General features: G+C 65.9%; 219 protein-coding genes, 1 tRNA gene, 3 pseudogenes and 1 riboswitch (2 of these 224 running past the window's edge). Of the genes and pseudogenes, 125 read left to right on the forward strand and 98 right to left on the reverse strand.

Annotated elements, in window-relative coordinates; all coding sequences use genetic code 11:
• The 9 genes from RMR04_RS22570 to RMR04_RS22610 form a co-directional block, all read left to right on the forward strand.
• Window positions 1–365, forward strand: partial view of a baseplate J/gp47 family protein gene (locus RMR04_RS22570; protein WP_311910695.1) — the 3' end only. It extends 757 nt beyond the left edge of the window; only the last 365 of its 1,122 coding nucleotides appear in the window; its start codon lies beyond the left edge, outside the window; the stop codon is at window positions 363–365.
• The gene (locus RMR04_RS22575) at window positions 362–964 is read left to right on the forward strand and encodes a YmfQ family protein (protein ID WP_311910696.1); all 603 of its coding nucleotides are present in this window, start codon (window positions 362–364) and stop codon (window positions 962–964) included. The genes RMR04_RS22570 and RMR04_RS22575 overlap by 4 nt, the downstream gene beginning before the upstream one ends.
• Before the next feature lie 9 nt (window positions 965–973).
• Entirely contained in the window at window positions 974–2,143 is a 1,170-nt protein-coding gene (locus RMR04_RS22580; protein ID WP_311910697.1) for a glycine-rich domain-containing protein, read from the forward strand.
• Between the two features lie 4 nt (window positions 2,144–2,147).
• Window positions 2,148–2,678 carry a DUF4376 domain-containing protein gene (locus tag RMR04_RS22585; protein WP_311910698.1) on the forward strand — a complete coding sequence of 177 codons (531 nt, stop codon included), beginning with the start codon at window positions 2,148–2,150 and terminating at the stop codon, window positions 2,676–2,678.
• A 151-nt stretch (window positions 2,679–2,829) separates the two neighbouring features.
• Window positions 2,830–3,618, forward strand: a complete 789-nt coding sequence (locus RMR04_RS22590; RefSeq protein ID WP_311910700.1) for a DNA adenine methylase — start codon at window positions 2,830–2,832, stop codon at window positions 3,616–3,618.
• A gap of 138 nt (window positions 3,619–3,756) precedes the next feature.
• Window positions 3,757–4,413, forward strand: a complete 657-nt coding sequence (locus tag RMR04_RS22595) for a hypothetical protein (RefSeq protein ID WP_311910701.1) — start codon at window positions 3,757–3,759, stop codon at window positions 4,411–4,413.
• 34 nt (window positions 4,414–4,447) lie between these two features.
• Complete coding sequence (locus RMR04_RS22600) at window positions 4,448–4,678, forward strand: hypothetical protein (RefSeq protein ID WP_311910703.1); 231 nt, start codon at window positions 4,448–4,450, stop codon at window positions 4,676–4,678.
• A gap of 29 nt (window positions 4,679–4,707) precedes the next feature.
• The gene (locus RMR04_RS22605) at window positions 4,708–5,394 is read left to right on the forward strand and encodes an SOS response-associated peptidase (protein WP_311910704.1); all 687 of its coding nucleotides are present in this window, start codon (window positions 4,708–4,710) and stop codon (window positions 5,392–5,394) included.
• 72 nt (window positions 5,395–5,466) lie between these two features.
• Window positions 5,467–6,120: a hypothetical protein gene (locus RMR04_RS22610; protein ID WP_311910705.1), complete on the forward strand. Its 654-nt coding sequence runs from the start codon at window positions 5,467–5,469 to the stop codon at window positions 6,118–6,120.
• Window positions 6,121–6,274: 154 nt separating this feature from the next.
• On the opposite strand, the gene RMR04_RS22615 is transcribed toward RMR04_RS22610, so the two are convergent.
• The 3 genes from RMR04_RS22615 to RMR04_RS22625 form a co-directional block, all read right to left on the reverse strand.
• On the reverse strand, window positions 6,275–7,177 hold the full coding sequence (locus tag RMR04_RS22615; protein WP_311910706.1) for a serine protease family protein: 903 nt from the start codon (window positions 7,175–7,177) through the stop codon (window positions 6,275–6,277).
• A gap of 86 nt (window positions 7,178–7,263) precedes the next feature.
• Window positions 7,264–7,959, reverse strand: coding sequence for an SOS response-associated peptidase (locus RMR04_RS22620; RefSeq protein ID WP_311910707.1), 696 nt, complete (start codon window positions 7,957–7,959; stop codon window positions 7,264–7,266).
• A gap of 8 nt (window positions 7,960–7,967) precedes the next feature.
• Window positions 7,968–8,603 (reverse strand): hypothetical protein, encoded by a 636-nt coding sequence (locus tag RMR04_RS22625; RefSeq protein WP_311910708.1) that lies wholly within the window; start codon window positions 8,601–8,603, stop codon window positions 7,968–7,970.
• A gap of 810 nt (window positions 8,604–9,413) precedes the next feature.
• Between RMR04_RS22625 and RMR04_RS22630 the strand changes: the two genes are divergently transcribed.
• Entirely contained in the window at window positions 9,414–10,022 is a 609-nt protein-coding gene (locus RMR04_RS22630; RefSeq protein WP_311910709.1) for a hypothetical protein, read from the forward strand.
• Window positions 10,023–10,439: 417 nt separating this feature from the next.
• On the opposite strand, the gene RMR04_RS22635 is transcribed toward RMR04_RS22630, so the two are convergent.
• The 7 genes from RMR04_RS22635 to RMR04_RS22665 form a co-directional block, all read right to left on the reverse strand.
• Window positions 10,440–10,709 carry a hypothetical protein gene (locus tag RMR04_RS22635; protein ID WP_311910710.1) on the reverse strand — a complete coding sequence of 90 codons (270 nt, stop codon included), beginning with the start codon at window positions 10,707–10,709 and terminating at the stop codon, window positions 10,440–10,442.
• A gap of 9 nt (window positions 10,710–10,718) precedes the next feature.
• The gene (gene infA / locus RMR04_RS22640) at window positions 10,719–10,991 is read right to left on the reverse strand and encodes a translation initiation factor IF-1 (RefSeq protein WP_311910711.1); all 273 of its coding nucleotides are present in this window, start codon (window positions 10,989–10,991) and stop codon (window positions 10,719–10,721) included.
• Window positions 10,992–11,073: 82 nt separating this feature from the next.
• Entirely contained in the window at window positions 11,074–12,531 is a 1,458-nt protein-coding gene (locus RMR04_RS22645) for a DEAD/DEAH box helicase (protein ID WP_311910712.1), read from the reverse strand.
• A gap of 198 nt (window positions 12,532–12,729) precedes the next feature.
• On the reverse strand, window positions 12,730–12,939 hold the full coding sequence (locus tag RMR04_RS22650; protein WP_103720295.1) for a cold-shock protein: 210 nt from the start codon (window positions 12,937–12,939) through the stop codon (window positions 12,730–12,732).
• 210 nt (window positions 12,940–13,149) lie between these two features.
• On the reverse strand, window positions 13,150–14,367 hold the full coding sequence (locus RMR04_RS22655) for an acyltransferase family protein (protein ID WP_311910713.1): 1,218 nt from the start codon (window positions 14,365–14,367) through the stop codon (window positions 13,150–13,152).
• Between the two features lie 147 nt (window positions 14,368–14,514).
• Entirely contained in the window at window positions 14,515–15,234 is a 720-nt protein-coding gene (locus tag RMR04_RS22660; RefSeq protein ID WP_311910714.1) for an HAD family hydrolase, read from the reverse strand.
• Window positions 15,235–15,239: 5 nt separating this feature from the next.
• Window positions 15,240–15,629, reverse strand: a complete 390-nt coding sequence (locus RMR04_RS22665) for an ArsR/SmtB family transcription factor (protein WP_311910715.1) — start codon at window positions 15,627–15,629, stop codon at window positions 15,240–15,242.
• A 29-nt stretch (window positions 15,630–15,658) separates the two neighbouring features.
• Between RMR04_RS22665 and RMR04_RS22670 the strand changes: the two genes are divergently transcribed.
• Window positions 15,659–16,639, forward strand: a complete 981-nt coding sequence (locus tag RMR04_RS22670) for a quinone oxidoreductase family protein (protein ID WP_311910716.1) — start codon at window positions 15,659–15,661, stop codon at window positions 16,637–16,639.
• A 46-nt stretch (window positions 16,640–16,685) separates the two neighbouring features.
• On the opposite strand, the gene ppdK is transcribed toward RMR04_RS22670, so the two are convergent.
• Complete coding sequence (gene ppdK / locus RMR04_RS22675) at window positions 16,686–19,370, reverse strand: pyruvate, phosphate dikinase (RefSeq protein ID WP_311910717.1); 2,685 nt, start codon at window positions 19,368–19,370, stop codon at window positions 16,686–16,688.
• A gap of 166 nt (window positions 19,371–19,536) precedes the next feature.
• Entirely contained in the window at window positions 19,537–20,031 is a 495-nt protein-coding gene (locus RMR04_RS22680) for a YcgN family cysteine cluster protein (RefSeq protein WP_311910718.1), read from the reverse strand.
• 288 nt (window positions 20,032–20,319) lie between these two features.
• Here RMR04_RS22680 and RMR04_RS22685 point away from each other — a divergent pair, with 288 nt between their 5' ends.
• The 3 genes from RMR04_RS22685 to RMR04_RS22695 all read left to right on the forward strand — a co-directional run bounded on the left by RMR04_RS22685 (window position 20,320) and on the right by RMR04_RS22695 (window position 23,884).
• Entirely contained in the window at window positions 20,320–22,554 is a 2,235-nt protein-coding gene (locus RMR04_RS22685) for a transglycosylase domain-containing protein (RefSeq protein WP_311910719.1), read from the forward strand.
• Window positions 22,555–22,652: 98 nt separating this feature from the next.
• A complete protein-coding gene (locus RMR04_RS22690) occupies window positions 22,653–23,225 on the forward strand; it encodes a DUF1214 domain-containing protein (protein WP_311910720.1) in 573 nt (190 codons plus the stop codon).
• Window positions 23,225–23,884 (forward strand): DUF1254 domain-containing protein, encoded by a 660-nt coding sequence (locus tag RMR04_RS22695; protein WP_311910721.1) that lies wholly within the window; start codon window positions 23,225–23,227, stop codon window positions 23,882–23,884. The genes RMR04_RS22690 and RMR04_RS22695 overlap by 1 nt, the downstream gene beginning before the upstream one ends.
• Here RMR04_RS22695 and RMR04_RS22700 read toward each other — a convergent pair whose 3' ends face one another.
• Entirely contained in the window at window positions 23,885–24,649 is a 765-nt protein-coding gene (locus RMR04_RS22700; protein WP_311910723.1) for a hypothetical protein, read from the reverse strand.
• A gap of 23 nt (window positions 24,650–24,672) precedes the next feature.
• The gene (locus RMR04_RS22705; RefSeq protein WP_311910724.1) at window positions 24,673–24,903 is read right to left on the reverse strand and encodes a hypothetical protein; all 231 of its coding nucleotides are present in this window, start codon (window positions 24,901–24,903) and stop codon (window positions 24,673–24,675) included.
• 253 nt (window positions 24,904–25,156) lie between these two features.
• Here RMR04_RS22705 and RMR04_RS22710 point away from each other — a divergent pair, with 253 nt between their 5' ends.
• Window positions 25,157–26,290: a hypothetical protein gene (locus RMR04_RS22710; RefSeq protein WP_311910725.1), complete on the forward strand. Its 1,134-nt coding sequence runs from the start codon at window positions 25,157–25,159 to the stop codon at window positions 26,288–26,290.
• A gap of 181 nt (window positions 26,291–26,471) precedes the next feature.
• On the opposite strand, the gene RMR04_RS22715 is transcribed toward RMR04_RS22710, so the two are convergent.
• The 3 genes from RMR04_RS22715 to RMR04_RS22725 all read right to left on the reverse strand — a co-directional run bounded on the left by RMR04_RS22715 (window position 26,472) and on the right by RMR04_RS22725 (window position 29,285).
• Window positions 26,472–26,807, reverse strand: a complete 336-nt coding sequence (locus tag RMR04_RS22715; protein ID WP_311910726.1) for a DUF1491 family protein — start codon at window positions 26,805–26,807, stop codon at window positions 26,472–26,474.
• An 80-nt stretch (window positions 26,808–26,887) separates the two neighbouring features.
• Complete coding sequence (locus tag RMR04_RS22720) at window positions 26,888–27,463, reverse strand: hypothetical protein (protein ID WP_311910727.1); 576 nt, start codon at window positions 27,461–27,463, stop codon at window positions 26,888–26,890.
• 13 nt (window positions 27,464–27,476) lie between these two features.
• Complete coding sequence (locus RMR04_RS22725) at window positions 27,477–29,285, reverse strand: sensor histidine kinase (protein WP_311910728.1); 1,809 nt, start codon at window positions 29,283–29,285, stop codon at window positions 27,477–27,479.
• Window positions 29,286–29,614: 329 nt separating this feature from the next.
• Here RMR04_RS22725 and RMR04_RS22730 point away from each other — a divergent pair, with 329 nt between their 5' ends.
• Window positions 29,615–29,911: a hypothetical protein gene (locus RMR04_RS22730; RefSeq protein WP_311910729.1), complete on the forward strand. Its 297-nt coding sequence runs from the start codon at window positions 29,615–29,617 to the stop codon at window positions 29,909–29,911.
• A gap of 142 nt (window positions 29,912–30,053) precedes the next feature.
• Window positions 30,054–30,482, forward strand: a complete 429-nt coding sequence (locus tag RMR04_RS22735; protein ID WP_311910730.1) for a SufE family protein — start codon at window positions 30,054–30,056, stop codon at window positions 30,480–30,482.
• 85 nt (window positions 30,483–30,567) lie between these two features.
• Here the strand turns inward: RMR04_RS22735 and RMR04_RS22740 are convergent, their stop codons facing one another.
• Window positions 30,568–31,023 (reverse strand): Lrp/AsnC family transcriptional regulator, encoded by a 456-nt coding sequence (locus RMR04_RS22740; RefSeq protein ID WP_311910732.1) that lies wholly within the window; start codon window positions 31,021–31,023, stop codon window positions 30,568–30,570.
• A gap of 161 nt (window positions 31,024–31,184) precedes the next feature.
• On the opposite strand from RMR04_RS22740, the gene ald reads away from it, so the two are divergent.
• The 3 genes and pseudogenes from ald (at window position 31,185) to RMR04_RS22755 (ending at window position 34,449) form a co-directional block, all read left to right on the forward strand.
• Window positions 31,185–32,300 carry an alanine dehydrogenase gene (gene ald, locus RMR04_RS22745; protein WP_311910733.1) on the forward strand — a complete coding sequence of 372 codons (1,116 nt, stop codon included), beginning with the start codon at window positions 31,185–31,187 and terminating at the stop codon, window positions 32,298–32,300.
• A gap of 249 nt (window positions 32,301–32,549) precedes the next feature.
• A pseudogene (locus tag RMR04_RS22750) lies at window positions 32,550–33,838 on the forward strand (NAD(P)/FAD-dependent oxidoreductase).
• A 119-nt stretch (window positions 33,839–33,957) separates the two neighbouring features.
• Window positions 33,958–34,449, forward strand: coding sequence for an SRPBCC family protein (locus RMR04_RS22755; RefSeq protein WP_311910734.1), 492 nt, complete (start codon window positions 33,958–33,960; stop codon window positions 34,447–34,449).
• A 146-nt stretch (window positions 34,450–34,595) separates the two neighbouring features.
• On the opposite strand, the gene RMR04_RS22760 is transcribed toward RMR04_RS22755, so the two are convergent.
• Entirely contained in the window at window positions 34,596–35,012 is a 417-nt protein-coding gene (locus RMR04_RS22760; protein ID WP_069690235.1) for a Ros/MucR family transcriptional regulator, read from the reverse strand.
• A gap of 405 nt (window positions 35,013–35,417) precedes the next feature.
• Here RMR04_RS22760 and RMR04_RS22765 point away from each other — a divergent pair.
• Window positions 35,418–37,576, forward strand: a pseudogene (locus tag RMR04_RS22765) (S9 family peptidase).
• On the opposite strand, the gene RMR04_RS22770 reads toward RMR04_RS22765, so the two are convergent.
• Window positions 37,577–38,989, reverse strand: coding sequence for a hypothetical protein (locus tag RMR04_RS22770; RefSeq protein WP_311910735.1), 1,413 nt, complete (start codon window positions 38,987–38,989; stop codon window positions 37,577–37,579).
• Window positions 38,990–39,297: 308 nt separating this feature from the next.
• On the opposite strand from RMR04_RS22770, the gene RMR04_RS22775 reads away from it, so the two are divergent.
• Window positions 39,298–39,897: a superoxide dismutase gene (locus RMR04_RS22775; protein WP_069690232.1), complete on the forward strand. Its 600-nt coding sequence runs from the start codon at window positions 39,298–39,300 to the stop codon at window positions 39,895–39,897.
• Window positions 39,898–39,972: 75 nt separating this feature from the next.
• On the opposite strand, the gene RMR04_RS22780 is transcribed toward RMR04_RS22775, so the two are convergent.
• Window positions 39,973–41,667: a methyl-accepting chemotaxis protein gene (locus RMR04_RS22780; protein WP_311910736.1), complete on the reverse strand. Its 1,695-nt coding sequence runs from the start codon at window positions 41,665–41,667 to the stop codon at window positions 39,973–39,975.
• A gap of 140 nt (window positions 41,668–41,807) precedes the next feature.
• The gene (locus RMR04_RS22785) at window positions 41,808–42,695 is read right to left on the reverse strand and encodes a ChbG/HpnK family deacetylase (RefSeq protein ID WP_311910737.1); all 888 of its coding nucleotides are present in this window, start codon (window positions 42,693–42,695) and stop codon (window positions 41,808–41,810) included.
• Between the two features lie 254 nt (window positions 42,696–42,949).
• On the opposite strand from RMR04_RS22785, the gene RMR04_RS22790 reads away from it, so the two are divergent.
• Together RMR04_RS22790 and murJ are read left to right on the forward strand one after the other, a co-directional pair.
• The gene (locus RMR04_RS22790) at window positions 42,950–43,984 is read left to right on the forward strand and encodes a glycosyltransferase family 2 protein (protein ID WP_311910738.1); all 1,035 of its coding nucleotides are present in this window, start codon (window positions 42,950–42,952) and stop codon (window positions 43,982–43,984) included.
• 200 nt (window positions 43,985–44,184) lie between these two features.
• Window positions 44,185–45,711 (forward strand): murein biosynthesis integral membrane protein MurJ, encoded by a 1,527-nt coding sequence (gene murJ / locus RMR04_RS22795; RefSeq protein ID WP_311910739.1) that lies wholly within the window; start codon window positions 44,185–44,187, stop codon window positions 45,709–45,711.
• Window positions 45,712–45,882: 171 nt separating this feature from the next.
• On the opposite strand, the gene RMR04_RS22800 is transcribed toward murJ, so the two are convergent.
• From RMR04_RS22800 to RMR04_RS22810, 3 genes are all read right to left on the reverse strand, one after another.
• The gene (locus RMR04_RS22800) at window positions 45,883–46,749 is read right to left on the reverse strand and encodes a branched-chain amino acid aminotransferase (RefSeq protein WP_310152702.1); all 867 of its coding nucleotides are present in this window, start codon (window positions 46,747–46,749) and stop codon (window positions 45,883–45,885) included.
• Between the two features lie 126 nt (window positions 46,750–46,875).
• Window positions 46,876–47,193 (reverse strand): AzlD family protein, encoded by a 318-nt coding sequence (locus RMR04_RS22805; protein WP_311910740.1) that lies wholly within the window; start codon window positions 47,191–47,193, stop codon window positions 46,876–46,878.
• Window positions 47,180–47,911: an AzlC family ABC transporter permease gene (locus tag RMR04_RS22810; RefSeq protein WP_311910741.1), complete on the reverse strand. Its 732-nt coding sequence runs from the start codon at window positions 47,909–47,911 to the stop codon at window positions 47,180–47,182. The genes RMR04_RS22805 and RMR04_RS22810 overlap by 14 nt, the downstream gene beginning before the upstream one ends.
• 374 nt (window positions 47,912–48,285) lie before the next feature.
• Between RMR04_RS22810 and RMR04_RS22815 the strand changes: the two genes are divergently transcribed.
• Window positions 48,286–48,891 (forward strand): 4'-phosphopantetheinyl transferase family protein, encoded by a 606-nt coding sequence (locus RMR04_RS22815; RefSeq protein WP_311910743.1) that lies wholly within the window; start codon window positions 48,286–48,288, stop codon window positions 48,889–48,891.
• An 8-nt stretch (window positions 48,892–48,899) separates the two neighbouring features.
• Here RMR04_RS22815 and RMR04_RS22820 read toward each other — a convergent pair whose 3' ends face one another.
• From RMR04_RS22820 to RMR04_RS22835, 4 genes are all read right to left on the reverse strand, one after another.
• On the reverse strand, window positions 48,900–49,640 hold the full coding sequence (locus tag RMR04_RS22820; protein WP_311910744.1) for a TerC family protein: 741 nt from the start codon (window positions 49,638–49,640) through the stop codon (window positions 48,900–48,902).
• 19 nt (window positions 49,641–49,659) lie between these two features.
• Window positions 49,660–50,364 (reverse strand): TerC family protein, encoded by a 705-nt coding sequence (locus tag RMR04_RS22825; protein WP_311915910.1) that lies wholly within the window; start codon window positions 50,362–50,364, stop codon window positions 49,660–49,662.
• Window positions 50,365–50,554: 190 nt separating this feature from the next.
• A complete protein-coding gene (locus RMR04_RS22830; RefSeq protein WP_311910745.1) occupies window positions 50,555–51,634 on the reverse strand; it encodes a tartrate dehydrogenase in 1,080 nt (359 codons plus the stop codon).
• Window positions 51,635–51,653: 19 nt separating this feature from the next.
• Complete coding sequence (locus RMR04_RS22835; RefSeq protein WP_311910746.1) at window positions 51,654–52,565, reverse strand: alpha/beta fold hydrolase; 912 nt, start codon at window positions 52,563–52,565, stop codon at window positions 51,654–51,656.
• 138 nt (window positions 52,566–52,703) lie between these two features.
• Between RMR04_RS22835 and RMR04_RS22840 the strand changes: the two genes are divergently transcribed.
• Window positions 52,704–53,279, forward strand: coding sequence for a hypothetical protein (locus RMR04_RS22840; protein WP_311910747.1), 576 nt, complete (start codon window positions 52,704–52,706; stop codon window positions 53,277–53,279).
• A gap of 77 nt (window positions 53,280–53,356) precedes the next feature.
• On the opposite strand, the gene pheT is transcribed toward RMR04_RS22840, so the two are convergent.
• From pheT to pheS, 3 genes are read right to left on the reverse strand one after another with little or no spacing between them, the layout of a single operon-like run.
• Window positions 53,357–55,780, reverse strand: coding sequence for a phenylalanine--tRNA ligase subunit beta (gene pheT / locus RMR04_RS22845; RefSeq protein ID WP_311910748.1), 2,424 nt, complete (start codon window positions 55,778–55,780; stop codon window positions 53,357–53,359).
• Entirely contained in the window at window positions 55,777–56,964 is a 1,188-nt protein-coding gene (locus RMR04_RS22850) for a ceramide glucosyltransferase (protein WP_311910749.1), read from the reverse strand. Before RMR04_RS22850 ends, pheT begins: the two co-directional genes overlap by 4 nt.
• A 28-nt stretch (window positions 56,965–56,992) precedes the next feature.
• A complete protein-coding gene (gene pheS / locus RMR04_RS22855) occupies window positions 56,993–58,075 on the reverse strand; it encodes a phenylalanine--tRNA ligase subunit alpha (RefSeq protein WP_311910750.1) in 1,083 nt (360 codons plus the stop codon).
• A 128-nt stretch (window positions 58,076–58,203) separates the two neighbouring features.
• Between pheS and RMR04_RS22860 the strand changes: the two genes are divergently transcribed.
• From RMR04_RS22860 to RMR04_RS22880, 5 genes are all read left to right on the forward strand, one after another.
• Window positions 58,204–58,641: a hypothetical protein gene (locus RMR04_RS22860; protein ID WP_311910751.1), complete on the forward strand. Its 438-nt coding sequence runs from the start codon at window positions 58,204–58,206 to the stop codon at window positions 58,639–58,641.
• 3 nt (window positions 58,642–58,644) lie between these two features.
• A complete protein-coding gene (locus RMR04_RS22865; RefSeq protein WP_311910752.1) occupies window positions 58,645–59,169 on the forward strand; it encodes a hypothetical protein in 525 nt (174 codons plus the stop codon).
• Window positions 59,170–59,180: 11 nt separating this feature from the next.
• Window positions 59,181–59,789 (forward strand): SCO family protein, encoded by a 609-nt coding sequence (locus RMR04_RS22870; protein ID WP_311910753.1) that lies wholly within the window; start codon window positions 59,181–59,183, stop codon window positions 59,787–59,789.
• A gap of 55 nt (window positions 59,790–59,844) precedes the next feature.
• Window positions 59,845–60,606 (forward strand): LOG family protein, encoded by a 762-nt coding sequence (locus tag RMR04_RS22875; protein ID WP_311910754.1) that lies wholly within the window; start codon window positions 59,845–59,847, stop codon window positions 60,604–60,606.
• Window positions 60,607–61,222: 616 nt separating this feature from the next.
• Entirely contained in the window at window positions 61,223–61,414 is a 192-nt protein-coding gene (locus RMR04_RS22880) for a hypothetical protein (protein ID WP_311910755.1), read from the forward strand.
• Window positions 61,415–61,725: 311 nt separating this feature from the next.
• Here the strand turns inward: RMR04_RS22880 and RMR04_RS22885 are convergent, their stop codons facing one another.
• From RMR04_RS22885 to rpmI, 3 genes are all read right to left on the reverse strand, one after another.
• Complete coding sequence (locus RMR04_RS22885; protein ID WP_311910756.1) at window positions 61,726–62,955, reverse strand: M20/M25/M40 family metallo-hydrolase; 1,230 nt, start codon at window positions 62,953–62,955, stop codon at window positions 61,726–61,728.
• Between the two features lie 225 nt (window positions 62,956–63,180).
• Complete coding sequence (gene rplT / locus RMR04_RS22890; RefSeq protein ID WP_069690216.1) at window positions 63,181–63,570, reverse strand: 50S ribosomal protein L20; 390 nt, start codon at window positions 63,568–63,570, stop codon at window positions 63,181–63,183.
• A 28-nt stretch (window positions 63,571–63,598) separates the two neighbouring features.
• Entirely contained in the window at window positions 63,599–63,799 is a 201-nt protein-coding gene (gene rpmI, locus RMR04_RS22895; RefSeq protein ID WP_066609790.1) for a 50S ribosomal protein L35, read from the reverse strand.
• A 291-nt stretch (window positions 63,800–64,090) separates the two neighbouring features.
• Between rpmI and RMR04_RS22900 the strand changes: the two genes are divergently transcribed.
• Window positions 64,091–65,104: an amino acid ABC transporter substrate-binding protein gene (locus RMR04_RS22900; RefSeq protein WP_311910758.1), complete on the forward strand. Its 1,014-nt coding sequence runs from the start codon at window positions 64,091–64,093 to the stop codon at window positions 65,102–65,104.
• A 161-nt stretch (window positions 65,105–65,265) separates the two neighbouring features.
• Here RMR04_RS22900 and RMR04_RS22905 read toward each other — a convergent pair whose 3' ends face one another.
• A complete protein-coding gene (locus RMR04_RS22905; protein ID WP_311910760.1) occupies window positions 65,266–66,150 on the reverse strand; it encodes a LysR family transcriptional regulator in 885 nt (294 codons plus the stop codon).
• Between the two features lie 96 nt (window positions 66,151–66,246).
• Here RMR04_RS22905 and RMR04_RS22910 point away from each other — a divergent pair, with 96 nt between their 5' ends.
• From RMR04_RS22910 to RMR04_RS22920, 3 genes are all read left to right on the forward strand, one after another.
• Window positions 66,247–67,242, forward strand: coding sequence for an aldo/keto reductase (locus RMR04_RS22910; protein ID WP_311910761.1), 996 nt, complete (start codon window positions 66,247–66,249; stop codon window positions 67,240–67,242).
• A gap of 131 nt (window positions 67,243–67,373) precedes the next feature.
• Window positions 67,374–68,000 carry a LysE family translocator gene (locus tag RMR04_RS22915; RefSeq protein ID WP_311910762.1) on the forward strand — a complete coding sequence of 209 codons (627 nt, stop codon included), beginning with the start codon at window positions 67,374–67,376 and terminating at the stop codon, window positions 67,998–68,000.
• Between the two features lie 37 nt (window positions 68,001–68,037).
• Window positions 68,038–68,862 carry a 3-oxoadipate:acetyl-CoA acetyltransferase gene (locus tag RMR04_RS22920; protein WP_311910764.1) on the forward strand — a complete coding sequence of 275 codons (825 nt, stop codon included), beginning with the start codon at window positions 68,038–68,040 and terminating at the stop codon, window positions 68,860–68,862.
• Window positions 68,863–68,866: 4 nt separating this feature from the next.
• Here RMR04_RS22920 and RMR04_RS22925 read toward each other — a convergent pair whose 3' ends face one another.
• Entirely contained in the window at window positions 68,867–71,461 is a 2,595-nt protein-coding gene (locus tag RMR04_RS22925) for a chemotaxis protein CheW (protein WP_311910766.1), read from the reverse strand.
• Between the two features lie 376 nt (window positions 71,462–71,837).
• Between RMR04_RS22925 and RMR04_RS22930 the strand changes: the two genes are divergently transcribed.
• The 6 genes from RMR04_RS22930 (at window position 71,838) to RMR04_RS22955 (ending at window position 77,596) form a co-directional block, all read left to right on the forward strand.
• Window positions 71,838–72,731, forward strand: coding sequence for a MurR/RpiR family transcriptional regulator (locus tag RMR04_RS22930; RefSeq protein ID WP_311910767.1), 894 nt, complete (start codon window positions 71,838–71,840; stop codon window positions 72,729–72,731).
• The gene (locus RMR04_RS22935; RefSeq protein WP_311910768.1) at window positions 72,728–74,077 is read left to right on the forward strand and encodes an aspartate aminotransferase family protein; all 1,350 of its coding nucleotides are present in this window, start codon (window positions 72,728–72,730) and stop codon (window positions 74,075–74,077) included. Before RMR04_RS22930 ends, RMR04_RS22935 begins: the two co-directional genes overlap by 4 nt.
• 61 nt (window positions 74,078–74,138) lie before the next feature.
• On the forward strand, window positions 74,139–74,852 hold the full coding sequence (locus RMR04_RS22940; RefSeq protein WP_311910769.1) for a cysteate racemase: 714 nt from the start codon (window positions 74,139–74,141) through the stop codon (window positions 74,850–74,852).
• 1 nt (window position 74,853) lies between these two features.
• Entirely contained in the window at window positions 74,854–75,786 is a 933-nt protein-coding gene (locus RMR04_RS22945; RefSeq protein ID WP_311910770.1) for a LysR family transcriptional regulator, read from the forward strand.
• Window positions 75,787–75,821: 35 nt separating this feature from the next.
• Window positions 75,822–76,850, forward strand: a complete 1,029-nt coding sequence (locus RMR04_RS22950) for an amino acid ABC transporter substrate-binding protein (RefSeq protein WP_311910771.1) — start codon at window positions 75,822–75,824, stop codon at window positions 76,848–76,850.
• 116 nt (window positions 76,851–76,966) lie between these two features.
• Window positions 76,967–77,596 carry an aspartate/glutamate racemase family protein gene (locus tag RMR04_RS22955; protein WP_311910773.1) on the forward strand — a complete coding sequence of 210 codons (630 nt, stop codon included), beginning with the start codon at window positions 76,967–76,969 and terminating at the stop codon, window positions 77,594–77,596.
• An 8-nt stretch (window positions 77,597–77,604) separates the two neighbouring features.
• On the opposite strand, the gene RMR04_RS22960 is transcribed toward RMR04_RS22955, so the two are convergent.
• The 3 genes from RMR04_RS22960 to RMR04_RS22970 form a co-directional block, all read right to left on the reverse strand.
• Window positions 77,605–78,351, reverse strand: coding sequence for an aldolase (locus RMR04_RS22960; RefSeq protein WP_311910774.1), 747 nt, complete (start codon window positions 78,349–78,351; stop codon window positions 77,605–77,607).
• A gap of 117 nt (window positions 78,352–78,468) precedes the next feature.
• Window positions 78,469–79,011 carry a translation initiation factor IF-3 gene (gene infC / locus RMR04_RS22965; protein ID WP_069693568.1) on the reverse strand — a complete coding sequence of 181 codons (543 nt, stop codon included), beginning with the start codon at window positions 79,009–79,011 and terminating at the stop codon, window positions 78,469–78,471.
• 139 nt (window positions 79,012–79,150) lie between these two features.
• On the reverse strand, window positions 79,151–80,368 hold the full coding sequence (locus tag RMR04_RS22970; RefSeq protein WP_311910775.1) for a glycosyltransferase family 4 protein: 1,218 nt from the start codon (window positions 80,366–80,368) through the stop codon (window positions 79,151–79,153).
• A 109-nt stretch (window positions 80,369–80,477) separates the two neighbouring features.
• On the opposite strand from RMR04_RS22970, the gene RMR04_RS22975 reads away from it, so the two are divergent.
• Entirely contained in the window at window positions 80,478–81,254 is a 777-nt protein-coding gene (locus tag RMR04_RS22975) for an alpha/beta hydrolase (RefSeq protein ID WP_311910776.1), read from the forward strand.
• A gap of 7 nt (window positions 81,255–81,261) precedes the next feature.
• On the opposite strand, the gene RMR04_RS22980 is transcribed toward RMR04_RS22975, so the two are convergent.
• From RMR04_RS22980 to RMR04_RS23000, 5 genes are all read right to left on the reverse strand, one after another.
• Window positions 81,262–81,528: a BQ00720 family protein gene (locus RMR04_RS22980; RefSeq protein WP_244546373.1), complete on the reverse strand. Its 267-nt coding sequence runs from the start codon at window positions 81,526–81,528 to the stop codon at window positions 81,262–81,264.
• 106 nt (window positions 81,529–81,634) lie between these two features.
• A complete protein-coding gene (locus RMR04_RS22985; RefSeq protein ID WP_311910777.1) occupies window positions 81,635–82,063 on the reverse strand; it encodes an Hsp20 family protein in 429 nt (142 codons plus the stop codon).
• A 191-nt stretch (window positions 82,064–82,254) separates the two neighbouring features.
• A tRNA-His gene (locus tag RMR04_RS22990) sits at window positions 82,255–82,331 on the reverse strand.
• Window positions 82,332–82,467: 136 nt separating this feature from the next.
• Window positions 82,468–83,679: a hypothetical protein gene (locus RMR04_RS22995; RefSeq protein WP_311910778.1), complete on the reverse strand. Its 1,212-nt coding sequence runs from the start codon at window positions 83,677–83,679 to the stop codon at window positions 82,468–82,470.
• A gap of 133 nt (window positions 83,680–83,812) precedes the next feature.
• On the reverse strand, window positions 83,813–84,208 hold the full coding sequence (locus tag RMR04_RS23000; RefSeq protein WP_311910779.1) for a phasin: 396 nt from the start codon (window positions 84,206–84,208) through the stop codon (window positions 83,813–83,815).
• A gap of 231 nt (window positions 84,209–84,439) precedes the next feature.
• Here RMR04_RS23000 and RMR04_RS23005 point away from each other — a divergent pair, with 231 nt between their 5' ends.
• On the forward strand, window positions 84,440–87,649 hold the full coding sequence (locus tag RMR04_RS23005; RefSeq protein ID WP_311910780.1) for a PAS domain-containing sensor histidine kinase: 3,210 nt from the start codon (window positions 84,440–84,442) through the stop codon (window positions 87,647–87,649).
• Window positions 87,650–87,786: 137 nt separating this feature from the next.
• Entirely contained in the window at window positions 87,787–89,730 is a 1,944-nt protein-coding gene (locus RMR04_RS23010; protein WP_311910781.1) for a M23 family metallopeptidase, read from the forward strand.
• Between the two features lie 36 nt (window positions 89,731–89,766).
• Here the strand turns inward: RMR04_RS23010 and mgtE are convergent, their stop codons facing one another.
• The gene (gene mgtE / locus RMR04_RS23015) at window positions 89,767–91,152 is read right to left on the reverse strand and encodes a magnesium transporter (RefSeq protein ID WP_311910782.1); all 1,386 of its coding nucleotides are present in this window, start codon (window positions 91,150–91,152) and stop codon (window positions 89,767–89,769) included.
• A 570-nt stretch (window positions 91,153–91,722) separates the two neighbouring features.
• Between mgtE and RMR04_RS23020 the strand changes: the two genes are divergently transcribed.
• The 8 genes and pseudogenes from RMR04_RS23020 to RMR04_RS23050 all read left to right on the forward strand — a co-directional run bounded on the left by RMR04_RS23020 (window position 91,723) and on the right by RMR04_RS23050 (window position 98,256).
• Entirely contained in the window at window positions 91,723–92,385 is a 663-nt protein-coding gene (locus tag RMR04_RS23020) for a glutathione S-transferase family protein (RefSeq protein WP_311910783.1), read from the forward strand.
• An 89-nt stretch (window positions 92,386–92,474) separates the two neighbouring features.
• Entirely contained in the window at window positions 92,475–93,410 is a 936-nt protein-coding gene (locus RMR04_RS23025; protein ID WP_311910784.1) for a DMT family transporter, read from the forward strand.
• A gap of 137 nt (window positions 93,411–93,547) precedes the next feature.
• Window positions 93,548–93,670: pseudogene (locus RMR04_RS32150) on the forward strand (LysR family transcriptional regulator); the annotation flags it as partial.
• 15 nt (window positions 93,671–93,685) lie between these two features.
• The gene (locus RMR04_RS23030; protein WP_311910785.1) at window positions 93,686–94,537 is read left to right on the forward strand and encodes a LysR family substrate-binding domain-containing protein; all 852 of its coding nucleotides are present in this window, start codon (window positions 93,686–93,688) and stop codon (window positions 94,535–94,537) included.
• Window positions 94,537–95,055: a tripartite tricarboxylate transporter TctB family protein gene (locus tag RMR04_RS23035; protein WP_311910786.1), complete on the forward strand. Its 519-nt coding sequence runs from the start codon at window positions 94,537–94,539 to the stop codon at window positions 95,053–95,055. Before RMR04_RS23030 ends, RMR04_RS23035 begins: the two co-directional genes overlap by 1 nt.
• A 4-nt stretch (window positions 95,056–95,059) precedes the next feature.
• Complete coding sequence (locus tag RMR04_RS23040) at window positions 95,060–96,559, forward strand: tripartite tricarboxylate transporter permease (RefSeq protein WP_311910787.1); 1,500 nt, start codon at window positions 95,060–95,062, stop codon at window positions 96,557–96,559.
• Window positions 96,560–96,623: 64 nt separating this feature from the next.
• Complete coding sequence (locus RMR04_RS23045; protein ID WP_311910788.1) at window positions 96,624–97,595, forward strand: tripartite tricarboxylate transporter substrate-binding protein; 972 nt, start codon at window positions 96,624–96,626, stop codon at window positions 97,593–97,595.
• 226 nt (window positions 97,596–97,821) lie between these two features.
• Window positions 97,822–98,256 carry a DUF1236 domain-containing protein gene (locus RMR04_RS23050; protein WP_311910789.1) on the forward strand — a complete coding sequence of 145 codons (435 nt, stop codon included), beginning with the start codon at window positions 97,822–97,824 and terminating at the stop codon, window positions 98,254–98,256.
• A gap of 113 nt (window positions 98,257–98,369) precedes the next feature.
• Here RMR04_RS23050 and upp read toward each other — a convergent pair whose 3' ends face one another.
• The 6 genes from upp to RMR04_RS23080 form a co-directional block, all read right to left on the reverse strand.
• A complete protein-coding gene (gene upp / locus RMR04_RS23055; protein ID WP_310152556.1) occupies window positions 98,370–99,011 on the reverse strand; it encodes a uracil phosphoribosyltransferase in 642 nt (213 codons plus the stop codon).
• 186 nt (window positions 99,012–99,197) lie between these two features.
• Window positions 99,198–100,415: a URC4/urg3 family protein gene (locus RMR04_RS23060; protein WP_311910790.1), complete on the reverse strand. Its 1,218-nt coding sequence runs from the start codon at window positions 100,413–100,415 to the stop codon at window positions 99,198–99,200.
• Window positions 100,416–100,459: 44 nt separating this feature from the next.
• Entirely contained in the window at window positions 100,460–101,722 is a 1,263-nt protein-coding gene (locus RMR04_RS23065) for a GTP cyclohydrolase II (protein WP_311910791.1), read from the reverse strand.
• A gap of 229 nt (window positions 101,723–101,951) precedes the next feature.
• A complete protein-coding gene (locus RMR04_RS23070) occupies window positions 101,952–102,113 on the reverse strand; it encodes a Thivi_2564 family membrane protein (RefSeq protein WP_092169472.1) in 162 nt (53 codons plus the stop codon).
• Window positions 102,114–102,499: 386 nt separating this feature from the next.
• Window positions 102,500–104,785, reverse strand: coding sequence for a glycine--tRNA ligase subunit beta (gene glyS, locus RMR04_RS23075; RefSeq protein WP_311910792.1), 2,286 nt, complete (start codon window positions 104,783–104,785; stop codon window positions 102,500–102,502).
• Window positions 104,785–105,687: a glycine--tRNA ligase subunit alpha gene (locus RMR04_RS23080; RefSeq protein WP_410492283.1), complete on the reverse strand. Its 903-nt coding sequence runs from the start codon at window positions 105,685–105,687 to the stop codon at window positions 104,785–104,787. The genes glyS and RMR04_RS23080 overlap by 1 nt, the downstream gene beginning before the upstream one ends.
• Before the next feature lie 335 nt (window positions 105,688–106,022).
• Here RMR04_RS23080 and RMR04_RS23085 point away from each other — a divergent pair, with 335 nt between their 5' ends.
• Together RMR04_RS23085 and RMR04_RS23090 are read left to right on the forward strand one after the other, a co-directional pair.
• Window positions 106,023–106,325 carry a hypothetical protein gene (locus RMR04_RS23085; protein WP_311910793.1) on the forward strand — a complete coding sequence of 101 codons (303 nt, stop codon included), beginning with the start codon at window positions 106,023–106,025 and terminating at the stop codon, window positions 106,323–106,325.
• A gap of 156 nt (window positions 106,326–106,481) precedes the next feature.
• Window positions 106,482–106,799, forward strand: a complete 318-nt coding sequence (locus RMR04_RS23090) for a hypothetical protein (protein ID WP_311910794.1) — start codon at window positions 106,482–106,484, stop codon at window positions 106,797–106,799.
• Here RMR04_RS23090 and RMR04_RS23095 read toward each other — a convergent pair.
• Window positions 106,793–107,578: a tRNA1(Val) (adenine(37)-N6)-methyltransferase gene (locus tag RMR04_RS23095; protein WP_311910795.1), complete on the reverse strand. Its 786-nt coding sequence runs from the start codon at window positions 107,576–107,578 to the stop codon at window positions 106,793–106,795. The genes RMR04_RS23090 and RMR04_RS23095 overlap by 7 nt on opposite strands.
• Entirely contained in the window at window positions 107,571–107,795 is a 225-nt protein-coding gene (locus RMR04_RS23100) for a putative signal transducing protein (protein WP_069690176.1), read from the reverse strand. Before RMR04_RS23100 ends, RMR04_RS23095 begins: the two co-directional genes overlap by 8 nt.
• Window positions 107,796–107,961: 166 nt before the next feature.
• Here RMR04_RS23100 and RMR04_RS23105 point away from each other — a divergent pair, with 166 nt between their 5' ends.
• Window positions 107,962–109,002 (forward strand): polyprenyl synthetase family protein, encoded by a 1,041-nt coding sequence (locus RMR04_RS23105; RefSeq protein ID WP_311910797.1) that lies wholly within the window; start codon window positions 107,962–107,964, stop codon window positions 109,000–109,002.
• 346 nt (window positions 109,003–109,348) lie between these two features.
• Window positions 109,349–110,671, forward strand: a complete 1,323-nt coding sequence (locus RMR04_RS23110) for an MFS transporter (protein ID WP_311910798.1) — start codon at window positions 109,349–109,351, stop codon at window positions 110,669–110,671.
• A gap of 13 nt (window positions 110,672–110,684) precedes the next feature.
• Here the strand turns inward: RMR04_RS23110 and RMR04_RS23115 are convergent, their stop codons facing one another.
• The 3 genes from RMR04_RS23115 to RMR04_RS23125 form a co-directional block, all read right to left on the reverse strand.
• Window positions 110,685–111,560, reverse strand: a complete 876-nt coding sequence (locus RMR04_RS23115) for a 4-(cytidine 5'-diphospho)-2-C-methyl-D-erythritol kinase (protein ID WP_311910799.1) — start codon at window positions 111,558–111,560, stop codon at window positions 110,685–110,687.
• Window positions 111,561–111,794: 234 nt separating this feature from the next.
• On the reverse strand, window positions 111,795–113,570 hold the full coding sequence (locus RMR04_RS23120) for a tetratricopeptide repeat protein (RefSeq protein ID WP_311910801.1): 1,776 nt from the start codon (window positions 113,568–113,570) through the stop codon (window positions 111,795–111,797).
• 747 nt (window positions 113,571–114,317) lie between these two features.
• On the reverse strand, window positions 114,318–115,997 hold the full coding sequence (locus tag RMR04_RS23125) for an electron transfer flavoprotein-ubiquinone oxidoreductase (RefSeq protein WP_311910802.1): 1,680 nt from the start codon (window positions 115,995–115,997) through the stop codon (window positions 114,318–114,320).
• A 260-nt stretch (window positions 115,998–116,257) separates the two neighbouring features.
• Here RMR04_RS23125 and RMR04_RS23130 point away from each other — a divergent pair, with 260 nt between their 5' ends.
• The 3 genes from RMR04_RS23130 (at window position 116,258) to cydB (ending at window position 119,689) form a co-directional block, all read left to right on the forward strand.
• Window positions 116,258–117,067, forward strand: a complete 810-nt coding sequence (locus RMR04_RS23130) for a uracil-DNA glycosylase (protein ID WP_311910804.1) — start codon at window positions 116,258–116,260, stop codon at window positions 117,065–117,067.
• A 173-nt stretch (window positions 117,068–117,240) separates the two neighbouring features.
• A complete protein-coding gene (locus tag RMR04_RS23135; RefSeq protein ID WP_311910806.1) occupies window positions 117,241–118,671 on the forward strand; it encodes a cytochrome ubiquinol oxidase subunit I in 1,431 nt (476 codons plus the stop codon).
• Between the two features lie 13 nt (window positions 118,672–118,684).
• Window positions 118,685–119,689, forward strand: a complete 1,005-nt coding sequence (cydB, locus tag RMR04_RS23140) for a cytochrome d ubiquinol oxidase subunit II (RefSeq protein ID WP_311910807.1) — start codon at window positions 118,685–118,687, stop codon at window positions 119,687–119,689.
• A 37-nt stretch (window positions 119,690–119,726) separates the two neighbouring features.
• On the opposite strand, the gene RMR04_RS23145 is transcribed toward cydB, so the two are convergent.
• The gene (locus RMR04_RS23145; protein ID WP_311910809.1) at window positions 119,727–120,014 is read right to left on the reverse strand and encodes a type II toxin-antitoxin system RelE/ParE family toxin; all 288 of its coding nucleotides are present in this window, start codon (window positions 120,012–120,014) and stop codon (window positions 119,727–119,729) included.
• A complete protein-coding gene (locus tag RMR04_RS23150) occupies window positions 120,011–120,316 on the reverse strand; it encodes a type II toxin-antitoxin system RelB/DinJ family antitoxin (RefSeq protein WP_311910810.1) in 306 nt (101 codons plus the stop codon). The genes RMR04_RS23145 and RMR04_RS23150 overlap by 4 nt, the downstream gene beginning before the upstream one ends.
• Window positions 120,317–120,456: 140 nt before the next feature.
• Between RMR04_RS23150 and RMR04_RS23155 the strand changes: the two genes are divergently transcribed.
• Window positions 120,457–121,341 carry a KPN_02809 family neutral zinc metallopeptidase gene (locus RMR04_RS23155; RefSeq protein WP_311910811.1) on the forward strand — a complete coding sequence of 295 codons (885 nt, stop codon included), beginning with the start codon at window positions 120,457–120,459 and terminating at the stop codon, window positions 121,339–121,341.
• A 128-nt stretch (window positions 121,342–121,469) separates the two neighbouring features.
• Here the strand turns inward: RMR04_RS23155 and RMR04_RS23160 are convergent, their stop codons facing one another.
• A complete protein-coding gene (locus RMR04_RS23160) occupies window positions 121,470–122,054 on the reverse strand; it encodes a bifunctional transcriptional activator/DNA repair enzyme AdaA (protein ID WP_311910812.1) in 585 nt (194 codons plus the stop codon).
• Window positions 122,055–122,189: 135 nt separating this feature from the next.
• On the opposite strand from RMR04_RS23160, the gene RMR04_RS23165 reads away from it, so the two are divergent.
• The gene (locus RMR04_RS23165; RefSeq protein WP_311910813.1) at window positions 122,190–123,095 is read left to right on the forward strand and encodes a DMT family transporter; all 906 of its coding nucleotides are present in this window, start codon (window positions 122,190–122,192) and stop codon (window positions 123,093–123,095) included.
• Between the two features lie 9 nt (window positions 123,096–123,104).
• Window positions 123,105–123,617: a methylated-DNA--[protein]-cysteine S-methyltransferase gene (locus RMR04_RS23170; RefSeq protein WP_311910814.1), complete on the forward strand. Its 513-nt coding sequence runs from the start codon at window positions 123,105–123,107 to the stop codon at window positions 123,615–123,617.
• Between the two features lie 97 nt (window positions 123,618–123,714).
• Here the strand turns inward: RMR04_RS23170 and RMR04_RS23175 are convergent, their stop codons facing one another.
• The gene (locus RMR04_RS23175; RefSeq protein ID WP_311910815.1) at window positions 123,715–124,485 is read right to left on the reverse strand and encodes a DUF3313 domain-containing protein; all 771 of its coding nucleotides are present in this window, start codon (window positions 124,483–124,485) and stop codon (window positions 123,715–123,717) included.
• A 299-nt stretch (window positions 124,486–124,784) separates the two neighbouring features.
• On the opposite strand from RMR04_RS23175, the gene RMR04_RS23180 reads away from it, so the two are divergent.
• Window positions 124,785–125,390 (forward strand): TetR/AcrR family transcriptional regulator, encoded by a 606-nt coding sequence (locus tag RMR04_RS23180; protein ID WP_311910816.1) that lies wholly within the window; start codon window positions 124,785–124,787, stop codon window positions 125,388–125,390.
• A 401-nt stretch (window positions 125,391–125,791) separates the two neighbouring features.
• On the opposite strand, the gene RMR04_RS23185 is transcribed toward RMR04_RS23180, so the two are convergent.
• From RMR04_RS23185 to RMR04_RS23195, 3 genes are all read right to left on the reverse strand, one after another.
• A complete protein-coding gene (locus tag RMR04_RS23185; protein ID WP_311910818.1) occupies window positions 125,792–127,435 on the reverse strand; it encodes a tetratricopeptide repeat protein in 1,644 nt (547 codons plus the stop codon).
• Window positions 127,436–127,750: 315 nt separating this feature from the next.
• Window positions 127,751–128,206, reverse strand: coding sequence for an NTF2 fold immunity protein (locus tag RMR04_RS23190; protein WP_311910819.1), 456 nt, complete (start codon window positions 128,204–128,206; stop codon window positions 127,751–127,753).
• Between the two features lie 152 nt (window positions 128,207–128,358).
• On the reverse strand, window positions 128,359–128,847 hold the full coding sequence (locus RMR04_RS23195) for a glycosyltransferase family A protein (protein WP_311910820.1): 489 nt from the start codon (window positions 128,845–128,847) through the stop codon (window positions 128,359–128,361).
• A 243-nt stretch (window positions 128,848–129,090) separates the two neighbouring features.
• Between RMR04_RS23195 and RMR04_RS23200 the strand changes: the two genes are divergently transcribed.
• The 3 genes from RMR04_RS23200 (at window position 129,091) to RMR04_RS23210 (ending at window position 132,462) form a co-directional block, all read left to right on the forward strand.
• Window positions 129,091–130,176, forward strand: a complete 1,086-nt coding sequence (locus tag RMR04_RS23200) for a PA0069 family radical SAM protein (protein ID WP_311915913.1) — start codon at window positions 129,091–129,093, stop codon at window positions 130,174–130,176.
• 192 nt (window positions 130,177–130,368) lie between these two features.
• A complete protein-coding gene (rnhB, locus tag RMR04_RS23205; RefSeq protein WP_311910822.1) occupies window positions 130,369–130,980 on the forward strand; it encodes a ribonuclease HII in 612 nt (203 codons plus the stop codon).
• Window positions 130,981–131,262: 282 nt separating this feature from the next.
• Entirely contained in the window at window positions 131,263–132,462 is a 1,200-nt protein-coding gene (locus RMR04_RS23210; RefSeq protein ID WP_311910823.1) for a site-specific DNA-methyltransferase, read from the forward strand.
• A 288-nt stretch (window positions 132,463–132,750) separates the two neighbouring features.
• Here RMR04_RS23210 and RMR04_RS23215 read toward each other — a convergent pair whose 3' ends face one another.
• Both RMR04_RS23215 and mutY read right to left on the reverse strand, forming a co-directional pair.
• Complete coding sequence (locus RMR04_RS23215) at window positions 132,751–133,218, reverse strand: hypothetical protein (protein WP_311910824.1); 468 nt, start codon at window positions 133,216–133,218, stop codon at window positions 132,751–132,753.
• Window positions 133,219–133,389: 171 nt separating this feature from the next.
• Window positions 133,390–134,478, reverse strand: a complete 1,089-nt coding sequence (mutY, locus tag RMR04_RS23220) for an A/G-specific adenine glycosylase (protein WP_311910826.1) — start codon at window positions 134,476–134,478, stop codon at window positions 133,390–133,392.
• A gap of 65 nt (window positions 134,479–134,543) precedes the next feature.
• Between mutY and RMR04_RS23225 the strand changes: the two genes are divergently transcribed.
• Window positions 134,544–135,158 carry a demethoxyubiquinone hydroxylase family protein gene (locus RMR04_RS23225; RefSeq protein ID WP_311910827.1) on the forward strand — a complete coding sequence of 205 codons (615 nt, stop codon included), beginning with the start codon at window positions 134,544–134,546 and terminating at the stop codon, window positions 135,156–135,158.
• Window positions 135,159–135,444: 286 nt separating this feature from the next.
• Here RMR04_RS23225 and RMR04_RS23230 read toward each other — a convergent pair whose 3' ends face one another.
• Window positions 135,445–136,368, reverse strand: a complete 924-nt coding sequence (locus RMR04_RS23230; protein ID WP_311909523.1) for an IS5 family transposase — start codon at window positions 136,366–136,368, stop codon at window positions 135,445–135,447.
• Window positions 136,369–136,687: 319 nt separating this feature from the next.
• On the opposite strand from RMR04_RS23230, the gene RMR04_RS23235 reads away from it, so the two are divergent.
• From RMR04_RS23235 to RMR04_RS23275, 9 genes are all read left to right on the forward strand, one after another.
• On the forward strand, window positions 136,688–137,185 hold the full coding sequence (locus RMR04_RS23235) for a DUF721 domain-containing protein (RefSeq protein WP_311910828.1): 498 nt from the start codon (window positions 136,688–136,690) through the stop codon (window positions 137,183–137,185).
• Window positions 137,186–137,276: 91 nt separating this feature from the next.
• Window positions 137,277–137,897, forward strand: a complete 621-nt coding sequence (locus RMR04_RS23240) for a DsbA family protein (protein WP_410492146.1) — start codon at window positions 137,277–137,279, stop codon at window positions 137,895–137,897.
• Window positions 137,898–138,056: 159 nt separating this feature from the next.
• Complete coding sequence (locus tag RMR04_RS23245) at window positions 138,057–141,512, forward strand: AAA family ATPase (RefSeq protein WP_311910829.1); 3,456 nt, start codon at window positions 138,057–138,059, stop codon at window positions 141,510–141,512.
• 222 nt (window positions 141,513–141,734) lie between these two features.
• Window positions 141,735–142,085, forward strand: coding sequence for an AtpZ/AtpI family protein (locus RMR04_RS23250; protein ID WP_311910830.1), 351 nt, complete (start codon window positions 141,735–141,737; stop codon window positions 142,083–142,085).
• A 44-nt stretch (window positions 142,086–142,129) separates the two neighbouring features.
• Window positions 142,130–142,894, forward strand: a complete 765-nt coding sequence (locus RMR04_RS23255; RefSeq protein WP_311910832.1) for a F0F1 ATP synthase subunit A — start codon at window positions 142,130–142,132, stop codon at window positions 142,892–142,894.
• 63 nt (window positions 142,895–142,957) lie between these two features.
• Window positions 142,958–143,185: a F0F1 ATP synthase subunit C gene (locus RMR04_RS23260; RefSeq protein WP_311910834.1), complete on the forward strand. Its 228-nt coding sequence runs from the start codon at window positions 142,958–142,960 to the stop codon at window positions 143,183–143,185.
• Window positions 143,186–143,316: 131 nt separating this feature from the next.
• Window positions 143,317–143,874, forward strand: coding sequence for a F0F1 ATP synthase subunit B family protein (locus RMR04_RS23265; protein WP_311910836.1), 558 nt, complete (start codon window positions 143,317–143,319; stop codon window positions 143,872–143,874).
• Between the two features lie 11 nt (window positions 143,875–143,885).
• Window positions 143,886–144,362: a F0F1 ATP synthase subunit B family protein gene (locus RMR04_RS23270; protein WP_311910838.1), complete on the forward strand. Its 477-nt coding sequence runs from the start codon at window positions 143,886–143,888 to the stop codon at window positions 144,360–144,362.
• A 91-nt stretch (window positions 144,363–144,453) separates the two neighbouring features.
• Window positions 144,454–145,257, forward strand: coding sequence for a dienelactone hydrolase family protein (locus RMR04_RS23275; RefSeq protein ID WP_311910840.1), 804 nt, complete (start codon window positions 144,454–144,456; stop codon window positions 145,255–145,257).
• Window positions 145,258–145,439: 182 nt separating this feature from the next.
• On the opposite strand, the gene RMR04_RS23280 is transcribed toward RMR04_RS23275, so the two are convergent.
• Window positions 145,440–146,726: a L,D-transpeptidase family protein gene (locus RMR04_RS23280; protein ID WP_311910842.1), complete on the reverse strand. Its 1,287-nt coding sequence runs from the start codon at window positions 146,724–146,726 to the stop codon at window positions 145,440–145,442.
• A 180-nt stretch (window positions 146,727–146,906) separates the two neighbouring features.
• Between RMR04_RS23280 and RMR04_RS23285 the strand changes: the two genes are divergently transcribed.
• Both RMR04_RS23285 and RMR04_RS23290 read left to right on the forward strand, forming a co-directional pair.
• Window positions 146,907–147,170: a type II toxin-antitoxin system Phd/YefM family antitoxin gene (locus tag RMR04_RS23285; protein ID WP_310152467.1), complete on the forward strand. Its 264-nt coding sequence runs from the start codon at window positions 146,907–146,909 to the stop codon at window positions 147,168–147,170.
• Window positions 147,167–147,589, forward strand: a complete 423-nt coding sequence (locus tag RMR04_RS23290; protein WP_311910844.1) for a type II toxin-antitoxin system VapC family toxin — start codon at window positions 147,167–147,169, stop codon at window positions 147,587–147,589. The genes RMR04_RS23285 and RMR04_RS23290 overlap by 4 nt, the downstream gene beginning before the upstream one ends.
• 9 nt (window positions 147,590–147,598) lie before the next feature.
• Here RMR04_RS23290 and gcvPB read toward each other — a convergent pair whose 3' ends face one another.
• The 7 genes from gcvPB to RMR04_RS23325 all read right to left on the reverse strand — a co-directional run bounded on the left by gcvPB (window position 147,599) and on the right by RMR04_RS23325 (window position 154,477).
• A complete protein-coding gene (gene gcvPB / locus RMR04_RS23295; protein WP_311910846.1) occupies window positions 147,599–149,173 on the reverse strand; it encodes an aminomethyl-transferring glycine dehydrogenase subunit GcvPB in 1,575 nt (524 codons plus the stop codon).
• Between the two features lie 15 nt (window positions 149,174–149,188).
• Window positions 149,189–149,845, reverse strand: coding sequence for a hypothetical protein (locus RMR04_RS23300; protein ID WP_311910848.1), 657 nt, complete (start codon window positions 149,843–149,845; stop codon window positions 149,189–149,191).
• Between the two features lie 32 nt (window positions 149,846–149,877).
• Window positions 149,878–151,218, reverse strand: a complete 1,341-nt coding sequence (gcvPA, locus tag RMR04_RS23305) for an aminomethyl-transferring glycine dehydrogenase subunit GcvPA (RefSeq protein ID WP_311910849.1) — start codon at window positions 151,216–151,218, stop codon at window positions 149,878–149,880.
• 165 nt (window positions 151,219–151,383) lie between these two features.
• Window positions 151,384–151,758, reverse strand: a complete 375-nt coding sequence (gene gcvH / locus RMR04_RS23310) for a glycine cleavage system protein GcvH (RefSeq protein ID WP_092169557.1) — start codon at window positions 151,756–151,758, stop codon at window positions 151,384–151,386.
• A gap of 29 nt (window positions 151,759–151,787) precedes the next feature.
• Window positions 151,788–152,951 (reverse strand): glycine cleavage system aminomethyltransferase GcvT, encoded by a 1,164-nt coding sequence (gcvT, locus tag RMR04_RS23315; RefSeq protein ID WP_311910850.1) that lies wholly within the window; start codon window positions 152,949–152,951, stop codon window positions 151,788–151,790.
• Between the two features lie 162 nt (window positions 152,952–153,113).
• Window positions 153,114–153,213: riboswitch (glycine riboswitch) on the reverse strand.
• A gap of 140 nt (window positions 153,214–153,353) precedes the next feature.
• Window positions 153,354–153,989, reverse strand: a complete 636-nt coding sequence (locus tag RMR04_RS23320) for a hypothetical protein (RefSeq protein ID WP_311910853.1) — start codon at window positions 153,987–153,989, stop codon at window positions 153,354–153,356.
• Entirely contained in the window at window positions 153,986–154,477 is a 492-nt protein-coding gene (locus tag RMR04_RS23325; RefSeq protein ID WP_311910855.1) for an invasion associated locus B family protein, read from the reverse strand. The genes RMR04_RS23320 and RMR04_RS23325 overlap by 4 nt, the downstream gene beginning before the upstream one ends.
• Before the next feature lie 377 nt (window positions 154,478–154,854).
• Between RMR04_RS23325 and coxB the strand changes: the two genes are divergently transcribed.
• The 13 genes from coxB to RMR04_RS23390 all read left to right on the forward strand — a co-directional run bounded on the left by coxB (window position 154,855) and on the right by RMR04_RS23390 (window position 168,829).
• Entirely contained in the window at window positions 154,855–155,754 is a 900-nt protein-coding gene (gene coxB / locus RMR04_RS23330; protein ID WP_410492147.1) for a cytochrome c oxidase subunit II, read from the forward strand.
• Between the two features lie 96 nt (window positions 155,755–155,850).
• Window positions 155,851–157,485 (forward strand): cytochrome c oxidase subunit I, encoded by a 1,635-nt coding sequence (ctaD, locus tag RMR04_RS23335; RefSeq protein ID WP_311910857.1) that lies wholly within the window; start codon window positions 155,851–155,853, stop codon window positions 157,483–157,485.
• Between the two features lie 167 nt (window positions 157,486–157,652).
• On the forward strand, window positions 157,653–158,609 hold the full coding sequence (locus RMR04_RS23340; protein WP_311910858.1) for a heme o synthase: 957 nt from the start codon (window positions 157,653–157,655) through the stop codon (window positions 158,607–158,609).
• Window positions 158,606–158,776: a hypothetical protein gene (locus RMR04_RS23345; protein ID WP_311910859.1), complete on the forward strand. Its 171-nt coding sequence runs from the start codon at window positions 158,606–158,608 to the stop codon at window positions 158,774–158,776. The genes RMR04_RS23340 and RMR04_RS23345 overlap by 4 nt, the downstream gene beginning before the upstream one ends.
• The gene (locus RMR04_RS23350) at window positions 158,776–159,375 is read left to right on the forward strand and encodes a cytochrome c oxidase assembly protein (RefSeq protein WP_311910861.1); all 600 of its coding nucleotides are present in this window, start codon (window positions 158,776–158,778) and stop codon (window positions 159,373–159,375) included. Before RMR04_RS23345 ends, RMR04_RS23350 begins: the two co-directional genes overlap by 1 nt.
• Window positions 159,376–159,458: 83 nt before the next feature.
• Entirely contained in the window at window positions 159,459–160,325 is an 867-nt protein-coding gene (locus tag RMR04_RS23355) for a cytochrome c oxidase subunit 3 (RefSeq protein WP_311910862.1), read from the forward strand.
• Window positions 160,326–160,405: 80 nt separating this feature from the next.
• Window positions 160,406–160,780 (forward strand): DUF983 domain-containing protein, encoded by a 375-nt coding sequence (locus RMR04_RS23360; RefSeq protein ID WP_311910864.1) that lies wholly within the window; start codon window positions 160,406–160,408, stop codon window positions 160,778–160,780.
• Complete coding sequence (locus RMR04_RS23365) at window positions 160,777–161,586, forward strand: SURF1 family protein (RefSeq protein WP_311910866.1); 810 nt, start codon at window positions 160,777–160,779, stop codon at window positions 161,584–161,586. Before RMR04_RS23360 ends, RMR04_RS23365 begins: the two co-directional genes overlap by 4 nt.
• A gap of 71 nt (window positions 161,587–161,657) precedes the next feature.
• Window positions 161,658–163,073 carry a threonine synthase gene (gene thrC / locus RMR04_RS23370; RefSeq protein WP_311910868.1) on the forward strand — a complete coding sequence of 472 codons (1,416 nt, stop codon included), beginning with the start codon at window positions 161,658–161,660 and terminating at the stop codon, window positions 163,071–163,073.
• Between the two features lie 122 nt (window positions 163,074–163,195).
• A complete protein-coding gene (locus RMR04_RS23375) occupies window positions 163,196–164,413 on the forward strand; it encodes a M16 family metallopeptidase (protein ID WP_311915917.1) in 1,218 nt (405 codons plus the stop codon).
• 6 nt (window positions 164,414–164,419) lie between these two features.
• Window positions 164,420–165,016, forward strand: coding sequence for a GNAT family N-acetyltransferase (locus tag RMR04_RS23380; protein WP_311910870.1), 597 nt, complete (start codon window positions 164,420–164,422; stop codon window positions 165,014–165,016).
• Window positions 165,017–165,196: 180 nt separating this feature from the next.
• Entirely contained in the window at window positions 165,197–168,139 is a 2,943-nt protein-coding gene (locus RMR04_RS23385; RefSeq protein ID WP_410492148.1) for an EAL domain-containing protein, read from the forward strand.
• Window positions 168,140–168,259: 120 nt separating this feature from the next.
• Window positions 168,260–168,829 carry a TetR/AcrR family transcriptional regulator gene (locus RMR04_RS23390; RefSeq protein ID WP_311910872.1) on the forward strand — a complete coding sequence of 190 codons (570 nt, stop codon included), beginning with the start codon at window positions 168,260–168,262 and terminating at the stop codon, window positions 168,827–168,829.
• Between the two features lie 759 nt (window positions 168,830–169,588).
• On the opposite strand, the gene RMR04_RS23395 is transcribed toward RMR04_RS23390, so the two are convergent.
• Window positions 169,589–170,200, reverse strand: a complete 612-nt coding sequence (locus RMR04_RS23395; protein WP_311910874.1) for a YqgE/AlgH family protein — start codon at window positions 170,198–170,200, stop codon at window positions 169,589–169,591.
• A gap of 180 nt (window positions 170,201–170,380) precedes the next feature.
• Between RMR04_RS23395 and RMR04_RS23400 the strand changes: the two genes are divergently transcribed.
• Together RMR04_RS23400 and RMR04_RS23405 are read left to right on the forward strand one after the other, a co-directional pair.
• Window positions 170,381–171,232: a protein-disulfide reductase DsbD domain-containing protein gene (locus RMR04_RS23400; protein ID WP_311910876.1), complete on the forward strand. Its 852-nt coding sequence runs from the start codon at window positions 170,381–170,383 to the stop codon at window positions 171,230–171,232.
• Window positions 171,233–171,281: 49 nt separating this feature from the next.
• Window positions 171,282–171,767, forward strand: a complete 486-nt coding sequence (locus RMR04_RS23405) for a peroxiredoxin (RefSeq protein ID WP_311910878.1) — start codon at window positions 171,282–171,284, stop codon at window positions 171,765–171,767.
• Between the two features lie 517 nt (window positions 171,768–172,284).
• Here RMR04_RS23405 and RMR04_RS23410 read toward each other — a convergent pair.
• Window positions 172,285–173,061: a GAF domain-containing protein gene (locus RMR04_RS23410; protein WP_311910880.1), complete on the reverse strand. Its 777-nt coding sequence runs from the start codon at window positions 173,059–173,061 to the stop codon at window positions 172,285–172,287.
• Window positions 173,062–173,513: 452 nt separating this feature from the next.
• Here RMR04_RS23410 and RMR04_RS23415 point away from each other — a divergent pair, with 452 nt between their 5' ends.
• The 3 genes from RMR04_RS23415 to RMR04_RS23425 all read left to right on the forward strand — a co-directional run bounded on the left by RMR04_RS23415 (window position 173,514) and on the right by RMR04_RS23425 (window position 176,537).
• Window positions 173,514–173,963 carry a GNAT family N-acetyltransferase gene (locus RMR04_RS23415; protein ID WP_311910881.1) on the forward strand — a complete coding sequence of 150 codons (450 nt, stop codon included), beginning with the start codon at window positions 173,514–173,516 and terminating at the stop codon, window positions 173,961–173,963.
• 177 nt (window positions 173,964–174,140) lie between these two features.
• Complete coding sequence (locus tag RMR04_RS23420) at window positions 174,141–175,340, forward strand: MFS transporter (protein ID WP_311910883.1); 1,200 nt, start codon at window positions 174,141–174,143, stop codon at window positions 175,338–175,340.
• 174 nt (window positions 175,341–175,514) lie between these two features.
• Window positions 175,515–176,537: an LLM class flavin-dependent oxidoreductase gene (locus RMR04_RS23425; RefSeq protein ID WP_311910884.1), complete on the forward strand. Its 1,023-nt coding sequence runs from the start codon at window positions 175,515–175,517 to the stop codon at window positions 176,535–176,537.
• A gap of 138 nt (window positions 176,538–176,675) precedes the next feature.
• Here RMR04_RS23425 and RMR04_RS23430 read toward each other — a convergent pair whose 3' ends face one another.
• Both RMR04_RS23430 and RMR04_RS23435 read right to left on the reverse strand, forming a co-directional pair.
• A complete protein-coding gene (locus RMR04_RS23430; RefSeq protein ID WP_310152390.1) occupies window positions 176,676–176,966 on the reverse strand; it encodes a DUF1330 domain-containing protein in 291 nt (96 codons plus the stop codon).
• A 220-nt stretch (window positions 176,967–177,186) separates the two neighbouring features.
• Window positions 177,187–177,669 (reverse strand): MarR family winged helix-turn-helix transcriptional regulator, encoded by a 483-nt coding sequence (locus RMR04_RS23435; RefSeq protein ID WP_311910889.1) that lies wholly within the window; start codon window positions 177,667–177,669, stop codon window positions 177,187–177,189.
• 121 nt (window positions 177,670–177,790) lie between these two features.
• Here RMR04_RS23435 and RMR04_RS23440 point away from each other — a divergent pair, with 121 nt between their 5' ends.
• The gene (locus RMR04_RS23440) at window positions 177,791–178,735 is read left to right on the forward strand and encodes an alpha/beta fold hydrolase (RefSeq protein ID WP_311910891.1); all 945 of its coding nucleotides are present in this window, start codon (window positions 177,791–177,793) and stop codon (window positions 178,733–178,735) included.
• Window positions 178,736–178,791: 56 nt separating this feature from the next.
• Window positions 178,792–180,000: an ABC transporter substrate-binding protein gene (locus RMR04_RS23445; protein WP_311910893.1), complete on the forward strand. Its 1,209-nt coding sequence runs from the start codon at window positions 178,792–178,794 to the stop codon at window positions 179,998–180,000.
• 24 nt (window positions 180,001–180,024) lie between these two features.
• Here the strand turns inward: RMR04_RS23445 and rnhA are convergent, their stop codons facing one another.
• The 3 genes from rnhA to ispH are packed head-to-tail and all read right to left on the reverse strand — an operon-like array spanning window position 180,025 to window position 182,424.
• Entirely contained in the window at window positions 180,025–180,471 is a 447-nt protein-coding gene (gene rnhA, locus RMR04_RS23450; RefSeq protein ID WP_311910894.1) for a ribonuclease HI, read from the reverse strand.
• Window positions 180,468–181,433, reverse strand: a complete 966-nt coding sequence (locus RMR04_RS23455; protein ID WP_311910896.1) for a homoserine kinase — start codon at window positions 181,431–181,433, stop codon at window positions 180,468–180,470. The genes rnhA and RMR04_RS23455 overlap by 4 nt, the downstream gene beginning before the upstream one ends.
• Window positions 181,434–181,455: 22 nt before the next feature.
• The gene (gene ispH / locus RMR04_RS23460) at window positions 181,456–182,424 is read right to left on the reverse strand and encodes a 4-hydroxy-3-methylbut-2-enyl diphosphate reductase (protein ID WP_311910897.1); all 969 of its coding nucleotides are present in this window, start codon (window positions 182,422–182,424) and stop codon (window positions 181,456–181,458) included.
• 188 nt (window positions 182,425–182,612) lie between these two features.
• On the opposite strand from ispH, the gene RMR04_RS23465 reads away from it, so the two are divergent.
• The 6 genes from RMR04_RS23465 to RMR04_RS23490 all read left to right on the forward strand — a co-directional run bounded on the left by RMR04_RS23465 (window position 182,613) and on the right by RMR04_RS23490 (window position 189,000).
• Complete coding sequence (locus RMR04_RS23465) at window positions 182,613–183,068, forward strand: MarR family winged helix-turn-helix transcriptional regulator (RefSeq protein ID WP_311910898.1); 456 nt, start codon at window positions 182,613–182,615, stop codon at window positions 183,066–183,068.
• Complete coding sequence (locus RMR04_RS23470; protein WP_311910899.1) at window positions 183,065–183,748, forward strand: glutathione S-transferase family protein; 684 nt, start codon at window positions 183,065–183,067, stop codon at window positions 183,746–183,748. Before RMR04_RS23465 ends, RMR04_RS23470 begins: the two co-directional genes overlap by 4 nt.
• Window positions 183,749–183,879: 131 nt before the next feature.
• On the forward strand, window positions 183,880–185,742 hold the full coding sequence (locus tag RMR04_RS23475; RefSeq protein ID WP_311910901.1) for a monovalent cation:proton antiporter-2 (CPA2) family protein: 1,863 nt from the start codon (window positions 183,880–183,882) through the stop codon (window positions 185,740–185,742).
• The gene (locus RMR04_RS23480; protein WP_311910902.1) at window positions 185,739–187,160 is read left to right on the forward strand and encodes an MATE family efflux transporter; all 1,422 of its coding nucleotides are present in this window, start codon (window positions 185,739–185,741) and stop codon (window positions 187,158–187,160) included. The genes RMR04_RS23475 and RMR04_RS23480 overlap by 4 nt, the downstream gene beginning before the upstream one ends.
• 52 nt (window positions 187,161–187,212) lie before the next feature.
• Entirely contained in the window at window positions 187,213–188,142 is a 930-nt protein-coding gene (locus tag RMR04_RS23485) for a DUF937 domain-containing protein (protein ID WP_311910903.1), read from the forward strand.
• A 342-nt stretch (window positions 188,143–188,484) separates the two neighbouring features.
• Window positions 188,485–189,000: a hypothetical protein gene (locus RMR04_RS23490; protein WP_311910904.1), complete on the forward strand. Its 516-nt coding sequence runs from the start codon at window positions 188,485–188,487 to the stop codon at window positions 188,998–189,000.
• 114 nt (window positions 189,001–189,114) lie between these two features.
• Here RMR04_RS23490 and RMR04_RS23495 read toward each other — a convergent pair whose 3' ends face one another.
• A complete protein-coding gene (locus tag RMR04_RS23495) occupies window positions 189,115–189,534 on the reverse strand; it encodes a methyl-accepting chemotaxis protein (protein WP_311915919.1) in 420 nt (139 codons plus the stop codon).
• 368 nt (window positions 189,535–189,902) lie between these two features.
• Entirely contained in the window at window positions 189,903–190,271 is a 369-nt protein-coding gene (locus tag RMR04_RS23500; RefSeq protein WP_311910905.1) for a YjiS-like domain-containing protein, read from the reverse strand.
• 169 nt (window positions 190,272–190,440) lie between these two features.
• Here RMR04_RS23500 and RMR04_RS23505 point away from each other — a divergent pair, with 169 nt between their 5' ends.
• Entirely contained in the window at window positions 190,441–191,322 is an 882-nt protein-coding gene (locus tag RMR04_RS23505; protein WP_069690118.1) for a LysR substrate-binding domain-containing protein, read from the forward strand.
• A 159-nt stretch (window positions 191,323–191,481) separates the two neighbouring features.
• Here the strand turns inward: RMR04_RS23505 and RMR04_RS23510 are convergent, their stop codons facing one another.
• The 4 genes from RMR04_RS23510 to RMR04_RS23525 form a co-directional block, all read right to left on the reverse strand.
• Window positions 191,482–191,667, reverse strand: coding sequence for a Flp family type IVb pilin (locus RMR04_RS23510; protein ID WP_410492149.1), 186 nt, complete (start codon window positions 191,665–191,667; stop codon window positions 191,482–191,484).
• 81 nt (window positions 191,668–191,748) lie between these two features.
• Window positions 191,749–193,128: a glutamate--cysteine ligase gene (locus RMR04_RS23515; protein WP_311910907.1), complete on the reverse strand. Its 1,380-nt coding sequence runs from the start codon at window positions 193,126–193,128 to the stop codon at window positions 191,749–191,751.
• Window positions 193,129–193,343: 215 nt separating this feature from the next.
• Window positions 193,344–194,516: a carboxylate-amine ligase gene (locus RMR04_RS23520; RefSeq protein ID WP_311910908.1), complete on the reverse strand. Its 1,173-nt coding sequence runs from the start codon at window positions 194,514–194,516 to the stop codon at window positions 193,344–193,346.
• 260 nt (window positions 194,517–194,776) lie between these two features.
• Window positions 194,777–195,523, reverse strand: coding sequence for a 16S rRNA (uracil(1498)-N(3))-methyltransferase (locus RMR04_RS23525; protein WP_311910909.1), 747 nt, complete (start codon window positions 195,521–195,523; stop codon window positions 194,777–194,779).
• A 185-nt stretch (window positions 195,524–195,708) separates the two neighbouring features.
• On the opposite strand from RMR04_RS23525, the gene RMR04_RS23530 reads away from it, so the two are divergent.
• The 3 genes from RMR04_RS23530 to RMR04_RS23540 are packed head-to-tail and all read left to right on the forward strand — an operon-like array spanning window position 195,709 to window position 197,664.
• Window positions 195,709–196,197 carry a hypothetical protein gene (locus tag RMR04_RS23530; RefSeq protein WP_311910911.1) on the forward strand — a complete coding sequence of 163 codons (489 nt, stop codon included), beginning with the start codon at window positions 195,709–195,711 and terminating at the stop codon, window positions 196,195–196,197.
• Window positions 196,198–196,252: 55 nt separating this feature from the next.
• On the forward strand, window positions 196,253–197,215 hold the full coding sequence (gene ubiA / locus RMR04_RS23535) for a 4-hydroxybenzoate octaprenyltransferase (RefSeq protein ID WP_311910912.1): 963 nt from the start codon (window positions 196,253–196,255) through the stop codon (window positions 197,213–197,215).
• Entirely contained in the window at window positions 197,212–197,664 is a 453-nt protein-coding gene (locus RMR04_RS23540; protein WP_311910913.1) for a GNAT family N-acetyltransferase, read from the forward strand. Before ubiA ends, RMR04_RS23540 begins: the two co-directional genes overlap by 4 nt.
• Before the next feature lie 24 nt (window positions 197,665–197,688).
• Here RMR04_RS23540 and RMR04_RS23545 read toward each other — a convergent pair whose 3' ends face one another.
• Window positions 197,689–198,210 carry a DUF6101 family protein gene (locus RMR04_RS23545; RefSeq protein WP_311910914.1) on the reverse strand — a complete coding sequence of 174 codons (522 nt, stop codon included), beginning with the start codon at window positions 198,208–198,210 and terminating at the stop codon, window positions 197,689–197,691.
• 250 nt (window positions 198,211–198,460) lie between these two features.
• Here RMR04_RS23545 and RMR04_RS23550 point away from each other — a divergent pair, with 250 nt between their 5' ends.
• The 5 genes from RMR04_RS23550 (at window position 198,461) to lpxK (ending at window position 203,115) form a co-directional block, all read left to right on the forward strand.
• Window positions 198,461–199,288: a 3'(2'),5'-bisphosphate nucleotidase CysQ gene (locus RMR04_RS23550; RefSeq protein ID WP_311910916.1), complete on the forward strand. Its 828-nt coding sequence runs from the start codon at window positions 198,461–198,463 to the stop codon at window positions 199,286–199,288.
• Window positions 199,289–199,577: 289 nt separating this feature from the next.
• Window positions 199,578–199,814, forward strand: coding sequence for a DUF4170 domain-containing protein (locus tag RMR04_RS23555; RefSeq protein WP_311910917.1), 237 nt, complete (start codon window positions 199,578–199,580; stop codon window positions 199,812–199,814).
• Between the two features lie 234 nt (window positions 199,815–200,048).
• A complete protein-coding gene (locus RMR04_RS23560; RefSeq protein ID WP_311910918.1) occupies window positions 200,049–200,798 on the forward strand; it encodes a lysophospholipid acyltransferase family protein in 750 nt (249 codons plus the stop codon).
• Window positions 200,795–202,096 carry a 3-deoxy-D-manno-octulosonic acid transferase gene (locus tag RMR04_RS23565; RefSeq protein ID WP_311910919.1) on the forward strand — a complete coding sequence of 434 codons (1,302 nt, stop codon included), beginning with the start codon at window positions 200,795–200,797 and terminating at the stop codon, window positions 202,094–202,096. Before RMR04_RS23560 ends, RMR04_RS23565 begins: the two co-directional genes overlap by 4 nt.
• A complete protein-coding gene (gene lpxK, locus RMR04_RS23570; RefSeq protein ID WP_311910920.1) occupies window positions 202,096–203,115 on the forward strand; it encodes a tetraacyldisaccharide 4'-kinase in 1,020 nt (339 codons plus the stop codon). Before RMR04_RS23565 ends, lpxK begins: the two co-directional genes overlap by 1 nt.
• On the opposite strand, the gene RMR04_RS23575 is transcribed toward lpxK, so the two are convergent.
• Entirely contained in the window at window positions 203,086–203,307 is a 222-nt protein-coding gene (locus tag RMR04_RS23575) for a DUF2093 domain-containing protein (protein WP_311915921.1), read from the reverse strand. The two genes, lpxK and RMR04_RS23575, sit on opposite strands and share 30 nt — an antisense overlap.
• Before the next feature lie 279 nt (window positions 203,308–203,586).
• On the opposite strand from RMR04_RS23575, the gene RMR04_RS23580 reads away from it, so the two are divergent.
• The gene (locus RMR04_RS23580; protein ID WP_311910921.1) at window positions 203,587–204,345 is read left to right on the forward strand and encodes a dienelactone hydrolase family protein; all 759 of its coding nucleotides are present in this window, start codon (window positions 203,587–203,589) and stop codon (window positions 204,343–204,345) included.
• A 51-nt stretch (window positions 204,346–204,396) separates the two neighbouring features.
• On the opposite strand, the gene xseA is transcribed toward RMR04_RS23580, so the two are convergent.
• On the reverse strand, window positions 204,397–205,926 hold the full coding sequence (xseA, locus tag RMR04_RS23585; RefSeq protein WP_311910922.1) for an exodeoxyribonuclease VII large subunit: 1,530 nt from the start codon (window positions 205,924–205,926) through the stop codon (window positions 204,397–204,399).
• A 132-nt stretch (window positions 205,927–206,058) separates the two neighbouring features.
• On the opposite strand from xseA, the gene purD reads away from it, so the two are divergent.
• The 6 genes from purD to RMR04_RS23615 all read left to right on the forward strand — a co-directional run bounded on the left by purD (window position 206,059) and on the right by RMR04_RS23615 (window position 210,814).
• A complete protein-coding gene (gene purD / locus RMR04_RS23590) occupies window positions 206,059–207,339 on the forward strand; it encodes a phosphoribosylamine--glycine ligase (protein ID WP_311910923.1) in 1,281 nt (426 codons plus the stop codon).
• A gap of 58 nt (window positions 207,340–207,397) precedes the next feature.
• Window positions 207,398–207,658 (forward strand): type II toxin-antitoxin system VapB family antitoxin, encoded by a 261-nt coding sequence (locus RMR04_RS23595; protein WP_311910924.1) that lies wholly within the window; start codon window positions 207,398–207,400, stop codon window positions 207,656–207,658.
• Window positions 207,655–208,077 carry a type II toxin-antitoxin system VapC family toxin gene (locus RMR04_RS23600; RefSeq protein WP_311910925.1) on the forward strand — a complete coding sequence of 141 codons (423 nt, stop codon included), beginning with the start codon at window positions 207,655–207,657 and terminating at the stop codon, window positions 208,075–208,077. Before RMR04_RS23595 ends, RMR04_RS23600 begins: the two co-directional genes overlap by 4 nt.
• Window positions 208,074–208,988 (forward strand): alpha/beta fold hydrolase, encoded by a 915-nt coding sequence (locus tag RMR04_RS23605; protein WP_311910926.1) that lies wholly within the window; start codon window positions 208,074–208,076, stop codon window positions 208,986–208,988. Before RMR04_RS23600 ends, RMR04_RS23605 begins: the two co-directional genes overlap by 4 nt.
• 206 nt (window positions 208,989–209,194) lie before the next feature.
• The gene (locus RMR04_RS23610; RefSeq protein ID WP_311910927.1) at window positions 209,195–209,920 is read left to right on the forward strand and encodes a haloacid dehalogenase type II; all 726 of its coding nucleotides are present in this window, start codon (window positions 209,195–209,197) and stop codon (window positions 209,918–209,920) included.
• A gap of 9 nt (window positions 209,921–209,929) precedes the next feature.
• Entirely contained in the window at window positions 209,930–210,814 is an 885-nt protein-coding gene (locus tag RMR04_RS23615) for a patatin-like phospholipase family protein (protein ID WP_311910928.1), read from the forward strand.
• Here RMR04_RS23615 and RMR04_RS23620 read toward each other — a convergent pair.
• On the reverse strand, window positions 210,774–211,517 hold the full coding sequence (locus tag RMR04_RS23620) for an ArsR/SmtB family transcription factor (protein ID WP_311910929.1): 744 nt from the start codon (window positions 211,515–211,517) through the stop codon (window positions 210,774–210,776). The two genes, RMR04_RS23615 and RMR04_RS23620, sit on opposite strands and share 41 nt — an antisense overlap.
• Window positions 211,518–211,624: 107 nt before the next feature.
• Between RMR04_RS23620 and RMR04_RS23625 the strand changes: the two genes are divergently transcribed.
• Window positions 211,625–212,368, forward strand: a complete 744-nt coding sequence (locus RMR04_RS23625) for a sulfite exporter TauE/SafE family protein (RefSeq protein WP_311910930.1) — start codon at window positions 211,625–211,627, stop codon at window positions 212,366–212,368.
• A 169-nt stretch (window positions 212,369–212,537) separates the two neighbouring features.
• On the opposite strand, the gene RMR04_RS23630 is transcribed toward RMR04_RS23625, so the two are convergent.
• Complete coding sequence (locus tag RMR04_RS23630) at window positions 212,538–213,386, reverse strand: GNAT family N-acetyltransferase (RefSeq protein ID WP_311910931.1); 849 nt, start codon at window positions 213,384–213,386, stop codon at window positions 212,538–212,540.
• 322 nt (window positions 213,387–213,708) lie between these two features.
• Between RMR04_RS23630 and RMR04_RS23635 the strand changes: the two genes are divergently transcribed.
• Window positions 213,709–213,876, forward strand: a complete 168-nt coding sequence (locus RMR04_RS23635) for a hypothetical protein (RefSeq protein WP_311910932.1) — start codon at window positions 213,709–213,711, stop codon at window positions 213,874–213,876.
• 167 nt (window positions 213,877–214,043) lie between these two features.
• Here the strand turns inward: RMR04_RS23635 and RMR04_RS23640 are convergent, their stop codons facing one another.
• Window positions 214,044–214,331, reverse strand: coding sequence for a hypothetical protein (locus tag RMR04_RS23640; protein ID WP_311910933.1), 288 nt, complete (start codon window positions 214,329–214,331; stop codon window positions 214,044–214,046).
• 161 nt (window positions 214,332–214,492) lie between these two features.
• Window positions 214,493–214,954, reverse strand: coding sequence for a nucleoside deaminase (locus tag RMR04_RS23645; RefSeq protein ID WP_311910934.1), 462 nt, complete (start codon window positions 214,952–214,954; stop codon window positions 214,493–214,495).
• A 179-nt stretch (window positions 214,955–215,133) separates the two neighbouring features.
• On the opposite strand from RMR04_RS23645, the gene RMR04_RS23650 reads away from it, so the two are divergent.
• The 3 genes from RMR04_RS23650 (at window position 215,134) to RMR04_RS23660 (ending at window position 218,861) form a co-directional block, all read left to right on the forward strand.
• Window positions 215,134–217,488 carry a pseudouridine synthase gene (locus RMR04_RS23650; protein ID WP_311910935.1) on the forward strand — a complete coding sequence of 785 codons (2,355 nt, stop codon included), beginning with the start codon at window positions 215,134–215,136 and terminating at the stop codon, window positions 217,486–217,488.
• Between the two features lie 41 nt (window positions 217,489–217,529).
• Window positions 217,530–218,090, forward strand: coding sequence for a 16S rRNA (guanine(966)-N(2))-methyltransferase RsmD (rsmD, locus tag RMR04_RS23655; protein WP_311910936.1), 561 nt, complete (start codon window positions 217,530–217,532; stop codon window positions 218,088–218,090).
• Between the two features lie 63 nt (window positions 218,091–218,153).
• Complete coding sequence (locus RMR04_RS23660; protein WP_311910937.1) at window positions 218,154–218,861, forward strand: glutathione S-transferase family protein; 708 nt, start codon at window positions 218,154–218,156, stop codon at window positions 218,859–218,861.
• Window positions 218,862–218,922: 61 nt separating this feature from the next.
• On the opposite strand, the gene mutL is transcribed toward RMR04_RS23660, so the two are convergent.
• The 3 genes in view from mutL to RMR04_RS23675 are tightly spaced (at most 45 nt apart) and all read right to left on the reverse strand, a layout consistent with a single transcriptional unit that may run on beyond the window.
• The gene (gene mutL / locus RMR04_RS23665) at window positions 218,923–220,725 is read right to left on the reverse strand and encodes a DNA mismatch repair endonuclease MutL (protein WP_311910938.1); all 1,803 of its coding nucleotides are present in this window, start codon (window positions 220,723–220,725) and stop codon (window positions 218,923–218,925) included.
• 40 nt (window positions 220,726–220,765) lie between these two features.
• Window positions 220,766–222,088: a glucose-6-phosphate isomerase gene (locus tag RMR04_RS23670; protein WP_311910939.1), complete on the reverse strand. Its 1,323-nt coding sequence runs from the start codon at window positions 222,086–222,088 to the stop codon at window positions 220,766–220,768.
• Between the two features lie 45 nt (window positions 222,089–222,133).
• Window positions 222,134–222,430: the 3' end of a M16 family metallopeptidase gene (locus RMR04_RS23675; RefSeq protein ID WP_311910940.1), read on the reverse strand. It continues 999 nt past the right edge of the window; the window shows 297 of its 1,296 coding nt (coding positions 1,000–1,296); its start codon lies off the right edge, out of view; its stop codon occupies window positions 222,134–222,136.

The following is a 222,430-nucleotide window of genomic DNA, read 5'->3' on the forward strand; positions in this document are numbered from 1 at the left end:
ACGCACCGCCTGAGCCGCGCGTCCCTTCGGGGGCTGAGATTGATGCCATTTACGCCCATCTGGAGACGCTGCGCCCGGTCACGGCCGAGCTTTACGTCCTGGCCTATATCCCGCTGGTCCAGGCCTTCAGCGTCAAGCTGACGCCGGACACGGCGGCCAACCGCGCCGCCGTAACCGCTGCGCTCGCTGACCATTTCGCCCGCGAATCCGAGATCGGCGGCACGATGCCGCATTCGCGTCTGTCGGAGGCGATCTCGGCCGCCAATGGCGAGTATTCGCATGAGCTGCCCGTGCCGGCCGGTGACATCGTCTGTGCTCCGCGCGAGCTGGCAGAGCCCGGCGCAATCACCTGGGTGCCGGCATGAGCCGCACGCCCGACCAGGTCCAGGACGGCATCGTCGCGCTGGCGCCGCGCGGCTGGGTCTGGCCGCATGTCGCCGACAACGCCGACGAAAGCTTGTTCGAGGCATTGTTCCGCCCGCTCGCCAAGGGCCTCGCCGACATCGAGGCGACGGCCGAGGCGATGCTGGAGGAGATCGATCCTCGCACCGCGACACTGCTACTACCCGACTTCGAGCGCGTGCTCGGTCCTGATCCTTGCGGTCGCGATCCTTCGACCATGTCCCTGGAGCAGCGCAGGCAGCTAGCGCATCAGCGCTGGACCGCGCGTGGCGGCGCTTCGCGCGCCTATTTCATCGCGCTCGCCGCCAAGCGCGGCGTCACCATCACGATCTTTGAGAACCGGGTCTCAATGGCCGACGCGGCCGTCGCCGGCGACGAACTTATTGAAAGCCCCGAGCAGTTCGTTTGGACCGTCAATCTGGCCTTGCTGGGAGAAACCATCGCCAAGGTCGACGACGCCCAATGTGGCGATCTGCTGCTCGACATCATCTTGTCCGACGTCGAATGCGATATCCGGAGGGCGAAACCCGCCCATACCGAAGTCGCCTTCAACTACATTTGAGGCGAACCCATGGACCGCATTCTCGGCGCCAATACGATCGACCTGGGTGGAGGTCGGCGCGGGTTCAGGGGCAAGGATACTGTCGCCGGCGTCCCTGGAACCGAACTGACGGCTGTTTGGCATAATGCCGTCCAGGAAGAGATCGTCCAGGCGGTCGAGGCCGCCGGGCTGGTGGCGAGTTCTGCAGACCTGAAGCAGCTGCTTCGGACCATTCAGATCTTCGGTGGCTTGCCCTGCACGGCGGGCGGCACAGCTAATGCCTTGACGATCACGCTCACGCCAGCACGAGCGTCTTGGGCCGAGCTGATCAACGTGCCGTTGCGGATCTTGATCACGGCAACGAATACCGCAGCTGCGGTCCTCGGCGTCACGGGCCTGGCCGGGACGAAGCCGTTCGTCACCCGATCGGGTGCTGCCGCGGCCCCCGGCGACCTGCTTATCGGCAGTATTGCCCTCGCCATTTACGATGGGACAAACGTTCAGATCCTTGGGCTGTCCCCCTCGAACCTCCTCGGGGTACCGGCCAAGGGTTCGTTGCTCAACATTCAGATTTTCAAGGTTGCCGGGTCTTTCACCTACACGCCGACTGCTGGAACGAAATGGATATCGGTACAGGGCGCGGGCGCGGGCGCAGCCGGTGGAGGCAGTCAGAACACGGGCGGCGCCGGCGTGTCAGCCGGCGGTGGTGGATCGAGCGGTGCGGTAGGCACCAAAGTTGTCACCGCCGGCGTAGTCGCAACTGCGGTAACCATCGGTGCAGCGGGCGTGGGCTCGCTGGGGTCCGTCGGGGGGAACGGCGGCGCTACGTCGTTCGGCGCGCTCCTCACCTTACCTGGCGGCGTTGGCGGCAACGCAGGTGCGCTCACAGCGAGCATAGCAGTTTCAGGCGCAGTCAGTGTGAGCGGGTCGCCTGTCGGGGCGGATTATGGCTCAAGCGGCGGTGGGGCATCACCGGGTCTCAATCTGTCGTCGACCTCGGCCATCAGCGGCAACGGCGGCTCATCGCCTTTCGGCAGCGGCGGCGGCGGCACCGGGGCAAATGGCACCTACGGCAGTAACGGCGGCAATGCTGGTGGCAACGGCGCTGGCGGTGGCGGCGGTGTCGGTATCAATGCCGGCGCCACCCTAGGAGGCCCCGGCACCCCCGGCATTCTCATCATCCACGAATACGCAGGATAACGACATGACCCGATATGCTCACATCCAGGATGGTGTCGTTATCGAGGTGATTGCCGACGACGCCGGGGTTGCCATAGAGGATCGGTTTCATCCGGACTTCGTCGAGGCTTTGGTTTCCTGCGGCGATGATGTCCTGCAGGGCTGGCTCTACGACGGCAATTCGTTCAGCGCGCCCGCGCCGGCACCGCCACCCAGTAAAGCCGATCTGACTGCCTATGCCGCTGACCTGCGCTGGCGCAAGGAGGTGGGCGGCATCACCGTCGCTGATGTCCCCGTCGCGACTGACGATCGTAGCAAGATCATGATCATGGGCGCGCGAGTCGCGGCGATGGTCGATCCCAGCTGGTCGACGACCTGGCATGGAGCCGACGGAGCGACATATCCGCTCGGCGCCACGGCCATCATCGCAATCAGCGATGCCGTGCAGATCCATGTCAATACGGGCTTCGCGACCTTCGCGGGCGTCAAGGCCGATATCGAAGCGGGCGAGATCACGACGACAGTCGAGATCGATGAGGCCTTCGCGGCCGCCTGATCTGCGGCCGATGGTGACGTGACAGGGGAGCCCAAGGGCTCCGGCGGCTCAACTTGCAGGGAGCGCCGCCCGACGAGGTCAAGATCACATCGCCCGTCACGGCGGCCGAGGCCGCGCCAGACGGGACGACGATTCTGGACATCCGCACAAGATGGAATCTGTTCAACCGATCTCCCCCGTCGCCGGCTATGTCGGCGGCAAGAAGCAGCTCGCCCGCACGCTCGTCGAGCGGATCGGCGCAATCGACCACCAGATCTATGCAGAGGCTTTCGTCGGCATGGGGGGCGTCTTCCTGCGGCGGGAGACCCGGCCCAAGGTCGAGGTGATCAACGACGCCTCGCGCGATATCGCGACCTTCTTCCGCATTCTCCAGCATCACTACCAGGCCTTCCTGGACATGCTGAAATGGCAGCTCACGAGCCGGGCGCAATTCCAGCTCCTGGTCCAGCAGGATCCGGACACACTCACAGACCTGCATAGGGCCGCGCGCTTCCTCTATCTGCAGCGGCTGAGCTTCGGCGGGAAGGTCGCCAGCCGGTCATTCGGCATCGACACGGGCGGCCCTGGCCGATTCGACGTGACGCGCCTAGTTCCACTGCTAGAGGCCGTGCATGAGCGGCTTTCGGGCGTGTGGATCGAGTGCCTGGGTTGGCAGGCCTTCATCGAGCGCTGGGACCGGCCGGGCACGCTATTCTATCTGGACCCGCCCTATTGGGGCACGGAGCACTACTACGGGAAGGGGATGTTCACCCGATCCGAGTTCGAGCTGTTGAGCGGCGCTTTACAACGGCTTCAAGGCCGCTTCATCCTCAGTTTGAACGACGTGCCCGAGGTGCGCGAGCTGTTCGCCTGGGCGACGATCGACACGGTCGAGCTGAGCTATCAGGCGGGCGGAGCCGCGAACACGAAGCGGGTACGGGAGGTGGTGATCACACGTTAGGATGGCTGTGCCGTGGACCTCGACTTTTCAGGCTCATACCAGAGGCTCGATCGCGCTCGTCATCATATTGATGACCTAGACCGTGCCTTTAGAGACTACACGGCCCGCGATCCCGTCGTCCGAACGGCGTGGCGAGACATGAACGACACTCGCTACATGAAAGTTGAAACGATCCTCAGAGAGGCGCCGGTCGAAGATTTCCATGTGATCAGCGGAGACGCAGTTCACAACATCAGGGTGTCGTTAGATTTGCTCGCCAATTCGCTCTTTCGAAGGGCCGGCGGTCAAATCCGGAAGCCAGATGGCAAGTACGAACAGCTGGCCTTTCCGTTTTCAAAAAGCCAGGACACGCTCGGCGAGCAAATCAAGAAGTCAAAATTTCACAAGGCCGGACCAGCGGCGGTGCAGCTCTTGAAGCAGCTCGCGCCATATCCCGGCGGGAATGAGCGCCTCGCTTGGCTGCATGAACTGGATATCGTGCACAAGCATCGTATGCTCGCTCCCGTGTTGGCTCACTTAAAGGCCCCCACCGGAGCTATCGCGCTACCTCTATCGCGAGACACCAGGCCCAGTTCGCTCATGAGTGGGACATACTTGATCAGTCGCGAGATCCCCGGCTCAGACGCCACCGGAGATAATTTGCCGGTTTCGATCGGCTTCATGTTCCCACCCATGGGGCCATTCGATAGTCAGCCCGTGATCGCCGCGCTGAGAGATCTCCATAGTTATGTGCTCGGTGTAGTCCAACAATTTGCCGAGCTACCCAACGACGGGACTGTGCCAAGCGTGGGCTGACTGTCATTTCGAACGACATTAGCGGAGGGCAATGATGCGTGTGAACGGAAACCCGAGAAGGAAACACAGCGTCACCCGCATCAGCGGCGGCACGCGCATCGAGATCGAACAACCCGGCGACCCCGGTCTTTGGCGTGTCGATCTGACCGTCAAGCGGATAGGTGATGCCGTTGATCTGCGGATTTTCGACAGTCTCGTCGTCGAACTCACACCGCAAGAGGCGCGCGATCTCGCCCAGGCGCTCGGTCAGGTCGCGGACGGCTAGGTACGAGACCAACAGTAGGGAGCGGGATCATGTGCGGGCGGTTTTCGCAGCACTACACCTGGGAGCAAGTCCACGCCTTCAGCCAGCCGCTGGCGAATGCTTTGCCTCCAGCGCAGGGCAACCTGCCGCCGCGCTATAACATCGCCCCGACGACCCACGTGCACATGATCGTGCCGACCGAGGGCGGCCGGGAGTTGCGCAGCGCCCGCTGGTGGCTGATTCCGTCCTGGTGGAAGAAGGGCATCAAAGAGGTGCCCTCGACCTTCAATGCCCGCGTCGAGACGGTCGATACGAGCCCGATGTTTCGCGACGCCTTCAAGCGCAAGCGCTGCATCGTGCCAGCCTCGGGCTTCTTCGAGTGGACCGGCCCCAAGACCGATCGCACACCTCACTACTTCTCGGCCGCAGATAGCGGCCTGCTAGGCATCGCGGGTCTATGGGAGAGCTGGAAAAGCCCCGAGGGCGAGGAGGTCACCAGTTGCACCATGGTGGTGCGTGACGCCGACGAATGGACCGCGCGTTATCACGACCGCATGCCGTCATTCCTACAGCCCGGCGATTTCGACGCCTGGCTCTCCGGCTCCGCCGGGAAGGAACTGCTGCGAAAGACGCCGCCGACGCTCCAGGAGTGGGTTGTCGACAAGCGGGTCAACAAGACGGGCCAGGGCGATGACGACCCGGCGACGATCGCGCCTTTGAACGAGACCGTGCTTTAGAGACGTTGAAGCAAAACTTCAGGCTGCATTAAAGCCGCGTACCGCTCGTTCGAACTCGTCGGAGGACTTTCTGTGAACAATGCCGAGGCACCAAAGCTTCACCGAGGCGCAGATTCGGCAGAGGAGATTTATCTTGCGGTGGGCATCGCCCTCTCCTGGTGGGAGGGGTCCGAGGACACACTAATGGGTCTCTTCAAACTGCTCGTGCAGAATGACGAGCCGGTGGCTATTGACGCCTACATCAAGTCGAATCGGGCTGGTCGAGGCGCCATGCTGCGAAATGCGCTCGTACGGTACGAGCGACGCCTGGAAACGGCGAGCGCCGAGAAAATTCTGAAGGCAATGAAAGCCCTCGACAAGCTGGCGCCGACTCGAAACGAGATCGCGCACGGTCACTGCTCTCGATTTAAGCAGACTGTGAACGGCACGGTGGTGATGGAGGGGCACTACCTTCTGCCCTCGTTTAACGAGGCGGGATGGCATGAGCGTTCTCTAAGATACACCCACACGGTGGAGTCCATCACCGCCTTCCGGGCGGACGTTGGAGAGCAACATGCGATCCTTCTCAATGCGAACATGGCAATTATCCAAGCCCGCCAAACGGCTCACTTAGGTCGAAACGTCGAGACGCAGTTGGTGTTGAGCATCGTCGATGGTGTTCGCACGGGCCGCATACCCGAGACAGACGTTCTTGCGCACTTGCAGCGGGTTCAGCCCGGTCAGTAGACCGTCGCGCTAAGAATCAATCTGTTGCCATTTGATCCTTCGTCCATTGCCATTTGAAACTTCGCGCTACAGCTGCTCGTCCGGAATAACGGTCCGCTCCAAGTGTAGCGCAAAGTTTCAAATGGCAATGAACGAAGGATCAAATGGCAACAGATTAGAGATTGAGCAGTTCGCTCACCTTTGATCCGGGCACTCCTGCGGACACGATGTCGTGGAGCACGTCGCGGCGCCAAACTATTCCTATCTCGGAGATGGCGACTTCGGCCTCGGCCCTCAGGCTGGCTGAGTCCAGTGTTTCGCCGCCGATCTCCTCCTTTGGTAGTCGACCAGAATAGATCCCCGCAAAAACCTGTGCGGTCCCTTGACCACCTTCCCCGTCGGGCCCAATGGGCCCTTGCGCGAAGGCCGAAGCAATCACAGGCGCGCCCGACATTCCGCGCGCAGTTCGGCAATCAATCAAAAAGCGCGGGAGATCGAACTGTGGGAGTCCGGGTTCCGTAGCGATTGAGCCCCTCTTATATATTGGGAGCGCGGCTGTTCCGCCGGTCAGCCCCCAAGGATAGCCAAGCAGGAAAACGTCGTTGGTCACTCGGGGAACAAAGCCGGGTGTGAGGTCGAATACACCCTTATCACCGACGCACGCAAAAGCCGGTCTAGCGTCTCCAGGTGACCATTCCACTCTGAGCGCTACGACATCGGCTCGATGCCGCCATTTGGGATGCTCAAGCCAGCTAGGACTTTCGCCATCGGGGTCATTAAGCGGAAACTCGAACTGCATGATCTGCTTCGAGTTGATTGTGTCCGGCCCCAACTGAATGTGCATTCTCGCAACCAGCTTGGTGGGTACACCGGCAGAGAGACTCATGGAGGGTGCCAGTCGCGATCGGCCCGTGACGATATGCCAGTTGGTCACGAGATATAGGGGGGCGTCAGCGGCAGCTCGGAACCAGAATGCGGTGCCCGTCTCGATCACTCGCCCCGTCTCGCAGCGGGCCTCTACACGCACCGCAATCAGCGAGGTATTCTCAAACATCATCGGAAAGAGCACTGGCGTCATTTGTCGGTCCTATCCACGGGGGCTTCTGCACCCCGTTCGTCATCCGCCAGTATTAGTACGGGCTGCATCGGGGAGGTTCGTACCCTTCAGAGTGGGGTGTCGGGGCGCGGTAAGTCCGGCGCGATGGTAGTCGGATCATTGTCTCCCGCCCCCGTTTTATTCACCTTCTTGCCGACGACCCACTCCTGAAGCTTCGGCGGCGTCTTGCGCAGCAGCTCCTTGCCTGCGGAGCCGGAAAGCCAGGTGTCGAAGTCGTCGGGCTGAAGGAATGACGGCATGCGGTCGTGATAGCGCGCGGTCCACTCGTCGGCGTCGCGCACAACCATCGTGCAGCTGGTGACATCCTCGCCCGCGGGGCTCTTCCATCTCTCCCATAAACCCGCAATGGCCAGCAGGTCGCCATCGGCGGCGGAGAAGTAGTGCGGCGTGCGATCGGTTTTGGGGCCTGTCCATTCGAAGAAGCCCGAGGCGGGGATGACGCAGCGCCGGCTCTTATATGCGCTTTTGAAGCTGCTCTTCTGGTCAAAATCCTCGACACGCGCATTGAACGTGGCGAATTTGAACTCCTTGGGGCTGGCCCCTTTGAACCAAAAGGGAATTAAACCCCAGCGAGCACTACGCAGCTCGCGGCCACCCTCGGCTGGGACGATCATGTGGATGTTGGTCGTCGGCGCGATATTGTAGTGCGGCTGGAGATTGCCCTGGCCGGTGGCCAGCGTCAGTGGTTGGCTGAAGGCCTGGATTTGTTCCCAGGTGTAGTGCTGCGAAAACCGCCCGCACATGTCGCTTCCTACCCGTTGACTGGCTTCACAACACCGGATCGTACGGCCTCGCGGCCTTTTTCCGCATCCGCAAGCCACTTCTCGCGTAAGGCAACCAGACGCATGTCATTCTTGGATTTCTGCTTCTTTAGCGCGTCAGCTACCTCCGTAAGCATCTCGTTTGGAGCCAAGCGGTAACGCGTTCTAAAGCGGACTGCGAGATCCCAGGCCGCAACGCCCAAATTCACGGCTTCAAGGTGCGTCACCCAATAGTCATTGCTCGCCCAATCGGCCCTAACGGCCTCGCTCTGGGCGGCTTCGATCCGGGTTGGAAAGCCGAGCACTTCAGTGGCCAACGCGCTGTCGCAGGATCGCCAGTCGATATTGGATGGGAATTCAGCGAGCTTTGGCAAATCCCCTGCGGCAGAAATGCCTTGGATGTCGTGGGCCACGTCGCGGTTGCGGATATGAGTATCGCACGCCGAGACGTAGGCCTCCAAAATGACGGAAACTCGGATCGCAACGTAAGTCGCATCAAATTTTCTTTTCCGATTTTCAGTGAAGGAGTCGACGCCCCACTTGATGGTTTGGTTGGCGACGGCTGCAACGACACCGCCAAAACCCGCGAGTTGCAGAATGCTTACCAGCGACAGGTCGTCCGCCATGTTGGTCGGCCTTCATCGTTTTGAGGAAATCACCACTACTCGTACTCCTTTCGTGTGCCCCGCGCCGCCTGCCTGATAGCTGGGCCCGACCGTCTGGATCGTCGCCCAGGATAACAGCTCGCGCATCTCGGCTAGGTCGCTCAACCTGAGGATGCGGCGGCACCCGCTCCTCCGCAAGTCGCGGCTCGCCTTCGTCCGCCGTCATTCCGGGCAAGCGCAGCGCCGACCCGGAATCCATCGGAGGGCGTCATTCTCGGGCTTGCTCCACGACTGTCCGATTTGCCGCAAGCGCCCGATTGAAAAGCTCCGTTCATCGCAGGCTTTCCAGCGGGCGGTGACGGAGAGGACAAGCGCGGGGAACCCCTCTCCCGGATGGGAGAGGGGCAGGGGTGAGGGTGTGCCCTTTCAGTAGAAGGCGCTGCGGCTCCGGTGCGCCTCGATAACGAGCGGCGGGCCCTCATCCTGCCCTTCTCCCATCCGGGAGAAGGGTTCCCCGCGCCCTTCATCCAGCGCTTTGCATCACCTTCGCCCGCAATAGGAACTCCACTCATCGGCCAAGCCCAACCATGACGCACTTCCACTCCCCGAGCGGCGCGGTTCAGGCGCCCGCGCTATCCACAAGCAAGCCCGCATTCCCTCACATTCGAGCGATCCGCTTCACGCCATTTCAACACCCATGAACGCCCGCGGCCTGCCCGGCTTGGTTAATTTTACCTTGTTTGCGCGTTTACCTTGCGTTCATCACGCCGGGCGGGCTTTCTGATCCCACAAACGGCACGGTGATGCCGCAGGGCTGGTGAGTTCGGATAGATGCGTCAGGTTTTCGTCACTTCGGCATTCAGCGCGGTTCTGCTGCTCGGCGCCCACGCCGCCCAGGCGGCCGATTGCGCCGGCTACTCCTGCCGCCCGGCGCCCTCCTGCCGCGGTTCGGCCTGCTACAACCTCGTGCAGACGCCGCCGGTCTACGACACGGTCAGCGAGAGCTATCTCATCCGCCCGGAGCAGACCCAGTCGCGCGTCGTCCCGGCGCAATATGATTACGTCACCGAAACAGTGATGATCGATCCGCCCCGCCAGATCCCGCATCATCGCCCGGCGCAGTATTGGAGCGTCTCCGAGAAGGTAATGATCTCGCCCGCCAGCAAGCGCTGGGAAGTGACCCGCGACGCCTATGGCAACACCACGGGCTGCTGGGTCGAGGTTCCCGCGCAGTACGGCTACCAGCAGCGCACCGTCGAGGTCGCGCCCGCCACCATCGATTACGAGACCATCCCCGCCGTCTACACCCAGCGTCAGCGCAAGGTGATGGTGCGGCCGACGCAGGTCCTCCATGAGACGCGGCCCGCGCAATACGCGACCCGCCAGCGCAGCGTTATGGTGAGCCCCGGCTCACAGCGCTGGGAGCGCGCCGGCTACTGAGTTTTTTAGGTTCTAGGTAGACCTCTTCATCACGGAAAAGACCACTTCAAAGCCCCGGCTCGCGCCGGGGTCTTTTTTTGTGCGGATGCCCTGAGCGGGAGCGCTGCGCTGCTGCGTGGTGACCTGCTGGAGCTAGAGCAGACTGTCTTGGCTCGGAAACACTGCGTCATCCTGGACAAGCCGCGTCAGCGGCGCAGCTCCGGGATCCATCGTAGAGCCGATTCCTTGATTCAAGAATCTGCCCTACGATGGATCCCGGGACGACCTTCGGTCGCCCAGGATGACGTAGTGTTTCCGAGCATAAACGGAGTTCTTAAACGCCAGAAGGCGCCGCGGTTGCAGCGCCTTCTGGATGGTTTCAGTGGTCTTGGGTTCCGGGCTCTTCGGCTCTCGCGATGCCGGATTAACGGCGCCCGCTCAGCCCAGTCCGCCATTGAGCAGGGCCAACACGCCGACACCGACCACGAAGGCCAGCATGCGCGCGGGCATGCCGATCAGGCTTCCCGGCGAGCTTCTGGTCGCAAGACCTGCGCCGAGTTCGGCGAGCCCTAGGCCCAGCAGCACCAAGACGAAAGGCGGGAGAGCCGAGGACGCCCCGACCCAGCCCGCCTTGGCAGCGAATGCGACGATGGCGCCGAGCGCCGCGCCGAGAGCGATGAAGACGAATTCGACCCGCGTGAAGCGCATCGTGTCCCGTCAGCGCCGACGGAAGTTCTGATTGCGCGGCGGACCGCCCGGACCGGGGCCGGCCGTCTTCTGGCGGAAGTTGATGCGGCCGCGATCGAGATCGTAAGGCGACATCTCGACCACAACGCGGTCGCCCGCGATGGTGCGGATGCGGTTCTTCTTCATCTTGCCGGCCGCATAGGCCAGGATCACGTGGTCGTTGTCGAGCTTCACCCGATAATTTCCGTCGGGCAGCACTTCGACCACCGTTCCGTCGAATTCGAGCAGTTCTTCTTTAGCCATTCTGTCGTCCTTCGTGTGCCCGTAGGCGCGGGGTCACGGGCGGCCCGTCAGGCCGCCCCACCCTGCTCTGGCCTGCTGCGCGTCAGTTCGCGCGCCGCCGGGCGCCGTTGGTGCGTCGTTGATCTGTTCTTTGCTGCAAGAACGCGACGCCGCCAAGCCCTTCCTTGGCGGAACCACCGTCTTTTCGCGGCGCAGGCTGTTCGCTGCGCTGCGGGCGGTCGTTGCGGGGAGCGTCATGACGCGCCGCATCCGAACGCTGACCGCCGCCGGCCGGCTTGGCAGCCTGGGCAGGCTGGGGACGGCCCTGACGGTCACCCTGAGGCCGGCCCTGGTCGCGACCGCCGCCGCCCTGCTGGCCGCGTCCGCCGCGGCCCTGGTTCTGCGGCGGCTTCTTGGGCGTGCGGCCATCCCAGTACGGCACATCGCCCATCGGCGTGATGGCGACGCGGGTCAGCTTCTCGATCGCGGCGAGATCGCCGCGCTCTTCGGGCGTGCAGAAGGCGATGGCGACGCCCGACGCGCCGGCGCGCGCGGTGCGGCCGATGCGGTGGACATAGGTCTCGGCGACGTTAGGCAGGTCGAACTGAACGACATGGCTGATGCCATCGACGTCAATGCCGCGGGCGGCGATGTCGGTGGCGACCAGGATGCGCAGATCGCCGTCACGGAAGGAGCCGAGCGCCCGCTCGCGCTGGCCCTGGCTCTTGTTGCCATGGATCGCGGCCGATTTGATGCCCGAGATCTCGAGCTGGCGGACGACCTTGTCGGCGCCGTGCTTGGTGCGGGTGAAGACGATGGCGCGCTCCATTTCGGGAACGCTCAGGGTCTTGGCCAGCAGCGCCGGCTTCTCGCCGGGGTTGATGAAGATGACGCGCTGGTCGATCTTCTCGGCGGTGGTCGCGACAGGCGCGACCGAGACCTCGACGGGATCGGTCAGATAAGCCGAGGCGATCTCGCGGATCGGCTTGGGCATGGTCGCCGAGAACAGCAGCGTCTGGCGCTTCTTGGGGATCAGGGTGGCGATCCGGCGCAGCGCATGGACGAAGCCGAGATCGAGCATCTGGTCGGCCTCGTCGAGGACGAGATATTCGATCTCGCGCAGCGAGACAGCGCGCTGATCGACGAGATCGAGCAGGCGGCCGGGCGTCGCGACGAGGATATCGACATGCTGGCCGAGCGCGCGGATCTGCTTGCCGACGGGCACGCCGCCGAAGACGACGGTCGACTTGATCGTGGTGAACTGGGCATAGGCGCGGATCGAGGTTTCGATCTGGGCTGCGAGCTCACGGGTCGGCGACAGGATCAGCGCGCGCACCGAGCGCGTCTCCATGCGACGCGGCTGGTTGAGCAGGCGGTGGATCAGCGGCAGCGCGAAGGCTGCCGTCTTGCCTGTGCCGGTCTGGGCGGCGCCGAGAAGGTCGCGGCCCTCGAGAATGCGGGGAATCGCCTGCGCCTGGATCGGCGTGGGCGTGGTGTAACCTTCGGAGGCGAGCGCCTTGAGAAGCTGCTCGGCCAGGCCGAGGTCGGTGAATTGAGTCAAAATAGGTCTTTCCGGACGCCGTGACGCAAGGGGCACATGTGGGTATCGGCTGTGCCGCCGGATTGCGTCCGGCCTTGAATATTGGATCTTTCCTGCCGGCGAACCGCTAAGCCACAGCGCCGGAAGAGGTCTTTTTAGGGTGTCTTTGGAAAGCCGGGCGGGCGCGATACGCGCCTGCCCGGTCTATGGTCGTCAGTCTCAGGCGACGGCGAGGTTGCCGGCCGAGGACTTGCCGGTCTTGCGATCGGCGATCAGCTCGTAGGACACGACCTGACCTTCGACCAGCTCGCGCAGGCCAGCCCGCTCGACAGCGGAGATGTGGACGAAGATGTCCTGTCCGCCGTTCTCAGGGGTGATGAAGCCGTAGCCCTTGGTGGTGTTGAACCACTTGACGGTGCCCTTATCCATGGAAGGTAGTCCTTACGTTTCAGATCCGCGTATTCGATGAGGCCCAAAGCTCGACGCGCGGACGCCTCGCTCCGGTCTTGTAGTCGATGTGTGGTGGATCTGAATCGTGCCCGCCGACCGGGGAAGCCCGCGCGGAGGATTGGCCAGAACCCGGCCGCATCTCGTCTTACGTGGGTTGGGCTAGCATAATTTGCAAGCCGGGTCCAGCGCTCAGCTCCGGGTGGAAGACGGGAGCACGGAGCGACCACCGGCCCTCCCCGATCTGGCGAGCATCACCGCCAAACCCGCGACCGCCAGATCCGCCCCGCGCGAAGCGAGCCTCTGCAATGCCGAGAGCGGCCTCTTCAGCAGCCTGAGCAAGGCGAGATGCAGCGCCACCACCACAAACAGCAGCACGGGGAAGAACCAGGGCTCGATCTCCGGCAACGATATGGCCTTCAATTCCGGCTGCAGGAAGACCAGGACGAAGCCGTTGATCACCAGGAGATCGAGCGAGCGCCGGCCGATGCCGGCCAGGAGAGACGTCACACCGAAGAGCGGCGTCACGCCGCCTCCCCTAGGGGTAAAGCGAACCAGCAGCTGCACCAGCGCCAGGGCAAGGGCACAGCCAAGCAGCCCCGCCGCATAGAACAGCGGCAGGAAGCCGGTTTCCCCGTTGTGCATCCAGACCACGGCCTCGGCCGGCAGATTCGGCGGCGGGCAGAGGCGCACGGGATCGAACACGCAGCCGCGATTGGCCAGAGCGAGCCAGGCGAGCAAGGGCGCCAAGGGCAGCACTGCCAGCCAGGCCGGCCGCTTCAACTGCCCGGCCAGCGCCATGCCGAGCGCGAAGAAGACGAGACCGGTGAACCAGCTCTTCATCAGGAAGGCATTGGGCAGGACGGGGACGAGGAGGCTCGCCAGGGCCGCCAGCGCGATGACCGCGTAGATCGCCCGGGGAAAGCGGCTGAACACGGCATAGGCGATGAGCCGCACCAGCGCGAGCGAGACGAGGAACCAGACCACGATCGTCGAGAAATTCCGGCCTTTCAGCATGGCCTCAAAGCCGGAACGGCCGATTTCGAGCAGATTCCCCTCCCCGCCCAACAGCGCGTCCGCGGCCAGGCCGATCAGCCCCAGCATATGGACGAGATAAGCCAGCAGGATGAGGTAGAGCGAGGTCTTGACGACATTGCGCCAGCCCTTGGCGGGCAGTTTCGCTGCCGCCGCGCCCGAAACCAGAAAGAACAACGGCATCACGAAGGAGGCCAGCACCTTGTACTGAACGAAGGCCTCGTGAAGGAACACGCCGTCCGGCCGCCTCAGGAAGAAGATCTCGAGCGCATGGCCATAGAGCACGATCACCATGGCGAGACCGCGCGCGACATCCAGCAGCGCCACGCCCGGCGCTGCCCGCGCCGATGATGAAGCCTGTGTCGCAGAGAGCATCGCTCAACCCGGTTCCGCCGCAGATGAGACGAAATTTCCCGCATAGGTTGCAAAATTGCGTTATCAAGAAGCTTGCATTTGCAAGCACCCGGCATTTGCGCGCGCTTGGCGTCTTTGCAAGTACTGGCATCAGCGCAAGTCCTGGCATCAGCGCAGGTCTGCCTCCGCCAGCGCGGCAATGAGGGCGGCCAAACCGCCGAGATCAGCGAGCTTGCCGTAGCGGGCCTGCCCTTGCGGCTCCTGCGCGTGCTCCAGCGCCCAGGTCAGTTCATGGGGGACATGCACCGCCCAGGCCCCGGCCTGCAGCGCCGGCCAGATGTCCGACTTCAGGGAATTGCCGACCATCATCGCCCGCTCGGCGCCATCGCCATGGCGCGCGAAGATCCGCTGATAGGTCGCGACCGTCTTGTCGCTGACGATCTCGATTGCGTCGAAGAAGTCGCCGAGGCCCGATTGCGCGAGCTTGCGCTCCTGGTCGAAGAGATCCCCCTTGGTGATCAGCACGAGCTTGTAGTCACCGGCGAGCACCTCGAGCGTCTCGCGCGCATGCGGCAGGGTCTCGACCGGATGGGCCGCCATCTCGCGGCCAGCAGTGAGAATCTCGCCGATGACCGCCGCCGGCACCTGGCTTTTCGTGACTTCGATCGCGGTCTCGATCATCGAGAGCACGAAGCCCTTGATGCCGAAGCCGTAGAAGGCGAGGTTGCGGCGCTCCGCCTCCAGCAGCCGCCCGGAGATCTCGGCCGCCTCGCCATGCTCGCCGAGCAGTGCGACGAAGCGCGCCTCGGTCAGTTTGAAGAACTGCTCGTTCTGCCAGAGCGTATCGTCGGCATCGAAGCCGATGGTGGTGAGAGTGCGGCCCGCCATGCTTGTCATGCCGGCGCCGAATTGATGTTCGCAGCCTCTGCCAGCAGAAGATCGGCCAGCGCAGGGAAACGCGTCTGCAATTCCGCGAGACGCAATTGGTTGGTGCGACGGTTGCCGAGATCGACCTGGCGGATCAGCCCCGATTCCCTCAGAACGCGGAAATGATGGGTCCGGGTCGCCTTGGTGACCGGCAGGTCGAAGCTGCCGCAATGGCGGATTTCGTCGGGCGTGGCTGCGAGCGTAAGCACGACCTGGCGGCGCAACGGATCCGCCAGCGCCGCAAAAATCGCGCCCAGCTCGATTTCGCCAATCGCCGGATGGCCGGTTTCGTCTGGCAAAATGTTCACCTTTCTCGTCAAGGTACGACTTGTATCATACCTAAATTCATGCGTCATTGCACCGGCATCATTGGAGGCAACACCCCATGACCACAAGACGCGCCGCCATCATCAGCGAATTCGGGCCGCCGGACGTCCTTACCATCGAGACACAGACGCTGCCACCGCCAGCCCAGGGCGAGGTTCGCCTGCGCCAGACGGCGATCGGCTTCAACTTCATCGACATCTACCAGCGCACGGGCATCTACCCCTTGCCGCTGCCGACGGGCCTCGGCTTCGAGGCCGCCGGCGTGGTCGAAGCGCTCGGTCCGGACGTGGCAGGCCTCAAGCCGGGCGACCGGGTCGCCTATATCAACGCCGGCGTCGGCGCCTATAGCGACCGGCGCAACGTGCCGGCCGACAAGCTGGTCGCGCTGCCCGACACGGTCAGCAATGAGGCGGCGGCGACCCTGCTGTTCAAGGGGCTGACCGCCCAGTACCTGCTGCGCAAGACCCATGCGGTCCAGCCAGGCGATCTGCTGCTGGTGCATTCCGCGGCCGGCGGCGTCGGCCAGATCCTGACGCGCTGGGCGAGCGCGCTCGGCGCGACCGTAATCGGCACGACCGGCTCGCCGGAGAAGCGCGAGGCGGCGCTGGCCGCCGGATGCAGCGCCGTCATCGACCTGACCGATCCTGCCTGGCCCACGGCCTTTCTCGAAGCCAGCGGCGGGCGCAAGGCCAGGGTGGTCTATGACGCCGTCGGCAAGGACACCTTGCTGCAGTCGCTCGACTGCGCCGCGCCCTTCGGCCTCGTCGTCAGCTATGGCGCGGCCTCGGGCAAGGCGCCCGCGATCGACCCGGAACTGCTCAACAAGAAGGGCTGCCTGTTCCTGACTAGGCCCTCGATCTTTCCCCACAATGCCGATGCCGCGAGCTTCCGCGCCAATGCCGCCGATCTCTTCGACGCCATCGCCAAGGGCCATGTGCGGGTCGATATCGGCGCGCGCTTCAGCCTGGACGAGATTGCCCGGGTCCATGAGGCAGCGGAGGCGCGCAGCGTGAAGGGCGCGATCCTGATCACGCCGTAAAACGCAGAGAGCCGGGGCCGGCCGAACCCGGCCCCTTGCGTTCTTCTCAGCCTTCCTTGGCCCTGACCGCGCCAAGCGCCGCCTGTGCGGCGGCAAGCCGCGCGATCGGTACGCGGAAGGGCGAGCAGGAGACGTAGTCGAGGCCGACGCTCTCGCAGAAGCCGATCGAGGCGGGATCGCCGCCATGCTCGCCGCAGATGCCGAGCTTGATGTCCGGCCGCGCCTTGCGGCCGCGCTCGGTCGCGAGCTTCACCAATTCGCCGACGCCCTCCTGGTCGATGGTGACGAAGGGGTCGTTGGCGAGGATGCCCTTGGCCGTGTAGGAGCCAAGGAAGGAGCCCGCATCGTCGCGGCTGATGCCGAGCGTGGTCTGGGTCAGGTCGTTGGTGCCGAAGGAGAAGAACTCGGCGCTTTTGGCGATCTCCTCGGCGCGCAGCGCAGCGCGCGGCAATTCGATCATGGTGCCGACCTGATAGGTCAGGGCGACGCCGCTCTCGGCGATCACCGCCTTCGCCATGACGTCGATGCGCGCTTTGACCAAGTCAAACTCGGCCACGCCCATGACGAGCGGCACCATCACCTCCGGGATCACCGGCTTGCCTGTCTCCTTGGCGGCGATCACCGCCGCCTCGAAGATGGCGCGCGCCTGCATCTCGGCGATCTCGGGATAGGCAATCGCCAGACGCACGCCACGGAAGCCGAGCATCGGGTTGAATTCGTGCAGCTCGGCGGCGCGGTGCTTCAGCGCCTCAGGCGTGATGCCGAGCGCCTTGGCAACGGCGGCGATCTCGGCCTCGCCATGGGGCAGGAATTCGTGCAGCGGCGGATCGAGCAGGCGGATCGTCACCGGCAGGCCGTGCATGATGGTGAACAGCGAGACGAAATCCTGCCGCTGCATCGGCAGGAGCTTTGCCAAAGCCGTCCGCCGCCCGGCATCGTCATGGGCCAGGATCATCTCGCGCATCGGCTGGATGCGGTCCTCGTCGAAGAACATGTGCTCGGTGCGGCAAAGCCCGATACCCTCGGCGCCGAAATCGCGCGCCGTGCGGGCATCGTCGGGCGTCTCGGCATTGGCGCGGACTTTCAGGCGGCGGACCTTGTCGGCCCAGCCCATCAGCGTGCCGAACTCGCCGGAGAGCTCGGGCTTCTGCATCTTGATCTCGCCGAGCATGACCTGGCCGGCGGCACCGTCGATGGTGATGAAATCGCCGGCCTTCAGCGTCGTCGGACCGACCGTCAGCGTGCCTTTGGCGTAGTCGACGCGGATCTGGCCGGCGCCGGAGACGCAGGGCTTGCCCATGCCGCGCGCCACGACCGCCGCATGCGAGGTCATGCCGCCACGCGTGGTCAGGATGCCCTCGGCCGCGTGCATGCCGTGAATATCCTCAGGGCTCGTCTCGACGCGCACCAGGATGACCTTGCGGCCGGCCTTCTTCGCCGCCTCGGCATCGTCGGAGTTGAAGACGATCTCGCCGGCGGCCGCGCCCGGCGAGGCCGGCAGGCCGGTGGTCAGGATGCGGCGCTCGGCCTTGGGATCGATCATCGGGTGCAGCAACTGGTCGAGCGCGCCGGGCTCGATGCGGCCGACAGCCTCCTCTTCCGTGATCAGCCCTTCCTTGGCGAGTTCAACCGCGATCCGCAATGCGGCCTTGGCCGTGCGCTTGCCGGAACGGGTCTGCAGCATCCAGAGCTTGCCCTCCTGGATGGTGAACTCCATGTCCTGCATGTCGCGGTAATGCCGCTCCAGGATGCCGTAGATGCGGACGAGCTCGGCATAGGCCTCGGGCATCGCCTTCTCCATCGAAGGCTTGTCGGAGCCGGCCTCCTTGCGGGCGACCTCCGTGATGTCCTGCGGCGTGCGGATGCCGGCGACGACATCCTCGCCCTGGGCATTGATCAGGAACTCGCCATAGAGCGCGTTCTCGCCGGTCGAGGGGTTGCGGGTGAAGGCGACGCCGGTCGCCGAGGTGTCGCCCATATTGCCGAAGACCATCGACTGGACGTTGACCGCCGTGCCCCAGGCGGCCGGGATGTTGTTGAGTTCGCGATATTTGATCGCGCGCGCATTCATCCAGGAGGAGAAGACCGCGCCGACCGCGCCCCAGAGCTGGGCCTCCGGATCCTGCGGAAACTCCGAGCCGAGCGCCTTCTTGACGATGTCCTTGTACTTGCCGACCAGCACCTTCCAGTCCTCGGCGCTCAAATCGGTGTCGAGATGCAGGCCCTTGCGCTCCTTGTAATCCTCGAGCGCCTCCTCGAAATCGCCGTGATCCACGTCGAGCACGACGTTGGAATACATCGTGATGAAGCGGCGATAGCTGTCCCAGGCGAAGCGGGCATCGCCGGAGGCCTTGGCGACCGCCTCGACGGTGACGTCGTTCAGGCCGAGGTTCAGCACCGTGTCCATCATGCCCGGCATCGAGGCGCGCGCGCCCGAGCGCACCGAAACCAGCAGCGGGTTGGCGGGATCGCCAAAGACCTTGCCGGTCAAGCGCGCCATCTCGGCCAGCGCCGCCTTGGCCTGCCCGTCGAGCTCGGAGGGGAATTGCTTGCCGTTATCGTAATACCAGGTGCAGACCTCGGTGGTGATGGTGAAGCCCGGAGGCACCGGCAGGCCGAGATTGCTCATCTCGGCGAGATTGGCGCCCTTGCCGCCGAGCAGGTTCTTCATACCCGCTTCGCCTTCGGCCTTGCCGTCGCCGAAGGTGTAGACCCATTTACCGCCTGCCATCACCAATGCCTCTTCATCCAGCCACCGCGGCAACGCGACGGCGATCCAAAAGTTTCCAGCGAAGCGCCGCGGGCGCCATACAACGACAGCGCGGCGGAGACGGCGTGGTCATGCCGAAAAGCAGCTGAACAATCAATGAGCGGACGCCAGGATGGAAGCCATCGGCTCAGCCTGGGTTGCGCTTTGCCGCGCGCGGCCAGCGCAGCGGCCAGGCGACGATCCGCTCCGGCATGTCATCCTCGGAGACCTCGTCCTCGCTGCCGGAGACGCGCCCTTTCACCGACACGCCCGCCTCGACCACGGTGTGCGGATCGCCCGAGACCAGCGGATGCCACCAGGGCAGATCGCGCCCCGTCGCGACCAGCCGGTAGGCGCAGGTCGGCGGCAGCCAGCGCAGCGTGCGCACCGCGGCCGGCGTCAGTGTGATGCAATCGGGTACGATGCTGGAGCGGTTGGGGTAGTCCTTGCAGCGGCAGGAGCCGGCATCGAACAGGCGGCAGCCGACATTGGTCGCGAGGATCTCGCCGCTATCCTCATCCTCGAGCTTGATCAGGCAGCAGCGGCCGCAACCGTCGCAGAGCGATTCCCATTGCTCCTTGCTCATCTCCTCGAGCGAGGTCGTGCGCCAGAAAGGCTCGGTCGGGGGAGACTTCTCGGTCATGCCTGCGCTTATGCGCCGCTCCGCCTCGCGAGGGAAGCTGACGCAAGCGCGCATCCAAGCGAGGCTCCCACCAATAATCCTTGCGGTGTTGTTCGGAAACGGGACGGAGCCCGGCAGGCCCGAAATCTGCGGACAACGGTCGATCCTGCGCTTTCCTCCCTTACCTGGAGGCAAAACGGCGCATATGTGTCTCAAGTCGCGTATTGCGTTGCCAAGATCGTGTTACCAAGGCGGGCGCGGCGCGGCAGGACAGTGACGGCAGCTCTCTCGTGGAGTTCCAGAGCGGCGATGGAGTTCAGGAAGGCAGGCTGGGGGACACGTCTGAAGCGCCTCGCGCTTGGCGTCGATTCATGGGTCGATGCCGGTCTCTGGGGCTCGGGCCGCCGCGCCGGCGAGATCTATGAGCGCATCCGCAGCTTCGCCGACCGCTTCACCGCCACCGGCGGCAAGCGCATCGCTGCCGAATTCGCCAGCGAGGGCCTGAATCTCGGCATCGTCGGCAGCCTGCTGATGCTGTCCCTGGCGATCCCCTCCTTCCGGGAGGGGCGCGAGGAGGCGCTGAAGAACCAGGTCTTCGCCGTGACCTTCCTCGACCGCTACGGCTCGGAGCTCGGCCATCGCGGCGCGCGCCATGACGATTCGCTGAAGCTCGAGGAGATGCCCGACCATCTGGTCAAGGCCGTCCTGGCAACCGAGGACCGCCGCTTCTACGACCATTTCGGCATCGACATCTTCGGCACGCTGCGGGCCATGACGGTCAATGCGCGCGCCTCCGGCGTCGTCCAGGGCGGCTCCTCGCTGACACAGCAGCTCGCCAAGAACCTCTTCCTCAGCAATGAGCGCTCGCTCGACCGCAAGATCAAGGAAGCCTTCCTGGCGCTCTGGCTGGAAGCCCGATTGAGCAAGAACGAGATCCTGAAGCTCTATCTCGACCGCGCCTATATGGGTGGCGGCACCTTCGGCGTGGCCGCGGCGGCTGAGTATTACTTCGGCAAATCGGTCAGGGACGTGTCGCTTGCGGAAGCTGCGATGCTGGCCGGGCTGTTCAAGGCGCCGACGAAATACGCCCCCCATGTCAACCTGCCCGCCGCCCGCGCGCGCGCCGGCGACGTGCTGAACGCGATGGTCGATGCCGGCTTCCTGACGGCGGGCCAGATCGACAGCGCCAAACGCAATCCGGCCACGCCGGTCGACCGCAAGCGGGATTCCAACCCGGACTATTATCTCGACTGGGCCTTCGACGAGATCAAACACCTGGCCGACGAGGGCAAGCTCGGCTCGGATCGGGTGCTGACCGTGAAGACGCCGCATGATCCCGCGATCCAGGGGCAGGCGGAGAAGGCGATCGAGCAGGTCCTGCGCCAGAACGGCCCCGCCTACCGGGTCAAGCAGGCCGCGACCACCGTCATGGATCCGGACGGGGCGGTGCGGGCCATGGTCGGCGGGCGCGACTACGGCATCAGCCAGTTCAACCGCGCGACGTCGAGCCTGCGGCAGCCGGGATCGTCCTTCAAGCCCTTCGTCTATGCGGCAGCGCTGTCGGCAGGTCTTTACCGGCCCAACACCATCGTCACCGACCGCCCGATCTGCATCGGCAACTGGTGCCCGAACAATTACGGGCGCTCCTATGCCGGCTCGATCCCGCTGACCGTGGCGCTGGCGAAATCGATCAATACGATCCCGGTGCAGATGTCGATTGCGATGGGCAAGGCGACCGGCGAGACGCATGAGGCCCGCGCTGCCCGCATCGGCCGGATGAAGATCATCGAGACCGGCCGGGCCATGGGCCTGACCACGCCGCTGACCGACACCGTGTCCCTGCCGATCGGCGCGGCCGAGGTCACGGTGATCGACATGGCAGCCGGCTATTCGGTCTTCGCCAATGGCGGCAAGCGCGCAAAACCCTATGTCGCGATCGAGATCCGCAACTCGCAGGGCGAGGAGATCTACCGGCACGACCGCGACGAGCCGGCGCCGGAGCAGGTCCTGAGCACCCAGGTGGCGCAGGACATGAACTTCATGCTCTCCAAGGTGCCGACAGAAGGCACCGGCCGGCGCGCAGCGCTGGACGGCGTCGTGACCGCCGGCAAGACCGGCACCACGAACGGCTACAAGGACGCCTGGTATGTCGGCTTCTCCGGCAATCTCGTCGGCGCGGTCTGGTTCGGCAATGACGACAGCTCCGAGACCGCGAACATGACCGGCGGTTCCCTGCCGGCGATGGCCTGGAAGGAGATCATGCAGTTCGCCCATCAGGGGCTCGAACTGAAGCCGATCCCGGGCGTCACACCCCCGACAGACCCCAAGGCCATGACGATCGCTAGGGCGGGCAGCCCGGAGACGTCGCGCGTTGCCCTGGTTTCGGGCCCCGGCGCCGGCCATATGCCGCGGCAATCCTTCGAGGTGCTCTCGGCGGTCGGCGCCATGTTCAAGACGATCGAACCTGCCCGCGCGCGCGGAACATCCATTCAGGTTGGCATCCGCGAGGTCTCTTCGCCGGGACGCGAGACGCGCCTGCGCTAACATAGGTTGCCGGTCGCTGGGCCCAGGTTGACGCGGCGGGCCGGGCTGGTTCAACTCCGGCCGCCGGCCTGTCGTCAGCCGGTTCGGAAAGCAAGGCCATGCGCGCGCTGGATCTCGCTTACGTCGTCGCACTCGGTGCCGGGCTGGGGCTCGGCTCGGCCCATTTCGCCGTCGCCGGCAGGCCGCTGCTCGGCATGGTCCGGATCGGCCCGTGGGACACCTGGCCGCGCGGCGGCGGGCGCGATGTCGACCCCTATATGCGCGCCTATCTGGCGCGCGGCATCCATGTGCCGCTGGGCGCGGGCGAAGGCCTAGAACTGATCGCGAGCCGCGACGATCGCGGCCAGGCGCTCGACGGGCGTTGCCGTTATCTGGTCTCGGGCGCGACGCCGACGACGCGTGGCTGGTCATTGAGCGTCACCGACATGGATGGGCGGCCGTTCCGCCTGCCGCTCGACCGCAGCGGCTTCACCGATGCGGAAGTCGTCCGCGAGGAGAGCGGCACGCTGCGCATCGCGGCGGCGGCCGAGCCGCAAACCGGAAACTGGCTGCCGCTACCGGGTAGCGGGCGTTTCCAGCTCCGGCTGCGGCTCTACGACACGCCGATTTCGAGCCAGGCCGGTGAATTGCGGCCCGATGTCCTGCCCGGCATCGTCCGGCTCGGCTGCTGATGACGACGCTCGACCAGTCTCCGGAACGCGAGACGGCGCCGATGCCCCCGGGCCAGGCCGACGCAACACTGCGGCGGCGTCGGCCCATGCGGATCCTCAGTGCAGCCCGGCGCCTCGCCTATGGAACGATTGCGGGGCTGGTGCTCGCCGGCATCGTCCACATCGTCACCGTTCTGCTGATCCCGCTCCTCTCCAACCGCGACGCCACCAGCGCCTATCTCTCGCTGGGCACTAGCGGCCATGCCGAGCTTGTCTCGCCGCGCGGAGCCGACAGCGGACTGCCGGTGCCGCGCGAGGCCGATCCTGCGGCCGTGACCGCGATCTGCAGCTACGATCTCTCCGCCGGCCCAATGCGCGTCGTCGCGCGCACCGGCACATTGCCGCTCGGACTGACGCTGCATCGGCGCGGCGGCGGCGTGCTCTACGCCATCACCGACCGCGCCGCGATCCGCGGCGTGGTCGAGTTCCTGGTGATGACGGAGGAACAGCGCGACGAGAGAGCGGCGCGCGACGAGGAGGGCGAGGCCGTGCGTGAATTGCGCATCGTCTCCGACACGATGCAGGGTCTGATCGTCGCCCGTGTGCTGGCGAAACATCCATCCGACCGTGAAGACGCCGAGGCGCTGGCGGCAGCTGTCGCCTGCGGGCTTGCCGAATGATCAGCCCTTGTAGACGACCGGCGGCCTTGGCGTCCCTTCGGCAGGCTCTTGCGCGCCCGTGCCCCCGCCTCCGCCTCTGCCGAAGACGCCGATGAGCGGCAGCTTGCACGCCGGCCCGGCTTCCGCTTCCAGCGCCATGATGCTGCGCTCGGCCTTGATCGCCTCGCGCGACGGCATCTCGACCACGAGGTTCGCCAGCGCGTAGCGGTAGCTTTCGATCCGGAAGGCCACGCGCTCGCAGACCCAGAGGATCAGCCCCTCATTCTCGACGACGCGGGCCATGGCGGGGTCGGCCTTCTCGGGCGGCACCAGGGGCGAGCCTTCGACGGCGCGCATGCGCACGCGATCAGCCGCCACGACGCGCGCCGCATTGCCGCGAAACGGCGTCACCAGCAGGCGGTCGGCATTGGCATCCCCGGCGAGCCTGTTGTAGCGCGAGGCCTGCGAGGCGTAGGAGCCGCCGGTCAGGCCACGAAAATAGTCGGATGCCGCGTTCGACTGCGCCGCGACCGGCAGGATGCGCGCATGAGCGAGATCGGAGACCTGGCGCTCGAAAAAATTGCGCTCATGCGCCGGCATGACCAGCCGCCAGGCCCTGTCGCGCAATTGCTCCTCGTCATCGGTCATCCTGAAATAGGAGGCCGCCTCGCCACGAAAGGTCGCCGACCAGAAACCGGCCTGCGGCGCGATCGTATCGCTCCAGAGATTCGGACGTGGACGTCCCAGATCGCCCGTGCAGGCGCTTCCCGCCAGGGCGAGCAGCAAGGCCAGGCTTCGGCAAGCGGTCCTCACACCGGCTGCCCGGCGCTTTTCGCACGGCCGTCCCGCGGAGCGGCACGGCGCTTGCGGGCTACGCGCCGGTCCAGTGCGGCGGCCTCGGCCTGGCGCTCGTAACGCACGCCGGTGAAGAACAGGATCATCGCCGGCCCGCGAGCCGGAGAGTTCTCCTGCGAGGTCGCCGCCGCCTTGGCACGAGACGCAAGCTTGGGACGAGACGCGAACGAAATGACATCGGCCATTGTGACGCGCCTCCTTGTCTGGCGCCTTGAGCTTTTGGAAACGAAAGCGGGCTCTCTTGCGGAAAACCGATTCCCCGCCTTAGCACCCGCTCCGGATCGCGGTTGTCAGCAGGGCTTCGAGCCATACGGGGCAGAACCCGCATCGACGCTTAGGCCCTCCTGTCCGCATCAGGCCTCGACATGGTTAACACCCCCTTAATGCCTCGTGGCTTAGGATGGCGAGACCATCGAAATTCCGCACAGAGTTCCCTTCATGCCCTCGCGTATCTCCTCCGAACTTGCCCAGCTCGCTCGCCTTGCGCGCGATGGCGGGCTCGATCTCAGCCAGGTTTCGCTGCGGGTGAAGGCCGATCTGCTGATGTCCTCGCCCAATCCGCCGCAGGAGGATCTCGACGCCTTCCGCGAGATGGGGGAGGCTCTGATTCCCGCCATAGACGACGCCACGGCCGTGATCCTGGCGCGCAAGCTGGCCGGTTGGCGTTACGCGCCTGCATCCGTTCTGCAGGCCCTGAAGTCGCGCGGCGGCGCGGTCATCGTTGCGCTCCTGCGCCATGGCATGCCGCTCCCGGTCACGGAAATCGAGGCCCTGGCGGAACAGGGCGATGACGAGATCGCGCTCGCCGTCGCGGAGCGCGCGGATCTGACCGCGACGGCGGCCCTGATCCTGGCGGATCGCGACATGCGCCCGGTCGATCTGGCGCTGATCAACAATGCGGCCTCGCCCCTGCCCCGCATGGTCCTCGACCTGTTGCTCGAGCGCTCGCGCACCGAGCCCTCCTACGCCCAGCTCCTGCTGGCGCGGCCCGATATCGCCAGCGCGGATCTGGCGCCGCTTTATCTGCAGGCCGGCTCTCAACGGAAAACCGCGATCATCGAATCGCTGACGGCGCTGGATTCCTTCGCCCCGGCGGAGCGGCGGGCGCAGCTCGCGCCGGACCTCTTCGCCGGCTGGCTCGCCACGGCCAGCAACGACTCCACCGGCGCATTCGGCGCGATCGCGAGCTATGTCGGCGGTGGGCAGGCCCTGGCGGAAGCGATGGCCGCCGACACATCGCGCGATCTCGCGGCGCTGGCGTTGACGGCGGCCGGGGCGAGCGTGGAGGACGCGACGCGCTTCATGATCAGGCTCGGCGACGAAGCGGCCCATTCTGTCGACCGGATCTTCGCCCTCGTCGCCCTGATGCGCCTGGTGAGGCCAGCCGTGGCGCTCAGGATCGTCATGCAGGTTGCGGGCGTGCGTACGCCGGTCGTCATCCGCAAGGGCCGGCACCAGCCAGCGATGGATCCGAGCAACTCGCCAAATCGCAGTGGCGCCGCCAAGCCGGAGAGCCAGACGCTCATCTCCGATGTCATGCGCAAGCTCGGCCTGCGGCGCGAGAACGGCTGAGCGGCAGGCTAGAGCAACTTCCGATCTCGTCGGATCGTTCAATTGCTCTAGCCCCTTGCTTAAACGCGTTTTCTTCACGCGAACCGGTGTCCACTTCGCTCGAAAACGCTCAAAGAGCATTGCGCGAAAAAGTGGGTACCGGTTTTTCGTGGAGAGCAATGCTCAGAACTTTTGGAATCGATCAGGCCTCGACGAGATCGAGCCTGGGGTCACCCTGCCGGTTCTCGATCTCGACCAGCCAGAGATCGGAATCGAAGCGCCGCTCGCGGGCGACGCGCTCCTCGATCGAGGCCGGATCCGAATCGAGGATGAGCTGGAAGCGCCGGTTACCCTCGTCATCAGCTAGCGATTGCGGCGCGGGGCCGTAGAGCGCCGCCGTACCGTCGAGGCGATCGAGCTTGACGAAAATCGCGCCGGCCTCGCTCGCGCCGCGCCGGCGCAACACCGCGATCAGCCCGTCATGCGCCGCCTGGCGCAGATAGGCCGAGACCCAGAAATCGCTCGTGAGGCGCGCCATGACCGAAATCCCCGAATGGATGTCCGTCCCGGCTAGAGCGCCTTTGCGACCCTGTCCAGCCGCGCGGCAATCGCGAAGGCTCAGCGCTGCGAGGGTTTGGCGCCGCGAATATCGGCCGGCGGGCGAATATCCCCGCCATTGATCAGATCGGCGATCGGATCGCGCACCGCGGCGCTGCGGGTCACCGGCGCGGGCGCAGGGGCAGCAGCGGCCGGGGCCGTGCGCGGCACGTTGGTAACGGCGGCAGGCGGCCTGGGCTGCGTGGTCTCGCGGATGAGCTGCGTCAGATCGCTCGGACGGGCCGGCGGGACGAAGCCCTGCGTCGAGACCTGGGCCGACGCGGGCTGGGCGGCGGGCGTCACAGCCGCTGCGGGCGTCTCCGTGCGGCGCTCGACCGAGCGCGCATAGGGTCCCTGCAGCGGAGCCGACAGGATCGGAGCGGGGTGGCGCACCTTCTGCATCAGCATCGCATTGGCCAGGATCGCGGCTGCGACCGCGGTGAAAACCAGCAGCACGAAGGCGCGGCCCGGGCGGCGGCCTACGGCCCGCCAGATCCGCGACAGCCAGGGAGCCTTGCGGCGCGGCGGCGCGGCGCGTTTTATCGGCGCGGTCAGAGTGGAACCGGAGCGGGCGCGGGCGGCAATCGTGGCGGACATGCTTGGCTCTTGATCAGGCGGTCAGACGGACGGGTTCTTTGGATTCGAGGCCGCGGCGCGGGGCGCGGGCGAAGGTGGTGATCTTGACCGGCAGGGAGCTTGCCGCGACGCCGCCGACCGGCAGCCTGACGGCGACGCGCGTGCCGATGCCCGGCGCGCTCTCGATCGTCAGCTTGCCGCCATGGAGGCCGACAAGGCCGCGCACGACGGAGAGGCCGAGCCCCGTGCCCTCGTAATTGCGATCATAGCTGCCGCCCGCCTGGAAAAAGGGGTCGCCCAGCTTGGGCAGGTCGGCGGCGGCGATGCCGATCCCGGTATCGGCAACCGAAAGGTCGATCATATCGCCGTCGCGAACGACCGCGAGCACGACGCGGCCATTGACGGGCGTGAACTTCACCGCATTGGAGAGCAGGTTGATCATGACCTGCTTCAAGGCGCGGCGATCGCCCAGAACCGGCGGCAGGTCAGGCCCAAGCACCCGCTCCAGCGAGACCTGGCTCGCCTCGGCGCGCAGCGCCATCAGCGCACAGCAATCCTGGGCCACGGCGGCGATGTCGATCGGCTCCTGCTCGATCGTCATCGCGCCGCTCTCGATTTTGGAGATATCGAGCAAGGTGTTGACGACATCGAGCAGGTGATGCCCCGAGCCGTGGATGATCTTGGCGTATTCCTGGCGCTTCTCGGCGTCGAGCCACTCCTGCGCATCATTGCTCAGCATCTCGGAGAAACCGATGATGGCGTTCAGCGGCGTGCGCAGTTCATGGCTGACGGTCGCGAGGAACTGGCCCTTGACGTCGCTGGCCTTCAAGGCCTCGGCGTGACCACGGGCGCGCTCCTCTTCCAGCGCCTGGCGGGCCGTGATGTCGCGCATCACGCAGACCACGGCCACGCCGTCCCTGGCGCCGGCGTCCTCGATCCGGTGTGCGCGCATCTCCAGCCAGAGCGAGACCGGCGCCCGGGCGTCGGCATCGCCGCTGCGCGGCACGAAGAGCGTCCGGAAGCAGGCGGTGGCCGCGCCACCACCATGAGCCGCGTCGCTCAGCGCCTTGAGGAAGAGCGGCCGGTCGGCGATGTGCACCCGCTCGAACAGGCCGCGCCCGCGCAGATCCTGCGGATCGGCTCCGGCGAGCGCCTTGGCCGCGGCATTGGCGAACAGGACGGAGCCGCCGGCATCGTGCCAGGTGACGAGATCGCCGACATTGTCGAGCAGCAGCTGGGCGCGCGCATCGGAAGCGCGATGCTCGCGCAATTCGTCGTCACGCCGGCGCAGGAAGCCGACAGCGACCACCATCGCGTACAGGATCGCGATCATGACGAAGGTCGGCATCATGCCCGAGGTCCAGGGCGCCGGCGTCGCGAAGGCGCCGAGCTGCTGCAAGATCACGACGCTGCCGAGCGCGATGGCGGCGATGACGCTGGCGCGCGCCACATAAGGCCGCGAGCCGAAGAACATCGCCTCGGTCGGCACGGCCGCCAGCCAGAGCAGCAAGGGCGACCCCGCACCGCCTGTCATCCCGGCAAGCGCGGCGATGAACAACGCCAGCGCGCTGGCCGAGATGCAATGGGCTATGTCGAGCCGGCCGCTGCGCGAGAGCGTGACCACCGCGATGAGCGGCAAGGCGGCGGCGATCATGATGAGAGCTTCGAGCGTGCCCAGGGTTCCGCGCCAGGCGAGATAGGCCGGCGCCAGGCCGAGCGCGACGGCACCGACCATGAGGCGCGTCAGAATGAAGCGCTCATGCCGCATGCGCTCGAGCGAATTCGGCAGCACCGATGCGTGCACCAACGCCGCCACCTGTGTCCTGATCGCAGACATCGTCATGAGAAACCGCAAACGCCTGACCTTCTGAGGGCTGGTTCGCCCTGTTGCAGCGATCCTCGCCATTGCCGGTTTAAGCGGGGCTTAAGGCCACTGCGCAGCGAGACTGGCCCGGCGCCGCCGATTAGCGAATAATTCGATTGATTTCAGCGCCTTGCGCAAAATCAGAAAGCTGCGCCGCGCGGTGACGATGTTACTGGCAGGGTGAACGGAAACTGAAGATCGCATCGCGCATTTGCTTCAAATGCGCGGCTTCGGGATGACGCGATCTTTCGGGTTCGCAGGCTATGGTGTCGGCGGGTTCGGGAGAGATGCGGGAACGGGGACGCAGCATGGCCTATATTCTGCGCAGCCTGGCGGTGATCGGCGTGATCGCGCTGAACTCGCCTGTCCATGACGGGAAGTCGATGGCGAGCAGCGCCGTCGATGCGGCGCGCGGCGTCGCGAAATCCGCAGCCCGGATCGACAGCCACGGCGCCATGCAAAGCCTCACGGCCGCCCGCGAGGCCGCGCAGATCCTCGCCGGGCTCGATCCGGACACGCGCCAGCGCGTCCTGTCGCTCGCGCTGCCGGGAGCCACCGCCCGCCCCGGAGCCTCCGAGCAGGACCGCAAGGCCAGCTCGCGGTAGATAAGGCCTCTCGCGTTAAGATCGGCGGACATAGAGCTCCCGCGGCACGCCGACGCTTGACGAGGCAGGGAGACGCGCCGAAGACGCTGTCTGCCATGGTCCTGGACGACGGGAGCCGGCATCCTCATTGCGCAGCGTGGACATGAGCAGCAACCTCGACGAGATCATCGCCAATTTCGAACTGCTCGATGATTGGGATGACCGCTATCGCTATCTGATCGAACTCGGCAAAGGCCTGACGCCCTTGCCCGAGGCGGACCATAACGACGCCAACAAGGTCCGCGGCTGCGCCAGCCAGGTCTGGCTCGCAATGCGGCGCGAGGGATCGGCCGGCCCCGACAGCGTGCTGCATTTCAGCGGCGACAGTGACGCGCATATCGTGCGCGGACTGGTGGCGCTGGCGCTCGCCATCCATTCGGGCCGGACCGCGCGGGAGATCCTCGCGACCGACGCCTTCGCCATCTACGAACGCCTGGGCCTTGCCGCCCATCTCACGCCGCAGCGCTCGAATGGCGTCCGCGCCATGATGGAGCGCATCAAGGCCGACGCGCGCGCCACCGCCCAGGGCTGACCTTCACAAGGCTGATCTGCAGAAGGCTGATCTGCAGAAGGCTGAGCTTCAGAAGGCTGAGCTTCAGAAGGCTGAACCTGCAGCCTCACGGCAGAACGGGCCGGTCGATGATTTGCCGCAGGGCAAAGCTCGATTGAATTCGCGCGACATGCGGCAGTCGAGAGAGCTGGGATTTATGCACATTCTCGAAATCTTCGACATCGCTCGCAACGACTGTCAGCAGATAGTCGTCGGCACCCGACATTAGAAAACACCGGAGCACGGACGGGCAGCGTGCCACCGCCTTCTCGAAAGCGGCGAGCGCCTCTTCGCTTTGACTGTCCAAAGCGAGCCGGACGATGACCGTGACCCCGAGTCCGAGAGCCTTTTGACTGAGGCGGGCGTGATAGCCGACAATGACTCCCTCGTCTTCGAGCGTGCGCTGCCTCCGCGCAACAGCCGTCGCCGACAACCCGATCGTCTCAGCAAGCTTGACATGACTCGTCCGACCATCTCGGACGAGCTCCTTCAGCAACGCGCGGGAGAGATGATCGAGGGGCATGAGATTCTGGACCTGAAGTGCAGCTCTGCGCAGGAAAGCAACAGCTTTCGCTCATGCTACGCCGTTATCACGCGCTGCCTACTGAAAAATCGACGCATAACGCAGGAAATGCCGTGACGAAGCGCGATATGCTGAACCCATAAACCAATGGGAGGGGTGCTATGCGTGTCGGCGTTCCGAAAGAAATCAAGGTTCATGAATACCGCGTCGGGCTGACGCCCGAAGCCGTGCGAGAATACATATCCGCCGGCCACGCGGTGATCATCGAGACGGGAGCGGGGGCTGGCATTTCGGCGTCAGACGCTGCCTACGAGGCCGCCGGCGCGCGCATCGTGGCGAGCGCGGCCGAGGTGTTTGCCGAGGCCGACATGATCGTGAAGGTCAAGGAGCCGCAGCCGGGCGAATGGGCGCAGTTGCGAGAAGGCCAGATCCTGTTCACCTACCTGCATCTCGCTCCCGATCCAGCGCAGGCCGCCGGTCTGGCAGAATCCGGCGTTACCGCCATAGCCTATGAGACCGTCACGGACCGCTTCGGCGGCCTGCCTCTTCTTGCGCCGATGAGCGAAGTTGCCGGGCGGCTCGCGATCGAGGCTGCTGCGGTTTCTCTCAAGCGCCATGCCGGAGGACGTGGCATGTTGATTGGCGGCGTGCCCGGCGTGCCCCCGGCGCGCGTCATCGTGATCGGAGGCGGCGTCGTGGGAACGCATGCTGCGCGTATGGCGGCAGGCCTCGGTGCGGACGTGGTGATCCTGGATCGGTCGCTTCCGCGCTTGCGGCAACTCGACGAATTGTTCGGCGGTCGGGTGCGCACGCGCTTCTCGACGCTCGACGCGATCGAGACGGAGATATTCGCCGCCGACGTTGTCATCGGGGCCGTGCTCATCCCGGGTGCCGCGGCGCCGAGGCTCGTGTCGCGAGCACAATTGTCGGGCATGAAGCGCGGCGCGGTGCTCGTCGACGTCGCGATCGACCAAGGCGGTTGCTTCGAGACATCGCACGCGACCACCCATGCCGATCCGACCTATGAGGTCGACGGCGTGATCCACTATTGCGTCGCCAACATGCCGGGGGCCGTTCCGCTCACCTCGAGCTACGCCCTGAACAACGCCACTCTCCCATTCGGGCTCGCCCTGGCCTCGAAAGGCCTCGATGCCATTCGCAGCGATCCTCACCTGGCGGCCGGCCTCAATGTCCATCGCGGGGACATCACGAATGCTCCGGTCGCGGCGAGCCTTCAGAAGCCCTACAGGTCGGCAGAAGAGGTTTTGGCTGGGTAGGAGCGAGCGAGCGCGACGCGCCCTTCGCCGGCGAGGACTTCCGGTGGGCACGCGACTATCGCGAGGATGGCGTTTCGTCGATATGAGCATCCGATGGAATGCTATGCCTTCGCGGCGGCGGTCAATGTCGTGGTCAGTCATGACATGGACCCCTACAGCCGGGTCCTTGAGTGCCGCCTCGAAACCGACAACGACCGCAGCCCGGCCGCCTGAGCGGTCCCCTCCCGCGACAGGAGCACCGGCACCCTCATGCCGAGCTATCCCGACACCTTCTATGCCCGTACCCTTGCAACGAGGCACGACCGGCCTCCCCTGCGCGGAGCTGTCGAGGTCGAGACCTGTATCGTCGGCGGTGGGCTGGCCGGGCTGACCTGCGCGTACGAGCTCGCCCGCGCAGGGCGTTCGGTCGCGGTGCTGGAGGCGCAAGCCGTCGGCTGGGGCGCGTCGGGGCGCAATGGCGGCTTCGTCGGCACGGGCTATTCGCGCGGCTACGCCTCGATCGCCGGTGCCATCGGCGAGGACAAGGCCCGCGCCCTGCACAGGCTTTCGATCGAGGGCATGCGCATCGTCGCCGACACGATCCGTGACCTTCGCGTAACGGACAGCGTCGCCCCCTTCCGGGCAAGATCGCCGCCGTACGCTACGACAGTGGCGACAGACTGCAGCGGACTGCAGAGCGGCTGGCGCGCGACTTCGGCTACGACGTGGAATTCTGGCCCCGGGAACAGGTTCGCGAGGTGCTGCGCTCGCCGAGCTATCATCAGGCGCTGTTCGATCCCAATTCCTTTCACATCCATCCGCTGAACTACGCCCGCGCACTCGCCGACGCTATCGAGGCGCTGGGCGGGCTGGTCATCGAGGATGCCCGCGTCGTCTCGGCCGATCTGTCGGGTGCGCAGAAGCGTGTCGCCACCGCGGGTGGATCGGTCACAGCGAAGAATGTCGTGATTGCCTGCGGCGGCTACACCGACGGGCTGGTGCCGAAGCTGCGCGCCAGCCATTTGCCGATCGCAACCTATGTGCTGACGACCGAAGCCGCGCCCGATGCGCTGGCGCAGATCATCGGCACGCGCGCCGCCGTCAGCGACGACCGCCGCGCGGGGGATTACTACCGCTTGGTCGAGGACGGGCAGCGCCTGCTCTGGGGCGGGCGCATCACCACCCGGACCAGCGAGCCGCGCGATCTCGCAGCGCTGCTACGCCGGACGATGATCGCGACCTATCCGCAGCTTGCGGAGCTGAAGATCGAGATGGCCTGGTCGGGCCTGATGTCCTATGCGCGGCATCTGATGCCGCAGATCGGCCGGCTCGGGCCCGGTGTCTGGCATTGCATGGGCTTCGGCGGGCACGGCCTCAATACGACGGCAATCGGCGGGCGCGTCGTCGCAGAGGGCATTCTGGACACAAGCGACCGCCACACCCTGTTCGAGCCCTTCGGCCTCGTCTGGAACGGCGGCCCTTTCGGTACGGCCGCTGTCCAGGCAACCTATTGGAGCTATCAGTTCGCCGACTGGTGGCGCGAGCGACGGACGCCCTGAATGTATCCGTTCAGGCTGAACGCCGATGAGGCCTTGTATCGATCGCCAGGGTCGATCCGGCTATTTTCTCGACATATGCCGGCCTCTATGAGCTCACGCCCACGAAGAATCCGCAAGTCATGGCCGAAGACGCCCCCCAAAGAAATCGTCACACGGTTCATCAATCGATCCGCATCGCCGCAGCCCCTGGGAAGGTCTGGGCTGCCCTGGTAGCTTCCTGGGCCGGGGAGACATGGCGCAACGCCGACTTCGAGACCGACTGGCAAATCGGCAGCCCGATCGCGATAACGGCGAGGATCGGGGAAAAGCGCTACAGGGACAAAGGGCGCGTCACCCGCGTCGAGCCATACGACCTGCTGCAATACGCCTATTGGTCACGCATCTCCGGCCTTCCGGATGTTCGGTCATCCTACTCCACGGTCACGTTCAAGATCGTGCCGGAAGGCGACCAGGTTCTGCTCGAGGTCGAGCAGGACGTGCCGCCGTCGCCGCTTCGTCATGGCAAGGACTGGTCCATCGGGCCTGAATCGGGTTTCAGGCATGTCGAGTTCTATTGGCGCTCGACATTGCCGATCTTGAAACGCGTCGTGGAACAAGGCGCTGCAATATAACTCCCATCTTCACCGCGCTCGCCTCGCCAATGCCGGCATGCAAAAGGCCGCCGGCAAGCCGGCGGCCTTCTGAATTCCTGGGCGAGCGCCATGCGCCTGCGGGCAACCGGCCCGCTGCCGTGTGTCGTCTCAGCAGCGCTTGCGTCTCAGCGGCGCTTGCGGCGCTGCTGGCCGAGGCCCATCTTCTTGGCGAGCTGCGAGCGCGCTTCAGCGTAGTTGGGGGCGACCATCGGATAATCGGGCGGCAAGCCCCACTTCTCGCGGTACTGCTCCGGGGACATATTGTATTGCGTCCGCAGATGCCGCTTCAGCGACTTGAACTTCTTTCCGTCCTCAAGGCAGATCAGATAATCGGCCGTGATCGACTTCTTGACCGGAATCGCGGGCTTGGGCGCCTCGGCCGGCAAGACCGGAGCGGCACCGCCAACAACGCGGCTCAGCGCAGCATGCACATCACTGATCAGAGCAGGCAATTCGGACACAGGAACAGAATTGTTCGAGACATAGGCCGATACGATATCAGCCGTCAGTTCGATGAAATCCGAACCGTCATTATCAGTCATGGTAGCATCACTCCTTATATGTTCTTGGACCAAGGCCTTGCCTGATCGCCCACGCCGGTCAAGGCGCTGATGCCTACGCTGACAATGGCCGGTGGTTGGTCAAGAACCTGCAGCCATGGAATCATCACAAGCGGAACGATCAGATAGTCATGTAGTCGATACTCAACGACACCGCAAGTGAATGAGGCAGCGCGAATACGATCGCAGGCAAGCAATATCGCAGAAGGCCTAAATGCAGTGCCGCTCGGCACTGTGCAGGCACGTGCATTAGCGCTCGTCATGGTTGTCTTGTCAGATATGACAACCATCTCTACCAGTCATCGGCGACAGGGGATCATGGTGCCTTCAATGAGCGCAGCGAAATATTCAGAAAACATTTTAACGTCTTCGTCGCGACGGGGAATCATGCCTCCGCGAGCCGAGATCCGTACGCAGACGAAGACCGTCCACGGCGTGGAACTTCGCGACGACTATGGCTGGCTGCGCGCCTCCAATTGGAAAGATGTGCTGCGTGATCCCGACGCGCTGCCGAAGGACATTCGAGACTATCTCGAAGCCGAAAACAGCTATTGCAAGACGCAGATGGCCCCGACGCGCCCGCTGCAGCGCGCGCTCGTCAAGGAAATGCGCGGGCGGATCAAGGAAGACGACGCCAGCGTGCCGCAGCCTGACGGCCCGTTCCTGTATTATTCGCGCTACCGCAAGGGCGGCGAACACCCGCTGATCTGCCGCAAGCCTAGAACGGGCAAGGATGACGCTGGAAAGGAAGACTTGGGCAAAGGCAACGGCGGAAACCGCCGCGAGCAGATCATGCTCGACGCCGATGCCCTCTCCGATGGCAAGGATTTCTTCGATCTCGGCGACGCCAGCCACAGCCCCGACCACAGCCTCCTCGCCTGGAGCGCCGACGAAGCCGGCTCGGAGCTGCACAGCATCCGGGTCCGCGATCTCACTACGGGCCAGGACCTGGAAGACCGTATTGACGATACAACCGGAGAGATGGTCTGGGCGCGCGATTCACGCGCCTTCGCCTATGTCCGGCTCGATGCCGACCACAGGCCGTCCAAGGTCTTCCGGCACCGTCTTGGAACGGATCCTGCGAGCGATGAACTCCTGCATGACGAAAGCGATGCCGGCATGTTCGTCGACATCGACGAAACCCAGTCGGGCCGCTTCCTGCTGATCTCGATCGGCGATCACGAGACCTCGGAGATCCGGGTCGTCGATCTCGCTTTGCCCGATTCACGGCCGGTGACGATCGCCCCGCGCCAGCTCGGCCGCCAGTACAGCGTCGAGCATCACGGCGACGCGTTCCTGATCCTGACCAATACTGACGGCGCCGAGGACTTCAAGATCGTCACCGCCCCCTCGCCTCGCCTGGGCCCGAGCAGTGGCGCGATCTCGTGCCGCACCGGCAGGGAACGCTGATCCTCAGCCATCTCTGCCTCGCGGGCCGATTGATCCGGCTCGAGCGCGAGGAGGGCCTGCCGCGCATCGTGATCCGCGATCTCGCCAGCGGCAGCGAGAGCCAGATCGCCTTCGATGAGGAGGCCTATGGCCTGGGCCTCGACGCCGGGTATGAATTCGAGACCGACAGCCTGCGCTTCATCTACGCCTCGATGGCGCGGCCGGCCGAGACCTATGATTACGACATGGCGACCGGAGAGCGCAGCCTGCTGAAACGCCAGGAGGTGCCGTCCGGCCATGACCCGGCGGCCTATCGCGTGCGCCGCATCTTCGCGACGGCCAAAGACGGCGCCAAGGTGCCGATCTCACTGCTGCATCGGGCGGATATGAGGCTCGACGGCTCGGCGCCCTGCCTGCTCTACGGCTATGGCTCCTATGGCTCGGCGATGTCGGCCTCGTTCCGGACGCGGCCCCTGAGCCTGGTCGATCGCGGCTTCGTCTACGCCATCGCCCATGTCCGCGGCGGCACCGACAAGGGCTGGCGCTGGTATCTCGACGGCAAGCGCGACAAGAAGACCAACACCTTCACCGATTTCATCGCCGCAGCCGAGGCGCTCACCGAGGCGGGCTTCACGGCGCACGGGCGCATCGTGGCGCAGGGCGGCAGCGCCGGCGGAATGCTGATGGGCGCCGTCGCCAACATGGCTCCGAGCCTCTTCGCCGGCATCCTCGCCGAGGTGCCTTTCGTCGACGTGCTCAACACGATCCTCGACGACACCTTGCCGCTGACCCCGCCGGAATGGCCGGAATGGGGCGATCCGATCCGTGATGTCGCAGCCTTCGAAACAATCCGCAGCTACTCGCCCTATGACAACGTCAAGGCCCAGGTCTATCCGCCGATCCTGGCGATGGGCGGCCTCACCGATCCGCGCGTGACCTATTGGGAGCCGGCGAAATGGGTGGCGCGGCTGCGCGCGACCATGACGGGCGGTGGCCCGGTGATGCTGCACACCAATATGGAGGCCGGCCATGGCGGCTCGGCCGGGCGCTTCGATTCCCTGAAGGAAACCGCCCTCTCCTATGCCTTCGCGATCCAGGCCGTCGGAGAAGCTTGGCCCAAGGCGGGTGGGCAAGAGGCGGGAGATCCAGAGGCCTGATCAGACGCCGAGGCGGCTCTTCTCGCTGGCGAGATAGATCTTCAGCTCGTCCATCGAGGCGAAGTTGTAGTCGCCATCGGGCGTGCGCGCCTTGATCGAGCCATCGGCGAAGATGGTGAAATGCGCGTCGCCGACCTGATAGGCGCCGACGATGCCCTCCTCCGAGGCCGCCGGCGGCGCGGCGGCGGAAGCCTCCTCCTCGGGAGCTTCCTCGCCGGGAGCGTCCTGGCCGGGAGCTTCCTGGCTGGGCCTGACTGATGCGGCATTATCTTCGCCGGCCTCGTCTTCGGGCGCCTCGCTCGCCGCGGCCGGCTCGGCCCCGTGCTCATGCTCTTGCGCCGGCACGTCGACACCATGCGTCACAGGCGGCCATGGCGGCAGCTCGGCCTCGATCTGCGGCGCCTCGGCCGGAGTCGGGGCTAAATCATGCGCATCATCATGGCCCTGCGCATCGCCATCATCGGGGAACCAGGAATCGTGCTTTCGCGAGGGTGGTGCCATCCAAGCCGCGGCGGATTCGATCGCTTCGGGATCGCGAACTGCCGATAGCGGGGTCTGCGTCTCGGCCGGTGCGGAGCCCGCGTCAGGCTCGCCGAGCTGCAGGCGCTTGGACAGGCTGTCACGCAAGGCGCCGAACTCGTCATCGAGCCCGGTCATGCTCGAAGCGGCGGATTCGTGGGATCGCGGCTCTGGCTCCGGCCAATGCAGCAACTCCTCGAAAGAGCTTTCGAGATCGCTCTGCGCGGAACCGTGCGGCTCGGCCTCGGTCTCGATCGAGGCCTTGGCCTGCAATGGCTCGGCTGCAGCTTCAGCGGTCGTTTCGGCCTTGTCCGCATCCGCCGCCTCGGGAGCAGGCTCCTTTGCTTCCTCCTCAGCCGCCACGGGTTCCGCTTCCGACGGCTCGGCCGCTTTCGGCGCGTCAAATGGAGCCAAGCTTGCAGCCTCTGCCGCCGCCGACGACGACGCTGCCTCATGCGCCAGCAGCTCGCCGAAGAAATCAGGCTCATACTCGGCGACCGGCTCCGCTTCAGGCGAGACGCCCGACTGCGCCGCGTGCGCCGCGCTGCTGGCGAGAACGGCCGCGCCGGCTCCTGCCGCCAGGCCAAGCCCCGCAACCGCCCCCGCAGCCCCCAGCCCCCGATGTGCAGCGCTTTCAGCGCGAACCGACTCGCCGCCGGCCATCGAAGCGAGTGAGGCCGCCAGCACGGCGTTGGACAGGTTCGTCCTGACGCGGCGGATCTCGACCAGCACATAGGACAGCATGAGCATGAGCAGCCCGGCCGTCGCGGCGATCGCACCGATGATCACCTCCGTGAAACCGCGCTCGAGCACCAGATAGGGCCAGCCGTCGACGATGGCCGCAGCGCCGCCACCGAGGAAAGCAAGGCCCAGCAAGATGAAGATCGTGATCAATGCAGCGTTCCTGACAAGACGGCCAAAATGGCCGACGATGGCACAGGCATTCCAGCCATCTTCTAACACATTGAATAAGAGAGAGTTTCGATAACGCGCCCGGATAGGACGATGAATCGGGCGTCAATGAGGCGCGCCCGTTCTCAAGACATGGCCCAGTCCCCGGCTGAAGCGGTTGCCCATGGCGAGGCGGAGGCTTAACTAACGTATGGAATGGCGGGCCGCTCCACCAAGGCGTCCCGGCTCAAACCGTTCACCGGAAAGCCATTCTCAGTTCAAGCGATTTGACAGCCCAAGGAGAGGCAACAATGTCCTTTACCCTTCCCGATCTGCCCTACGCCCATGACGCGCTCCAGCCCTTCATGTCGAAGGAAACGCTGGAATTCCACCACGACAAGCATCATCTCGCCTATGTCACCAACGGCAACAACGCGATCAAGGGCACCGAATTCGAGGGCAAGTCGCTCGAGGAGATCGTCAAGGCCTCGTTTGGCAAGAACCCGGCCGTGTTCAACAATGCCGGCCAGCACTACAACCACCTGCACTTCTGGAAGTGGATGAAGCCCAATGGCGGCGGCAAGCTGCCGGGCGCGCTGGAGAAGGCGATCGTCGATTCCTTCGGCTCGGTCGAGAAGTTCAAGGAAGACTTCGTCGCCGCCGGCGTCGGCCAGTTCGGCTCGGGCTGGGCCTGGCTGGAAGTGAAGGGCGGCAAGCTCGCCATCTCCAAGACCCCGAACGGCGAGAGCCCGCTGGTCCATGGCGCGACCCCGATCCTGGGCGTCGACGTCTGGGAGCACTCCTACTACATCGACTACCGCAACCGCCGTCCCGACTATCTCAAGGCTTTTCTCGAGAGCCTGGTGAACTGGGACTACGTCGCCGAGCTCTATGACGGCGCCAAGGCCTGAAGCCTTCGAAGCCTGAGACATCACGCAAACGGGGCCCTCGCGGGCCCCGTTTTTGTAGGCAAGGGTAAACCCTGCTCAGGCGGCGACGCTGTGCAGGAACTGGTCGACCGTGGCGCGCAGGCGCAGAGCCTGGGCCGCGACCTCTCCCGCCGCGCCCCTGACCTGCTCCGCCGACTGGCCGGTCTCCTCGACGCTGTCCGCGAGCACGCTCAGATCACTCGACACCGACAGGGCCGAGGAGCTCGCCATGGCGACGCCGCTGGCGATCTCGCCCGTCGCGATGGCCTGTTGCTCGATCGAGGTCGCGACCGAATTGGCGAAGCTCTCGATCGCGCCCATGCGCTCGGCGATGTTCTGGATCGCACCGACGACCTCGCCGGTCGCGCCTTGGATGGCACCGACCTGCGCGACGATGCGGTCGGTGGCATCAGCCGTCTGCGAAGCCAGGCTCTTGACCTCGGCGGCGACGACCGCAAAGCCGCGCCCGGCCTCGCCGGCACGGGCCGCCTCGATGGTCGCGTTCAGCGCCAGGAGATTGGTCTGGGCCGCGATGTCGCGGATCAGGTTCACCACCTCGCCGATGGCGCGTGCCGTCTCGTCGAGCGCACGCACCGAACTTGCCGTATCGCGCGAGACGGAGGCTGCCTCGACGATCTCGGCGCGGACACGCCGGACCTGGAACTCGACCTCACGAATGGCCGCGCCCATCTCTTCGGCGGCCTGGGCGGCGTTCTCCACATTGACGGACGCCCCTTGCGAGTTCTGCGCGGCACGCGCCGCGCGCCCTGAGGATTCCGCCGCCACGCGGGCAAGGCCGTCGGAGGCCTCGCTCATCCGGTCGGCATTGCTCTTGAAGGCTTCCAGCGCGACGCCGACCTCGGCGCGGAACAGCGCGATCGCCTCATCGACGCGCTGCTGGTGCTGGCGTCGCTCTGTTTCCGAGACATGCTGCTTCTCCTGCAGGACCGCGCGCTCGCCGAGCCGGACCTTGAGGATGCCGAGCGCATGAGCGATGGCGCCGATCTCGTCACGCCGGCCGAGTGCGTCGATGGGCGTATCGAGCTTGCCGTCGGAGATGCTGACGATCGCCCGCGTCATGCTTTTCAGCGGCTTCATGGTGCGCGAGAGCGAGATCCAGAGCAGCGGCCCCAGGACCAGCAGTATGGCGATGCCGAAGCCGATCGTTGCGACCTGCTCCCAGTTGGATCTGGCCACCAGGCGCGTCTTGTCGAAGCGGACCGCGATATAGCCGATCTGCTTCTGGATTCCGCCGACCTTCACCACATGCAGCTTCGTGACATAGGTCTGGTCCTCGATCTCGGTCGAGGTCACGCCCGCCATGACGTCCCAGGGCGCACGGCCGAGCGCGGCGGCCAGCGCGCGCGGTGTCAGGGAGAGGCGCGCCTCCTCGGTGCGGCCAGCGCCCGCCAGGATCGCAAGATCATCGGCCACGATGCCGGAATCGAAATCGGGATCGCGCCGCAGGGATTCCAGGATGTAGCCCAGCGTAGTGGTGTCGCGCGCCAGGATCAGCGCCGGCGACGCATTGACGACCATGGTGGTCAGCGCCGTCATCTTCTGTTCGAGGTCGCCGCGCGTCTTGGTGTCGTTATAGCGCGCGACGGCGACCACGACGAAAACGATGGCGATCGCGACGAGAGCCACCGCCGCACCGGCGATCTGGCTGCCCAGCGACTGGGTGACGCCTTCCCTGGTCGCGAGCGCTTGGGCAGGGGTTGCCGCCATGCCGGCCCGCTTGAACCACTTCATTGCGCAGATGTCTCCCCGCTGTCGCGTGCTAGGCGCGCAACCGACTGCGATCCCCAAACACGCAGCATGAAGGAACGAGGTAAAGAATAGCTTGCGTGAAGGAGAGGTTTAACGCTGTTCGCCGGCCGAGCCGGCTCTCATCAAAGCGCGAGAGCAGGATCAATGGCAGCCGGCGAGCGCGGGGTAAGGCCCAGTTCCGAGAAACGGACCATGGCCAGCCCCGGGGGCGGCACGAAGCTCATCAGCGCGGCATGCTCCATTGGCCGCGTCGCGACGACTGGATCGAGCCCCACCAATTCCTCGTCGACGAAGCCCGGATGGCACATGACGAGATGAGCTGGCCCCGGCGCGACCAGGAAGCGCGCGAGATCGACCCGGAAGTCGCGAGCCGGATCGAAGGGCGAGACGCCGGAAAAGCCGCGATTGACCGGAATGCCGCGCTTCAGGGCCGATCGCCTCAAGCCCCGCGCCAGGCCGGCGATGACCAGCGCCTTGCTGGTCGCGACGCCGCGCCGGCGGATCGCGGCGGCCGTGTCGGCGGGATCGCGCAGATAGACCGCGCCCTCCCGGTAGCGCCCCTGCAGCGCCGCCAGCACCGCGCCGCGCACCCCGGGCAGGACATGGGCATGCTGGTGCCCGTCGAGGAAATCCGGCGCGCGCCCCATCGCGTCCTCGAAGGCATCGAGCTGGCGCGCGATCTCGGCGGCAATCTCCCCGCGCGCCGCGCCAGACAGGAGCCCGGCCCGCGCCAAATCGCCCAGCTTCGGCAGGACGCCGTTGGCGGCCAGGCGCGGCATAGCGCCGAGCGGGGCGGCGCAGGTCAGGTTCAGATGCAGGCCGAGATCCGCCCTGCCCGCTTGCGCCGCAAACGCGCCGGCGAAGGACTTCCAATGCGGGCGGTTGGTCATCGCGCCCGCCGCGGAAAGCTTGCCGGCCTCGAGCAAGGACAGGATCGAGCGGCTGACCCCCTCCGTCAGGGCGAAGTCGTCGGCGCAGAGAACGAAGCCGGTCGTCATCTCGTCTGTCATCCCTGGTTCATCTGCGATCGGATAAGGGCCGCGCGGCGAGCCGGCCCGGATTAATCGAGTCGGAGGCCGGCAGGGCTCGCTCTCACCGCCCTTGTGAGCGCGCCAGCTTTACGGTTCTGTGCGGAAAGCGTCACCCCTCGTCGGACGGCGAGCCGCAAAGCCTCGTCGAGCAAGCCCTTGCCGAGCAAGTCCGAGTCGAGCAAGTCCTGGTCGAGCAAGCGCTTGTCCAGATCTGCGCGTGAGAGGTTATGTTCGTGTCCGAGACGTCGCCCATCCCCCCTTCGGAAGCCCCGCGCGCCCGGGCCGGCCGGCCGGAATTGTCCATCGTCGTGCCCGTCCATGACGAGGCAGACAATCTGCCGATCCTGGTCGAGCGGCTCAAGACGGTGCTGGCGGGTGCGGTCTCGTCCTGGGAATTGGTCTGCGTCGACGATGGCAGCCGCGACGGCACGCTGTCCGTGCTGAAGCTGCTGAGCGCCAGCGATCCCCGGATCAGCGCCGTCTCGTTCAGCCGCAACTTCGGCAAGGAGATCGCCATCGCGGCCGGGCTCGACCATGCCTCGGGCGACGCAGTCGTGATCATGGACGCCGATCTGCAGCATCCGCCGGAGACGATCCTGGTCTTCCTGGAGAAATGGCGCGCCGGCTTCCTGAACATCTACGGCCAGCGTGCCAGCCGAGCCGGCGAGAGCGCCCTCAAGCGCAATCTCGCCAGGGCGTTCTACAAGCTGTTCGCGAGCTTCGGCGAAACCGAACTGCCGGAGGGCGCCGGCGATTTCCGCCTGCTCGACCGCAAGGTGGTCGACGCGCTGCGGGCCCTGCCGGAACGGGCGCGCTTCTCCAAGGGGCTCTATGCCTGGGTCGGCTTTCCCTCGATCGGCGTGACGTTCGAGGTCGCCGAGCGCCAGCATGGCGAGACCAAGTTCCGTTTCGGCAAGCTGTTCAGCTTCGCCTTCGACGGCTTGTCGTCCTTCTCGACCGTGCCCTTGAAGATCGCGACCTGGGCCGGCGTCGTGATCGCCGTCATCTCCACGCTCTCGGCCGCCTTCTTCCTGCTGCGCACGGTCTTCTTCGGCACCGACCTGCCCGGCTTCCCGTCGCTGATCGTCTCGATCATGTTCTTTTCCGGCATCCAGCTGATCTCGCTGGGCATGATCGGCGAATATGTCGGGCGCATCTTCGCCGAGGTGAAGCGCCGGCCACTCTATCTGATCGGTGAGCGTGTCGGTTTCGACGCCCGCACCGTCGACCATCCGCGCGGCGACGCCCTGCCGCCATTGATCCGCTAGACGCGCGGCGGGCGATCTGGAAAGAAGGCAGCATCGTTTCGGGGAGCGCGCCGTCATCCCGGACAAGCGGCTTCAGCCGCGCCGATCCGGGATCCATTCCGGAACGCCAATCGGAAAGGTTCAGGAATGGATCCCGGGTCTCCGCTTCGCTACGCCCGGGACGACCGCGCGATGGTTGCCCGCCGGATCGTCACAGCCTGATGTTCAGAAAAATCCTCTCCGTCGGCGGCTTCACGCTGCTCTCGCGCCTTTCGGGCTTCGTGCGCGATATCGTGCTGGCGGCTGTGCTCGGCGCCGGCCCGCTGATGGATGCGTTTTCGGTCGCGCTGCGCCTGCCCAACCATTTCCGCGCAATCTTCGGCGAAGGCGCCTTCAACCAGGCCTATATCCCCGCCTATGCCCGGGTCAGGCAGCAGGCCGGCCAGGCTGCCGCTGCGCTCTTCGCCGACAGGGTCTTCACCCTGAACCTGATCGTCCAGATCGTCCTGCTCGGGCTCGCCCTGCCCTTCATGCCCGAAATCGTGCGCCTGCTCGCGCCCGGCTTCGCCCATGATCCGCAGCGCTTCGAACTCGCGGTTTCGCTGACGCGGATCACCTTCCCCTATCTGCTTTTCATCACGCTGGTGACGCTGCTCTCGGCCAACCTCAACGCCATCGACAAATTCGCGGCGGCGGCGGCAGCGCCGATCCTGCTCAATCTCTGCCTGGTCGCGGCGCTCGCTATCGCGTTCCTGTTCCCCAATGCGGCTTACGCCGCCGCCTGGGGCGTGGTGATCTCCGGCTTCCTGCAATGGCTCGTACTGGCGCTCGCAGCGCGCCGGGCGAATGTCGCCGCAGTCGTGGTGCGACCGCGCGTCGATCTCGACGTCAAGGCGTTTCTGAAGGCGTTCGGGCCGGCCGTCATCGGCTCGGCCGGTGTCCAGATCGCGCTTTTCGCCGACACGATCATCGCCTCGCTGCTGCCGGCCGGCGCCTATTCGGCGCTCTACTACGCAGGCGGCCTCTACCAGTTGCCGATCGGGGTCATCGCCATCGGCGTCGGCACGGTCCTGCTGCCGACGATGAGTCGCCTGCTCGCGGCCGGCGACGTCGCCGGCTCCGACAGGGCGCAGAACCGGGCCGTCGCGCTGACGCTGATCGCGGCCGCGCCTTTCGCGGCCGCATTCCTCGCCGTTCCCGACCTGATCGTCTCTGCTTTGTTCGAGCGCGGGCGTTTCGATGCTGCCGCGAGCCAGGCGGCGGCGGCCGTGCTCTTCGCCTATGCGATCGGGCTGCCGGCCATCGTGATGATCCGCACCCAGGTTTCGAGCTTCCAGGCGCGCGGCGACACGACGACCCCGATGCTGGTCTCGCTGGCGGCCATCGCTGGGAATGTCGCGCTGAAACTGCTGCTCTGGCGCGACTGGGGCGCGCCGGGCCTGGCGCTGGCGACCGCGGCGGGCGCCTGGATCAATGTCGGCGCGCTGTTCGTCCTGGGCCTGCGCAAGGGCTGGACACGGCCGGCGCGGGGGCTGTCGGGCTTTGCCGCCATCGTCGTGCTGGCGGCGGTTCTGGCGGGGCTGGCGGCGCGCTATTCTGCGCCATCCCTGCTCGCTGCAACGGCTTGGTTTCCGCTGCAGCCCAGGCTCGCGGCGCTCGCCTGCGTCGGAGCCGTGGCGGCGGCGATCTATCTCGCGATCGCAGCATCGGGGCTCAAGCTCAGCAGGCTCGCCAGGCTGCTGCGTTAGCTTTCGTCCATTTGATCCGGAACCACGGTCATCCCGGACAAGCCGCGCCAGCGGCGCAGCTCCGGGATCCATCGTAGTGTTCCGGAGTCCTACGATGGATCCCGGGACGACCTTCGGTCGCCCGGGATGACACAGCAGTTCCGAGGATAAACGACCGGCCGTGAGACGATCTCACGCCGCCTTGGTGTGGGCGAAGTCCATGTAGAGCTCGCGAGCGCGGCGGAACATCGGGCCGGGCTGCAGCGTGATGTTGTCGATGCGGGTGACCGGCATGCATTTGGAATAGTTGCCCGAGATGAAGATCTCGTCGGCCTGCTCGAAATCGCTGTAGCGCAGGCTCATCTCCTCGACGGGGATGCCGTCCTGCCTGAGCAGGCCGATGACGCGCTGGCGGGTGATGCCGTTCAGGAAGGTGCCGTTGGGAGCCGGCGTCCTGACGACGCCGTCCTTGGCCAGGAAGATGTTCGAGGTCGCGGTCTCGGCGACGTTGCCGAGCATGTCGAGCACCAGCGCATTGTCGAAGCCGGCGGCCTTGGCGGCGCGCAGGATGCGGGCGTTGTTGGGATAGAGGCAGCCGGCCTTGGCGTCGGTCGGCATCGTCTCCATGGTCGGCCGGCGGAACGCGCCTTGCGTCACCGAGAAACCGTTGGTCGGCTGCGGCATCGGCGCCTCGAACAGGCAGAGGCAGAACTGCGTCGAATCCGGGTCGGGCATAATGGTCGAGGGCCCGTCGGCCTCACCCCAATACATCGGCTTGACGTAGAGCGCCGTGCCGGGGGCGAACTTCTTCACGCCCTCATGCGTCTTCTCGATGATGAAGTCCTGCGTCACCGTGGCCTTGAGGCCGAGCGCCACGGCCGAGCGGTTGACGCGGGCGGCATGGGCGGCGAGATCGGGCGCGACGCCGTCGAAATAGCGGCCGCCGTCGAAGACCGAAGAGGCCTGCCAGAGCGCATGGCTGCGCGGACCCACTAGGCCGGGGTTGCCTTCGTGCCAGGCGCCGTCGAACCAGCTCCACGTCTGAGAATACCATGCCATAGCGGCGCTCCAATTTGGTCAGTTTTGCTGACAGACACCGTCTGCCCAGAGATCGTCGGCGTCAACATGGCGCGGGCCGCGAAGCGATGACGGGATGTGATGGAAGCGATCGGAAGCGGTGATCGATCAGAAGCCGAGCGCGCGCGCCACTGAGACCGTCGCCATGCCGACCGCCAAGGCCAGCAACTCGCTGCGCCGCAGCACCATGCTGCCGATCGCCGCGATGAGTGCGAGTGCCGCAGTGAAACCCAGTCGCTCGATCAGCGGCAGCACGGTCGCGACCACGATCGAGCCCGGCAGCGCCGCAAGCCCACGCCGGACGCGCGGCGTCAGCGGAATGAAGCCCATCATGATCACGCCGGAGATGCGGCAGAGATAGGTCGCCAGCATCATGGCGAGGATGACGAAAGCCGCGCCCCATGGGCCGGGATCAGGCAGGGTCATCGCTGAACGCCCCTGTGAGTGCGCCGGCAAGCGAGCCAACGATGATGAAGGCATAGCCGTCGATCAGCTTCGCCGTGACCAATGCGACGAGCCCCGCGACGACCCAGGGCACGGCCGCCCGCTTGCCGCGCCAGAGCGGCACGATCATCGCGGCAAAGAAGATCGGCATGACGAGATCGATGCCGTATTGGCGCGGATCGGCCACCAGCGCGCCGAGCAGATATCCCGGGATCGTCGTCGCAACCCAGACGACCCAGAGCACGATGCCAGCGCCGATGACCACGCCCAGATCACGCCCGCCCTCGCCATGGTAGCGCGCGCCGATCAGCCAACTCGCATCGGTGAAGAGAAAGAGATGCGCGGCGTTGAGCGCCTTGGGATAAGGCGCGAACCAGGGCTGCAGCGAGGCGCCCTGCAGCACCATGCGCGCATTCACCGTCGCGGTGACGACGGCAAGCCCCGCAATCGCCCCCCAGCTCCATTCCGGCCGCCACAGCTCCATCGCCACGAGCTGCGCCACGCCGGCATAGACCAGCGCGCTCATCATGACCGTCTCCAGCAGGCTCAGCCCCTTGGCCGCAGCCGCCGCGCCGAAGGCGACCGCGAAAACGACGATGCCCGGCAGCAGCACGGAGACCTTGCGGACGCCAAGGCGGATGCCTTGCATGGTGAGCAAGGGGCGGGCAGGCTCCGAGGTCGGTTCGGGTGAAGCGGTCATGGCTCTTCAAGAACCCTTAGAGGCTGTTAGGGACTCTGGGGACGATTTGATGAGGTCAAAACGACGGAGATGGGAGGAGCATTGCGCAGGCGATACCATCGGTATCGGCAAGCGATGCGACGCTGCAGCTCCGTCGTTTTCACCTCACCCGCAGGGCGCGGCGATTTTGCGCGACTGCGGCGTCGTTCTTCGTAGCAAACCGGAAGGTTTGCGTCCTCGAACTCCTGGCATTCGCGCAAAATCGCCAGCGTCAAATCATCCCCAGAGTCCCTAACAGCCTCTAACGCCCGACGCCGTCAACGGATGGCAGCACCGGCCGCGCATGAGGCCTGCGCAGGGCGGGACAAGAGCCAATCCCGTGCTAGCCTCGCGCCATGCACTGGCTGACCTTTCCCATCGCTTCCCCTGCCCTGCCCGCGACCTGGCTGATCGCGACCGGCGCGAGCCCGGCCAACCTCGCCGAGCGCTCGGCCTTGCGGCGCGAGACGGCGCGGCGAATCATCGCCGCCCAGCTCGGCCTGCCGATCGAGGCCATCGCGATCGGGCATGACGAACGAGGCCGGCCCTTGCTGGCTCAGCCTGCCGGGGCGGGGCTGCATCTCTCGCTCGCGACGCGGGCGGGCGTCGTCGCGCTGGCGTTGGCGCAGCATCCCGTCGGGGTCGATGTCGAGCGGGTCGAGCCCTTGGCCACGCCGCCGCTCGCGGCCTTGCATCCGCAGGAGTGGAAGGCGCTGCTCGCCCTGCCCGAGCCGGAGCGGCCACTGGCCTTCGCGCAGATCTGGGCGGCCAAGGAGGCCTATGTGAAGGCGCTCGGCACCGGCTTTGCCCGCGCGCCGGAGAGTTTCGCAGTCACGTTTGCTTCGCGGGAAACCTTCAACGTCAGCGATCCGGAACGATCGGCCCGGTGTCTGGGCACGAGCCGCATCATGAAAAACGGCGGCCAGGAGAGCCTGGCCGCCGCGATCGTGGTTCTCGGTTGAATGAGATCTCAGCCCGGCTGGTTGGCCGGCTTCTTCTTCAGGGCATAGGCGACGGCGCAGACGAGCGCGGCGCCGATGACCGAGGTGACATAGTGCGGCATCGCAGCCGGTCCGATGCCGATGGCGCTGACATCCGTCGGCACCACCTTGACCCAGCTCGGCATGTTCGCCTGCAGCCACTGCAGCACGGCGATATCACCCAGGATCATCTCAGCTGCGATCCAGCCGAGCAGGGCCGCGCCGAGCCAGATCAGGATTGGATATTTGGTGATGATGGCGGTGAGGAACTGCGCGCCCATGATGATCAGCGGGATCGAGAGCAGCAGGCCGAAGATGAAGAGCTCGGGGTGTCCGCGCGAGGCCGCCGCGATGGCGATGACATTGTCGAGGCTCATCACCGCATCGGCGATCGCGATGGTGCGCACGGCCTGCCAGAGCGAGGTGCCGCCGTCGATCTCGGCATGGGACTCGTCCTCGCCCATGGCGAGCTTCACAGCGATCCAGAACAGCAGCACGCCGCCGACGATCTTCAGATACGGCACCAGCAGCAGGTAGGTCACCACGAGCGCGAAGATGATGCGCAGGCCGATGGCGGCCGAGGCGCCGAGCCAGATGCCGACCTTGCGCTGCTTCTCGGGCAGCGAGCGGCAGGCGAGCGCGATGACGACTGCGTTGTCGCCGGACAGGAGCAGGTCGATCCAGATGATCTGGAGCAACGACACCCAGAATTGGGATGATGAAAAATCCATAGGTCGGTCAGTCCCTGTGTCAGAGGGCCGGATCTGGCCGGCGTGGTTTCAGCCAATAGCCAAGGGCGAGCACGAGAAGCGCACCCAGGGCAGCGGCCGGATATTCGAGGCGGTGCAGCGCATCGGCGCCGAACCGGGTGATGAGCCAGGGATCGCTGTCGAACATTTCGCCGGCGACCCAGCCGAGCAGCCCCGCCCCGGCCCAGACCAGGATCGGAAAGCGCGTCAGCAAGCTCGTGATCAAGGATGCCCCGAGCACGATCAGCGGTATCGAGATCACCAGCCCGGCAACCAGGAGCGGGATCGAATCCTTGGCGACCGCGGCGATCGCCAGCACATTGTCGAGGCTCATGACGATGTCGGCGATCGCGACCGTCTGGACCGCCTTCCAAAGCTTGCTGCTCGCCGTGATCGAATCCTCGTCGCTCTCGCCATCCTCGATGATCAGCTTGACCGCGATCCAGACCAGCAGCAGCGCGCCGACGATATGCAGGAAAGGCGCGTTCAGCAGCGAGGCGATCAGCACGGTGAAGACGACGCGCAAGACCACAGCGACGCCTGCGCCGAGCGCGATGCCCTTGGCTCTTTGCGCGGGCGCCAGCGCCCGGCAGGCGAGCGCTATCACCACGGCATTGTCGCCGGAGAGGACGATGTTGAGCGCGATGATCTCCGCCAGTTTTCCCCAGATCAGAGGATCGACGAAGGAAATCGAGGAGAAATCCATCAAGACAAGCCCTTCCAGAAACGGCAATTCGAGAACTGGGCAGTCGAGCGACCCGATTGGGATCGCTCAGCCGCTCCAGTTCCTTGTTTCAACGCGTTTTCTTCAGGCGAACCGCAGTTCACTTCGCTCGAAAACGCTTCAGTCAATCCAGCGGCGCTTATCGCGCCTCCGTATCCGGCCTGCCCGGCTTTTAGCCGAGCGCCTGCTCAACAGCCTTGCCCGCGGCTTCCGTCCCCAGCGTGCCGCCGAGATCGCGGGTGCGGGTGCGGGCGTCGCCAAGCGCGCGCTCGATCGCAGCCTCGATGCCCTTGGCGGCTTCGGTCTCGCCGAGATGATCCAGCATCATCGCGCCCGACCAGATCTGGCCGATCGGGTTGGCGATGCCCTTACCCGCGATGTCGGGCGCCGAGCCATGGACCGGCTCGAACAGCGAGGGATGATCGCCGGTCGGATTGATGTTGCCCGACGGCGCGATGCCGATCGTGCCGGTGCAGGCCGGACCCAGATCCGAGAGGATGTCGCCGAACAGGTTCGAAGCCACGACCACGTCGAAGCGGTCGGGATTCAGCACGAAATGCGCGGTCAGGATGTCGATATGGTACTGGTCGACGGCGACGCCGGGATAGTTCTTGGCCATCTCCTTCACCCGCTCGTCCCAATACGGCATGGTGATCGAGATGCCGTTCGACTTGGTCGCCGAGGTCAGCTTCTTGCGCGGACGGCGCATCGCCAGTTCGAAGGCGTATTTCAGCACGCGGTCGACGCCGACACGGCTCATCACCGTCTCCTGCATGACGATCTCGCGCTCGGTGCCGGCGAACATCTTGCCGCCGACCGAGGAGTATTCGCCCTCGGTGTTTTCGCGCACGACGAAGAAGTCGATATCGCCGGGCTTGCGGCCGACGAGCGGACCGGGAACGCCCGGCATCAGACGCACCGGGCGCAGGTTCACATACTGGTCGAATTCGCGCCGGAAGAGCAGCAGCGAGCCCCAGAGCGAGATGTGGTCGGGGACCTGCGCCGGCATGCCGACCGCGCCGAAATAGATCGCGTCATGGCCGCCGATCTTGTCCTTCCAGTCGTCGGGAAGCATCTTGCCGTGCTTCTCGTAATAATCGCAGGACGAGAAGTCGAACTCGTCGAAGCGCAATTCGAAGCCGTATTTCTTGGAAGCCGCCTCGAGCACGCGCAGGCCCTCGGGCATGACTTCCTTGCCGATGCCGTCCCCGGCGATGACGGCGATACGATAGACGCGATTGGTCCCACTCATAGTTTTTGTCCAAACAAGCTCATGGGTTTTCTCCAAAGAAGGCCGTGAATTCGGCGGCGACGAGATCGGGAATCTCCTCCGCCAGATAATGCCCGCCTGGCAAGGCACGGCCTTGGACGTTCTCGGCGCGCTGCCGCCACAGCGCAAGCGGCTCGAAACATTTGCCGATGATGCCGTTGTCGCCCCATAGCGCGAGCAAGGGTTGGGTCAGCTTGCGATCGCCATCCTCATCGTCATGGCGGATGTCGATGGTGGCGGCGGCGCGATAATCCTCGCAACTCGCATGAATGGTCTGCGGATCGCTGAAGCAGCGCAGGTAATGCGCCAAAGCCTCGGGCACGAAGGGCGTCAGCCCGGCCGAGCCGGAGCCGCATTTCTTGCGCCAATAGGCCTCGGGATCGGCCCCGATCATCCGCTCCGGGAATGGCGCAGGCTGGATCAGGAAGAACCAGTGCCAATAGGCCCGCGCGAAGGCGTCGCTGGTGTTGACATACATCTCGCGGGTCGGCGCGATGTCCAGCGTCGCGAGCTTGGTGACGCGCTCGGCATGGTCGAGCGCCAGGCGATGGGCGACGCGCGCGCCGCGATCATGCGCGCCGACGAAGAAGCGCTGATGCCCGAGCGCCGTCATGACCTGCGCCATGTCGAGCGCCATGGCGCGCTTGGAATAGGAGAAATGCTCGGCATCGCTCGCCGGCTTGTCGCTGTCGCCATAGCCGCGCAGATCGGCGCAGACCAAAGTGAAGCGGTCGCGCAAGCGCGCGGCGAGCTTGTGCCAGAGCGCATGCGTCTGCGGATAGCCATGGAGCAGCAGGAGCGGCGGCCCCTCCCCGCCCGTCCGGACACGGATGCGCGCGCCCGATGTCGCGACATCGAGCAGGCGGAAGCCGGGGAAGAGGCTGTCCTGGACGGGAATTTCGGTGACGGTCATTCGGCGCTGTTAAGGTGAAACAATCGGGAGCGATTACCCTGAATCCCGTGCGATTACGTCGATGGATTATTACACAATCACGATCAATAACCGCATGATCGACAATGTGAGAATCCAGCAGCCCTCATGAACGGTCAGGTGTCCCTCATCGACGAGAATGATCCGGTTCAGAGCGTGTTCGCGCCGGTGCTGGGATTGCCGGCGTGGAGCGTGCAAAAGGGCCAAGGCAGCATGCTCACCTTCGAGTTCGGCAATCCATCTCTGTATATTCGCGAGCCAATCGAGACGAAGGAGGCCGCGAGCGCAAAGATCGTCGCGTGGCGCCGCCGCCGTACCGTCAAGCCAATCGGCGAGTGGTGGTTGTGGATTTATTGCTGCAACTGGCGGTGCATCGTGCGCGGTCGCGAAGCCGCGCATTCGGAATCGACAAGCAAGCGGATCGGCTCCGCTGCACGCGAACTCGACGGGCAACGCCTGTTGTCTATCAGCGTCGATCCCCTCAAGGGGACATCCCGCTTTGCCTTCGACCTCGGCGCCGTGCTGGAGACGTGGCCCTACGAGGACGAAGACCTCGACGAACAATGGTGGCTGCAGCACCGGTCCAGCTACACCTTCGCCTATCGCAAGGATGGCCGATACAGCTGGTCGGCAGAGCGCTCCGGCGAGGAAGTCTGGTTACCATTGCCGTCGGGCGCCACCGGCATAGTTGCCTGAACGCTCCTACCCCCGCCTGCGGCGGGAAGAGAAAAGGCCGCTTCTCCCCCCATAAGCTGGATTGACGGCTCTGCGCCCTACCCCCGCAGCGCCGCCCCATAGCGCTTGGCCATCTCGGCGACGATCTTGGCGCCGACCGCCTCGATCTCGGCCTCGGTCAACGTCTTGTCGACCGGCTGCAGGGTTACAGCCAGCGCAACCGACTTCTTGCCGGCCTCCACGCCTTGCCCTTCATAGAGGTCGAAAACCACGACATCGGCGATCAAGGCCCGGTCGGCGTTCTGCGCGGTCTTCATCATCTCGCCGGCCGCGATCGTCTTTTCGACGATGAAGGCGAAATCGCGCGTCACCGGCTGGAAGCCCGAGAGCGCCAGCTTCGGCTTGACCTTGGTCGGCTTGTATTTCGGCAGCGGCAGCGCATCGAGATGGATCTCGAAGGCGACGAGCGGCCCCTTGACGTCGAGCGCCTTCAGCACCTTGGGATGCACCTCGCCGAAGGCGCCGATGACGCCCTTGGGGCCGAACTGGAGCGTGGCCGAACGGCCGGGATGCGCCCAGGCAGGACCACCAGTGACGATCTGCAGGCCGCCAACCGGGACACCGAGCCCTGTCAGCAGGCCCATGAGATCGGCCTTGGCGTCGAAGACATCGACGGGCTTGGCGGCGCCGTCCCAATGGCGGCCGACGCCTTCGAGCCTCGCCGTGCCCCGGCGCAGCCCGGCTGCGGCGATGAACTGCCCCTCAGGCGTGTCATCCTTGAAGACCTGCCCGACCTCGAACAGCGCGACGTCGCCAAGGCCGCGATCGGCGTTGAGCTGGCCAGCCCGGATCAACCCCGGCAGCAGCGAGGGGCGCATATCGGAGAGATCGGCCGCGATCGGATTGGCGAGCACAAGCTGGCGCGCGCCGCCGCCGAACAAAGTCGCGGCGTCATGCGAGATGAAGGACCAGGTCACCGCCTCGACGAGACCGCGGCTGGCGAGCAGGCGCTTGGCGGCGCGGGTGCGCTTCTGCAGCACGGTGAGAACGGGCTTCACCACCTCGCCCTTGATGCGCGGCAATGGCGTCGAGACAACGCGGTCGAGGCCCGCGATGCGCACGATCTCCTCGACGAGATCGGCCTTTCCAGCGACATCGCCACGCCAGGACGGAGCGGCGACCTTGACGCGCTCGCCGGCGCCCGAGACGTGGAAGCCGAGCGAGGTCAGCGCGACCTTCATCTCGATCTGCGGCAGATCGAGCCCGGTCAGGCGCTTGACCTCGGACCAGGGGAAATCGATGGCATGGGCGCTCTCGGGCAGATCGCCCTCGAAGACCATCTCGGAGGCTTCGCCGCCGCAGAGATCGAGGATCATCGCGGTGGCGAGATCGAGGCCCGGACGGGTGAAATCGGGATCGACGCCGCGCTCGAAGCGATAGCGCGCATCGGAGTTGATGCCGAGCGCGCGGCCGGAGCGGGCGATGTTGAGCGGGTCCCAGAGCGCGCTCTCGACCAGCACATCGGTGGTGGTCTCGCCGCAGCCGGAGGCCTCGCCGCCCATGATGCCGGCAAGCGACTCGACGCCGTGCTCATCGGCGATGACGACCTGCTCGCCGGTCAGCGTGTAGCTCTTGCCGTCGAGCGCCAGGATCGTCTCGCCGTCCCTGGCCCGGCGCACCGTGAGATCGCCCTTGACCTTGGCGGCGTCGAAGACGTGGAGCGGCCGGTTGCGGTCGAAGGTCATGAAATTGGTGATGTCGACCAGTGCGTTGATCGGCCTGAGGCCGATGGCGCGCAGCCTCGCCTGCAGCCAGTCCGGCGAAGGCCCGTTCTTGACGCCGCGCACCAGCCGCAAGGCGAAGACCGGGCAGAGGCCCTTATCCGCCTCGGCGAAATCGAGCGTCACCTTGACCGGGCAGGGAAAGGCCCCGCGCACGGGCAGGATCTGCGGCGTCTTGAGGCCACCGAGCCCGGCGGCGGCGAGGTCGCGCGCGACGCCGGCGACGCCGAGCGCATCGGCGCGGTTGGGCGTCACCGCGATCTCGATCACGGCATCGTCGAACCCGGCATAGGCGGCATAGGGCTGGCCGACCGGCGCATCCTGCGGCAAGTCGAGGATGCCGTCATGATCCTCGGAGAGCTGCAACTCGGCGGCCGAGCAGAGCATGCCGTTCGACTCGACGCCGCGAATGACGCCCTTGCCAAGCGTGATGTCCTTGCCGGGGATGTAGGTCCCGGGCGGTGAGAACACGCTCTTCATGCCGGTGCGGGCATTCGGCGCGCCGCAGACGACCTGCACAGGCTCAGCCCCGCCGGTGTCGACCATGCAGACGCGCAGCCGGTCGGCATTCGGGTGCTGCTTGGCCTCGATCACATAGGCGATGGTGAAGGCCTGGAGAGCCTTCGCCTTGTCCTCGACCGCCTCGACCTCGAGCCCGACGCGGGTCAGCGTCTCGGTGACGGTGTCGAGCGAATCCGTGGTGTCGAGATGGTCCTTCAACCAGGACAGAGTGAACTTCATGAGTGTCCGTCACTTCTCAGATTGGCATGGGACATCGTGGGCGACGCAGCGTTGAGCTGGTCTTCCCCATCCGTCCGGATCTTCATGGAATTGCCGCGCCAGCTCACTTCTCCGGCGACGAAGGCATAGGCCCAGACGCCGGGAAAGATCAGATCCCGCAGCAGCAGCGCCAGCGGCATGCGCCAGGAGAGATACCAGCCGACGCCATAGGCCAGCGCCATCTCCGCCACATACCAGGGCAGCAGCACGAGAGCGGGGCCAAGCCATGCGGGATATCCGTAGGCCAGTGCCGCGAAAGCCGCGCACAGCGCCGGCAGCAGCGGGCCGGACAGGATCTCGGGCGCGAAGAAGGGCAGGAACGTCACCCGGCGCAGACGCGCCCAGCGGAACTGCCGCTGCACGACGTCATACAAGGAGCGCTGGCCCAAGGGCTGCTCGAAGGGCTGGCCGACGAGATGGACATGCTTGCCGGCCCGGCGCACCAGCTTGGTGGCGGCCGCATCCTCGGCAATTTCCTCGCCCAGCACGGCGATGCCGCCATTGGCGTCGAGGAAGGGCTTGTTCCAGAGCATCGACTTGCCCTGCGCAAAGCCGAAGCCGAGCGCCTCGCCGGCATATTGCCAGCGCGCCTGGAAGGTGTTGAGGAAGGCGCATTCGAGCTCGGCCCAGAAGCCCTGCGGACGCGAGCCCGCCGGCGTCGAGCAGACGAGCCCGGTGTCGGGGCGCCATGAGGCCAGCATGCGCTGGATATAGTCCCTCGGCATCAGCACATTGGAATCGGCCAGGATGACCCATTCGGTCGTCGCCGCTTCCCAGCCCTTGACGCAGTTGTTGAGCTTGGGATTGGCGCTGACGGCGACATCGCCGGTGATCAGGCTGACGCGCTCCGCGCCGAAGCGCCCGATCAATTCCTCGATCAGCGGCACGATCGGATCATCGGCATCGGCGACGCAGAAGATCGTCTGATAGCGGGGATAGTCGAGCAGGAGGCCAGACGTCGCCGTCTCCCTGCTGAAGGCCTCGATGCCGCGCACCGGGCGCACGACCGTCACCGGGGGCTGCGCGTCGAGCAAGGCGCAGCCGGCATCCTTGCGGCGCAGACGCACGAAGGCGATCGCCTGGCAAAGCAGGTTGATCGCGACGGCGAGCGCCGCGAACAGGCCAGCTGATGCCGCCAGGCTCACCGCAACCTCCCCTGATGCCGCTGCGCGCTCACGACGACAGCCCACCCGTCAAGGTCGGCAGGTCGAGCGGCCGGAAGCCGTAATGGGCGAGCCAGCGCAGGTCCGCCTCGAAGAAGGGGCGCAGATCCGGCATGCCGTATTTCAGCATGGCGATACGATCGATGCCCATGCCCCAGGCGAAGCCCTGGTAGACATCCGGATCGAGCCCGCAATTCTTCAGGACGTTGGGGTGGACCATGCCGCAGCCGAGAATCTCGAGCCAGTCCTCGCCCTCGCCGAAGCGGATCTCGCCGCCCTTGCGCGAGCATTGGATATCGACCTCGACTGAGGGCTCGGTGAAGGGGAAGAAGGAGGGGCGGAAGCGCATCTTGACGTTGTCGATCTCGAAGAACGCCTTGCAGAACTCCTCAAGCACCCATTTCATGTGGCCCATATGGGCCTTTTTGTCGATGACGAGCCCCTCGACCTGATGGAACATCGGGGTGTGGGTCTGGTCGGAATCCATCCGGTAGGTGCGACCGGGGCAGATCACCCGGATCGGCGGCTCCTGCGCCATCATGGTGCGGACCTGGACCGGCGAGGTATGAGTGCGCAGCAGCTTGCGCTCGCCATTGGCGTCGGGCGCGAAGAAGAAGGTGTCGTGCATCTCGCGGGCGGGATGGCCGACGGGGAAGTTCAGCCTGGTGAAGTTGAGGTCGTCGGTCTCGACATCCGGACCTTCCGCAACCGAGAAGCCCATATCGCCGAAGATCGCGGTGATCTCGTCGATGACCTGGCTGATCGGGTGGATGCGGCCGCGCGCCTCGGGCCCCTCGCGGACCGGCAAGGTGATGTCAACAGTCTCGGAGGCGAGCCTGGCGTCGAGCGCAGCCTCGCCCAGCGCCTCCTTGCGGGCGGAGAGCGCGCCTTGCACCTTGTCGCGCAGGCCGTTGATCAGCGGCCCCTTGTCCTTGCGCTCCTCGGGCGTCATCGCGCCCAGCGTCTTGAGCAGCGCCGAGATCGAGCCGGCCTTGCCCAGCGCCGCGATCCTGACCTGCTCCAGGGCGGTCTCGTCCTGCGCGCCGGCGATGTCGGCAAGGAGGCTCACGCCTAAGTTATCGATCTCGTTCATGCCTGCTCTGGTCCATTTGCGAGGCATCTTCTAGGGTGTCGCCAGCGGCGAGGCTAGAGGCAATCATGCTGGCAAAGCATCGCTACGGCGGCAAATCCGGACCGTTTCACCTCGATGAGGGCAGCCGCATGACAATCATGTCTCAATGGCGGGCGGCCTTGGTCGTGAGTTCGCTCGTTGGCCTGGCGGTGCCGGCGGCGGCGCAGGACGGCAGGCGCGTCACCGTCACCGGCGAGATCAGCGACACCTGGTGCACGATCAGCGGGCTGATGTTCGCCAAGGGCACGGCTCATCACCAATGCGCGGTCTGGTGCGCGCTTGGCGGCATCCCGGTCAGCATCCGCGACGCCAAGGGCGAACTCTATCTGATCCTGAAGATCGGCGACGACGAGGACAACGCCGCCAACCCCCGCATCGCGCGGATGGCGACGCATGAGGTTGCCGTCGACGGCGAACTGCTCGAGCGCGACGGCGTGAAATACCTGCTGGTCGACCGCATCGCCGATGACAAGGGCGTCATCACCATGACGCATGAGGAATACGGCATCCAGCCGTTCGGGAACTGAGCGATGAAGGCTCTCTCCACGATACGCCTCGCGCTGATGATTTTTACAGTGACCAGCGCCGGCTCCTCCCTGGCCGCCGAAGCCTGGAATATCCCGCATGAGAAGGCCGTCGTCCTGAAGGGACGCGTCGTCGACGCGCTGTGCCCGCTCAAGGGTCGCTGCGCGCCCGATTGCGGCGGCGGCAAGCGGCAGCTCGGCCTGCTGCTGGCGGATGGCACGTTCCGGCTCGTGGCCAAGTCGAACATCGATTTCGCCGGATCAATCCCCGATCTGATCGGCTTCTGCGGCAAGGAGATCGAGGCCGACGGGCTCCTGATCGAGAACCCGGCCATAACCCTGTTCTTCGTGCAGGGCATCAGGACCGATGCGGCTGGATCCTTCATCCCGGCCGAGCGCTTCAAGGCGGACTGGGAGACGCAGCACGGCAAGGCCGAAGAGTGGTGGCGTGCCGATCCGGAAGCGAACCGGATCATCGCCGAGGACGGCCCGCTCGGCATCAAGGGCCTGGCGCCCAAGCCAAAGCCCTGAGGCCTCCCGCGATGACCGACATGATCGCGCGCAGGGGCGTGCTGGCCGGCCTCGCCGCTTTCGCCACAGGACGGGCTGTCGCGCAGGATCAGGCCAGCCAACAGGGCAGCCTCCAGCATGATCGGCTCACGGCGCAGTTCGGCGGAGCTTTCACCCTCACCGATCACACGGGCAGGCGCGTCAGCGACGGCGATTTTCGTGGCCGCTTCATGCTGATCTATTTTGGCTTCACACGCTGTACCGATACCTGTCCGGTTGATCTGCCGGTCATCGCGCAGGCACTCGATGCGGTCGGCCCGCTCGCGGACAAGCTCGTGCCGCTCTTCATCACGGTCGACCCCGGCAACGATACGCCGCCGGTCATGGCGACCTATGTCGCCGCCTTCCACCCGCGCCTGATCGGGCTCACCGGCAGCGAAGCGGAGATCGCGGCAACGGCCAAAGCCTACAAGGTGCATCGCCGCAAGCTGACACAGCCTCACCATGGCGCGGGCGAATATGCGGTCGATCATGGCTCGCTGACCTATCTGATGGGGCCGGACGGGCGCTTCGTGACGTTGCTGCCGCATAATTCGGGCGCCGAGCGGCTGGCCGCGATCCTGCGGAAATATCTCGCCTGAGGCGACAGGCCGCGTCTGCGTGGCTATGCAGGGCATACCCAACAGGACCGATGCCATGGCCGACAACACCGCCCAGAAGACCTCACCCAGCTTCCGCCTCGCTGCGCTCGACCCCGACTTCATCCTCGGTGATTCCACGCGCGGGGCGCGTTTCATGCTCGAATACCAGAAGGCCGAGGACAACCTGCGGGCGCGCGGCATCGCCTCGACCATCGTCGTCTTCGGCTCGGCGCGGGTGCGGGAGGGCAATCCCTGGTACGAGGCGGCGCGGGCTTTCGCGCGGATCGCCTCGGAACGTGGCGGCGCGCTGGCGCAGGCCGGCAATGAGCACCGGCATGTCATCGCCACCGGCGGCGGGCCGGGCATCATGGAGGCGGCCAATCGCGGCGCGACGGAGGCCGGGGCGCTCTCGATCGGCCTCAACATCACCTTGCCGCATGAGCAGGAGCCGAATGCCTGGTCGACGCCGGACCTGACCTTCCGCTTCCATTATTTCGCGATGCGCAAGATGCATTTCGCCATGCGGGCAGCCGCGCTCGTCGCCTTCCCTGGCGGCTTCGGCACGCTCGACGAATTGTTCGAGGTGATGACGCTGGTCCAGACCGGCAAGATGCCGCCGGTGCCGATCGTGCTCTATGACAGCGCCTTCTGGAAAAGCCTGCTCAACCTCGACACGCTACGCGAGGCCGGCTTCATCCGCCCCGAGGATCTCTCGCTGTTTACCTATGCCGACACGCCCGACGAGGCCTATGCCCGCATCGTCACTGGTGCCGGCGACGCCTGGGAACCGGCTGCAAAGGACAGCGTGCAGACGTAAGGCGCGCGATTCGTCGCGATGCACCGCCGTCATTCGGTAGTCGGTCAGTTTGGGGGCCAGTTCCGACCCGTTGGGGACTTGCGTGCCCAACTGCATTATAGCGTCGATCCCTGTGGAGGACCTATGAGACTGGTTCGTATCGTAGTCTGCATAGTCGCGACGGCGACTGCTTGCCGGGCAGATGTGCAAACCGATGGGCTTCGGCCCGATGATTATCCCTTTCAATGCGGTGCAGTTTTCGGGATCATCGGTCGCGCCAACTCTGACGCTGCGAACGTTAGCGAGGCGACAAAATTCAGCGAGAGAGCCAAAAAACTTGAACTAGTAGCTCAAGCGGAGTTCGCTAGACGGGGCCGAAGCAAGCAAGACGCTGAAAATTATATGCAGAAGCATATTGATGACCTGATCGAGTTAGCCGCTAGAGAACCGCGGCTGATCGCTAATTTCGTCAGAGCATGTGAGCAGCGATTCCCGAGCTGATAAACTCGAGTTCAATGCCGCCCCCCATATCAGTCGTTCCGGCTTTGGGGGCCTAGATGGCAGCTTTCACCGCTGACAAGCTCCGCTACAATGCGCGCTCTTGGCGGAGTGCAGTGGCGCTACCATTGGGGAATTCGTGATCAAGGCTCTAGTCACTATACCGCTTTTCTTCGCAGTTTGGCTTACTTGCAGCGTCGGCGGCGCGTTTACCGCCAGTTTCCTCTTCCACCACATTGACGAGTTTTCGTTCATCAGCGGTTTTGCAGTAGGCGCGCTTGTCGGCTTGCCAGCAGCATTCTTTGCGATCGGATATTTGTGGCGGGAATGAATAAATTGATGCCGCCCCTGCCGAGTAACCCCCAGCTTTTGGAGGGAGGCAGGGCATGACCGCAAACGACCCAACTCGGTCATCTCAACTTCCGCTATACGGCTTCCCAACACGGCTGGCAGAAAGGCTTGTGCCAGCAACCGCAATCAGAAAAGTGGTTGCACATCGCGTCAGATCACCCTGACGGCTTGGGATTTGTCTGCCATCAGGGTATCTCGGAGGCACATTCTCGCAGCCTCCGCTTTTGGCCCAGAGCGGAAATCGGCCAGCATCGGTCGGAAGCAATGAGCACCACCGGCCGATAAGACCGTTTATGCGCCGACGAAGCCAGCCACGGCAAGGATGGCGGTAAGGCTGGCCGTCATGCCGGATACGCTGGCGGTCTTCTCGACATCGATCCACTCGGCGAGAGAATGCGCCCTGCCGCCGGTGCCGCCCGAACCGATCTTGATCGCGGGGATACCGAGGCTCATCGGAATATTCGCGTCGGTCGAGGACGCCTCGTGCGTGGGCACAAAGCCCTGCGCCTTCATGGCCGCAGTCGCGAATTGGACGATATCGGCGTCCATGGCCGTATTGCCGGCAGGACGATCGCCCAGCGTCCTGATCTCGACGGTGATGGGGCCCTCGCTGGTCGAACGGATCGCGTTCTCCTGCTCGACTGCTGCGGCCACGATCTCGCGCCAGCGTGCATCCAGCCTGGCAAGCTGCTCGGCCGATTCCGATCGAAGGTCGATGTCGACCCACGCCTCCTCGGGGATCGCGTTCACCGAGGTACCGCCGCCGACGATGGAGGCACAGAATGTGGTGCAAGGTGTTTCCGGCACCTCGATGCGGCCGAGTTCGACGATCGCCTGCGCCATGGCATAAATCGGGTTCACGATCCCGAACGCCTTGAAGCTGTGTCCGCCCGGCCCTTTGAACCGGACGGAATAGCGTTTCGAACCGACGCCGCCGACCACGATGTTGTCCACCTGCGGACTGTCGACGGTTATGAAGGCTTCAATCTGGTCGCGATACCGACCCTTGGCGAAGAGATGGCGCACGCCACGCAGGTCACCGAGCCCTTCCTCGCCGACATCGCCGACGAACAGAATATCGTTGCGGGTCCTGATGCCGGCAGCGTCCATCGCGCGGATGAAGGCCAAAAGCACGGCAAGGCTGCGGGTGTCGTCGCCAACGCCCGGTGCATAGAGTTTCGTGCCCTCGCGGCGCACGGTGACGTCGGTTCCTTCCGGGAAGACCGTGTCGAGATGCGCGGCGACCACGATCAAGCCACCATTGCCGGTGCCGCGCCTGACGCCCATGACATTGCCGATCTCGTCCTGCTCCACATCCTCGAGACCATGTGCGCGCAGCATCTCGAGATAAGCGGCGGCGCGCCTCTCCTCCTTGAAGGGTGGGGACGGAATCTCGGTCAGCGTGATGATGTCGGCCACGGTGCGGTCGTGCTCGGCGTCGAGCTTTTCGACCGCCGCCTTGAATGTCGGGTGGCTGGTGATCGCGGCGATTTCGGAGGCGTGGTCGCGCTGCACTGGCATTTCCCCATCATGCGGTCGGTGGCCTTCGCTCAGGCGCAAGCTGTGCCGTCAGCCCCAATGCAGCGCAAGGGGTCTTGGCAGCGCAAGGCTTACTGGCAGCGCAAGGGTTCGTCGCGAACATTGAAGTCCGCAGCGCACATCACCGATGGAGCGAGCGCGCATACCGAGACAAAGAAAAGGCCGGCATCGCTGCCGGCCTTTTCCAAATCAGTCAGGCAAAACCGCTCAAGCGGCCTTGCGCTCGCCGGCGTTGGGCTCGGCGGCCAGAGCGGCCTTGACCTGCTCGACGACGGCCGTGAACGAGGCCGCATCGTCGATCGCCATGGCCGAGAGGGTCTTGCGGTCAAGCTCGATGCCGGCCTTGGTCAGGCCGTTGATGAACATCGAGTAGACCAGGCCGTGCTCACGCACCGCAGCGTTCAGACGCTGGATCCAGAGCGCGCGGAACGAGCGCTTCCGGTTCTTGCGGTCGCGATAGGCGTACTGCATCGAGCGATCGACGGCCGCCTTGGCGGCGCGGATCGTATTCTTGCGGCGGCCATAGAAGCCCTTGGCGGCCTTGAGTGTCTTCTTGTGCTTGGCATGGGACGTTACGCCCCGTTTCACGCGAGCCATGTGATGATCTCCGGAAGGTTAGGGGGCGTCAGCCGTTGGGGAGGAAGTATTTCTTCACGTTGGCGGCGTCGCCCTCGAAAAGAACGTTCGTACCCCGGTGATTGCGGAGCTGCTTGTTGGTCCGCTTGATCATCCCGTGACGCTTTCCGGCCTGGGCGTAGAGCACCTTGCCGGTTCCGGTGATCTTGAAGCGCTTCTTGGCGCTCGACTTCGTCTTGATCTTGGGCATTTCAGCTCCTCATTGGTCGCGGACGCGCGAATTGCGCCGCTTTCAGTTTTGCTCGTTCAAGAAGTGCTCTTGGGGAAGCAAAGATCGACCGCCACGGCAGCCCTTATCAGCCGGGCGATCGAAGGCCGCGCGTATGACAGAAAAGGGCGGGCGTGGCAAGGGCGGGTCGTGGGCTCCGCGACAAGCCGCTTGACGATATCCGTGAAAGGCGCGTCAACACGTCACGACAACGTCTCATACGGCTCGCTAAGAAGCCCACTCTACCAGAGAGGAAACATCATGCGAATTTCAATGGCCGGATTCCTGGCCGGCATCGTCCTGAGCGCGGTGGCCAGCGCCCCTGCCCTCGCTCAGTCGACGCTCGACAAGATCAAGCAGCGCGGCCAGATCATCTGCGGCACCAGCGAGGGTGTGCCCGGTTTCTCCCTGCAGGATTCGAAAGGGATCTGGCAGGGCTTCGATACCGATATCTGCCGCGCTCTCTCGGCTGCGATCTTCAACGATCCCGACAAGGCCTCGTATCTTTCTCTGTCGAGCAAGAACCGGCTGGTGGCGTTGCAGAGCGGCGAGATCGACGTGCTGGCGCGCACGACGACCTGGACCCTCGGTCGCGATATCGGCCAGGGCGTCAGCTTCACCGCGGTCAACTATTACGACGGCCAAGGCTTCATCGTCCGCAAGAAGCTCAATGTGAACAGCGTCAAGGAGCTCGACGGCGCCTCGATCTGCGTCGCACAGGGCACGACGACAGAGCTCAACCTCGCCGATTACAGCCGGACCAACGGCATCAAGTTCGAGACCGTCGCCTTCGCGACGCTCGAAGACACCGTGCAGGCCTATGAGGCCGGCCGCTGCGACGCCTACACCACCGACCTCTCCTCGCTCGCCGGCACGCGCAGCAAGCTCAAGGCCCCCGAGGAGCATATCCTGCTGCAGCAGGTCATCTCCAAGGAGCCGCTCGGCCCCTGGGTCCGCAAGAGCGACGCGGCCTGGTTCGATCTCGTGCGCTGGACCGTGTTCGCACTGATCAACGCGGAGGAATTCGGCGTCACCAAGGCCAATGTCGACGAGATGGTGAAGACCTCGACGAACCCCGAGATCCGCCGCCTGCTCGGCGCCGAGGGCAAGTTCGGCGAGTCGCTCGGCCTCAGCAACGACTGGGTCGTGCGGATCATCAAGGCCGTCGGCAATTACGGCGAGAGCTTCGAACGGAACTTCGGAGCCAACACCAACAACCCGCTGCCGCGCGGCGCCAACAAGCTGTGGACCCAAGGCGGGCTGCAATTCGCACCGCCGATCCGCTGACAGCAGCATGACAAGGGGGTGGGGAGATCCGGCATCGCCCCGCCCCTTCTGCGCTTCAGTGGCCGCTTGATCATTCGAGCCTTCATCCCGAGGAGCCGCGAAGCGGCGTCTCGAAGGATGAGGGCTGAGAGAATCTCGAACAGAGGTCTCTCTCAGCGGCTCTAGACCCGAAAGAAGTCGATGAAAGCCCTGAGCGCCGGCCGCATCTGGCGGCGGCTGGGATAGTAGATGTGGAAGCCGTCGAAAGGCGGGCACCAATCCTCCAGCACACGCACCAGCCGGCCATCGGCAAGCGCATCGCGGACATACTCCTCGAACAGGAAGGCGATGCCGGCGCCATCGATGGCGGCCTGCGCGATCAGGCGATCCTCACCCAGGATCAAAGGCCCCTCGACCGGCGGCTCGATGGCGACGCCCTCCTTCTCGAACTCCCAGCGATAGATCACGCCGCTGGAGAAGCGGAAGCGGATGCAGCGATGAGCGGACAGGTCCTGCGGCCGCTCCGGCCGGGGCCTGCCTTCGAAATAGGACGGCGCAGCGACCGCCGCCCCCCGCATAGAAGGCCCGATGCGAACGGCGATCATATCGCGCTGCAGGCTTTCGCCGAGCCTGATGCCCGCGTCGAAACCGCCCTCGACGACGTCGGAAAACCGGTCCTCGATCACGATCTCCAGCACGATCGCGGGAAAGGCGGCGGCGAAGGCGCCAAGCTTCGGCTCCAGCACGGTATGGGCCGCCGTGCGCGGCACGGTCAGCCGGAGATTGCCGGCGGGCTCGTCTCGGGATGCAACCACCGCCTCCAGCGCCAGATCGATCTCGGAGAGCGCCGGGCGCAGGCGTTCGAGCAATTGCGCACCGGCCTCCGTCGGCGCGACGCTACGCGTGCTGCGCGCCAGCAAGCGAACGCCCAGGCCGGCCTCCAGCGCCGATACCGCATGGCTGACGGCGGAGGGGGCGATGCCGAGCTCCTTCGCCGCGTCGCGAAAGCCGCCATTGCGGGCAACCGCCGCCAGAACGGCCAATTGCGAAAGATGACTGCGGCTCATTGCTCTATTTAATCGATCAAGCCGTGCGAACTCAAGCCGATTATCGAACGGCGCCAGCGGCGCTATCTAACCCTCATCACAGCAGAGGAGCCCGTGATGAAAACCCGCAAGCTTGGAACTGAACTGAGTGTCTACCCTGTCGGCCTGGGCTGCATGGGCATGAGCTTCGCCTATGGCGGCCAGGAAGAGAGCGCCGCCATCGCCACTTTGCGCCGCGCCGTCGATCTTGGCGTGACCCTGTTCGACACAGCCGAGGTCTATGGCCCCTACGACAACGAAATCCTGCTCGGCAAGGCGCTGAAGCCCGTCCGCGACAAGGTCATGATCGCCACGAAGTTCGGCTTCAGGATCAGCCGGGATGGCGATGGGCCGGCGCGCATGACCGGCGTCGACAGCCGGCCGGAACATGTCAAAGCGGTCGCCGAAGCCTCGCTGAAGCGGCTCGGCATCGATGTCATCGACCTCTACTACCAGCACCGCGTCGACCCTGCGGTGCCGATCGAGGAGACGGTCGGCGCGATGGCGGAACTTGTCCGCGAGGGCAAGGTCCGCGCGCTCGGCCTGTCGGAGGCGAGCGCGGCGACGATCCGGAGGGCGCATGCGGTACACCCGATCGCCGCCGTGCAGAGCGAGTATTCGCTGTGGAGCCGCGAGCCGGAGGCGCAGGTATTCAAGGCCTGCCGGGAGCTCGGCATCGGCTTCGTGCCCTACAGCCCGCTCGGTCGCGGCCTGCTGACGGGCGCGATCAGTAAGCCCGACCAATTGGGCGCAGATGACTGGCGCCACACTTTGCCGCGCTTCCAGGCCGAGGCGATGGCGGCCAACGCGGCCATCGTCGACGAGCTGGCGGCGATCGCGGCCCGCAAGGGCGTGACGACGGCGCAGCTGGCGCTGGCCTGGGTGCTGCACCAGGGCGACTTCATCGTGCCGATCCCCGGCGCGCGGAAGATCGCAAACCTGGAGCAGAATGCGGCAGCCGCCGACATCAGCCTCAGCGCCGCCGAGCTTGCAGCCATCGCCGAGGCGACATCGCCGGAGCGGGTCGTCGGCAGTCGCTATACCGAGGCCGCCCTCGCTTTGGTCGACGGCTGAGCCCCATGCCCCCACCGGCGAGACCGAGCCGCGGCGCTTGACTCGCACGACACTACATCCATCGATGAGACCGGGTGCCGTCTCGCGGCGAAGAACGCGAACGGCACCCCGTTATCGAGGGGGAAGCGTCGATGAATCAGGTCACCATTCTGGCGAGCATCGCGGCGATCCATGCGCTTGCGATCGCCAGCCCCGGCCCGACCTTCGCGGTCGTCATGAGCTATGCGGTGAAAGGGGATCGCCGCGCCGGGCTGCTGCTGACCTTGGGTGTCGTGCTGGCGACGCTGACCTGGGCGCTCGCCGCCGCGGCCGGTCTGGGCACCTTGCTGGCGAGCTTCCCGCTGGCCTATCGCGGCCTCCAGCTCGTCGGCGCGGCCTATCTGATCTATCTCGGCGCGAAGCTGTTGATCGGGATGATCCGCCACAAGGGCCCGGCCACCCCTCACGCCGCCTCCGAGCCGGTCTCGGGGCTGGAAGCGATCCGCGCCGGCTTCATCACCAACATCACCAATCCCAAGGTCGTCGCCTATTACGCCAGCCTGTTCGGCGTGATGATTCCGGCCGGCGCGCCGGGCTGGCTGTTCTGGTCGGCCGTGGCGGTCGTCGTCGTGGTCTCGGCGGTCTGGTGGATCGCGGTGACGCTGTTCTTCACCGTGCCCGCGGTGAGCCGTGCCTATGTCCGCGCAAAACCGGTGCTGGACGTGATCATGGGCGTCGTCTTGATTGCGCTTGGCCTGCGGCTGGCCGTGTTCGGGTAAGTCTTAAGACCATCGACCGTTCAGGCCCGGAGAAGCCATGACGCCTTGCATCATCACCGTCGCCATCACCGGCTCGCTGCCGACCAAGCGCGACAACCCGGCCGTGCCGATCTCGATTTCCGAACAGATCGAATCCACGCAGGCCGCTTTCGAGGCCGGCGCGACCCTGGCGCATTGCCATGTCCGCAGCGACGAGGGTACGCCGACCTCCGACCCCGAGCGCTTCGGCCGTTTGCTGGAGGGTTTGCGCCAGCATTGCCCCGGCATGATCGTGCAGTTCTCGACCGGCGGGCGCTCCGGCGCAGGGCGCGAGCGCGGCGGCATGCTCTCGCTGAAGCCCGACATGGCCTCGCTCTCGACCGGCTCCTGCAATTTCCCGACTCGGGTCTATGAGAACAGCCCCGAGCTGGTCGACTGGCTGGCGAGCGAGATGCTTGAGCATGGCGTCAAGCCCGAGATCGAGGCCTTCGACCTCTCGATGATCTTCAAGGCGGTCGAGATGGGGGTTGCAGGCGCGATCAAGGGGCCGCTGCATGTGCAGTTCGTCATGGGCGTGAAGAACGCCATGCCGGTCGACCGCGCCGCCTTCGAGTTCTACATCGCGACGCTGAAGCGGCTCGCGCCCGATGCGACCTGGACGGGCGCCGGCATCGGCCGCGACCAGATCACCCTCAACCGCTGGTCGCTCGAACTCGGCGGCCATTGCCGCACCGGGCTGGAGGACAATGTCAGGCTCGACCGCGACAGGCTCGCACCGTCCAATGCCGCGCTGGTGAAACGCGTGGTCGATCTCTGCCCGGAATATAACCGTCGCCCGGCAACAGCCGGCGAGGCGCGCACGCTCCTCGGTCTCGCCGCCTGAACCACTATTCGGCCGCGTGCAACAGCGGCGCGGCCGGCTCGCCGTCGAGCCGCGCGCCGAGCCTGTCGACGTCGAGCAGCATCAGCATGCCCGCCGGCGCGCCTTGCGCATCGCGCGCGGCGACAACGCCAAGCGCGGGGATTTCCAGCTTCGCGGTCAGGTCCCGCAAGGGCTGCAGTTCCGAGACTGGGATTTCCGGTATCGGGCCGAGCGAATCGACCACGAGGCCGAGCGTCCGGCCGGCCGCGCGCACGATGACGATCTGCTGATCCTCGGCGGAGCCATCGGGAATGCCGAGCAGCCGCGCCAGGCGCAGCACCGGCACGGGGTCGCCCTGATGCAGCTTGTAGCCGGCGAGCAGACCGTCTTGCGCCTGCTTGGCCGAGGGCTTCAGGCCGGCGAGATCGACGGCCTCGACGACATCGCGCGCCTTCACGCCGAGCCAGTGCCGGCCGATATGGAAGGTCGCGGCCTCGAAGGCCTCGACGCCGTCAGGCAGCCTGCGCGCCGCGATCGCGTTGGCCGCCGCGCTCGACGGCCGCGCCCCGGCATCAGTGGCGATATCGCCGAGCGGTACGACGCAGAGCGCCACCACATCGGCATGGTGCCCATCGCTGGTCTTGTATTCGCGATAGCCCTTCGATAGTGCCGCGCCGACCGCGACATGCCTGCCCTCGAAGGTGCGGATGCCGGCGAGATCGCCGTCATTGGCCAACCCTTGCGGGTCGATGACGATCGGGCTCGGTGCGCCCACAGCGAAGCGCGGCTCGGTCGAGGAGATGATGCGGCCATCGCCCGCGACGAGCAGCGTGAAAGCGCCGGGTAACGCCGCACCGGCTTCATCGGCCGGCAGCGAATCCTGCAGGATCGCGCCGAATTGCGGCGTCGAATCGAAGACGATCGCGATGCCGCCGACCGCCTTGCCGCCAGCCATCTTGCCGCCAGCCGGGGCCTGGACGGCGGCCGTATAGATCAGGGTCGATGCCTCCGCATAAAGCGACGAAGGCTCGAAGCCCGACACCGCATAATGCTGGTCCGAGCGCAGCGCCAGCGTCCGCTGCACCCATTCCGCATCGAGCCTCTCGCCGACCAGATGCGCCTCGTCCGGCTGCGAAACCGCGACGACGACGCCCTTGGCGTCGAACAGGATCAGGTTGCTGTAGACCGTATAGAGCGAATTGATCGTCGCCAGGATCTCGCCGCAATGCCGCGCGCCCGCCGGCGTCGGCTCCGACAACACCCGCGCGAAGGTCGCGTTCAGCGCCCACCAGCGGCAATCATTGGCGCGCTCATAGAGATTGCGGTCCATGACATCGATGGCGAAGGCGGCGCGCGAGCGGCATTTCTCCATGATCGCCGCGACCACGGTACGGTGGAGATCGCCGATCGAGGCGTCGAAGACGGCCTGCGTCCTGCGGCCGGCATTGGAGATTTCCCAAAGCAGGATTTTCGAGAAGGCAGCATTGGCCGCCGTCGACCCGGCCTGGCGGATCGAGCCGTTCCAGACCGAGCGGTTGAGGTTGCGCTGGATCATCGCCGCCTGGCGCGAGACCGTGAGCAGGTCTTCAGAGAACAGCCCGGAATGGCCGGTCACCGCCGCAAGCAGGCCATCCTCGATCCGCGCACTGAGCGCGCCTTCGCGCTGAGCGAAAGCAGCCTCCAGCGGCAGCAGCCCGAGCCCGATCCAGCCCGGCCCCATATAGCCCTGATAACCGGAGCTGCGGCAGGCAACAGCGAGATATTGCCGGCCGCCGAGCTTGAGCACGGGCTCGCGCCCCTGCAGCGCCGACGGCGACAGGACGAGTCCCACCGGCACTTGAATGGCGCAGGAGCCGGCGATGACCTCGCCCTGCGGCGTGGCGCAGCCCAGGATCGTCCAGTCATCCTCCGGCAGCAGCTTGCGGAAGATCCCCGCCATCTCGTCGGCGAGGCGAAAGACCAGCACGAGCACGCCGAGCGGGCGCCTGGCGCGATCCTCGACGCGCCAGGCATAGACCAGCGACTGCGCCTCCGAGACGAAATCGACCACGCCGTAATGCTCGACATAGGCGCCGCTTGAACTCAACGCCTCCTGGATGATGGCGTGCCGCGCCGTCTCAGCCGGATGGGCCTGGAGCCTGGCCCGGACCGCGCCCTCGCGATCGACCAGGACGATGTCCGAATAGACCGAATACTTCGCGACATAGTCGCGGAAGCGCGCCTCGATCGCCTCGCGGGCAGCGGGTGTCGGCTCCGTTTCCTCCAGCATCTCGCGGATGTCGGTGTCGGCCGCGAGGAAGCCGATATCGGCCGTGCGCTCGAAGAGATTGCGCACCAGCACATCGATGGCGTTCTGCGCCTTGGTCCTGAGATCGCTGACGACCTTGTCGCGCGTCTCTATGGCGAGATGGTTGAGCAGGCTCCCCGTCAATTCCTCGAAGGCGGAACGCGTGCCCGACATCTCGGTCGCGTTGCCCGAGAGCTGGCCGAGCAGGGTCAGCGTATCCCACGACGCCTGCAAGCGATCGAAAGCCTGCCGATAGTCGTCGATCGCATGCATGTGGCGGATGATGCCCGCCAGCGAAGGATCGATCGCGATTCCCTTGTGAAGCGTCTGCAAGATCGGGCTCTTCCATTCGCGCCAATAGCCGCCTGGTCGAGGCCCGGCGGCCGAGAAAGGGCTGAACTCAACGCAACCGTTCCAAATCGAACCAAATCATCTGAGCGGCCGATTCGCACCAAGGTCACCCTGCCCGCAGCGCTCAAATTTGCGGCAAATGCAACGATCATTCACACGGCCCATGACCGGCTGGGCGCGAAGCGCGTGGCGACGTCAGAAAACCGCCTCGCGCTGCGCTTTTTGCAGCCCCCGCCGGGCCGCTCTCGCCTCAGACCAAAAACGCGGCGCGGCCTGCATCGAAATGCATCATTTGTTTCATATGATAATTTAGGGATCATCTGTTTCATTCCGCTACGAGTCCCGTTATGATCCCGCCATGGATCAGATCGGCGTCGTCACCGCCCTGGATGCGCAATTCGATGAGCTGCCGACGCAGCTGCAGGCGGTCGCGCGCTGGGTGCTCGATCACCCCGCCGATGTCGCCTTGCTGACGACGCGCGAGCAGGCGCGGCGCGCGGGCTTGGCTCCCGCGACCTTCACAAGGCTGGCGCAGCGCCTTGGCCTTCCCGGTTACGACGCCCTGCGAACGGCTTATGCGGCGTCGCTGCGCCAGCGCCCCGACGGCTTCGCCAACCGCGCAACCGAATTGCTCGAACGCCATGGCGACGAGGGCGACAGCGCCATCGCGCAGGACATGTTCGCGGCCTTGGCCGAGCATGTCCGGGCCTTGCGGGAGCCCGAATCCGTCGCCAGCCTCGAACGCGCGGCCGCATTGCTGGCGAATGCGCGCGGCGTCTTCTGCTTCGGGCTGCGCTCCGCCTTTCCGGCCGTCTATATGCTCGACTATATCCGCACGCTGATCGGCGCGGAGTCGGTCCTCGCCGACACAGCCGGCGGGCGCGGCATCGATGCCTTGCGCCGGATCGGCCCGGGCGACGTGCTCTTCGTCATCTCGGTCTCGCCCTATACGCGCCTGACGCTCCAGGCCGCCGCCTATGCGCGCGACAAGGGCGCCTCGATCCTAGCGCTGACCGACAGCGCGCATTCGCCGCTCGCCGCGCTCGCCGACGAGACCGTGCTGGTGCGCACCGAAACGCCCTCCTTCTTCCACAGCATGACGCCGGCTTTTGCTGCGGTGGAATGCCTGGCGGCGCTGATGACGGCGCGGCGCGGCAAGCCGGCGCTCGACGCCATCGCCGCCTCCGAGACCCAGCTCGACGCCTTCTCGACCTTTGAGACCCCTCGCCGCGCCAAACGGAGACCATCATGAGCCATCTGCTTCATCGCAGCGTCAACGGCGCCTATCCCGTCGCTGTCGGCGGCAAGGGCGTCATGCTCTTCGACGCCGAGGGCAAGAGCTATATCGACGCCAGCGGCGGCGCGGCGGTCTCCTGCCTCGGCCATGGCCATCCCGACATCCAAGCTGCGATGCATGCCCAGATCGACAAGCTGGCCTATGCCCATACCAGCTTCTTCACCTCGGAGCCGGCCGAGGAGCTGGCGGAGCATCTCATCGCCCGCGCGCCGAAGGGGCTGAGCAACGTCTTCATCTGCAGCAGCGGCTCCGAGGCGATCGAGGCCTGCCTGAAGCTGGCGCGGCATTATTTCATCGAAAAGGGCGAAAGCCGGCGGACCAACTTCATCTCGCGCCGGCAGAGCTATCACGGCATCACGGTGGGGGCGCTCTCGGTCGGCGGCCGCATGAAGGATCGCGCACCGTTCAAGGAGATGCTGCTCAGCGGCCACCATATCGCGCCCTGCTATGCCTATCGCGACCGGCGCACTGAGGAGACGCCGGAGCAATATGGGCTGCGCGTCGCCGACGAGCTGGAGGCCAAGATCCTGGAGCTCGGGCCTGGCACGGTCGCAGCCTTCGTCGCCGAGACGGTCGTTGGCGCGACGCTCGGGGCCGCCACGCCCGCGCCCGGCTATTTCAAGCGCATCCGCGAGATCTGCGACCGCCATGGCGTACTCCTGATCCTCGACGAGGTGATGTGCGGCATGGGCCGCACCGGCACGCTGCATGCCTGCGAGCAGGAAGGGATCGCGCCCGATCTGATGGCGATCGCCAAGGGGCTGGGCGCCGGCTATGCGCCGATCGGCGCGATGCTGGCCTCGGGCAGGATCGTCGAGGCGATCCGGCAGGGCTCCGGCGCCTTTCCGCACAGCCAGACCTATAACGGCCACCCGCTCGCCTGCGCGACCGCGCTCGCGGTGCAGAAGGTGATCGAGCGCGACGACCTGCTCGCCAATGTCCGCCTCCAGGGCGCCCATCTCGAGCGCCGCCTGAAGGAGCGCTTCGGCAACCACCATCATGTCGGCGATGTGCGTGGGCGCGGCCATTTCTGGGGCATCGAACTCGTTGCCGACCGCGCCTCGAAGACGCCTTTCGAGGCCGGCCTCAAGCTCAACGCCAGGATCAAGCAGGCAGCGATGGCGCGCGGCCTGATGGTCTATCCGATGGGAGGAACCGCCGACGGAACAGCCGGCGACCATGTGTTGCTGGCTCCGCCCTTCATCGCTGACGCGGCGGTGATGGACATGATCGTCGAACGGCTCGGAGAAGCGGTCGATGCCGCGATCGCCGGTGCCTTGCACGATGGCGCCGGACATTGACCGAATTATCGATGCAAAATTTGCATTGGCCATGCGCCATGCGAGCCGGCACAGATGCGCCATGCAGCATATTCCACATCGGCGGCTCATCGGCGTTCTCGGCGGCATGGGGCCGGCCGCGACGATCGATTTCATGGCGAAGGTGGTGATGCTGACGCCGGCGCAGCACGATCAGGACCATGTACCGCTGCTCGTCCATGGCGTGCCGCAGATTCCCGATCGCTCGGCTGCGATCGCCGCGGGCAGCGATGCGCCCTTCCTGCCGATGGCGGCGGGAATCATGCAGCTGGAGCGCGCCGGGGCGGAGTTCATCGCCATCCCCTGCAACACCGCGCATTACTGGCATGAACGCCTGGCGCGCGGCAGCCGCGTGCCGTTGCTGCACATCGCCGACGCGGTCATGGCGATGATCGCGGAGATCGAGCCGCCCATTGGCGCGGTCGCCCTGATGGCGACGCGCGGCACTATCGCAGCCGGGCTCTACCAGTCGCGCTTCGGCACTAAGCGCCCCCGTCTCATTCTGCCCGACGAGCCGGCGCAGGCCCTGGTCGACAGTGCCATCGTCGCGACGAAAGCCGGCCAGCGCCCGCTCGCTCTTCGACATGCAGAGGAGGCGAGCCAACGCCTTCTCGACGCCGGAGCGGAGCGATTGCTGCTGGCCTGCACCGAACTACCCCTGGCTCTTGCGGATAGTGCGTTCCTGCCGCTCGGCATCGACCCGACCGAAGCCCTGGCGCGGGCCTGCGTCAACGCCTCGCTCGGCGAGGCGCGCTGAGATGGATATACGCTGGCTCCAGGATTTCCTCACCGTCGCCGAGCGTGGCAACTTCACCCGCGCCGCCGAAGAGCGGAACGCCTCGCAAGCCGCCTTCAGCCGCCGGATTCAGGCGCTCGAAACCTGGCTCGGCGTCACCTTGATCGACCGCAGCGTGTTTCCGACGCGGCTGACGCCCGAAGGCGAACGCTTCAGGGAGACCGCGGCCGAGACGCTGCATCAGTTGCTCGATGCCAAGACCGGCCTGTCAGGCCAACCTACGGCGAAACGCGACCAGGTCGTGATCGCATTGCCGCATGCGCTGGCGACGGGCCGCCTGCCCGGCTGGTGGGCGAGCTGGTCGCAGGGGCGTGCGCTGAGCTGCAAGGTCGCGCCCGGCAATGTCCACGACACCGTGACGGCGCTGGTCTCCGGCGCGGTCGACCTCCTGGTCTGCTTCCACCATGCGCAGCAGCCGATCCATCTCGACGCCGAGCGCTACGACCGGCTGGTGATCGGGGTCGAACATCTGCGCCCCTATGTCGCCGCCGAACACGCCGAGCGCTGGCCGCTGCCCGGCAAGGCCCAGGCGCCGCTGCCACTGCTGATGTATTCTGCCGGCGCCTATCTCGGCCGCATGGTGGATCTCATCATCGAAGCCGCTCCGGAGCCGCTGGCCGGGCATCGCCTGGTCGAGAGCGACATGGCCGATGTCCTGCGCGACATGGCTGTCGCCGGCTACGGCATCGCCTGGCTGCCGGAATGCGCCGCGGCGGCCGCGGGGCCGAAGCTGGTCCCGGCCGGCGGAGAGGCCTGGGCGATGCCGCTCTCGCTCGTTGCCTATCGCGACAGCAGCAACCGTAAACCCGCGCTGCACCGGCTCTGGGCCGGTCTCGCCGGAGACCACGAAGAGCGGCAGAGCCAAGCCGCCGCAGCGGGCACCAAAGACGCCTGATCAGAACCAAGCACTCAAAAAACAGGGGAACTACGATGACAATCTTCAAACGCCTGCTCGCGACCGGATTCGGCCTCGCTTTGGCCGCCACGGTGACCACCGCTTTCGCCCAGACCTCGACGCTGGAGCGCGTCAAGGCGCGCGGCGAACTGATCTGCGGCAACCACACCGCCCTGGCGGGCTTTGGCCTGCAAGGTAGCGACGGCCGCTGGGCCGGTCTCGATATCGACCTCTGCCGCGCCGTAGCGGCCGCGATCTTCAACGACCCCAACAAGCTCAAGTTCGTTCCGACGACGACGCAGATGCGCTTTACCGTCGTGCAAAGCGGCGATGTCGACATGCTCTCGCGCAACGCGACCTACACGATGACACGGGATGTTGCGGCAGGCATGGCGTGGCCGGCGATCAACTATTTCGACGGCCAGGGCTTCATGGTGAGGAAGTCGCTCGGCATCACCGAGGCGAAAGCGCTGAACGGCGCCTCGATCTGCGTGACGCAAGGCACCACGACGGAGCTGAACCTCGCCGACTTCTTTCGCACCCACAATCTGAAATACGAGGTCGTGGGCTTCTCCACCAATGAAGAGGGCGTCAAGGCGTTCGAAGCCGGGCGCTGCGACGCCTTCACCACCGACAGCTCGGGGCTGGCGGCGGAGCGTCTGAAATTCGCCAAACCGGACGACTTCGAGATCCTGACGGAGCTGATCTCGCGGGAGCCACTCGGCCCCGCCGTGAAGCGCGGCGACGAGAGCTGGTTCGTGCTCGTGCGCTGGGCGCATTACGCCATGCTCAACGCCGAGGAGTTCGGCGTGACCAAGGCCAATGTCGATGAGATGCTGAAATCGACGAACCCCGAGATCAAGCGCCTGCTCGGTGTCGAAGGCAAGTTCGGCGAGGGGCTCGGCCTGACCACCGATTGGGCCTACCGGATCGTCAAGCATGTCGGCAATTACGGCGAGAGCTTCGAGCGCAATGTCGGCACGGGCTCGCGCCTGCAGCTCAAGCGCGGCCTCAACGCGCTCGCCTCCAAGGGCGGCCTGCAATATCCGTATCCGATCCGCTAGAGCAGGATGCTCTCAACTCTTGGATGAGAGACGGGTTCAGATGTCAGATGGGATCACTTGGTGATCCCATCTGACATCATCCGGCTCCACATCTAACGGCGGAGGAAGGACCCCCCATGCGGATCGCCCTGATCCATGCACTCCGGCATTCGCCGCCTCCGATCGAGGCGGCGTTCGCCGAACTCTGGCCCCAAGTCAGGCTGATGAACCTGCTCGACGACAGCCTCTCATCCGATCTCGCCCGCGACGGCAAGATCACGGAGGCGATGACGCGGCGCTTCCTGGAACTTGCGCGCTATGCGAAGGCGACCGGCGCCGACGGCATCCTGTTTACCTGCTCGGCCTTCGGGCCCTGCATCGAGGCGGTGCAGCGCGAACTTGCGCCGCTGCCGGTGCTGAAGCCGAACGAGGCGATGATCGAGGAGGCCGAAAAGGCCGGGGCGCGCATCGGCCTCCTCGCCAGCTTCGCGCCGACGCTGGCCTCGATGCCGCCGGAGTTCCCTCCTGCATTGACGATCATGCCGAAGCTGGCGGAAGGGGCGCTCGCCGCCCTCGACCGTGGTGACGGCGCCGAGCATGACCGTATCGCCGCAGAGGCAGCGCGCGATCTCGCCGGCTGCGACGTGATCGCGCTCGCCCAGTTCAGCCTGGCGCGATCAGCGCCCGCGGTCATGGCCGCAACCGGCAGGCCGGTGCTGACGACGCCGGAGAGCGCCGTGAGGAAGCTGAAGCGCCTGCTCGGCTGAATAGCCTGTCAGGCCCCTTCGATGCGCCGCAGCGCCTCGAAATGCTTCTCCGACTGAAACACCAGCACGTCGCGCCAATCGCGCGCCGTCGCCTCGATCTGCTGCTGCGGGATGAGCTTCAGCGGCCGGCCGGTCGACATCGCCAGAACCTGCTGCCGGCAGGCGCGCTCCAGGAAGTAGAGATCGTCGAAGGCGACCGCGATCGAGGGGCCGCCGATGGTCACGCCGTGATGGGCGAGGAAGGTGATGTCGACATGCTCGTAAGCCTTGCTGGCGGCGATGATGGCCTCGCCCTCGCTTGCATCGAGCGCGAGCCCGCCGAAATGGTCGACATAATGCGTGCGGCCGTGGAAGCGGCAGGCGGTCTGATGCGCCATCTCCAGCCTGCCGCCCTCGACCATCGTCAAAGCGGTAGCGTAGGGCATGTGGACATGCAGTACCGCGACATGGCGCAGATTGGCCTTATGGGCGGCGACGTGGATGTTGCGGGCGGTGGCCTCGACCTCGCCCTCCCCTTCCAGCACCTCGCCCTTGTCGTCGATCAGCAGGAGGTCGGAGGGCTTCATCTCCGACCAGTGCACGCCATAGGGGTTGATCAGGTAGCGCGGCTTGCCGTCGGGGCTGTTCGGCAGGGCGACCGAGAAATGATTGCAGATGCCCTCGTTCAGCTCGAACTTCGCGGCAAGGCGGAGCGCGGCGGCAAGATCGCGGCGCTGGTTCGTGATGCTGGGCGGGGAGGACATGGGCAGGGACATGGCGCAAGGTCTCTCGATCATCTGAAGCGAACCGGATCGAAACATCGCGGCGCCGGATATGACAAGGCCCGGCGCTGGGGCCGGGCCTGAGCCAAATCGCATAACGGACACCGCCCGTTATTTGGGCGCGAGCACCATGACCATCTGGCGGCCTTCGAGCTGCCAGTCGCTCTCGACCTTGGCGACGTCGACGAGATCGACCTTGACGCGCTCGAGCACCTTCACGCCGAGATCCTGGTGCGCCATCTCACGGCCGCGGAAGCGCAGGGTCACCTTGACCTTGTCGCCCTCCTCGAAGAAGCCGTGCATGGCCTTCATCTTGACGTCGTAATCGTGCTTGTCGATGCCCGGCCGGAGCTTGATCTCCTTGATCTCGATGGTGCGCTGCTTCTTGCGCGCCTCGGCCGCCTTCTTCTGCTCGAGAAAGCGGAAGCGGCCATAGTCGAGGATCTTGCAGACCGGAGGCTCGGAATTGGGGGCGATCTCGACCAGGTCGAGACCGGCATCCTCGGCAATCTTCAAGGCCTCGAAGAACGACACCACGCCACGATTGGCGCCGGTATCGTCGATGAGCTGGACATCGCGGACACCGCGAATGTCACGGTTCGAACGCGGGCCGTCTTTGGTCGGGGTCGGGGCAGCGCGGAAAGGACGACGAATGGGGGTATTCTCCTGTTTCAGGCGCGAGCAGCGCCGCTGAGCAGACACATTGCACAAAGATGCGCGATGTCAATGTGGGAGGCGGGGAATGACGCAGCAATAGGCATACGCCCACTGCATTCCACCCCCTGCTATGCATTTACCGGCCCAACAGCGCGCAATAGACGTCGAGCGTCTCCGCCACCATCGTCTCCAGCGAGAAATGCCGCTCGACATGCTGGCGCGCGCGCCGTGCCAGGGCATCGCGCGCGGAGGGGCGCAGGGCCAGCGCCTCACTGAGGCTGGCGGCGAGCGCGGCTGCATCGCCCGGCGGCACGCGCCAGCCGGTGCGTTCCGCCGGCGTGACCTGCGGCGGAGCCAATACGGTCTCCGGCACGGCGCCGAGATCGGCCACCACGACGGGCGCGCCCATCGCCTGCGCCTCGACCGCGACGCGCCCGAAGGCCTCGGGCTCGGTCGAGGGCACGGTGACCACGGCGGCCGAGAGCAGCGCCGCCGGCATGTCGGTGCAATGGCCGACGCGCTTGACGCGGCCTTCCAGCCCCGCCTTGGCGATGAGCTGGTCGAGTTCCTTGACATAGCCGTCGCGGCCCTGCGGGTCGCCGGCCAGGATGAAGGCGGTCTCGGCATCGCCGCCATCGCGCAGGATGCGGGCGGCCTCGATCAGGACGCGATGCCCCTTCCAGCCGGTCAGTCGGCCGGGCAGCAGCACGATGCGCTGATGCGGCTCGACCTTCCAGGCCGCGCGCAGGGCCTGGATACGCTCCGTCCCGACGGCGGCCGGCGCGAAGGCCGAGAAATTGGTGCCGCGATGGACGACCCTTATGCGGTCGCGCGCGAAAGCATGCTTGGCCAGGATCAGATCGGCCGTATAGCCCGAATTCGCGATCACCACGTCGCCGCGCGCCATCACCGAATTATAGAGCGTCTTCACCACGGAGCGGCTGGCATAGGAGCCGTGATAGGTCGTGACGAAAGGCAGTTTCAGTGCACGAGCCGCCGCGAGCGCGACCCAGGCCGGCGCACGCGAACGGGCATGGATGAGTTCGACGCCCTCGTGCCGGCAGAGCAGCACCAGGCGGCGGACATTCAACGCCATGGCGAAGGGATTTTTCGTGGCGGCGGGAAAGGGCAGCCAGACGCCGCCCTTGGCCTGCAATTCGGCGACGAGGCGGCCGCCCTCGGTCGCGACGAGCGCGCGCGCGCCGACATCGGTCAGCCCCTTGGCGATATCGACGGCCGTCCGCTCGGCCCCGCCCGCCTCGAGATCGGGAATGATCTGCAAGATGGTGCGGCCGCTGAGCGGGTGCGTCTCGGTCGAGGGCAGCGACAGATGCGCGCCGGGCTGGAAGGACATGCTCACAGTTTCAGAGAACTCTTTCTACAAACGGCGATACGACCACGTGCGCCGCGCGAGCGCAGCCTATATTCGCCTCGCAAGGCAGATTCGTCACAGGAGATTTGACGTGGAGCGAGACGCGCCGCAATGGCTGGACGTCGGTGAAGGCACTGAACAACGCCGGCTCGCCTATCTCGCGCAGCCCGGCGATGGTGCCCCCGTGCTCTGGCTCGGCGGCTTCCGCTCCGACATGCGCGCGACCAAGGCCGAGGCGCTGGCGGAATGGGCGAGGCTGACGGGACACGCCTTCCTGCGCTTCGATTATGCCGGCCATGGCGAAACCGGCGGCGATTTCGCGCGCTGGACCTTGTCGCATTGGCTCGAGGACGCGCTTGCGATGATCGCGGCCCGCTGCGGCGCGCCGCCGATCCTGGTCGGCTCGTCGATGGGCGGCTGGATCGCCCTGCTCGCAGCCCGCAAGCTGCTGGGCACGGCGCTCGCGCCGGCCGGGCTGGTGCTGATCGCGCCGGCCGTCGATTTCTCCGAGGATCTGATGTGGGCGCAGATGCCCGACGCGATCCGCGAGACCATCCTGCGCGACGGCGTCTGGCTGAGGCCGTCCGAATATTCGCCCGATCCGACGCCGATCACGCGCGCGCTCATCGAGGACGGCCGCAGGCATCTGATGTTTGGAAGCGAGATCAGGACCGGCTGCCCTGTGCATATCCTGCAAGGAATGGCCGATCCCGACGTGCCGTGGCGGCAAGCGGTCAAGCTCGTCGAGCATCTCGCCGGCGATCCCGTCCTGCTGACGCTGATCAAGGATGGCGATCACCGTCTCTCGACGCCGGGCGACATCGCCCGGCTGACGTCAGCAGTCGCCGGGGTCACGGCCCCGGCCTGAAGCAGCATCAATGGACGCTGACCATCCTGAGATCGTGTTCCCAGGCGTTGGCGGTCGCGGCATCACGCGAATCGGTCACCAGGATCGGCGCGCCATCGGCCGAGAGCAGCGCGAAGAGCTGCAGGCCGGGCTGGATCTCGGGCGCCTGCGGGAAGATGCGCAGGAGTTCGTCCGAGGTCATCGGCTTCAGATAGGCGACCTCGCCCGTACCAAGCGCCGCGAATTCGGCCTGGGTCAGAGGAGTGGTCTGGATCATCGTTCTATCTTCGTTCATCGCGCCCTCCTTCAGAGCAGTGCGAGTAGCGGCTTTCAGAATACGCCTCAGATTATGAACAGATGCAAAAACCGCGCTGCACCCGTCTTGCCGGTCACCTTGCCGGTCAATCCCGGCTCACGATATCGATACGCCGGATGAGACGCTCAGGTTCCGGCCTCACCAAGTCGATCGCGAGAAGTCCGTTGGAGAGATCGGCTCCCATCACCTGCATTCCATCCGCCAGCAGGAAGCTGCGCTGAAACTGGCGCGCCGCGATGCCGCGATGAAGGAACTGCCGGTTTTTGTCGTCGCTCTGGCGACCCCGGATGGTGAGCTGGTTCTCTTCCAGCGTGATCTCGAGCTGCTCGCGGGCGAAACCCGCTACCGCCAATGTGATTCGGAGCCGGTCCGGCTCGTCTTCGCAGCGTGGCATGCGCTCGATGTTATAGGGCGGGTAGCCTTCGCTGCCCCCCTTCGTCACCCGGTCGAGCGCGCGTTCGATATCATCGAACCCCAGCAGGAACGGATGCGACAGACTTGGCGTACGCATCATACGGCCCTCGAAAGGCGCCCTCTCGGATCATGCGGAGCCCGCTGGTCGCAGCACCCCGCCGGTGGGAGGCGAACCCTCCCATCCATCAGGATATGGCGAGAGAAACGGACCGGTTCAAGAGCCTGCCGGGCGGCGCGTCCCAGGTGGCGTCCGAAGTGCGGCGTGAAGCCGGACTTCGACAATGGTGCGGGTGGTACAGCCACCCCGGCTTGAACGGGGGACCTCTAGATCCACAATCTAGCGCTCTAACCAACTGAGCTATGGCTGCCCGCACCCGGCGCTTGGCGATCGGTCACAAAGTCACGATCGGCGGCGGCGCGGAACCTAGTGCGGTCGCCAGCCGATTGCAACCGTCGAATTCACGCCGCGCCCAACGGATTTTGGAGCGGCGCTTCGCGCTCCCCTCAGCCCTTGCCCTCACCCCTGCGCAGGGGCGTGCTCGCGATCTGCGCGAGGTCGTTGAGATGGGCCGAATAGGCCTCATAGCCGCGGCGGATGGCCTTGGTCTGAAGCACAACGGCATCGGCCGCGCTGTCGGTGCGCGCCAGCGTCTCGGCCTCACCCAGCGTCGCCTTCAACTCCGCGCAGGCATAATCCAGCATGCGGGCCTGCAACGCCCCGAAGGTACGCGCCAGAGCCAGCGTCTGCGTCACCACGGTAGCGGTGGTGACGGTGGCGAATTCCGGCGGCTTCGGGATCAGCTTGGGAACCAGCGCTGTCACGGGAGCGATCACGGTCTTGCCCGTGAACGTCACGATCTCGGCCGATTTGGCAACAGTCGGCTTCACCGCCTCGAGGATCTTCGCCGCTGCAACCTTGGGAGCAAGGATCGCGGGAGCCACGGCCTTGGGAGGAGCGACGGGCGCAACCGGGCTCACGACCTTGGCCGTGCTCTTCACGGCGCTCTTGGCCGCCGCCTTGATCGCGGGCGTCTTCTCGATGCGCGTCTTGGCCGGCGGGATGCGGGTCGCCGCCGGCTTCACCACCTTCGCGGCGAGCTTCGCCGGGGCAACCGATTTAATCGCGGGAGCCGGGCTGGGCGCAGCCTTGGCGGCGGGCTCGGCGGACTTCGCCAACGGAGCGCTCGGCTTGGGAGCAGCAATCTTGGGAGCCGCAACCTCGGGAGCCGCAACCTTCGGCGTCTCGGCCTTGGGCGTTTCGACCTTGCTGTCAGCGAGCTTGGAAGCCTCGATCTTCGAAGCCTCCGGCTTGGAAGCGGCAACCTTGGGAGCCTCCACCTTGGGAGCCTCCACCTTGGGAGCCTCCACCTTGGGAGCTTCCGGCTTCAGTACGATGGCGGGTGCGCTCGCGACAGGCTTGAGCGCTTCCTTGGGCGCCTCGACCTTTGGCGCAGCGGGCGGCGTCGCCGGAGCGACGGCTGCGACAGGCTTGACCTCGACAGGCGCGGTCGCGACCGGCTTTGCTTCGATAGGCTTTGCTTCGATAGGCTTGGCCTCGATAGGCTTGGCCTCGACAGGTTTGGCCTCGACAGGTTTGGCCATGACGGGGGCCGGCGTCGCGGAAATGGGGGGCAACGCCTTCACCGGCGCCAGGCTGATCGGCGGTTTGGCAGTCGTCTTTGTCTGGGTAGGCTTGGTCGGGGTGGATTTGACCATCGCGATCCTCCATCAAAAGAGAAAACAACGCGCGCAAACGCTAAAACGACGCATGCCGGGCTCATCGCCCGGCCGCTCGATCTTCATCTCGTCCGCTTCCGGGCGCCCTCAGGGCGCCCGTCGCAGTTGGCCTTCACTTGGCCTTCGTCGCCTTGGCGGCCGTTTCGGCGACCTTGTTCGCGACATCCTGCGCCGCCGAGCCCATCTCCTTGAGCTGGCTCTGGAGCGCGGCCATCTGCGACTTCAGGAACTCGGACTGGTGCTGCATGACCTCGGTCAGGTCCTTGGACTTCACCAGCTTCTGGGCGAGGTCGAAGGCGGCCGCGACATTGGTCTCGGCATAGCCCATCGCCTTGCGGGTCACGTCCTGCGCGTTGGCGCGGGCCGACTCGGCCGAGCCATGAGCGGTATCCACAGCCTTCTGAGCCGCGCCGATGAAACCGTCGAAAGCCTTGCGGGCCTGATCGACGCTCTTCTCGGCGAACTCACGCATTTCAGTCGGCACTTCGTAAGGTGTCTTGCCGTTCATCGGGGGCATCCTCCTGTTGCAATGACTCATGAGCAGGCGCGGTCATTGTGCAGTGCAATATCATTGTTGCGCCGCAATGACAACGGCGCGCGACCCTGCCCACCCGTTCACGTTAACGCTGTTTGTACGAGACGCGGGAGAGCCCGTCTCAGTTCCATGGCTTTGCTATCATTTGGGCGCTATTAAAGCTTTGTTAGCCATAAAGGCGTGGACTGAAACGAGCAGGCAAGCATGAGCGAAGCCGGACAGGACTGGGCGCGACTAGGCGCTGCGGCGGCGCAGGACGCCGGGCTTGTGTCCTTCGCGAATGGCGGGGCCGTGCTGCTATGGGATGCCGAGGCCGGCCGGCCGGGCTTCGCCAATGCCGGTGCGCGGGCTCTGCTGGGCGCAGACGCCCTCTCCGCGAACCTGCCGGCGCCGACGCGGCAAAGGCTCGCTTTGCTGGCTGGAGGCCTTGCGCCGCGCGACGGCATCAGGCTCGAGCGGCTGCGGCTGACCTCGGGCTTCTCCGCGACCATGATCACCTGCGGCTGCCGGCTGCTGACGGGAGCCGATGGGGGTGAGGTTCTGGCGATCGCCATCCCGGCCAATGAAATGCGCCGGCTCGGCGTAACAGTGCCTGCGGCCGAGAGTGCGCACCAGACAAGCACACACCAGGCACAAGACATGCCCACCGCCGAATCGGCCGTGGCGACCGTCTCCTCTGCCCCGGCTCCCGTTGCCGCGGCTCCCGTGCCGGCCGCGCCGCGCCGCGCCCTGCTGCGCTTTCTCTGGAACAGCGATGCCGCCGGGCGCCTGACCAGCATCTCTCCCGATTTCGCCGAGCTCGCCGGGCCGCAGGCTGCGACAGCGCTGCCGGGGCGGAACTGGGCGCAGATCATCGGCCATGACCTGATCGACCGGGATGGCGGCCTCGCCCAGCGTCTCGCCAGCGGCACGACCTGGAGCGGCCACCGCGTGCTGTGGCGCACCGAAGTGGCGCGTGAAGGCGCGCGCGTCGAATTGTCGGGCGCGCCGTTCCTGGACGCGGCACGCCAGTTCGCTGGTTTCCGCGGCTTCGGCCTCGCGCGCCTGACGGAACGCGAGCCGTTTCCCGATGCGGCGATCGCGGACACGCCCGCAGACGAGATCGAACCGGACGCGTCCGAGGCTGCGAACGCTCCGGTTGAAGCCGAGCCAATCGAAGCCAAGCACATTGAAGCCAAGCAAAGTCCGGTCGTCGCGGCGGAACCCCCGGCGGCCATGGAGCCCGTGACGGTCGAGGCCCCTGCCCCGCCCGTCGCCGAGGCCGAGGCTGTGGAAGAGATCGAAGCCCCCGCCGCCGAGCCGACTGAGGCCGAGTTCGGCTCCGCTCTGGAGGCGGACGAGGCGGCGCTTGAAGGCGAAGACAACGAGGCCGCGGCGGAGGCGCCCGAGCCAGTTCCCGTAGCCAAGGACGGCACCAAGACTCCGGAAGCTGCCAAGACTTCGGAAGCTGCCAAGATTCCGGAAGACGCCAAGGCTCCGGAAGACGCCTCCCCGGCCGTATCAGAGGGTCCCGCCCTCGGCGGCAATATCGTGCCATTGCGCAACGGTCACCTCGCCAACGTCCGGCCGGTGCTGGAGCCCTCGAAGCCCAATCTCAGCTCGGCCGAGCGCAACGCCTTCCGCGAGATCGCCAAGGCGCTGGGCGCGCGCATCGCCGGCGACGACGAGACCAGCCCACGCCTGCCCCCTGTCGCGCCGTTGCGGCTGAAGGAGAGCGGCGAACAGCCGCTCGCGCCCACCGCCGAGCCGCGCGACCAGGACGCCGCCCTCAGCCGCCACCTGGCCGAATTGGCACCAACCGATCTGCTTGCCCCGACGCATGCGCCGACTGAGGCGGCAGTGGAGCCCGGCTCCGAGACCGCGCGCCAGCGGCAGCCCAACTCCCATGCCGATGTGCTCGACAAATTGCCGATCGCGGTTCTGGTCAATCGCGGCGACGAAGCGCTCTACGCCAACCGCACGCTGCTCGACCTGCTCGACTATGCCGATCTCGCCGATCTCAAGGCCGGCGGCAATGTCAGCCGCCTGATCAAGGAGGCCTCGCGCACCGATGGCGGCGCGATGATCCTGATCGACCGGCTCAACCATCTCATCAGCGTCAACGCCGTGCTCTCCAGCGTGTCCTGGCTGGGCGAAGCGGCAACGCTGATGGCCTTCCGCAACGCCGATGCCGGCGGCGAGGTCAAGGTGCTGACGCCGGAGGAGGCCGAGGAAGCCGAGCTCGCAGCGGAGTTCGCGGCCGAAGACGAGGAGAGTGCCGCCCGCGTCAACGCCCTGCGGCTCGATGTCGACGCTCGCGAATCCCGCATCAGCGAACTCGTCGCGATGCTCGACACCGCGACAGACGGCGTCGTTACGGTCGATGAGCGCGGCCGCGTGCTGTCGCTCAACAAGACCGCCGAGGCGCTGTTCGGCTACGACCAACGCGAGGTCACCGGTGAATTGTTCACGCTGCTCTTCGCGGCCGAGAGCCATGCTCCGGCGCTCGACTATCTCGAAGGGCTGAAGGGCGGCGGCGTCGCCTCGGTGATGAATGACGGGCGCGAGGTCGTCGGCCGGGTGCGCCAGGGCGGCAAGATCCCGCTGTTCATGACCATGGGCCAGATCACGGAAGGCTCCGAGCGCCGCTTCTGCGCCGTGCTGCGCGACATCACCGCCTGGAAGAAGACCGAGGGCGAGCTGGTCGAGGCGCGCAAGGCGGCCGAGAAGGCGAGCGCCCAGAAATCCGACGTGCTCGCCAAGATCAGCCACGAGATCCGCACGCCGCTCAACGCCATCATCGGCTTCGCCGAGGTGATGGCGGAGGAGCGTTTCGGGCCGATCGGCAACGAGCGCTACAAGGAATATCTGCGCGACATCCATCAGTCGGGCGGTTACGTCATCAGCCTGGTCAACGACCTGCTCGACCTCGCCAAGATCGAGGCCGGCAAGCTCGACCTCGACTTCGTCAGCGTCAATCTGAACGAGATCGCGCTCTCGACGGTCGCCTTGCTGCAGCCCGAGGCGCAGCGCGGCCGTGTGGTGCTGCGCTCGGGCCTCGCGCCGAAGCTGCCGCCGGTCGTCGCCGACCAGCGCTCGATTCGCCAGATCGTGATCAACCTGCTCTCCAACGCGGTGAAGTTCACCGATGCCGGCGGCCAGGTCATCGTCTCGACGGCGCTCGGCGACCAGGGCGAGGCGATCCTGCGGGTGCGCGATACCGGCATCGGCATGGACGACAACGAGCTCGCGCTGGCGCTCGAACCCTTCCGCCAGGTGCCGACGACGCGCCGCAAGGGCGGCACCGGTCTGGGCCTGCCGCTGACCAAGGCGCTGGTCGAGGCCAACCGCGCCGCGATGAGCATCACCAGCGTCAAGAAGGAAGGCACGCTGGTCGAGATCACCTTCCCGCCGCAGCGGGTTCTGGCCGGGTAAGGTTCTCGCTGGGCAAGGCTCTCACTGGGTAAGGCTCTCGCGCGGCCATAGTTTTGCCGTCTCGGCCGGCGCATAGACGGGACGCGCTGGCGCTTGCCCCCAAGGCCCGGCTGTCTTGCTGGATGGGCGGAGCCGAGTTGAACTTCCTCTACGACGACAGCGCCGAGCCTCTTGCCGATCCATTCGCCGCCCCGGCAGGGTTGCCGGTTTCCGAGCACCGCTCCGTCAATTGGCGCTGGCTCTGCGCCTGCGCCTTGATCGGCCTGCTCGGCGCCGCCCTGATGGGCTCGTCGCTTTATGTCTCCGAGGGCGACCACATCACGGCGCAGCGGCCGGAAAAGGCCGCGCCTGCGCATAATGACGAAACCCCGGCCGGCAAGACCGCCCGCAAGGGCGACAGCCTGGTCCAGCACAGCTTCGCGATCAGCACGACGCAGCATTTCCGCGCGCCATTGACGGAAATCGCAGCCGGGCGCGAGATCACCAAGATGCATGCCTTCGCGCATGTCTCCGTCGCCCTGTCGCCGCTCCCCGTCGCCAATCTCGACATCCCGGATTTCGATCCCGCCCGGCTGCTCGCCGGCTCGACGCGTGAGGCACCGCCTCAGGACGCGACCGACCCCGCCGACGCGGATGTCTCCGTCACGCGCCGGGATCTCGCGGCGCTCACCATCGACCCGGATGCGCCTGGCCTGTCCGACGCCGCGATCGACGAACAGATCGCCGAGATGGCCCGGCTCTCGGCCGGCTCGCCGCAATTGCCGCCCGATTATTCAAATCAGCGCATCCTGTCGCGGACGCTGCGCATGGTCGGCGAATCGGCCAGCACCGAGGCCGATGCGGAAGATGCCGGCCGTTTCAGCTCACTCGATGTCCGGATCATCCCCGAGAATGTCACGGATGTTTCGGCGGGCGCCGACAACCGCGAACGCTTCGGCGATGTCGATATCGCGCTCGAGCGCGGGCAGACGCTCGCCGCGGCGCTTGCCTCGAACGGGGCCTCCAGCGAGCGCGTCGCCGCGATCCTCGCCGCGCTCGGCAAACGGGCCAGGGGTGATCTGCCCGATGGCCAGCATCTGCGCGTCACGATCGGCCCCGAGGCCGGCGACCGCACGATCCAGCGCGTCACCCTGTTCGACGAGAGCGGCCCGCAGCAGGTCGTGGCCCTGGACGATCAGGGCCGCTTCGTCACTGTGGCCCTGCCCGCGCGCGGGCATGACGGCACCGAGGGCAAGGCGGAAGCCGATGACGAGGAGGACGACGGCAACAACGCCACGCTCTACCAGAGCGCCTATGCCAGCGCCTTGAAGAGCGATGTGCCGCGCGAGGTGATCGACGATTTCATCCGTGCCTTCGCGGCCGGGCTCGATCTCAAGCAGCATGCCGGCAGCGGAGACCGGCTGGAGCTGGTCTTCACCGACGACCAGCCCACACCGGCAAACCATCGCGAACTGCTCTACGCGGCGCTGTCCACCGGCGGCGAAACGCAGCAGATCTATCGCTATGTCTCATCGGAAACAGGCGAGCTCGACTATCTCGACGATGACGGCGTCTCGCTCAAGAAGCTCTTGATGCGAAAGCCGGTGCAGGAGGGGCGGATCAGCTCCCCCTTTGGCATGCGCTACCATCCGATCCTGCATTATTCCCGGCTGCATAACGGCGTCGACTGGGCCGCCCCGCGCGGCACGCCGATCATGGCTGCAGGTGACGGCACGGTGACGGCCGCCGGGGTTCACTCCGGCTACGGCAACCGGGTCGAGCTCGAGCACGCCAATGGCTATGCCAGCGCCTATAACCACATGGCCAGCATCGCCGGCCGGATCAAGCCGGGCGCCTCCGTCCATATGGGCGAGATCATCGGTTATGTCGGGACGACGGGCCTCTCGACCGGCCCACATGTCCATTACGAGGTCACCACGAACGGGCACTTCGTCGATCCCATGAAGGTGAAGCTGCCCAGCAGCCGCGCCCTTCAGGGCACGGCGCTGGCCGAGTTCAAGGAGCACAAGAAGCAGATCGACGAGCTCCGCCACCATGTCGACGCGACCGTGGCGGCAGCGCCGGGCGGGCACCCGACCTGATCGCGACGCTTCGTTCCGGCGCCTCCCATCGACGCGTCAGAGCAACGTCCCGCTCAGGATCACGGCGGCAACGCCGAAATAGATCACCAGGCCGGTGACATCGACCAGCGTCGCCACGAAAGGCGCCGAGGCGCTGGCCGGATCGAAGCCCAGTCGCTTCAGGACGAAGGGCAGCATCGAGCCCATCAGCGAGCCGAAGGTGACGATGCCGATCAGCGCGCCGCCCACCGTTGCCGCGATCAGGGCCCAGTGCTCGCCGTAGTTATAGATACCGAGCTTCTGCCAGAGCACGATGCGCGCGACGCCGATGGCGCCAAGGATGGCGCCCAGCGTCAACCCGGTCGGCAATTCGCGCAGCGCGACCCGCCACCAATCCTTCAGGCTGATCTCGCGCAAAGCGAGCGCCCGGATGATCAGCGAGGTCGCCTGCGAACCGGAATTGCCGCCCGAGCTCATGATCAGCGGGATGAACAGCGTCAGCACGATCGCCTTTTCCAGCTCATCCTGGAAATACTGCATGGCTGAGGCCGTCAGCATCTCGCCGAGCAGCAGGATCGAGAGCCAGCCGGCGCGCTTGCGGATCATCCGTGCGAAACCGATCTCGTTATAGGGCTCGTCCAGCGCCTCCATGCCGCCGAGCTTCTGCACGTCCTCCGTCGTCTCCTCGATCATCGCGTCGATGACGTCGTCGACGGTGACGATGCCGATGACGCGATTGGCCTGGTCGACGACGGGCACGGCGAGCAGATTGTATTTCGAGATCAGCCGGGCAACGTCCTCGCGATCCGTCGCCGGCGTGACGCTGATCGGCTTGTGCGCCGGCACGACGGAGGTGACCACGGCGTCGGAATCGCTGCTGATCAGCCGGCGCAGCGGTACCGCGCAGACAAGCGCGCCCGTCACCGGATCTAGCACATAGGTCGCGTAGACCGTCTCGCGCGAGCGCTCGACATGGCGGATATGGTCGAGCGTCTGCGCCACGGTCCAGTTCGCCGGCACGCTGACGAACTCGGTCGTCATGATCGAACCCGCACTGTGCTCGGGATAGGAGAGCAGCCGCGTCAGGGCCGAGCGCGTCTCCTGGTCGAGCCGCGCGGTGAGCCGCTCGCGCACGGGCGCGTCGAGCACGCGGACGATGTCAGCGACACGGTCGGCCGACATGGCGGAGAGGAAGGCCGCCGCGCGCTCATCGGTGAGGAGCGTCAGCGCGGCAGACGCGCCGAACAGTTCGGGCTGGTCCAGGACCTCGACGGCGCGCTCGAACGGCAGGGAGACGAGGACCTCGGCGGTAGTCGCCGTATCCTGATCGTTCAACGTCTCGACGATGTCGGCGATGTGTTCCTGCGCCAATGTGCAGGCCAACGTCTTGGCGAGCAGATCGGGTGCTGCGGCGACGCTGTCCTGCGCGACGATATCGTTCATGGCTCTGTTCCTTGCGATCGGCCGTCATCGGCCGGTCGCAAGCGAGCCGGTTACCCGGTCAGGCGCGCGAGGCGGCGGCAGACGGCATCGACTGTCGGCTGGGACTGTCGGTTGGCATTGCGATTGGGGTTCCTGATTGCGGCCTTCCCCGAAGGTCCGGCGGCGCGGTGGCAGTGCACCCTGCCACGCCGCGCGTCAAATAAAATCTGCATAAGGATTGGGCGACCTCGATTGGGCTCTGATCGAGCGCCGGGTTGGAACCTCCAGCCCTCATCCTGAGGAGCCGCGGAACGCGGCGTCTCGAAGGATGCTCCAGATGGTTCGGGAGCCTCCTGGAGCATCCTTCGAGACGCGCTCCTGCGCAGCGCTCCTCAGGATGAGGGCTCGCGAGGTTTCCAATCAGCCTCCAAAAGTTGAGAAAAGGATGCGAAAAGCCGGTTCCCACTTTTTCGCATCCTGCTCTGACGACAAGGCCCCTCGTCGCGCGGCGGCGATTGGCGGCCCGCGCGGCGCGCCCTATGGTGCGCCCGCAAGCCCCGCCCCTGGCCTCTCCGCCGAAAGTCTCCGCGCATGACCTTGACGATCTATGGCTGCTACCGCTCGCGCGCCTCGCGCAACATCTGGCTGGCCAACGAGCTTGGCCTCGCCTTCACCCATGTGCCGGTGATCCAGGCCTATCGCGTGCCCGATCCGCAGGCGCCGGACGCGCCGCTGCACACGCGCCGCGCCGACTTCCTCAAGGTCAATCCCAACGGCCATGTCCCGAGCATCGACGATGACGGCTTCAAGCTGCATGAATCGCTCGCGATCAATCTCTATCTGGCGCGCAAGCATGGCGGGCCGCTGGCTCCGCGTGACGCTCAGGAGGAGGGACTTGCCGTGATGTGGGCGCTCTGGGCCGCGACCGAATGCGAGACCCATGCGCTGACCCTGCAGCAGCATCTTGCCGCCTTCCCGCCGGAAAAGCGCAAGCCCGAGATCGCCGCCGCGGCGCTGGCCGCGCTCGCAGCCCCGTTTGCCGTGCTCGATCAGACGCTGGCGCAGGGCGGCGGCTTCGTCATGGGCGGGCGCTTCACCGTCGCCGACATCAACCTCGCCGAGGTCATCCGCTACGCCAAGCCGGCGACACAGCTCTTCGAGGCCGCACCGCACGTCAAGGCCTGGCTTGAAGCCTGCCAGGCCCGCCCGGCCTTCACCGCGATGTGGCAGGCGCGCGACGCCGAAGCCGCATGACCGGAAAACGGGTGGTGCTAAGCCGCAAGCGCGCCTAGCCAGGACGCGATAGGGAGCGCCCGCGCGCTCCCGCGGACAGGACTGCCCAGATGACCACCGCTCCCACCTCCTCCGGCCCCGTGATGGGTGCGCGCGAATGGCTCCTGCTGCTGGTGCTCTCACTGCTCTGGGGCGGCTCCTTCTTCTTCGGCAAGATCGCCGTCGCGGAGTGGCCGCCTCTTGCCGTCGTCCTGTCCCGTGTCAGCCTGGCGGCGGCCGTGCTCTATCTCGTCTTGCGTGCGCGCGGGCTCGACATGGCGGTCGGCCGCCGGATGTGGCTCGCCTTCTTCGTCATGGGGTTGCTCAACAATCTCATTCCGTTCTGCCTGATCTTCTGGGGCCAGACCCAGCTCCAGAGCGGCGTCTCCGCGATCCTGAACGCCACCACGCCGGTATTCGGCGTCATCGTCGCGCATCTGTTCGGCAGCAATGAGAAAGCGACCCCGCTCAAGCTCGCTGGCGTGCTGGCCGGGCTCGTCGGCGTCGGCATCCTGATGGGCCCCGATGCACTCAGCGGCCTGGGCGGCGCGCTCCTGCCGCAGCTCGCCTGCCTGGGCGCCGCCTTGTCCTATGGCTTCGCCGGGCTCTATGGCCGGCGCTTTCGCGACACGCCGCCGCTGGTGACGGCGGCGGGTCAGCTCAGCGCCACGACCGTGATGTCGCTCCCGCTCGTCCTGATCTTCACCCCGCCCTGGAGCCTGCCCACGCCGTCCTGGACAGTCGCGGCCGCGCTGGTCGGGCTTGCCTTGATCTCGACTGCGCTCGCCTATGTGATCTTCTTCCAGATCATGCGGCGGGCGGGCGGAAACAACGCCATGCTCGTCACCTTCCTGGTGCCTGTCAGCGCCATCATGCTCGGCGTCGGCCTGCTCGGGGAGACGCTGCTGCCCCGACATCTCGCCGGCATGGCTGCGATCTTCGCCGGACTCGCCTTGATCGACGGCCGGCTTTTCCGGCGCAAACCGCAATTGGGCGCAGCGCGCTGATCGCAGCCAAGGGATTATTGCTGAAAGATTATGAATTCCTCTAGAGTCGCTTTCGCGACCAGAGCCGCTAGACGCATCAGAATAGCGGCTGGAAGATATCGAAAAACGATACGCCAGAGGGGGAGCAGACGAGCGCCATGGATGTCAGGCAACTGCGATGTTTCATCGCGGTGGCAGAGGAGTTGCATTTCGGTCGCGCAGCCGAACGGCTTGGACTCGCGCCACCCGCTCTTTCCCGCCAGATCAGCGCATTGGAAGATGGTCTCGGCGTAGCCTTGTTCACACGCACCACGCGCCAGGTCGCGATGACGCGCGCCGGGCTGATCATGCTGGAGGAGGCCAAGGGCATCCTCGTCAAGATGGAACATGCCTCGCGCGCCGTGCGCGGAGCCTCGCTCGCCTCGGGCAAGGTCCTGCGCGTCGGCGCGATCGACGCCGCCTCGTCGAGCTTCGTGCCCGAGGCGCTGGCCTATTTCCGCGAGCAGCATCCCGGTGTCGAGATCAAGTTCGTCGAAGCGATGACGGCCGGGCTGATCCAGATGCTGGAGGCCGGCAAGCTCGATCTCGCGCTGACCCGCCCACCACGCAAGCCCACCGACTGCGCCTTCGAGATCCTGCGCGTCGAGCGGCCGCTCGTCGTCCTGAACGAGCAGCACCCGCTGGCGGCACGCGAGCACCTGACGATGCTCGACCTCGTCGGCGAGCCCTTCATCGTTCCCTCCAAGCGCAGCCGGCCCTTCGCCTATGATCTGGTGATGGCCTATTTCGAGAGTGTCGGGGCCGTGCCCAACGTCTCGATCGAGGCCACCGAAAAGCCGGCGATGATGTCGGCCGTGGCCGCGGGACTCGGCATGGCGCTGGCGCCCGACTGGGTCTCGCGCCTGAGCTTTCCCGGCGTCACGATGCGCCGCCTGCGCGGTGCACTGCTCGACCCGCCGCCACCTGGCGCACTCGTCGGCGTCGCCTGGCGGCCGCAGCAGAAGCTCAGCCCACGCGACGACTTTCTCGCGATCCTTCGCGAGAGCGTCACCCTGATCGACGAACGGCATGTTTTTCCGTTCGTCATATCGCCACCCAAGATGAAACGCACCGCCCGCGCCGGCGGGCCGCCCACCGGAGGAGCCTGATGAGTTTGAACCCTATCGAACGGGCGCAAGGCCTACGCATTCGCTCCCAGCAGGACATGGCGGCCGGCCTGTTCATGATCGTGCTTGGAACCTTCGCCTTCCTCCTGTCCAGCGAGCTGCCCCTCGGCAGCCTTCGCCAGATCGGGCCGGGCATGCTGCCGAAATCCTTTGCGGTGATCTGCGCCGCGCTGGGCCTCATGCTCTCGCTCACCTCGCTGCGCTTCAACGGTGAGAAGCTGACGGGCTGGGCCTGGCGTGGCGTTTTCCTCGTGCTCGGCGGAGCCTGCCTGTTCGGGCTCGCCATCCGCGGCTTCGATATCGGGCCGATCCATGTCCCGCAGCTCGGGCTGCTCGTCGCAGGGCCGCTGGTCATCCTCGTCTCCGGCCTCGCCGCCGACGACATGAAATGGAAGGAGCTGATCATCTTCGCCATCGCGATGACGACCGCCTGCGCCCTGCTCTTCAAATACGCGCTCAGCCTGCCGATTCCGCTGGCGCCCTGGCTGCTGGGGATCTGACACGATGGACATGATCGCCAATCTCACGCTCGGCTTCGGCGTCGCGCTCTCCCTGCAGAATCTGGCCCTGTGCTTCGCCGGCTGCTTCATCGGCACGCTGATCGGCGTGCTGCCCGGCGTCGGGCCGATCGCCACCATCGCGATCCTGCTGCCGATCACCTTCGGCGTCGACCCCGTCGGCGCGCTGATCATGCTGGCCGGCATCTATTACGGCGCGCAATATGGCGGCTCGACCACCGCGATCCTGGTCAACATCCCCGGCGAGGCGACCTCCGTCGTCACCACGCTGGACGGCCACCAGATGGCCAAGCAGGGCCGCGCCGGCGTCGCGCTCGGCGTCGCCGCGCTCGGCTCCTTCTTCGCCGGCTGCGTCGCGACCCTCTTCATCGCCGCACTCGGCGCGCCCTTGACCAAGCTCGCTCTGCTCTTCGGTCCGGCGGAGTATTTCTCGCTGATGGTGATGGGGCTGTGCTTTGCCGTCGTGCTGGCGCGCGGCTCGATCCTCAAGGCCTTCTGCATGATCATGCTGGGCCTCCTGCTCTCGACGGTCGGCACCGACCTAGAAACCGGGCAGGAACGCCTGACCTTCGGCTTCCCGCCCTTGTCTGATGGCATCGACTTCGCCGTGCTCGCCATGGGCGTCTTCGGCTTCGCCGAGGTGCTGCGCAATCTCGAGAACCCCGAGGCGCGCGACGTGGTCAAGGCCAAGATCGGCCGGCTGCTACCGGATTGGGGCGAGATCAAGCAGTCGATCAACCCGGTGCTGCGCGGCACCTTCATCGGCGGCATCCTCGGCATCCTGCCCGGCAATGGCGCGGTGCTCGGCCCGTTCGCGAGCTACACGATCGAGAAGAAGATCGCCAAGGATCCCTCGCGCTTCGGGCGTGGCGCGATCGAGGGCGTCGCCGGTCCAGAATCGGCCAATAACGCCGGCGCGCAAACCGCCTTCATCCCGCTGCTGACGCTCGGCATCCCGCCCAACGCCGTGATGGCGCTGATGGTCGGCGCGATGACGATCCACGGCATCATTCCCGGCCCGCAGGTCATGACCAAGAACCCCGACCTGTTCTGGGGCATGATCGCCTCGATGTGGATCGGCAACCTGATGCTGGTCATCATCAACCTGCCGCTGGTCGGCGTCTGGGTGAAGCTGCTGCAGGTTCCCTATCGCCTGATGTTCCCGGCGATCCTGATCTTCTGCTGCATCGGCATCTACTCGGTGAACAATCAGCCGGTGGACGTCGCCTTTACCGCCATGTTCGGCCTGTTCGGCTACCTCTTGATCAAGCTCGGCTTCGAGCCCGCGCCGATGCTGCTCGGCTTCGTGCTGGGCAAGCTGCTCGAGGAGAAGATGCGCCAGGCGCTGATCATCTCGCGCGGCTCGTTCATGACCTTCATCGAGCGGCCGATCTCGGCGGGCCTCCTGGTCGTCGCCGTGGTGGTCCTGGCGATCGCGCTGCTGCCTTCGATCTCGAAGAAGCGCGACGAGGTCTTCACCGAATGACGGGGTTGCTGGAACGCCGCTTTCAATCCAGCTTCCATCAAAATATCCCAAGGGAGGATCATCCATGAAGAAACTGACAGTTGGTATGGCGGCCGCGATCACCATCGCACTCGCCGGCAGCGCCCAGGCGCAAACCTATCCGACGCGCCCGGTCACCATGATCGTGCCCTTCGCCGCCGGCGGGCCGACCGACATCATCGCGCGCATCGTCGCCGACCATATGTCGAAGACGCTCGGCCAGCAGCTGGTGATCGAGAACGTCGCCGGCGCCGGCGGCACCACCGGCATCGCCCGCGCGATCACGGCTGCGCCCGACGGCTACACCATCGCGATGGGGCATCTGGGCACGTTCTCGGCAGCGCCTGCGACCTATCCCGGCCTGAAATACGACCCGATCAACGGCATGCAGACCATCGGTCTCGCTGGCGGCACGCCGATCCTGATCGTCGCCCGCAAGACTTTCGAGCCGAAGGACCTGAAGGAGTTCGTGACCTATGTGAAGGCGAACTCCGAGAAGGTGAACGAGGCCCATGCCGGCCTCGGCTCCGTCTCCTGGACGACCTGCACCCTCCTGAAGGCCCAGCTCGGCGTGCCGAAGATCAACGCCGTCGCCTATCGCGGCACCGGGCCGGCGTTGAACGATCTCGTCTCCGGCCAGGTCGACTTCATGTGCGACCAGATCGTCAGCGTCGCCGAGCAGGTGAAGGCCGGCAACATCAAGGCCTATGCGATCGCCTCGAAGCAGCGCTCGCCGGCCCTGCCCGACGTTCCCACCACCGCGGAAGCCGGGCTGCCGGAGTACCAGATCGAGGCCTGGAACGGCATCGCCGGTCCCAAGGGCTTGCCCAAGGACGTCGTCGATCGTCTGGTCGCCGCCCTCGACAAGGCACTGAACGACGAAGGCACCAAGAAGCGCCTGCTCGAACTGGGCACCGTGATGCCGACCGCCGAGGAACGCACCCCGGCCGGTTTCGCCGCCCTGATCAAGCGCGACGCCGACAAGCTCAGCCCAGCCTTGTCAGCCGCGCCGAAGTAACCACCTGAAAATTATCGGATACGAAACGGCGGATCCCCGGATCCGCCGTTTTTCGTTTGTGTTCGCGGACCGGCTGCGCAATCTCGTGAGCGCCGCAACGCGTTGATATCATGACGCTTTCGTGATTCCGGTTGCGGATATTCATATCTTGTTACCCAGATTTTCGGAACTCGCGCCAGCGTCAGCCCGTTTCCTTCCCGAACGTTCTCTTGGAAGGAGAAAAACCATGTTCAAGAAGCTTGTTCTTATCGCCGCGATCGCCGTCACTCCCGCGGTCGCTTTCGCGCAGCAGAATCCGCAGGGCGCCCAGGGCGGCGCAGTCAGCGGCGGTGCCACGGGCGCGGTCGGCGGAGCCATCGTCGGCGGCCCGGTCGGCGCGGTTGTCGGCGGCGTCGGCGGTGCCGTGGTCGGCGCGATCATCGGCGACCAGACGCCTCGCTTCCGGCAATATGTCGTCGAGCAGCGCGTCCCGTCCTATGCCTATGAGGAACCGGTCACGATCGGCACGGTCCTCCCGAACGATGGCGTGGTCTATCGCGAGGTTCCGCGTGAATATGTGCCGCGCGAATATGCCGAGACCGGCTACCGCTACACGGTCGTGAACCAGCACCCTGTCCTGGTCGACCCGCGCACCCGCCGCGTCGTGCAGATCATCGAATAACCTAGTGCGATCCGCTGGACGGTCGCGCCATTGCCGGCCTGATGGTCTATCCGGATCGTCGGCCCGCCCCGGAGACGGGGCGGGCCGTTTTCATGTCTCAGAGCAATTTTGTTTTAGCGCGTGCCGAACATCCGGTCGCCGGCATCGCCCAGGCCCGGCACGATATAGCCGTGCTCGTTCAGCTTCTCGTCGATCGCCGCCGTCCAGATGCGGACATCGGGATGGGCGCCGCGAAACCGTTCGATGCCTTCGGGCGCCGCCAGCAGGCAGACGAAGCGCAGATCCTTGGCGCCGCGCTCCTTCAGCCGGTCGATCGCCGCGACCGCCGAATTGGCCGTCGCCAGCATCGGGTCCATCACCACGACCATGCGCTCGGCGATGTCGGAGGGGGCCTTGAAATAATACTCGACCGCCTGGAGCGTGTTGGGATCGCGATAGAGCCCGATATGGGCGACGCGGGCGGCGGGCACCAGCTCCAGCATGCCGTCGAGGAAGCCGACGCCGGCGCGCAGGATCGGCGCGAAGACCATCTTCTTGCCGGCGATGATCGGCTGCATCGACTTCGTCAGCGGCGTCTCGATCTCGGTCATCTCCATCGGCAGATCGCGCGTGACCTCGTAGCAGAGCAGCATGCCGATCTCGTTGAGGAGCTGGCGGAAGCTCTTGGTCGAGCGGTCCTTCTCACGCATCAGCGTCAGCTTGTGCCGCACCAGCGGATGGTCGACGACGGTGACGCCGTCCTGGCTTTTGGTCATGCGATGAGGCCCCTTCTTTTTCATATTGTGGAGGCTTTCGCCTCAACCAAACACGCCGTCATCCCGGACAAGCCGCGAAGCGGCGCCGATCCGGGATCCATTCCGGAACCGCTCAGGAATGGATCCCGGGTCTGCGCTTCGCTTCGCCCGGGATGACGGCGTGGTTCCGTATCAATCCGTCCGCCGTCAAAATACGGTGCCGTCGCTGATGATCGTCAAGGGTGGCCCGCCATCCCCGCGCTTCTCGCGGGCGATGCGCCGACCGGCGGCCCAGGTGCCGCCCTCCAGCACCTTCGCCAGCGGCAGCTCCTCTGCCGTGCGCCCCAGGCGCATGCGGATCAGCACTCCGATCTTGTCGAGCAGCGCGACCGTCAGCGCGCGCCATTCGACGACCAGCGCCGAGCCGACCTCATGGGCACGCGTCGCATCGCCCGCGTCCTTCAGCGCGATCACGCCGCAATCGAGGAACAGCCCGCCATTGCGATATTCGGGCAGGCCGGTGAGATCATCGACGTCGATCACCGCGATCCCGGCCCATTGCAAGGGCTCGATCAGCGAATAGGACAGCCATTGCGAGAGCTTGTGGAAGGGCACCAGCCCGGCCGTCGGCTCGGCCTGCGCGATCAGCGGATGCCGCCAGGTATCGCCCAGCGCGATGCCGGCGACCATGAGGCGCGACGGCCAGATGCCGCCGAACATGGAGAGAACCTCCGCCAGGATATGCCCGGCGCGCAATGTACCGGTCTCGGCCGTGCTGACGAGCCGGTCGAACAGATCGCCGGGGCGCTTCAGGCCCTGACGCTCCAGCTCCTCGCCGAGGCGGTTCATCAAAGCCGCGCGGCCCTCGACCGCGAGCAGCGGATTGCCGGGACCGGCCTGGAAGCCCTGCTCCAACGCCGCGCCATCGAGCCGCTTCAGCGCGGTCGCGTCGACACGCAGCAGCTCAGCCGCATCGCTGGAGAACAGGCCGGCCGCGAACATGTCGAGCGAGGCCAGCGCCAGCCCCTCGGAGCGGCCGATCGACTGCCCCGAGACCGCGTCGCGATAGCGCCAATCCGGCCCCGCGCCCGCATCCAGCAGCACGCTGACCACGGCGAGATCGTAGGCCGCACGGCCGCGCACCCTGGCATCGCGAAACTGCGCGGCCTGGTCGAGCACGCTCCAGCGATCGACCCCGGCCACGTTGAAATGCCGCCAGCGGGCGTGGAATGGGATGTCGAGCGTCGGGTAGTTCGCCTTGATCGTGTCGAGGACATAGTCGGCGCAGGCGTCGAGCCGCGCCGCATCGACGCTGAAATGCAGGAGCCTGCCGGCCAGGCCGAGCTCCAGCATCTCCTGCGCGCGGGCGCGGACGGCAGCAGGCTTAAGCAAGGCGCGGACGGCGTCCGTATTCTGGTCAGACATCGTGTTCTGATTAGACATGGAGTTCTGATTAGACATGGAGCGGCTCAGAACTTGTCGAGATCGCGACCAACCGTCGCCTTCAGGGCGTTGTCGCCGGGCGCGCCGTCGGGCGAGTAATAGCCCGCCGCCTTCTTGGCCTCGATCTCGACCGAGGCGTCGGGTGGGACGAGCTCGGGCGGGATCGCGACGCGCTCGCCGATCTCGATGCCGCTCTCCACCATGGCGTCGTATTTCATGTTCGACATCGACATCAGCCGGTCGATCCTGGTGACGCCGAGCCAGTGCAGCACATCGGGCATCAATTGCTGGAAGCGGGCGTCCTGGACGCCGGCGACGCATTCGGTGCGCTCGAAATAGGTCGCGGCGGAATCGCCGCCCTCCTGGCGCTTGCGGGCGTTGTAGACGAGGAATTTCGTGACCTCGCCCAGCGCCCTGCCCTCCTTGCGGTTATAGACGATCAGGCCGACGCCGCCGCCTTGCGCCTCCTTCACCGCCTCCTCGATGCCGTGCACGAGATAGGGCCGACAGGTGCAGATGTCCGAGCCGAAGACATCCGAGCCGTTGCACTCGTCATGGACGCGGCAGGCGACGCTGCGCTTGGGATCGGTGATCGCGGAGACCTCGCCGATGATGTAGCAGGTGATCGAACCGATCGGCGGCAGGAAGACGCGCAGATCAGGCCGTGTCACCAGTTCGGGATACATGCCGCCGGTCTGCTCGAAGAGCGTGCGGCGCAAGTCCTGCTCGCTGGTGCCGAAGCGTTCGGCGATGCCCGGCAGATGCCAGACCGGGTCGATGGCGATCTTGGTGACGCTGATATCGCCGGTTTTGTGCAGGATGTGCTCGTCGGGGCTGAGCCTGTGTCCTGCCATCGCGGCGAGGATTTCGGGCAAATTGAGCCTCGCCTTGGTGATGGCGATGGTCGGACGGATATCGATGCCCTCGCCGATCCACTGGCCGAAATCCTGCGCGACGCGGTGGCCGAACGGGTCCATCGAGACGATCCGGCCAGGCGCGAACCATTGCGGCTGCGGCGGGATCTCGGCTGTCGGGTAGGTGTTGGTCAGGTCCGGGCGCTGCGAGGGGTTCATCGCGCGCGCCGAGATGGCGAGCGCGCGATAGACCGAATAGGAGCCGCCATGGGCGCCGATGACGTTGCGGTCTCCCGGCGTCGTGGTCGAGGCGATGACCGGGCCGCGCTCGGCCGGGCTTGAAGCGCCCCATTGGATGGGAAAGCGCGTCGCGGCGTTGCCGGGCTCGGGATGCGAGGTCAGGCGGATATGGGTCGTGCGGTTCTGCGAGTTCATCGCGGGTATCGCCCTGCAAATAGGAAAGGGCCCCGGGACGCGATGCGTCCGGGGCCCTCTGGACCTATGAAAATGTGGCTCAACGCAAGCGCGGCGTCAATCGGGGCCGTCATTCCCGGCCGGAGCCCTCAGGTCCGGCCTTTGGCCGGCCCAAGGACAGGTTCCGCAGAGGCCCGGGAATCTCCGACGAGAGATGCTCGGGTCTTCGCCCGAGCATGACGCGCTGCGATCAGAAAATGGCAAGGTAGCGCAGCAGCGAGATAATGCCGATGACGATGACGATGATCTGGACGACGTTCTTGATCTGCGCATCGAGCGGCAGCATGCGCACGAGATAGAGCACGAGGCCGATGACGAGCACCGTGATGAGCAGAGAAATCAGGATGGACATATGTGAAGTCCCTTGTCGCGGCCGGAAACTGGCCCCCCAGGGCCCGTGCCACGACGCATTCGCGCCACGTCAGCCCCGATGACAGAACGTCGCAGTGTGGGAATAGGTTCCCGAGCGCGTGGCGGAGCGCCTGGGCGCAGCAGTGTTTCGACCGGGCACGGGGAACCCTTCTCCCCTCCGGGGGAGAAGGTGGCAGCGCGAAGCGCTGACGGATGAGGGCAGAGCCTCAACCCAAGACAAGAAAAGGGCCGCTTGCGCGACCCTTCCCTCATCCGTCTGCTGCGCAGACACCTTCTCCCAGCCATCTCGGGCTTGCCCGAGATGGGCAATCTAAGGTGCTAATGTCGGCAACAGCCGACATTGGTGGGGGAGAAGGGAGGCGCGCCCTATCCCGCAATACGCCCGAAATCCGCGACGGCGCGGGTCGCTTCGCGGAGCTGGTTGAGCAGCTTCAGGCGGTTGATGCGCAGCGCCGGGTCGGGATCGTTGACCGTGACCTGGTCGAAGAAGGCGTCGACCGCCGGGCGCAATTCGGCCAGCGCCGCCATCGCGCCCTCATAGTCTTCCTTCGCCACGGCAGCTGCGGCCGCGGGAGTGGCGTTCGCCAAGGCGACGGCCAGTGCCTTCTCCTCGATCAGGCCTGCGCCTGCGATCAACTGCAGGTCGGCCGCCCCAGCGAAGGCGCCCTCGCCGTCCTTCTTCTCCTCGGCCTTGAGGATGTTGGCGGCGCGCTTGTAGCCGGCGAGCAGGCTCTTGCCGTCCTGCGTTTCGAGGAAGCGGGCGAGCGCCGCGACGCGATGGGTGATGAGCAGGAGGTCGTCATTGGCGGACGCGCCCTCGCCCAGCACGGCGTCGACCAGATCATGCCGAGCGCCTTGGTCGCGCAGCATGACCTTCAGGCGGTCGTGGAAGAAGGAGAGGAGGTCGGGCAGCACAGCATGAGCATTGCGAACGATTTGCTGGGCAACGTTGCTCGAAAGAGACCCATCGCTTGGTTCAGTAAGCGGAAACCCTAGAAGTTCATCTAGCAGATCAGCATCCTCGCCCAATGATCGCTGCGCGACCCGGACATAAGCATCCCATAAGGTGGCTTGCAGCCCCAACCTCACCCCATTTTCAACCACAAGCCTGATCACCCCCAGCGCCGCTCTGCGCAGCGCATAGGGGTCCTTGCTTCCGGTCGGCTTCTCGTCGATGGCCCAGAAACCGCCCAGCGTGTCGAGCTTGTCGGCGAGCGCAACCGCCACCGAAACCGGATCGGTCGGGACGCGGTCGGAGGGGCCGAGCGGCTTGTAATGCTCCTCGATGGCGGCGCAGACGCTGGGGTGCTCGCCCTGGAGTTCCGCATATTTGCGGCCCATCAAGCCCTGCAATTCCGGGAATTCGCCGACCATTTCGGTCGGCAAATCCGCCTTGGCGAGCTTGGCCGCGCGCTCGGCGAGAGCGGGATCGGCCCCGACGATCGGCGCAAGCTCGCGCGCCAAAGCCGCGATGCGCTGGACGCGCTCGCCTTGCGTGCCGAGCTTTGCGTGGAAGACGACGCCGAGCTTGTCGAGCTTGGCCATGCGCTGGTCGAGCGGCTTGGCCAGGTCGAGCCCAAGTTTCTCGGCGCTCTCCTTCAGCGTGTCGAGATCGGGCAGATCGCCCTTGTCCGTCGCGAAGAAATAGGCGGCGTCGGAGAGGCGGGCGCGCACGACGCGCTCATTGCCGGCGGTGATGACCTTGCCGCCATCGCTGGCGGCGAGATTCGCGGTCAGCAGGAAGCGGTTGGCGAGCGCGCCGGTGGCCGCATCGCGCAGCACGAAGCATTTCTGATTGGCGCGGATCGTCGCGCGGATCGCCTCGCCGGGGATTTCCAGGAAGCGCTCCTCGAAAGAACCCATCAGCACGACGGGCCATTCGACCAACCCTGCGACCTCCTCCAGCAGACCCTCGTCCTCGATCAGTTCGAGGCCCTGCGCGAAGGCGAGCGTGCGGGCGTCGTTGAGGATGATCTCCTTGCGCCGGTCGGCATCGAGCACGACCTTCGCCTTGTCCAGCGACGAAACGTAATCGTCGAAACGCTTGACGGAAATCACGCCCGGCGCATGGAAGCGGTGGCCGTAAGTGGTGTTGGAGGACGCGATGCCGTCGACCTCGAATGGAACCACCTCCGGCTCCTCGGTCTCGGCCCCGAAGGTGCACAGAATCGAGTGCAGCGGGCGCACCCAGCGCAGGCTCGCGCCCGCAGCCGAGGCAGCGCCCCAGCGCATCGATTTCGGCCAGGGGAAGCCGCGGATCACGGCGGGCACGATCTCGGCGATGGCCGCAACCGTCTCCTGGCCTGGCTTCTCGATGATGGCGACGTAAGAGTCACCCTTCTTGGGATCGCTGATGATCGTCGCCTGATCAAGCGAGGAAAGCCCTGCCGCCTTGAGGAAGCCCTGGATCGCGGCCTCGGGCGCGCCGACGCGCGGACCCTTGCGCTCCTCGCGGACATCGCGGCCGCGCACCGGCAGGCCAGCAACATGGAGCGCGAGCCGGCGCGGCGTGGCGAAGGCTTTCGCGCCCTCATAGACAAGGCCGCGCTCGACCAGCGCATCGGTGACGAGCTTCTTCAGATCGTCGGCCGCCTTGCGCTGCATGCGGGCGGGGATCTCTTCGGAGAAGAGTTCGAGCAGGAGATCAGGCATTAGTTGGCTCCCCCGCCGGCGGTCTTCAGCCAGGCGGCGCCGCAGGCTTTCGCCAGTTCGCGGACACGCAGGATGTAGCTCTGGCGCTCGGTGACCGAGATCACGCCGCGCGCATCGAGCAGATTGAAGGCGTGGCCGGCCTTGAGGCACTGGTCATAGGCCGGCTGGACCATGAGATGGCGCTCGCCGCTCTCGCCCTTTTCGAGCAGAGCCCGGCATTCGGCCTCGGCCTCGGCGAAGCGCCGAAACAGCGCGGCCGTGTCGGCATGCTCGAAATTATAGCGCGAATATTCCTGCTCGGCCTGGAGGAAGACCTCGCGATAGGTGACCTTCTCGGCGCCTTCGAGCCCGTTGAAATTGAGCTCCATGATGCTCTCGACATTCTGCAGATAGCAGGCGAGGCGTTCGAGGCCATAGGTGAGCTCGCCGGAGACGGGCGCGCATTCGATGCCGGCGACCTGCTGGAAATAGGTGAACTGGCTCACCTCCATGCCGTCGCACCAGCATTCCCAGCCCAGCCCCCAGGCGCCGAGCGTCGGGTTCTCCCAATCATCCTCGACGAAGCGGATGTCGTGCAGCTTCATGTCGATGCCGATCGCTTCGAGCGACTGCAGATAGAGCTCCTGCAGGTTCGGCGGGTTCGGCTTCAGGATGACCTGGAACTGGTAGTAGTGCTGCAGGCGGTTCGGGTTCTCGCCATAGCGGCCATCCTTGGGCCGGCGCGAGGGCTGGACGTAAGCCGCGCGCCAGGGCCTGGGGCCAAGCGAGCGCAGCATCGTGCCGGGATGGGAGGTGCCGGCGCCGACCTCCATGTCATAGGGCTGGAGGATGACGCAGCCGCGCTCGGCCCAGAAACGCTGCAGGGTCAGCAGCAGCCCCTGGAAGGAGCGGGTCGGGTTCATCGCATCGGGCAGAGTGGCAGAAACAGCCAAGGCTTGGGCCTTCCGAAAGATCCTGGATCGGCGCGTGCATAGACCATGATCCGGGAAAGTGGAATGCGGTTTTCGAGCAGGCCACGGCCTAACTCATTGGCGAAAGGCCGATTCGCAGGCCAGAATCGCCGGAACTTGGACCATTCTGCGGCCAAATCCGTTGCGCCGCACGCATAGGCGCCGGAACCTCGACAGACAGCTTTCGTTCATGCAGGAGGAGCTAGGATTTTTTCGCCCGTAGGGTTCGCGGCGTTCGGGGCGAGCGCTTGATGCCGAACCGGCGGGCTGTCTGGTAGGAGAAGCCCATGCCGTCATCCCGTATCGTCGCTGCGCTGTTCGGCGCGCTTGGCATCATCGTCGCAGCCTTCACGGTCGCACCGGCGATGGCCGCTCCTGTCTCGGCAGGCACGGCGCAAACCATTCCGTCGCAAACCCTGCCGTCGCAAGGCGATCTCATCCAGCAGGCGCAGTATTACGGCCCGCGTCGCTATTATGGACCGCGCCGCTTCTATGGCCGCCCGGCCTACCGCCCGCGCTGCTTCTTCGCCAACAGGCGCGTCTGGACCGGCTATGGCTGGGTCATCCGCCCCGTGCGCGTCTGCCGCTGAGCCGCCGAAATGTGGCCTTTCTCTGGCCGCAGGATGAAAACAGGCTGAACGACGCGGTTTAGTGCCGTTCAGCTCCAACGCAGTACCCTTTCATTCGAAGACGGCGACCGACCATGCGGCGAGGGCTGCAGGCGCCAAGTTGAAGAGGATCGGATCATGTTTCGCAAACTCGCATTCGGTATCGCGACGGCGGCCACGCTCAGCGGGCTGTCCCTTGCTGCCGCCCCGGCCATGGCGGCCCCCATCGCAGCGGGAGCCATCCAGCCCGCCTTGGCGCAGAGCGCCGAGATCGACGGGGCCCAGATCCAGCAGGCGCAGTATTATTACGGCCCGCGCCGCTACTATGGACCGCGCCGCTACTACGGACCGCCGCGTTATTACGGACCCCGGCGCTATTACGGCCCGCGCTTCTACGGCCCGCCGCTCTATCCGCCACCGCCGCCGGTCTATTACGGCCCGCGCTATTTTTACTGATCACGGCTGCCTAGCATCGCATATCCGCGATGCAGGGCTTCGCTCGCTTCGGTGAAGCCGCCCTCGGGGCGATTGAGAATGAAAGCCGGCAGCAACGCTGCCGGCTTTTTGCTGTTCAGCACGGCAGTGACGAGGACGCGCACGGCCGGCCGGTCGGCCAGCGCATGGACCGGCCGGATTTCCAGCCCGCCGAAGCCCGTCGCGAGCCCGGCCAGGATCTCGGCCAGCGCCTCGGCGCGGTGGATGATCGCGATCCGCCCGCCAGGCCGGAGCAGACGGCGCGCTGCCTTCAGCCAGTCCCCCAACCCGCCCTCGACGACATGGGCGGCGCGCCGGTTCGGGACCGGCGAGGCCTTGTTCTCCCGCGCCGCATAGAAGGGCGGGTTCATCGCGACACAAGCGAAGCTCGCCGGGATCAGGCCAGCCTCGATCACGGCGGCGACTGGGGCGGCGATATCCACAGCCAGCGCCGTGACGCGCGCATCCAGGCCGTTGCGGGCGATGTTGTCGCGCGCCAGGGCCGCAAGCTCCGGATCGCGCTCGGCCAGCACCACGCGCAGGCGCGGCTGCGCCAGGGCGGAGGCGAGACCGACCGTGCCGACGCCCGCGCCCATGTCGAGCAGAGGCCCCTCGCCCAGTTCAGGCAAGGCTGCCGCGAGCAGGATCGCGTCGCTGCCGGCGCGATGACCCTTTTTCGGCTGGCGCAGAATCAGGCGCCCGTCGAGCAGGCGGTCCTCGCCGATTTCGCCGAGCCCCGGGGCCGATTGCGACTCAGCCATCACGCAATTCCGCTCCGAAGCCGGCATCGACCAGCAGCGCCCGCGCCCGCATCTTGTCGGCCTCGCGCACCAGGAGCCGGCGCGGGAAGGCACCGATCATGCCTTCGAGCGCGCTGATATGCTGATCGGCGATCAGGCAATCGAGATTGGCCGAAGCCAGCAGCGCCTCGATGGCTCCGAGTAGGACGATATCGTTGGTGCGGACCAGTTCATGCATGGGCGCATGGAGCCGAAGCCGTGGCTCGCGCGCAAGCCCCCGCTTGCGCAAGTGCGGCGTCCAGGTGCGGCGTCATTGCCGAATTGCGGGGGCTGGTCACCCATGCGACGGTTGTGGCAAGGCATCAGCGCGCCGCAATCTGCGCAAGTCGGCCGGAGTGGATGAGATGGGCGTCGTCGTTGCGTTCGAGGACAAGGAAGCGGGCCAAGGGATTGGCCAAGATACGGGCAAGGCCCGGATCGAGGCCCTGGTCGATCTGACCCGCGCCGACATGGAGCGCGTCAATGCGATGATCCTGTCGCGCACAGGCTCCAATGTCACCATGATTCCCGAGGTCGCCAACCACCTGATCTCGTCGGGCGGCAAGCGCCTGCGCCCGATGCTGACGCTGGCGACGGCGGCGCTGTGCGGTTATCGCGGCGAAGGCCATGTCAAGCTCGCGGCCTCGGTAGAGTTCATGCACACGGCGACATTGCTGCACGACGATGTCGTCGACCAGAGCGACATGCGCCGGGGCAAGCTTGCCGCGCGCATGCTCTGGGGCAATGAGGCGAGCGTGCTCGTCGGCGATTTCCTGCTCGGCCAGGCCTTCAAGATGATGGTCGAGGTCGGCTCGCTGCGCGCCCTCGACATCCTCTCCACAGCCGCCGCCGTGATCGCCGAGGGCGAGGTTCTGCAGCTTTCCGTCGCCAAGAACACCGAGACGACCGAGGACGAATATCTCGCCGTCATTCGCGGCAAGACGGCGGAGCTCTTCGCGGCCGCCTGCGAGGTCGGCCCCGTCATCGCCGAATCGGCCAAGGCCAGTGCCGCCGCCTGCCGCAGCTACGGCCTCAATCTCGGCATCGCCTTCCAGCTCATCGACGACGCGCTCGACTATGGCGGCGTCGCCTCCAAGCTCGGCAAGAACACCGGCGACGATTTCCGCGAGGGCAAGATCACCTTGCCGGTGGTGCTCTCCTTCCGGCGCGGCACCGACGCCGAGCGCGCCTTCTGGCGCCGCACCCTGCAGAACGGCGAGGTCAACGAGGGCGATCTCGAAGAGGCCCAAAGCATCATGCGCCGCCACCGCGCACTCGACGACACGATCGAGCGCGCCGAGCATTACGCCAAGATGGCCAAGGATGCGCTCGGCCTGTTCCCCGCCTCCCCGATGAAGCAGGCGCTGAAGGAGACCGTCGATTTCTGCGTTTCGCGGGCGCACTGAAACGCCTTTGCCACGCGGCGTTTCCTAGAGCATTGCGCGAAAAACGGGGTGCCGGTTTTTCGCATGAGCAATGCTCTAAACTTTTAGAATCGATCGCGTTGATTCCGCATCGGCTTGGCCCGAAAATCGGCTCCCACTTTTCGGGCCGATGCTCCAGTGATCTTGCATCGGCTTCTCCCGAAAACCGGTTCCCACTTTTCGGGCCGATGCTCCAGTGATCTTGCATCGGCTTCTCCCGAAAACCGGTTCCCACTTTTCGGGCCGATGCTCTCGCTGAAAGAGCTTCCACAGCCGCCTGGACGGGCCTAGGCTGCCGGCCACGACGCATGAAAGCGTGGAGCGCGCCATGACGGCATCATCGGATCGCCAGTCGAAGATCGGGGCTGTCATTCGCGTATCGAGTGGCAATTTCCTCGAAATGTACGATTTCTTCGTCTTCGGCTATTACGCCTCGGCGATCGGCAAGGCCTTCTTCCCGTCGGGCAGTGAGTTCGCCCAATTGATGGCGGCGCTGATGACCTTCGGTGCCGGTTTTCTGATGCGGCCGCTCGGCGCCATCGTGCTCGGTACCTATATCGACCACCATGGCCGCCGCGCCGGGCTCCTCCTGACACTCGGACTGATGGCCTTCGGCACGCTCACCATCGCGCTGGTGCCGACCTATGCGACGATCGGCCTCCTGGCGCCGGTCATCGTCGTGATCGGTCGACTGGTCCAGGGGTTTTCGGCGGGCGTCGAGCTCGGTGGCGTCTCCGTCTACCTGTCGGAGATCGCGACGCCTGGAAACAAGGGCTTCTATGTCAGTTGGCAGTCCGGCAGCCAGCAGATCGCGGTGATCTTCGTGGCGCTGCTCGGCGTCTGGCTCAGCACCATCCTGCCGGCGGACGAGATGACGGCCTGGGGCTGGCGCATCCCGTTCCTGGTCGGTTGCCTGATCGTGCCGCTGATCTTCCTGCTGCGCCGTTCGATGCAGGAGACCGAGGAGTTCACCGAGCGCAAGCAGAGCAAGAATCACCCCTCGCCCCGGGAAATCCTGCGCTCGCTCAGTCAGAACTGGCAGGTCGTGATCATCGGCATGCTGCTCGTGACGATGACGACGGTGTCGTTCTATTTCATCACCGCCTACACGCCGACCTTCGGGCGCGAGGTTCTCAAGCTGACCGGCCTCGACAGCCTGCTGGTGACGGTCTGCGTCGGCTTGTCCAACCTGTTCTGGCTGCCGGTGATGGGGGCGGTGTCGGACCGGGTCGGTCGCAAGCCGCTGCTGATCATCTTCACGCTGCTGATGTTCGTCAGCGCCTATCCGGCCCTGTCCTGGCTCGTCTCCGAGCCTTCCTTCTCCAGGCTGCTGATCGTCGAACTCTGGCTGTCGTTCATTTACGGCAGCTATAACGGCGCCATGGTGGTCGCGCTGACCGAGATCATCCCGGTGCAATTGCGCACCACCGGCTTCTCCGTCGCCTACAGCCTGGCGACGGCATTGTTCGGCGGCTTCACGCCTGCGGTGAGCACCTATCTGATCGAGGTGACGGGGAACCGGGCAGTCGCCGGGCTCTGGCTGATGTTTGCAGCAGCCTGCAGCTTGCTCGCGACATGGCTGGCCTATCGGCAGCGCCCGCAGGTCGCGCTGGGGACCGTGAGCCGCGCCGGATTGTCGCCCGGCGGCTGACGCCACGCCGCAATTAACGCAACACTGTCGGCTTGACCCACCACCCCGACCGGCTCGTCTGCAATGCCTTGGCGGCTGCAGCGCTCGCCCGGCAATCGTCGAACAGGGCAAAGCAGGTCGCCCCCGAGCCGGACATGCGGGCAAGCCGGCAGCCGGGCAAGGCCGCCAGCAAGGCGAGCACCTCGTCGAGAACCGGGGCCACGCGGCGCGCCGGCGCTTCGAGGTCGTTGCCGCTTTCGGCGAGCATGGCGACCAACTCATCGATGGAAGACATCGCGAGATGCGGCATGGCACCGGCAGGCGACAAGTCCTGCCCCCGTTGAAGCCCAAGCTCGCGAAACACCGGCGCCGTCTCGACCGGCACGCCCGGATTGACCAGCACGGCGAAGAGCGGCGGCAGGCGCAAGGGCTCGCCCAGGCGTTCGCCGATGCCGGCCATCACCCGCGCCCGCGAATCGAGGCAAACAGGCACATCGGCTCCGACCCTGGCCGCTGCGCGCAGCAAAGCCGGCTCGCCACGCGAGATTCCGTTCAAGCGCGCCAGCAGGCGCAGCGCGCCCGCCGCATCGGCCGAACCGCCGCCGATGCCCGATGCCACGGGCAGGCGCTTGACGAGGTGGAAGCGGCCCCAGCGCAACGGGCCGGCGTCATCGGCAAGAGCATGGGCGGCGCGCAGGACGAGGTTGCGCTCATCGGTTTCGAGCCCGCCGCCAAGCGGACCGCCAATGCTGAGGCCGAGCTCCGGCCCGGGTTCGAGGGCCAGTTCATCGCCAACGCCGGCGAAGGCGACCAGGCTTTCGAGCTCGTGATAGCCGTCAGCGCGCCGGCCGAGCACCTTCAGGCTCAGATTGACCTTGGCGCGGGCACGGGTGGTCAGCGGGGCTGGCATGCAAAAGAGCCGGTCGTTGCAGAAGGAAGCACACCGTCATTCCGGGGCAGGCCGCAGGCCTGAGCCCGGAACCGATACGGGTCTTCGTAAAGGGCCGAGCGCGTTAACTACCCCCGACGGCGGTTCTGGGTTCCGGGCTCTTCGCGGAGTTTATCCTTGGGCCGACCAAGGTCGGACCCGAGGGCGAAGCCCCGGAATGACGGAGCGGAAATACTGGCTGGGTAGAGGCGGATCTCAGCCGCCGTCCTTCTTCGGCTCGGCGGCGTTGGCGGAGGGTGGTTCATCCAGGCCGCGCTCGATCTTCTGCTTGATCTTGACCAGATCCTCAGGCTCCGGGCCGAGGTCGCGGGCCGCATTCCACTGGAAGGTCGCCTCCAGCTTGCGGCCGGTGCGCCAATAGACATCGCCGAGATGGTCGTTGATCACCGGATCGGAGGGGCGCAATTCCATGGCGCGCTCGAGCTCGCGCGCTGCGTCGTCATAGCGTCCCAGCCGATAATAGGCCCAGCCGAGCGAATCGGTGATGTAGCCATCGCGCGGCCTGAGTTCGACGGCGCGGCGCAGCATGTTGAGCGCCTCGTCGAGCTTGAGATGCTGGTCGACCAGCGAATAGCCGAGATAGTTCAGCACCAGCGCGCGCTCGCGACCGAGCGGCTCCGGCATCAGCTCCAGCGCCTTGCGCAGATCCTCCTCAGCCTCGGGCCAGCGCTTGATGCGCTCGCGCGCGATGCCGCGGAAATAGAACAGATCCCAATTCGCCCGCCCGGGAACCGCGAGCTTGGCGATGGCCTTGTCGTAGGTCTCGGCGGCTTCGCTGAAAAGCTTGCGGGTGCGGTAGACATTGCCGAGCGCCGAGAGCGCATCGACATCGTCGGGCCGCTCGGTAATCAGCGCCTGCAGATGCTTGATCGATTCCTCGGATTTACCGAGGGTCTCCAAGGCCAGGCCCGCCTGGATCTCGGCATTGGGCCGCAACGGCGAGGTCGCCGGCATCTTGTCATAGACCGCGACCGCATCCTCGGGCTGCTTCGAGCGTTCGAGGATGTCCCCGAGCGTCAGGATCGCGAGATCATGGCTGGGGTCGAGATAGATCGCGAGACGCAGATAGAGCAGCGCGGCCGCCTCGTCGCCCTGGCGATTGCCGGCGCTGGCCAGACCGTAGAGCACCTCGGCGGCGCCCTGCTGGGCCGTGCCGACCTGGCGGGCGAGCGGCTCGCGCGCAGCAACCCGCGCAAGCCCGTCCCGGACGATGGGATGGTTGGGCAGGAGCCGGTCGAATTCGCCATAGGTCGCGGCAGCGCCGTCATAATTGCCGTTGCGCGCCTGCAGCCGGGCCCAGAGATCGACCAGGCGCAGCGTCGTCTTTTCCGCGTCATAGGCGCTCTTCAGGCGCTTCTCGGCGTCGACCTTGCGCCCGGCGATGTCGAGGATCAGGCCGGCATGGTAATCGCGGAAGAGATTGTAGGAGGCCTCGCCCTTGAGCCGGTCGAGCGTCTCGAGCGCCTTGTTGGTCTGGCCGGAGCCGGCATAGGCCCAGGCCGAGAGCAGGGTCGCGGTGATGTCGGCGGCGCGGCCGCGGCCGCCGCGCTGGAGATGACCGCGCGCGGTCTGGTAGCTCTTCTGCTTGATCGCGCGGATGCCGACCGCGAGCTGGGCGAGGCCGTTGCTGGGATCACGCTGGATCAGCTTGTCGGCAGCGCGGAAGGCGTCGCTCATCGCGCCATCGGCCAGGAAGGCGACGAAGCCGCGCTCCAGCAGATCATTGTTCAGCGGATCGCCCTTGATCGCCTCGCGCAGATAGACCGAGGCCGCGCCGAGATCGCGCCCGGCGCCCGCGACGATCGCGGCCAGGTAATTGCCTTCCAGGCTGTCGGCGGGCTCCAGCTGTTCCGTCGTGCGCGTCGCAGCCGCCCCTTGAGCCGAGGCGCCGGCCTGCAATGCGAGAAAAAACACCAGGGCGACCGCCGTGCTCGGGCCGCGGCCCCTCAATCGAAACGTCACGATTGTCATTCTCCCTCGGTCCGCAGCCTGTATGTCACGCGGGGCCATACATCAGCGCGACCGGGACCACTTCGCTTAAGCGTTCAAGATGGCGGTTTCCGGGCGGCCGGGCAAGCCATCGCTGCGCTGCTAGGCTGAATCCGTAGCAGCGATGCAACAATCCGACAGAAGCATGCTGCGCCGCAACGTTCCGGCAGTTTTCAGTGCCCACGCCTCAAGAATTTAAGGCTAGGACTGCAGCGTTCGCATGTACCGCGACGATTCACCTGGGATCATTCAAATGAAGAAGATCGTTTTGAGCATTGCCGCCGTCGCCCTGCTGGCCGGTTTTGCCGCCGGCTGCGCGCAGCCCACGCCCACCAAGCCGGCCCCGAGCGTCGTCCGCAAGGGCTGAGTCGGCTACGCCGCCTGAGGGCGTGTAGTTCCCGAGTCAAAACCGCGCCGTCATCCTGGGCGACCGAAGGTCGTCCCGGGGTCCATCGGAGGGCTTAAGCGCTCTACGATGGATCCCGGATCTGCACCGCTACGCGGCTTGTCCAGGATGACGTCGTGGCTCCCAGGATAATTGACAGCACGCCCTGAAGAAAAAAAGGCGCGCCGTGCGAGCGGCGCGCCTTTTCGTTATCTATACCAGCGACTTACGCCGACCCGGAGCATCGGCCCGAAAAGTGGAAACCGGTTTTCGGGCTAAGCCGATGCAAAATCAAAATTCCATAGCATCAGACCGAATACGATATTCGGTCTGATGCTATTGGCTCACATATTCGAGTAGCCCGGGCCGCCGCCGCCCTCGGGCACCGTCCAGGTGATGTTCTGGGCCGGATCCTTGATGTCGCAAGTCTTGCAGTGAACGCAGTTCTGCGCGTTGATCACGAAGCGCGGCTCGGTCTTCGCCTCGGCATCCTTGTAGACCACCTCATAGACGCCGGCCGGGCAGTAAAGCCGCGCCGGCTCGCCATAAACAGGCAGGTTCTTGTCGATCGGGATCGAGGGGTCGGTCAGCTTCAGATGCGCCGGCTGGTCTTCCTCATGATTGGTCGAGGACAGGAAGACCGATGACAGCTTGTCGAAGGAAATCTTGCCGTCGGGCCTGGGGTAGACGATCGGCTTGACCTCGGCGAGAGGCTTCAGCGTCGCGTAATCCGGCTTGCCGTGCTTCAGCGTGCCGAAGGGCGACCAGCCGAAGAGTTGGTTCAGCCACATGTCGATGCCGCCCAGCCCGATGCCCAGCAGCGTGCCGTATTTCGACCAGAGCGGCTTGACGTTGCGCACCGGCTTGAGGTCGCGCCCGATGGCGCTGTCGCGCCAGCCCGCCTCGATCTCGACCACCTCGTCATGCGAACGGCCGGCCGCCAAAGCGGGGGCGAGATGCTGCGCCGCCTGCATGCCCGAGAGGATGGCGTTATGGCTGCCCTTGATGCGCGGCACGTTGACGAAGCCCGCCGCACAGCCGACCAGCGCCCCGCCCGGGAAGGTGAGCTTCGGCACCGACTGGTAGCCGCCCTCGGTGATGGCGCGCGAACCGTAGGACAGGCGCTTGGCACCGTCGAAGAGATCGCGAATCAGCGGATGGGTCTTGAAACGCTGGAACTCGTCGAAGGGCGAGAGCGTCGGGTTGGTGTAGTTGAGATGCACGACGAAGCCGACCGTGACCAGGTTGTCGTCGAAATGATAGAGGAAGGAGCCGCCGCCGGTGCCGTTGTCGAGCGGCCAGCCGAAGGAGTGCTGCACCCTGCCTTTGTGAAACTTCTCCGGCTTGACCTGCCAGACCTCCTTCAGGCCGATGCCGTATTTCTGCGGCTCGCGGCCGGCGTCGAGCCCGAACTTGCGGATGGCGATCTTGGAGAGCGAACCGCGCGCGCCCTCGCCCAGCAGGGTGTAGCGGCCACGCAGTTCCATGCCGCGCGTATAGCGCTCCGAGACCGTGCCATCCCTCGCGATGCCCATATCGCCGGTGGCGACGCCAGCGACCGAACCATCCTCGTTGAACAGCAATTCGGCGGCGGCGAAGCCCGGATAGATCTCGACACCGAGCGCCTCGGCACGGCCTGCGAGATATTTCGCCACGAGGCCGAGCGAACCGACGAAATTGCCGTGGTTGTTCATCAGCTTCGGCATGCCGAAATTGGGCAGGCGGATGCCGTTAGGCTCGGTCAGGAAATAGAAGATGTCCTCGCTGACCTCCGTCGTCAGCGGGCGGGCATCGTCCTGGCGCCAGTCCGGCAGGAGTGCGTCGAGGCCGACAGGATCGATCACCGCGCCCGACAGGATGTGCGCGCCGACTTCGGCCCCCTTCTCGACCACCACGACGGAGATCGTCTCGTCGAGCTGCTTCAGGCGGATGGCGGCGGCAAGGCCGGCTGGACCAGCGCCGACGATGACGACGTCGTAGTCCATGCTCTCGCGCGGTTCGCTCTGCGCTTCCTTGAGATCCATCCTGCCCTCCGGAGGCCTTCGACTGGCTTGAAGCCAATTAGTTTATATGTGAACTATATCGCCTGCCCGTTCAAGCCGCGCGCGGCGCAAGACAGACATGGCTTCAGTTTGGAAACCCTCTATCGAAGCGCGCGTTCCAATTTGCAACTGCGGCGGCGCGCGAAGACCAAGGATGTGCGTACTGGAGCCAAAGAGTGAGAGCATTGCTCTTGCGAAAAACCGGTACCCACTTTTTGGCGCAATGCTCTAGAACCTCAAGGATGATATCCACCGCCGCGCCAGATCCTGTTGAGCTTCTCGCCTGGTACGCCGAGATGGGCGTCACCGAGGCGCTCGACGAGACGCCGCACGACCATTTTATGGAAGCGCCGCAGCCAGCAGCAGTGCGCCCCGCCCCGCCACAGCTCGTGCGCGCAACCGCAGCGGCAGCCCGGCCGGCCATGCCCGCGACTGCTACGGCCCCCGACGATGCCGCCCTCACTGCCAGGACGATGGCGCAGCAGGCCACGACGCTCGACGCCTTAAAGGAGGCGCTCGCGCAATTCGAGGGCTGCGCGCTGAAGGCGACCGCCAAGAACCTGGTCTTTTCCGACGGCAATCCGGCCGCCCGATTGATGCTGGTCGGCGAGGCGCCGGGCGCCGACGAGGACCGCATCGGCCTGCCCTTCGTCGGGCGCTCCGGGCAATTGCTCGACCGGATGCTGGCCGCGATCGGCCTCGACCGGAAGGAGCATGTCTATATCGCCAATCTCCTGCCCTGGCGGCCGCCGGGCAACCGCACACCGACTCCGCAGGAAGTCGCGATCTGCCTGCCCTTCATCCAGCGCCAGATCCAGCTCGCCAACCCCGATATCCTGGTCTGCATCGGCGCGCCCTCGGCGCAGGGGCTGCTCGGCCTCACCGGCATCCTGGCATCACGCGGCAAATGGCTGGAATACGACACCGGCACGCGGCGCATCCGCGCCATGGCGACGCTGCACCCGGCCTATCTGCTGCGCCAACCCTTGCAGAAGCGATTGGCCTGGCGCGACCTGCGGGCGCTGAAAGCCGCGCTGGATACGACTGGGTAGATTCCGAGGCTGGACATCGGCCTGCGCTAGCTGGTGATGATCGCCCGGCAACATGCTGCGACACTGCGTCGGAAGGTTTCCGCGCGGAAGACGGCTAGATAACAGGCGGTGGCCCAGCTTCGGCCGACCATTGCCTGCGCCGCATCAGCGGCAGGGTCGGACGGAGACTAGCGATGACCATCGACGCGTTTCTGCTCTCGCGCATCCAGTTCGCCTTCACGATCTCGTTCCACATCGTCTTTCCCGCGTTCACGATCGGGCTTTCGGCCTATATCGCGACGCTGCTCGGCCTCTGGCTCAAGACCGGCGATCAAAAATTCCACCTGCTGGCGCGGTTCTGGACCAAGATCTTCGCTGTCTCCTTCGCCATGGGCGTGGTCTCCGGCATCGTGCTGTCCTACCAGTTCGGCACCAATTGGAGCCGGTTCTCGCTCGTCGTCGGCAACGTCATCGGCCCCTTGATCGGCTATGAGGTGCTGACCGCCTTCTTCCTGGAGGCGTCGTTCCTGGGCGTGATGCTGTTCGGCTGGAAGCGCGTGCCGCCCTGGCTGCATTTCCTCTCGGCCCTGATCGTCGCCGGCGGCACGGCACTGTCGGGCTTCTGGATCCTCTCCGCCAATAGCTGGATGCAGTATCCGGCGGGCCACGAGATCCGCGACGGCATCGCCTATCCAGTCGACTGGGTCCAGATCGTTTTCAACCCGACCTTCCCCTTGCGCTTCATGCACATGATGACGGCGGCCTATCTCACCACCGCCTTCGTCGTGCTGGCGACGGGCGCGCGCCATCTGATCGCCGGCCACCGCACCGAATCGGCCAAGACGATGGTGCGCATGGCGATCCTGATGATCGCGATCACCGCGCCGGTGCAGGCGCTGATCGGCGATTTCCACGGCAAGCAGACCGCCAAATACCAGCCGGCCAAGCTCGCCGCGATCGAAGCGCATTGGGATTCGTCGAAACCCGCCCCGCTCGTGCTCTTCGCCTGGCCCGACGAGCAGGCCGGCCTCAACCGCTTCGAGATCTCCATTCCCGGCCTGGCGAGCCTCCTGACCCATGGCAGCATGGACGCGCTGTTCCCGAGCCTGAACGATTTCGCGGTCCAGGACCGCCCCCCGGTGAAGATCCCCTTCTTCGCCTTCCGGCTGATGGTCGGCATCGGCGTCCTGATGATCGGCTTCGGCTGGCTCGGCGCCTGGCTCTGGCGCAGGGGCACGGTGTTCGAGGAGCGGCGCTGGCTTTGGGTCGCGCAATATAGCTGGCCGGCGGGCTTCATCGCGATCCTGTCGGGCTGGTTCGTCACCGAGGTCGGCCGCCAGCCCTGGCTGGCGACGGGGGTGATCCGCTCCAAGGATGCGGTCTCGCCGATCACGACGCTGGAGGTCGCGATCTCGCTGGCGCTCTTCGTCTGCGTCTACTGCGTCGTGTTCACGGCCGGCCTCCTGCTGATCAACCGCTTGATCGACAAGGGGCCCGACGAGATCGGCGACAAGGACGCGCCCGAGCAACCGTCCAAGCGCACACTCAAGGCGGCGCAGGGACAGGCCTCCGACCTGTTCGGCGACGGCCGTCCCGGCGACGACAAAATCCTGCCCCAGAGCTGAGGAGAGACCGATAATGGAATGGTATCTCCCCGTGATCTGGGCCGGCCTGATCGGCACCGCCGTGATGCTCTATGTCGTGCTCGACGGTTTCGACCTCGGCATCGCCATCCTGTTCCCGACAACGAAGGATGAGGGCGAGCGCGACCAGATGATGAACTCGGTCGCGCCCTTCTGGGACGGCAACGAGACCTGGCTGGTGCTGGGCGGCGGCGGGCTATGGGTCGCTTTCCCCATGGCCTACGCCATCATCATGCCGGCCTTCTATATTCCGGTGACCCTGATGCTGCTGGCGCTGATCTTCCGCGGCGTTGCCTTCGAATTCCGCTGGGTGGCGAAGCCGAAACATCGCATCTGGGACCTCGCCTTCTGGCTCGGCTCGACCATCGCCGCCTTCGCGCAGGGACTGATCCTGGGCGGCTTGATCCAGGGCATCACGGTCGCGAACGGGCAGTTCGCGGGCAAGCCCTTCGACTGGCTGACACCGTTCTCCGTGATGTGCGGAGCGGGCGTCGTCGTCGGCTACGCGCTGCTCGGCGCGACCTGGCTGGTCTACAAGACCGAAGGCGCGGTTGCCGAGCGGGCCCGGGCCCAGGCGAAGATGCTGCTGCTCGGCCTGATGGCTTTCGCGATCCTGGTCTCGCTGTGGACGCCCTCAGCCCATCCGCGCATCGCCGAGCGCTGGTTCACGCCGGCCAACTTCGCCCTGCTCTGGCCCTTCCCGCTGCTCACCGCCTATTGCGGCTGGATGGTCTGGAAGCGGCTGCACGGGAGCCACGAATTCACGCCGTTTGCCTTCACCATCGCGATCTTCGTGCTCTGCTTCCTCGGCCTCGCGATCTCGAACTACCCCTATCTCGTGCCGCCCGGCCTGACGATCTGGGACGTGGCGGCAGCGCCGGCCTCGCATGTCTTCGTGCTGATCGGGGTGAGCTTCCTGCTGCCGATGATCCTGTTCTACACGGCCTTCGTGTACTGGACCTTCCGCGGCAAGGTGAAGCTCGACGGCGGCTATCATTGACCGGCGGACGATGGTCGCGCGCCGCCATGGCACTTGCTCAGGACAATCCGTCCGGCCAGAGCTGCGACATATGCAGGATGCGCAGGATTCGGATCACTCCGCTGCCGATGTGGTAGGCTGCGATATAGGGCGTGCCGCCGACGATAAGTTCGCGCGTTCCCTCGACACGGCCGGGACGGCCGCTCTCCGGAAAGGCCAGCAGCACCTCCACATGCTGCTCGATGCGCTCGTCGAGCATGACGGCGGCACGCGGATTGTCGGTTGCGACATAGTCGAAGATGCGCTCGCGATCGGCAACCGCGAGCCCGCTCCATTCGAGCTTCACGCCTTAGCGTCCAATGTCCGCGCCAGGGCCACCCGGCGCCTCTCGGCGAAGCGAGCCTTGACCTCGGCATGATCCGTCGCAGGGCTGGTATCGGCGAGTGCCTCGAGCACCTTCGCACGGAACCACGCCTCGTGTCGGGCCGGGTCGATCAGCTCCAGGGGCAGCGCACCCTCATTGGCGGTTCTGGTCAGCAGGATTCGCACCGCGTCCGAGACGGTCAGCCCCGCCTCCTGCAGAACGGCCGCCGCCCGTTCCTTCACGCGCGGATCGATGCGGGCTTGAACGAGATCGCTTGCTGCCATGATCACTTCTCCATTCTGGCGGGCAGTGTAATGCAATTGATTGACATCTCCAAGCCGAGGCGGAACCCTTCGCCGCAAGACGACTTGAGTTTCTGGCCCCGCTCGCAGAGATTGGCGGCGGTGAGAGCGGAGTGCCTGCCATGCAATGGGAAGATTATCGCCAGTCCGAGAATGTCGAGGACAGACGCGGCGGCGGCACCTATGCCGGCCTGCCCGGCGGGCGCGGCGGCGTCGGCATCGGCACCATGGTCGTGCTCGGCCTGGTCGGCTGGGCGCTCGGCATCGATCCGCGCCTGTTGATCGGCGGAGCGGAGATGATCGGGGGCATCGGTGGGCGCAGCGCCCCGACCCAGGAAACGCGGCAGTCCTCTGGGCCGCCCTCGGACGAGATGGGCCGCTTCGTCTCGGCCGTGCTGGCGCAGAACGAGGACGTCTGGACCAAGGTACTGCCGCAGCAGGCGAATACGCGCTACCAGGCGCCGCGCCTCGTGCTCTACTCCGGCGTCGACCGCTCCGGCTGCGGCACCGCCCAGGCGGCAATGGGACCGTTCTATTGCCCGCCGGACAAGAAGGTCTATCTCGACCTCTCCTTCTTCCAGGAGATGCAGCGCAAGCTCGGCGGCGGCGGCGATTTCGCCTATGCCTATGTCATCGGCCATGAGGTCGGCCACCACATCCAGAACCTGATCGGCATCCTGCCCAAGGCGAACCAGTTGCGCGAGCGCTCCTCGGAACGTGACGCCAACGCGATCTCGGTGCGCATCGAATTGCAGGCGGACTGCTTCGCCGGCGTCTGGGCCAACAACATCCAGGCGATGGGCCGGATCGACCAGAGCGACGTCGACGAGGCGATGAAGACCGCCGCCGCGATCGGCGACGACAAGCTGCAGAAGGCCTCGCAGGGCGTCGTCGTGCCCGATTCCTTCACCCATGGCTCCTCGGCGCAGCGCACGCGCTGGTTCACCACCGGCCTGCGCTCGGGCTCGATGCAGAGCTGCGATACGTTCAGGACGAACCAGCTTTAGCAGCGGCGCTCGCCAGGCCAGAGGCTGCCGGAGAGAGGCCGCTCGACTGTCAAAAACAGTGGGTCGGAACTCCGTCTTTTGCGAGGGTCTCCTCCGCGTCTTCAGCGGTCGCCAATTTGTTCTAGAAGCTAGGAATTCCGCGGCGACAATGCTCGGCGGATAGCAGTCGGCGGCCGTCTGTAGACCTCGAGAAACACGGCATTGAAACGGCGCAGGCTCCTGAAGCCTGCTTGCAGGGCGATTTCCGTCATTGGAAGATCGGTCTCGTTCAACAAACGCTTGGCACGCTGCACCCTCGCCGTCTGCGCGACTTGCGAGGGACTCGCTCCGAGATATTTATCGAACAATCGCGACAGGTGGCGAGAGCCGACACCAACCCGAACCGCCAAAGCCTCGACCGTTGCGCCGTCACCGTCCAATGCGCCTTCTTCGGTTATCATCCGAGCGGCTTTCTCGACGGTGGCAAGGCTGCCTTTCCAAGCAGGGCAGAACGGAGCCGACTCCGGCCGGCACCGCAGGCAGGGTCGAAAGCCAGCCGCCTCGGCGGCAGCCGCGCTCGGCAGGAACTCGATATTGCGGCGATAGGGCAAACGCACAGGGCACACGCAACGACAGTAAACACCCGTGCTGCGAACGCCGATGAAAAAGCGGCCATCGAACGCCGGGTCGCGCGCCAGCCATGCCTGCTCGTAAAGGGCGTCATCCAGAACCATGAGGCCAATCTACACGATCTCCCGGCGCGGCTAGAGGACAGAGTCCGAATCCGGCGAGCAGCATGGGCGGTTTCCGATGATTTTCCTGAATCAGCGTATCAGTTGGAAAATCGAGACATGCGGAAACAGCCGACGATGAGCCTTTTCGAATGGGGGCTCCTCCTTCTTCTGTCCGTTCTTTGGGGCGGATCGTTCTTTTTCTCTAAAGTCGCGCTGCACGAGCTGCCACCATTTACTGTCGTTCTGGCTCGTGTTGGGCTGGCAGCGGTGGCACTCGCTCTCTATCTGCGCGTCACACGTCAAGATATGCCGACTGTTCCGGGAGTATGGGCCGCTTTCTTTGGCATGGGGTTGCTCAACAACCTGATTCCTTTCAGCCTCCTTTTCTGGGGCCAGACGCAAATAGCCAGCGGCCTTGCCTCCATTCTCAATGCAACGACCCCCGTTTTTTCCATATTGGTCGCGCATTTCCTGACAGCCGATGAAAAGATGACCCCGAACAAGATTGCTGGCGTCGTCCTGGGTGTCGGCGGCGTCGCGGTCTTGATGGGCGGCGACGCGGTCTCGGGGCAAGGACAGCCGCTGCCGGCGCTGCTGGCCTGTTTGGGGGCTGCTCTTTCCTATGGATTCGCAGGGGTCTTCGGTCGTCGCTTCAGACGCATGGGGATCGCCCCGACGGTCGGGGCGTTCGGCCAGACCATAGCTACGACAATCATGATGGTGCCAATCGTTCTGATCTTCGACGCTCCCTGGCTGCTTCCCTTCCCAAGCGCCACGACATTTGCCGCGCTTGCCGGTCTCTCCCTGCTTTCGACCGCGCTGGCCTATGTCATTTTCTTCCGCATCCTGGCCGGCGGTGGCGCCATCAACAGTTCGCTCGTGACCCTCCTGATCCCTGTCAGTGCGATCCTGCTCGGATCACTGATTCTGGGCGAACGCCTGGCCACAAGCCACTTTGCCGGGATGGCGCTGATCGCCCTGGGGCTTCTCTCGATTGACGGGCGGATGTGGCGGCTGGTCCGCACCCGCGCCACTTCGTGAGGTATTCCGATGCCTGGAACCGTCTACACCTTCACTGAAAGCCCGATAGGTTTTCTGCTCCTCGCCGGCGATGGTGAGCGGCTGGCATATCTCGGCTTTCCGCATGGCAAGGGAGCGATACAACCGCAAGCGGAGTGGCGACGTGACGCCTCGATTTTCATAGATGCGCGCGCGCAGCTGAAAGCTTATTTCGAGGGAAGGTTGAGCCGGTTCGATCTGCCGCTCGATCCGCGTGGCACGCCATTCCAGATGGATGTCTGGCGTGCTCTCACTGACATTCCTCCGGGCGAAACGATCAGCTATGGCGAACTGGCCAGGCGTATCGGGCGGCCCACAGCAAGCCGGGCCGTGGGGGCAGCCAATGGGGCCAACCCCTTGCCGATCGTCATTCCCTGTCACCGGGTTATCGGTTCAAACGGGGCGCTCACGGGATTTGGCGGAGGGATAGAAACGAAAAAATGGCTGCTCGCATTGGAGCGCGGCAGCCCCCCTCCCGCGATCGAGCAGTTGCACCTGCTGTGAAGCCACCATTCATCCGATCGATCCGCCCCCCGATTAGAGCGGCAATTTCGTAACCAGGTTCTGCGGCGTCGCAGAACGATGCTCGTGAGAGGCGGCTCTATCGTTCAGCAGGAATGGCGGCGCCTTTATCCGTCCAGCTTGGTGGAACACCGACACTGCCGCCAACCAGGCCAACGAGTCCCGGTGACGGGCCGAATGCCCGGCAAGCCGCGTATTTTGCGTCACCGCCAAACTGCGCGCCGATCTGTTCGAAGGACGGAAATGTCGGCGCCTTGCCGAACGGCGTCTCGCCGGTGACGAGCATCTTGCTGAAATCGGATCCGAAATCGCTTGCCAGCGTATAGGCATCGCCCTCCTCGCTCATCCGGGCCGAGGTCAGGAAGGCATTTGCGCCGCGCCCCCAGACCATCGCCGCCTGCTGCTTGCCGTTGGCGTCGCGAGCCTCGGCCTCGAGCGAAATGCTTCCCATTCCCACAGGAATGCGCGGGAGCGGAACAGGCACTCCAGGCAGGAGAATCGACTTCGCAACCGAAGCGCCCCGCGAGACCCCGGCGGAAACGACATCCGTCGGCGCGACCTGCGTCACGAGGGCGCGAACCGTGAGATCGGCGGGCTCGGACGGGGTGACCACGACGAAACGCTCGCTCAGACCGCCGCACATGGCACGATCGATCGCATTGGCGACCAGGCTCCGTTGCGCGGGCGTCAGGCTCGGCTGCGTCGAGGAGGCCGAGAAAGCGGTGGGGACGATCTTGATTGTGCGGGCCTTCGTCACGCTGGTTTTGTCGACGCGCAGCTTCGAGCGCGTCAACAAGCCATCCGACTGCTCCAAACTGTCATATGATTGAAGTGACCCGGCCTGCTCCAACGAACCGGTTGCGCAGCCTCCGAGCAGCGCGCCAGTTATTCCTATGAAGGAAATCAGAGGATTTCTCCGCATGTTCACGCTTTTCCCAACCGAGATGGCTTGCGTCGCCGGCCGCGACGTTGGATCCGAACAGCCCTTGGAGTGATCCTTTCGGGCTATTAATGCACAGAGTGCAGTTTAATTGAGGCGCCTTTGTGTCGATACCGTTCGCGCCCATAGGCCGGAGGCCTCGGTCGTCCCGAGTTTTTGCGCTGCGCCGACCATGTCGATATGGTCGAGAATATCAAGTTGAGGCAGATATGCGACAAGCAGCTCCCAAATCAGAAGGCCTTCGCGAGCGCAATCGCCGCGAAAAATACGAGCACATAACCAATGTCAGCATTCGCCTGTTTCTTGAAAACGGGTACGACGCCACGACACTCGCCGAAATCGCTCATTCTTCCGGCATTTCCAGGAGGCATCTGTTCAATTATTTCGACAGCAAGGACGAGATCTTGTTTTCGCACCTGCGCGAATATTATGAGATGATTGCCGAATCCATTTCCCAAGGCTCCCCTGACGAACCCGCCCTGGAGGTCGTGCGCAAGGCGATCCTTTCAAACCTGACGCGCTTCGATGCGGAGAGAACGCTCGCGATCGCGAAAATCATGAAGAACAATGCGATGCTTCAAAGCAAGAATCGCGCCAATGAAATCAATCTCGAAAAGGCAATCATGAAAGGACTTTCGATTTTATGGCCCAGTAAAGAATCTTATGATCGGCTATTACTTGTTTCTATATTGTCGTCTTGCGCGCTTCGATTTGCCACAGGCATCTGGTTGCGAGATGGAAACGAGATGAAGCTCGCAGATTGCGTGGCAGACACCTTTGACCGGATGAAGCTCGAAGCCAAATGCACTGAGTGAAGTTAATGACGGAACGGAGGCAGGGCCGACCTGCTGCTCGCCCCCGCAACACACGCTCATCAGCCCGCTTGCTCCCCGCCGACCGGCACGCGATACGACGCGCGCCCACCTGCCCACGAGCTCGACGCCGCCGCTGATGATCGCCTGCGTCATCGGCCGCACCAGGAAGCTGTGGGGAAGCCGAGTTCGATTGCGCTTGCGGCATCGAGCCGGGCGCGCTGATCGGCGTCGAGCACCACATCGAGGGCGCCAAGGTTATCTGGGAGTTCGAGCGCGACGAGGGCAGGCCGATAACAATGTCATGATGAAATCGGCCTGATTTAGAGATTTGCCCGTGCTGTCGATACGAACAGGCACTTCGGCAATCGTCTCTTCATCGACCGATGACGATAGCTTCAACGCTACAAAGTTGTACGAACACCGAGTTCCCGCAGCTTCGTCTTGGCGAGCTCAAAACTGGGATCGAGTTCGAGAGCCTTTGAATAATCGGCGATGGCTTTATCGGGCTGGCCTTGCTTCCTGTAGGCACTGCCTCGGTTGAAGTATGTTGGAGCATGCTGCGGCCGTAAATGCAGCGATTCATTGTAATCCGAGATCGCTTCATCGTTTTGGTTTTGCAAGGAATGAGCGACACCGCGATCGGTGTAAGCCTGGGCATAGGAGGCATTGATGCCGATGGCCTCCGAATAAGCCGCGATGGCCTGATCGAATTGCTTGAGGCTGCGACGGATGTTCCCCAAATCGTAATGGGCGACCGCAAGTCGCGGCGCCAATCGGACCGCCTGCTCATAATCCGCCAAAGCCTTGTCAGCCCGGCCCATGCGCTCATAGGCGACGCCGCGATTGAGAACAGCGGTCGCGGATTTGGGAGAGAGCCGGATCGCCTCATCGTCATCCGCCACCGCCCGATCAAACTGTCCCAGCGCCGCAAAGGCACTCGCCCGTTCGATATGGGCATCGGTCGATGTCGGATCCAACCGAAGCGCTTCGGATGCATCGGCCAGCGCCATGTCCGGTTGTCCCGTTGCCGTGCGGACAGCCGCTCGCTGGGCATAGCCTCGGCTGGACGTCGGATAGAGCCGGATCGCCGTGTTGCAATCGGCCAGGGCTCTATCCAAGCGGCCAAGCTCGAACGAGACCTGGGCGCGTACGACCAGAGACTCTTCCTTCTCGGGGTCCAAGCGAACTGCTTCGTCGAGGTCGGACGCGGCATGCGCCAGGTTTCCCCGGGCTGCGTGGACAATACCTCTGTTCGACCACGCCTGAGGGTCGTGAGCATCCAGGCGAATGGCGGTGTCGAGATCGGCAATGGCGCGGTCGTATTGTCCTAGCTTCCCCAAGGCCCAGCCGCGATTATTGTAGGCTTTAGCAAAGCTTGGGGAGAGGTCGATCGCTCGGTCAAGGTCGGCGATGGCTTGTTCGAATCGTCCCTGCCGACTCAGGATCCAACCTCGATTGCTGAAAGCTTCTCCCATCTTCGGATCGATATGGATCGCCTCGTCGAGATCCGTCATCGCGGTATCATATTCATGGCGAATGCCGTGGATTACCCCTCTGTTCATGAACGGCAGCGCGTTGACGTAAGGGGTCGGATCCTGCGGTTTCAGACGGATAGCCTGATCGTAATCAGCGAAAGCAAGATCGGAGTTTTTGGCGCGCATATAGAGATTGCCCCGCATCGTGAAGGCCGCAGCCGAAGTCGGATCAAGTCGGATCGCTTCGTTCACGTCAGCCATCGCCAAATCGAGTTTGCCCTGTTGGGCGTAGACGGTGCTGCGGTTGGCATAGGCCAGAGGGCGAGACGCCGGCTCACCGATTGAGATGAAACGCGTACAAGCGCTGATCGAAGCCACACCATCGACCTTCGCACATTCGTCCCATGCGTTCGATGGCACGTTGCGAAAGACCAGGAACAGCGCGGCAAGCGCCACGATGCAGACAAACCAGTACAGGCGTTGCGGGGTACGGTTCGGCTTAAAGATGCGCGACAATGCTTCAGGCCCCGGATCACCGGACTGCTGGGCCCGATCGACGGGGGTCTGCAAGGGCTTCGCTCCACATGCCGTGTTTCAATAGCCGTCGACAGGCTACCACGGCATCTCTTTCCCCGCCAATGATCGGCCCCCGCTAACGGGTCCGTTTGGAATGGTTATGGTCGGCGGCGCGGCAAGGCCTGGCGCAAAGAGCTCCGGTGGCTTGCGGCCCAGGGAGCCATGGGTGGGCGTTGTGTCGGCAACGGTAAAGCCGCCGCTAAGCAGAACATTCCTTGGCACGCCAAGGAATGTTCTGCTTAGCTCTTTGATTTGTCGCAGATTCTCGTCGGAAAACCGTGGGGCACTTTTCCGGAATCTGCTTAGCCCTCACTTATAATGAATGATGCTCAACACCGTCCCATTTCGCTGACACAGGCGTATCTCGGCAGTCCCGCCCACCCGCCCTGGTGGCAATGTTCCGTTCACTGTCCAAATACCGTCCGACAAGCTTGCCCGAAAGGGCATCTCACTGCGGATTGCCGCCTCTCCGTAGATCGGCGTGAGGTAGGCCAATGCAACAGCTTCTGCGATAGCCTGGCTTCCAATCACGCCAGTTTTTGGCTGGACGCGGTCTATGCTTGCAGCACAGCGTGAATCGCCCGCATGGGCAGCGGCCGCGATGGTCAGCGAGCCAGTTATAATCACCGGCAACCAGTAGCGCATGGTGTCCTCTACTCCGCCTTCAGCGAGGATGCACGACGCGGGTTTTGGCTGCAATGGGTCCAGACTGCGCAAAAATAGCGTATTGCGATAGAATACGCTGTCTTTCTGTTTCGCGAGCATGCTCCAGCTGCATTCGCAGGCGCTGCCCCCCTGTCGCCGGGAGCAATCTGGCACAGACGAACGAACGCGCGCACGCATTGAGGCGATGACAAGTTCAAAGACAGTTTGAGAACTTTGGGATGGCTGCGTCTTGCCGGAAGCAGCCGCGCCGGTTAGCCGCTCGCCCGTTCGCGGCGCACCGGCAGTCGGCGCGGCGCGCCTCCCAGCCTGCCCGCGAGGACGAGCCCCTTGGGCACGACGAGGCCGGCCCGCAACCGCCTCGCTCCGAAGGAGATCGCCGCGCGCTCGCGCAGCGAACCGGCGACGCCGCGCAAGGGAATCAAGGCCGGGCTGTCGGGCGCGAGCATGAGATGCCGGTCGACGACTTGGGCCCAATGAGACTGCGGCACATCGCCGGCATCGAGCAGGACCAGCCAGTCACCGCGCGCCTGCGCCGCGCCAAGATGCCAGCCCTCCGCGGCGCCCGTCCGCAGATAGCTCGCGCCCGTGGCGTCGGCCAATCGCTCGACATCACGATCGCCCCCCGCATCGACCACGACCGCATGGCCAAGGAAGCCATCGGCGACAGCGGGAATGAGAACCGCGAAGGTCGCGGCGAGCAGGCTTGGGGGGCCATCGGCCCGGATCACGGCTGTGAGCATGCGCAAATCCATATGACGCAGCGCAACATGTCGCAATCCTGTCACTTGCAATCTGTTCCCTATATGTTCACATTGGAAACACAGAAGCGCGCCGATTCCCGGCGGTTTTCAGGACGGTTCAGCGTCATGCGCCAAGCCATGCCCTCTGCCAGGCCCTCTTCGCGGCCGATTCCGGCCCAGCCGCTCAAGCGGCATGACAGCGAGCCGGCCTCGATTTCCGCGCGCGTCGCGCCGCTCGACCCGATGGCCTATGCCGGGCATCGGATCGACCCGGAGCGCCGGCGCGGGCGCGGCGCCACGATCAATCCAGGCGGGCGCTTCGAGGCCGAGCAGCGCGTCCTTGAGGATGACGGCTGGGGCACGCTCGGCGAATTGCCGGCCTTCAAGACCGAGGTCTCGATCGAGAAGCCGCGCACGATCATAACCCGGAATGACTCCCCTGATATTTCGTTCGACCGCTCGATCAATCCCTATCGCGGCTGCGAGCATGGCTGCGTCTATTGCTTCGCGCGGCCGAGCCACGCTTATCTCGGCCTGTCGCCGGGGCTCGACTTCGAGAGCAAGCTGACGGCCAAGCCCGATGCGGCAATCCTGCTGGAGAAGGAGCTCTGCGCGCCTTCCTACCAGCCGCGCACCATCGCGATCGGCACCAATACCGACGCCTATCAGCCGATCGAGAAGAAGATGCGGATCATGCGCTCGATCCTCGAGGTGCTGGCGAAGTTCAACCACCCGGTCGGGATCGTGACGAAATCGGCGCTGGTCCAGCGCGACATCGACATATTGGCGCCGATGGCGGCGAAAGGCCTCGCCAAGGTCGCGATCTCTTTGACCACGCTCGATCCCAAGATCGCCCGCACCATGGAGCCACGCGCCGCCTCGCCGGCCAAACGCCTGGAGACGATCAGGGCTTTGTCGGAGGCCGGCATCCCGGTCACGGTGCTGGTCGCGCCGATCATTCCCGCGATCAACGAGCATGAGATCGAGCGCATCCTCGACGCTGCCAAGGCCGCCGGCGCGCGCGAGGCGGGCTATGTGCTGCTGCGGCTGCCGCTGGAGGTGAAGGATCTGGTGCAGGACTGGCTGCTGACGCACCACCCCGACAAATTGCGCCATGTCGTCTCGCTGATCCGCTCGACGCGCGGCGGCAAGGATTACGACTCGGCCTGGGGCCAGCGCCAGGTCGGCTCGGGGCCTTATGCCTGGATGATCGGGCGGCGCTTCGAGATGGCGGCCGAGCGACTCGGCTTCAACGCGACGCGGCTACGATTGCGCAATGACCTGTTCCTGAAGCCCGAGAAGGAAAAGGCGCAGCTGAGTTTGTTTTGAAGACCCGGTAAGGCCGCATCGTCATGCTCGCCCTTGTGGCGAGCATCCACGTCTTGAACACGGCCCTCGCCGAAGGAAGACGTAGATGGTCTGGACAAGCCCGACCATGACGAGGAGCGCGCCGGCCGGGATGACGTGGACAGCGATGTCGAGAGCATGGCCGGCCGGCACCGCATGTTGCATAAGCCCGGCATGAGCGCCGATTTCAGCCGTGAGACGCAAGCCATCGCAACCGGATCCTGGCCATTGGCCGGGATCGACGAGGTCGGGCGCGGGCCGCTGGCTGGACCGGTTGTCGCGGCGGCAGTGATCCTCGACCCTGGGAAGGTTCCTGCCGGGCTCGCCGATTCGAAGGCGCTCAGCGCCGCGCGCCGCGAGGCGCTGTTTGAGAAGATCGCTGAGACGGCGCTGGCGATCGGCATCGCCAGCGTGACCGCGGCCGAGATCGACGCCATCAACATCCGGCAGGCGACGCTGCTGGCGATGAAGCGCGCCGTCGCCGCCCTGCCGCTCGCGCCACTCAAGGTACTGGTCGACGGCAACGATCCGCCCTCCCTGCCCTGCCCCTGCGAGGCGATCGTCAAGGGCGACGCGCTCGTCGCCTCGATCGCGGCGGCCTCGATCATCGCCAAGGTGACGCGCGATGCGATGATGGCGCGGCTGGCGCAGCTTTACCCGGCCTATGGCTTCGCCGGGCATGTCGGCTACGGCACGGCGGTCCATCGCGCCGCGATCCAGGAGCACGGCCCCTGCCCCGAGCACCGCTACAGCTTCGCGCCGGTGAAGGGCGTCTGGCAGCGCTGAGAAACCGTCATTCTCGGGAGGAGCCCTCGGGTCTGATCTTCGATCGGCCCAAGGATAAACTCCGCGGATACCCGAGAGCCTCTTTCAGGAGATGATCGAGTCAAGCCCGAGCATGACGCCTAGCGTTAACTCGCGCTTAGGAAATTCGCTAGGCTCACCAAAGGGCTAGGCAAAAGCTGCAGCCCCAAAACGAGACGTATTTTTTTCATCGCGGAAACCCGGCTTTTACCCTGTCCGAGCAATATCGCGACTGTTCAAGTTGCGTAACGGTCTTGGGGCGTCATGGGTATTTTGCGTACCGGGACCACCAGCGCCGCCGTCCGGATTCAAGTTCCGCGTACCGGACGGCCCGCGCTGCAGTCACCGATCAAGGCTCCACGGCTCAAAGCGGCCGGCCTTCCTCTGGAACTACCGCTCGATCAGGTGCTCGTCGGCGACTGCGTCGCCGCGCTCGAGCGCCTGCCCCCGGCGAGCGTCGACCTCGTCTTCGCCGACCCGCCCTATAATCTCCAGCTCGGCGGTGATCTGCGCCGGCCCGACGACAGCCTCGTCGACGCCGTCGACGACGATTGGGACAAATTCTCGTCCTTCGCCGATTACGACGCCTTCACCCGCGCCTGGCTTACGGCCTGCCGCCGCGTGCTGAAGCCTGACGGCGCGCTCTGGGTGATCGGCTCCTATCACAATATTTTCCGCGTCGGCTCGATCCTCCAGGATCTCGGCTTCTGGATGCTGAACGACATCGTCTGGCGCAAGGCCAATCCGATGCCGAATTTCCGCGGCCGGCGCTTCACCAATGCGCATGAGACGCTGATCTGGGCGGCGCGCGGAGCATCATCGAAATACACCTTCCACTACGAGGCGCTCAAAGGCGGCAATGACGACCTGCAGATGCGCTCGGACTGGTATCTGCCGCTCTGCACCGGTGAGGAGCGCCTGAAGGACGAGGCGGGGGCGAAAGTCCACCCGACGCAGAAGCCCGAGGCCCTGCTCGCCCGCGTCATGCTCTCGGCCAGCAATCCCGGCGATGTGATCCTCGATCCCTTCTTCGGCACCGGCACAACCGGCGCCGTCGCCAAGGCGCTCGGCCGGCGCTTCATCGGGCTGGAGCGTGATCCGGTCTACGCCGCCGCCGCCCGCAAGCGCATCGCCGCCATCGAGCCGCTGCCGCCGGAAGCCTATTCGACCGCGCCCTCCAAGCGCAGCGAGCCGCGCGTGCCCTTCCTCAGCCTGGTCGAGGCCGGGCTGGTGAAGGCCGGCGAGAGCGTCACGGACGAAAAGCGCCGCCACAAGGCAACGATCCGCGCCGACGGCACGCTGATACTAGGCCCGGCAGTCGGCTCGATCCACAAGGTCGGAGCGCTGGCCCAGGGACTGCCGAGCTGCAATGGCTGGACCTTCTGGCATGTCGAGCGCCCGGCCGGGCTGATGCTGCTCGACGTCCTGCGCGGCGAGATCAGGGCGCAGATGGCGGCGGCTTGAGCATTTTCGAGCGAAGTGGACGCCGGTTCGCGTAAAGAAAATGCGATAAAATATGAGGCTTGAGCATTTCCGCGATTCGGAAACGCGCGGAAATGCCATAAGTCGCGAAGTCACAAACAGGCGAAGCCCGCTTGGAGGCACCTGCGTTCCATTGCGGCCATGCGCAGAACCGTGACGCCCGACGTTCCCCGGCTTTGGAATGCGAAGCGATAGCCTTCGATTTGAGAGACGATTCCATTCGCAGCGGCGGTATGGGGCCTCGTCAATCGTCCATCCTCCGACCCGACGCTATTTTTCCGGCGGAGGGGGCGGAGGAGGACGCAGCTTTTCCGCCTCCATGGCGGCCCGTGCGACTTCCAGCAACTCGGGGAATGGCTCGGTAGCCTCCTTCGAGCATCCCGATGCGCTAATGGCTCTGGCGCTGAAGCCTCCCTTTCCATCGTCCCCGATCATAACGCTGGCATGGAATGTTTGACGCCCGAATGTTTCACGCCAGGGAGCATCAACTTCCTTGCCGAAAAGCTTGGGCGTTACAGAAGCCGCAATGCAATACTCCGTTACTGGAACTGTCGAAAATGCGGGCTTTTCGACGAGATAAGCGCTGTATTTCGCATCCTTTATCGCCGAGACAATCAACCAGAGAGGATATTTATTTACTCGGATGGCCATAGCCGCAACGGCCTTGCGGACGGCGTGGGTCGCGTGGCTTGGCAGAGGAGGCTTAGCAAACTGAGCCGCACGCTGTTCGGGCGTCACGCAGCCAGCCAATGAAATTCCCACAACAACAAGAGCAAGACATCGCAAAATCATCGTCCCCCAAACACCGAACTGTTCAGTTCGGACTAAGGATTAAAACGATTCGGAGAATGTTTGCTATTGCGCCAGAAGATTGCGGCCTGATGCTATTTGACACTTTGCGCGGCGAGATCACGACGCAGATGGTCGCGGCTTGAGTGCCGCCAGCCCGGCCTCGACCACTTTCAGCATTAGGCTCGGGAACGGCTCCTCGCGCAGCTTGTCGTGCGGTGTGAAGCGCATGCCCAGCGGGGCTTGCGCGGCAAGCGGCGCCTTCGCCACCAGCACCGTCAATTCCAGCGGGAAATGCGTGAAAACATGGCGCACCGGCGGGTTCAGCTTGCGCCAGCGCGTCGCGAACGGCGCGTCCTGCGCTGCGCCATCCAGTTCGTAATCGGCGCGCCAATCGCTGGTCGGCACTTCGGCCATGCCGCCGAGCAGGCCTTTGTTCGGGCGCGTACGAACCAGGAGCGCGCAATCCTCGCGCAGTAGCACGAAGGCTGCGCCATAACGGGTGACGCCTACCTTCTTCGCCGCCTTGCGCGGGTAGCTCTCCTGGGTTCCGGCAGTTCGCGCCCGGCAGGGTTCGCGCCAGGGGCAGATGCCGCAAGCCGGATTGCGCGGCGTGCAGATCGTCGCGCCGAGATCCATCAGCGCCTGCGCGAAATCGCCCGGCCGCGCCATCGGCAACAATGCCAGCACCTGTTCGCGAATCAGGGGCTTGGCGCCAGGCAATGCCTCCTCGATGGCAAAGAGCCGGGTCATGACGCGCTCGACATTGCCGTCGACGGCCGCAGCCGGCCTGTCGAAGGCGATCGCGGCGACAGCGCCGGCCGTATAGGCGCCGATGCCCGGCAGGGCGAGCAAGCCCGCTTCGGTGTCGGGAAAGCGGCCGCCATGGCTCTCCGTCACGGCTTTGGCACAGGCATGCAGATTGCGGGCACGCGAGTAATAGCCGAGCCCGGCCCAGGCCTGCATGACCTCCTCCGAGGGCGCGATCGCGAGCGCCTCGACCGTCGGAAACCGCGCCATGAAGCGCTCGAAATAAGGTTTCACCGCCGTGATCGTGGTCTGCTGCAGCATGATCTCGGAGGCCCAGACGCGATAGGGGTCGGCCCTTTCGCCCGGCAGCGCCCGCCAAGGTAGGCTGCGGCGATGGCGGTCATACCAGGCGAGGAGGTCGCCCGCCTTGGCGGCGGGCTGTCGTGTTGCCAGGGGCATCTGCGTTGCGAGGGTCATAACCCCGGTTTAGCGTGCCGCTTCCCGACCGCAAGATGCGAACCTCCATGAACCTCCGCGATCATCGGACCATCTCGCCGGAGAAGCTTGCGCCACGCGACGCGCTGACGATCAAGCGGATCGTGCGCGTGAACCATGCCGGGGAATACGGTGCGATCCGCATCTATTCGGCGCAGCTCGCGGTGGCCCGCCGGCTCTGGCCTGACATGGTGCCGGCTTTGGAACAGATGTTGGCTGACGAGATCGACCACTGCGCCAAATTTTACGCCGCAATGCCAGCGCGCGGCTCGCGTCCGTGCCGGATCATGCAGCTATGGAGTCTCGGTGGATCTCTGCTCGGCCTGCTGACGGCATTGATGGGGCGACAGGCGATTTGGATTTGCACCGCAGCCGTTGAAGAGACTGTGCACCGACATCTCGATGACCAATTGCACTTCCTGCAAAGCCGGGACGTCGGCCTCCGCGCCATCATCAGCAGCATCCGTGAGGAGGAACTGGCGCATCTTAATCATGCTGAAGCGCAACTCAGCGGTGAACAAAAACGCGCGCTGCAGACAGTGCTGCAATCCACCATTGCGGCAGCCACCGAAACTCTGATCTGGCTGTCGACTTGGGGGGATTCCACCCGCATGACGCGCGCGCTGCGACAAGCGGACGCGTAACGGCCAACGTTTATGCTGTTTTGGGCACCGACGCCGCGACGCCTCTTCCCTTCTCCCGCATGGGAGAAGGTGGCCCGGAGGGCCGGATGAGGGTGTGCCCTCTCAATAGAAGGTGCAAGCGGCGCAGTCGCTCTCCAATAATCAGCCGCAGGCCCTCATCCCTGCCCTTCTCCCATCCGGATTCCTCTGCGAAACGCGGCTGAGGACTGATATTTTGACGGCGGATTGTTCGCCTGTGACGGGCGGTCTTCAGCGGTTGGCTTGGAGAGCTCGCAGTCGACCTGGTTCAGCCGCCTGCGATGATGGTGGCGCGCCGGAGATTGTAGACGGTTGCGAAGGCAATCAGGTCTGCGGTGTTGGCGACGAACGAGTGGCATCGCGTCCGGGCTTTGCCATAGAGGCGCTTCATGGCGCTGAAGACAGCTTCGACGGGAGCGCGGCGGCGCGCGATCAGGGCGTTGCGGCGCTGCAGCCAGCGCGGCAGGACAGCGATGTGCTTGTGCCGGCGATGCATGATCCGGTCCTTGATGCCCAAGGCCTTCAGGGCGGCGCGCTGGGCCTTGCTCTCATAGCCGCGATCGGCATAGACGGCGGCCTCGTCGCCGCTGACGAGCCCTGGGGCCATCTCGACGTCCTGTATCCGCGCCGAGGTCACGAGCGCCGTGCGGATCAGGCCCGAGCCCTCGTCGACGCCGACATGCAGCTTGTAGCCGAAATGGGCCTTGCCGTTCTTCTTGCCCCAGTCGGCGCCGGGTTCACGGGGGTGGCCCTTGCCCAGCCCGGCTTCGCGTGACGGGGCAGCATGCGTCGCCTGAACGATTGTGGCGTCGAGCAATGTGCCCTTCTTCAGGATCAGACCCTTGGCCGAGAGCTGCGCGCCGATCTCGGCAAAGCAGGCCTCGAGCACGCCCGCCTGCGCTGCCGCCAGCCGAAAGCGGCACAAGGTCGTCTCGTCGGGCGTGCCGCCATCGAGCGCAAACCCGCAGAAACGTCGAAACGACAGCCGGTCCAGCAGCGCCTCCTCCAGGCCGGGATCCGACAAATCGTAAAGCGCCTGCAGATAGAGCGCCTTGAGCATCGCAAGCGGCGCGTAAGGCGGCCTGCCCGTCTCAGCCTGGCGCAGCTTGCCGGCCAAGGGCGCCAGCCGATCCCACGCGATCAGCCCATCGATCTTCGCAAGCTTCGCGTTCGCACCCAGGCGTGGGTCCAAAAACGCCTCAGCCAAAGACATCTGATCCGACATGCCGATCACCCCGCCGCACCCGAGCGAAGTGAATCAGCAATCAAACCTCAACGCCAGGGCCCTTTCGCAGAGAAATCCATCCGGGAGAAGGGTTCCCCGCGCCTTTCGGGCGAACCGAGGACGGGCTCCGCAGCACCGGTCAGGCATCAATCGGAAAGCTCCACAGCCCTCCGATGGATCCCGGGACGCCCTTTGGGCGCCCAGGATGACGGGGTGGTTCAGAAGCCAGAACGTCACAGGGTAGCCCGCCCCTTGCTGCCGCCACGCCGCACGCTCACAATGGCGCATGGCTGCCAAACCCCTCGCCGACCTGATCGATGACTGCCTTGCGCCTGCGCTCGCCGCGCAGGGCTTTGCCGGCCGCGCCATCGTCTCGCTCTGGCCCGAGATCGTCGGCGAGCGGCTGGCGGCACGCTCGCGGCCACTCAAGATTGACTGGCCGCGCCGCCGGCCCGCGCCGGGCGAGAGCTCCGATCCCGCGACGATGGTGGTGCGGGTCGAGGGCGCCTTCGCGCTGGAGATGCAGCAGCTCGCGCCGCTCGTGCTGGAACGGGTCAACACCCATCTCGGCTGGCGCGCCGTCGGCAAGCTCGTGCTGAAGCAGGGTCCGGTCGAGGCGCCCGCAACCAAAAAGCCGCCGCCACCGCCAGACCCGGCGACGGTCGCGCGCGTGGCGCAGCAGGTCTCCGGCATCGCCGATCCGGAATTGCGGGCGGCGCTGGAGCGGCTCGGCCGCTCCGTCGGCTCAGGGGCCCGCCATGGCCGGCCCGACACAGCTTCGTGAGCGCCGGCACGATCGCGCCGAACCGATCTTGCCACAATTGTGATGGCCTCTATGGTCCGGCAACCGATTTCGCTCTCAAGGACACTGCATTATGACGAACAGGCGACAGCTTCTGACCGGCAGCGCCGGCCTCGCAGCCGCCGCGATGCTGGGCGCGCGCAGCGCCCAGGCGCAGACCGACCTGACCACGGCCAGCCCGCTCGGCGATGTCTGGCTCGGCCCTGCCGACGCCAAGGTGACGGTGATCGAATATGCTTCGATGACCTGCAGCCACTGCGCCGCCTTCCACCAGGACACCTGGCCGGCGCTGAAGGCGAAGTACATCGACACCGGCAAAATCCGCTTCACGCTCCGCGAATTCCCGCTCGATCCGCTGGCGACGGCGGGCTTCATGCTCGCCCGCTGCAACGGCAACGACAAATACTACCCGATGACCGACATGCTGTTCAGCCAGCAAAAGGCCTGGGCCTTCACCGACAAGCCGGTCGATGCGCTGTCGAGCATGGTCAAGCAGGCCGGTTTCACACAGGAATCATTTGAAGCCTGCTTGAAAAGGCAAGATATCTATGACGCCGTCACGCAAGTGAAGGATCGTGGGGCCAAGGCTGGCGTCGATGCGACGCCGACCTTCTTCATCAACGGGCAGAAGCGTTCAGGTGCGCTCTCGATCGCCGAATTCGACAAGATCCTCGAGCCGCTGCTGGCCGGCTGAGGACGCTTGGGCTGCGCCTTTCCTTCTCCGCTCGGGGGAGAAGGTGTCTGCGCAGCAGACGGATGAGGGAAGTCTCGCACTGCCCTATCCTTCCCTCATCCGACCCGGCTACGCCGGGCCACCTTCTCCCCCGAGGGGAGAAGGAACAAGGGCGCGCTCATGCAGCTGACGCGCCTCAAGCTCACCGGCTTCAAGACCTTCGTCGAGCCGACGGAGTTCCTGATCGAGCCCGGGCTCACCGGCATCGTCGGCCCCAATGGCTGCGGCAAGTCCAATCTCGTCGAAGCCCTGCGCTGGGTGATGGGCGAAAGCTCGTTCAAGAACATGCGCGGCTCGGGGATGGACGATGTCATCTTCGGCGGCTCGAATGAGCGCCCCGGCCGCAACATGGCCGAAGTCGCGCTCACCCTCGACAACACCGACCGCAAGGCGCCCGCCGCCTTCAACGAGACCGATGTCCTCGAAGTCACCCGCCGGATCGAGCGCGAGGAAGGCTCGACCTATCGCGTCAACGGCAAGGAGGTGCGCGCGAAGGACGTGCAACTCCTGTTCGCCGACGCCGCGACCGGCGCGCGCTCGCCCGCCCTCGTGCGGCAGGGGCAGATCAGCGAGATCATCTCGGCCAAGCCGCAATCGCGCCGGCGCATCCTCGAGGACGCGGCCGGCATCGCCGGCCTGCATAGCCGCCGCCACGAAGCCGAACTGCGCCTGCGCGGGGCGGAAGAGAATCTGACGCGGCTCGAAGACGTGCTTGGCGAGATTGACGGGCAGATCGAGGCGCTGCAGCGGCAGGCGCGGCAGGCGGGGCGCTATCGCAGTCTGGCCGCCGATATCCGCCGGGCGGAAGCCGTGCTGGCGCTGATCGCCCATCACGAGGCGCGCCTGCAGGAAGCCCAGGGCGAGCGCGCGCTGGAGGCCGCCGTGCGCGGCGTCGCCGAGCAGACCGGCATCCAGGCGGAAGCGGCGCGGATGCAGGCCGTCGCGGCGCATGCCCTGCCGGCTCTGCGCGAAGGAGAGGCTGCGGCGGCAGCGACTTTGGTGCGGCTCAAGCGCGGCCTCGACGAGATTGAGGCCGCCAATCGCCGCGCCAGGCAGCGCGGCGAGGAGCTCGGCCGGCGTTTGACCGAGCTTCAGGGCGATCTCGCCCGGCAGGAGAGCGTCGCGCACGATGCCAGCGGGAGCCTGACGCGGTTGGCGGAGGAGGATGACGAGTTGGCGCGCGAGGGCGCTGGCGCCGCAGCCAGCGCCGAGGCGGCAACGGCCAGCCTCTCCGAGACGGAAGCCGCACTTGCCGCCGCCGAGGCGGAGCATGCCGCCGCACAGGCGCGCCTCTCCGACCTCGGCGCACGGCGCGGCGCGCTCGAACGCGCCTTGCGCGAGGCGCGCGAGCGCGTCACCAGGGCCTCTGGCGAGCGCGACCGGCTCTTGCGCGACCAGGCCGCGCTCGACGCCGCGACCGCCTCGACGCCGCTGGCGGCGCTGCGGGAGGCGGTCACGACCGGCGAGGCTGCGATGGGCGAGGCCGACGCCCGGGCCAATGCCGCACGCGGCGCGCTTGGCGCGGCCCGCGAGCGCGAGACGCAATTGCGCGCTCCGCTGGCCGAGGCCGACCGCAAGGCGCAGCGGCTGGAAACCGAGATCAAGACCCTGCAGAAGCTGCTCGCGCCGGCGACCGGCGATCTCTGGCCGGCGATCATCGAGGCGATCAGCGTCGCCAAGGGTTACGAGACCGCGCTCGGCGCGGCGCTGGGGGACGATCTCGATGCCGCCACTGAGGCCTCCGCGCCGACGCATTGGCGCGACACCGGCCCGGGCGGGGACGACCCGGCTTTGCCTGCCGGCGTCGAGGCGCTGGGCCGACAGGTGCGCGGCCCCGCCGCGCTGAAACGCCGGCTCGCGCAGATCGGCATCGTGGCGCGCGCTGACGGCGCGCATCTGCGCGATCAGCTCAAGCCCGGCCAGCGGCTGGTCTCGCGCGAAGGCGATATCTGGCGCTGGGACGGTTTCACCAGCGCCGCCGAAGCGCCCTCCCCGGCCGCGCGCCGTCTCGCCGAGAAGAACCGCCTCGGCGATCTCGAACGCGAAGCTCAGGCCGCGCGCGAGGCGGCGGAAACCGCGCGCGACGGCCTCGATGCGGCGACGAACGAAGCCAAAGCCGCCGCCCAGGTCGAGACCGTGGCGCTCGAGGCCGTGCGCATGGCGCGGCGGGGCCTCGACCAGGCACGTGAACAGCTCGCAGCAGCCGAACGCAAGGCCAGCGAGACAGCCGCAAGACGCTCGGCGCTGAGCGAGGCGATCGAACGCCTCGGCCAGACCATCACTGAAGCGACGGCGCAGGCGGCCGGCCATGAAGAGGCGTTCGCGGCGCTCTCGCCATTGACCGATCTCGAAACCGTGCTGCTGAAGGCGCGCGTCGAGTTGGGCGAACGGCGCGTCGCGGCTTCCGATGCGCGGGCGCGGGTCCAGACCCTGGCGCGCGAGGCGGAGTTGCGCACCAAGCGGCGCGCCGCCATCGCGCAGGATGTCGCGGCCTGGCAGCAGCGCGCCGCCACCTCCAGCCAGACTGCCGAGGAGACCAGGCGCCGTATCGAGACGGTCTCTGCCGAGCAGAAGGCGCTGCTGGAGGCGCCCGACACCTTCCTGGTCGAACGTCGCCGAATCGTCGCCGAGATCGAAACCGCCGAGGTCGGCCGGCGCGAGGCGGCCGACAGCCTCGCCAAGGCGGAAACCGCCCTGGCCGAGGCCGATCGACAGGCGCGGGCCGCGCTCGAAGGCCTGGCCGGCGCGCGCGAATTGCGCGCTTCCGCCGAGGCCAGGCTCGAGGCCGCGCGCCAGCGCGTCTCCGACGTGGCGCGCCAGATCGAGGACGGGCTGGAGACTACGCTCTCCGAACTGCAGGGGCTGACGGGGCTGAAGCCCGGCGAGGACCTGCCCGCGCAAGGCGCGGTCGAAAGCCGTCTTGCCGGCCTCAAGGGCGAGCGCGAGCGGCTCGGCGCCGTCAATCTGCGCGCCGAAGACGAGCTCTCCGAGATCAAGGCCAAGCGCGAGGGCATGACGGGCGAGCGCGACGATCTGAGCGAGGCGATCCGGCGCCTGCGCCAGGCGATCGGCGCCTTGAACCGCGAGGGGCGCGAGCGCCTGCTCGCCGCCTTCGAGATCGTCAACGAGCAGTTCCAGCGCCTGTTCAGCGTGCTGTTCGGCGGCGGCACGGCCGAGCTGAAGCTGGTCGATTCCGAGGACCCGCTGGAGGCGGGGCTGGAAATCTTCGCCCGCCCGCCCGGCAAGAAGCCGCAAGTGATGACGCTGCTCTCGGGCGGCGAGCAGGCCCTGACCGCAACCGCGCTGATCTTCGCCGTGTTCCTGACCAACCCCTCGCCGATCTGCGTGCTCGACGAGGTCGATGCGCCGCTCGACGACGCCAATGTCGAGCGCTATTGCGACCTGCTCGACGAGATGGCGCGCGATACGCAGACGCGCTTCATCCTGATCACCCACAACCCGATCACCATGGCCCGGATGGACCGGCTCTTCGGCGTTACCATGGCCGAGCGCGGCGTCAGCCAGATGGTCTCCGTCGACCTCGCGACCGCCGAACGCATCCGCGAGGCCGGTTGAAAAATTGCCACAATCGACGCGGCAATGCGGCAAGAATGTCGCATCTCGCCTGAATTTATAAATATTCCAATGCCTTAAGCCACTTTGCCCTGCCTTGACAGGGCGGGGACCGGGCAATAAAGGAGGCCGTGCTGACGACGGCTCGATGCGCGGGTCTGGACAGGGATAGAGTGGTTTTTCACCGGATCGTGGCCATTTCGCGATCAGGGAGGGATCATCGCCATGTCGGAACCTGACAAAAGCGCCTCAGATACGGAGTTGCGCGCAAGACTGGACTCTTTGAAGTCCGCCATCGGGCGGGCGGAGGAGAGTGAAAAGCCGGGCGCAAGTCCGGCTGGGAAGGACAAGGCGCTTGCGGGCGCGATGTCTTCCGGCTTTCGCGCAGCAACCGATCTTGCAGGCGGCATCATCGCGGGCGCCCTTCTCGGGTTCCTCGGAGACCGGTGGCTCGGAACGTCTCCGTTCCTGCTGATCGCCTTCCTGGTGATCGGCACCATCGCCGGTTTTCGTTCCGCTTATCGGCTCGGCGTGCGTCCGACCTCAGGGTCTCAGGACGACGCGGCGAAGAAATAACCGAAGAGGCAGCCATGCGGGCTGCGCGACGAGGGGCTTGAGACATGGCGGCTGGCGGCGGAATCGATCCGATCCACCAATTCGAGATCCATCCGATCGTGGGCCTGCGCCCCTTCGGGCTCGACCTGTCGTTCACCAATTCCTCGCTGCTGATGGTCCTGATCGTCGGCGTGGTCTCGCTGGTCATGATCTATGGCTCGAGCCAGCGCGCCACAGTGCCCGGCCGCCTGCAGTCGCTCGCCGAGATCGCCTATGAATTCGTCGCCTCGACCGTCACAGGCGTGATGGGCAAGGACGGCATGCGCTTCTTCCCCTTCGTCTTCTCGCTCTTCATGTTCGTGCTGACGGCGAACCTGCTCGGCATGGTCCCGAGTTCCTTCACCGTCACCAGCCATATCATCGTCACCGCCGCCTTCGCCTTCCTCGTCATCGGCGTCGTGCTGGTCTACGGCATCGTCAAGCATGGCAGCCATTTCTTCGGCCTGTTCGTGCCGTCGGGCGTTCCCGGCTGGCTCCTGCCCTTCATGGTGCTGATCGAGGCGGTTTCCTTCGTCTCGCGGCCGATCTCGCTCTCCTTGCGTCTGTTCGGCAACATGCTGGCCGGCCATATCGCGCTCAAGGTCTTCGGCGGCTTCGTCGTCGCGCTGACCACCGGCGCCGGCGTGCTCGGCTATGTCATCGCGCCGCTGCCGCTGCTGCTCGCCGTCGCGCTCACCGCGCTCGAGTTCCTCGTCGCTTTCCTGCAGGCCTATGTCTTCGCGATCCTGACCTGCGTCTATCTCAACGATGCTCTGCATCCGGGTCACTGAGCCCAGAGCCGAGATCGCGAGAGTTCACCCACCCGCTCAAGCTTTTCACACCGGAGAAAGACTATGGATCCTGTTGCAGCCAAGTATATCGGCGCTGGCCTCGCCTGCCTCGGAATGGGCCTCGCCGCCATCGGCGTCGGCAGCATTTTCGGCAACTTCCTCTCGGGCGCGCTGCGCAACCCTTCGGCCGCCGACGGCCAGTTCGGTCGTGCCTTCATCGGCGCGGCGCTCGCGGAAGGTCTGGGCATCTTCTGCTTCGTCGTCGCGCTCGTCCTGATGTTCGTGCTCTGACGCACGCATCTTACGTCGCCTTGTCGAACTCCGGCGCGTCTCGCGGCGCCGGAGTGCCGGCATCACTGCTCTTCCGGCTGAAAGGCATTGCCATGCCGCTTCGTTCTGCAACTGTCTTCGGACGAGGACTGGTGGCTTCCGCTGCCCTGCTCGCGGCCGGTGCGGCCCAGGCCGCGGCAGAGCACGGCGCCAAGGCCTCCTTCCCGCCCTTCGACGCCAAGACCTTCGCCGGACAGCTCTTCTGGCTGGCGATCACGTTTGGAGCCCTCTACTGGCTGATGTCGAGGGTCGCCCTGCCGCGCGTCGGCGCCATTCTGGAAGAGCGGGCGGGCACGATCTCGCGCGATCTCGACCAGGCGGCAGAGATGCAGGCGAAGGCCGAGGAAACCTCCCAGGCCTATGAGAAGGCCCTCACGGAAGCCCGCAAGAATGCGCAGTCGATCGCGCAGGCTTCCCGCGACGCCGGCGCCAAGGCGTCGGACGAGCGTCGCCGCTCGGTCGAGGCCGAACTCACCGCCAAACTCGACAAGGCGGAAGCCGCCATCGCCAGCACCAAGTCGAAGGCGATGTCCAATGTCCGCGGCCTCGGCAGCGAAGTCGCGGTCGCGATCGTGACCAAGTTGACGGGTCAGGCTCCCAGCACAGCTGAGGCGTCCGACGCGGTCGATCAGGCCCTGGCGCAGGGCTGAGGAGAGATCAGATGGATACCTTCTGGGTCGGCGTCGCCCTCGTCATCTTCCTGGGCCTGCTCGCCAAATTCGGCGTGCACAAGAAAATCACGGCCGCGCTCGATTCGCGCGGCGAGATGGTCGCCCGCGAACTGGCCGAGGCTCGCCGCTTGCGGCAGGAAGCCGAAAAGCTGCTTGCCGAATTCGAAGCCAAGCGCAAGGCCGCCGAAGCGGAGGCCGCCAGCATCATCGCCGCGGCCAATGACGAGGCCAAGCGTCTCGCTTCCGAGGCCGAGGCCAAGCTGAACGAGTTCGTCACCCGCCGCACTAAATCGGCGGAAGACAAGATTGCTCAGGCCGAGATCCAGGCGGAGGCCGAGGTTCGTGCTGCCGCCGCCGAGGCAGCGACCCGCGCAGCCGAGGCCATCCTGCGCGGGCAGATGGCTGGCAAGGCCGGTGAAGCCGCCTTCACGACCGGCCTGCAAGAGGTCAAGGCCAAGCTGAACTGAGTTCGTCTCAATCGGTCATAAAATCGACGCCGCGATCCCCTGGGATCGCGGCGTTTTTCTTGGCGCGCCGCCTTCAGGAGGCTCCCGTTCCATGACGCTGCTGCTTCGGACCATTCTTCTCGCCGGCACTCTCGGCCTCACCGGCTCGGCGTTCGCAATGGAGCAGGTCAGCTTCGCCTCGCGCGACGGCACCCTGCTGACGGGCTGGCTCGCCAAGCCGGCGGGCGCGGGACCCTTCCCTGCCGTGGTCGCCATGCATGGCTGCGGCGGCCTCTGGACGCGCTCTGGCAAGATGAATGCGCGCGAGATCGACTGGAGCGAGCGCCTCAACGCCGCCGGGTACGCCGTGCTGCTGCCCGACAGCTTTCGCCCGCGCGGAATATCCTCGCTCTGCAATGACCGCGACCGCGCCCTGACCCCGACTGGGCGCGCCAAGGACGCCTTCGGCGCGAGCGACTGGCTGGCGCAACAGCCCTTCATCGCGACCGGGCGCAACAGCCTGATAGGCTGGTCAAACGGCGGCTCGACGGTGCTGCGCGTCGCCGGCGACGCGGCTTCGGCCGGCGCCAACGGGTTTCGCAAGGTGATCGCCTTCTATCCGGACTGCCGCTTCCTGAAGCGCGGCTGGAGCGCCAAGGTGCCGACCACGATCCTGCAGGGGCTCGCCGACGACTGGACGCCGGCCGCCCCCTGCCAGGAACTGGCGCAGCGCGGCGGCGCGCAGTTCACTGGCTTTTCCGGCGCCTATCACGATTTCGACCATCCCGACCTGCCGCTGCGCGAGCGCAACGCCGCCTTCTCGCAGCGCCCGGACGGCAAGGTCACGATCGGCACGAATCCAGAGGCGCGCCAGCAGGCGATCACCGCCGTGATGGCGATCCTGGCTGCGCCTTAGAGTCGGCTGCGCTCAAGTGCAATCGTGAGCCTGTCATCCCGGACAAGCCGCGTCAGCGGCGCCGATCCGGGATCCATTCCGGAGCGCAGCTTGTCGAGGTTCAGGAATGGATCCCGGGTCTCCGCTTCGCTACGCCCGGGATGACGGCGTGTTTCCGAACCAAGACGGCCTGTCGAAGCGCCTCAGTTGACCGCGGTCGCCGTCTTCGCCGGGGCAGGCTTCACCGCTACAGGCTTGGCCGGCGCCGTCGCGGTAGGCTTGGCCTCGAGCCTCTGGGTAGGAGCCTGGGGCGGCGTCTTAGGCTTGGGCTTGCGCGCCACTATCGTCGAGGTGGCGATGCCCTGCGGCGTGTCGAGGCCGTAGATGTCCTCACGGAACTGGACGAGCCCATCGCCCGACTGCCAGCCGGTGAGATAGACCCAGGCGACCGGCACCGACTTCTTCAGGGGAATGTTCTTACGCTCGTTCTTGGCGATCTCGGCCTCGATCGCCGGTTGCGTCCATTCCGTGCCTTCGAGCAGCCAGGCGGCGAGATCGCGCACGCCCTCGATGCGGGCGCAGCCCGACGAGTTGAAGCGGACATCGTTGCGAAACAGCGTCTTCTTCGGCGTGTCGTGCATGTAGACCGCCTCGGAATTTGGCATATCGATCTTGAGCTGACCGAGCGAGTTCGTCGGGCCCGGCTCCTGCCGCACGGTGAAATAGGGCGACTTCAGGCTTGCCCAATTCACGCTCGCGGGGTCGATTTCCTTGTTCTCGGCGCCCAGCAGCTTCATGTTCGACTTGGCGATGAAGCCCGGATCCTGCCGCATATGGGGGATGATGTCGGCCTTCACGATCGAGGTTGGCACCGTCCAGTAGGGGTTCAGGTTCACCGAGGTGATATTGGCCTGCAGCACCGGCGAGGGCCGGTCCGGCCGCCCGACCACGGCGAGATGCCGGCGCTGAACGACGCCGTTCTCCACCGCTTCGACGCTGGCGCCGGGGATGTTGACCACGACATAGCGCTCGGCGAAGGCGAAACCGTTGCTCTTCAGCCTCTCCAGCGTAGCGGTAAGCTGGTTCAGCCGCACCTCGATCGGCACGTTCATCGCCTTCAGCGTCAGCCGGCCGACCGTGCCGAGGTCCGACAGGCCATGGCGAAGCTGGAAGCGCTTCACGGCGACGACGACGGCGGCGTCATAGACATCGCCCGGCAACGCCTCGGGGGCCAGATCCCCGCTCAGCATCAATCGCTGCTTCAGGACCGTGACATCGGGCCCCTGCGCGTCGGGCTTCAGGCTCGAAACCGAGCCCGGCACCTTGGGCCAGCCGCCGCGATTGGCGATGTCCTCATGCGCGATCAGCGCCTCGAGCGTGCGGTCATAGGTGTTGGGGCCGTAGCTCGGCTGCTCGGCACGCGCACCTGCCGCCCCCAGGAAAAGGGCGAAGGCGGCGGCCACGGAAATCTTGACGAAACGCACGGCCATGGAAGTGTCCCACAATGCGCCGAAGACGCACCCAAGGAGCTTCCCTCGCATATGGTCAAGGAAGCCTTAAGGCAGGGGAGAGAATTACGTATCGGAATGTGTCAGGCGCGCGCGGGCCATGGACAAAATACGAAGGATGACTATCTTGACCATCATGACCATAAAATAAGGAGGTTTGGCATGAGCACACCACATAAGGTCGACTGGACCGTCGCCAGCGCGAAGGCACGGTTCTCCGAACTGATCGAGAAAGCGCGCTCCGAAGGGCCGCAAACCGTGACGCGGAATGGCAAGCCCACGGCCGTCCTCGTGTCCATCGACGAGTGGGAAAGGAAGACCGGACGAAAGGGCACGTTGACCGAGTTCTTTCAGAACTCGCCTCTGCGCGGTGCCGATCTCGATCTCGTTCGGCTTGACCATCCTCCGCGCAAGGTAGAGCTGTGACCTACCTGCTGGACACGAATGTGGTCTCGGAACTGGTAAAACCTAGTCCCTGGCCCAGCGTATCCCGCTTCGTCGACGAGCGCGAAGACCAACTGTACATCAGTGTCGTCACCCTCGCCGAAATTCGCTACGGGGTCGCCTCTCTCGATCACGGAAGGAAGCGCCAGGTCTTCGAAGCTTGGCTGGAACACGACCTTCCCGACCGCTTTGGCGATCGCATTCTTGGCATCGATCCAATGATCGCAAAGGCTTGGGGCGACCTAATGGCGTTGTCACAGCGCCGAGGAGCCAATGTCCAAACCATGGACGGCCTGCTCGCAGCCACAGCCCACGCTCGCGGATTGGTCCTCGTCACACGAAACACGCGTGATTTTGCGAGACTGGACCTCGATCTTTTCGATCCCTGGCAGGTCCGATAACGTCCGCCCCTACTCGGCTGCTTCCGCGATCGGCCGCGGCTTGACCCATTTCAGCACCGGCTGGCGCGCGGCGCGGGTTTCGTCGAGCCGGCGGATCGGGGCGTGGTGAGGCGCTGCCGTGAAGCGCGCCTTGTCGTTGCCCTGTGCCGCCATGGCGAGGTCACGCAGCGTCGCGATGAAGAGGTCGAGCGAGGCCTTCGATTCCGACTCGGTCGGCTCGATCAGCATCGCGCCATGCACGACGAGCGGGAAGTACACCGTCATCGGGTGATAGCCCTCGTCGATCATCGCCTTGGCGAAATCGAGCGTCGAGACGCCTGTGCCCTTGAGCCATTCGTCGTCGAACAGCACCTCATGCATCGAGGGGTGGTCCGGGAAGGGCAGCGACATCAGGTCCGACAGGCCGGCGCGGATGTAGTTGGCGTTCAGCACCGCATCCTCGGAGGCCTGCTTCATGCCGTCCGAACCGTGGCTGAGCATATAGGCGAGCGCGCGGACATACATGCCCATCTGGCCATGGAAGGCGGTCATGCGGCCAAACGGCGCGTTGCCCGCCGGCGCATCGTCCTTGTTCTCGATCAGGCGCGGCGCGCCGTTTTCGATATGGATAAAAGGCACCGGCGCGTAAGGCGCGAGCCGCGCCGACAACACGACCGGCCCCGCACCCGGCCCGCCGCCGCCATGGGGCGTCGAGAAGGTCTTGTGCAGGTTGATGTGCATGGCGTCGACGCCGAGATCGCCCGGCTTGGCCTTGCCGACGATGGCGTTGAAGTTGGCGCCATCGCAGTAGAAATAGGCGCCGGCCTCATGCATCGCGGCGGCGATCTCGACAATCTGCGGCTCGAAGATGCCGCAGGTGTTGGGGTTGGTCAGCATGATCGCGGCGATCTCGGGCCCGAGCAACGCCTTGACGTCCTCGACCGCGACGGTGCCGTCCGGACGGGCCGGCACCGACTTCACGGAGAAGCCGATCAGGGCGGCGGTCGCCGGATTGGTGCCGTGCGCCGATTCCGGCACGAGCACGACATTGCGGGTCGCGCCCTCGCCCTTGGCGGCGATGGCGGCCTTGATCGCCATCATGCCGCAGGCCTCGCCATGCGCGCCGGCCTTGGGGCTCAGTGCCACCGCCGGCATGCCGGTCAGCGTCATCAGGTAATGCGAGAGCTGCAGCATCACGTCGAGCGCGCCGGGCACGGTCGAGACCGGCTGAAGCGGGTGCACGTCGGAGAAGCCCGGCAGCCGCGCCATCTTCTCGTTCAGGCGGGCATTATGCTTCATCGTGCAGGAGCCGAGCGGGAAGAGCCCGGTGTCGATGCCGTAATTCTTCTGGCTGAGGCGGACGTAATGGCGCATCGCCTCGGGCTCGGAGAGACCGGGAAGGCCGATACCGTCCTTGCGCGCATGCTTGCCCAGGCGCGACTTGAACGGCGTAGGCGCATCGATATCGACGCCCGTCGTCTCGTGATGACCGATCTCGAAGATCAGCGGCTCGATCTGCTGCAGAGCCTTGTTGCCGGTGAAGGTGGCGTGCTGCTCGCTGGCAGCCTCGCCGGCCTGGGTGGGACGTCCCTGACGATTGAGCATGGTGTTTATGTCCGATCAGCGAAACTTGTAGGCGAAGGAGAGCATCGAATTGAGGCCGTCGCGCGCTTCCGCCGCGTCGAGCCCGATCGAAACGAAATACTGTATGAGGCGATTGATCCCGGCCTGATCGCTAGGACCATTCGGCGGCGCCTGGCCGGCAAGCTTGGCGCAGATCACCCAGCTCATGGTGCGGCGCTCGCGCTGCTGGTTGGCATAGAAGCGCGGATCCGAGGCAGCCTTCTCGAACAGCCGGCCCCAATCCTGATTGGCGGCCGCCGGAATCGCCTCAACGCGGATGAAGCTCGAATCCTGCGGGCTCCTGGCGCGGTTGAGCAGATGGTCGACATCGAAACCGGCAAGCTCGGCGGATGTCGCCCTGACGCCATAGGCCTCGCGAATGAACGCCAGATAGGCGGAGCGATAACCGGAATAGCGCGCCGCGACCCAGCAACTCGCCTGCGTATCGGGATCGCCGGGCCTGGCCACCATGGCGACATTGCGTTCGTCGCGCCGGCCGACCCCACCGGCGATGCCAGCTTCACCGGCATCCGAGATGAAGACCAGCCCCGGCAGGGCTCCGGGCGCTTCGACCTGCACCTGCACAAGCGGGCTGCGCACCCACGCGGCGATGAGCGCTCGCTGACGACGGGCAATGATGGCGTGCAGGGACATTGAGAGCCGCTCCTTCGGTTAACCTCTAAACGTCAGAGAACCTCGCGCAGCCGCGCGACGAAGGCGTCACGATCGTCATCCGTATTCACTTCGGTATTCGCCACGATCAGCAGGTCATCGAGCCCAGCGCCGGGCAACAGCCGCGAGACCGGCACGCCGGCGAGCACACCCTTTTCGGCCAACGCCTCGACCACCTCGGCGGCGGGCTTGGGGAGCTTCACGGTGAACTCGTTGAAGAAGCTCTCATTGAGCACCGTGACGCCCTTCACCCCGGCGAGCTGATCGGCGAGCTTGACCGCGTTGGCGTGATTGACCTCGGCCAGCCGCGACAGCCCGGCTTGGCCGAGCAGCGTCATGTGGATGGTGAAGGCGAGCACGCAGAGGCCGGAATTGGTGCAGATGTTCGAGGTCGCCTTGTCCCTGCGGATATGCTGCTCGCGGGTCGAGAGCGTCAGCACGAAGCCGCGCTGGCCGTCAGCGTCCACCGTCTCGCCGCAGAGCCTGCCTGGCATCTGGCGGACATATTTCGACTTGGCGGCGAAGAGCCCGACATAGGGGCCGCCGAAATTCAACGCATTGCCGATCGACTGGCCTTCGCCGACGACGATGTCGGCGCCCATCTCGCCAGGCGAGGTGATCGCGCCGAGCGAAACCACTTCGGTGACGACCGCGATCAGCAAGGCGCCATGGGCCTGCGCCTTCGCGGCGATCGGGGCGAGGTCGCGGAGATTGCCGAAGACGTCGGGCGATTGCACGACGACGCAGGAGGTCTCGTCGTCGATCTGGGCGAGGATGTCCTCAGTGGCCGCGACATCGGGCTTCAACGCCACGACCTCGTCGCTCGCCATCTCGGAGAGCGTCTTCACCACCTCGGCGTAATGCGGGTGCAGGCCGCCCGACAGCAGGGCCTTGCGGCGCTTGGTGACGCGGTGAGCCATCAGCACGGCCTCGCCAGTGCCGGTCGAGCCGTCATACATCGAGGCGTTGGCGACCTCCATGCCGGTGAGCGCCGCGACCTGGGTCTGGAACTCGAAGAGATATTGCAGCGTGCCCTGCGCGATCTCGGGCTGGTAGGGCGTGTAGCTGGTCAGGAATTCCGAGCGCTGGATCAGGTGGTCCACCGTCGCCGGGACATGATGCTTATAGGCCCCGGCCCCGACGAAGAAGGCCACGGAGGAGGCCGCGATGCTCTTGGCCGCGATGCGCCCCATGATGCGCTCGACCTCGAGCTCGCCCTTGGCGCGGGGTAGATCGAGCGGCGCGGTCAGGAGCTTGCCGGCCGGTACGTCGCTGAACAGCGCATCGACATCGGGAACGCCGATGCGGGCCAGCATGTCGAGCCGGTCGGTGTCGGTGAGGGGGAGGTAGCGCATGGGGTGCTTCCGTGGTGAGTTGGGTGTCATCCCGTGCGCGCTGCGGCACGAAAGTGCTGCTGCGCAGACACGGGATCGTATGACGAGAAGGCGCCTTATCCGGAGAGCGCTCCCGCATCTGCGCAGCAGCACTTTCGTGCCGCAGCGCGTGCGGGATGACCCCGTTCACAGCGTCTTGACGTAATCCTGGTACTCGGCCTCGCTCATCAAACCCTCGAGCTCGGCGGCGTTGCTGAGCTTGAGCTTGACGAACCAGCCTTTGCCGGCCGGGTCCTCATTGACCGTGCCGGGCGATGCCTCGAGCTCGCTGTTGACGGCCACAACCTCGCCGGAGACCGGCGCATAGACCTCGGACGCCGCCTTGACGCTCTCGACCACGGCCGCTTCGCCGCCCTTGGTCACGGCCTTGCCGATGGCGGGCAGCTCGACGAAGACGACGTCGCCAAGCTGCGCCTGGGCGTAGTCGCTGATGCCGACCGTGCCGGTGTCGCCCTCGATGCGGATATATTCGTGGTCCTTGGTATAGCGGGTCTCGGCCATGGTCTTGTCTCCTGGAAAAGGAATGGGGATCAGCGCTTGTAGCGGTTGGGCACGAAGGGCATCGCGGCGACGACTGCCGGCAGCGGCTTGCCGCGCACGATCAGATCAAGCCGCGTGCCAGGAGCGGAATGCGCCTTGGCGACATAGCCCATGGCGCAGGGTGCGTTCAGGGTCGGGCCAAAGCCGCCGGAGGTAACCTTGCCGACGATCTCGCCCTCGGGCGTGGCGATCTCGGCACCCTCGCGAGCCGGAGCGCGGCCTTCCGGCAGCAGGCCGACGCGGATGCGTGCGGGCCCCTCGGTGAATTCGCGCTGGATGCGGGCAGCACCGGGAAAGCCGCCCTCCTCGCGCCGGCGTTTCTGGATCGACCAGTTCAGCGCGCCCTCGACCGGCGAGGTCGTGGTGTCGATGTCATGGCCGTAGAGGCACAGGCCCGCCTCCAGCCTCAGCGAATCACGCGCGCCGAGCCCGATCGGCTTGACACGGGCGTCGAGCAGCAGCGTGTCCCAGATTTCGCCGATCTTGCTCGCGGCAGCCGAGATCTCGTAGCCATCCTCGCCGGTATAGCCGGAGCGGCTGAGATTGGCCTTGATGCCGGCAACCTTCATGCTGCGCGAGGTCATGAAGCCCATCTCGGCGGCCTCGGGCGCGAGCACGGCCAGCGCCTCGGCGGCGGCCGGTCCCTGGATCGCGATCAGGCCGCGATGCTCGGCCCGGATCAGCTTCACATTGGCCGGCAGCCGCGCTTCGATATGGGCGTAGTCCTCGGTCTTGCAGGCGGCGTTGACGACGAGATAGAGCGCGCCGTCCTCATCGGGGTCGAGCGAGCGCGTCACCATCAGATCGTCGAGGATGCCGCCCTCCTCGTTCAGGAGTTGCGAATAGCGCTGCTTGCCTGGGGCGAGATTGAGGATGTCGGCGGGAATCAGGGCTTCCAGCGCGCGCGCCGTGGTCTCGTGGTCGGGACCGACCAGGAAGGCCTGGCCCATATGCGAGACGTCGAAGAGCCCGGCCTTCTCGCGCGTCCAGTTATGCTCGGTCAGGATGCCGCTGGGGTACTGCACCGGCATGTCGTAGCCGGCGAAAGGCACCATGCGAGCGCCGAGCGCGACATGGCGGGAATGGAGCGCAGTCTTGAGCGATGGGGTCTCGGGCGACGCATGAGCAATCGCGGTATCGGCTTCGGCAGCCATGGAGGGCCCCTTCCAGAGTCAAGCGCAAGCCCCGGACGGAACTGTCCGGAGCGCGCCCCCTCTGTCTCGGAACCTGAGAGATTTCCCCATACCGGCGTCGTCAGCCGGACAGGTTACACCCGTCGGTGGGCGGAATCGCTTCCGCCACTTTCCAGAGCGCCAACTCCCCTAGCGGTCCTTTTGCCTGAGCGTTTCCGGGGCGGTTGCGCCTTCGGCGCCGAATCCGAACAAGTCCGGACCCGGTCTCTCCCGCGGGGATATGCGGCTGAAGGCAGACATACTGGAGGCAGCCCTTGAGTCAATCGGGCCGCTGCCTTGTTTCGCGGCAGGCGCCGCGATTTTCCACGCAGCGCTAGAGTGCTTTCCTCACGCGAACCGGTACCCGCTTCGCTCGGAAACGCTTTACCTGCGCCGCCTGTGGGCGGCCGGCGCGGCGCCGGCGGGCGAGAGGTCGACGGTGATCTCGACATCGCCGCGGCCGGGCGGGACCACGATGCCCTGCTCGACATAGGAGAAATCGACGCCGCCCTGGCCGCTGGCGATCGTCCCGCCGACACGGGCCGAGCGGCGCGCCACCGAGGTCGTGCCGCGCGTGACCGTGGTCACCAGAGTCGCAAAATAACTGCCCGGCGCACCAGCCGGGCCGAGCAGCACCCGGCCCTCGACGCCGACCTTGAGATTGTAGCCGCCGCCCGGGGTCGCCGTGCATTCGCGCGCAACATTCAGAATCGAAATTTGATGGCGCAGGCTGCCGCTGTCAGGGCCGGTCTGGGCGCGCATCGCGGCGCCGCCATCGGCGATGATCACCTCCGGGCAGACCAGCGACTCCTCCTCGTCCTGGCGCTCCTTCTGGACCTCGCCCTGCGTCTTCGGCGGAGCCGGCGGCACGGTCGTGGACTGGAACATCACGACATTGCCGAACTTCTGCAGCGCGCTCGGCTCTCCCGAGGAGGAGCCGGACGAACCGCAGCCGGCGAGGCCGACACACAGGACAGGAAGAATCAGCCAATGCGGCCGGCTGAATGTCGCGTCAATCACGGCAAGGTCTCCACGCCGGGGCCGAATCCGGAAAGCGAGACGGGAATGCCCACGCCCTCCTCCGGTGTCTGGAACACGATGAATGTGGCGCTTTTGCCGGTCTTGAGCTGGCCGAGCAGCGCATCGTCCATCACCACCTCGGCGACACAGCCGGTGGTCAGGCAGCGCACGAAGCCGGCCCGGCCGATATCCTTGTCGTCGATCTTCAAGCCCAGCCCCGAGGGCAAGAGCACGCCGAGCGGCGCGACCACGCGCAGCAGCCGGCTCTTCTGATCCGCCGTCTTGAGCACGATGACGAGCAGCGTCAGGTTCGGCCGGTCCTCGGCCGCGACATTCTGCACGAGCGCGCATTGCTCGGTCTTGGCGCCGGGAGGCACCTCGCAGCGCATTTGCCAGTCGCCATGCGTCGACTTGACCGCGCCCTGCGCCAGCGCAGCGCCGCTGACGCTGCAGGCGGCCAGCGCGGTCGCGAGGACGCGTCCGATCATCTTGCCCATCCCTGCCTAACCTCCAAACCGGCGCACGCCGCCGGGCGTGACGAATAAAGCAGCCGAATTCAGGCGAAAAGCCGGTCAGCGCCCCGGCGCGCGCCGCCCTCGCCAAATCATGCCCGTGTTGGGACCATGCAGGCCCTGTCCTGTCAAGGCGAGAGCCCAAAGCCGGGCCCGCCGCGACATACGACCTCGCGCGATTATGCCGCACGGCATGCGTGGAAGGCCCGCATTGCCCCACTGGCGCAAGCGTGATCTTTGATTTATCGCAATGCCGAAGTGCAGGGTGGGCCGCTGGGTCGTAACCTTGTCGCACGGACGCCTTTCGATCAGGGCGGTCCGAAGCGGGCATGATGAGGAGCTAGGTCGGACCGATGCGATTTCTGAGCAGGACCCTTGCAAGCAGGACCCTTGCAACCGTGACCGCCCTGGCCCTTGCGGCCGGCGCGACGGCGCTCCTTCCCGACGCCGCTCTGGCCGGCACCGGCATGCCCAGTGACTGGCAGATGAACCTGCAGGGCCCGGCGACCGAGGTCTCGGAGTATATTCACTGGTTTCACAACTGGCTGAACGTCATCATCTTCATCATCTCGGTCTTCGTGCTGGGGCTCCTGGTCTATGTCGCCTGGCGCTTCAACGAGAAGGCGAACCCGGTTCCCTCGAAGACGACGCATCATGCGTTGCTCGAAGTCGCCTGGACGGTGATTCCGGTCCTGATCCTGGTTGTCATCGCGATCCCCTCCTTCCGCCTGCTCAAGCTGCAGCTCGAGATTCCGCAGGCCGACCTCACCGTGAAGGTCACCGGCAAGCAGTGGTACTGGTCCTATGAGTACCCGCAGGATGGCGGCGCCTTCGGCTTCGACTCGCTGATGCTGGACGAGAAGCAGCGCGCCGAGGCGATCAGCAGCAACAAGATCGCCGCCGCCGAGGCCCCGCGCCTGCTCGCCGTCGACAACGAGGCCGTGGTCCCGGTCGGCAAGATCGTGCGCATCCAGGTCACCGGCGCCGACGTGATCCACAAATTCACGGTGCCGTCCTTCGGCATCAAAATCGACGCCATCCCCGGCCGCCTGAACGAGACCTGGTTCAAGGCCGACCGCGAGGGCATCTATTACGGCCAGTGCTCGTTCATCTGCGGGCAGAACCATTCCTACATGCCGATCGCCTTCCGGGTCGTCAGCGCTGAGAAATACGCCGCCTGGCTCGCCGATTCGAAGAAGAAGTTCGCCAATGCCGACGACGCGACCAACAAGGTCGCCGCCGCCGGCCAATAAGCCCTGTTTTACGAACCGTTTGCCGCCCGGCCGCCGCCGCAGCGCAACTTGATCGACCGACTGTAGCGAACCCGATTCGCATAAGGAGACCACCCCATGGCAACTGCGGCTCACGACGCCCATGGCCACGGACATGACGATGCCGGCCACGAGCACCACCCGACCGGGTGGCGCCGCTGGCTCTTGTCCACCAACCACAAGGACATCGGCACGCTCTATCTGTGCTTCTCGATCATGGCGGGCCTCGTCGGCGGCTTCCTGTCGATCATGATGCGCATCGAGTTGCAGCAGCCGGGCCTCCAGATCTTCGCCAACGGCCAGAGCTACAACGTCTTCGTCACCGGCCACGGCCTGATCATGATCTTCTTCATGGTCATGCCCGCCGTCATCGGCGGCTTCGGCAACTGGTTCGTGCCCTTGATGATCGGCGCGCCGGACATGGCCTTCCCGCGCATGAACAACATCTCGTTCTGGCTGACGGTCGCCGGCTTCGTGCTGCTGATCATCTCGATGTTCGTGGAGGGCGCTCCCGGCGCCCATGGCGTCGGCACCGGCTGGACGATCTATCCGCCCTTCTCCTCGGCCGGCCATCCCGGCCCCTCGGTCGATTTCGGCATCCTGGCGCTCCACCTCGCCGGCGCGGCCTCGATCCTGGGCGCGATCAACTTCATCACCACCATCCTGAACATGCGCGCTCCGGGCATGACGCTGCACAAGATGCCGCTCTTCGCCTGGTCGGTGCTGGTCACCGCCTTCCTGCTGCTGCTGGCGCTGCCGGTGCTCGCCGGCGCCATCACCATGCTGCTGACCGACCGCAATTTCGGCACGACTTTCTATGACCCGGCCGGCGGCGGCGACCCGATCCTCTACCAGCACCTGTTCTGGTTCTTCGGCCACCCCGAAGTCTACATCATGATCCTGCCGGCCTTCGGCATCGTCAGCCACATCATCTCGACCTTCTCGAAAAAGCCGATCTTCGGCTATCTCGGTATGGCCTACGCCATGGTCGCGATCGGCGTCGTCGGCTTCATCGTGTGGGCGCACCACATGTACACCGCCGGCCTCTCGCTCAACACGCAGCGCTATTTCGTCTTCGCGACGATGGTCATCGCGGTGCCGACGGGCGTGAAGATCTTCTCCTGGATCGCGACGATGTGGGGCGGCTCGATCCGCTTCACCGCGCCGATGCTGTGGGCGAACGGCTTCATCTTCCTGTTCACCGTCGGCGGCGTCACCGGCGTCGTGCTGGCCAATGCCGGCGTCGACCGCTCGCTGCACGCGACCTATTACGTCGTGGCGCATTTCCACTACGTGCTGTCGCTGGGCGCCGTGTTCGGCATCTTCGCGGGCTTCTACTACTGGTTCCCGAAGATGAGCGGCTATGTCATCCCGGACTGGATCGGCAGGCTGCACTTCTACGTCGCCTTCATCGGCGCCAACGTATTGTTCTTCCCGCAGCACTTCCTCGGCCTGGCCGGCATGCCGCGTCACTATGCCGACTATCCCGACGCCTTCACGCACTGGCACTTCATCTCGTCGATCGGCTCCTACATCTTCGCCGCCGGCCTGCTGATCTTCTTCTTCGGCGTCTACACCGCCTTCTCGAAGAAGGTTCTCGCCGGGGACAATCCCTGGGGCGAAGGCGCCACCACCCTGGAATGGACGCTGCCCTCGCCGCCGCCCTTCCACCAGTTCGAGACCCTGCCGCGCATCACCGGCTCGGACCACTGATCCAACAGACGGCGGGCTCATCCCGGGCCCGCCGTCGCCCCTCTCCCGAGCGCCTGTCGAGGCGTTCCGGAGACGGGCGGCCAAAGCTTCTTTCGCCAAGGCTGCTTCCACTGAGAGCCCATCGCGCCCCCAAGAGGCGCCGCAACAAGTGAATTGACCTGAATCCGATGTCCGCTGCGTTCGACAGGATCGATCCTCGCACCGAAGGCGGCGCGCTGACCTCCACGGGAGAGGCGCGCGACTTCTTCGAGCTGCTGAAGCCGCGCGTGATGCTTCTCGTCGTGGTCACCGCGCTCGGCGGCATGGCGACGGCGCCGGGCTCCGTGCATCCGGTGATCGGCCTCGCCGCCCTGCTGGCGATCGCGGTGGGCGCCGGTGCCTCGGGCTGCCTCAACATGTGGTACGACGCCGATATCGACGTGCTGATGGCGCGCACCGCCAAGCGCCCGATTCCGGCCGGCCGCGTCCTGCCCTCGGAGGCGCTGGCCTTCGGCCTGACCCTGTCGGTCGGCTCCGTGCTCGTGCTCGGCCTCGTCGCCAACCTGCTGGCGGCAGGCATGCTCGCCTTCACGATCTTCTTCTACGCCGTGATCTATTCGATGTGGCTGAAGCGCTGGACGCCGCAGAACATCGTCATCGGCGGCGCGGCCGGCGCCTTCCCTCCGATGATCGGCGAGGCGGTGGTGACTGGCGATTTCGGCATGCACTCGCTGGTGCTGTTCGCGATCATCTTCCTATGGACACCGCCGCATTTCTGGGCGCTCGCTTTGGTGAAGTCCGAGGACTACGCCCGCGCCGGCATCCCGATGCTGCCCAATGTCGCCGGCGCCGCCGCGACGCGCCGCCAGATCATGGCCTATTCGCTGGTGATGGCGCCCGTCGCCGTGCTGCCCGCGCTGATGGGCTTCGGCGGGCTGATCTATCTCGTTGTCTCCGTCACGACGGGCCTGGCCATGATCGGCCTTGCGGTGCGCGTGCTGCGCACGACGCAGGGCGAGGCCGCCAGCAAGGCCTGCTATGCGCTGTTTGGCTTCTCGATCCTCTATCTCTTCCTGCTGTTTGCCGTGTTGCTCGCCGAGAACAGCCTCGGCCTGATGTGGGCCCTGCCCAAGGTGATCGGATGAGCGAGGCTCCCAAGCGCCCGATAGCGCCAGCTTTCACGCCAGAGGATCTGGCGCGCCGCAAGCGTCGCTCGGTGGCGCTGGCGCTCGTGCTCGCTGGCCTCGTCGTGTTCTTCTTCGTGGTGACGCTGGTGAAGACCGGCCCCGCGATCATGAACAGGCCGCTGTAATGGCGCCCGCCCCTGCGCCTCAGGGACAAACCGCGAATCTGCGGCGCACCGCGCTGATCTGCGCCGGCGTCGCCATGGGCATGACGGGCTTGGCCTTTGCCTCGGTGCCGCTCTACGACATGTTCTGCAAGGCAACCGGCTTCGGCGGCACGCCGATGGTCGGCACGGCCGGCGCGGGCGTGATCCTCGACCGGACCATGGCTGTGCGTTTTGATGCCAATGTCGCGCCCGGCCTGGGCTGGGCCTTCACGCCCGAGAGCCCCGAGATCAGCTTGCGCGTCGGCCAGACGCAGACGGTGTTCTACAAGATCACCAACCGCTCCAGCCGCACCTCGACCGGGATCGCGACCTTCAACATCGCGCCCGAGAAGGGCGCGGCCTATTTCGTCAAGATCCAGTGCTTCTGCTTCACCGAGCACACGCTGCAGCCGGGCGAGAGCCTGGAGGCGCCGGTGGTTTTCTACATCGACCCGGAGATCGCCGGAAATCGCGACCTCGACGGCGTCAATTCGATGACCTTGTCCTACACCTATTTCCAGTCGAAGGCGGGCCAGCCCGTCGCCGAGGGCAAGGGTGACGCGGCCAAGTCAAACCTGTAACAAGTCAAACCTGTAACTAGTCGAACCTAATACGAGCGAAGCCGAAGCGCTGCGCAGATAAAGTCGGACGCGGAGACTGATACATGGCCGGGGCCCATACCAAGAACCACGACTACCATCTCGTCGATCCGAGCCCGTGGCCGCTCGTCGGCGCCACCAGCGCGACGGTGATGGCGATCGGCGCCGTGATGTGGATGAAGGCCCTGCTGCTGGGCGGCATGAAGCTCGGCCCGATGGTCTTCGGCATCGGCCTGCTCGGCGTGCTCTACACCATGCTCGCCTGGTGGATGGACGTGGTCCGCGAGGCCGAGACGGAAGGCCACCACACCAAGGTGGTGCAGATGCATCACCGCTACGGCATGATCATGTTCATCGCCTCCGAGGTGATGTTCTTCGTGGCTTGGTTCTGGGCCTATTTTGACGCCAGCCTGTTCAGCTACGAGGCGATCAACTTCACACGCCAGGAGTTCACCGGCGGCGTCTGGCCGCCCAAGGGTATCGAGACCTTCGACCCCTGGCACCTGCCGCTGCTCAACACGCTGATCCTGCTGACCTCGGGCACCACCGTGACCTGGGCGCATCACGCTTTGATCGAGGGTGACCGCAAGGGGCTGAAGCAGGGCCTTTGGCTCACCGTGATCCTCGGCATGCTGTTCACGCTCTGCCAGGGCTATGAGTATTCGCACGCGGCCTTCGCCTTCAGCGGCAACGTCTATGGCTCGACCTTCTTCATGGCGACCGGCTTCCACGGCTTCCATGTCATCATCGGGACGATCTTCCTGGCGATCTGCCTGTACCGGGTCTATCTCGGCCATTTCAAACCCGACCAGCATCTCGGCTTCGAATTCGCCGCCTGGTACTGGCATTTCGTCGACGTGGTCTGGCTGTTCCTGTTCGCCTCGATCTATGTCTGGGGCGCGGGGGCTCACGTCGCGGCTGCGGCGCACTGACGAACGGCCGCAGGCACTGATATGGCAAAGGCGGCCGCAAGGCCGCCTTTGTGCTTTGAAGCCACATGATGGAGGCCGCCATGGCCGACGAACACCATAGTTTGCCCTCGCCCTATACCACGGGGCTGACCGGCCGCTGCCCGCGTTGCGGCGAAGGCAAATTGTTCGACGGCTTTCTCAAGGTGCGCCCGCGCTGCGCCGCCTGCGGGCTCGACTTCTCCTTCGCCGATTCGGCCGACGGGCCGGCCGTCTTCATCATGCTGATCGCGGGCTTCGCCGTGCTGGGCGCGGCGCTCTATGTCGAGATCGCCTATGAGCCGCCGATCTGGGTGCATATGATGATCTGGCTGCCGCTCACCGTGATCGTCTGCCTGGCCCTGCTGCGCCCGATGAAGGGGCTCGCGGTCGCCCTGCAATATGTCAACAAGGCGGAAGAGGGCAGGCTCGAGAAATGAGCGGCGAGACCCTCCCCGCCCAGCGCCGCCCCAGCTTGCTCGCTCCGGCGATCCTGACGGTCATCGGCACGCTGGTGCTTTGCGCGCTTGGAGCCTGGCAGCTCGAGCGCATGACCGAGAAGCACGACTTCATCGCGCGGCTGGAAGCACAGGCCGCCGGCGCGCCGGCCGCCATGCCCGCCACCGCGACATGGGCCACGCTCGATCCCGCAAAGCTCGACCTGACACGCGTCGCAGCAAGCGGAGCCTTCATCGACGGTCCCTTCGCCAGCGTGCGCACCACAATCGCCTCGGGCGGGCCGGGCACACGCCAGCTCTCCGGCTTCGGCCGCTGGATCTTCCAGGGCTTCCGGCTGGCCGATGGCGGCACGATCCTGATCAATCGCGGCTTCGTACCGGAGAACAGGCTCGGCGAGATCAAGCCCGCAGCGGGCCCGGCAACCGTCGCCGGCTTCCTGCGCGCGGCCGAAGTGCGTAACGCCTTCACGCCCAACGACCTGCCCGCCCAACGCGAGTTCTATACGCGCGATCCCGCCGCCATCGCGGCCTCGCTGGGCTTGAGCGGCGGCCCGTCCTTCTATCTCGAGGCCGAGCGCCAGGGCGACGGCCTGACCCCGCCCGCCGGGGTCGACCCCAAAGAGCTGATCGACCGGATTCCCGACAACCACCTGCAATATGCGTTGACCTGGTTCGGTCTGGCGCTGACTCTGCTGGGGGTGTTTGCGGCCTTCGTCCTGCAGGCGCGCAAAATCCCGCAGGCGCGCGAGATCCCGCAGGCGCACAAGGCCGGCGACGCAGTGCCGTGATGCGCTGCCGGTTTTGCCGAAATCGGCAGAGCAGCCTATAGCTTCAACTGGGATCACCGAGACCAAACGCCGTGCTGCATGTGTCCACTCGCGGGGAAGCGCCCGCGCTCTCCTTTTCCGATGCGCTTCTCGCCGGGCTTGCCCGCGATGGCGGGCTTTACGTACCGAAATCCTGGCCTGTCCTGCCGCAGAGCGAGATCGCGGGCTTTGCCGGCAAATCCTATACACAGGTCGCCGAACGCGTGCTCGGTGCGCTGACCGATGGCGACATCGAGACCAAGGCGCTGGGCGAGATGATCGAGGCGGCCTATGCCGGCTTCCGGCATCCGGCCGTCTGCCCACTGACGCAGCTCGGTGACAATCTCTTCGTGCTCGAACTCTTCCACGGCCCGACGCTCGCCTTCAAGGACGTGGCGATGCAATTGCTCGGGCGATTGATGGACCATGTCCTGGCCTTGCGCGGCGAGCGCGCCACCATCGTCGGCGCGACCTCGGGCGACACCGGCGGGGCGGCAATCGACGCCTTCAAGGGCCTTGCCCGCGTCGACGTCTTCATCCTCTACCCGCAGGGGCGGGTTTCGGATGTGCAGCGCCGGCAGATGACGACGGTCGATGCGCCCAATGTCCACGCCATCGCGGTCGATGGCACCTTCGACGATTGCCAGAATCTGCTGAAGGCGATGTTCAACCACCACGCCTTCCGCGACGAGATCGGCCTGTCGGGCGTCAACTCGATCAATTGGGCCCGGGTCGCGGCGCAGAGCGTGTACTACTTCACCTCGGCGGTGGCGCTTGGCGGCCCGGCGCGCAAGGTCTCCTTCGCCGTACCGACCGGCAATTTCGGCGATGTGCTCGCCGGCTTCGTCGCCAAGCACATGGGGCTGCCGATCCAACGATTGCTGATCGGCACCAACAGCAACGACATCCTGGCGCGGACGCTGGCGAGCGGCGTCTACGAGATGCGCGGCGTCGCCGCGACGACCTCGCCCTCGATGGACATCCAGATCTCGTCGAATTTCGAGCGTCTGCTGTTCGAGGCGCATGACCGCGACGGCGCCACTGTCCGCAGGCTGATGCAATCGCTGCAGCAATCCGGCCGTTTCGAGATCGCAGCCGGTCCCTTGGCGAAAATCCGCAATGAGTTCGACGCCACCGCGGTCGACGAGGCGCAGACCGCCGCCGAGATCGACCGGACCTGGCGCGAGGCGGGCTATCTGCTCGATCCGCATACGGCAGTGGGCCTCAGTGCGGCGCGGCGCGGCCTCGAAGCCGATCCGGCCACGCCGATGATCGTGCTCGGTACGGCCCATCCCGCGAAGTTCCCCGTGGCGGTGAAGGCGGCGAGCGGCGCCTCGCCTGCTTTGCCGGCCCATCTCGCCGATCTGATGGAGCGCCAGGAGCGCTTCACCTTGCTGCCGAACGATCTCGCCCGCATCGAGGATTTCGTCCGGCAGAATGCGCGGGCGATCAGGGGAGCGGCGGCATGAGTGCGACTGGACCGGCCGAGACAGCCGACATCGCGACGCCGACCAGCAACGGCCATGGCGTGCATGACCCCGATGTCGGGCTGACGACGCTGCCGTCTGGCCTGCGCATCGTCTCGCAGCATATGGACCATGCCGCGACCGTCTCGCTCGGCATCTGGATCGGCGCCGGCTCGCGCGACGAGCTGCCCCATGAGCACGGCCTCGCCCATCTGCTCGAGCACATGGCCTTCAAGGGCACGGCGCGGCGCAATGCGCTCGAGATCGCCGAGGAGATCGAGAGCGTCGGCGGCGATCTCAACGCCGCGACATCAGTCGAATACACCTGCTACACCGCCCGCGTGCTCGGCTCCGACCTGCCGCTCGCCGTCGACATCCTCTCCGATATCCTGACCGCGCCGGCGCTCACCGCCGAAGAGCTCAAGCGCGAGAAGGGCGTGATCCTGCAGGAGATCAGCGCCGTCCAGGATACGCCCGACGACCTCGTCTATGATCGCTTCCTGCAGGCGGCCTTTCCCGACCAGCCGCTCGGCCGGCCGATCCTAGGCACGGCCAAGACGGTCAAGGGTTTCGCGCCCGATGCGATCCGCGCCTATCTGGCGCGGCACTACCATGCCGGCAACATGGTGCTGGCGGCCTCGGGCGCCGTCGACCATGCCGAACTCGTCGCCCTGGCGGAAAAGCACCTCTGCGCCCTGCCCCCGGGCCCCGCCACCGCTCCCCCTCGCGACGCGGGCCACTATCGCGGCGGTGAGGCGCGGATCAAGAGCGACGAAGAGCAAGTCCATCTCGTTCTCGGCTTTCCCGGCCAGCCCTTCAGCAACGGGGCGCATTACCCGCTGCAGATCTTCTCCTCGGTGCTCGGCGGCGGGCTGTCGTCGCGGCTGTTCCAGCAGGTCCGCGAGCAGCGCGGCCTCGCCTATGCGGTCGACGCCTTCCACTGGCCCTTCTCGGATTGCGGCGTGTTCGGCATCAGCGCCGGCACCGCGCCCGAGGATGTCGGCGAATTGATCGATGTCGCGCTCGCCTGCCTGCGCCAGGCAGCCGAGGATGTCAGCGAGGTCGAAGTTGCGCGCGCCCGGGCACAGATGAAGGTTGGGCTTCTGGCCTCGCTTGAAAGCCCCGGCGGCAAGCTGGAACAGATGGCGCGCCAGGTCCTGCTCTTCGGCCGCGCCATTCCGCGCGAAGAGCTTGCCGCGCGTCTCGATGCGGTGACCCTGGAAGACGTTCGCGCCGCCGGGCGCTCGCTGCTCGGCCACCAACCGACGATCGCAGCGGTCGGCCCGCTGCAGGGCCTGCCGCCGGCCAAGCGCCTGCTCCACGCAGCCCGCGTCCCGGACTGAACCGCGATGGCGCTCTTCCGCTTCTCGACGGATCCCCCGACGCGCCCGCTGATCCGCACGCAAAACCTCGCGCTGCGCGCGCCGGTTGCGACCGACTACGCCGCCTGGGCCGTGCTGCGCATGGAAAGCCGCGAATTCCTGACGCCATGGGAGCCGGTCTGGAATGAGGACGACCTGACGCGCACCTCCTTCCGCCTGCGGGTCAAGCGCGCCGCCCGCGAGATCGCGACCGACGAGGCCTATTCGCTCTTCATCTTCGACACGCGCTCGGAAATCCTGCTCGGCGGGCTGACGCTCGGCCTCGTCAGGCGCGGCGTCGCCCAGGCCTGCACGCTCGGCTACTGGATGGGCGAGCGCCATGCCGGCAAGGGCTACATGACCGAGGCCGTGCGCGGCGCCTTGCGCTTCGCCTTCCAGGATCTCGCATTGCACCGCGTCGAGGCTGCCTGCCTGCCCAACAACGAACCGTCGAAGCGCTTGCTGGAACGGGTCGGCTTTCAAAGCGAGGGCATGGCGCGGGCCTATCTGCGCATCAACGGCTCCTGGGCCGATCATCTGCTCTATGCTGCCCTGTCCAGCGACCGCCTGCCGATGGACAAGTGACGGTGGGCTGGCCGATCCCTCGCCTTGCCCTCGCCATGAGCCGCCGATACGACTGGTTACTAGATCACGTCTCATTCGGACGATTCCGTCCGAATGAGACGTGATCGATTCTAAAAGTTTAGAGCGTTGCTCATGCGAAAAACCGGTACCCACTTTTTCGCGCAAGGCTCTAGAATTCGAATGATCTCTTCCCGCCCCAGCTCCGAGCCGCGTTTGTCCATTCCTGATCGACTTCTCCGGATTGGCCTCGCGCTTGCCGGCCTCGCGCTCTGGTTCGCCGTCGAAACGGCGAGCCCGGCGCTTGCCGTGGAAGCCGTGCGCGTCCCCGTCGACACCGCGGTGATCGACCTGACCAATGTGGTGGAGCGCAACAAGTCGGACGGCGACGTCATCCAGATCTCGACCGCGCCGGGGCCCGACGGCATCGTGCGCCGCATCGCGGTCAGGGCGCGCGAATCCGGTGCGCGGCCGGACTGGATCGTCTTCGCGCTGACCAATGATTCCGACGAGCAGATCGACCGGCTTTTGGTCGCGCCCTTCCACAGGCTGATCGGCTCAGGCGTGATCTGGCCCGATCTCGGCGACCGGCGCATCGAGGCTGTGACCGCGAGCCAGGGCCTCTCCCCCGACCGCGAGGCGAGCCCGGATGCCGACGTCTTCCTGATCACACTCGACCCCGGCACGACGGTGACCTTCGTCGCCGAGCTGAAATCGCCGAACCTGCCGCAACTCTATCTCTACGAGCAGGAGGCCTATCGCCAGAAGACCAACGGGCTGACGCTCTACAAGGGTATCATCATCGGCATCGCCGGCCTGCTGGCGCTGTTCCTGACCATCATCTTCGTGGTCAAGGGCGCGGTGATCTTTCCGGCTGCCGCTGCGCTGGCCTGGGCCGTGCTCGCTTATGCCGGGCTCGATTTCGGCTTCTTCCAGCGCATCTTCCCGCTGACTCCCGCGATCGAACGCATCTATCGCGCCGGCGCGGAGGTGGTGCTGGCGGCGACGCTGCTCGTCTTCCTCTTCGCCTATCTCAATCTCGCGCGCTGGCATGTGCGCTACAGCCACGTCACCATCGTCTGGATCCTCGGCCTCGCCGGGCTGTTCGGGCTTGCCGTATTCGACGCGCCGATGGCGTCGGGCATCGCGCGGATCTCGATTGCGGCGGTCGCGGCGGTCGGCTTCGTGCTGATCCTGCACCTGGCGACGCATGGCTATGAGCGCGCCGTGATGCTGATCCCGACCTGGTTCCTGCTCGCAGTCTGGGTCACCGCCGCCGGCTTCACCGTGACCGGGCAATTTCAACGCGATTTGGTCGCGCCTGCCTTGTTGGGCGGCCTGGTGCTGATCGTGCTGCTGATCGGCTTCACTGTGATCCAGCATGCATTCGCCGGCGGCGCGGTCTCGCAAGGCCTGGTCTCGGATACCGAACGGCGGGCGCTCGCGCTCTCGGGCGCCGGCGACCTCGTCTTCGACTGGGACGTCACCGCCGACAAGATCTTCGTCTCCCCGCAGATCGAGTCGCTGCTGGGACTGCCGCGCGGCTCGCTCGAAGGCTCGGCCGCGCGCTGGCTCGAACACATGCATGTCGCCGACCGCGATCGTTATCGCGTCACGCTCGACGCGGTGCTGGAGCAGCGTCGCGGCAAGCTCAACCTCGATTCCCGCCTGCGCTCGGCCAATGGCGCCTATCACTGGTTCAACCTCAAGGCGCGGCCGGTCATCGGCTCCGACGGCGAGGTCATCCGCGTCATCGGCACGCTGTCCGACGTCACCGAACAGCGCACCGCGCAGGAGCGGCTGCTGCACGACGCGGTCCACGACAACCTCACCGGCCTGCCCAACCGCAAGCTCTTCCAGGACCGGCTGGGCGCGATCTTCGGCTTCTGCCGCGCCGATGAAAACATCCGCCCGACCGTGATCGTGATCGACATCGACCGGTTCAAGCAGGTCAACGAATCCGTCGGCTTCTCCGCCGGCGATTCGATCCTGCTGACGCTGGCACGCCGGCTCGGGCGGCTGCTCAGGGCGCAGGACACGCTCGCCCGCATCGGCGGCGACACCTTTGCGATGATCCTGGTCTCGGAGCGCGACCCCGAGCGCATCCTGGCGCTGGCCGAACTGGTGCGCCGCGCCGTCTCGACGCCGGTGACCTTCGCGGAGCGGGAGATCTTCCTGACGCCCTCGATCGGGCTCGCTTTGTTCGACCCCGCGCCGGCCGCGCGCAAGGACGATGCGCTGAAGAACGCCGAACTCGCCATGGCCCATGCCAAGCGCCAGGGCGGCAACAAGATCGAGGTCTTCGTGCCGGCGATGCGGACCGACCGTAACGACCGGCTGGCGCTCGAAAGCGATCTGCGCCGCGCCATCGAGCGCGGCGAGATCCAGGTGATGTACCAGCCGATCGTCAGGCTGGAAGACCGCACCATCGCCGGTTTTGAGGCGCTGGTGCGCTGGGACCATCCGCGCGAGGGGCGGTTGATGCCGCAGGACTTTCTCGCCATCGCCGAGGAAACCGGGCTGATCGTCGATCTCGGCGTCTATGTCATGGACCGCACGGCGCGCGAGCTGGAAGCCTGGCAGGCGGCGCTCGAAGTCGACCCGCCGATCTTCGCCAGCGTCAATGTCTCCAGCCGGCAATTGCTGCGCCACGACCTGCTGCACGACGTCAAGACCGTGCTCGGCCGCCGGCGCGTGCTGCCCGGCACCCTCAAGCTCGAAATCACCGAGAGCCTGGTGATGGAGAACCCGGAATACGCCGCCCAAATGCTCAGCCGCATCCGCGATCTCGGCGCCGGGCTGTCGCTGGACGATTTCGGCACGGGCTACTCCTCGCTGTCCTATCTGCAGCGCTTCCCCTTCGACACGATCAAGGTCGACCAGAGCTTCGTGCGCCAGATGGGCAACGGCAAGCCGCCGGTGATCCTGCGCTCGATCGTCCAGCTCGCCGCAGACCTGCACATGGACGTGGTCGCGGAGGGCGCGGAGAGCGAGTCCGACGCGATCGAGCTCTACCAGCTCGGCTGCCAATACGCGCAAGGCTATATCTTCGGCCAGCCGATGAGCGCGGCCGAGGCGAGGCGCCTGGTCGGGGCGGCGGCCGCGAGCTCGTCCGAAGCCGCATAACCTTTCCGGTCGCCAAGAAACCGACCAGAGAGCCTGTTTTATCGGATCATCCTCGACTATGACGCTTATGGCAGGGCGTGTTCCTGGCCAGCAGCGCCGCCTGCCCCGTTGAGAGTAAAGATGGATAACCCGTCCCGGTCCGAACGATCCCGCAATGCCATCATCCAAGCGGCACTCGTCATCATTGCCCGCGACGGACCGGGCCGGCTGACCCTCGACGCCATCGCCCGCGAGAGCGGCATCAGCAAGGGCGGCCTGATGCATCAATTCCGCACGAAGCGGGATGTCCTCAAGGCGCTTCTCCAGCACCAGATCGAGCATTTCGAGCGGTTCTCCCAGGATCACCTGAGAGATATCGGGCCCTCAGGGCCGGAGCCGGCGCTTTCGACCGAGATCGCGGTCTCACGCGAAGCAATCGCGCAGCCTCATTCCGTCTTCTTCGCCATACTCGGGGCCGTCGCCGAAGAACCCGACCTGCTGTCGATGGTCAGGGAGCTCAGCGCCCAGAAGCTCGAGGCGATCAAAGCCGAGGCGAATGATCCCGATCTCGCCCTTCTGCGCTGGTTGACCGGCTGGGGGTTGGCCCTGACGACCATATTGGGGCTTTCCCCCCTGAGCGAACAGGACCGTCAGAGATTGTTCGCGCGCCTGCTGGATCCCCGGCAATGGTCCCCGCATTCGCCGGGATGACGTAGCGGCTCCGAGCCTGAACCCACTCGGGCGCACCGCCCCGCAAGCGCGTGCCGAGCAAAGGCTTCGCTCTTTCTGCAGCACTTCGCATCGAAGCTGAAAACGGCCGGGTCATCCCGGGCGTAACCCTCGGGTCCGGCCTTCGGCCGGCCCAAGGGCCAGCTCCGCGCAGACTCGGGATCCATTCCCGAACGCCAATCGGTGGGTTCAGGAATGGACCCCTGCTCGGCGCCGCTGACGGGGCTTGTCCGGGATGACCAGCTCCCGATTCCAATTGAACGCATCTCCTCTACAAAACCGACCAGTCGGCTTGTAGGTTGGATTCGCTGATGCTAACCTGCGGATGATGAGTGGAGACGAGAACACATGACCGCAGCGGCACAAGCCAGCCATCCCTGGGTAGGCCAAGGACAAACTCCGGCGAAGCCCTTGCCCGGCGCAATCTAGACGGCGCGTCGATCGCGTGCCTCTCGAAACCCTATCAAAGGAACGCCCGTGTTCAGCTCATTCAGAGTGTCGCGAATGGCCATGCTTCTGATGCTGTGGAGCGTCGTGAGCGAGCGCGCAGGCGCAAAATCGGCAGCCCGTCGTGAAACGCGCGGCGCCGTCGAACAATCGTAACGCTCACGTCTGGAATCACGGGTCCGCTCGCGGACATGTGGTGCGTCGGCCGGTCTGTGCTTTGCCCCAACCTCACAGGCCGGTCGCTCGTGCCTCCGGCATGATCCTTAGAGAGAAGGTTGATTCGCGAGCAGGCGCTCAGGCGTGCCCGGCCTGGCTCGACAGGAAGGCCGGGTCGATGCCGATCTTGCCCAGAGCGCGGTGATATTTCGTCTCGATGCCATCGTCGAAGAGCAGCTCCGGATCAGCCGCGCAATGCAGCCAGCCATTCGACTGGATCTCGCTCTCGAGCTGGCCCGCAGCCCAGCCGGCATAGCCCAGCGCCAGGATTGCGTTCTCCGGCCCGCTGCCGATGGCGATGGCGCGCAGGATGTCGAGTGTCGCCGTCAGGCAGATACCGTCATCGATCGGCAGCGTCGCCGATTCCAGGAAGAAATCAGCGGTGTGAAGCACGAAGCCGCGTTTGGTCTCGACCGGCCCGCCGCGCAGCACCTGCATACGCTCGGCCTGGCTCGGCAGGCGGATCAGCTCCTCGGAGGGGATGACATCGAGCTGGACCAGGAGGTCGGGGAACTTGGTGTCGGCGGCCGGCTTGTTGACGATGATCCCCATCGCCCCATCCTCGGAATGGGCGCAGACATAGATGACGCTGCGACTGAAACGCGCGTCGGTCATGCCGGGCATCGCGATCAAGCATTGCCCGTCGAGATAGCTGCGACCGCTGACGCGCTGATTTGAGCCGATCTTCATGGCGTCTATGCTAGATCACTTTCCCCCGCGCTGGGAACCGGGGGGCGCACACGAAAATCGGAGATCGCGATTGCGCCCCAATCATGCTTCATCCACTGGACGCATGCACTTCACGCAATCGTTGCCGAAAGTCAGTGGACTGTATTCGCTATTTCGCGCCGAAACACATAAGTCAGCATCGTGAAACTCGTTTTGACCTTGCTCGCGATCGTCGCCTCGGCGCTGAGCGCCCCTGCCCTCGCGCAGGAGGCGGTGATGTCGTCATGGTCGAAGGGCGACAATGCGTCGCTGCGCCTGATCGCGGGCGCGACCGCAGCTTCGGGCAAACAACGCGTCGGCATCGAGATCGCGCTGGCGCCGGGCTACAAGACCTATTGGCGCAGCCCCGGCGATTTCGGCGTGCCGCCGGTATTCGACTGGAGCGGCTCGGACAATGTCGGCGGCCTCGATGTGCGCTGGCCGGCCCCCGAACGCTTCCCTGATGGCGCGGGCTATTCGCTCGGCTATATCAGCGAGGTCGTCATCCCGGTATCGGTGCAGCCGGTCGACCCGGCCAAGCCCGTCATGCTGGTGCTCAAGCTCGACTATGCCGTCTGCGACAAGATCTGCATTCCCACCAAGGGCGAGGCCCGGCTCTGGCTGGAGCCCGGCGTCACATCCGTGACCTCGCCGCGGCTGGAGCAGTTCGAGGCACGCGTCCCGGTGCGCGCCAAGCTCGGCGAGCACAAGGACATGCTGTCGATCGCCGAGGCGCGGCTGGACGAAACCTCGCCCGTACCGGGTCTCAAATTCGTGCTGCGCACCCCGCCCGACGGCAAGGTCGAGGATGTCTTCGTCGAGGGGCCCGGCATGTGGTCCTTCGGCAAGACCGTGCTGATGCCGCAGGCCGACGGAACCATCCTCGCCAAGGTCAGGCTCAAGGACAGGCCCAAGGGCGCGTCTGGGCCGACACCGTTCATCGTCACATTGCGCGGCTCGCCGAATGCGGTCGAGACGCGGCTGGAACTCGACATCCCCGCCGCCAAGCCCTAATTCGTGAGCCTCGCGGCGCTGGCCGCAGGCTTCACGGAGAACAGGCGCGATGACCATCAAGGTAGGTGACAAGCTTCCCCAGGCGACGTTCCGGGTGATGACCGCGGACGGCCCGGCCGCCAAGACGACCGACGACCTGTTCAAGGGCAAGAAGATCGTGCTCTTCGCCGTTCCCGGCGCCTTCACGCCGACCTGCCACAAGAACCATCTGCCGGGCTATCTCAACAACGCCGCCGACATCAAGGCCAAGGGCGTCGATGCGATCATGGTCACAGGCGTCAACGACGTCTTCGTCATGGACGCCTGGTCGAAGGCGACCGGCGGCGCCGGCGTGATCGAGTTCCTCTCCGACGGCAATGGCGACTTCGCCAAGGAAATCGGCCTCTCGCTCGACGGCTCGGGCTTCGGCCTCGGCACCCGCTCGCAGCGCTATTCGATGATCGTCGAGGACGGCGTCGTGACCTCGCTCAACATCGAGGAAGGCCCCGGCAAGGCCGACATCTCCGGCGCCGAGAACCTGTTGACGCAGCTCTGAGCCGCACTCGGCCGCGCAGATACGAGCCCGCGACGCCCAGCGCCGCGGGCTTTTTCATGCACCGGGTTCGGGTCTGCCGTGGGGAAAGAAAAAGGCGTCGGAACTCCAGCGAGGGGCGCGGGGAACCCCTCTCCTGTAAGGAGAGGGGCAGGGGTGAGGTGTAGGCCCCCAGACCAGTTAGACGCCAACCTCACAACGAGGCAGCGGTGAGGTCACAAGCCAAAGCGTCAAACGGCCGACCCCTCACCCTGCCCTCTCCCACCAATCTCGGGCTCGCCCGAGATTGGCATCCATCGTGATCCAAGTCGGAAACATCCGACTTGGAGTGGAGAGGGTTCCCCGCGCGTGCCATTCAGGATTCGCACAAAGCCAGACCCGAAACCGTCGCGGCGCAAGCCGGCCGAGGTTTTTGGGCGCGCCCTGCCGTCATGCTCGGGCTTGACCTGAGCAGCTCTGAAACCAGCGTCTTCCCGTCATGAGATTCTTGGGTCTGCAGCAGACGCGTCCGCTCCCGTCGTCAGCTCTCGAACGACAACTCGAGACGCTGTTCGGCTTTCGCAGCAATGTCGCAAAGCCTTGAGGTCGCGTCGGCATCGATCAGCAGGGCAACCCGATCCGGGATGCCGGCCGTCGACATGACATCAACCGCCGCGCCGGCCGGCGACAGCGATCGAACGGTGCATCTGAGAGAGGTCTTGCCTCTGTTGAACACCAGGCGCCCCGCCTTCATGACGCGGTGAGCGTCACCCGATCGCGGACGATGGCCCGGCTTCGCCAGAGAAACCTGCCGGCGCAGCTCGAGCAGGTCGGTGGCGATGCCGCCCATCTCCGCCAATATCGCGCTGTTATCGGCGCTGAAGCTGCGCGGGCGGGTGTCCATCGTGCAAAGCGTCCCGATCGCATGACCGTCCGGCGAGCGTAGCTGAACGCCTGCATAAAACCGGATATAGGGTTCGCCCCGCACGAACGGATTGTTCGAAAACCGCTCGTCGATCGTCGCGTCCGGTACGATCAACGCGTCCGGCAGTTGGATCGCCATATTGCAGAATGCCGGCTCTCGATCGGTCTCGCAGGTCGTCATGCCCTGTTGCGACTTGAACCATTGCCGGTGGCCGTCAATGAAAGTGACGGTGGACATCGGGACATTGAAGACGCGCCTCGCCAGGCGTGTCAGCCTGTCGAAAGCCTCCTCAGGCGGACTGTCCAGCACGTCATATGACGCAAGCGCGTCAAGGCGCGCCTGCTCGAGCAAGGCCGCGGGGCTCGCGATGGCTGGTGGCAAGATGAGCTTCACAGCGCGATTTCGGCCCCCAATGCTTACTATTTTGCAAAAATGGAGTGCCTGATACGTAACTGCCTCGGCAACATCATTGGCGGCATTCCCAACCATGGCCTGGTGGAGGGATTGCGGTCCCTGCGCCTTTTCGGTGAACGCGCTCCCCTTCCCCCCTGGCGGGGGAAGGTGGATCGGCGAAGCCGAGACGGATGAGGGGGCGCTGTGAGTTCTCCGCCTACCCGAACGCGACGCCAACCGGACAGGGCACGGCGCCCCCTCATCCGGCGCTGCGCGCCACCTTCTCCCACCAGGGGAGAAGGGAAGAGGCTGTCGCGGATCGGCTCTCCCGCCGGCACGAGATGCGCGAGCGGCTTCAGGCCCATGCCGCGGTGATCGATGCGATCTCGCCTTGTCATGAGACAGCTCCCGAGGGGCGCGCTAGCTTCGGCGCCTATCTTGGGGGCACAGCCATGTCAGACATCACCATCCGTCCGCTCGTCGCGAGCGACCGCGCCGCCTGGAACCCGCTCTGGCAAGGCTACCTGACCTTCTACAAGAGCGCCCTACCGCCAGAGCTGTACGACTTGACCTTCGCCCGCCTCACCGGCGGCACGGAGCCGATGGGCGGTTTCGTCGCCGAACGTGACGGCCAAGCTCTCGGCATCGTCCACTGGGTGCTGCACCGCACGACCTGGAGCGCGAAGGACATCTGCTACCTGCAGGACCTCTACACCGTGGCCGAGGCGCGCGGCAGCGGCGTCGGGCGCAAGCTGATCGAGGCCGTGCGCGAGATGGCCCAAGTCAAGGGCGCCTTCCGGGTCTATTGGCAGACCCATGAGACGAACCTGCAGGCTCAGGAGCTCTACGACAAGGTCGCGGATAAATCCGGCTTCATCGTCTATCGGCAGGCGCTGAGCTGAGGCGCTCGGCAGCGGATGCAGAGGACAAACCGGCACTGCTGACGCCGGCTGACAGTGGGCGTCATGGAACCGACATACGCGGTGCCGAGAGTCGGAGCAGGATCAATGCGAAAGAACCGGTTCCCACTTTTTCGCATCCTGCTCTAGCCGAAGCGGTCTTTGCTGAACTGCCTGCCAATGCGTTTTTTACGCCTCGATACGAGCTATCTGCGCCTTCTGGCCTGCCTCGCCGTCGCGCAGGTCGTCGGATGGGGGACGCTCAGCCTGCCAGCCGTCGCCGGCTCGGCCATGGCAGGCGATCTCAGCCTCGGCCTGACCGTCATCTTCGCAGGGCCTTCGGTGCTTTATGTCGCGATGGGGCTATGGGCGCCGATGCTGGTCCCCGTCTTCACGCGCCATGGTGCTCGCAAGGTCATGATCGCCGGCTCCACACTGGCGGCGCCAGGCCTCGTCCTGCTTGCCCTGTCGCAAGATCTCTTTTCCTATTTCGCGGCCTGGGTCGTTTTGGGCAGCGCGGGCGCGGCCACGCTTTCAACCGCGGCCTATATCTTTCTCAATGAAACCCTCGGCCAGCAGGCGAAAAGCGCCATCGGCGCGCTGATGCTGGTGACGGGCTTGTCCAGCAGCGTCTTCTGGCCACTGACGGCCTTTCTCATGCAGACGATCGGCTGGCGGGGCGCTTGTCTCGTCTTCGCCGCAGCGATGCTCCTCATCTGCGTGCCGATCTACAGCTTCGGGCTCGGCGTCCGCGCCCTTCATCGTGCTCCGGCCGGGGCGCATGCGGTACAGGGCGGCAAGGCGCCGGTGACGCGCAGCACCTTCTATCTCGTCACCACGTCCATCACCCTCAACGCTTTCGTCACCCTCGGGCTCTCGGCCGTGCTGATCGAACTTCTCAGGGCACGCGGACTGTCGATGCCGCAGGCTGTCGCGTTCGGCTCATTCCTCGGCGTGATCCAGGTCGCGGCACGAGGCATCGACCTCCTCGGCGGCGGGCGCTGGGACGGCGTCTCGACCGGCATCGTCGCTGGCAGCCTGCTTCCCATCGCAATGATCCTGCTGATCGTCGCGGGCGGCACGACGCCGGGCATCGCCGGCTTCATCCTGATCTACGGGCTCGGCAGCGGCGCACTCGCCGTCGCGCGCGCGACCATCCCGCTCGCATTCTACGACAAGGCCGACTACGCGCGGGCCGCCTCGCGCATCGCGCTGCCGCTCAATCTGCTCTCGGCCTCGGCCCCGCCGGTGATGGCCGGGACGCTCAGCCATTTCGGCGTCGACATGGTCCTCGCGCTGGCGATCCTGTGCTCGTCGCTGGCGTCAGTCCTCCTGATCGTGCTCAGAGTCCGCCGCCCAGCCCTCGCCCCGGCGGAATGAGGAGCGCTCGAGACTGCACCGGCGCATTGCCGCATATGCGCCCATGCAATCTCAGCGCTGCAACCGCTCCCTATATGAGGGACAGATTCGCCATACGGGCGCCACGCAAGCCGCTCGGCCATCCTTTTTCCGTGGAACGCAGTCGCGTTCGCGGGCAGCCACAGGCGTTGAGCCATGAAGACAATCGGTTTCCTCTCGTTCGGGCATTGGACGCCCTCGCCGCAATCCCAGACGCGCTCGGCGGGCGACACGCTGCTGCAGTCGATCGATCTCGCAATCGCGGCCGAGGAGCTGGGCGCGGACGGCGCCTATTTCCGCGTGCACCATTTCGCGCGCCAACTCGCCTCGCCCTTCCCGCTGCTTGCGGCCGTCGGCGCCAGGACGAGCCGCATCGAGATCGGCACCGGCGTCATCGACATGCGCTACGAGAACCCGCTCTATATGGCGGAGGATGCCGGCTCCGCCGATCTCATCGCCGGCGGGCGCCTGCAGCTCGGCATCAGCCGCGGCTCGCCGGAGCAGGTAATCGATGGCTGGCGCTATTTCGGCTATGAGCCGGCAGAGGGCCAGAGCGACGCCGATATGGGCCGCAAGCACGCCGAGGTCTTCTTCGACCTGCTGCGTGGACAGGGTTTCGCCAAGCCCAGCCCCCGGCCGATGTTTCCCAACCCGCCCGGGCTGCTGCGGCTCGAACCCTATTCCGAGGGGCTGCGCGAGCGCATCTGGTGGGGCGCCGGCTCCAACGCCACCGCAATCTGGGCCGCCAAGCTCGGCATGAACCTGCAAAGTTCGACGCTCAAGAACGACGAGAGCGGCGAGCCCTTCCATATCCAGCAGGCGAAGCAGATCCGCGCCTATCGCGAGGCCTGGAAGGAGGCCGGACATGCGCGCGAGCCGCGCGTCTCGGTCAGCCGCAGCATCTTCGCGCTGGTGGACGATCGCGACCGCGCCTATTTCGGCGGCGGCAACCAGGGCGACGACCAGGTTGGCTTCATCGACGACAACACCCGCGCGATCTTCGGGCGCAGCTATGCGGCCGAGCCGGACAAACTGATCCAGGAGCTGGCGCAGGACGAAGCGATCACTGAGGCCGATACGCTGCTGCTGACAGTGCCCAACCAGCTCGGCGTCGCCTACAACGCCCATGTCATCGAGATGATCCTGAAGCACGTCGCGCCGGCGCTTGGCTGGCGCTGAGGCTCAGCCATCGCCGTCATTTCGGGCTTGCCCCGGGATCCATCGGAGGGCCCCCGCGCTCTACGATGGATTCCGAAGCGGCGCGGCTTCGCCGCTTGTCCGGAATGACGGACTGTTTCCGCGGAAAATCAGCGTGCTCTACACGCCCTCGACGATGCGGAGATCGCGCTCCGCTCCGCCGGCGAGCGCGGCCAGGGCTTCCTGATAGGCCGGGCTGTCATGGGTCGCCTGCGCTTGCGCGACGCTGTCGAACTCGATGAGCACGGTGCGCTGCTGGAGCCCAGCCTCGTAGACCTGTGCCGGCAAGCCGCGCGCCAGGAATCTGCCACCGCCGGCGGCAATGGCCGGGCCAGCCAGCTTGGCATAGGCCGCGAGCGCGTCGGGATTGCTGACCGAGCGATAGGAACTGAGCCAATAGGCTTTGGGCATCGCGAGACTCCGTGGACATGAACCGTTCAGGCCGACGATCCTCTCACAACCTGGTCCGAGCTGGGAAGGGGCGGCGCCATGCCCGTGCGCCCTACCGACCCGGCTGGAACGGCGCCATGCCGGCACGGGCGAGCGCGTCGGTGCGCTCATTCATCTCGGCCCGGCATAGCCCTTGACTCATGTCCACTCGATCATGTGGCGGCCAAGCGCGCTTCCCCCACTACAGTTCCGAGAGCGAGCCCCAATGCGGCACATGCGCCGCGAGTTTGTCGAGCAGACGGTCGAACTGCTCGCGCTCCGACGGCGACAGGCAGGCGAGCATGGCCGCCTCGCGGGCGCGCAAGGCGGGCGCGTAACGCTGATAAAGCGCACGGCCCGCATCGGTGATGAACAGGCGCTGGCGGCGACTGTCGGCGCTGTCGGCCTGCCGGCGGATCAGCTCCTTCTTCTCCAGCGCGATGACGGCCCGGCTGACGCCCGCCTTGAGATGGCCGGAGAACTCGCAGAACTCGGCCGCCGTGATCCCGTCGCGGAAATGCAGGGCGAGCAGGATGACGATCTCCGGCCGCGTCAAACCGAACTCCGCCTCGATCCGGCGGAATGACGGCTCGCGGTAGAAGTTCAGGACGTAGCCGATCTTGTAGGCGGTCGGGATATCCGTGCCGTTGAGGATGGCCCGCAACCCATCCTCGCCGTCACCCACGTCATCAGATTCCGATATCGGTCTCATATGAGACTTTTTTGTTGCTGTCATGGCGCCGCAGTCCTACCATCCCCGGCAATGAGAGGACATCGCCTCGTAGCGATCTCCCGGGGAGGATCGCATGAACGTCACGGCTCCTGCCGGCTTCCGCGCCGTAGCATCGACGGCCTCATACGGTCGCGCCTTCTTCAGCGGCACGCCGGCGCATCCGATCTATGTCGACCATATCCCGGCCATGACGGCGCAGCCTCGCCTGCCGGTCGTCATGGTCCATGGCGGATGCCATACCGGGCAATGCTATCTCGCAACGCCCGACGGCCGTGAGGGTTGGGCCGCTCGTTTCGCGACGGCCGGCCATGCTGCCTTCATCGTCGACTGGCCCGGCCATGGGCGCTCGCCGGCCTGCGAGGACCTCGCGCGGCTGCCGACCCGCGACATCGCCGAGGCTCTGCTCGCGCTCCTCGACAGGGTCGGCCCGGCCATCCTGCTCGTCCACTCCGCCAGCGGGCCGATGGGCTGGTGGATCGCCGAGCGCGCGCCGCATGCGGTTGCCGCCATCATCGGCGTCGCGCCGGGAGCTCCGGCCAATATCCTGCCGGTTCTGCCGGACGATCCTGCCGCCATCGCCCGGCTGAGCCACGATGTCAGCCTCGGCTGCCCGGTGATGCTGCCGGAGGATCGCCCCGTCACGGTCGATGATGCGTTCATGCGCAGCTTCTGGGCCAATGCGCCGCGCTTCCCGCACCAGGCCTTCGCGCAATATCGGCTCTCGATCGTTCCCGAGAGCGCCCGGCTCTTCAACGAGCGCTTCAACATCGGTGGACGCGGCCTGCGGATCACCGACCCGGCCGCGCTCGCAGGGACCCCGATCCTGATCGTGACGGGCGAGCACGACCCGCGCCATCCGCGCGCCATGGACGAGGCGACGGCCCGCTATCTCGGCGCCGAATTCGTCTGGCTGCCGGATGAGGGCATCACCGGCAACGGCCATATGCCGATGATCGAGGACAACAGCGACGTCGTCGCCGACCGACTGATCGGTTGGCTGCGCAGCCGCAGCCTCTGAAAACCGCATTCAATCGAGACGCCGCGGCAAGCGGCCGTAAAGAGGGGAGAAACACCATGAAGACCACTCTGCTGGCCGGGGCGCTGCTGGCGCTGACCGGCCTGGGCACCGCACAGGCGCAGGTCAGCGACGATGTCGTCAAGATCGGCGTGCTCACCGACATGGCCGGCGTCACCGCCGACATCACCGGCAAGGGTTCGGTCGTGGCGGCCGAGCTTGCCGTGAAGGAATTCGGTGGCACGGTGCTCGGCAAGCCGATCCAGATCGTCGCCGCCGACCATCAGCACAAGGCCGATCTCGGCACGACGATCGCGCGCCAGTGGTTCGATATCGACAAGGTCGATGCGATCGTCGACGTGCCCAATTCGGCCGTGGCGCTGGCCATCCAGTCGCTCGCCCGCGAAAAGAAGAAGATCGTGATGTATTCCGGCGCCGGCACGACGGCGCTGACCAACGAGCAATGCTCGCCTTACGGCTTCCACTGGACCTACGACACCTATGCGGTGTCGCACGGCACGGCCGCGGCAGTGGTGAAGGCCGGCGGCAGCTCCTGGTTCATGCTGGCCGCCGACTACGCCTTCGGCCACCAGTTGCAGAAGGACGCGACCGATGTGGTGGAGGCCAATGGCGGCAAGGTCATAGGCTCCGTGCGCCATCCCTTGAACAACGCCGATTTCTCGTCCTTCCTGCTGCGGGCGCAGAGCTCGGGCGCGAAGGTGATCGGCATCGCCAATGCCGGCAACGACACCATCAACGCGATCAAGCAGGCCGGCGAATTCGGGCTGACGGAACAGGGGCAGAGCCTGGCGGCCTTGATCTTCTTCCTGCAGGACGTCCACAGCCTCGGGCTGAAGGCGACCCAGGGCACCTATCTGACCACGGCCTCCTACTGGGATCGGGACGAAGCCTCGCGCGCCTGGTCGAAGCAGTTCATGGAGCGCACGGGCATGATGCCCTCAATGCTCCATGCCGGGGTCTACGGCTCGGTGCTGCACTACCTCAAGGCGATCAGGGAGGCGGGCACCGACGATCCGGACAAGGTCGCGGCCGCGATGAAAGCCATGCCGATCAACGACGCCTTCACCAAGGGCGCGACGATCCGCGCTGACGGCCGGATCTTGCGTGAAATGTACCTCGCCCGCGTCAAGAAACCGGCGGATTCGAAGGGCCCCTGGGATTATTTCGAGATCGTCAGGACGATCGCTCCGGAGGAGACGGTCTGGCCGCTATCCGAGAGCAAATGCCCGGCCGTGGCGAAGCCATAGGCGGCGCGGGCGCGCCAGCTCATCTCACCGCCCCGGCTTGAACGGCGCCATGCCGGACCGTGCGAGCGCATCGGCGCGCTCGTTCATCTCGTTGCCGGCATGGCCCTTGACCCATTTCCACTCGATCTTGTGGCGGCCGAGCGCAGCGTCGAGGCGCTTCCAGAGCTCCTCGTTCTTGACCGGCTTCCTGTCGGCGGTCTTCCAGCCGTTCTTCTTCCAGCCATGGATCCAGGCGGTGATGCCCTGGCGCAGATACTGGCTGTCGGTGTGCAGCGCCACGGTGCAGGGCCGCGTCAGCGTCTCCAGGGCAGAGATCGCGCCCATCAGCTCCATGCGGTTGTTGGTGGTCATGGCCTCGCCGCCGCAGAGATCTTTCTGCGTGCCCTTGAAGGAGAGGATCGCCCCCCAGCCGCCGGGACCGGGATTGCCCGAGCAAGCGCCATCAGTCCAGATTTCGACAACGTCGCTCATCGTCTCAATCCATAATCCCGTGCATCAGACACGCGCTGGTGGAAGGCGAGCTTGCGGTCGTATTCGAGCGGGTCGAGCGGCTTCACCAGGGCGCCGGGCGGCACGTTCAGCCAGTCGACCAGCCGCGTCACCAGGAAGCGCAGCGCCGAGCCGCGGCAGAGCTGCGGCAGCGCCGCGACCTCGGCCGCCGTCAACGGGCGGACGCTCTCATAGCCGGCCAGCAGCGCCTGGCCCTTGGTCAGGTTGAAGGAGGCGTCCGCCTCAAAGCACCAGGAGTTCAGGCAGATGGCGAGGTCGTAGGCGAAGGCGTCGGTGCAGGCGAAATAGAAGTCGATCAGCCCCGAGAGCCTGTCCTTGATGAAGAAGACATTGTTGGGGAAGAGATCGGCATGGATGACGCCGCGCGGCAGATCCTGCGGCCAGGAGCGCTCATGCGCTTCGATCTCGGCCATTACGCGCCGCCCGAGCCCCGGCGAGACCGTCTCGGCCGCCGCGCCAGCCTGCTCCGCGAGAGGCCGCCAGCCCGGCACCGCCAGCGAGTTCACTCGCTCCATGCCGAAATCCGCGCCGGCCTGGTGCAGCAAGGCAAGCCCGCGCCCGACCTCGGCGCAATGCGTCGCATTGGGGCGGCGCACCGAAATGCCGTCGAGGAAGGTGACGATCGCGGCCGGGCGGCCCGCAAGTTGGCCCACCGCCTGCCCATCCTTGTCTTTGACAGGGAGCGGGCAGATCAGGCCGCGCCCGGCCAAATGCTCCATCAGGCCGATGAAGAAGGGCAGATCGCTTGCATCCACCCGCTCCTCATAGAGCGTCAGGATGAAGAAGGCCTGCGTCGTGTGCAGCAGGAAATTCGAGTTGGAGACGCCCTCGGCGATGCCCTTGACGGCCAGCAGGTCGCCAATGCCGTAGCGCGCCACGAAGGCGGCCAATTCATCATCAGGGACTTCGGTATAGACGGCCAAGGGCTCGCTCTCTTGCTTGCGCTCACTCGGCCGCGGTCGGCGCCGCTTCACCGCGCAATTCGCGCGGCAGCGGGAAGAACACGTTCTCATCGGCCGTCGAGACCGTCTCGACGCGCACCTCGTAACGCTGCGCGAAAGCGTCGATGATCTCCTCGACCAGCACCTCCGGCGCACTCGCGCCAGCCGTGATGCCGAGGCTGCGGATGTTGCCGAAGACCGACCAGTCGATCTCGTCGGTGCGCAGGACGAGCCGCGCCGCCGGGCAGCCGGCGCGCTCGGCGACCTCGCGCAGGCGCTGCGAATTCGAGGAATTGGGCGAGCCGACGACGATCAGCGCCTCGACCTGCGGCGCGACGCGCTTGACCGCCTCCTGACGGTTGGTCGTGGCGTAGCAGATGTCTTCCTTATGCGGCGCGATCAGAGCGGGAAAGCGCGTCTGCAAGGCAGCGACGATCTCGCGGGTGTCGTCCACCGAGAGCGTCGTCTGCGTGACATAGGCGAGCGGCTGCTCGGCCGGCGGCTCGAGCGCGGCGACATCGTCGAGCGTCTCGATCAAGGTGATCGCGCCAGCAGGCAATTGCCCCATGGTGCCGATCACCTCGGGATGGCCGGCATGGCCGACGAGCAGGATGTGGCGGCCGCGCTTGTGATGCACCTCCGCCTCGCGGTGCACCTTGGTGACCAGCGGACAGGTCGCGTCGATGGCGAAGAGATTGCGCTCGCCGGCCTCGGTGGGAACCGATTTCGCCACGCCATGGGCGGAGAAGATCACCGGCCGCGTCGCATCGGGCACCTGCGACAATTCGGAGACGAAGACCGCCCCCTTCCGCTTCAGCGATTCGACGACGTATTTGTTGTGCACGATCTCATGGCGGACATAGACCGGCGCGCCATGCAGGATCAGCGCCTTCTCGACCGCGTCGATGGCGCGCACAACCCCGGCGCAGAAGCCGCGGGGAGCACAGAGCAGAATGTCGAGCGGCGGTTTCACGCGCGGATATCGTTCCAGAGAATGAGCGTCTTCTTTCGGGGTGAAAGGGGCGATGTCAAGGAAACCGCGCATCGGCGGCTGCATAGCCGGGCAGCCATCGCAGCGGGTGCGGCTTGTTGACAGATAAGTTGATATCAACTTATCTTCGTCGCATGCCTGCTGCCAAGATCCCGTTTGAGACGACCCTGATGGTCCGCGACCGTTGCCTGTGCCTGCACGCGCAGCGCGCGGCACGCGTTCTGGCGCGGCGCTTCGACGAGGCGTTGCGCCCATACGGCCTGACCAACGAGCAATTCTCGCTGCTGATGGCGCTCAACCGCCCGACTGCGGCCTCGATCAACCAGATCGCCAGCGTGCTCGGCGCCGACCGCACGACCTTGACCGCAGCCCTGAAGCCGCTGATGCGCGATGGGCTTGCGACGATCCACGCCGATACCAGGGACCGCCGGGCTCGCCGCGCGGCCCTGACGCCGGCCGGCCATGAGCGGCTCGCAGCCGCGCTGCCGGTCTGGCTTGCCATGCATGAGGCTCTGGAAGCGACGCTCGACGCTCCAGACCCTGCACAAACGCGACACGGTCTCACCCTCCTGGCCAGTTGGCCGGGCATGACCGCAAGTTCGCACAACCAGGAGAGAACGCCATGACGACCCATGTCTCCACGACCCAGGTCTCCACGCCTCATGTCTCCGCCTTCCGCTGGGTTCCGCCCTTCGCGCAGGGTCATGTCCGCGACCTGCGCGTGCGCTGGGCTCTCGAAGAAGCCGGCATCCCCTATGAGGCGACGCTGATCGGCCGCGACGACCAGACCTCCGAGGACTATCGCGCCTGGCAGCCCTTCGGCCAGGTGCCTGCCTATCGCGACGGCGGCGTCGAGATGTTCGAATCGGGCGCGATCGTGCTCTATTTGTCGCGGAAATCGACGGCGTTGGCGCCCGAGGACGAAGCCGGCCGCGCCCGCGTGGCGACATGGATCCTGGCGGCCCTGAACTCGATCGAGCCGCATGTCTCCGGGCTCGCCAGCACCGACATCTTCCACAAGGGCGAGGCCTGGACGATCGAGCGCCGGCCACAGATCGTCGAGATGGTGGTCATGCGTCTGCAGGCGCTGAGCAATTGGCTCGCAAGCAAGGACTATCTCGAGGGGTGCTTCACGGCCGGCGACCTCATCATGGCGACGGTGCTGCGCGATGTACCCGACGACATCCTCGCGCGTTTCCCCACGCTCGAAGCCTATCGCGCGCGCTGCCTCGCTCGCCCGGCCTTCGCCCGCGCGCTGGAGGCGCAGATGGCGCCATTCCGCCAGAACGCGCCGGCCGCCGCCTGACCGACATCGAGCGCATGCTCTGCATTGGGATAAACCATGGCCGAGCGCTCACGGCCCTCGCAGGATCGCCATCGACCACCTAGATTGGGGGCGTCGGCCTTGGAGCCGCCGCCCCAACCGATGAGCGCTCCATGGCCGATGTCTCCCATACCAGCTACCTGCCACCGATTCTGACCTTCTGCGCCGGCGCCGTGATCGCGGTGCCGCTGTTCCGGCGGGTCGGGCTTTCGGCTGTGCTGGGTTACCTCGCGGCCGGCATCATCATCGGCCCCTCGGTGCTGGCCGTGATCAAGGATCCCGACGCGATCCGCGGCACAGCCGAGATCGGCGTCGTGCTGCTGCTCTTCCTGGTCGGGCTCGAATTGCAGCCGTCGCGGCTCTATTCGATGCGCAAGGACATTCTCGGCGCGGGCCTCGCCCAGATGGCGCTGAGCGCGGGCGTCATCGGCGCGGCGGCCTGGTGGTTCGGTCTGTCCGTCGGCGGAGCGGTCGCGGTCGGGCTGGCGCTGGCGTTGTCTGCGACCTCGATCGCGCTGCAATTGCTGGAGGAGCGCGGCGACGGCAACGAGCCCTATGGCCGGCGCACCTTCTCGATTCTGCTGTTCCAGGACATCTCGATCGCACCCGCTTTGGCGATCCTGCCGCTGCTGGCGACGACGACCGAAGCCAAGCCCGGCGGCGCGGGCCAGGCTCTGGCAGGTCTGGGCATCGCCTTCCTCGCCATCGCGGTGATCGTGCTGGCGGGGCGCTATGTTCTGAACCCGTTCTTCCGCATCCTGGCCAAGACCGGCGCCAAGGAGGTGATGACGGCAGCCGCCCTCTTCATCGTGCTCGGCGCGGCGCTGCTGATGGAGCATGTCGGGCTCTCGATGGCGATGGGCGCGTTCCTGGCTGGCGTGCTGCTGGCCGATTCGCATTTCCGCCATGAGCTGGAAGCCGATATCGAGCCGTTCCGCGGCGTGCTGCTCGGCCTGTTCTTCATGGCGGTCGGCATGTCGCTCGACTTGAAGCTCGTGCTCGACAACTGGCTGCTGCTGGCCTTGGCCGCGCCGCTCCTGGTGCTGTTCAAGATCGCGGTCGCGGCCTCGATCCTGCGCGCGTCCTGTTCCTCGATGACGGAGGCCGTGCGGGCTGGCGCGCTGCTCTCGCCCGCCGGCGAATTCGCCTTCGTGCTGCTGCCGCTCGGCGTCTCGCTCGGATTGCTCGACGAGCGTCAGGGCGCGATCGCGACGGCGCTGGCGGCGATCTCGATGCTGATCGGCCCGGTCGTCGCCAAGCTCATCGACGGCATCCTGCTCTCGCGTGCCACGCCCGAGACGATGGATGAGGATTTCGAGGGCGTGGACGCGCCTTCCGTCGTCGTCATCGGTTTTGGACGCTTCGGCCAGATCGTGACGCAGGCACTGCTGCTGCAGCATGTCGACGTCACGATCATCGATTCCGATGTCGAGCGCATCCGCTCCGCCGCCAAATTCGGCTTCAAGATCTATTATGGCGACGGCACGCGGCTCGACGTGCTGCGCGCGGCCGGGACCGGCAAGGCCCGTATCCTGTGCATCTGCATCGACAACAAGGACGCGGCCCTGCGCATCGTCGAGATGGCCAAGGCCGAGTTCCCGAATGTGCGCCTGCATGCGCGCGCCTATGACCGCATCCACGCCATCGACCTGATGAAGGCCAATGTCGACTACCAGATGCGCGAAACCTTCGAATCCGCGCTCGGCTTCGGCCGCGTCACCCTGGAGGGGCTCGGGCTGAACTATGACGAGGCGAGCCTGGTGATCGACCATGTCCGCGACCGCGACGCCCAGCGCATGGAGATCCAGTTCACGGAAGGCATCGCGGCTGCGCTCAACAAGGTGCCGCGCGTCACGCCCGAGCCGCTGGTCCAGCCCAAGGGCAAATCCAAGGCTCTCACGCCCGAGACCCAGGAGGTCATCGAGGATGGCGGGGCTGAGGTCGCTGTCGGCGGCGTCGGCGAGCCCGAGCGGTGAGCGCGCCCCCAGTCGGGCCGCAGGCGGTCTTCGTCAGCGGCTCGATCATGCGCCATGTCGCGGTGATGACGGCGACAAGCTCGGCCGGGCTGATGGCGGTCTTCGTCGTCGATCTCCTGTCGCTGCTCTACGTCTCCTGGCTCGGCCGGCCGGAGGCGACGGCAGGCGTCGGCTATGCCACCATCGTCCTGTTCCTGATGATCTCGATCAATATCGGGCTGATGATCGCCGTCACGGCCTTGACGGCGCGCGCGCTCGGCGCGGGAGACCGGGACGGCGCAAGACGCCTCGCCGGTTCGACGCTTGCGCTGATGACACTCTCGGCGTTGGCGCTGAGCATCATTGTCCTGCCCGGGCTGCCCTGGCTGCTGCGCGCGCTCGGCGCCCATGGCGAATCCTATGCGGTGGCCTATTCCTTTCTCTGGATCGTGTTGCCGTCGAATATGCTGATGGCGCTCGGCATGGGCTTTTCCGGCGTGCTGCGGGCCGTCGGCGATGCCAGGCGTGCCATGTTCGTCACGCTCGGCGGTGGGCTGGCGACCGCAGTGCTCGACCCGCTCTTCATCTTCGGTCTCGGTCTCGGCCCCAATGGCGCGGCCTGCGCCATCGTTCTGGCACGCATCATCATCGCGGCGGTCGGCTTCCATGGCGCGGTCAAGGTTCATGACATCGTCGCCAGACCCAGCTACGCCGCGCTTGCGGAGGATACGGGCAAGACCATGGCGATCGCGGGGCCGGCGATCCTGACCAATCTGTCGACGCCGATCGCCAACGCCGTCTTCGCTAGCCTGATGGCGCGTTTTGGGGATGGCGCGATCGCGGCGCTGGCGATCATCGACCGGCTCGTGCCCGTTGCCTTCGGCGCGCTGTTTGCGCTGTCGGGCGCGGTCGGGCCGATCCTCGGCCAGAACTGGGGCGCCGGCCGCTTCGACCGGATGCGGCGCGGCCTGACCGATTCGGCGCTCTTCGCGGTCGCCTGCGTCGTCGTTGCCTGGCTCCTGCTCGTGCTGCTGCGCGGGCACATCGTCACGGTCTTCGGCGCGACGGGGCTGACGGCGGAGCTGGTGGCGTTCTTCTGCCTGATCGCGGGGCCGATGTGGATCTTCGTCGGCCTGCTCTTCGTCGCCAACGCCGCCTTCAACAATCTCGGCATGCCGCTGCTCTCCACGCTGTTCAGCTGGGGCCGGGCCACGCTCGGCACGATACCGCTCGCCTTCGTGGGAGCCCATTATGCGGGGCCGAAGGGCGCACTGGTCGGCAGCGTGTTCGGCGCCGTCGTCTTCGGCGTCGTCGCGCTCGTCTTCGCCTATCGTGGCATCGCCCGGCTGGAGCGCGAGGGCGCGTCACGCGCAGGCTCGCTTGCCTCGCGAACTGGCGCTGCTATCGTTCCGCTCCAGGCGGCGGCAGACCGCAGATAGATCATCGCATCGCTCCCGCTTTCCGGCGCGATGCCTGAACCGGAGGCGCGCCATGATGAACCTGTTCGAGATGATGCAGCAGGCCCAGAACGGGCAGGCCATGCAGAACATCGCCCGGCAATACGGGCTCAGCCAGCAGCAGACGCAGTCGGCGATCGAGGCCTTGCTGCCCGCCTTCTCGATGGGGCTGCAGCGGCAGACGCAGAATCCCCAGGCCTTCGGGAACCTCGCGCAGATGATGACCGCGACGCCTTTCGGGCAAATGTTCGAGACCGGCGGCGGCGCCATTCCCAGCCACGCGCAGACGATGGGCAACGATGTGCTGAGCCAGCTCTTCGGCTCCAAGGATGTCAGCAACGCCGTCGCGGCGCAGGCAGCCGCAACGAGCGGCGTCGGCCAGGCCATCCTCAAGCAGATGCTGCCGGTGATCGCCTCCATGGTGATGGGCGGGCTGTTCAAATCGGCGAATAATCAGGGCCTCGGCGGCATCCTCGGGCAGTTCACCGAGATGATGCGCGGGCAGATGCCCAGCCAGCAGCCGACATCGCCGCCGCCCCAGCAGGCCCCCGCCAACCCGCTCGACACCATCCTCGGCGGGCTGTTCGGCAATAACCAAGCATCGACGGGCCAACCTCAGGGCGGCCCCTTCGGCGGCGGGCAGATGCCGGGCGGCCAGGCCAGCGGCAACCCGCTCAACCCGCTGGATGGCGGGCTGCTCGGCCAGATCCTGACCGGCATGCTGGGCGGCGCGCAGCAGCCCGACGCCCAGCCCGCGCCGGCCCCGACGAGCCGCAGCACTCAGGCCCAGCCGCAAGAGCAGCCAGACGACGCCCCGCCGCCTTCCTCGGCGACCGGACCGGGCTCGATCGGGCTCGATGCGCTGAACCAGATGTTCGAACATGGCCGGCAGGTGCAGGACAGCCATCAGGACGCGCTGAAATCGATCTTCGACGGCATGTTCGGCGGCCCGGGCCGGCGCTGACCCTGAAAAGGAGGGTGGGCGTCAAGGCAACAAGCGCCGCTCGGTCTAGAGACGGATGCGAATACCGGTTTCCACTTTTTCGCATCCTGCTCGAAAGCCGCCTCGCCGCCCGACGCCTGTTGGATGCCGGGAATTGCCCTTGCTTTGACGGCTGGTCCCGGCGATCCGTTATGGAGCGCGCGATTCAGGTCGCGATGCTTGGCGCCTGATCAGATGCTTGGCGCCCGATCACAAGGCCTCCCAAGGGAGCGCATGGATGCTCTCAGGTCGACCGACGCCGCAATTCGTTTTGTCCCGAAGATCAACCGCGGGCCAGCCGGCCCGCTCCAATGGAATTGACCAATGCCTGCGCCTAAATCTCTCCGTCACGGTCTTTTCACAGCCTGTGCAGCGATCGCTGTGCTGCAGGCCGGCAGCACCCTGGCGTTTGCCGCCAATGCGACGTTCTATGACGCGGCCCTGTGCAAGCCGCCTTATTCCCTGACCTCGTCGACCAAGATCTATGAGGCTGCCGAAAAGCTTGCCAAGCCCGATACGTCGTCCATGGGAGCGGCGATCTACAAGATCCCGCAGATCGGCCGCGACGGGTTTGAAAGCGACGAGGTGTTTTTCGCCAATGGTGCAGTCGGCGTCCTGATCAAGGGCCTGCGCGCCGATGAGCTCGCCGCGAAATACAAATTGAAGCGCGAGAAACCGGATCTGCTCGGCGCATCCAGCAAGGGCTATGCGCGGCCGCTTGCGAAGACGCTGCAGCCCCCGGCTGGCCTTGCCGGCCCGGGCAAGGTCTCCATCGTGGCGCGCGAAAGCGACGCCCTGCCCGGCAAGACCTTGCTGGCCTGTGAGTTTGTCGCGGATTGAAAGCCGCTAATTCATCGGGCTCGATCGATCCTGGCCCTGCGGGGCGCATGGATCGATCGGCCCGGCGGCCATAACGATGGCGCTTTCACACCACGATCAAACAGCTGATCTGCGTCAGGCGGTGCGGCGCGACTGCCAGTTCGCGTCCTCGCGCGCCATGACCGCGGCGAGTTCGCGCAATCCTTGCGTATCGGCATTGGTGCGGAAGCTCGCGACCAGCGCGTTGAGGCGCTGAATCTGGTCCGACAAGGCCGTGGCCGAAGCCGCGCTCTCCTCGGCGAGCGCCGCATTCTGCTGGGTCATCTCATCCATATGCGCCACGGTCTGGCTCATCTCGTCGATGCCGTTGGCCTGTTCGGCAGAAGCGGCCGAGATGTCGGAGACGGTGGAGGAGACCTTGCGCGAGGCCTCGACGATGCGCTCCAGCACCTCGCCGGCGGAGCGGACGAGGCCGACGCCCTGCGCGACCTCAGCCCCCGATTCGGTGATCAGGGCGGTGATGTCCTTGGCCGCGGCCCCCGAGCGCTGCGCCAGGGTGCGGACCTCGGAGGCGACGACCGCAAAACCCTTGCCGGCGTCGCCGGCGCGGGCGGGAGGTCTTGCCGATTTTGATGAATTTTGAGTTAGGTTTGGCCTCGCAGCCGCGCAAAAGCGCTCAAATCAGCAATAAATCCGTGAAACCGGGCGAGCATCGACGACGCGCCCTGCCGCAACGGCAGCGATAGCGCGCAAGGGCGAGGCCGGGATGAAGCGGCGCAAGATCACGTCGCATTCGGACGGGATCGTCTGAATGCGAAAAACGTGATCGCTTCTAAAAGTTCAGAGCATTGCTCTTGCGACGCGGACATGAAAAGGGCGGAAGCACGAAGCCTCCGCCCACAGGAACGCGCAGCCCCAAGGGGTCAGGCGCTGCACGCAACCGCTTGCTTGGCGACCGGTCCGGCCTTCATGGCGGGAGCCTTCGCCTGAGCCTGCCGAACGCCTTCCGCGCGCCGCGCCGAGGCGACGCCCGAGCGCGCGCCGGAACGGGCGGCGAGAATGGTCGAGGGATCGTCGAGCCAGGACGTGGCGAGCGCGCCTTCGACATCGGAGCGGACGAGGCCGATATCCTTGAGGCCGCGCTCATCCAGCTCCGTCAGGCGCAAAACCTCGCGGCGATGGAGGATCGCTTTCGTGAGCGACGTTACACCGGCAAACCCTCGCGCACCGATGCGCGTGACGACACCCAAAACGGACGCGAACGGCTTCGTGGCAATGGTCATGATCAGCATAACGACCTCCTAAGGGTCCAAAACGACGGGGATCCCCAGGCCCCACCCGGACGCACCGCTGGCAAGACCTCGAGACTGACCAAAGGATAGCTTTCCGCTGGTCATAAGCCAAACGAATGCTTATGATGCTTCACAGCACGGATATTGATGATCCAGTTTGGGGGCCGCCATGGCGCATGTTCTCGACGCCGACCAGCTCAAGACCTTCGTCGCCATCGCCGATACAGGCTCCTTCACCCGCGCCGCCGAGATCGTATTCAAGACGCAATCGGCCGTCTCCATGCAGATGAAGCGGCTCGAGGAGCGCGTCGGCCGGCCGCTCTTCGGGCGCGACGGCCGCCATGCCAAGCTGACCGAGGATGGTGAGCGCCTGCTCGACTATGCCCGCAGGATCGTGCGGCTGAACCTCGAATGCGTCGCGAGCTTCACCGATGCCGACCTCAAGGGCCGCATCCGGCTCGGCGTGCCCGACGACTATGCCGACCGCTATTTGCCCGAGATTCTCGCCCGCTTCGCCCGCTCCAACCCACGCGCCGAGGTCACCGTCGTCTGCGAGCCGACGCCGATGCTGGCCGAGCGGATCGCTACCGGCGACATCGACCTCGCCATCATCACCCATGTCGAGAGTCGCGGCCAGGGCGAGATCATCCGCATCGAGCCGCTGCTCTGGGTAACCTCTGCGCGCCATGGCGTGCATGAGGAGGATCCGCTGCCACTGGCGCTCGGCCGCCCGACCTGCAACTGGCGCCAAGCCGCCGTCGAGGCGCTGGAAACCAAGGGCCGGCGCTTCCGCGTGCTTTATGCGAGCTGGAATTCGACGGCGGTGGGCGCGGCGGTGATCGCAGGGCTCGCCGTCTCGGTCCTGCCGGAAAGCGCGGTCAGGCCCGGCATGCGCATCCTGGGCCCGACGGATGGCTATGCGACGCTGCCATCCTGCAAGATCGGCCTGCTGCGCACACGCTTTGACCCCTCGGTTTTGTCCAATGCGCTAGCCGAGCACATCATCCAGAGCCTCGACAATCTGCAGAGCTTCAAGACAGCGGCGGAATGAGCGGTTGGGAACGGCTAGAGCAGGATGCGAAAAAGTGGGAACCGGTTTTTCGCAATCGATCCTGCTCTAACTCTTGGATGAGAGACGGATTCAGATTTCAGACGGGGTCACTTTGTGACTCCGTCTGAAATCATCCGGCTCATGCCTCCATGCAGCGGCTCAGGCCGGCGCAGCCGCCAGGACGTTCGAGACCAATTGCATGATCCTGTTGAAGGCGTCGGTAAAATTGGTGAATCCAGCGATGGCGGCGACGCAGATCAGCGCCGCGAGCAGGCCGTATTCGATCGCCGTCGCGCCCGCCTCGTCACGGACAAGTCTAGCGAAGCTGGCGCGCATCCGTTCCATCGCCCCAATCTAGCCGGTGAAACCGGCCAATTCCTTAACGGGTCGCGCCAAAAACCGCCAAAACCAGGGCGGTTCGACCCGTTATAGTTTCAACTCGGTAAACAGCGGCGCAATCTCGCCGGCCCATTCCCGCTGGAAACGCAGGGCAAGGCTCTGCGCGAGAGTCCGGTCCTGATTCAGGATGGCGTCGAGCGGCGCGAGGAAACCCGTTTCGTCCCGCCCCGCTCCATCCAGCCGCGCCCGCCGGGCGAGACCGCCGCGCGCCAGCGCCAATACATCCCGCGCCAGATCGTGCAGCGAGCGGCCGCCGATGCGCGCTTCGAGGCCGGCTTTCGGCACCGCATCGCGCAGCGCCTGGCGCTCCTCCGCGCTCCAGCCCTTGACCAGATCCCAGGCCGCATCCAGCGCAACCTGGTCGTAGAGCAGGCCGACCCAGAAGGCCGGCAGGGCATTCAGCATCTCGGGCGGCCCGGCATCGGCGCCGCGCATCTCAAGGAAGCGCTTGAGCCTGACCTCGGGGAACAACGTCGAGAGATGGTTCGCCCAGTCGGAGATCGTGGCGCGCTCGCCCGGCAGTTGCGCAAGCTTGCCGGCAAGCAGGTCGCGGAAGGAGGCACCGGCGACGTCATGATAGACCGCGCCGCGCTTGACGAAATACATGGGAACATCGAGAGCCCAGTCGACATAGCCCTCATAGGACATGCCCTCGTCGAAGGCGAAGGCAAGCATGCCGGAGCGCGCCTTGTCGGTATCGAGCCAGATTTCCGAACGCTCCGACTGGCGGCCGTTGAGCTTGCCCTCGGTGAAGGGCGAGGCTGCGAACAACGCGGTGGCCAGCGGCTGCAGGGCGAGCGAGACCCTGAGCTTCCTGACCATATCGGCCTCGGTCGCGAAATCGAGGTTCACCTGCACGGTGCAGGTGCGGAACATCATGTCGAGGCCGCGCGTGCCGACCTTGGGCATGTAGTTCGCCATGATCTTGTAGCGGCCCTTGGGCATCACCGGCGTCTGGGCGCGCGTCCAGAGCGGCGAGTGGCCGAGCGCGACGAAGCCGATGCCATGGGGCGCGGCGACCGCCTTGACGTCGGCGAGATGGCAGGCAAGCTCATCGGCGGTATCGTGCAGCGTCTCGACCGGCGCGCCCGAGAGCTCGAACTGGCCGCCGGGTTCCAACGAAATCGCGCCGCCGCCTTCGGGACCGGCAAGGCCGATGATATGGCCGTCATCGACGATCGGCTCCCAGCCGAGCCTCTCCTGCATGCCTTCCAGCAGATGGCGGATACCGCCCCGGCCGTCGCGCCCCTCATAGGGCACGGGCGAGAGGTCATGCGCATAGAACGGGAACTTCTCATGCTCCGTCCCGATCCTGAACGCGGAGGCCGGCTTCTCGCCGGCAGCGATCCAGGAGATCAATTCGTCCTTGGAACCGATCGGGGTCGAATCGGACACATCGCGAGCCATGGGCGCTCCGGCAGAGTAAGGCATGCAGCCATGCAGCCGCCCGCGCGTTTCGGCGTGGGCGGATCAGGCTCGGGAGCGCCAGACATAGGCGAGCCTCAAGCGCTCGACAACGACCCCCGTCGCGCATTGATGCAAGAGTGATCCCCGCGCCAACGCAAGGCGGCATGGCACGCGCCACCGTTGGTGGGCGATCGCTAGATGGGAATGCTCGACGGCTAGGCAGCTCCGCGCATCGCCGGCTGCCAGCCCGGCGAGAGGGCAACGCCATCGAGACGGGTCTCGGAGGCCAGCCAATCGACGACCGCGGCAAGCCCTGCCGCCTGTCCGCCCGCCCTCCCCCGAGCCTCTTCGAAGACCGCGAGCTGGACATCGGCGCTGGTGCCGTTCGCCGCCAACGTGCGGCAATGCGCGAGCTCGGCCCTGCAGTCGAGCGCGGCGGCATCATCCGCCAGATCGCCGAGCAGCTCGTCGATCAGGCCCGGTACCGGACGCATGGTCCTACTCTGGGCACAGATCAGCCCGCCATGGATGCCGTAGCGCTGCGCCCGCCAGATATTCTCCGCGGCAATGGCGCGCGCCGCCGGCGTGAGCTCTGCATTCAGTCCGCGATGGTGCTGCAGATGGCGGATCAGGCAGCGATAGAGCGCGGCGATGGCGAGCGTATCATCGAGCCTCGTGCAGCTGTCGGCGATGCGCAATTCAAGCGTCGGGTGCTTGTCGGAGGGCCGGATCGCCCACCAGATATAGCTCGCATCCTTGATCGCACCGGCTGCGACCAGGGTCTCGACATAGCTTCGGTAGTCGGCCGCATCGGTGAAGAGCTCGGGCAGGCCGGTGCGCGGCAATTCGGCATAGGCCGAGAGCCTGTAACCCATCAAGCCGGTGCGCTGCCCCTGCCAGAAGGGCGACGAGGTCGACAGCGCCAGGAGCAGCGGCAGGAACGGCAGGATGCGCACCATCAGCCGGATGCGCTCGTCCTCATCTTCGATCTCGACATGGACATGGAGGCCACAGAGCTGGTTGCGGCTGCCGAGCATCTGCAGGTCGCGCATGATCTGGTCGTAACGCGTGGCCTCGGTCGCGCGCTGGCGCGACCAGACGGCGCTGGGATGCGTGCCGCAGGCCAGCAGCAGCATCTCATGTTCGAGCGCGAGCCCCGCCAGCCCCTTCCGCAAGGTCGAGAGCGAATGCCGCGCCTGCGCCATCGATTCGCAGATCGGCGTCGCGACCTCGATCTGCGATTGCAGCATTTCGCGCTGCACCTCATCGGGAAAGGCGTGCTGGACCGCGGCGAAGAACTTCGGAGACACCTTGCGGGCAATCCCGCGGCTACCGGCATCGGACAGGAAATATTCTTCTTCGATGCCGAAGCGGTTGGCTTCGTTCATGGCGTCATCCTCGTCGGGCAAAAGGCTACAGGCCGTGCGGAGGGGTGGGCTTGCGCCATCGCGCTCGCAGCAAGAATCGCGCGCCCCTCGGCAGGAATCGCGCCACAGCCTGGCTGCCAATGAGTCGGGAATACGGCTCCCTTCGCACAATCGCGAAAACGCCCGACACGCCCTGGCGTTCCCGATCGCCTGCAGCGCCAGCGCGTTTTTGAGCGAAGCGGTTACCGGTTCGCGTGAAGAAAACGCGTTAAAACAATGCTCTAGCCGCGCGGCCAGTCGCCCAAAACCGCCTGAACCAGCGCCAGAGCCGCCACAGCGGCCGTATCGGCGCGTAGGATGCGCGGCCCAAGCGAGATTCTGAGCGTTTTCGGTCGCGCCAGGATGCGCGCGCGCTCGGCCTCGTCGAAGCCGCCTTCAGGGCCGATCAGCACGGCAAGCGGGCCAGGCGCAGCGCCAGCCAGCGCCTTGAGCGGGCTCTCCTGGGCCATCGCCTCGTCGCAGAAGATCAGGAGTCTTTCGGGCTCGAGCGCCTCGAGAGCAGCCTCCAACCCGCATTCGCCCCGAATCTCGGGCAATGACAGGATGCCGCATTGCTCGGCCGCCTCGACCGCATTGGCGCGCAGCCGATCGAGATTGAGCCGCGACACCTGCGTCCTGCGGGTCAGAACCGGCTGCAGCAGGCCCGCCCCCATCTCGACGGCCTTCTGCGCGATATAGTCGAGCCGCGCATGCTTCAGCGGGGCGAACAGGTAATGCAGATCGGGGGCTTCCGGCTGCGGGCGCGTCTGCCGGACCAGGCCGAGGCTTGCCTGCTTGCGCCCTTCCGCCGTCAGCGCCGCGAGCCATTCGCCGTCGCGGCCGTTGAACACGATGACGCTGTCGTCGCTCTTCAGACGCAGCACGTTGAGCAGGTAATTCGCCTGTTCGCGCGCCAGCGGCAGGCGCGTGCCAATGGCGAGATCCTCGGCGACATAAAGCCGGTAGCGGGCGAAATCGGGGGTGGACATCGGCGCGGTCATCTCCTGTCACCCGCCGCCGCGCTGCCGAACCAGCGCGAAAACCGCCACAATCCAGGCGTAACGGCAAGTGGACTCGCATGGGCGCTTGGCGCTAACACGGTGAGGCTGTTATGAACATTCCGGAGCGGAAACGCTCCCAGCATGAACAATTCGGAGCAAGACATATGCGGCGCATGATGACTTCGAGCAAGATCGCTTCGGGAGTGATCGCGACGCTCGGTCTGGCGGCGGTATCGTTGCTTGATGCCGCGCCTGCCGCCGCGCAGGCTTCCGGCTGCGAGCAGATCCAGAAGCTGCTGGCGGAGCGTCAGTCGATCGTGGCCTCGCTGAACTCGTCCTCGAAATCCAAGCAGAAGCTCACCCCGGCGCAGGCCTGCAGCACGCTCGGCCGCCTGGTCGGGAATGGCAATGCGGCGCTGAAATTCGCCAGTGCGAACCAGGACTGGTGCCAGATTCCGGCCAACTTCGTCGATGGCCTGAAGGCCGACAACGACAGGGCCGCCGGCATCCGCAACAATGCCTGCAACGCGGTCAAGCAGCAGGCGGCGATGCAGAAGCGCGCCCAGCACCAAGCCCAGCAACAGCAGGGCGGCGGCAGCCCGTTCGGCGGCGCCGATTCGATCACCGGCGGATCGCTGCGGATTCCCCAGGGCGCGCTCTGACCACCTCGTAACCCTCGGTCCCGACCCGGCACGGCCCATTGTTTCGACGGCAGATATGGTTTCGACGACGGATACGGTTTCGACGACTGATGTTCCGCTTCCCGACGCCTTGACGGGCCATTGGGTCGATACGCGCGCGCCGCGACGTTTCAGGCCCTATCTCAAGCTCGCGCGGATCGAGCGGCCGATCGGCTGGCAGCTTCTGCTTCTGCCCTGCTGGTGGTCGGCGGGCCTCGCGGCGATAGCCGACGGGCAGGCCTTCCCCAATCCCTGGCACTGCCTGCTGTTCCTGATCGGCGCCGTGGTGATGCGCGCCGCCGGTTCGACCTTCAACGACATCGTCGACCGCAAGCTCGACGCGCAGGTGGCACGGACACGCGGCAGGCCGCTCCCCTCCGGCCAGATCTCGGTGAAGGCGGCGGCGCTGTTCATGGTCGGGCTCTCGCTTGTCGGCCTGCTCGTGCTGCTCCAGTTCAACCGCTTCACGATTCTGACCGGCATCGCCTCGCTGGCGATCGTCGCGATCTACCCTTTCATGAAGCGCATCACCCAGATGCCGCAATTCGTGCTCGGCCTGGCCTTCTCCTGGGGCGCGCTTCTCGGCTGGAGCGCGGTCTTCGGGCGGCTCGATCCGCCAGCCTATCTGGTCTATGCGGCGGCGATCCTCTGGACCATCGGCTACGACACGATCTACGCGCTGCAGGACATCGAGGACGACATCATCGCCGGCATCAAGTCGAGCGCACGCTATTTCGGGCGATATGGCCGGGAGGCGATCGGAGCCTGCTTCGGGTTCGCCGTGCTGCTGATCGCTGTCGCGACCTGGATGGTCGGCGGCGGCGTCTTCGCCTGGCTCGGCGTCGCGGGCTTCGCGGCTCATCTTGGCTGGCAGGTTTCGCAGATCAGCGGCGTGACGCCGATGCTGGCGCTGCGCCTGTTCCGCTCGAACTGGCACGCCGGACTGCTGCTGTCCGCCGGCTTCACGCTCGATGCGCTGATTCGGTTCGGACTTTTGTGACCGACACCGGCCTGTCCCTGCGAGAGGTCACAGCCGCATCCGTCCGCGCGATCTGCGCATTGAAGGTTGCCGACAGCCAGAGCGGGTATGTCGCGGCCAATGCGGTCTCGATCGCCCAGGCGTATTTCCAACCGACCGCGGCGTTCAAAGCGGCCTATGCGGACGAGGCACCCGTCGGCTTCATCATGTGGCGCCCGGATTCCCGCGATCCCGATCGCGTCATGATCTTATGGCGCTTCATGATCGACCGGGACCATCAGAGCAAAGGCTACGGCAAAGCGGCGCTCAATCTGTGGCTGCAGCAGCGTCGCGAGGACGGTATCCAACTGGTGACGACGAGCGTCGTCCTTGGACCTGCAAGCCCGCTGAACTTCTATCGCGCGATCGGCTTCGACCTGACCGGCGAAATCCGGCCGAACGGTGAAAGCGTGCTTCAGCTTTCGCTGTAGACGCGCCAAACGCCCGGCCGGCCTTCAATCCGTCAGGCGCTCGCCGGCAACGACGACCGGGCGCTCGCTGAGACGGCCGGTCTTGCGCCGCACCAGGAAGCGCGGCCGGCGACCGTTGAGGAAGGAATGACGCCGCCTGATCCGCACCGAGCCGAGCGCGAGCCGGCCGAGTTGCGGATAGGGCTCCGAGATCACCCCGTCGCTGGTCTCGATCAGCAGGGGCAGGCCGCTGGCGCGGCCGCAATCGCGCCAGATCGCGACGACATCGTCCTGATCCAGGACGGCGACCGTGATCGAGCGGCCGTCACCGGCCGTCAGCGCCAGTTCGAAGCGCTCATCCTCGCGCCCGGTATTCGCCATGCGCATCGCGATGCCGCGCCATCCGGCGCCGCCGCGCAAGATCCTGACGGAGGCAATCCGTTCGATCCGCGGCGCGTCTGGCTGCGCCGGCATCGGGTTTTTCGGAACGGTGGTCGTGTGTGTCGGGCGGCCGGAGAGACCTGACGCAAAGCCGGTCTCTCCGGCAGCCGGCGTGACGCTGGCCATCGGTATAACGCCTCTCTATGTCCCTGCCGCTACGGAGCCCTCTATGCAGTCCGGGGCTCTCGTGCTTGCAGGTCGAGATTGCGTCCAAGCTCTCTCCGAGCGCTTAAGCGGTTGGGTTAAAGGAGCGTGTTTTTCGGCCTGGATGCCCCTGAATGGCCTGTTTCATGCATGATGATTGACGGAATCTTTCGGTGCGCGAGCGTATTTTCGGCTTGTGCCCGCTGGCTCCGCATTCGATATGGAAAGCATCATGAACAGGCCCCCGATGCCCATCGCCTCAGATCTCCTGCCGGCGGTTCGCGAAAGCTGCATCGAAGCGGGCAAGATTGCGCTCGCGCTATTTCGCCCCGGCGAGAAGACGGTGGCGCGGACCTGGTCGAAGAGCGGCGGCTCACCCGTCACCGAAGCCGACATCGGCGTCGACACCTTCCTGCGGATCCAGCTCTCGGTCCTGCTGCCCGACGCGGCATGGCTCTCCGAGGAAACTGTCGACGATGCCCTGCGGCTGTCGCGTCGCTTCGTCTGGGTCGTCGATCCGATCGACGGCACGCGCGCCTTCATGAGTGGTTCGCCGGATTGGGCGGTCTGCGTCGCCCTGCTCGACGAGGGCGTGCCGATCCTGGGCGTGGTGCATGCACCGGCCTGCCAGGCAACCTATACCGCCATACGCGGCGCGGGCGCCTTCCTGAACGGCGCGGCGATCTCGGCTTCGCAAGTCGCGAGCCTGAAGGAGGCGCGCATCGCCGGCCCCAAGCCGATGCTCGACGCTCTGGCGCGGCTGGAGGCCTTCGAGCCGGCCGACAAGATTCCTTCGCTCGCGCTCAGACTGGCGCGGATCGCCGACGCCACGATCGATGCCGGACTGATCTCGCCCGACGCGCGCGATTGGGATCTCGCCGCAGCCGAGCTGATCCTGAGCGAGGCCGGCGGCCGCATGACAGGCAGTGAGGGTCAGCCCGCGATCTACAACCGCGAGACGCCGGTTCACGGCATGCTCGTCGCCAGCAGCGGCAGCCTGGCGGAGCCGCTGCTGCGCGCCCTGCAGCGCCTGCGCGACGGACAGCCGCAGCGCATCTGACTTTCAAGCAGTCTAGAGGCTGTTATGAACCATGGGGCCGTTTTGACCTCACCCGTAGGGCGCGGCGCTTTTGCTCGACTGCGGCGTCGTTCATCGTAGCAAACCGGAAGGTTTGCGTCCTCGAACTCCTGGCAGTCGCGCAAAATCGCCAGCGTCAAATCGGCCTCATGGATCGTAACAGCCTCTGCGGACCGGGAATTGCAGAACGCGGGGCGTTCGGCACTCGCGCCATCGAGGTGAATGGCTTATCTGGTGCCGCAATCGGACGAACATGGCTGGAGGGATCGATATGGAACCGGAACAGAAACAGCTTCTCCATCTCGTCTTCGGTGGCGAGCTGAGCTCGCTCGAAGGCATCACCTTCAAGGATCTCGCCAAGGTCGACATCGTCGGCGTGTTCCCGAACTACGCCAGCGCCCATGCCGCCTGGAAGGCGAAGGCGCAGGCGACCGTGGATCAGGCACAGACCCGTTATTTCATCGTTCATCTGCACCGCCTGCTCGATCCCGAGCCCGCCAAGCCCTGAATCTGCGAAGTCCTGAATCCGCTAAGTCCTGAACCGTCAGGCTGCGACAGGCGCGCTAGAGCCGGATGATTTCAGCTGGAATCACGAAGTGATCCCAGCTGAAATCTGGATCCTTCTCTCATCTAAGAGTGAGAGCCGGATGCGAAAAACCGGTTCCCGCTTTTTCGCATCCGGCTCTAGCGTCCACGGTCAGATCGCGGCCTCAATCTTCCCTTATCGGTTCAATCATCAGCAATGGGCTTTTCCCTTCTCAAGACACGCGCGGCGCAGGAGACGCTCGGCCGGCTCCTGGCCGGCTATCTCAAGCTCGTGCGCCGCACGAACCGGTTCGTCGTCGAGCCGGCCGACATCTATGAGAAGGTGCGCCCCGAACTGCCGCTGATCATTGCGATGTGGCACGGCCAGCACATCATGATCCCGTTCTCCCGGCCGGACTGGATGCCGGCCTGCTCCCTGGTCTCGCGTCATGGCGATGGCGGCTTCAATGCCGTCGCGTTGCGCCAGCTCGGTATCGGCGCAATCCGCGGTTCGGGCGCTCTGGGCAAGAAGATCCGGGAGAAGGGCGGCGCCAGCGCCTTCCTCGCCATGATGCGGCGGCTGGCTGCCGGCGAGACCATGGTGCTGACCGCCGACATTCCCAAGCGCGCCCGCATCGCCGGCCCCGGCATCATCGCCTTGGCGCGCGCATCGGGCCGGCCGATCCACCCGATCGCCGTCGTCACCAGCCGGCGCATCGATTTCAAGAGCTGGGACCGTGCCTCGATCGGCCTGCCCTTCGGGCGCGGCGCGATCGTCGTCGGCGAGGCGATCCGCGTCGAGCGGGAGGCGGATGAGGCGACCTGCGAGGCCGCGCGCCTCGCATTGGAAGCCGGGCTCGATGCCGTCCATGCCCGCGCCTATGCGCTGATTGGCGCGCGCGACCCCGGCGAAGGCCTGAGGCAAGTGCAGCCGGCCGCACGAGCGACCGCGGGCAAAGCAGCATGATCGGCAAGGGTTCCATCCTGCAGAGCTACCGCGTGATGAGCGCGCTGCTCGAGCCGGCGGCGGCCGGGCTGCTGCTCTGGCGGCGGCGGCGCGGCAAGGAAGACCCGACCCGCTTTGCCGAGCGGCGCGGCTATCCCGGCGTCCGGCGCCCGGACAAGACTCTGGTCTGGCTGCATGGCGCCAGCGTCGGCGAAACGGTGACGCTGCTGCCATTGGTCGAGAAGCTGAAGCGGCGCGGGCTCGCGGTGCTGGTGACCTCGGGCACGGTGACTTCGGCGAAACTGCTCGCCGCACGGCTGCCCGCCGGTGTCATCCATCAATATCTGCCGCTCGACGTGCCGCGCTATATGCGCCGCTTCCTCGACTATTGGCGGCCGGAGCTCGGCCTGATCTGCGAGTCCGAGATCTGGCCCAATCTGATGATCGAGGCGCGCAAGCGCGCGATCCCGCTGGTCCTGGTCAATGCGCGCATGTCGGAACGCTCCTTCAAGCGCTGGTACAAGCTGCCGCAGACCTCGCGCTATCTGCTCTCCTGCTTCGAATCCTGCCTCGCCCAGTCGCAAGGGGACGGCGAACGCCTGGCGCAGCTCGGCGCACCCCGGGTCAGCATCGCCGGCAACCTGAAATTCGACGTGCCCGCCCCGCCCGCCGATGCCGACACGCTGGCGATCCTCGACGGGTTGACCACCGGGCGGCCCGTCTGGATCGCGGCCAGCACCCATCCTGGCGAGGATGAGCAGGTGATCGCGGCCCATCTCGGCCTCAAGGCGCATCTGCCGAAGCTGCTCACCATCATCGCGCCGCGCCACCCGCAGCGGGGCGCCGAGATCGATGCGCTGGCGCAGGCCAATGGCATCGCCACAGTGCAGCGCTCGCAAGGCGGCATGCCGGAGCGCGATGTCGAACTCTACATCGCCGACACAGTCAACGAGCTCGGCCTGTTCTACCGACTCTCGCAAGTGGCCTTCATCGGCGGTTCGCTGACGCCTGTCGGCGGCCATAATCCGATCGAGCCGGCCAAGCTCGGCTGCGCCCTGCTGCACGGCCCGCATGTCCATAACGCCGCCGACGTCTTCGCCGCCTTCGACCGCGGCGGCGGCGCTCGCGAGGTCGCCGACACGCAGGCGCTGGCCGGGGCGGTGCATCGCTGGCTGAGCGACCCGGCCGCGGCCCGGCAAGCGGCGCGTGCGGCGGCCCAGACCAGTCACCAGCTCGGCGGAGCGCTCAACCGCACGATGCAGACGATCGAGCCTTTGCTGATGCGCGTCGTGATCGGCCAGCGCGAGACGGCCTCCTGATGCGCTCGCCGGAATTCTGGTGGCGGCCACGCCCCGGAGCGCCGGCGCGTCTGCTCCAACCGTTCGGCTGGCTCTATGGCGCGATCACGCGGCTGCGCATGCACAGGCGCGGCGTAAGTGCCGGCACCCCCGTGATCTGCGTCGGCAATTTCGTCGCTGGTGGCGCCGGCAAGACCCCGACCTCAATCGCATTGGCGGCGCTGCTGCGGAGCCTGGGCGAGACGCCCTTCATGCTGACGCGCGGCTATGGCGGCGCGCTTGCCGGGCCGATCGAGGTCGAGCCGCGCCACGGCCCCCGCGATGTCGGCGACGAGGCGCTGCTTCTGGCTGCTCAAGCACGCACGATCGTGGCGCGCGAGCGAGCCGCCGGCGCGGGCCTCGCCAAGCGGCTCGGCGCCAGCGTCATCGTCATGGATGACGGGCTGCAGAATCCCTCGCTCGCCAAGCATCTGAGGATCGCCGTGGTCGATGGCGCGAGCGGGGTCGGCAACGGCCTGTGCGTTCCCGCCGGGCCGTTGCGGGCGCCGCTCGCCAGCCAGTTCGCGGCGACCGACGCCATCCTCATGATCGGCGACGGAGCGGCCGGAGACGCCGTGGCGCTCGCGGCGCAAATGGCGGGCCTTGAGCTGTTGCGGGCCCGGCTCGAACCGTCGCGGGAGATGGCCTCGCGATTGGAGGGACATCCGTTCATCGCCGTCTCGGGCATCGGCCGGCCGGAGAAATTCGCCGCCACGCTGCTGGCGGCCAAGGCCAAGATCCTGTCGCAACGCGCCTTCGGCGATCATCATCCCTATAGTGCGGAGGATGTCTCCAGCCTGATCGCTGAGGCGCGGAGGCTGGGCTGCCTGATCGCGACGACCGAGAAGGATATGACCAAGCTCGGCCCGCTTTGGCCCGAGGCCGAGCGGGAGCGGCTCATCGTCGTGCCGGTCGCGCTCGTCTTCGAGGATCCGGCGCGCCTTGTGGGCCTGGTCAGGAGCGTGTTGGCCTCAGCCGCGGCCGGCGCGGCGCAGCCTTAACTGCACGGCCTCAGGCGAGACATAGGCTTCCTGCCATTCGACCGACCAGTAACGCAGATCGTCGAGACGGATCGGTGCCCCCGTGACCGCGCAGCGCACGAAGGCGCCGGGCCGCACGACGCGGAACTCGCCATGGCCGTAGTCGATGGCGGCCTCTGGTCCAGGCATCGGGGGACGTTCGCTGATATTCATCTCGAATGCATCGAAACCGTTGATCGGAAAACGGATTATCGAAATAATCCTGGCTCTGTGATAGCGTGCCCGTCGATGATGTCCAGCTTGATGCGTTTCCTCGATCACGTCGCCTTCCGACGCTTCCGTCCGAAGGCGCAGGACGTGATCGATTCTATACGTTCAGAGCATTACTCAAGCGACAAACCAGTCCCCAGTTTTTTGCGCAATGCCCTGGCAGCCCTGACCGGAGTTGCACTGCTTCTGCCTTCGGCCGCTTCGGCAGGCGGTTACGAGCATGTGCGCATTCCCAATGATGACGGACAGATCGACGCCGTGCTCTACAAGCCCGTGGGGCCGGGACCGTTTCCAGCCGTCGTGGCGCTGCATGGTTGCAACGGTTTATGGCGCGACAACGGCACATTGTCGCTGCGGCATTCCGATTGGGGCGAGCAGCTCGCGCAGGCCGGGCTGATGGTCCTGATGCCCGACAGCTACGGCTCACGCCGGCTCGGCTCGCAATGCGGCGTCAAGGACGTGACCGTGCGCGCGAGCCGGGAGCGCGTCGCGGATGCAGCCGCCGCGCGCCGCTGGCTGCAGACGCGCGAGGATGTCCGGCCAGACATGATCGCACTGATGGGCTGGTCGGGTGGCGGATCGGCCGTCCTGGCGGCGATCCGCAAGGATCGGCGGCCGGCCGACGGCAAGCCGGATTTCACCCGCGCCGTCGCCTTCTATCCGAGCTGCCGCCTGCAATCGGAATCGGCCAGCTTCGCCGCAAGGCTGCCGGTGCTGATCCTGGCGGGCGAAGCCGACGACTGGACACCGCCCGCCCCTTGCGACTTCCTGGCGAAAGCCGCGCAGGCTCGCGGCGAAAAGGTCGACCTCGTGGTCTATGCGGGCGCCGTGCACGATTTCGATCATCCGCGCCTCGAGGTGAAGGAGCGCTCCGACATCGCCTATTCGGCGACGGGGACGGGCAAGGCCATGGTCGGCACCAACCCTGCTGCGCGCGAGGATGCGCTCAAGCGCGTGAAGGCTTTCCTGAAGGGGCTCTGACCCCCCGAAAGCCCTGCACCCACGCACAATCGCGATAAAACAGATCGCGAGCTAAAACAGATCGCCCTGCCCCGCCTTCGGCGCCTCCTTGCGTGGCGGGCGCGCAGGCCGAGGCGGCGCTGCGTCCCCTCCTCCCGAGACCGTGACGGCGAAGCGGCCGTCGCTGACCTGAACGCTCAAGCCCTGGCCGGCATGCGCCTGCGCGACACCGCGCACCAGCGCTCCGGCCTCATCGCGCACCAGCGCATAGCCGCGCGCCAGGACGGATTCCGGCCCCAGCGAACGCATCAGCGCCCAGAGCGAGCCGAGCCCGTCGCGGCGGCGCGCGAGGCCCTGGGCAAAGGCGCGGCGAGAGCGCTGGGCGAGATCGCCGACGCGCTCCGCCGCCCGCGAAACCCGCAATCTCTCCGCGCGCAGCAAGGCATCGCGGCCGGCGCGCAAGCGGTTCGACAAGCCATCGAGCCTGGCCGCATAACCGGCCAGGCGCGCAGACGGCGAATGCCGGTTAAGCCGTTGCGCCAAACCAGCCAGGCGCGTTTCGTGGGCCCGGGCATTGCGCGCCAGCGCAGGCGCTAGCCGCGTCGCCGCGAGATCGAGCCGCTGGCGCGGCCCCGAGAGCACCGCCTCCGGCGCGGGCAAGGCGCGGGCGAGCGCGCGCAGATCGCTGCGGCGACGGTCGGACAGGCGGCGCATCGCGCCGGCCTGCCGGCGCGACAGGTCTGCGACCAGGCTCATCAGTTCGGCGCGGACCGGCACGACCTTCTCGGCCGCGCCTGTGGGCGTCGGCGCGCGCAGATCGGCAGCATGGTCGATCAAGGTCCAGTCGGTCTCGTGGCCGACGGCCGAGACGAGCGGTATCTGCGAGGCGGCGGCCGCGCGCACCACCGCCTCCTCGTTGAAGCCCATCAGGTCTTCGAGCGAGCCGCCGCCGCGCGCGACAATGATGACATCGGGACGCGGAATGCGTCCGCCCCGGGGCAGCGCATTGAAACCGGCGATGGCGGCGGCCACCTCGTTGGCGCTGGATTCACCCTGCACGCGCACCGGCCAGACCAGGACATGGCGCGGAAACCGGTCTTCCAGCCGGTGCAGAATATCGCGGATGACGGCGCCTGTCGGCGAGGTGACGACGCCGATGACACCAGGCAGATAGGGAATGAGCTGCTTGCGCGCCTCATCGAACAGGCCTTCCGCCGCGAGCTTCTTGCGGCGCTCCTCCAGCAGCGCCATCAGCGCGCCGACACCGGCGGGCTCAAGCGAATCGATGATGATCTGGTAGCTCGACTTGCCGGCGAAAGTGGTGATCTTGCCGGTGGCGATGACCTCCAGCCCCTCCTGGGGCCGCGTCTTCAGCCGGCCAAAGACGCCCTTCCAGATCACCGCGTCGATCTTGGCGTTCTGGTCCTTCAACGAGAAATAGACATGGCCGGAGCCCACCGGGCCGCGATAGCCCGAGATCTCGCCGCGCACGCGCACAAAGCCGAAGGCGTCCTCCAGCGTGCGCTTGAGCGCGCCCGACAGGTCGGAAACCGACCATTCCGGTGTGTTGGAGGGTTTTACGTCAGGCGATTCGCTATCCATGGCGCGACCATAGCGGCGTGGATGGCCGAGCAGAAGCGTTGCCGTCTGCGCGCCCGGCGGCTATTGCCGCGTTCAGATCTCAGATCCGGAACCAGTGCGGGTGGACGGACGTCCACACGCAAGGAGACCACGATGAACATCCTTTTGATCGGCTCGGGCGGACGCGAGCATGCGCTGGCCTGGGCGATATCGGGTTCGCCGCTCTGCGACCGGCTCTATATCGCGCCGGGCAACCCCGGCACCGCGCAATGCGGCGAGAATGTCGTGCTCGACATCGCCGACCATTCGGCCGTCGCGACCTTCTGCAAGTTGCATGGCGTCGATCTCGCCGTTATCGGCCCGGAAGGCCCGCTGGTCGACGGCATCGCCGATGATCTCATCGCCGCCGGCATCAAGACCTTCGGCCCGTCCAAGGCTGCTGCCCAGCTCGAAGGCTCTAAGGCCTTCACCAAGGAGCTCTGCGCCGAATTCGGCATCCCGACCGCCGGCTTTGGCCGCTTCACCAATGCAGCCGAGGCCAAGGCCTATGTTGCGAGCCAGGGCGCGCCGATCGTGATCAAGGCCGACGGGCTCGCCGCCGGCAAGGGCGTGGTGATGGCGGAAACGCTGGCCGAGGCGAACGAGGCCATCGAGATGATGTTCTCGGGCGGGCTCGGCGCGGCCGGCGCCGAGGTCGTGATCGAGGAGTGGATGATCGGCGAGGAGGCGAGCTTCTTCGCGCTCTGCGACGGCGCGCATGCCATCGCAATGGCGTCCGCCCAGGACCACAAGCGCGTCGGCGACGGTGACACCGGCCCCAATACCGGCGGCATGGGCGCCTATTCGCCCGCCCCGGTGATGACGCCGGCGCTGGAGGAGCAGGTGATGGCCGAGATTATCCGGCCGACGCTTGCCGGCATGATCGCACGCGGCATCCCGTTCAAGGGCATTCTCTATGCCGGCCTGATGATCACGGCGCAGGGGCCGAAGCTGATCGAATATAATGTCCGTTTCGGCGACCCCGAATGCGAGGTGCTGATGCCGCGTCTCAAGAGCGACGTCGTGCCGGCCCTGCTCGCCTCCTGCGACGGCGTGCTCGACTCGTTCGACCTGCGCTGGTCGGATGAGGCGGCGTTGACCGTCGTGCTGGCGGCGAAGGGCTATCCGGCCAGGCCCGAGAAGGGCAGCGTGATCAAGGGCGTCGAGAAGGCCGCGGCGCTGGACGATGTGCTCATCTTCCATGCCGGGACGAAGCAGACGGCGAGCGATCTCGTCGCCGATGGCGGGCGGGTGCTGAATGTCGTCGGCCTCGGCAAGACCGTCAGCGAAGCGCAAGGACGCGCCTATGCGGCGGTCGACGCCATCGACTGGCCGGGCGGCTTCTGCCGCCGCGACATCGGCTGGCAGGCGGTGAAGCGCGAGCGCGAAGGCTAACAAGCGCGCGTGAAGCGTATATATTGGAGATCCTTCGATATATACGCGGAAGGTCGTCATGATCGTATTGATCAAGGATCCCGAAACCGACCAACTGATCCGCGAAATGGCGGCGCAGACGGGCGAGACCATTACGCAAGCGGTCAAGACCGCAACCAAGGAACGCTTGGCTCGATTGCCGCGACCTGCGCGTACCGGCCGTCTCGACAGGACAAAAATCGACGCCTTTCTGGCTGAGATCGACGCCTTGACCAAGGTCGACACGCATCTGAGTGATGAAGAGCTGATCGGTTACGACGAGATCGGCGTACCCAGGTGAACCTGCCGCGGATCGTGATCGACAGTTCCGCAATGATCGCGATCTTGCAGGGAGAACACGAGCGCGCAGCCATCGTCGACAGTCTCGACCGGGCCGGCGAGGCGCTCTGTTCCACCGTCAGCTTCGTCGAAACCTTCATGGTTGCGAGTCAGCGCTTGGCCGATTTCGACCTCGATCGCCATCGGACCTTTCTGAGGCGTTTCGGTATTCAAAGCAGCGCCGTGGACGAAGAACAGTCCATCCTCGCCGCCGAAGCCTTCCTCCGCTTCGGTCGGGGACGTCACCCCGCCAAGCTCAACATGGGCGACCGCTTCTCCTACGCTCTTGCCAAATCCTGGCACGCACCCCTGCTCTATAAGGGCGAGGACTTCGCCAAGACAGACATCGCCTCCGCGATGGCGCCAGGAGTTAGGCCATGAGCAATCTCGACTCCCTCTTTCCCGGCTTCAAGGCGCATTGGATCGACGGGCCTATCGGCAGGATCTTCGCCCGCGTCGGCGGCGACGGGCCGCCCGTGGTGCTGATCCATGGCTTTCCGCAGACCCATGCCGAATGGCACAAGCTCGCGCCGAAACTCGCCAAGACGCATACCGTCATCTGCCCGGACCTGCGCGGCTATGGCTGGTCGGCGGCGCCGCATGGCGATGGCGGCAGAGAGACCTACAGCAAGCGCGGCATGGGCGAGGACATCGTCGCGGTGATGCAGGCGCTCGGGCATGTCCGCTTCGCCGTCGTCGGGCATGATCGCGGCGCGCGTGTCAGTTACCGGCTGGCGCTCGACCATCCCGGCCGGGTCGAGCGTCTGGCCCTGCTCGACATCCTGCCGACGCTCTCGATGTGGGAGGGCATGACTGCGGCGCGCGCCATGCAGGTCTATCACTGGACCTTCCTCGCCCAACCCGAGCCGGTTCCAGAGAACCTGATCAAGGCCGATCCGCTCGGCTGGCTCGACCACACGATCGCAAGCTGGACCCGCGCCAAGGACCTCAAGCTCTTCGACAGGCTCGCCCTCACCTCCTATGGCGAATCCTTCAACGATCCCGCCCGCATCCATGCGGCCTGCGAGGATTACCGCGCCGGCGCGACGACCGATTTCGCCCAGGACCAAGCCGATTTCGCCGCGGGCAAAAAGATTCTCTGCCCCGTGCTGGCGCTCTGGGGCGAGGCCGGCATCCCGGCCAAGGGGGCAAGCCCGCTCGAGATCTGGCGCACGACCTTCGCCCCGCAGGCGGAGGGGCTGGCGGTCGATAGCGGCCATTTCCTGCCCGAGGAGAACCCTTCAGCCACGCTCGCGGCCCTGCTTCCGTTTTTGTCCAAGCCCGCCGCCTGACTGGCCTCAGAGGAATAGCGGGGCGACGGCGGTTCAGGGTTCCCGCCCCGGCATGGCTGCCGTACAGCATCGGCTTGTCCCGAAAACCGGTTCCCACTTTTCGTAGCCGATGCCCTAGCGATCTTGCATCGGCCTGTCCCGAAAACCGGTTCCCACTTTTCGGGCCGATGCCCTAACCTCCGCCGCATTCCGATCAGGAGCTTCCGATGAAACTGACCGCTTTCAAAGCCCTGACCTTCGATTGCTACGGCACGCTGATCGACTGGGAGAGCGGGATGGTCGCGGCGTTGCAACCGCTCGTCAGCAAGGTCGCGCGGCCGCTGAGCCGCAATGACGTGCTCGAGGCGCATGCCCGGCACGAATCGCGCCAGCAATTGCAGACGCCGGGCAAGCTCTACCGGGAGCTTCTCGCCGTGGTCTACAAACGCCTGGCGGAAGAATGGAACGTGACGGTGAGCTGGGAGGAGTGCCTGGCTTACGGCCGTTCCGTCCGCGACTGGCCGGCCTTTCCCGATACGGTCGAGGCTTTGCGCGAACTGAAACAGCACTATCAGCTCGTCATCCTGTCCAATGTCGACAACGAATCCTTCGCCTTCAGCAATGCCAAGCTCGGCGTCGCGTTCGATGCGATCTACACGGCCGAGGATATCGGCAGCTACAAGCCGGCTTCCGGCAATTTCGACTACATGCTGACCTCGCTCGCCGATCGCGGCATCGCCAAGGCTGACATCCTCCACACCGCCGAGAGCATGTTCCACGACCACAAGCCGGCGAATGCGATCGGCCTCGCCTCCTGCTGGATCTATCGACGCCATGCCGATGAAGGTTTCGGCGCCACGATGAACCCAGGCGCGATGCCGCATTACGATTTTCGCTTCACCAGCCTTGGCGATCTCGCGGCGGCGGTGAAGGCCGAGGCGGGGCGCGCCTGAGGCGCCGGCATGTCGCGCTCGCCCTCACTCGCGCCGTCCCGGCCTGCTTCCGGCGAGCCCGAGCTCGAGCCGGAGCTCGTCCTGGTGCTGGGCGCGGGCGGGGCGCGGGGCTTGAGCCATATTCCCGTGCTGGAGGCCCTCGATGAGCTCGGCGTCAAACCTGCTCTGATCGCCGGCTGTTCGATGGGCGCGATCGTGGGGGCGGCCTATGCGGCGGGCCTCTCGGGCAAGGAGCTGCGTGAGCATGTCGCGCTGACCTTCCGCGACCGCGCCCGGGTGATCGCGCGGCTGCTCGACGCCCGCATCGGCAAGTTCACCGATTTGATGCGCGGGCTGGGCAACCCCGTGCTGATCGACGGCGAGCGCATGCTCGACCTGTTCTGGCCGGAAGCCGTGCCCGACCGCTTCGATCAATTGCAGATCCCGTTCGCGGCGCTCGCCACCGACTACCACCTTCATGCCGAGGTCCTGCTGCGCGAGGGGCCATTGACGCCGGCGGTCGCGGCTTCGCTTGCGATCCCGGGCTTGATCCGGCCGGTCATCATCGACGGCCATGTGCTGATCGACGGCGGCGCGATCAATCCCCTGCCCTATGACCGCCTGCTGGCGCCGGGCCGCATCGTCATGGCCGTCGACACCAGTGCGCCCGCAACCATCAGCGAGACGCGCATCCCTGAGCCGCTGGAAGCGATGCTCGGCGTCAGCCAGATCCTGACGCGGACGATCGTGCAGCGCATGATCGAGCGCCAGCCGCCCGATATCCTGATCCGCGCCGGCGTCGACGGCATTGGCGGGCTCGATTTCTTCAAGGCGCAGGCGATCCTGGAGGCCTCCGAGCCGATCAAGGACGAGGTCAAGCGAAGACTGTCTCAGGCGCTCGAACGGCGGGGCTGACAGCCTCTGGTTCGTCGCAGCGGAAGCCCGGCAGCGCGGCGCTCAGGGCTGCCCTGCCCTCCTCGGTCAGGACCACGGCGCGGCTGTCCTTCTTGCGGCGCACCCAGCCCGTCTCGAAGCAGCGGCAGGCCAGAGCGGCGGCAAGGCTGCCGGCGAGATGCGGCTTGCGCTCGCTCCAGTCGAGGCAGGGGCGCAGCGCGGCGCGGCGGCTCTTCGGCAGCGCGGGATCAACGGCGAGCGCGGCAAAAACCGCCTCGCCCGAAGCGCTGAGGCCATAGCCGCCATCGGCGACGATGAGATGCCCGCCCGCAACGAGCGCGTCATGGATGCCGATGCCCAACCGGCCGGCGAAATGATCGTAGCAGGTGCGGCCCCGGCTCAACTCCTCGCCGACGCGCGAAGGCAAGCGGCGGTTGCTGGGCTGCGTGCCGGCCAGCACCATGAGCCCTTCCAGCGCGGTCGCGACCTCGGCGCTCGCCAGCCGGTAATAGCGATGGCGCCCTTGCGCCGCGACGTCGAGCAGACCGCCCTGCATCAGCTTGGCGAGATGGCCGCTCGCCGTCTGCGGCGCGACGCCGGCGAGATAGGCCAGTTCCTTGGCGGTAAGCGCCCGCCCATCCATCAGCGCGTGCAGCATATTGGCGCGGGCGGGGTCTCCCATCAGATGGGCGATCTCGGCGAGATAAGGACCATGCGTGCTCATGCAGGCATCTTGCTCCTCGGCTCGGGCGAGACCAAGCCGGAATGCTACGGCCGCGACCGTAGTGTCGGACCGCGACAGGATGCGGCAACAATGCCAGAAAACCGGCCATGGAAAACCTGCACCTCATCCTCTTCATCGCCGCGACCTTCCTGCTTGCCGGCTTCGTCAAGGGCGTCATCGGGCTTGGCCTGCCGACCATCGCGGTCGGCATTCTCGGCGTGGTGATGGCGCCAGCCCAGGCCGCGGCCCTGCTGGTGGCGCCCAATCTCGTCACCAATGGCTGGCAGATCGCGACCGGCCCTGGCCTCAAGGCAATCTGTCTGAGGCTCTGGCCGATGCTGGCTGGCATCTGTATCGGCACCTGGGCCGGCGCGGGGCTTCTTCAGCAGCAGAAGGAAGGCTCGGCCACGCTCTGGCTCGGCATCGCGCTGGTGCTCTATGCGCTGGTCGGCCTGAAGGCCGCCAAGCTGCGCGTACCCGCCCACACTGAGCGCTGGCTCGGCCCCATCATCGGTATCGCGACCGGCGTCGCCACCGCTGCCACCGGCGTCTTCGTGCTACCGGCCGTGCCCTATCTGCAGGCGCTCGGCCTCGACAAGGATGAGCTGATCCAGGCGCTCGGCATCTCCTTCATCGTCTCGACGCTGGCCCTGTCCTTCGGGCTGGTCGGAGCCGGCGCGCTGAATATGGGCGTCGCCTGGCACTCGCTGCTGGCGCTGGCTCCGGCGCTCGCCGGGCAAGCAGCCGGCACGGTGATCCGCGCCCGGATTTCCGCCGCGACCTTCAAGATCTGCTTCTTCGCGGGACTGCTGGCGCTGGGCGGCTATCTGGTGATCAGAGCGCTTGGCTGAGCGCAGCCTGCGCTCCCAGAGCTCCCGAATCCGGGGGCTGGCCAGGGCGCTTCCATTCGGATCAAGCTGTCATTGCGAGCGTGAGCCGAAGCAATCCAGGGGCCGTCGAGCGCTACGGCTCTGGATTGCTTCGTCGCTCACGCTCCTCGCAATGACCTGAGAGGCCGTGCTAGCCAAGCTCCAGCGTGGTCACGCCGAACAATTCGGGCGCGAGCGGGATCGGCTCGCCTCGATACATCCGCGTCGTCTCGAAGCCCGGCCGAAGGCCTGCATCCGTCAACTGATCGATGAATTGCCGGCGCGCAGCGGGCACATCGATGAAGACCTCGCCTGCGACGGAGGATGCAAGATGCGAAACCAGCGCAGCAGCGGTCGCGTCATCCAGCGCCGACAGCCCGCCGATCTTCCAGCCCACACGGCATTTGCGGATCACGCCATACCCCGTGACCGCGCCCTGCGAGGTCGCGACGCAAGCAAGATGTGGCGTCACGAGCCAGCGCGCGAGAAAGGCCTCCCGTGATTCCGGAAAGCTCCTGCGATCGAAAGCCATGACTTGAGGCAAAAGGACTTGAGGCAAGTGCTCGGGAGTGACGATGCTCAGCTCCCGACGATCGACCGGTTCGCCGGCGAAGACGCCACCGAAACGGATGGTGCGGTGGGCCGGCGCAAAACCTTTCCGGCGGTAATTCTCGAATTGCTCATCGACCCCGTCGAGCCCGATCGTGCGCCCCGCGAGCCGCGCCATGCCCGCATCCCAGACGGCTTTGCCATGGCCCAGGCCACGCCTGTCCTCGCGACTGATATAGAGCCCGATGAAGCCATAGCTCGCGCCATAGGCGACGGCTGCGATGGCGGCGACCATCTCGCCATCGACGAAGGCGCCGATGAAGCCCTCGGGGTCGCTCGCCTGAAACGCGACGGCGTCGTCGAGGCCTGGATTCCAGCCTTCAGTGGCGGCCCAGTCGATGAGCTGCTCGATCTCGGCCGGCTCAAGCCTGCGGATGAGGCGCGCGCTCATGCGGCTGCCTGCGGTAGAGGAATCTGCATGAACCCATTCTAGAGCAAGTTCCGATCCAATGGGATCGTTCAATTGCTCTAGCTCTTTGTTTTAACGCGTTTTCTGCACGCGAACCGGTGTCCACTCCGCTCGAAAGCGCTCTAGCGTTGCACGTTCGGCGCTGCATAGGCGCCGCGCTTGGAGCGCACAACACGCAGGGAAGGATGAGGCCCGGCGCATCAGGTCCAAAACGCCTTATGCGCCATTTATGCCCGGTTTTGTCTTCCCAATGGCAATCTTACGCATCGGCGATCGATCATCCGGGCTCCCACAGGAGGTTGCGATGGTCACCTATGAAGCACTGCAGCGCCGCAGCGAACCTGCTCGTCGGACCATGCCGCAACCGCGGCGCGACGGCGGCGCAAGTCGTGACCTGCTGCATACATTCATTTTGCTGGCGCTTCTGGCCGGTATCGTCGGCTTCCGTGCCTGGCTGAGCATGCCTTATTGAAGACGCGGAAGAGGCTTCCCGCCAAAATCGGGCGCCCCAGCTGCTCCATCAAGACATCGTTGATGGAGCAACTCCGCCCAGATCCGCGTCTTGCGGGCGTCTATTTCGATCGTGTCGAATAACGTTCGAAACGTCGAAAGCTGCGAAACGACCGAAAGCCGAATCTGTCACGGCGTCGCTTGCTGCAGCAACGGGGACTGCTGCAACAGCGAACAGCCCATTGCGGCGATGCTCAACCAGAGCACCTCATCCCATTGATTGAGCGCATGCATCGTGAAGCGCTGCCCTTGCATCACCGCTGTCACGGCCGTGATCATTCCGTAGAGCGCCAGCAATCCCGACAAAGCCAGGAGAAACCCTGATTTGCCGAACAGCGCCAGCACGGCGGAAACGGAAACCTTGAAAACGAACCTGCCGACAAGGCTGCGGGCGATCGGATCGATACGCGCGATCATCGGATTGGGCTCCTCATCGGCCAGAGGCGTCATGGCGCGTCAAGCTCTACGCCAGCCGGCCCGAATATGGAGATTGCCCTGCTCCCACGTCGTGGTTCCATTCGGTTGCGGAGCGGAAAGATAAAGATCGCATCAAGGCGACCGTCTCGGCCGAGGGCGCCCTACCGCTTTGCCTTGAAAAATTCCCGCAGCAGCCCCGCAGCCTCGCTTTCGCTCAAGCCGCCATAAACCTCGGGAGCGTGGTGGCAGGTCGGGCTGGCATAGAGCCTGACCCCGTTCTCGACCGCACCGCCCTTGGGGTCGCCTGCGCCGAAATAGAGCCGGCGGATGCGGGAAAAGGAGATCGCGGCGGCGCACATCGGGCAGGGTTCGAGCGTGACGTAGAGATCGCAGCCGATCAATCGCTCGCTGCCGATTTCCTCGCAAGCCAGGCGCAGCGCCAGCATCTCGGCATGGGCGGTCGGATCCTTCAGCTCCAGCGTGCGGTTTCCCGCGCTCGCCAGCACGACACCCTCGCGCAGGACCACCGCCCCGACCGGAACCTCGCCACGTGCGGCGGCCGCCCGCGCCTCAGCCAAAGCGAGCGCCATGCCGTCCACGCCATTTGCCTTCGCCTGCACCATCAAAAACCCTGCTTTACCGCTCGCGAGCGGCAAGGCGCTCTGCTACAAGCGCCGGCTATCAGTCAGCGTTCCGTCCGGCTCGATTGTGCCGGTCGGGGACGCGCGCGACATCAAATATTTGAGCATCGGCCATTCGCGAAAGTGCATTCCACTTCTGCGGACCATGCTTCGGAGCGATCATGAGCGACGACAACAACCAGAAAAGCCGTGGCCCGCGCAAGGGCGGCGGCGCAGGCGGCCGCGGTGGCGGCCAAGGCGGCGGTAAAGATGGCGGCTCGCGCGGCGGCGGTTTCGGACGCGATGGCGCGGGTCGCGGGCCGGCGCGCTCCGGTGCACCAAGTGGCGAGCGCAAGCCATTCCGCAGCCGCTCCGAGGGTGGTGAGCGCCCGGCCCGGGCCACGTCCGAGGGTGGCGAACGCCCCCAGCGTCGTTTCGACAAGCCGGCCGGCCAGCGCGATGGTGCTCCGCGCCCGCCGCGCGCCGGTGGCGAGCGCCCGTTCCGGGCCAGGCCCGAGGGCGAGCGCGCGCCTTATCGCGAGCGCAGCAACGACGATCGCCCGAGCCGCGGTGCCAGCAGCGGGACTGAGCGGCCCTTCCGCGCCAGGCCCGAGGGCGAACGCAGTGCGAGCCGGCCGCCCCGCGAGGGTGGCGAGAGGCCGTTCCGCGCCAGGCCTGAGGGCGAGCGCAGCTCCAGCCGCCCGCCTCGTGATGGCGCCGCGCCGCGTGGCAAGAGCTTTGGCGCCAAAAGCTTCGGCCAGCGTGACGATAAGCGTTCTGAACGGCCGCGCCGTGAAGACGCAGCAGCCGAGCCCAAGCTTCTCGCTTCGCTTGCCGCGCAAGAACCTGAGCGCATCGCCAAGGTGATGGCGCGGGCCGGTGTCGCCTCGCGTCGCGACAGCGAGGCGATGATCGCGGAAGGCCGCGTCAGCGTGAACGGCAAGGTGCTGGAAAGCCCGGCGCTCGATATCGGCCCCAATGACGTCGTTCTGGTCGATGGCGAGCCCTTGCCGGCGCGTGAGCGCACGCGGATGTGGCTTTATCACAAGCCGCGCGGGCTGGTGACGACGAACCATGATCCGGAGGGTCGGCCGACCGTATTCGACTCGCTGCCGGAAGAGCTCCCGCGCGTGCTCTCGATCGGCCGGCTCGACATCAACACCGAAGGCTTGCTGCTGCTCACCAATGACGGCGGTCTCGCGCGCATGCTGGAGCTGCCCGAGACGGGCTGGCTCAGGCGCTACCGCGTGCGCGCCTTCGGCTCGATCACCCAGGACAAGCTCGACACGCTGCGCGACGGCGTGACGATCGAGGGCGTGAGTTATGGCCCGATCGTCGCCCGCTTCGAGCGCCAGCAGGGCTCGAACACCTGGCTCGTGGTCGATCTGCGCGAAGGCAAGAACCGCGAGGTCAAGACGGTGCTCGAGCATCTCGGCCTCGACGTGAACCGATTGATCCGGGTCTCGTTCGGCCCGTTCCAGCTCGGCGACCTGCCCGAGGGCGAGGTCGACGAGATCCGCTCGCGCGTGCTTAAGGACCAGCTCGGCGAAGATCTGATCGCGAGGGCTGGCGTCGATCTGGAGGCGCCGCGCCGCGACGAGATGCCGGCGGCCCCTCCCCGCGCGCCCAGTGGCGACGACCGGCCGCGCCGGCGTGAGACAGGCGACCGCGACGGCAAGCCCGAGCGGGAGCGCTGGCAGAGCGACGCCGTGCGTACACCTTCCAAGGATGACCGCAGCGAGAAGCCGTGGAAACGCACCGTCTGGCGCGATGCCGAGGCGGAGCCGCAGCGCGAGCGCAAGGCACCGCCGCGCCGTGGCGCCGATCCCAAGATCGAGCGCCAGACGCGCGAGGCCACCGGCGAGGTGGTCCGCCGCCGCGACAAGGCGATCGAGGATCCCAATGGCCGCCGCGTGCTGGTGGAGCGCGTCAGCGCCACGCCCCGCGAGGTGCGCCCTGCCAGCGCGGTGCGCCCTGCCCGCGAGGAGCGCCCGGCCCGCGAGGGCGTCAACCCCAAGCGCCGGCCCGACCGCCTGCCACGCAGCGAGCGCGGCGCGGCCGGGGGGCGTCCGCCACGCACGCAGGAGCGCACAAGCAGCAGCGAACGCCCGGCCCGCCGCCCGCGCGAGGAGGCCGGCGGCCGCGACCGCGCGGCCGAGCGCCCCTGGCAGGATGCCGCGCCGCGCCAGGATGCGGCGCCACGCAGCGAGCGTCCCGAACGCGCGCCCCGGGACGGCAGCGAGCGTCCCGCGCGCCGCTTCACCGAGCGCAGCGGCGATGACAAGCCACGCGGCCGCAGCTTCGGTGACAAGCCGGGCGGCGCGCCCAAGAGCTATGCCGCGCGCTCAAGCGAGCGGCCGGCCGGCCGCAGCGCAGGCGGCGAGCGCAGCGGCGGCAAGTCGTTCGGGGGGAAACCCTCCGGAGCCAAACCCTCCGGGGGCCGCCCCTTCGGCGGCAAGCCCGGCGGCGGCGGTCGCCCGGGCGGCGGCGGCAAGGGTCCGCGCCCAGGCGGTGCCGGGCGCGGCAAGCGCGACTGAGGAAAACGTGACTGAGGCAAGCGTGACTGGGGGCTGAAGCGATGAGGATCGTCGGCGGACGCTTCGGCGGGAGGCCGCTCGCCGGCCCTAAACCGGGGATCGGGACCATTCGCCCGACCTCCGACCGTTTGCGAGAATCGCTCTTCAACGTGCTCGCCCACGCCTATGACGATGTGGTCGAGGGCGCGCGCGTGCTCGATCTCTTCGCCGGCACGGGCGCGATGGCGTTCGAAGCGCTCTCGCGCGGCGCTGAATTCGCGTTGCTGGTCGATGACGGCACCGAGGCGCGCGGCTTGATCCGCGAGAACCAGATGAATCTCGGCCTCGCCGGCCATAGCCGCGTCTTCCGCCGCGACGCCACCAAGCTCGGCCCGGCGAGCCCGATGCCGCCCTTCGGGCTGGTGTTCTGCGATCCGCCCTATCGCAAGGGCTTGGGCGAAAAGGCGCTCGTCTCGGCCCAGCTAGGCGGCTGGCTGACGCCGGACGCGCTCATCGTGCTGGAAGAGGCCGCGGGCGTGGAAATCGCCGTGCCGGAGGGCTTCGCCATGGTCGAGCGCCGCGACTATGGCGAGACGCAGGTGGTCCTGCTGCGGCTGGGATAGGATGTCAGCCCGCAGGGGCGATCTTGTACCAGAAGCTGGAGCGCTTCATCCTGTGGGCGCAACTTGACCGCGTCCAGCTCAGCCCTCAGGAAAAGCCAGGTTGAGACCGTCTGGGATTGCGAGGTCTGGATGCTGCGACTTCATTATTACCCCGGCTTTATCAGCCTCGCCGCCCATATTGTCCTTGAGGAAATCGGCGCGGAATACGAACTTTCATTCGTCAATTTGCACAAGGGCCCGAGCAACAACCCATCCTATCGCGCCTTGCACCCAGATGGGCTCGTGCCTGTGCTGGAGAGCGATGACCTCGTTCTCTACGAGAGTACGGCCATCACCCTTCACTTGCTCGAGTTGAAGGAAGGAGCAACGCTTATACCTGCACAAGGCAGCGTCCTCAGGCCGCAGTTTTACAAATGGCTTATGTGGCTTGCGACCGCGCCGCACGCGAATTTGTCGCTCTACCTGCACCCCAACAAGGTCGCCGTCTCCGTCGAGGCACAAGCCGAAATCAAACAAGCCGCCGAGCAACGAGTGAATAGCCAGTTCGACCGCCTGGAAGACGAACTGGCGCGTCATGGCGGCCCGTGGTTTTTGAGTGATACATACTCCGCTGTCGACGCCTATGTGTTCACCCTCGCGCGCTGGTCTCGCGGCATGCCCCGGCCCGCCGCCAGCCGACCACATTTGGGCGCGTATTTACGCCGCGTGATCGAGCGGCCAGCCGTTCAGCGTGCCCTTGCACAAGAACACATACCGCAGCCATGGCTATGAGACAGAGTGCTGCATGACGCCGGAGGCGTCGTACCGTTCTCATGAGAACGCGGCCTGATTTTCACCGCCGCCCGAACAGCTTCTCGATATCGCTGAGCTTCAACTCGACATAGGTCGGCCGGCCATGGTTGCACTGGCCTGAATTGGGCGTGACCTCCATCTCGCGCAGCAGTGCGTCCATCTCCTCGGGGCGCATGCGGCGGCCGGCGCGCACCGAATTGTGGCAGGCCATCGTCGCCAGCACATGGTCGAGCCGGCGTTCGAGCGAGCCCGCCGTACCATGCTCGGCCAGCGCATCGGCGACATCGCGCACGAGCTTCTGGAGATTGCCGCCGGCGAGCTGGCTTGGTGCCTCACGAACCAGCACCGCGCCGGGCCCGAAGGCCTCGATGCCGAGCCCCAGCGTCGCGAGTTCGTCGCAGGCCGCATTCAGGCGATCGGCATCGACGGGGTCGAGTTCGACGACCTCCGGCAGCAAAAGCGCCTGCCGGGCGATGCCCGACTTGGCGCGCTCGGCCTTCAACCGCTCATAGACCAGCCGCTCATGGGCGGCATGCTGGTCGACGATGACGACACCCTCTCGTGTCTGGGCGACGATATAGGTCTCGTGCAATTGCGCGCGGGCCGCGCCGAGTGGCCGATCGAGTGCATCGGGAGCGGGCTCGACAGCGTGGGCGCGTGCATCGGCAGAGGGCGCAGCGAAGCTCTCGAAGCCCGCCTGGGACGCCTCGCCGAAGCCGGCTGCAGGCCGGGGCCAGGCCGGCGTCTCGGGAAAATGCGGGCGCGGGATGGAAGCCCCCCCATTGCCCGCGAACACAGCGCGAAAGGCCTCCAGCGTCCGGGCCCCGCCGGTGGTTGTTGCGCGATGGCCAGCCTCGGCCAGAGCCGCCTTCAGCCCGGAGACGACAAGGCCGCGCACCAGAGCGGGATCGCGGAAGCGCACCTCGCTCTTGGCCGGGTGGACGTTGACGTCGACGAGGCGCGGCTCGCAGGCGACATCGAGGAACAGCACCGGATGTCGGTCGGAGGGCACGACATCGGCATAGGCGCCGCGCACGGCCGAGAGCAGCAGCTTGTCGCGCACCGGCCGGCCGTTCACCGCCAAATGCACCCCCGCCGAGGTGCCGCGATGGAAGGTCGGCAGGCCGGCAAAGCCCGTGACGCGGAAGCCCTCGCGCGCCACATCCAAAGGCAGCGCATTTTCCGGGAAATCGCGCCCGAGCCCGCGCGCCAGCCGACGCAGCATGCCATCCTCACCATGCGCCTCCGCCGGCCAGTCGAATCCGGTGACGTGATCGCCATCGAGCGCGAAGCGGATCGTCGGATGGGTGATGGCGAGCCGCCGCAGCATCTCCGAGACGGCCTGCGCCTCGGCACGGTCGCTCTTCAGGAATTTGAGCCGCGCCGGAGTGAAGGCGAAGAGATCGCTCACCTCGATGCGCGTCCCTGCCACTGCCACGACCGGCCGCACCACACCCTTCTCGCCAGCCTCGACGACAAGCCCATGGCCATGAGCGGAATCATGCCGGCGGGTCGCGATCGAGAGCCGCGCGACCGAACCGATCGAGGGCAAGGCCTCACCGCGAAAACCCAGCGACTTGATCGCGAAAAGGTCGCCATCGGGCAGTTTCGAGGTGGCGTGGCGCTCGATCGCCAGCGCCAGATCCTCGGGCGACATGCCGGAGCCGTCATCGACGACGCGGATCAATTCGCGCCCACCGGCTGCGATCGTGACCGAAATCGCGCGCGCGCCGGCATCGATCGCGTTCTCGACCAACTCCTTCACGGCAGCCGCCGGCCGCTCGATCACCTCGCCGGCGGCGATGCGGTCGACGAGAACGGGATCGAGGCGGCGAACTGTCATGAATAGCCCAGCAGGAGAAGACCAGGCACAGTCCGAATCGTCAGCTGCGCCCTTCGGCAAGATAGCGCTTGGCGAGGAGTTTCGCTTCCTCGACCGCCGGCTGGTCGAACGGATCCACACCCATGGCATAGCCGGTCAGGACCGTCTCGAGCATGAAGTGCATCAGCACCTCGCCATGGATGGTCTCGTCGATCTCATCGACATGGAAGCGGCGCACCGAGCAGCCGTTCTTGGCGAAGGTGTCGATCATCGCGACGCCCTGAGCGGCCACGAGATCGCCGATCGTCTTGCCGGCGAAATCGTCCTGGCCGATCTTGCCGGCAAGCTCGGCATCGATCCTGGGACCCTTGCCCTTGGCGCCGACCGTCAGCACCGTGAAGAACTTGTCCTTCGGGCCGGCGAGATAGAGCTGCTGCTGCGAATGCTGATCGACCGGGCCGAGCGCGCCGACAGGCTGCGTGCCCTGCCCATCCTTGCCCAGGCTCTCGGCCCAGAGCTGCATCCACCAGCGCGTCAGCAGTGCGAATTTGTCGGCATAGGGCATCAGAACGGCGATGTTCTTGCCTGAGCGCATCGCGGCGAGATGCAGCGCCGCACCGACCGCGGCCGGCGTCTCGCGCACGCTCTTGCCCGCCAGGACCGGTGCCACCGCCTTGGCGGCGCCGGCCCGCAGAGCCTCGATGTCGAGACCCAGCGCGGCCGCCGGCAACAGGCCGCAATTGGTCAGCACCGAATAGCGTCCACCGACGCCGGTATGGTGCTCGAGGAAGGGTACGCCGAAGGGCTCGAGCAGCGCGCGCAGCGGATGCAGCTTGCCGGGAATCGCAGGCTCGGACAGGCCCTGGAAACGCTCGCCGATCTGCGCATCGCTGAAGCCGGCGGCACGCAGGGCGCTGATCACCGTGATGCTCTGCAGCAGGGTCTCGCCGGTGCCGCCCGATTTCGAGATGGCGACGAATTTCGTCGTCTTGAACGGCAGCTTGGCGAGCAGCTCCGAATAGGTCTCGGGGTCGAGATTGTCGATGAAATGGACGCGCGGCTCGGGCGCGAAGCGCGACAGGCCGGAGATGCCGTAATCGGCGAGCTGCGCCAGCGTCTGGCCGCCGAGGCTGGAGCCGCCGGTGCCGAGCACGAGGATATCGGTCGCGCCCTCCTTGAGGCGCTTGGCCGCGGCATGGACCGGCGGCAGATCGGCCGTGTCGGCGGGCAGGCCGAGCAGCGGCAGCGAATGATCCCGCGCCTGGCCCTGCAGCCGCGCTAATGCGGGCGCAAGATCAGCCAGCGCCTGCTCGAAAGCGGCGTCGGGAATGCCGCCCTTGCCGACACCGGATTCAAGCGCGAGATCGAAGCTTTGCTGCAGCATGGTGATGAGGTCCGTCGCTGTGCCTGAGGGAAAGGACGAGAGGGTTCAGACGAGGCCGACCGGCCGACCGACGGCCTGCACCAGCAAGCGCGGATCGCCGAACAGACGCTTGGCCACGCGGCAGATATCGGCGAGCGTGACCTCGGCGAAGAGCCGGTTGCGCTCGCTCAGGAACTCCGGCTCGAAGCCGTTGACCGCGAGGCTGAGCAGTTCGGCGGCGATCTTGGGAGAGGTGTCGAAGCGCAGCGGATAGGAGCCGATGATGTAGCGCTTGGCCTCCTCGACTTCATGCTCGCTTGGCCCCTCATTTGCGAGCTTGGCCATCTCCTCGCGGATGACGAC

This window comes from Bosea sp. 685, assembly GCF_031884435.1.
In the GTDB taxonomy this organism is placed as follows: domain Bacteria; phylum Pseudomonadota; class Alphaproteobacteria; order Rhizobiales; family Beijerinckiaceae; genus Allobosea.

Excerpts from the sequence above, each read along its gene's own strand:
- RMR04_RS22730 (WP_311910729.1), top strand. The coding sequence starts at position 29,615 with ATGGCCTATATTCTGCGCAGCCTGGCGGTGATCGGCGTGATCGCGCTG.
- RMR04_RS23620 (WP_311910929.1), bottom strand. The coding sequence starts at position 211,517 with ATGAGCACGCATGGTCCTTATCTCGCCGAGATCGCCCATCTGATGGGA.
- RMR04_RS22665 (WP_311910715.1), bottom strand. The coding sequence starts at position 15,629 with ATGACGCATGAATTTAGGTATGATACAAGTCGTACCTTGACGAGAAAG.
- RMR04_RS22915 (WP_311910762.1), top strand. The coding sequence starts at position 67,374 with ATGAATCAGGTCACCATTCTGGCGAGCATCGCGGCGATCCATGCGCTT.
- RMR04_RS23420 (WP_311910883.1), top strand. The coding sequence starts at position 174,141 with ATGCGTTTTTTACGCCTCGATACGAGCTATCTGCGCCTTCTGGCCTGC.
- RMR04_RS23630 (WP_311910931.1), bottom strand. The coding sequence starts at position 213,386 with ATGAGCGCGCGCCTCATCCGCAGGCTTGAGCCGGCCGAGATCGAGCAG.
- RMR04_RS23225 (WP_311910827.1), top strand. The coding sequence starts at position 134,544 with ATGAACCTCCGCGATCATCGGACCATCTCGCCGGAGAAGCTTGCGCCA.
- RMR04_RS23390 (WP_311910872.1), top strand. The coding sequence starts at position 168,260 with ATGGATAACCCGTCCCGGTCCGAACGATCCCGCAATGCCATCATCCAA.
- RMR04_RS22735 (WP_311910730.1), top strand. The coding sequence starts at position 30,054 with ATGAGCAGCAACCTCGACGAGATCATCGCCAATTTCGAACTGCTCGAT.
- RMR04_RS22785 (WP_311910737.1), bottom strand. The coding sequence starts at position 42,695 with ATGACAGACGAGATGACGACCGGCTTCGTTCTCTGCGCCGACGACTTC.
- RMR04_RS23395 (WP_311910874.1), bottom strand. The coding sequence starts at position 170,200 with ATGAAGATCGGCTCAAATCAGCGCGTCAGCGGTCGCAGCTATCTCGAC.
- RMR04_RS22630 (WP_311910709.1), top strand. The coding sequence starts at position 9,414 with ATGCGTCAGGTTTTCGTCACTTCGGCATTCAGCGCGGTTCTGCTGCTC.
- RMR04_RS22595 (WP_311910701.1), top strand. The coding sequence starts at position 3,757 with ATGAACGACACTCGCTACATGAAAGTTGAAACGATCCTCAGAGAGGCG.
- RMR04_RS22920 (WP_311910764.1), top strand. The coding sequence starts at position 68,038 with ATGACGCCTTGCATCATCACCGTCGCCATCACCGGCTCGCTGCCGACC.
- RMR04_RS23510 (WP_410492149.1), bottom strand. The coding sequence starts at position 191,667 with ATGGAACGGATGCGCGCCAGCTTCGCTAGACTTGTCCGTGACGAGGCG.
- murJ (WP_311910739.1), top strand. The coding sequence starts at position 44,185 with ATGTTCAGAAAAATCCTCTCCGTCGGCGGCTTCACGCTGCTCTCGCGC.
- RMR04_RS23150 (WP_311910810.1), bottom strand. The coding sequence starts at position 120,316 with ATGGCAGCAAGCGATCTCGTTCAAGCCCGCATCGATCCGCGCGTGAAG.
- glyS (WP_311910792.1), bottom strand. The coding sequence starts at position 104,785 with ATGCCTGATCTCCTGCTCGAACTCTTCTCCGAAGAGATCCCCGCCCGC.
- RMR04_RS23025 (WP_311910784.1), top strand. The coding sequence starts at position 92,475 with ATGACCACCGCTCCCACCTCCTCCGGCCCCGTGATGGGTGCGCGCGAA.
- RMR04_RS23575 (WP_311915921.1), bottom strand. The coding sequence starts at position 203,307 with ATGAATATCAGCGAACGTCCCCCGATGCCTGGACCAGAGGCCGCCATC.
- RMR04_RS23515 (WP_311910907.1), bottom strand. The coding sequence starts at position 193,128 with ATGGCTCGCGATGTGTCCGATTCGACCCCGATCGGTTCCAAGGACGAA.
- RMR04_RS23195 (WP_311910820.1), bottom strand. The coding sequence starts at position 128,847 with ATGCTCACAGCCGTGATCCGGGCCGATGGCCCCCCAAGCCTGCTCGCC.
- RMR04_RS23070 (WP_092169472.1), bottom strand. The coding sequence starts at position 102,113 with ATGTCCATCCTGATTTCTCTGCTCATCACGGTGCTCGTCATCGGCCTC.
- ald (WP_311910733.1), top strand. The coding sequence starts at position 31,185 with ATGCGTGTCGGCGTTCCGAAAGAAATCAAGGTTCATGAATACCGCGTC.
- RMR04_RS23180 (WP_311910816.1), top strand. The coding sequence starts at position 124,785 with ATGCGACAAGCAGCTCCCAAATCAGAAGGCCTTCGCGAGCGCAATCGC.
- RMR04_RS22980 (WP_244546373.1), bottom strand. The coding sequence starts at position 81,528 with ATGAACGAAGATAGAACGATGATCCAGACCACTCCTCTGACCCAGGCC.
- cydB (WP_311910807.1), top strand. The coding sequence starts at position 118,685 with ATGGAATGGTATCTCCCCGTGATCTGGGCCGGCCTGATCGGCACCGCC.
- RMR04_RS23000 (WP_311910779.1), bottom strand. The coding sequence starts at position 84,208 with ATGAACGGCAAGACACCTTACGAAGTGCCGACTGAAATGCGTGAGTTC.
- RMR04_RS23095 (WP_311910795.1), bottom strand. The coding sequence starts at position 107,578 with ATGGCTGAGTCGCAATCGGCCCCGGGGCTCGGCGAAATCGGCGAGGAC.
- RMR04_RS22930 (WP_311910767.1), top strand. The coding sequence starts at position 71,838 with ATGGATCAGATCGGCGTCGTCACCGCCCTGGATGCGCAATTCGATGAG.
- RMR04_RS22655 (WP_311910713.1), bottom strand. The coding sequence starts at position 14,367 with ATGCTCTCTGCGACACAGGCTTCATCATCGGCGCGGGCAGCGCCGGGC.
- RMR04_RS22740 (WP_311910732.1), bottom strand. The coding sequence starts at position 31,023 with ATGCCCCTCGATCATCTCTCCCGCGCGTTGCTGAAGGAGCTCGTCCGA.
- mgtE (WP_311910782.1), bottom strand. The coding sequence starts at position 91,152 with ATGAACGATATCGTCGCGCAGGACAGCGTCGCCGCAGCACCCGATCTG.
- RMR04_RS23275 (WP_311910840.1), top strand. The coding sequence starts at position 144,454 with ATGACGCTGCTGCTTCGGACCATTCTTCTCGCCGGCACTCTCGGCCTC.
- RMR04_RS23415 (WP_311910881.1), top strand. The coding sequence starts at position 173,514 with ATGTCAGACATCACCATCCGTCCGCTCGTCGCGAGCGACCGCGCCGCC.
- RMR04_RS23505 (WP_069690118.1), top strand. The coding sequence starts at position 190,441 with ATGGCGCATGTTCTCGACGCCGACCAGCTCAAGACCTTCGTCGCCATC.
- RMR04_RS23605 (WP_311910926.1), top strand. The coding sequence starts at position 208,074 with ATGAGCAATCTCGACTCCCTCTTTCCCGGCTTCAAGGCGCATTGGATC.
- RMR04_RS22670 (WP_311910716.1), top strand. The coding sequence starts at position 15,659 with ATGACCACAAGACGCGCCGCCATCATCAGCGAATTCGGGCCGCCGGAC.
- RMR04_RS22945 (WP_311910770.1), top strand. The coding sequence starts at position 74,854 with ATGGATATACGCTGGCTCCAGGATTTCCTCACCGTCGCCGAGCGTGGC.
- RMR04_RS22805 (WP_311910740.1), bottom strand. The coding sequence starts at position 47,193 with ATGACCCTGCCTGATCCCGGCCCATGGGGCGCGGCTTTCGTCATCCTC.
- lpxK (WP_311910920.1), top strand. The coding sequence starts at position 202,096 with ATGCGCTCGCCGGAATTCTGGTGGCGGCCACGCCCCGGAGCGCCGGCG.
- RMR04_RS23345 (WP_311910859.1), top strand. The coding sequence starts at position 158,606 with ATGAGCGAGGCTCCCAAGCGCCCGATAGCGCCAGCTTTCACGCCAGAG.
- RMR04_RS22985 (WP_311910777.1), bottom strand. The coding sequence starts at position 82,063 with ATGATGCGTACGCCAAGTCTGTCGCATCCGTTCCTGCTGGGGTTCGAT.
- RMR04_RS23610 (WP_311910927.1), top strand. The coding sequence starts at position 209,195 with ATGAAACTGACCGCTTTCAAAGCCCTGACCTTCGATTGCTACGGCACG.
- RMR04_RS23550 (WP_311910916.1), top strand. The coding sequence starts at position 198,461 with ATGAACAGGCCCCCGATGCCCATCGCCTCAGATCTCCTGCCGGCGGTT.
- RMR04_RS22605 (WP_311910704.1), top strand. The coding sequence starts at position 4,708 with ATGTGCGGGCGGTTTTCGCAGCACTACACCTGGGAGCAAGTCCACGCC.
- RMR04_RS23595 (WP_311910924.1), top strand. The coding sequence starts at position 207,398 with ATGATCGTATTGATCAAGGATCCCGAAACCGACCAACTGATCCGCGAA.
- gcvH (WP_092169557.1), bottom strand. The coding sequence starts at position 151,758 with ATGGCCGAGACCCGCTATACCAAGGACCACGAATATATCCGCATCGAG.
- RMR04_RS23005 (WP_311910780.1), top strand. The coding sequence starts at position 84,440 with ATGAGCGAAGCCGGACAGGACTGGGCGCGACTAGGCGCTGCGGCGGCG.
- RMR04_RS22720 (WP_311910727.1), bottom strand. The coding sequence starts at position 27,463 with ATGTCCGCCACGATTGCCGCCCGCGCCCGCTCCGGTTCCACTCTGACC.
- pheS (WP_311910750.1), bottom strand. The coding sequence starts at position 58,075 with ATGAACGAGATCGATAACTTAGGCGTGAGCCTCCTTGCCGACATCGCC.
- xseA (WP_311910922.1), bottom strand. The coding sequence starts at position 205,926 with ATGGATAGCGAATCGCCTGACGTAAAACCCTCCAACACACCGGAATGG.
- RMR04_RS23650 (WP_311910935.1), top strand. The coding sequence starts at position 215,134 with ATGAGCGACGACAACAACCAGAAAAGCCGTGGCCCGCGCAAGGGCGGC.
- rpmI (WP_066609790.1), bottom strand. The coding sequence starts at position 63,799 with ATGCCCAAGATCAAGACGAAGTCGAGCGCCAAGAAGCGCTTCAAGATC.
- RMR04_RS23300 (WP_311910848.1), bottom strand. The coding sequence starts at position 149,845 with ATGTCCCTGCACGCCATCATTGCCCGTCGTCAGCGAGCGCTCATCGCC.
- RMR04_RS22715 (WP_311910726.1), bottom strand. The coding sequence starts at position 26,807 with ATGGCGCGCCTCACGAGCGATTTCTGGGTCTCGGCCTATCTGCGCCAG.
- RMR04_RS23200 (WP_311915913.1), top strand. The coding sequence starts at position 129,091 with ATGGCCTATGCCGGGCATCGGATCGACCCGGAGCGCCGGCGCGGGCGC.
- rnhB (WP_311910822.1), top strand. The coding sequence starts at position 130,369 with ATGAGCGCCGATTTCAGCCGTGAGACGCAAGCCATCGCAACCGGATCC.
- rsmD (WP_311910936.1), top strand. The coding sequence starts at position 217,530 with ATGAGGATCGTCGGCGGACGCTTCGGCGGGAGGCCGCTCGCCGGCCCT.
- RMR04_RS23475 (WP_311910901.1), top strand. The coding sequence starts at position 183,880 with ATGGCCGATGTCTCCCATACCAGCTACCTGCCACCGATTCTGACCTTC.
- RMR04_RS23065 (WP_311910791.1), bottom strand. The coding sequence starts at position 101,722 with ATGAACTCGCAGAACCGCACGACCCATATCCGCCTGACCTCGCATCCC.
- RMR04_RS23090 (WP_311910794.1), top strand. The coding sequence starts at position 106,482 with ATGTTTCGCAAACTCGCATTCGGTATCGCGACGGCGGCCACGCTCAGC.
- RMR04_RS23135 (WP_311910806.1), top strand. The coding sequence starts at position 117,241 with ATGACCATCGACGCGTTTCTGCTCTCGCGCATCCAGTTCGCCTTCACG.
- ubiA (WP_311910912.1), top strand. The coding sequence starts at position 196,253 with ATGGTTTCGACGACGGATACGGTTTCGACGACTGATGTTCCGCTTCCC.
- RMR04_RS23440 (WP_311910891.1), top strand. The coding sequence starts at position 177,791 with ATGAACGTCACGGCTCCTGCCGGCTTCCGCGCCGTAGCATCGACGGCC.
- mutL (WP_311910938.1), bottom strand. The coding sequence starts at position 220,725 with ATGACAGTTCGCCGCCTCGATCCCGTTCTCGTCGACCGCATCGCCGCC.
- RMR04_RS23530 (WP_311910911.1), top strand. The coding sequence starts at position 195,709 with ATGATGACTTCGAGCAAGATCGCTTCGGGAGTGATCGCGACGCTCGGT.
- RMR04_RS23520 (WP_311910908.1), bottom strand. The coding sequence starts at position 194,516 with ATGAACGAAGCCAACCGCTTCGGCATCGAAGAAGAATATTTCCTGTCC.
- RMR04_RS23060 (WP_311910790.1), bottom strand. The coding sequence starts at position 100,415 with ATGTCTGACCAGAATACGGACGCCGTCCGCGCCTTGCTTAAGCCTGCT.
- RMR04_RS23360 (WP_311910864.1), top strand. The coding sequence starts at position 160,406 with ATGGCCGACGAACACCATAGTTTGCCCTCGCCCTATACCACGGGGCTG.
- RMR04_RS23375 (WP_311915917.1), top strand. The coding sequence starts at position 163,196 with ATGGACCATGCCGCGACCGTCTCGCTCGGCATCTGGATCGGCGCCGGC.
- RMR04_RS22940 (WP_311910769.1), top strand. The coding sequence starts at position 74,139 with ATGCAGCATATTCCACATCGGCGGCTCATCGGCGTTCTCGGCGGCATG.
- RMR04_RS23525 (WP_311910909.1), bottom strand. The coding sequence starts at position 195,523 with ATGTCCACCCCCGATTTCGCCCGCTACCGGCTTTATGTCGCCGAGGAT.
- RMR04_RS22875 (WP_311910754.1), top strand. The coding sequence starts at position 59,845 with ATGGCCGACAACACCGCCCAGAAGACCTCACCCAGCTTCCGCCTCGCT.
- RMR04_RS22615 (WP_311910706.1), bottom strand. The coding sequence starts at position 7,177 with ATGACGCCAGTGCTCTTTCCGATGATGTTTGAGAATACCTCGCTGATT.
- RMR04_RS22955 (WP_311910773.1), top strand. The coding sequence starts at position 76,967 with ATGCGGATCGCCCTGATCCATGCACTCCGGCATTCGCCGCCTCCGATC.
- rnhA (WP_311910894.1), bottom strand. The coding sequence starts at position 180,471 with ATGAGCGACGTTGTCGAAATCTGGACTGATGGCGCTTGCTCGGGCAAT.
- RMR04_RS22680 (WP_311910718.1), bottom strand. The coding sequence starts at position 20,031 with ATGACCGAGAAGTCTCCCCCGACCGAGCCTTTCTGGCGCACGACCTCG.
- RMR04_RS23560 (WP_311910918.1), top strand. The coding sequence starts at position 200,049 with ATGGGCTTTTCCCTTCTCAAGACACGCGCGGCGCAGGAGACGCTCGGC.
- RMR04_RS23120 (WP_311910801.1), bottom strand. The coding sequence starts at position 113,570 with ATGACAATCGTGACGTTTCGATTGAGGGGCCGCGGCCCGAGCACGGCG.
- RMR04_RS22905 (WP_311910760.1), bottom strand. The coding sequence starts at position 66,150 with ATGAGCCGCAGTCATCTTTCGCAATTGGCCGTTCTGGCGGCGGTTGCC.
- RMR04_RS22800 (WP_310152702.1), bottom strand. The coding sequence starts at position 46,749 with ATGGCATGGTATTCTCAGACGTGGAGCTGGTTCGACGGCGCCTGGCAC.
- RMR04_RS23160 (WP_311910812.1), bottom strand. The coding sequence starts at position 122,054 with ATGGTTCTGGATGACGCCCTTTACGAGCAGGCATGGCTGGCGCGCGAC.
- RMR04_RS22760 (WP_069690235.1), bottom strand. The coding sequence starts at position 35,012 with ATGACTGATAATGACGGTTCGGATTTCATCGAACTGACGGCTGATATC.
- RMR04_RS23545 (WP_311910914.1), bottom strand. The coding sequence starts at position 198,210 with ATGGCCAGCGTCACGCCGGCTGCCGGAGAGACCGGCTTTGCGTCAGGT.
- RMR04_RS22600 (WP_311910703.1), top strand. The coding sequence starts at position 4,448 with ATGCGTGTGAACGGAAACCCGAGAAGGAAACACAGCGTCACCCGCATC.
- RMR04_RS23355 (WP_311910862.1), top strand. The coding sequence starts at position 159,459 with ATGGCCGGGGCCCATACCAAGAACCACGACTACCATCTCGTCGATCCG.
- RMR04_RS23245 (WP_311910829.1), top strand. The coding sequence starts at position 138,057 with ATGCAGCTGACGCGCCTCAAGCTCACCGGCTTCAAGACCTTCGTCGAG.
- RMR04_RS23130 (WP_311910804.1), top strand. The coding sequence starts at position 116,258 with ATGATATCCACCGCCGCGCCAGATCCTGTTGAGCTTCTCGCCTGGTAC.
- RMR04_RS23640 (WP_311910933.1), bottom strand. The coding sequence starts at position 214,331 with ATGATCGCGCGTATCGATCCGATCGCCCGCAGCCTTGTCGGCAGGTTC.
- RMR04_RS23350 (WP_311910861.1), top strand. The coding sequence starts at position 158,776 with ATGGCGCCCGCCCCTGCGCCTCAGGGACAAACCGCGAATCTGCGGCGC.
- RMR04_RS22685 (WP_311910719.1), top strand. The coding sequence starts at position 20,320 with ATGGAGTTCAGGAAGGCAGGCTGGGGGACACGTCTGAAGCGCCTCGCG.
- RMR04_RS23260 (WP_311910834.1), top strand. The coding sequence starts at position 142,958 with ATGGATCCTGTTGCAGCCAAGTATATCGGCGCTGGCCTCGCCTGCCTC.
- RMR04_RS23625 (WP_311910930.1), top strand. The coding sequence starts at position 211,625 with ATGGAAAACCTGCACCTCATCCTCTTCATCGCCGCGACCTTCCTGCTT.
- RMR04_RS22960 (WP_311910774.1), bottom strand. The coding sequence starts at position 78,351 with ATGTCCCTGCCCATGTCCTCCCCGCCCAGCATCACGAACCAGCGCCGC.
- RMR04_RS22810 (WP_311910741.1), bottom strand. The coding sequence starts at position 47,911 with ATGACCGCTTCACCCGAACCGACCTCGGAGCCTGCCCGCCCCTTGCTC.
- RMR04_RS23080 (WP_410492283.1), bottom strand. The coding sequence starts at position 105,687 with ATGAACCCGACCCGCTCCTTCCAGGGGCTGCTGCTGACCCTGCAGCGT.
- ppdK (WP_311910717.1), bottom strand. The coding sequence starts at position 19,370 with ATGGCAGGCGGTAAATGGGTCTACACCTTCGGCGACGGCAAGGCCGAA.
- RMR04_RS23470 (WP_311910899.1), top strand. The coding sequence starts at position 183,065 with ATGACGACCCATGTCTCCACGACCCAGGTCTCCACGCCTCATGTCTCC.
- RMR04_RS23100 (WP_069690176.1), bottom strand. The coding sequence starts at position 107,795 with ATGCATGAACTGGTCCGCACCAACGATATCGTCCTACTCGGAGCCATC.
- RMR04_RS23035 (WP_311910786.1), top strand. The coding sequence starts at position 94,537 with ATGAGTTTGAACCCTATCGAACGGGCGCAAGGCCTACGCATTCGCTCC.
- RMR04_RS23050 (WP_311910789.1), top strand. The coding sequence starts at position 97,822 with ATGTTCAAGAAGCTTGTTCTTATCGCCGCGATCGCCGTCACTCCCGCG.
- RMR04_RS23105 (WP_311910797.1), top strand. The coding sequence starts at position 107,962 with ATGGGCGTCGTCGTTGCGTTCGAGGACAAGGAAGCGGGCCAAGGGATT.
- RMR04_RS22695 (WP_311910721.1), top strand. The coding sequence starts at position 23,225 with ATGACGACGCTCGACCAGTCTCCGGAACGCGAGACGGCGCCGATGCCC.
- gcvPA (WP_311910849.1), bottom strand. The coding sequence starts at position 151,218 with ATGCGCTACCTCCCCCTCACCGACACCGACCGGCTCGACATGCTGGCC.
- RMR04_RS22860 (WP_311910751.1), top strand. The coding sequence starts at position 58,204 with ATGACAATCATGTCTCAATGGCGGGCGGCCTTGGTCGTGAGTTCGCTC.
- RMR04_RS23190 (WP_311910819.1), bottom strand. The coding sequence starts at position 128,206 with ATGCTCGCGAAACAGAAAGACAGCGTATTCTATCGCAATACGCTATTT.
- RMR04_RS22830 (WP_311910745.1), bottom strand. The coding sequence starts at position 51,634 with ATGAGTGGGACCAATCGCGTCTATCGTATCGCCGTCATCGCCGGGGAC.
- RMR04_RS23340 (WP_311910858.1), top strand. The coding sequence starts at position 157,653 with ATGTCCGCTGCGTTCGACAGGATCGATCCTCGCACCGAAGGCGGCGCG.
- RMR04_RS22660 (WP_311910714.1), bottom strand. The coding sequence starts at position 15,234 with ATGGCGGGCCGCACTCTCACCACCATCGGCTTCGATGCCGACGATACG.
- purD (WP_311910923.1), top strand. The coding sequence starts at position 206,059 with ATGAACATCCTTTTGATCGGCTCGGGCGGACGCGAGCATGCGCTGGCC.
- RMR04_RS23645 (WP_311910934.1), bottom strand. The coding sequence starts at position 214,954 with ATGGTGCAGGCGAAGGCAAATGGCGTGGACGGCATGGCGCTCGCTTTG.
- RMR04_RS23565 (WP_311910919.1), top strand. The coding sequence starts at position 200,795 with ATGATCGGCAAGGGTTCCATCCTGCAGAGCTACCGCGTGATGAGCGCG.
- RMR04_RS22690 (WP_311910720.1), top strand. The coding sequence starts at position 22,653 with ATGCGCGCGCTGGATCTCGCTTACGTCGTCGCACTCGGTGCCGGGCTG.
- RMR04_RS23280 (WP_311910842.1), bottom strand. The coding sequence starts at position 146,726 with ATGGCCGTGCGTTTCGTCAAGATTTCCGTGGCCGCCGCCTTCGCCCTT.
- RMR04_RS23250 (WP_311910830.1), top strand. The coding sequence starts at position 141,735 with ATGTCGGAACCTGACAAAAGCGCCTCAGATACGGAGTTGCGCGCAAGA.
- RMR04_RS23115 (WP_311910799.1), bottom strand. The coding sequence starts at position 111,560 with ATGCCAGCCCCGCTGACCACCCGTGCCCGCGCCAAGGTCAATCTGAGC.
- RMR04_RS23380 (WP_311910870.1), top strand. The coding sequence starts at position 164,420 with ATGGCGCTCTTCCGCTTCTCGACGGATCCCCCGACGCGCCCGCTGATC.
- RMR04_RS23500 (WP_311910905.1), bottom strand. The coding sequence starts at position 190,271 with ATGCTGATCATGACCATTGCCACGAAGCCGTTCGCGTCCGTTTTGGGT.
- RMR04_RS22755 (WP_311910734.1), top strand. The coding sequence starts at position 33,958 with ATGGCCGAAGACGCCCCCCAAAGAAATCGTCACACGGTTCATCAATCG.
- RMR04_RS23285 (WP_310152467.1), top strand. The coding sequence starts at position 146,907 with ATGAGCACACCACATAAGGTCGACTGGACCGTCGCCAGCGCGAAGGCA.
- RMR04_RS22995 (WP_311910778.1), bottom strand. The coding sequence starts at position 83,679 with ATGGTCAAATCCACCCCGACCAAGCCTACCCAGACAAAGACGACTGCC.
- RMR04_RS22835 (WP_311910746.1), bottom strand. The coding sequence starts at position 52,565 with ATGACCGTCACCGAAATTCCCGTCCAGGACAGCCTCTTCCCCGGCTTC.
- RMR04_RS22620 (WP_311910707.1), bottom strand. The coding sequence starts at position 7,959 with ATGTGCGGGCGGTTTTCGCAGCACTACACCTGGGAACAAATCCAGGCC.
- RMR04_RS23155 (WP_311910811.1), top strand. The coding sequence starts at position 120,457 with ATGCAATGGGAAGATTATCGCCAGTCCGAGAATGTCGAGGACAGACGC.
- upp (WP_310152556.1), bottom strand. The coding sequence starts at position 99,011 with ATGACCAAAAGCCAGGACGGCGTCACCGTCGTCGACCATCCGCTGGTG.
- RMR04_RS23670 (WP_311910939.1), bottom strand. The coding sequence starts at position 222,088 with ATGCTGCAGCAAAGCTTCGATCTCGCGCTTGAATCCGGTGTCGGCAAG.
- RMR04_RS23555 (WP_311910917.1), top strand. The coding sequence starts at position 199,578 with ATGGAACCGGAACAGAAACAGCTTCTCCATCTCGTCTTCGGTGGCGAG.
- RMR04_RS22910 (WP_311910761.1), top strand. The coding sequence starts at position 66,247 with ATGAAAACCCGCAAGCTTGGAACTGAACTGAGTGTCTACCCTGTCGGC.
- RMR04_RS23085 (WP_311910793.1), top strand. The coding sequence starts at position 106,023 with ATGCCGTCATCCCGTATCGTCGCTGCGCTGTTCGGCGCGCTTGGCATC.
- RMR04_RS22710 (WP_311910725.1), top strand. The coding sequence starts at position 25,157 with ATGCCCTCGCGTATCTCCTCCGAACTTGCCCAGCTCGCTCGCCTTGCG.
- rplT (WP_069690216.1), bottom strand. The coding sequence starts at position 63,570 with ATGGCTCGCGTGAAACGGGGCGTAACGTCCCATGCCAAGCACAAGAAG.
- RMR04_RS22705 (WP_311910724.1), bottom strand. The coding sequence starts at position 24,903 with ATGGCCGATGTCATTTCGTTCGCGTCTCGTCCCAAGCTTGCGTCTCGT.
- RMR04_RS22870 (WP_311910753.1), top strand. The coding sequence starts at position 59,181 with ATGACCGACATGATCGCGCGCAGGGGCGTGCTGGCCGGCCTCGCCGCT.
- RMR04_RS23270 (WP_311910838.1), top strand. The coding sequence starts at position 143,886 with ATGGATACCTTCTGGGTCGGCGTCGCCCTCGTCATCTTCCTGGGCCTG.
- RMR04_RS23425 (WP_311910884.1), top strand. The coding sequence starts at position 175,515 with ATGAAGACAATCGGTTTCCTCTCGTTCGGGCATTGGACGCCCTCGCCG.
- RMR04_RS23165 (WP_311910813.1), top strand. The coding sequence starts at position 122,190 with ATGAGCCTTTTCGAATGGGGGCTCCTCCTTCTTCTGTCCGTTCTTTGG.
- RMR04_RS23365 (WP_311910866.1), top strand. The coding sequence starts at position 160,777 with ATGAGCGGCGAGACCCTCCCCGCCCAGCGCCGCCCCAGCTTGCTCGCT.
- RMR04_RS22775 (WP_069690232.1), top strand. The coding sequence starts at position 39,298 with ATGTCCTTTACCCTTCCCGATCTGCCCTACGCCCATGACGCGCTCCAG.
- gcvPB (WP_311910846.1), bottom strand. The coding sequence starts at position 149,173 with ATGCTCAATCGTCAGGGACGTCCCACCCAGGCCGGCGAGGCTGCCAGC.
- RMR04_RS23325 (WP_311910855.1), bottom strand. The coding sequence starts at position 154,477 with ATGATCGGACGCGTCCTCGCGACCGCGCTGGCCGCCTGCAGCGTCAGC.
- RMR04_RS23465 (WP_311910898.1), top strand. The coding sequence starts at position 182,613 with ATGGTCCGCGACCGTTGCCTGTGCCTGCACGCGCAGCGCGCGGCACGC.
- RMR04_RS22580 (WP_311910697.1), top strand. The coding sequence starts at position 974 with ATGGACCGCATTCTCGGCGCCAATACGATCGACCTGGGTGGAGGTCGG.
- RMR04_RS23490 (WP_311910904.1), top strand. The coding sequence starts at position 188,485 with ATGCCTGCGCCTAAATCTCTCCGTCACGGTCTTTTCACAGCCTGTGCA.
- RMR04_RS23405 (WP_311910878.1), top strand. The coding sequence starts at position 171,282 with ATGACCATCAAGGTAGGTGACAAGCTTCCCCAGGCGACGTTCCGGGTG.
- mutY (WP_311910826.1), bottom strand. The coding sequence starts at position 134,478 with ATGCCCCTGGCAACACGACAGCCCGCCGCCAAGGCGGGCGACCTCCTC.
- coxB (WP_410492147.1), top strand. The coding sequence starts at position 154,855 with ATGCGATTTCTGAGCAGGACCCTTGCAAGCAGGACCCTTGCAACCGTG.
- RMR04_RS23385 (WP_410492148.1), top strand. The coding sequence starts at position 165,197 with ATGATCTCTTCCCGCCCCAGCTCCGAGCCGCGTTTGTCCATTCCTGAT.
- RMR04_RS22780 (WP_311910736.1), bottom strand. The coding sequence starts at position 41,667 with ATGAAGTGGTTCAAGCGGGCCGGCATGGCGGCAACCCCTGCCCAAGCG.
- RMR04_RS23445 (WP_311910893.1), top strand. The coding sequence starts at position 178,792 with ATGAAGACCACTCTGCTGGCCGGGGCGCTGCTGGCGCTGACCGGCCTG.
- RMR04_RS22815 (WP_311910743.1), top strand. The coding sequence starts at position 48,286 with ATGCACTGGCTGACCTTTCCCATCGCTTCCCCTGCCCTGCCCGCGACC.
- RMR04_RS23430 (WP_310152390.1), bottom strand. The coding sequence starts at position 176,966 with ATGCCCAAAGCCTATTGGCTCAGTTCCTATCGCTCGGTCAGCAATCCC.
- RMR04_RS22885 (WP_311910756.1), bottom strand. The coding sequence starts at position 62,955 with ATGCCAGTGCAGCGCGACCACGCCTCCGAAATCGCCGCGATCACCAGC.
- RMR04_RS23255 (WP_311910832.1), top strand. The coding sequence starts at position 142,130 with ATGGCGGCTGGCGGCGGAATCGATCCGATCCACCAATTCGAGATCCAT.
- RMR04_RS23235 (WP_311910828.1), top strand. The coding sequence starts at position 136,688 with ATGGCTGCCAAACCCCTCGCCGACCTGATCGATGACTGCCTTGCGCCT.
- RMR04_RS22825 (WP_311915910.1), bottom strand. The coding sequence starts at position 50,364 with ATGGATTTCTCCTCGATTTCCTTCGTCGATCCTCTGATCTGGGGAAAA.
- RMR04_RS23485 (WP_311910903.1), top strand. The coding sequence starts at position 187,213 with ATGATGAACCTGTTCGAGATGATGCAGCAGGCCCAGAACGGGCAGGCC.
- RMR04_RS23210 (WP_311910823.1), top strand. The coding sequence starts at position 131,263 with ATGGGTATTTTGCGTACCGGGACCACCAGCGCCGCCGTCCGGATTCAA.
- RMR04_RS23045 (WP_311910788.1), top strand. The coding sequence starts at position 96,624 with ATGAAGAAACTGACAGTTGGTATGGCGGCCGCGATCACCATCGCACTC.
- RMR04_RS22585 (WP_311910698.1), top strand. The coding sequence starts at position 2,148 with ATGACCCGATATGCTCACATCCAGGATGGTGTCGTTATCGAGGTGATT.
- RMR04_RS22590 (WP_311910700.1), top strand. The coding sequence starts at position 2,830 with ATGGAATCTGTTCAACCGATCTCCCCCGTCGCCGGCTATGTCGGCGGC.
- RMR04_RS23020 (WP_311910783.1), top strand. The coding sequence starts at position 91,723 with ATGACCTTGACGATCTATGGCTGCTACCGCTCGCGCGCCTCGCGCAAC.
- RMR04_RS22970 (WP_311910775.1), bottom strand. The coding sequence starts at position 80,368 with ATGTCCTTCCAGCCCGGCGCGCATCTGTCGCTGCCCTCGACCGAGACG.
- RMR04_RS22820 (WP_311910744.1), bottom strand. The coding sequence starts at position 49,640 with ATGGATTTTTCATCATCCCAATTCTGGGTGTCGTTGCTCCAGATCATC.
- RMR04_RS23125 (WP_311910802.1), bottom strand. The coding sequence starts at position 115,997 with ATGGATCTCAAGGAAGCGCAGAGCGAACCGCGCGAGAGCATGGACTAC.
- ctaD (WP_311910857.1), top strand. The coding sequence starts at position 155,851 with ATGGCAACTGCGGCTCACGACGCCCATGGCCACGGACATGACGATGCC.
- RMR04_RS22950 (WP_311910771.1), top strand. The coding sequence starts at position 75,822 with ATGACAATCTTCAAACGCCTGCTCGCGACCGGATTCGGCCTCGCTTTG.
- infA (WP_311910711.1), bottom strand. The coding sequence starts at position 10,991 with ATGGCTAAAGAAGAACTGCTCGAATTCGACGGAACGGTGGTCGAAGTG.
- RMR04_RS23635 (WP_311910932.1), top strand. The coding sequence starts at position 213,709 with ATGGTCACCTATGAAGCACTGCAGCGCCGCAGCGAACCTGCTCGTCGG.
- RMR04_RS23170 (WP_311910814.1), top strand. The coding sequence starts at position 123,105 with ATGCCTGGAACCGTCTACACCTTCACTGAAAGCCCGATAGGTTTTCTG.
- RMR04_RS23110 (WP_311910798.1), top strand. The coding sequence starts at position 109,349 with ATGACGGCATCATCGGATCGCCAGTCGAAGATCGGGGCTGTCATTCGC.
- RMR04_RS22865 (WP_311910752.1), top strand. The coding sequence starts at position 58,645 with ATGAAGGCTCTCTCCACGATACGCCTCGCGCTGATGATTTTTACAGTG.
- RMR04_RS22625 (WP_311910708.1), bottom strand. The coding sequence starts at position 8,603 with ATGGCGGACGACCTGTCGCTGGTAAGCATTCTGCAACTCGCGGGTTTT.
- RMR04_RS22575 (WP_311910696.1), top strand. The coding sequence starts at position 362 with ATGAGCCGCACGCCCGACCAGGTCCAGGACGGCATCGTCGCGCTGGCG.
- RMR04_RS22935 (WP_311910768.1), top strand. The coding sequence starts at position 72,728 with ATGAGCCATCTGCTTCATCGCAGCGTCAACGGCGCCTATCCCGTCGCT.
- RMR04_RS22900 (WP_311910758.1), top strand. The coding sequence starts at position 64,091 with ATGGCCGGATTCCTGGCCGGCATCGTCCTGAGCGCGGTGGCCAGCGCC.
- RMR04_RS23615 (WP_311910928.1), top strand. The coding sequence starts at position 209,930 with ATGTCGCGCTCGCCCTCACTCGCGCCGTCCCGGCCTGCTTCCGGCGAG.
- RMR04_RS22725 (WP_311910728.1), bottom strand. The coding sequence starts at position 29,285 with ATGACGATGTCTGCGATCAGGACACAGGTGGCGGCGTTGGTGCACGCA.
- RMR04_RS22650 (WP_103720295.1), bottom strand. The coding sequence starts at position 12,939 with ATGGATAAGGGCACCGTCAAGTGGTTCAACACCACCAAGGGCTACGGC.
- RMR04_RS22635 (WP_311910710.1), bottom strand. The coding sequence starts at position 10,709 with ATGCGCTTCACGCGGGTCGAATTCGTCTTCATCGCTCTCGGCGCGGCG.
- RMR04_RS23240 (WP_410492146.1), top strand. The coding sequence starts at position 137,277 with ATGACGAACAGGCGACAGCTTCTGACCGGCAGCGCCGGCCTCGCAGCC.
- gcvT (WP_311910850.1), bottom strand. The coding sequence starts at position 152,951 with ATGGCTGCCGAAGCCGATACCGCGATTGCTCATGCGTCGCCCGAGACC.
- RMR04_RS23040 (WP_311910787.1), top strand. The coding sequence starts at position 95,060 with ATGGACATGATCGCCAATCTCACGCTCGGCTTCGGCGTCGCGCTCTCC.
- pheT (WP_311910748.1), bottom strand. The coding sequence starts at position 55,780 with ATGAAGTTCACTCTGTCCTGGTTGAAGGACCATCTCGACACCACGGAT.